Source organism: Rhizobium sp. NPDC090279 (assembly GCF_044769665.1).
Classification (GTDB): domain Bacteria; phylum Pseudomonadota; class Alphaproteobacteria; order Rhizobiales; family Rhizobiaceae; genus Rhizobium.
On sequence record NZ_JBIVYI010000008.1, the window covers coordinates 173014 to 400455 of the forward strand.

The 227442-nt window shown below is 60.1% G+C and carries 209 protein-coding genes, 1 pseudogene and 1 riboswitch (1 of these 211 only partly in view); of the genes and pseudogenes, 115 read left to right on the forward strand and 95 right to left on the reverse strand.

Translation table 11 applies throughout. The annotated features are described in order from the left end of the window. Positions 1 to 711 precede the first annotated feature (711 nt). From ACIQWP_RS20790 to ACIQWP_RS20810, 5 genes are all read right to left on the reverse strand, one after another. The gene (locus ACIQWP_RS20790; protein ID WP_402791438.1) at positions 712 to 2445 is read right to left on the reverse strand and encodes a phospholipase D-like domain-containing protein; all 1734 of its coding nucleotides are present in this window, start codon (positions 2443 to 2445) and stop codon (positions 712 to 714) included. A gap of 103 nt (positions 2446 to 2548) precedes the next feature. Continuing rightward, the gene (locus ACIQWP_RS20795) at positions 2549 to 3223 is read right to left on the reverse strand and encodes a DUF2278 family protein (protein ID WP_402791441.1); all 675 of its coding nucleotides are present in this window, start codon (positions 3221 to 3223) and stop codon (positions 2549 to 2551) included. Between the two features lie 22 nt (positions 3224 to 3245). Further along, complete coding sequence (locus tag ACIQWP_RS20800) at positions 3246 to 3791, reverse strand: histidine phosphatase family protein (protein ID WP_402791443.1); 546 nt, start codon at positions 3789 to 3791, stop codon at positions 3246 to 3248. A 112-nt stretch (positions 3792 to 3903) separates the two neighbouring features. Then, on the reverse strand, positions 3904 to 6126 hold the full coding sequence (locus ACIQWP_RS20805) for a hypothetical protein (RefSeq protein ID WP_402791446.1): 2223 nt from the start codon (positions 6124 to 6126) through the stop codon (positions 3904 to 3906). Positions 6127 to 6144: 18 nt separating this feature from the next. After that, positions 6145 to 7029: a hypothetical protein gene (locus ACIQWP_RS20810; protein ID WP_402791449.1), complete on the reverse strand. Its 885-nt coding sequence runs from the start codon at positions 7027 to 7029 to the stop codon at positions 6145 to 6147. 449 nt (positions 7030 to 7478) lie between these two features. Between ACIQWP_RS20810 and ACIQWP_RS20815 the strand changes: the two genes are divergently transcribed. The 13 genes from ACIQWP_RS20815 to ACIQWP_RS20875 all read left to right on the forward strand — a co-directional run bounded on the left by ACIQWP_RS20815 (position 7479) and on the right by ACIQWP_RS20875 (position 20863). After that, the gene (locus tag ACIQWP_RS20815; RefSeq protein ID WP_402791452.1) at positions 7479 to 8525 is read left to right on the forward strand and encodes a LacI family DNA-binding transcriptional regulator; all 1047 of its coding nucleotides are present in this window, start codon (positions 7479 to 7481) and stop codon (positions 8523 to 8525) included. Between the two features lie 83 nt (positions 8526 to 8608). Further along, on the forward strand, positions 8609 to 10216 hold the full coding sequence (locus tag ACIQWP_RS20820) for an ABC transporter substrate-binding protein (protein ID WP_402791455.1): 1608 nt from the start codon (positions 8609 to 8611) through the stop codon (positions 10214 to 10216). 11 nt (positions 10217 to 10227) lie between these two features. Then, the gene (locus tag ACIQWP_RS20825; protein ID WP_402791458.1) at positions 10228 to 11196 is read left to right on the forward strand and encodes an ABC transporter ATP-binding protein; all 969 of its coding nucleotides are present in this window, start codon (positions 10228 to 10230) and stop codon (positions 11194 to 11196) included. Beyond that, positions 11189 to 12055, forward strand: coding sequence for an ATP-binding cassette domain-containing protein (locus tag ACIQWP_RS20830; RefSeq protein WP_402791461.1), 867 nt, complete (start codon positions 11189 to 11191; stop codon positions 12053 to 12055). The genes ACIQWP_RS20825 and ACIQWP_RS20830 overlap by 8 nt, the downstream gene beginning before the upstream one ends. A gap of 10 nt (positions 12056 to 12065) precedes the next feature. Continuing rightward, entirely contained in the window at positions 12066 to 12992 is a 927-nt protein-coding gene (locus ACIQWP_RS20835) for an ABC transporter permease (protein WP_402791463.1), read from the forward strand. Between the two features lie 24 nt (positions 12993 to 13016). Continuing rightward, positions 13017 to 13907 carry an ABC transporter permease gene (locus ACIQWP_RS20840; protein WP_402791466.1) on the forward strand — a complete coding sequence of 297 codons (891 nt, stop codon included), beginning with the start codon at positions 13017 to 13019 and terminating at the stop codon, positions 13905 to 13907. Between the two features lie 35 nt (positions 13908 to 13942). Next, entirely contained in the window at positions 13943 to 14746 is an 804-nt protein-coding gene (locus ACIQWP_RS20845) for a glycerophosphodiester phosphodiesterase (protein WP_402791469.1), read from the forward strand. Positions 14747 to 14825: 79 nt separating this feature from the next. Next, entirely contained in the window at positions 14826 to 15149 is a 324-nt protein-coding gene (locus ACIQWP_RS20850; protein ID WP_402791472.1) for an ArsR/SmtB family transcription factor, read from the forward strand. Beyond that, positions 15146 to 15577, forward strand: a complete 432-nt coding sequence (locus ACIQWP_RS20855; RefSeq protein ID WP_402791475.1) for an SRPBCC domain-containing protein — start codon at positions 15146 to 15148, stop codon at positions 15575 to 15577. Before ACIQWP_RS20850 ends, ACIQWP_RS20855 begins: the two co-directional genes overlap by 4 nt. Before the next feature lie 109 nt (positions 15578 to 15686). Continuing rightward, positions 15687 to 16307 carry a YdeI family protein gene (locus tag ACIQWP_RS20860; protein ID WP_402791478.1) on the forward strand — a complete coding sequence of 207 codons (621 nt, stop codon included), beginning with the start codon at positions 15687 to 15689 and terminating at the stop codon, positions 16305 to 16307. 109 nt (positions 16308 to 16416) lie between these two features. Continuing rightward, positions 16417 to 17337, forward strand: coding sequence for a helix-turn-helix domain-containing protein (locus ACIQWP_RS20865; protein ID WP_402791481.1), 921 nt, complete (start codon positions 16417 to 16419; stop codon positions 17335 to 17337). A 111-nt stretch (positions 17338 to 17448) separates the two neighbouring features. Next, positions 17449 to 18855: an aldehyde dehydrogenase family protein gene (locus tag ACIQWP_RS20870; protein ID WP_402791483.1), complete on the forward strand. Its 1407-nt coding sequence runs from the start codon at positions 17449 to 17451 to the stop codon at positions 18853 to 18855. 37 nt (positions 18856 to 18892) lie between these two features. Then, positions 18893 to 20863 carry a tyramine oxidase gene (locus ACIQWP_RS20875; RefSeq protein WP_402792078.1) on the forward strand — a complete coding sequence of 657 codons (1971 nt, stop codon included), beginning with the start codon at positions 18893 to 18895 and terminating at the stop codon, positions 20861 to 20863. An 830-nt stretch (positions 20864 to 21693) separates the two neighbouring features. Here ACIQWP_RS20875 and ACIQWP_RS20880 read toward each other — a convergent pair. From ACIQWP_RS20880 to ACIQWP_RS20895, 4 genes are all read right to left on the reverse strand, one after another. Next, positions 21694 to 23259 (reverse strand): glycosyltransferase family 39 protein, encoded by a 1566-nt coding sequence (locus ACIQWP_RS20880; protein WP_402791485.1) that lies wholly within the window; start codon positions 23257 to 23259, stop codon positions 21694 to 21696. Between the two features lie 645 nt (positions 23260 to 23904). Then, the gene (gene fhuB, locus ACIQWP_RS20885; protein WP_402791488.1) at positions 23905 to 25869 is read right to left on the reverse strand and encodes a Fe(3+)-hydroxamate ABC transporter permease FhuB; all 1965 of its coding nucleotides are present in this window, start codon (positions 25867 to 25869) and stop codon (positions 23905 to 23907) included. Further along, positions 25866 to 26765: an iron-siderophore ABC transporter substrate-binding protein gene (locus ACIQWP_RS20890; RefSeq protein ID WP_402791491.1), complete on the reverse strand. Its 900-nt coding sequence runs from the start codon at positions 26763 to 26765 to the stop codon at positions 25866 to 25868. Before ACIQWP_RS20890 ends, fhuB begins: the two co-directional genes overlap by 4 nt. Beyond that, positions 26759 to 28906 (reverse strand): TonB-dependent siderophore receptor, encoded by a 2148-nt coding sequence (locus tag ACIQWP_RS20895; protein ID WP_402791494.1) that lies wholly within the window; start codon positions 28904 to 28906, stop codon positions 26759 to 26761. The genes ACIQWP_RS20890 and ACIQWP_RS20895 overlap by 7 nt, the downstream gene beginning before the upstream one ends. 144 nt (positions 28907 to 29050) lie before the next feature. On the opposite strand from ACIQWP_RS20895, the gene ACIQWP_RS20900 reads away from it, so the two are divergent. Then, positions 29051 to 29980: a LysR substrate-binding domain-containing protein gene (locus ACIQWP_RS20900; protein ID WP_402791496.1), complete on the forward strand. Its 930-nt coding sequence runs from the start codon at positions 29051 to 29053 to the stop codon at positions 29978 to 29980. Between the two features lie 474 nt (positions 29981 to 30454). Beyond that, positions 30455 to 31681 carry an MFS transporter gene (locus ACIQWP_RS20905; RefSeq protein ID WP_402791498.1) on the forward strand — a complete coding sequence of 409 codons (1227 nt, stop codon included), beginning with the start codon at positions 30455 to 30457 and terminating at the stop codon, positions 31679 to 31681. On the opposite strand, the gene ACIQWP_RS20910 is transcribed toward ACIQWP_RS20905, so the two are convergent. Next, positions 31647 to 32231, reverse strand: coding sequence for an IMPACT family protein (locus tag ACIQWP_RS20910; protein ID WP_402791500.1), 585 nt, complete (start codon positions 32229 to 32231; stop codon positions 31647 to 31649). The genes ACIQWP_RS20905 and ACIQWP_RS20910 overlap by 35 nt on opposite strands. A gap of 464 nt (positions 32232 to 32695) precedes the next feature. Next, the gene (locus tag ACIQWP_RS20915) at positions 32696 to 34792 is read right to left on the reverse strand and encodes a carboxy terminal-processing peptidase (RefSeq protein WP_402791503.1); all 2097 of its coding nucleotides are present in this window, start codon (positions 34790 to 34792) and stop codon (positions 32696 to 32698) included. A 384-nt stretch (positions 34793 to 35176) separates the two neighbouring features. Here ACIQWP_RS20915 and ACIQWP_RS20920 point away from each other — a divergent pair, with 384 nt between their 5' ends. Continuing rightward, positions 35177 to 36205 carry a cupin domain-containing protein gene (locus tag ACIQWP_RS20920; RefSeq protein ID WP_402791506.1) on the forward strand — a complete coding sequence of 343 codons (1029 nt, stop codon included), beginning with the start codon at positions 35177 to 35179 and terminating at the stop codon, positions 36203 to 36205. 47 nt (positions 36206 to 36252) lie between these two features. Here ACIQWP_RS20920 and ACIQWP_RS20925 read toward each other — a convergent pair whose 3' ends face one another. The 9 genes from ACIQWP_RS20925 to ACIQWP_RS20965 form a co-directional block, all read right to left on the reverse strand. Beyond that, positions 36253 to 37404 carry a M20 aminoacylase family protein gene (locus ACIQWP_RS20925; RefSeq protein ID WP_402791509.1) on the reverse strand — a complete coding sequence of 384 codons (1152 nt, stop codon included), beginning with the start codon at positions 37402 to 37404 and terminating at the stop codon, positions 36253 to 36255. 8 nt (positions 37405 to 37412) lie between these two features. Beyond that, complete coding sequence (locus ACIQWP_RS20930) at positions 37413 to 38177, reverse strand: ABC transporter ATP-binding protein (RefSeq protein WP_402791511.1); 765 nt, start codon at positions 38175 to 38177, stop codon at positions 37413 to 37415. 26 nt (positions 38178 to 38203) lie between these two features. Continuing rightward, complete coding sequence (locus ACIQWP_RS20935; protein ID WP_402791513.1) at positions 38204 to 38905, reverse strand: ABC transporter permease; 702 nt, start codon at positions 38903 to 38905, stop codon at positions 38204 to 38206. Next, positions 38905 to 39618, reverse strand: coding sequence for an ABC transporter permease (locus ACIQWP_RS20940; protein ID WP_402791515.1), 714 nt, complete (start codon positions 39616 to 39618; stop codon positions 38905 to 38907). Before ACIQWP_RS20940 ends, ACIQWP_RS20935 begins: the two co-directional genes overlap by 1 nt. A gap of 194 nt (positions 39619 to 39812) precedes the next feature. Then, on the reverse strand, positions 39813 to 40613 hold the full coding sequence (locus ACIQWP_RS20945; RefSeq protein WP_402791517.1) for a transporter substrate-binding domain-containing protein: 801 nt from the start codon (positions 40611 to 40613) through the stop codon (positions 39813 to 39815). 30 nt (positions 40614 to 40643) lie between these two features. Next, the gene (locus ACIQWP_RS20950; RefSeq protein WP_402791520.1) at positions 40644 to 41447 is read right to left on the reverse strand and encodes a dimethylarginine dimethylaminohydrolase family protein; all 804 of its coding nucleotides are present in this window, start codon (positions 41445 to 41447) and stop codon (positions 40644 to 40646) included. 32 nt (positions 41448 to 41479) lie between these two features. Then, positions 41480 to 42451: a citrulline utilization hydrolase CtlX gene (gene ctlX / locus ACIQWP_RS20955; RefSeq protein WP_402791523.1), complete on the reverse strand. Its 972-nt coding sequence runs from the start codon at positions 42449 to 42451 to the stop codon at positions 41480 to 41482. Between the two features lie 794 nt (positions 42452 to 43245). Beyond that, positions 43246 to 44307: a porin gene (locus tag ACIQWP_RS20960; protein WP_402791526.1), complete on the reverse strand. Its 1062-nt coding sequence runs from the start codon at positions 44305 to 44307 to the stop codon at positions 43246 to 43248. A 601-nt stretch (positions 44308 to 44908) separates the two neighbouring features. After that, positions 44909 to 46396: a nucleobase:cation symporter-2 family protein gene (locus ACIQWP_RS20965; protein ID WP_402791529.1), complete on the reverse strand. Its 1488-nt coding sequence runs from the start codon at positions 46394 to 46396 to the stop codon at positions 44909 to 44911. A gap of 320 nt (positions 46397 to 46716) precedes the next feature. Here ACIQWP_RS20965 and ACIQWP_RS20970 point away from each other — a divergent pair, with 320 nt between their 5' ends. Continuing rightward, on the forward strand, positions 46717 to 47049 hold the full coding sequence (locus ACIQWP_RS20970) for a hypothetical protein (RefSeq protein ID WP_402791532.1): 333 nt from the start codon (positions 46717 to 46719) through the stop codon (positions 47047 to 47049). Positions 47050 to 47452: 403 nt separating this feature from the next. After that, on the forward strand, positions 47453 to 49081 hold the full coding sequence (locus ACIQWP_RS20975; protein WP_402791535.1) for a thiamine pyrophosphate-binding protein: 1629 nt from the start codon (positions 47453 to 47455) through the stop codon (positions 49079 to 49081). A 159-nt stretch (positions 49082 to 49240) separates the two neighbouring features. Here ACIQWP_RS20975 and ACIQWP_RS20980 read toward each other — a convergent pair whose 3' ends face one another. Next, positions 49241 to 49828 (reverse strand): TetR/AcrR family transcriptional regulator, encoded by a 588-nt coding sequence (locus tag ACIQWP_RS20980; RefSeq protein WP_402791538.1) that lies wholly within the window; start codon positions 49826 to 49828, stop codon positions 49241 to 49243. 116 nt (positions 49829 to 49944) lie between these two features. Here ACIQWP_RS20980 and ACIQWP_RS20985 point away from each other — a divergent pair, with 116 nt between their 5' ends. The 6 genes from ACIQWP_RS20985 (at position 49945) to ACIQWP_RS21010 (ending at position 55363) form a co-directional block, all read left to right on the forward strand. Further along, entirely contained in the window at positions 49945 to 50817 is an 873-nt protein-coding gene (locus ACIQWP_RS20985) for a metallophosphoesterase (protein ID WP_402791541.1), read from the forward strand. 16 nt (positions 50818 to 50833) lie between these two features. Then, positions 50834 to 52141 carry an ABC transporter substrate-binding protein gene (locus tag ACIQWP_RS20990; protein WP_402791544.1) on the forward strand — a complete coding sequence of 436 codons (1308 nt, stop codon included), beginning with the start codon at positions 50834 to 50836 and terminating at the stop codon, positions 52139 to 52141. A gap of 110 nt (positions 52142 to 52251) precedes the next feature. Next, positions 52252 to 53190 (forward strand): carbohydrate ABC transporter permease, encoded by a 939-nt coding sequence (locus tag ACIQWP_RS20995; RefSeq protein ID WP_402791547.1) that lies wholly within the window; start codon positions 52252 to 52254, stop codon positions 53188 to 53190. Continuing rightward, on the forward strand, positions 53180 to 54034 hold the full coding sequence (locus tag ACIQWP_RS21000) for a carbohydrate ABC transporter permease (RefSeq protein ID WP_402791550.1): 855 nt from the start codon (positions 53180 to 53182) through the stop codon (positions 54032 to 54034). The genes ACIQWP_RS20995 and ACIQWP_RS21000 overlap by 11 nt, the downstream gene beginning before the upstream one ends. Beyond that, positions 54034 to 54771 carry a tyrosine-protein phosphatase gene (locus tag ACIQWP_RS21005; protein ID WP_402791553.1) on the forward strand — a complete coding sequence of 246 codons (738 nt, stop codon included), beginning with the start codon at positions 54034 to 54036 and terminating at the stop codon, positions 54769 to 54771. Before ACIQWP_RS21000 ends, ACIQWP_RS21005 begins: the two co-directional genes overlap by 1 nt. Before the next feature lie 151 nt (positions 54772 to 54922). Continuing rightward, the gene (locus tag ACIQWP_RS21010) at positions 54923 to 55363 is read left to right on the forward strand and encodes a Fur family transcriptional regulator (RefSeq protein ID WP_402791556.1); all 441 of its coding nucleotides are present in this window, start codon (positions 54923 to 54925) and stop codon (positions 55361 to 55363) included. A 182-nt stretch (positions 55364 to 55545) separates the two neighbouring features. Here ACIQWP_RS21010 and ACIQWP_RS21015 read toward each other — a convergent pair whose 3' ends face one another. The 4 genes from ACIQWP_RS21015 to ACIQWP_RS21030 are packed head-to-tail and all read right to left on the reverse strand — an operon-like array spanning position 55546 to position 59064. Continuing rightward, a complete protein-coding gene (locus ACIQWP_RS21015; protein WP_402791559.1) occupies positions 55546 to 56391 on the reverse strand; it encodes a metal ABC transporter permease in 846 nt (281 codons plus the stop codon). Next, positions 56388 to 57245 carry an iron/manganese ABC transporter permease subunit SitC gene (gene sitC / locus ACIQWP_RS21020; RefSeq protein WP_402791562.1) on the reverse strand — a complete coding sequence of 286 codons (858 nt, stop codon included), beginning with the start codon at positions 57243 to 57245 and terminating at the stop codon, positions 56388 to 56390. The genes ACIQWP_RS21015 and sitC overlap by 4 nt, the downstream gene beginning before the upstream one ends. Further along, a complete protein-coding gene (locus ACIQWP_RS21025; RefSeq protein ID WP_402791565.1) occupies positions 57242 to 58150 on the reverse strand; it encodes a manganese/iron ABC transporter ATP-binding protein in 909 nt (302 codons plus the stop codon). The genes sitC and ACIQWP_RS21025 overlap by 4 nt, the downstream gene beginning before the upstream one ends. Next, positions 58147 to 59064, reverse strand: a complete 918-nt coding sequence (locus ACIQWP_RS21030; protein ID WP_402791568.1) for a metal ABC transporter substrate-binding protein — start codon at positions 59062 to 59064, stop codon at positions 58147 to 58149. Before ACIQWP_RS21030 ends, ACIQWP_RS21025 begins: the two co-directional genes overlap by 4 nt. A gap of 174 nt (positions 59065 to 59238) precedes the next feature. On the opposite strand from ACIQWP_RS21030, the gene ACIQWP_RS21035 reads away from it, so the two are divergent. Then, positions 59239 to 60543, forward strand: a complete 1305-nt coding sequence (locus ACIQWP_RS21035) for an Nramp family divalent metal transporter (protein ID WP_402791571.1) — start codon at positions 59239 to 59241, stop codon at positions 60541 to 60543. Between the two features lie 248 nt (positions 60544 to 60791). Here ACIQWP_RS21035 and ACIQWP_RS21040 read toward each other — a convergent pair whose 3' ends face one another. Continuing rightward, positions 60792 to 61076: an acyl carrier protein gene (locus tag ACIQWP_RS21040; protein ID WP_402791574.1), complete on the reverse strand. Its 285-nt coding sequence runs from the start codon at positions 61074 to 61076 to the stop codon at positions 60792 to 60794. Positions 61077 to 61174: 98 nt separating this feature from the next. Here ACIQWP_RS21040 and ACIQWP_RS21045 point away from each other — a divergent pair, with 98 nt between their 5' ends. Next, a complete protein-coding gene (locus ACIQWP_RS21045) occupies positions 61175 to 62389 on the forward strand; it encodes a beta-ketoacyl-[acyl-carrier-protein] synthase family protein (RefSeq protein WP_402791577.1) in 1215 nt (404 codons plus the stop codon). Between the two features lie 143 nt (positions 62390 to 62532). After that, entirely contained in the window at positions 62533 to 63174 is a 642-nt protein-coding gene (locus ACIQWP_RS21050; RefSeq protein ID WP_402791580.1) for a Pr6Pr family membrane protein, read from the forward strand. 103 nt (positions 63175 to 63277) lie between these two features. Here the strand turns inward: ACIQWP_RS21050 and ACIQWP_RS21055 are convergent. Beyond that, positions 63278 to 64062: pseudogene (locus ACIQWP_RS21055) on the reverse strand (SDR family oxidoreductase). A 15-nt stretch (positions 64063 to 64077) separates the two neighbouring features. Continuing rightward, positions 64078 to 65010 carry a dihydrodipicolinate synthase family protein gene (locus tag ACIQWP_RS21060; RefSeq protein ID WP_402791583.1) on the reverse strand — a complete coding sequence of 311 codons (933 nt, stop codon included), beginning with the start codon at positions 65008 to 65010 and terminating at the stop codon, positions 64078 to 64080. A 115-nt stretch (positions 65011 to 65125) separates the two neighbouring features. On the opposite strand from ACIQWP_RS21060, the gene ACIQWP_RS21065 reads away from it, so the two are divergent. Continuing rightward, on the forward strand, positions 65126 to 65995 hold the full coding sequence (locus ACIQWP_RS21065; protein ID WP_402791586.1) for a LysR substrate-binding domain-containing protein: 870 nt from the start codon (positions 65126 to 65128) through the stop codon (positions 65993 to 65995). Between the two features lie 92 nt (positions 65996 to 66087). On the opposite strand, the gene ACIQWP_RS21070 is transcribed toward ACIQWP_RS21065, so the two are convergent. Next, on the reverse strand, positions 66088 to 67182 hold the full coding sequence (locus ACIQWP_RS21070; RefSeq protein WP_402791589.1) for a lactonase family protein: 1095 nt from the start codon (positions 67180 to 67182) through the stop codon (positions 66088 to 66090). A 344-nt stretch (positions 67183 to 67526) separates the two neighbouring features. Between ACIQWP_RS21070 and ACIQWP_RS21075 the strand changes: the two genes are divergently transcribed. The 5 genes from ACIQWP_RS21075 to ACIQWP_RS21095 are packed head-to-tail and all read left to right on the forward strand — an operon-like array spanning position 67527 to position 72172. Beyond that, positions 67527 to 68714, forward strand: coding sequence for an ABC transporter substrate-binding protein (locus tag ACIQWP_RS21075; protein WP_402791592.1), 1188 nt, complete (start codon positions 67527 to 67529; stop codon positions 68712 to 68714). A gap of 60 nt (positions 68715 to 68774) precedes the next feature. After that, a complete protein-coding gene (locus ACIQWP_RS21080; RefSeq protein WP_402791594.1) occupies positions 68775 to 69512 on the forward strand; it encodes an ATP-binding cassette domain-containing protein in 738 nt (245 codons plus the stop codon). Further along, a complete protein-coding gene (locus ACIQWP_RS21085; RefSeq protein WP_402791596.1) occupies positions 69505 to 70248 on the forward strand; it encodes an ATP-binding cassette domain-containing protein in 744 nt (247 codons plus the stop codon). Before ACIQWP_RS21080 ends, ACIQWP_RS21085 begins: the two co-directional genes overlap by 8 nt. Before the next feature lie 2 nt (positions 70249 to 70250). After that, a complete protein-coding gene (locus tag ACIQWP_RS21090) occupies positions 70251 to 71204 on the forward strand; it encodes an ABC transporter permease (RefSeq protein ID WP_402792081.1) in 954 nt (317 codons plus the stop codon). Then, complete coding sequence (locus ACIQWP_RS21095; protein WP_402791599.1) at positions 71201 to 72172, forward strand: ABC transporter permease; 972 nt, start codon at positions 71201 to 71203, stop codon at positions 72170 to 72172. The genes ACIQWP_RS21090 and ACIQWP_RS21095 overlap by 4 nt, the downstream gene beginning before the upstream one ends. Positions 72173 to 72216: 44 nt before the next feature. Here ACIQWP_RS21095 and ACIQWP_RS21100 read toward each other — a convergent pair whose 3' ends face one another. Continuing rightward, complete coding sequence (locus ACIQWP_RS21100; RefSeq protein WP_402791602.1) at positions 72217 to 73335, reverse strand: LLM class flavin-dependent oxidoreductase; 1119 nt, start codon at positions 73333 to 73335, stop codon at positions 72217 to 72219. A gap of 112 nt (positions 73336 to 73447) precedes the next feature. Between ACIQWP_RS21100 and ACIQWP_RS21105 the strand changes: the two genes are divergently transcribed. Together ACIQWP_RS21105 and ACIQWP_RS21110 are read left to right on the forward strand one after the other, a co-directional pair. Continuing rightward, positions 73448 to 74005: a winged helix DNA-binding protein gene (locus tag ACIQWP_RS21105; RefSeq protein WP_402791605.1), complete on the forward strand. Its 558-nt coding sequence runs from the start codon at positions 73448 to 73450 to the stop codon at positions 74003 to 74005. Positions 74006 to 74070: 65 nt separating this feature from the next. Next, a complete protein-coding gene (locus ACIQWP_RS21110) occupies positions 74071 to 74856 on the forward strand; it encodes a class I SAM-dependent methyltransferase (protein WP_402791608.1) in 786 nt (261 codons plus the stop codon). Positions 74857 to 74932: 76 nt separating this feature from the next. On the opposite strand, the gene ACIQWP_RS21115 is transcribed toward ACIQWP_RS21110, so the two are convergent. Beyond that, positions 74933 to 76156, reverse strand: a complete 1224-nt coding sequence (locus ACIQWP_RS21115) for an MFS transporter (RefSeq protein ID WP_402791611.1) — start codon at positions 76154 to 76156, stop codon at positions 74933 to 74935. 135 nt (positions 76157 to 76291) lie between these two features. Here ACIQWP_RS21115 and ACIQWP_RS21120 point away from each other — a divergent pair, with 135 nt between their 5' ends. Further along, positions 76292 to 76885, forward strand: a complete 594-nt coding sequence (locus tag ACIQWP_RS21120) for a TetR/AcrR family transcriptional regulator (protein WP_402791613.1) — start codon at positions 76292 to 76294, stop codon at positions 76883 to 76885. Positions 76886 to 76901: 16 nt separating this feature from the next. Here ACIQWP_RS21120 and ACIQWP_RS21125 read toward each other — a convergent pair whose 3' ends face one another. Both ACIQWP_RS21125 and ACIQWP_RS21130 read right to left on the reverse strand, forming a co-directional pair. Beyond that, positions 76902 to 77552: a glutathione S-transferase family protein gene (locus tag ACIQWP_RS21125; protein ID WP_402791616.1), complete on the reverse strand. Its 651-nt coding sequence runs from the start codon at positions 77550 to 77552 to the stop codon at positions 76902 to 76904. A 142-nt stretch (positions 77553 to 77694) separates the two neighbouring features. Continuing rightward, entirely contained in the window at positions 77695 to 78666 is a 972-nt protein-coding gene (locus ACIQWP_RS21130) for a LysR family transcriptional regulator (RefSeq protein ID WP_402791619.1), read from the reverse strand. Positions 78667 to 78753: 87 nt separating this feature from the next. Here ACIQWP_RS21130 and ACIQWP_RS21135 point away from each other — a divergent pair, with 87 nt between their 5' ends. Both ACIQWP_RS21135 and ACIQWP_RS21140 read left to right on the forward strand, forming a co-directional pair. Continuing rightward, on the forward strand, positions 78754 to 79464 hold the full coding sequence (locus ACIQWP_RS21135) for an SDR family NAD(P)-dependent oxidoreductase (protein WP_402791622.1): 711 nt from the start codon (positions 78754 to 78756) through the stop codon (positions 79462 to 79464). A gap of 180 nt (positions 79465 to 79644) precedes the next feature. Further along, positions 79645 to 79911 (forward strand): WGR domain-containing protein, encoded by a 267-nt coding sequence (locus tag ACIQWP_RS21140; protein WP_402792084.1) that lies wholly within the window; start codon positions 79645 to 79647, stop codon positions 79909 to 79911. Positions 79912 to 80130: 219 nt separating this feature from the next. On the opposite strand, the gene ACIQWP_RS21145 is transcribed toward ACIQWP_RS21140, so the two are convergent. After that, the gene (locus ACIQWP_RS21145; RefSeq protein WP_402791625.1) at positions 80131 to 80334 is read right to left on the reverse strand and encodes a cold-shock protein; all 204 of its coding nucleotides are present in this window, start codon (positions 80332 to 80334) and stop codon (positions 80131 to 80133) included. Positions 80335 to 80791: 457 nt separating this feature from the next. Between ACIQWP_RS21145 and ACIQWP_RS21150 the strand changes: the two genes are divergently transcribed. Further along, on the forward strand, positions 80792 to 82438 hold the full coding sequence (locus tag ACIQWP_RS21150; RefSeq protein ID WP_402791628.1) for an acetolactate synthase large subunit: 1647 nt from the start codon (positions 80792 to 80794) through the stop codon (positions 82436 to 82438). Position 82439: 1 nt separating this feature from the next. Beyond that, positions 82440 to 83831, forward strand: coding sequence for an aldehyde dehydrogenase family protein (locus tag ACIQWP_RS21155; protein WP_402791631.1), 1392 nt, complete (start codon positions 82440 to 82442; stop codon positions 83829 to 83831). Here ACIQWP_RS21155 and ACIQWP_RS21160 read toward each other — a convergent pair. The 4 genes from ACIQWP_RS21160 to ACIQWP_RS21175 form a co-directional block, all read right to left on the reverse strand. Beyond that, positions 83828 to 84940: an ABC transporter ATP-binding protein gene (locus tag ACIQWP_RS21160; RefSeq protein WP_402791634.1), complete on the reverse strand. Its 1113-nt coding sequence runs from the start codon at positions 84938 to 84940 to the stop codon at positions 83828 to 83830. The genes ACIQWP_RS21155 and ACIQWP_RS21160 overlap by 4 nt on opposite strands. Positions 84941 to 84944: 4 nt before the next feature. After that, positions 84945 to 85883, reverse strand: coding sequence for a carbohydrate ABC transporter permease (locus ACIQWP_RS21165; RefSeq protein ID WP_402791637.1), 939 nt, complete (start codon positions 85881 to 85883; stop codon positions 84945 to 84947). Beyond that, positions 85880 to 86818: a carbohydrate ABC transporter permease gene (locus ACIQWP_RS21170; RefSeq protein WP_402791640.1), complete on the reverse strand. Its 939-nt coding sequence runs from the start codon at positions 86816 to 86818 to the stop codon at positions 85880 to 85882. Before ACIQWP_RS21170 ends, ACIQWP_RS21165 begins: the two co-directional genes overlap by 4 nt. 156 nt (positions 86819 to 86974) lie before the next feature. Next, positions 86975 to 88246, reverse strand: a complete 1272-nt coding sequence (locus ACIQWP_RS21175) for an ABC transporter substrate-binding protein (protein WP_402791643.1) — start codon at positions 88244 to 88246, stop codon at positions 86975 to 86977. Between the two features lie 197 nt (positions 88247 to 88443). On the opposite strand from ACIQWP_RS21175, the gene ACIQWP_RS21180 reads away from it, so the two are divergent. The 9 genes from ACIQWP_RS21180 (at position 88444) to ACIQWP_RS21220 (ending at position 99355) form a co-directional block, all read left to right on the forward strand. After that, positions 88444 to 89535, forward strand: a complete 1092-nt coding sequence (locus tag ACIQWP_RS21180; RefSeq protein ID WP_402791646.1) for a LacI family DNA-binding transcriptional regulator — start codon at positions 88444 to 88446, stop codon at positions 89533 to 89535. Between the two features lie 347 nt (positions 89536 to 89882). Then, positions 89883 to 90083 carry a hypothetical protein gene (locus ACIQWP_RS21185; protein WP_402791649.1) on the forward strand — a complete coding sequence of 67 codons (201 nt, stop codon included), beginning with the start codon at positions 89883 to 89885 and terminating at the stop codon, positions 90081 to 90083. Between the two features lie 314 nt (positions 90084 to 90397). Further along, positions 90398 to 91282: a helix-turn-helix domain-containing protein gene (locus ACIQWP_RS21190; protein ID WP_402791651.1), complete on the forward strand. Its 885-nt coding sequence runs from the start codon at positions 90398 to 90400 to the stop codon at positions 91280 to 91282. Positions 91283 to 91576: 294 nt separating this feature from the next. Then, positions 91577 to 92017, forward strand: a complete 441-nt coding sequence (locus ACIQWP_RS21195; RefSeq protein WP_402791654.1) for a hypothetical protein — start codon at positions 91577 to 91579, stop codon at positions 92015 to 92017. Continuing rightward, a complete protein-coding gene (locus ACIQWP_RS21200; protein ID WP_402791657.1) occupies positions 92014 to 96942 on the forward strand; it encodes a YadA-like family protein in 4929 nt (1642 codons plus the stop codon). Before ACIQWP_RS21195 ends, ACIQWP_RS21200 begins: the two co-directional genes overlap by 4 nt. Before the next feature lie 7 nt (positions 96943 to 96949). Beyond that, a complete protein-coding gene (locus tag ACIQWP_RS21205) occupies positions 96950 to 97525 on the forward strand; it encodes an invasion associated locus B family protein (RefSeq protein WP_402791659.1) in 576 nt (191 codons plus the stop codon). A gap of 14 nt (positions 97526 to 97539) precedes the next feature. Then, a complete protein-coding gene (locus tag ACIQWP_RS21210) occupies positions 97540 to 98235 on the forward strand; it encodes a hypothetical protein (RefSeq protein ID WP_402791661.1) in 696 nt (231 codons plus the stop codon). Further along, positions 98232 to 98705, forward strand: coding sequence for a DUF4189 domain-containing protein (locus tag ACIQWP_RS21215; protein ID WP_402791664.1), 474 nt, complete (start codon positions 98232 to 98234; stop codon positions 98703 to 98705). Before ACIQWP_RS21210 ends, ACIQWP_RS21215 begins: the two co-directional genes overlap by 4 nt. A gap of 137 nt (positions 98706 to 98842) precedes the next feature. Further along, positions 98843 to 99355, forward strand: a complete 513-nt coding sequence (locus tag ACIQWP_RS21220) for an invasion associated locus B family protein (protein ID WP_402791667.1) — start codon at positions 98843 to 98845, stop codon at positions 99353 to 99355. A 151-nt stretch (positions 99356 to 99506) separates the two neighbouring features. Here ACIQWP_RS21220 and ACIQWP_RS21225 read toward each other — a convergent pair whose 3' ends face one another. Further along, positions 99507 to 100583 (reverse strand): AraC family transcriptional regulator, encoded by a 1077-nt coding sequence (locus tag ACIQWP_RS21225; RefSeq protein ID WP_402791670.1) that lies wholly within the window; start codon positions 100581 to 100583, stop codon positions 99507 to 99509. A gap of 138 nt (positions 100584 to 100721) precedes the next feature. On the opposite strand from ACIQWP_RS21225, the gene ACIQWP_RS21230 reads away from it, so the two are divergent. The 7 genes from ACIQWP_RS21230 to lpdA all read left to right on the forward strand — a co-directional run bounded on the left by ACIQWP_RS21230 (position 100722) and on the right by lpdA (position 108886). Further along, positions 100722 to 101489 carry a 3-hydroxyacyl-CoA dehydrogenase gene (locus tag ACIQWP_RS21230; protein WP_402791673.1) on the forward strand — a complete coding sequence of 256 codons (768 nt, stop codon included), beginning with the start codon at positions 100722 to 100724 and terminating at the stop codon, positions 101487 to 101489. A gap of 27 nt (positions 101490 to 101516) precedes the next feature. Further along, complete coding sequence (locus tag ACIQWP_RS21235) at positions 101517 to 102704, forward strand: acetyl-CoA C-acyltransferase (RefSeq protein ID WP_402791676.1); 1188 nt, start codon at positions 101517 to 101519, stop codon at positions 102702 to 102704. Between the two features lie 24 nt (positions 102705 to 102728). Then, entirely contained in the window at positions 102729 to 103856 is a 1128-nt protein-coding gene (locus ACIQWP_RS21240; protein ID WP_402791679.1) for an acyl-CoA dehydrogenase family protein, read from the forward strand. 82 nt (positions 103857 to 103938) lie between these two features. Beyond that, entirely contained in the window at positions 103939 to 105171 is a 1233-nt protein-coding gene (locus ACIQWP_RS21245; RefSeq protein WP_402791682.1) for a 3-methyl-2-oxobutanoate dehydrogenase (2-methylpropanoyl-transferring) subunit alpha, read from the forward strand. 1 nt (position 105172) lies between these two features. Beyond that, positions 105173 to 106186, forward strand: coding sequence for an alpha-ketoacid dehydrogenase subunit beta (locus ACIQWP_RS21250; protein ID WP_402791684.1), 1014 nt, complete (start codon positions 105173 to 105175; stop codon positions 106184 to 106186). A gap of 2 nt (positions 106187 to 106188) precedes the next feature. Continuing rightward, positions 106189 to 107493 (forward strand): dihydrolipoamide acetyltransferase family protein, encoded by a 1305-nt coding sequence (locus ACIQWP_RS21255; protein WP_402791687.1) that lies wholly within the window; start codon positions 106189 to 106191, stop codon positions 107491 to 107493. Positions 107494 to 107497: 4 nt separating this feature from the next. Next, entirely contained in the window at positions 107498 to 108886 is a 1389-nt protein-coding gene (gene lpdA / locus ACIQWP_RS21260) for a dihydrolipoyl dehydrogenase (protein WP_402791690.1), read from the forward strand. Positions 108887 to 109002: 116 nt separating this feature from the next. Here lpdA and ACIQWP_RS21265 read toward each other — a convergent pair whose 3' ends face one another. Next, a complete protein-coding gene (locus ACIQWP_RS21265; protein WP_402791693.1) occupies positions 109003 to 109551 on the reverse strand; it encodes a VOC family protein in 549 nt (182 codons plus the stop codon). Positions 109552 to 109827: 276 nt separating this feature from the next. Here ACIQWP_RS21265 and ACIQWP_RS21270 point away from each other — a divergent pair, with 276 nt between their 5' ends. The 3 genes from ACIQWP_RS21270 (at position 109828) to ACIQWP_RS21280 (ending at position 114179) form a co-directional block, all read left to right on the forward strand. Continuing rightward, positions 109828 to 111027: a DUF3422 domain-containing protein gene (locus ACIQWP_RS21270; protein ID WP_402791696.1), complete on the forward strand. Its 1200-nt coding sequence runs from the start codon at positions 109828 to 109830 to the stop codon at positions 111025 to 111027. A gap of 415 nt (positions 111028 to 111442) precedes the next feature. Continuing rightward, positions 111443 to 113791, forward strand: a complete 2349-nt coding sequence (locus tag ACIQWP_RS21275) for a methyl-accepting chemotaxis protein (RefSeq protein ID WP_402791699.1) — start codon at positions 111443 to 111445, stop codon at positions 113789 to 113791. A gap of 232 nt (positions 113792 to 114023) precedes the next feature. Beyond that, positions 114024 to 114179, forward strand: a complete 156-nt coding sequence (locus ACIQWP_RS21280) for a hypothetical protein (protein WP_402791702.1) — start codon at positions 114024 to 114026, stop codon at positions 114177 to 114179. 13 nt (positions 114180 to 114192) lie between these two features. Here ACIQWP_RS21280 and ACIQWP_RS21285 read toward each other — a convergent pair whose 3' ends face one another. The 6 genes from ACIQWP_RS21285 to ACIQWP_RS21310 form a co-directional block, all read right to left on the reverse strand. Then, the gene (locus ACIQWP_RS21285) at positions 114193 to 115845 is read right to left on the reverse strand and encodes a GMC oxidoreductase (RefSeq protein ID WP_402791705.1); all 1653 of its coding nucleotides are present in this window, start codon (positions 115843 to 115845) and stop codon (positions 114193 to 114195) included. Positions 115846 to 115875: 30 nt separating this feature from the next. Then, entirely contained in the window at positions 115876 to 116958 is a 1083-nt protein-coding gene (locus tag ACIQWP_RS21290) for an ABC transporter ATP-binding protein (protein WP_402791708.1), read from the reverse strand. Between the two features lie 4 nt (positions 116959 to 116962). After that, a complete protein-coding gene (locus ACIQWP_RS21295; RefSeq protein ID WP_402791711.1) occupies positions 116963 to 117847 on the reverse strand; it encodes a carbohydrate ABC transporter permease in 885 nt (294 codons plus the stop codon). After that, complete coding sequence (locus ACIQWP_RS21300) at positions 117847 to 118734, reverse strand: carbohydrate ABC transporter permease (RefSeq protein ID WP_402791714.1); 888 nt, start codon at positions 118732 to 118734, stop codon at positions 117847 to 117849. The genes ACIQWP_RS21295 and ACIQWP_RS21300 overlap by 1 nt, the downstream gene beginning before the upstream one ends. A gap of 72 nt (positions 118735 to 118806) precedes the next feature. Further along, entirely contained in the window at positions 118807 to 120039 is a 1233-nt protein-coding gene (locus ACIQWP_RS21305) for an ABC transporter substrate-binding protein (protein ID WP_402791717.1), read from the reverse strand. Between the two features lie 58 nt (positions 120040 to 120097). Then, on the reverse strand, positions 120098 to 121051 hold the full coding sequence (locus ACIQWP_RS21310; protein ID WP_402791720.1) for a sugar phosphate isomerase/epimerase family protein: 954 nt from the start codon (positions 121049 to 121051) through the stop codon (positions 120098 to 120100). 220 nt (positions 121052 to 121271) lie between these two features. Here ACIQWP_RS21310 and ACIQWP_RS21315 point away from each other — a divergent pair, with 220 nt between their 5' ends. After that, complete coding sequence (locus ACIQWP_RS21315) at positions 121272 to 122342, forward strand: LacI family DNA-binding transcriptional regulator (protein ID WP_402791723.1); 1071 nt, start codon at positions 121272 to 121274, stop codon at positions 122340 to 122342. A 69-nt stretch (positions 122343 to 122411) separates the two neighbouring features. Beyond that, on the forward strand, positions 122412 to 122543 hold the full coding sequence (locus tag ACIQWP_RS21320) for a LysR family transcriptional regulator (protein WP_402791726.1): 132 nt from the start codon (positions 122412 to 122414) through the stop codon (positions 122541 to 122543). Between the two features lie 197 nt (positions 122544 to 122740). Here the strand turns inward: ACIQWP_RS21320 and ACIQWP_RS21325 are convergent, their stop codons facing one another. The 3 genes from ACIQWP_RS21325 to ACIQWP_RS21335 all read right to left on the reverse strand — a co-directional run bounded on the left by ACIQWP_RS21325 (position 122741) and on the right by ACIQWP_RS21335 (position 126147). Then, on the reverse strand, positions 122741 to 124153 hold the full coding sequence (locus ACIQWP_RS21325; protein ID WP_402791729.1) for an MFS transporter: 1413 nt from the start codon (positions 124151 to 124153) through the stop codon (positions 122741 to 122743). Positions 124154 to 124194: 41 nt separating this feature from the next. After that, positions 124195 to 125232, reverse strand: coding sequence for an L-idonate 5-dehydrogenase (locus ACIQWP_RS21330; protein ID WP_402791732.1), 1038 nt, complete (start codon positions 125230 to 125232; stop codon positions 124195 to 124197). Positions 125233 to 125415: 183 nt separating this feature from the next. Then, positions 125416 to 126147 (reverse strand): GntR family transcriptional regulator, encoded by a 732-nt coding sequence (locus ACIQWP_RS21335; protein WP_402791735.1) that lies wholly within the window; start codon positions 126145 to 126147, stop codon positions 125416 to 125418. Between the two features lie 106 nt (positions 126148 to 126253). Here ACIQWP_RS21335 and uxuA point away from each other — a divergent pair, with 106 nt between their 5' ends. Then, complete coding sequence (gene uxuA / locus ACIQWP_RS21340; protein WP_402791738.1) at positions 126254 to 127471, forward strand: mannonate dehydratase; 1218 nt, start codon at positions 126254 to 126256, stop codon at positions 127469 to 127471. Continuing rightward, positions 127468 to 128979: a mannitol dehydrogenase family protein gene (locus ACIQWP_RS21345; protein ID WP_402791741.1), complete on the forward strand. Its 1512-nt coding sequence runs from the start codon at positions 127468 to 127470 to the stop codon at positions 128977 to 128979. Before uxuA ends, ACIQWP_RS21345 begins: the two co-directional genes overlap by 4 nt. Before the next feature lie 64 nt (positions 128980 to 129043). Here ACIQWP_RS21345 and ACIQWP_RS21350 read toward each other — a convergent pair whose 3' ends face one another. The 8 genes from ACIQWP_RS21350 to ACIQWP_RS21385 form a co-directional block, all read right to left on the reverse strand. Beyond that, a complete protein-coding gene (locus ACIQWP_RS21350) occupies positions 129044 to 129697 on the reverse strand; it encodes an alpha/beta family hydrolase (RefSeq protein ID WP_402791744.1) in 654 nt (217 codons plus the stop codon). Positions 129698 to 129999: 302 nt separating this feature from the next. After that, positions 130000 to 131022, reverse strand: coding sequence for a LacI family DNA-binding transcriptional regulator (locus ACIQWP_RS21355; protein WP_402792087.1), 1023 nt, complete (start codon positions 131020 to 131022; stop codon positions 130000 to 130002). Positions 131023 to 131130: 108 nt separating this feature from the next. Then, positions 131131 to 132138, reverse strand: coding sequence for a zinc-dependent alcohol dehydrogenase family protein (locus tag ACIQWP_RS21360; protein WP_402791746.1), 1008 nt, complete (start codon positions 132136 to 132138; stop codon positions 131131 to 131133). A gap of 10 nt (positions 132139 to 132148) precedes the next feature. Further along, positions 132149 to 132919 (reverse strand): L-iditol 2-dehydrogenase, encoded by a 771-nt coding sequence (locus ACIQWP_RS21365; protein ID WP_402791749.1) that lies wholly within the window; start codon positions 132917 to 132919, stop codon positions 132149 to 132151. Positions 132920 to 132946: 27 nt separating this feature from the next. Beyond that, on the reverse strand, positions 132947 to 134059 hold the full coding sequence (locus ACIQWP_RS21370; RefSeq protein ID WP_402791752.1) for an ABC transporter ATP-binding protein: 1113 nt from the start codon (positions 134057 to 134059) through the stop codon (positions 132947 to 132949). A gap of 9 nt (positions 134060 to 134068) precedes the next feature. After that, positions 134069 to 134902 carry a carbohydrate ABC transporter permease gene (locus tag ACIQWP_RS21375; protein ID WP_402791755.1) on the reverse strand — a complete coding sequence of 278 codons (834 nt, stop codon included), beginning with the start codon at positions 134900 to 134902 and terminating at the stop codon, positions 134069 to 134071. 12 nt (positions 134903 to 134914) lie between these two features. Beyond that, entirely contained in the window at positions 134915 to 135823 is a 909-nt protein-coding gene (locus tag ACIQWP_RS21380) for a carbohydrate ABC transporter permease (protein ID WP_402791758.1), read from the reverse strand. 152 nt (positions 135824 to 135975) lie between these two features. After that, entirely contained in the window at positions 135976 to 137289 is a 1314-nt protein-coding gene (locus ACIQWP_RS21385; RefSeq protein WP_402791761.1) for an ABC transporter substrate-binding protein, read from the reverse strand. Between the two features lie 283 nt (positions 137290 to 137572). Between ACIQWP_RS21385 and ACIQWP_RS21390 the strand changes: the two genes are divergently transcribed. Both ACIQWP_RS21390 and ACIQWP_RS21395 read left to right on the forward strand, forming a co-directional pair. Continuing rightward, complete coding sequence (locus tag ACIQWP_RS21390) at positions 137573 to 138562, forward strand: sugar kinase (RefSeq protein WP_402791763.1); 990 nt, start codon at positions 137573 to 137575, stop codon at positions 138560 to 138562. After that, positions 138559 to 139827, forward strand: coding sequence for a D-tagatose-bisphosphate aldolase, class II, non-catalytic subunit (locus ACIQWP_RS21395; RefSeq protein WP_402791766.1), 1269 nt, complete (start codon positions 138559 to 138561; stop codon positions 139825 to 139827). Before ACIQWP_RS21390 ends, ACIQWP_RS21395 begins: the two co-directional genes overlap by 4 nt. 152 nt (positions 139828 to 139979) lie before the next feature. Here ACIQWP_RS21395 and ACIQWP_RS21400 read toward each other — a convergent pair whose 3' ends face one another. The 3 genes from ACIQWP_RS21400 to ACIQWP_RS21410 all read right to left on the reverse strand — a co-directional run bounded on the left by ACIQWP_RS21400 (position 139980) and on the right by ACIQWP_RS21410 (position 142360). Then, a complete protein-coding gene (locus tag ACIQWP_RS21400; RefSeq protein WP_402791769.1) occupies positions 139980 to 140756 on the reverse strand; it encodes a molybdopterin-dependent oxidoreductase in 777 nt (258 codons plus the stop codon). Continuing rightward, the gene (locus tag ACIQWP_RS21405; protein WP_402791772.1) at positions 140753 to 141619 is read right to left on the reverse strand and encodes a cytochrome b/b6 domain-containing protein; all 867 of its coding nucleotides are present in this window, start codon (positions 141617 to 141619) and stop codon (positions 140753 to 140755) included. The genes ACIQWP_RS21400 and ACIQWP_RS21405 overlap by 4 nt, the downstream gene beginning before the upstream one ends. Positions 141620 to 141748: 129 nt before the next feature. Next, on the reverse strand, positions 141749 to 142360 hold the full coding sequence (locus ACIQWP_RS21410; RefSeq protein ID WP_402791775.1) for a hypothetical protein: 612 nt from the start codon (positions 142358 to 142360) through the stop codon (positions 141749 to 141751). Positions 142361 to 142621: 261 nt separating this feature from the next. Here ACIQWP_RS21410 and ACIQWP_RS21415 point away from each other — a divergent pair, with 261 nt between their 5' ends. From ACIQWP_RS21415 to ACIQWP_RS21425, 3 genes are all read left to right on the forward strand, one after another. Continuing rightward, complete coding sequence (locus tag ACIQWP_RS21415; protein ID WP_402791777.1) at positions 142622 to 143179, forward strand: sigma-70 family RNA polymerase sigma factor; 558 nt, start codon at positions 142622 to 142624, stop codon at positions 143177 to 143179. Continuing rightward, complete coding sequence (locus tag ACIQWP_RS21420) at positions 143166 to 143807, forward strand: NrsF family protein (protein WP_402791780.1); 642 nt, start codon at positions 143166 to 143168, stop codon at positions 143805 to 143807. Before ACIQWP_RS21415 ends, ACIQWP_RS21420 begins: the two co-directional genes overlap by 14 nt. 169 nt (positions 143808 to 143976) lie before the next feature. Then, on the forward strand, positions 143977 to 144957 hold the full coding sequence (locus ACIQWP_RS21425; RefSeq protein WP_402791783.1) for an SDR family oxidoreductase: 981 nt from the start codon (positions 143977 to 143979) through the stop codon (positions 144955 to 144957). Positions 144958 to 145130: 173 nt separating this feature from the next. Here the strand turns inward: ACIQWP_RS21425 and ACIQWP_RS21430 are convergent, their stop codons facing one another. The 10 genes from ACIQWP_RS21430 to ACIQWP_RS21475 form a co-directional block, all read right to left on the reverse strand. Further along, positions 145131 to 146222 carry an LLM class flavin-dependent oxidoreductase gene (locus ACIQWP_RS21430; protein ID WP_402791786.1) on the reverse strand — a complete coding sequence of 364 codons (1092 nt, stop codon included), beginning with the start codon at positions 146220 to 146222 and terminating at the stop codon, positions 145131 to 145133. Then, positions 146219 to 147940 (reverse strand): dipeptide ABC transporter ATP-binding protein, encoded by a 1722-nt coding sequence (locus ACIQWP_RS21435; RefSeq protein ID WP_402791788.1) that lies wholly within the window; start codon positions 147938 to 147940, stop codon positions 146219 to 146221. The genes ACIQWP_RS21430 and ACIQWP_RS21435 overlap by 4 nt, the downstream gene beginning before the upstream one ends. Further along, on the reverse strand, positions 147919 to 148767 hold the full coding sequence (locus ACIQWP_RS21440; RefSeq protein ID WP_402791791.1) for an ABC transporter permease: 849 nt from the start codon (positions 148765 to 148767) through the stop codon (positions 147919 to 147921). Before ACIQWP_RS21440 ends, ACIQWP_RS21435 begins: the two co-directional genes overlap by 22 nt. Continuing rightward, a complete protein-coding gene (locus tag ACIQWP_RS21445; RefSeq protein ID WP_402791794.1) occupies positions 148764 to 149774 on the reverse strand; it encodes an ABC transporter permease in 1011 nt (336 codons plus the stop codon). The genes ACIQWP_RS21440 and ACIQWP_RS21445 overlap by 4 nt, the downstream gene beginning before the upstream one ends. 38 nt (positions 149775 to 149812) lie before the next feature. Beyond that, complete coding sequence (locus ACIQWP_RS21450) at positions 149813 to 151465, reverse strand: ABC transporter substrate-binding protein (protein ID WP_402791797.1); 1653 nt, start codon at positions 151463 to 151465, stop codon at positions 149813 to 149815. A 348-nt stretch (positions 151466 to 151813) separates the two neighbouring features. Further along, positions 151814 to 152416, reverse strand: a complete 603-nt coding sequence (locus tag ACIQWP_RS21455) for a 2-hydroxychromene-2-carboxylate isomerase (RefSeq protein WP_402791800.1) — start codon at positions 152414 to 152416, stop codon at positions 151814 to 151816. Positions 152417 to 152441: 25 nt separating this feature from the next. Further along, entirely contained in the window at positions 152442 to 153014 is a 573-nt protein-coding gene (locus ACIQWP_RS21460; RefSeq protein WP_402791803.1) for a TetR/AcrR family transcriptional regulator, read from the reverse strand. A gap of 38 nt (positions 153015 to 153052) precedes the next feature. After that, positions 153053 to 154096 (reverse strand): ketopantoate reductase family protein, encoded by a 1044-nt coding sequence (locus tag ACIQWP_RS21465; protein ID WP_402791806.1) that lies wholly within the window; start codon positions 154094 to 154096, stop codon positions 153053 to 153055. Further along, on the reverse strand, positions 154093 to 155337 hold the full coding sequence (locus ACIQWP_RS21470) for an acyl-CoA dehydrogenase family protein (protein ID WP_402791809.1): 1245 nt from the start codon (positions 155335 to 155337) through the stop codon (positions 154093 to 154095). The genes ACIQWP_RS21465 and ACIQWP_RS21470 overlap by 4 nt, the downstream gene beginning before the upstream one ends. Positions 155338 to 155453: 116 nt before the next feature. Beyond that, a complete protein-coding gene (locus ACIQWP_RS21475; RefSeq protein ID WP_402791812.1) occupies positions 155454 to 156554 on the reverse strand; it encodes an LLM class flavin-dependent oxidoreductase in 1101 nt (366 codons plus the stop codon). Between the two features lie 700 nt (positions 156555 to 157254). Here ACIQWP_RS21475 and ACIQWP_RS21480 point away from each other — a divergent pair. The 3 genes from ACIQWP_RS21480 (at position 157255) to ACIQWP_RS21490 (ending at position 158422) form a co-directional block, all read left to right on the forward strand. Beyond that, positions 157255 to 157464: a cold-shock protein gene (locus tag ACIQWP_RS21480; protein ID WP_402791814.1), complete on the forward strand. Its 210-nt coding sequence runs from the start codon at positions 157255 to 157257 to the stop codon at positions 157462 to 157464. A gap of 419 nt (positions 157465 to 157883) precedes the next feature. Beyond that, a complete protein-coding gene (gene rpsU, locus ACIQWP_RS21485; RefSeq protein WP_402791817.1) occupies positions 157884 to 158126 on the forward strand; it encodes a 30S ribosomal protein S21 in 243 nt (80 codons plus the stop codon). A gap of 71 nt (positions 158127 to 158197) precedes the next feature. Beyond that, positions 158198 to 158422, forward strand: coding sequence for a hypothetical protein (locus tag ACIQWP_RS21490; protein WP_402791819.1), 225 nt, complete (start codon positions 158198 to 158200; stop codon positions 158420 to 158422). 409 nt (positions 158423 to 158831) lie between these two features. Here the strand turns inward: ACIQWP_RS21490 and ACIQWP_RS21495 are convergent, their stop codons facing one another. Further along, the gene (locus ACIQWP_RS21495; RefSeq protein WP_402791822.1) at positions 158832 to 160052 is read right to left on the reverse strand and encodes an ROK family protein; all 1221 of its coding nucleotides are present in this window, start codon (positions 160050 to 160052) and stop codon (positions 158832 to 158834) included. Positions 160053 to 160327: 275 nt separating this feature from the next. Here ACIQWP_RS21495 and ACIQWP_RS21500 point away from each other — a divergent pair, with 275 nt between their 5' ends. The 5 genes from ACIQWP_RS21500 to ACIQWP_RS21520 all read left to right on the forward strand — a co-directional run bounded on the left by ACIQWP_RS21500 (position 160328) and on the right by ACIQWP_RS21520 (position 166779). Further along, positions 160328 to 161599, forward strand: a complete 1272-nt coding sequence (locus ACIQWP_RS21500) for an ABC transporter substrate-binding protein (protein WP_402791825.1) — start codon at positions 160328 to 160330, stop codon at positions 161597 to 161599. 63 nt (positions 161600 to 161662) lie between these two features. Continuing rightward, complete coding sequence (locus ACIQWP_RS21505) at positions 161663 to 162547, forward strand: carbohydrate ABC transporter permease (protein ID WP_402791828.1); 885 nt, start codon at positions 161663 to 161665, stop codon at positions 162545 to 162547. After that, the gene (locus tag ACIQWP_RS21510; RefSeq protein ID WP_402791831.1) at positions 162547 to 163398 is read left to right on the forward strand and encodes a carbohydrate ABC transporter permease; all 852 of its coding nucleotides are present in this window, start codon (positions 162547 to 162549) and stop codon (positions 163396 to 163398) included. The genes ACIQWP_RS21505 and ACIQWP_RS21510 overlap by 1 nt, the downstream gene beginning before the upstream one ends. A 64-nt stretch (positions 163399 to 163462) precedes the next feature. Continuing rightward, positions 163463 to 164608: an ABC transporter ATP-binding protein gene (locus tag ACIQWP_RS21515; RefSeq protein ID WP_402791834.1), complete on the forward strand. Its 1146-nt coding sequence runs from the start codon at positions 163463 to 163465 to the stop codon at positions 164606 to 164608. 20 nt (positions 164609 to 164628) lie between these two features. Beyond that, entirely contained in the window at positions 164629 to 166779 is a 2151-nt protein-coding gene (locus ACIQWP_RS21520; protein WP_402791837.1) for a beta-galactosidase, read from the forward strand. 147 nt (positions 166780 to 166926) lie between these two features. Here ACIQWP_RS21520 and ACIQWP_RS21525 read toward each other — a convergent pair whose 3' ends face one another. Further along, positions 166927 to 167232 (reverse strand): hypothetical protein, encoded by a 306-nt coding sequence (locus ACIQWP_RS21525; protein ID WP_402791840.1) that lies wholly within the window; start codon positions 167230 to 167232, stop codon positions 166927 to 166929. 358 nt (positions 167233 to 167590) lie between these two features. On the opposite strand from ACIQWP_RS21525, the gene ACIQWP_RS21530 reads away from it, so the two are divergent. The 8 genes from ACIQWP_RS21530 to ACIQWP_RS21565 all read left to right on the forward strand — a co-directional run bounded on the left by ACIQWP_RS21530 (position 167591) and on the right by ACIQWP_RS21565 (position 172972). Beyond that, positions 167591 to 167974, forward strand: a complete 384-nt coding sequence (locus tag ACIQWP_RS21530) for a helix-turn-helix domain-containing protein (RefSeq protein ID WP_402791843.1) — start codon at positions 167591 to 167593, stop codon at positions 167972 to 167974. 96 nt (positions 167975 to 168070) lie between these two features. Beyond that, a complete protein-coding gene (locus ACIQWP_RS21535) occupies positions 168071 to 169792 on the forward strand; it encodes a hypothetical protein (RefSeq protein ID WP_402791846.1) in 1722 nt (573 codons plus the stop codon). Between the two features lie 12 nt (positions 169793 to 169804). After that, a complete protein-coding gene (locus tag ACIQWP_RS21540; protein ID WP_402791849.1) occupies positions 169805 to 170023 on the forward strand; it encodes a hypothetical protein in 219 nt (72 codons plus the stop codon). A 14-nt stretch (positions 170024 to 170037) separates the two neighbouring features. Then, a complete protein-coding gene (locus tag ACIQWP_RS21545; RefSeq protein WP_402791852.1) occupies positions 170038 to 171210 on the forward strand; it encodes a YcaO-like family protein in 1173 nt (390 codons plus the stop codon). Continuing rightward, positions 171207 to 171911 (forward strand): TfuA-like protein, encoded by a 705-nt coding sequence (locus ACIQWP_RS21550; protein WP_402791856.1) that lies wholly within the window; start codon positions 171207 to 171209, stop codon positions 171909 to 171911. The genes ACIQWP_RS21545 and ACIQWP_RS21550 overlap by 4 nt, the downstream gene beginning before the upstream one ends. 107 nt (positions 171912 to 172018) lie before the next feature. Then, positions 172019 to 172240 (forward strand): hypothetical protein, encoded by a 222-nt coding sequence (locus ACIQWP_RS21555; protein ID WP_402791859.1) that lies wholly within the window; start codon positions 172019 to 172021, stop codon positions 172238 to 172240. A 67-nt stretch (positions 172241 to 172307) separates the two neighbouring features. Next, positions 172308 to 172499: a hypothetical protein gene (locus ACIQWP_RS21560; RefSeq protein WP_402791862.1), complete on the forward strand. Its 192-nt coding sequence runs from the start codon at positions 172308 to 172310 to the stop codon at positions 172497 to 172499. A 182-nt stretch (positions 172500 to 172681) separates the two neighbouring features. After that, positions 172682 to 172972, forward strand: a complete 291-nt coding sequence (locus tag ACIQWP_RS21565) for a hypothetical protein (RefSeq protein WP_402791865.1) — start codon at positions 172682 to 172684, stop codon at positions 172970 to 172972. Positions 172973 to 173042: 70 nt separating this feature from the next. On the opposite strand, the gene ACIQWP_RS21570 is transcribed toward ACIQWP_RS21565, so the two are convergent. Together ACIQWP_RS21570 and ACIQWP_RS21575 are read right to left on the reverse strand one after the other, a co-directional pair. After that, a complete protein-coding gene (locus tag ACIQWP_RS21570; RefSeq protein WP_402792090.1) occupies positions 173043 to 173408 on the reverse strand; it encodes a type II toxin-antitoxin system VapC family toxin in 366 nt (121 codons plus the stop codon). Continuing rightward, on the reverse strand, positions 173402 to 173707 hold the full coding sequence (locus ACIQWP_RS21575; RefSeq protein ID WP_402791868.1) for a ribbon-helix-helix protein, CopG family: 306 nt from the start codon (positions 173705 to 173707) through the stop codon (positions 173402 to 173404). Before ACIQWP_RS21575 ends, ACIQWP_RS21570 begins: the two co-directional genes overlap by 7 nt. Positions 173708 to 173890: 183 nt before the next feature. Here ACIQWP_RS21575 and ACIQWP_RS21580 point away from each other — a divergent pair, with 183 nt between their 5' ends. Continuing rightward, entirely contained in the window at positions 173891 to 174103 is a 213-nt protein-coding gene (locus tag ACIQWP_RS21580) for a YMGG-like glycine zipper-containing protein (protein ID WP_402792093.1), read from the forward strand. A gap of 12 nt (positions 174104 to 174115) precedes the next feature. On the opposite strand, the gene ACIQWP_RS21585 is transcribed toward ACIQWP_RS21580, so the two are convergent. After that, positions 174116 to 174412: a penicillin acylase family protein gene (locus tag ACIQWP_RS21585; RefSeq protein WP_402791871.1), complete on the reverse strand. Its 297-nt coding sequence runs from the start codon at positions 174410 to 174412 to the stop codon at positions 174116 to 174118. A gap of 440 nt (positions 174413 to 174852) precedes the next feature. Here ACIQWP_RS21585 and ACIQWP_RS21590 point away from each other — a divergent pair, with 440 nt between their 5' ends. From ACIQWP_RS21590 to ACIQWP_RS21605, 4 genes are all read left to right on the forward strand, one after another. Continuing rightward, a complete protein-coding gene (locus ACIQWP_RS21590) occupies positions 174853 to 174999 on the forward strand; it encodes a DUF1127 domain-containing protein (protein ID WP_080739486.1) in 147 nt (48 codons plus the stop codon). Positions 175000 to 175449: 450 nt separating this feature from the next. Further along, positions 175450 to 176535 carry an efflux RND transporter periplasmic adaptor subunit gene (locus ACIQWP_RS21595; RefSeq protein WP_402791877.1) on the forward strand — a complete coding sequence of 362 codons (1086 nt, stop codon included), beginning with the start codon at positions 175450 to 175452 and terminating at the stop codon, positions 176533 to 176535. 53 nt (positions 176536 to 176588) lie between these two features. Beyond that, positions 176589 to 179723: an efflux RND transporter permease subunit gene (locus tag ACIQWP_RS21600; protein ID WP_402791880.1), complete on the forward strand. Its 3135-nt coding sequence runs from the start codon at positions 176589 to 176591 to the stop codon at positions 179721 to 179723. Positions 179724 to 179998: 275 nt separating this feature from the next. Beyond that, a complete protein-coding gene (locus ACIQWP_RS21605; RefSeq protein WP_402791883.1) occupies positions 179999 to 180421 on the forward strand; it encodes a hypothetical protein in 423 nt (140 codons plus the stop codon). Between the two features lie 374 nt (positions 180422 to 180795). Here ACIQWP_RS21605 and ACIQWP_RS21610 read toward each other — a convergent pair whose 3' ends face one another. Together ACIQWP_RS21610 and rpsU (ACIQWP_RS21615) are read right to left on the reverse strand one after the other, a co-directional pair. Continuing rightward, positions 180796 to 180945 carry a hypothetical protein gene (locus ACIQWP_RS21610; RefSeq protein ID WP_402791886.1) on the reverse strand — a complete coding sequence of 50 codons (150 nt, stop codon included), beginning with the start codon at positions 180943 to 180945 and terminating at the stop codon, positions 180796 to 180798. A gap of 92 nt (positions 180946 to 181037) precedes the next feature. After that, positions 181038 to 181277, reverse strand: a complete 240-nt coding sequence (gene rpsU, locus ACIQWP_RS21615; RefSeq protein ID WP_077467344.1) for a 30S ribosomal protein S21 — start codon at positions 181275 to 181277, stop codon at positions 181038 to 181040. Positions 181278 to 181540: 263 nt separating this feature from the next. On the opposite strand from rpsU (ACIQWP_RS21615), the gene ACIQWP_RS21620 reads away from it, so the two are divergent. Both ACIQWP_RS21620 and ACIQWP_RS21625 read left to right on the forward strand, forming a co-directional pair. Continuing rightward, positions 181541 to 183157, forward strand: coding sequence for a GMC family oxidoreductase (locus tag ACIQWP_RS21620; protein ID WP_402791889.1), 1617 nt, complete (start codon positions 181541 to 181543; stop codon positions 183155 to 183157). A gap of 443 nt (positions 183158 to 183600) precedes the next feature. Further along, the gene (locus ACIQWP_RS21625; RefSeq protein ID WP_402791892.1) at positions 183601 to 184596 is read left to right on the forward strand and encodes a Kelch repeat-containing protein; all 996 of its coding nucleotides are present in this window, start codon (positions 183601 to 183603) and stop codon (positions 184594 to 184596) included. Positions 184597 to 184685: 89 nt separating this feature from the next. Here ACIQWP_RS21625 and ACIQWP_RS21630 read toward each other — a convergent pair whose 3' ends face one another. After that, positions 184686 to 186188, reverse strand: a complete 1503-nt coding sequence (locus ACIQWP_RS21630; RefSeq protein WP_402791895.1) for a PLP-dependent aminotransferase family protein — start codon at positions 186186 to 186188, stop codon at positions 184686 to 184688. A gap of 181 nt (positions 186189 to 186369) precedes the next feature. On the opposite strand from ACIQWP_RS21630, the gene ACIQWP_RS21635 reads away from it, so the two are divergent. The 6 genes from ACIQWP_RS21635 (at position 186370) to ACIQWP_RS21660 (ending at position 193207) form a co-directional block, all read left to right on the forward strand. Further along, a complete protein-coding gene (locus ACIQWP_RS21635; protein ID WP_402791898.1) occupies positions 186370 to 187476 on the forward strand; it encodes a mandelate racemase/muconate lactonizing enzyme family protein in 1107 nt (368 codons plus the stop codon). A 1-nt stretch (position 187477) separates the two neighbouring features. Beyond that, positions 187478 to 188968 (forward strand): aldehyde dehydrogenase family protein, encoded by a 1491-nt coding sequence (locus ACIQWP_RS21640; protein WP_402791901.1) that lies wholly within the window; start codon positions 187478 to 187480, stop codon positions 188966 to 188968. 170 nt (positions 188969 to 189138) lie between these two features. Then, positions 189139 to 190218 carry an extracellular solute-binding protein gene (locus tag ACIQWP_RS21645; RefSeq protein ID WP_402791904.1) on the forward strand — a complete coding sequence of 360 codons (1080 nt, stop codon included), beginning with the start codon at positions 189139 to 189141 and terminating at the stop codon, positions 190216 to 190218. A 171-nt stretch (positions 190219 to 190389) separates the two neighbouring features. Continuing rightward, positions 190390 to 191463, forward strand: coding sequence for an ABC transporter ATP-binding protein (locus ACIQWP_RS21650; protein ID WP_402791907.1), 1074 nt, complete (start codon positions 190390 to 190392; stop codon positions 191461 to 191463). A 5-nt stretch (positions 191464 to 191468) separates the two neighbouring features. Next, a complete protein-coding gene (locus ACIQWP_RS21655; RefSeq protein WP_402791910.1) occupies positions 191469 to 192338 on the forward strand; it encodes an ABC transporter permease in 870 nt (289 codons plus the stop codon). Positions 192339 to 192340: 2 nt separating this feature from the next. Then, positions 192341 to 193207: an ABC transporter permease gene (locus tag ACIQWP_RS21660; protein WP_402791913.1), complete on the forward strand. Its 867-nt coding sequence runs from the start codon at positions 192341 to 192343 to the stop codon at positions 193205 to 193207. Between the two features lie 169 nt (positions 193208 to 193376). Here ACIQWP_RS21660 and ACIQWP_RS21665 read toward each other — a convergent pair whose 3' ends face one another. Beyond that, on the reverse strand, positions 193377 to 194282 hold the full coding sequence (locus tag ACIQWP_RS21665; RefSeq protein WP_402791916.1) for a LysR family transcriptional regulator: 906 nt from the start codon (positions 194280 to 194282) through the stop codon (positions 193377 to 193379). Between the two features lie 166 nt (positions 194283 to 194448). Here ACIQWP_RS21665 and ACIQWP_RS21670 point away from each other — a divergent pair, with 166 nt between their 5' ends. The 3 genes from ACIQWP_RS21670 (at position 194449) to ACIQWP_RS21680 (ending at position 196662) form a co-directional block, all read left to right on the forward strand. Next, the gene (locus tag ACIQWP_RS21670; protein WP_402791919.1) at positions 194449 to 194853 is read left to right on the forward strand and encodes a DoxX family protein; all 405 of its coding nucleotides are present in this window, start codon (positions 194449 to 194451) and stop codon (positions 194851 to 194853) included. Further along, complete coding sequence (locus ACIQWP_RS21675; RefSeq protein ID WP_402791921.1) at positions 194850 to 196109, forward strand: MFS transporter; 1260 nt, start codon at positions 194850 to 194852, stop codon at positions 196107 to 196109. Before ACIQWP_RS21670 ends, ACIQWP_RS21675 begins: the two co-directional genes overlap by 4 nt. A gap of 148 nt (positions 196110 to 196257) precedes the next feature. Next, complete coding sequence (locus ACIQWP_RS21680; protein ID WP_402791924.1) at positions 196258 to 196662, forward strand: nuclear transport factor 2 family protein; 405 nt, start codon at positions 196258 to 196260, stop codon at positions 196660 to 196662. A gap of 585 nt (positions 196663 to 197247) precedes the next feature. On the opposite strand, the gene ACIQWP_RS21685 is transcribed toward ACIQWP_RS21680, so the two are convergent. The 5 genes from ACIQWP_RS21685 to ACIQWP_RS21705 form a co-directional block, all read right to left on the reverse strand. Beyond that, positions 197248 to 197892 carry a hypothetical protein gene (locus ACIQWP_RS21685; protein ID WP_402791926.1) on the reverse strand — a complete coding sequence of 215 codons (645 nt, stop codon included), beginning with the start codon at positions 197890 to 197892 and terminating at the stop codon, positions 197248 to 197250. A 95-nt stretch (positions 197893 to 197987) separates the two neighbouring features. Beyond that, positions 197988 to 198536 carry a hypothetical protein gene (locus tag ACIQWP_RS21690; protein ID WP_402791929.1) on the reverse strand — a complete coding sequence of 183 codons (549 nt, stop codon included), beginning with the start codon at positions 198534 to 198536 and terminating at the stop codon, positions 197988 to 197990. Positions 198537 to 198736: 200 nt separating this feature from the next. Beyond that, positions 198737 to 199576 (reverse strand): hypothetical protein, encoded by an 840-nt coding sequence (locus ACIQWP_RS21695; protein WP_402791932.1) that lies wholly within the window; start codon positions 199574 to 199576, stop codon positions 198737 to 198739. Between the two features lie 13 nt (positions 199577 to 199589). After that, the gene (locus ACIQWP_RS21700) at positions 199590 to 200258 is read right to left on the reverse strand and encodes a hypothetical protein (RefSeq protein ID WP_402791935.1); all 669 of its coding nucleotides are present in this window, start codon (positions 200256 to 200258) and stop codon (positions 199590 to 199592) included. A 187-nt stretch (positions 200259 to 200445) separates the two neighbouring features. After that, positions 200446 to 200796, reverse strand: a complete 351-nt coding sequence (locus ACIQWP_RS21705) for a helix-turn-helix domain-containing protein (protein ID WP_402791938.1) — start codon at positions 200794 to 200796, stop codon at positions 200446 to 200448. Positions 200797 to 201387: 591 nt separating this feature from the next. Between ACIQWP_RS21705 and ACIQWP_RS21710 the strand changes: the two genes are divergently transcribed. The 4 genes from ACIQWP_RS21710 (at position 201388) to ACIQWP_RS21725 (ending at position 206042) form a co-directional block, all read left to right on the forward strand. Beyond that, positions 201388 to 202401, forward strand: a complete 1014-nt coding sequence (locus tag ACIQWP_RS21710; RefSeq protein ID WP_402791941.1) for a sugar ABC transporter substrate-binding protein — start codon at positions 201388 to 201390, stop codon at positions 202399 to 202401. A gap of 77 nt (positions 202402 to 202478) precedes the next feature. Next, positions 202479 to 204029, forward strand: coding sequence for a sugar ABC transporter ATP-binding protein (locus ACIQWP_RS21715; RefSeq protein WP_402791944.1), 1551 nt, complete (start codon positions 202479 to 202481; stop codon positions 204027 to 204029). After that, positions 204019 to 205038 (forward strand): ABC transporter permease, encoded by a 1020-nt coding sequence (locus ACIQWP_RS21720; RefSeq protein WP_402791946.1) that lies wholly within the window; start codon positions 204019 to 204021, stop codon positions 205036 to 205038. Before ACIQWP_RS21715 ends, ACIQWP_RS21720 begins: the two co-directional genes overlap by 11 nt. A gap of 2 nt (positions 205039 to 205040) precedes the next feature. Continuing rightward, positions 205041 to 206042 (forward strand): ABC transporter permease, encoded by a 1002-nt coding sequence (locus tag ACIQWP_RS21725; protein ID WP_402791949.1) that lies wholly within the window; start codon positions 205041 to 205043, stop codon positions 206040 to 206042. Between the two features lie 294 nt (positions 206043 to 206336). On the opposite strand, the gene ACIQWP_RS21730 is transcribed toward ACIQWP_RS21725, so the two are convergent. The 4 genes from ACIQWP_RS21730 to ACIQWP_RS21745 all read right to left on the reverse strand — a co-directional run bounded on the left by ACIQWP_RS21730 (position 206337) and on the right by ACIQWP_RS21745 (position 210597). Next, positions 206337 to 207290 carry a sugar-binding transcriptional regulator gene (locus ACIQWP_RS21730; protein ID WP_402791952.1) on the reverse strand — a complete coding sequence of 318 codons (954 nt, stop codon included), beginning with the start codon at positions 207288 to 207290 and terminating at the stop codon, positions 206337 to 206339. 21 nt (positions 207291 to 207311) lie between these two features. Continuing rightward, complete coding sequence (locus tag ACIQWP_RS21735; protein WP_402791955.1) at positions 207312 to 208778, reverse strand: FGGY family carbohydrate kinase; 1467 nt, start codon at positions 208776 to 208778, stop codon at positions 207312 to 207314. Between the two features lie 65 nt (positions 208779 to 208843). After that, entirely contained in the window at positions 208844 to 209788 is a 945-nt protein-coding gene (locus tag ACIQWP_RS21740; RefSeq protein WP_402791958.1) for a transketolase family protein, read from the reverse strand. Continuing rightward, on the reverse strand, positions 209788 to 210597 hold the full coding sequence (locus ACIQWP_RS21745; RefSeq protein WP_402791961.1) for a transketolase: 810 nt from the start codon (positions 210595 to 210597) through the stop codon (positions 209788 to 209790). Before ACIQWP_RS21745 ends, ACIQWP_RS21740 begins: the two co-directional genes overlap by 1 nt. A 223-nt stretch (positions 210598 to 210820) precedes the next feature. On the opposite strand from ACIQWP_RS21745, the gene ACIQWP_RS21750 reads away from it, so the two are divergent. The 7 genes from ACIQWP_RS21750 to ribB all read left to right on the forward strand — a co-directional run bounded on the left by ACIQWP_RS21750 (position 210821) and on the right by ribB (position 217855). Then, on the forward strand, positions 210821 to 211801 hold the full coding sequence (locus ACIQWP_RS21750; protein ID WP_402792096.1) for an ABC transporter permease: 981 nt from the start codon (positions 210821 to 210823) through the stop codon (positions 211799 to 211801). 118 nt (positions 211802 to 211919) lie between these two features. Next, positions 211920 to 212849, forward strand: a complete 930-nt coding sequence (locus tag ACIQWP_RS21755; RefSeq protein WP_402791964.1) for a sugar ABC transporter substrate-binding protein — start codon at positions 211920 to 211922, stop codon at positions 212847 to 212849. A gap of 28 nt (positions 212850 to 212877) precedes the next feature. After that, positions 212878 to 214356: a sugar ABC transporter ATP-binding protein gene (locus ACIQWP_RS21760; RefSeq protein ID WP_402791967.1), complete on the forward strand. Its 1479-nt coding sequence runs from the start codon at positions 212878 to 212880 to the stop codon at positions 214354 to 214356. A 123-nt stretch (positions 214357 to 214479) separates the two neighbouring features. After that, positions 214480 to 215268 carry an SDR family oxidoreductase gene (locus ACIQWP_RS21765; RefSeq protein ID WP_402791971.1) on the forward strand — a complete coding sequence of 263 codons (789 nt, stop codon included), beginning with the start codon at positions 214480 to 214482 and terminating at the stop codon, positions 215266 to 215268. A 4-nt stretch (positions 215269 to 215272) separates the two neighbouring features. Next, positions 215273 to 216010: a triose-phosphate isomerase gene (gene tpiA / locus ACIQWP_RS21770; protein ID WP_402791974.1), complete on the forward strand. Its 738-nt coding sequence runs from the start codon at positions 215273 to 215275 to the stop codon at positions 216008 to 216010. A gap of 76 nt (positions 216011 to 216086) precedes the next feature. Further along, positions 216087 to 216869 (forward strand): SDR family oxidoreductase, encoded by a 783-nt coding sequence (locus tag ACIQWP_RS21775; protein WP_402791977.1) that lies wholly within the window; start codon positions 216087 to 216089, stop codon positions 216867 to 216869. Positions 216870 to 216969: 100 nt separating this feature from the next. Continuing rightward, positions 216970 to 217116: riboswitch (FMN riboswitch) on the forward strand. Positions 217117 to 217228: 112 nt separating this feature from the next. Beyond that, positions 217229 to 217855, forward strand: a complete 627-nt coding sequence (gene ribB / locus ACIQWP_RS21780) for a 3,4-dihydroxy-2-butanone-4-phosphate synthase (RefSeq protein WP_402791980.1) — start codon at positions 217229 to 217231, stop codon at positions 217853 to 217855. Positions 217856 to 217903: 48 nt separating this feature from the next. Here the strand turns inward: ribB and ACIQWP_RS21785 are convergent, their stop codons facing one another. From ACIQWP_RS21785 to ACIQWP_RS21805, 5 genes are all read right to left on the reverse strand, one after another. Next, on the reverse strand, positions 217904 to 218824 hold the full coding sequence (locus tag ACIQWP_RS21785) for a homocysteine S-methyltransferase family protein (protein ID WP_402791983.1): 921 nt from the start codon (positions 218822 to 218824) through the stop codon (positions 217904 to 217906). Between the two features lie 63 nt (positions 218825 to 218887). After that, a complete protein-coding gene (locus ACIQWP_RS21790; RefSeq protein ID WP_402791986.1) occupies positions 218888 to 219577 on the reverse strand; it encodes an ABC transporter permease in 690 nt (229 codons plus the stop codon). Positions 219578 to 219588: 11 nt separating this feature from the next. Beyond that, positions 219589 to 220314, reverse strand: coding sequence for an ABC transporter permease (locus ACIQWP_RS21795; RefSeq protein ID WP_402791989.1), 726 nt, complete (start codon positions 220312 to 220314; stop codon positions 219589 to 219591). A gap of 12 nt (positions 220315 to 220326) precedes the next feature. After that, complete coding sequence (locus tag ACIQWP_RS21800) at positions 220327 to 221100, reverse strand: transporter substrate-binding domain-containing protein (RefSeq protein ID WP_402791992.1); 774 nt, start codon at positions 221098 to 221100, stop codon at positions 220327 to 220329. 44 nt (positions 221101 to 221144) lie between these two features. Further along, positions 221145 to 221924, reverse strand: coding sequence for an ABC transporter ATP-binding protein (locus tag ACIQWP_RS21805; RefSeq protein ID WP_402791995.1), 780 nt, complete (start codon positions 221922 to 221924; stop codon positions 221145 to 221147). A 171-nt stretch (positions 221925 to 222095) separates the two neighbouring features. Between ACIQWP_RS21805 and ACIQWP_RS21810 the strand changes: the two genes are divergently transcribed. After that, complete coding sequence (locus ACIQWP_RS21810; protein ID WP_402791998.1) at positions 222096 to 222569, forward strand: Lrp/AsnC family transcriptional regulator; 474 nt, start codon at positions 222096 to 222098, stop codon at positions 222567 to 222569. A 253-nt stretch (positions 222570 to 222822) separates the two neighbouring features. Here the strand turns inward: ACIQWP_RS21810 and ACIQWP_RS21815 are convergent, their stop codons facing one another. After that, positions 222823 to 223440, reverse strand: a complete 618-nt coding sequence (locus ACIQWP_RS21815) for an outer membrane protein (protein ID WP_402792001.1) — start codon at positions 223438 to 223440, stop codon at positions 222823 to 222825. 73 nt (positions 223441 to 223513) lie between these two features. On the opposite strand from ACIQWP_RS21815, the gene ACIQWP_RS21820 reads away from it, so the two are divergent. Both ACIQWP_RS21820 and ACIQWP_RS21825 read left to right on the forward strand, forming a co-directional pair. Further along, positions 223514 to 224209, forward strand: a complete 696-nt coding sequence (locus ACIQWP_RS21820; RefSeq protein ID WP_402792098.1) for an IS6 family transposase — start codon at positions 223514 to 223516, stop codon at positions 224207 to 224209. Positions 224210 to 224534: 325 nt separating this feature from the next. After that, positions 224535 to 225593, forward strand: coding sequence for a GSU2403 family nucleotidyltransferase fold protein (locus ACIQWP_RS21825; RefSeq protein ID WP_402792101.1), 1059 nt, complete (start codon positions 224535 to 224537; stop codon positions 225591 to 225593). 324 nt (positions 225594 to 225917) lie between these two features. On the opposite strand, the gene ACIQWP_RS21830 is transcribed toward ACIQWP_RS21825, so the two are convergent. Continuing rightward, the gene (locus ACIQWP_RS21830) at positions 225918 to 226643 is read right to left on the reverse strand and encodes a GntR family transcriptional regulator (protein ID WP_402792004.1); all 726 of its coding nucleotides are present in this window, start codon (positions 226641 to 226643) and stop codon (positions 225918 to 225920) included. A gap of 123 nt (positions 226644 to 226766) precedes the next feature. Between ACIQWP_RS21830 and ACIQWP_RS21835 the strand changes: the two genes are divergently transcribed. After that, positions 226767 to 227442, forward strand: the 5' portion of a protein-coding gene (locus tag ACIQWP_RS21835) for an amidohydrolase family protein (protein ID WP_402792007.1). The gene runs 377 nt beyond the window's last position; 676 of the gene's 1053 nt are visible here — the first part of the coding sequence; it begins with the start codon at positions 226767 to 226769; its stop codon lies off the right edge, out of view.

Consider the following 227442-nt stretch of genomic DNA (forward strand, 5'->3'; position numbering starts at 1 on the left):
CATCTACCACAGGTTTATTTAACCTACCCGAATGGACGGCTGGAAGCCTTGCGCGATGTGCGGCGGTGCTGAGGCCTCTCTTTTCGTCACCATGGCGGTAAGGACAATCACCGGCGCCTCAACTAATAGATTGCGTATTATTCTTTGCCCCTCGATACGCGTTTTGCCTGCAAAGGCGACCGGATCACTCATGCCCCATGTTCTGCTTGCGGAGTTTCCTGATGAGCCGATTTTCGCCAGTGGCGCGAACGCAGAAGGTATAGAAGCATCCTTGCGCGTTCGAAATAGCCTGGCGTTGGCGGCGCGTCGCAATCGTCACGCGAGGGAGCCTGACGAACCTCGCTACGGGAGCCGGTTGGCACGGTGTTGTTGGCAACGCCGTGCCATGCAGAGGCCCGCCGGTCGGGCGTGAGGTCAAGCATGCCCGCAAGCGGCGCGTGATATTGCATGGCTATCTCGTCCGGCCGGCCGGCATGGTTTTTGAGGATAACAAAAGCCCACCCCGTGAACGCCAGGGCGCCGACAAAAAGAAGCATGGAAAGATAGTGGCGGAGCAACGTTTCGGAACCCGGTTTGTTGCAAGGCCACTAGAAGCCGAAGATTGCATCGGCATTACAAAAGCTCGACTGGTCGAACGAGGTCGCCAAGTGGGATCGCAGCGCGTTCGTCCGAAGGAACTGGCTACGATCCCGGATCGACACCTACTAGACGTCAGGCATTGTCATTCTTGCCGAACCAGAAGTCGAGTTCGCGTATGCGGCGCTTGTCATAGGGCTGGTCCGGCGATTTGATCTGCCAGTTGCCGTCATTGGCAAGACCGGTCCACTTGGGCGCGCCATTTTGCTTTTGAACGGACTGCCGCCAGCGATACTGGGCATAGATCTCCATGATCTTGCCGGCATATTGGCTGGCAAGATCGCCGTTGCCGGTGATGATCACCAGGTTCTCGTCGTTCACGCCGCTCGCCTTCGGACCCATATTGTGCGAGCCGGTCATGACGACGGGGGTGGGGCCAAACGGATCGACGATCACCACCTTGCTGTGGACCATGGCATGGGCTGTCGGCAGCTTCAGAACTTCCTTCTGCCAATAGGCAAAGCGGCCGGGGATCGCGGCGGGCAGGACGACGTCGGCATTGGCGTCGATACGCTCGCCTCTGTTGAACAGCACGACCGGGTTCTTCTCCGTGCCGGGGTTCTGGTTGACCACGCCCTGAATGTAGAGATTGGGTTTGAAGGACGGGCTCGACGGAGACGCAAGCTCGATGATGTCGTTGAGAAGCGTGCCGCGAGGTCCGGGATTGAACATGGCAAACAGGATGCCCTGTTGGGCGCTCCGTATCAGCTCACCCGCCTGTTCGAGGTCAAGTCCCTCGCGCATGGGCGTGAACCAGACCGTGGTATTGGGAGCCTTGGGTGTTGTCCTGGGCTGGGCATTGCTTGCGTAGAGCGCGGGTGGGGAATCATTGCCATCAGCGGCAAGCGTCTTCCATTGGTCGAGGTAGAATTCCGCCACGGCCGGGTTGTCGATCAGAAGCGCATTGTTGGCCTGGGTGCAAAGACCGGTCATCGTCCAGTTCGTGCTGCCGGTCCACACGGCCTGAGGCGACTTGTCAGCGTCGCAGATGACCAGGAACTTATTGTGCGCCAGTGCCCTCGGCGCGCTCATGCGGTCCTTGACATCGCAGGCGGAAAGGTCGGATCGGGCATCCTCGTTTTCGTCCTCGCCCTTCTTCTTCACGCTGCCGTTGCCAAGCACGACATGGGCGCGCTTCTTGAAGCCCTGTAGCAGAGGTATGAGTTCCGGATCGTCGAGCTCGAACAGGGCGGCATAGATGTGGCCGCCATTCGTCTGGGTATCGTTCAGGAGCGATACCAGCTTGTCGCGGATCGGCCCTGCCAGAAATCGGCGGATCGGATCATCCGGAGTTCCGATCGCCTTCTTGAGTTTGGTGGTGGGGGATTCCTCGGGTAGCGCGCGTGCAAGCCATTGGCTGGCGACGATACCTCGATTGAAATAGCAGCTGACATGGCCGCTGGTTTCAGCCCCGATCTGCATGGCATCGCTCCAGTCCGATACGTGATCGGCCGATTCCTGCAGTGCCGTCTCGGGCCCGACCATGGCGGAGACCCTGTAGGCGACGACATCGCCTGGATTGACGGCGAAATCGGACCAGAGATATTTCTGGATCGGCCACTCCGTCGTCGGCTTGCGCGTGCCTTCCTCCACGGCTGGCCCATCGGCGAAGCCGACCCAGCTGGCGACGATCTCCTCATGATAGCCCTCGGCATCGACATCGGAGACCGTATTCGGGCTTTGCGGGCTTCCGGCTGCGCGCTTGATTTTTCGACGCAGGGCAAAGCCACGGCATTGGTCGATGAAGTCGCTGCGCCAGGCAATAAGAGCACTATCGACACCGGGATGCACGATCAGACTTATGTTCATTGTACCTCTCCCTGGATGATGGCTTCGGTTTCTAAAATTGCTGCCGAGTATGAGATTTGCGCCGGCGCCCCCGATCACCGCGCGGCCTTGACCGAAACGTCCGTCAGGCGAGCGGAGCGCCGGTCTGATCGTCGGTCTTGATCGTCTGAACGCTGAAGCGGACGAACAAGGCCACGGTCTCGCCGCCGGTAAATCGGATGAACAGCCCGCCATCGCCATGGACACGGTTGTCGTCGGCGAAGCTGCCGGAATTGCCCTGCATGAAATGAATGTCGTGGATGCCGCGTTCCGGGCTGAAATGAAAGGTTTCGTCGCTTCCCTGATCCTGAAAATACTCTCCGAAGGCGACAATGACGGCGCTTGCATCCGCCTTTGCGCGCTCGATCTGTCCGTCCAGCATGTTGGATAGCGACAGCTGCGCGCCTTCGGCGGGAATCGCGGTCATGTCATTGATTGGGAAAAGCGTGTCGCGAATATAGTCCAGACCCTCGCCATCCGGTCCGGTCTGCAACGCCTTGAAGCCCGCCGGACCTTGTGCCAACCCGGCTATATCGTGGCCGCTATTGTCCTTAAAGTCCGGGTCGTAGTGTACAAGCACTTCGCTACCGTCGACGGATTGGACATTCACGGCAATCCTGAAATCCTCGTCACCCGCCTTCACCCAGATCTCATAATGCGGCGAGGACCCTGACGGCTTCATCGTGCCATCGGCAACCTTGCCGACCAGGACTCCATAGGTGCGCTGGGCATTCTTGGGCTTCCGGCGTTCACGTGTCATGAGAAAGGACCTCTATCGGGGGCTAGAAAATGCTTGCCTGGTCGCCTGCCAGCAGCTGTTGCGGCACTTGGACGAGACGCCAGGCGGGATCTGCGGTGAGTATGAAAATCATGTCGAACCGGTCGTCGGGCCAGATCGGCGCCTCTATCTCACTTTGCGTCATGGCTGTGACGATCTCATGAATTGCCTTGTGTTCCCAGGCGATGAGCGCGATGCCATCTTGATGTCGGATGGCCTCGGCTAGTGCGGCCTCTTCGCCGCGTGCGTGGTCTGTGTTGACCGCAAATCCCAAAAGATCGGCAAGCGGTTGCAGGGTCGAGTGGGTGCGATGGCTATGATGCTTGTCGTCGGGATGGGCGGCATAGAGCGAGGTTGGCCTTTCGATAGGGCTTTGCGCGCTGCTCTTGCCAAGCGGATAGAATAGTCGAACCAGAGCCCCGGCCCGCTGCCATCCCCTTACGGTCAGAAAGTTTTCGTTCGGCGTGCCATCAAGCTGGACGCCCTGATCCTTGCCGCCGTCGATCGGACGTTCGGCGTGGCGGATAATCATGATCTTGTGTGGCGCCAAGGAAGATCCCTCGATAATGCTTGGATTTCAACGATTTTTGTCAAGTTCGGAACATGGGCTGTGGGATGCCGGCACGCCATCGTCGCATGGACGGCGCACCGGCTTTTGCGTGCTATGCTTTCAACGCTTCGTCATCATCGACATGCTCCGATACGCCATTATCGATCATCGCCACTATTTTGGGGAGACCGTATTTGGTGGGATCGCCATTGCTGTCTGCAAAGACGAACTGCCGCCAGATCTGGAGCTGTGTTTTGGCCTTGGATGGTGAACTCGGCAGATGCCTGAGCTTCGGTTTCCACTGGCCATTGACCATGACCGTTGCACCCCATGCGCTGCGCAGCGACGGGCCATTGCCATCAAGGAAGGAGAAAGCGTAGGCGACCTGGATGGCCGTGTTCCATTGGCTGTCGGCCGGCGGTTTCGTGCTCCAGCCATTATCGGCAACTGTGGCTCCATTTACAGGCGCCGCGAGAGGAAGTTCGCCCAGGATCGAAGCAAGACCGTCACGCCATTTCTTCGTCGTTGCCAGGTCACCTGCGAAGCTAGGGCCGCTCGAAGAGAGCGTGGTCAGATCTTTGGTCAGCTTGTCGAAAAGCGTGTTGAAGTGATTGCACACGTCCTGAGTATATTCGGTCTCGTGGCTGTTCTGATTGCAGCAGCCGGAGGTCGAGCGATCGGTATCGTGGTAGTAGTTGTTTGAAGTGTCGATCGAGTCCGTGAACTGATAGCCGTCGGCGCCGGTCGAATGGCACCCGCCCGCGCCGCCAGGCGTGAAGTGGCAGTTGTTCTGCCTGTTGTCATAGTAGCTCACACGCGACAGGCCGAGGAGGCGCGCGACCTGCCGGTGCAGGACGAGGCGATCGATTGCCAGGGCCCAGCCATAGGTCGCCGCATAGTCGGAAACAGAGAAGGAGGCCGGATTGGAGCCGAACTCCGCGGAGATCTCAGGAATTCTCCCCAGCGTCGTCAGCGCGATCCAAATGGGCAGCGTCGTATAATTCTTCTTGATCTCCGCCGAGACGACATCGAACGTCAGGCCGCGCAACCTCTGCTCATTGTCGTCGATCGCCGCAGGCGGGTTGCCATTGATAAGCCTGGCAAGCTCCGCCGTCGCATTGTAGGTGCCGAGCAGGTGGGTCTGGAATTTGCCGTCCGCCACCAAGGTCTTGCACACGCCGTTAATCGTGTCCGGCGCGTTTGCCGCGGCAAGCTGGGCATGAAGCTGAACGCGGAGCTTGAGGGCGCAGATCTGTGCGGTCAGATCGGCCAGAAGGACCTGTAATGCGTCATCACTCGCGCGTGCGACCCAGGTATTGGCCTTGACGATCGTCTGGACCGAGACTTGCGCCAGGTCATTTGCAAGCGTCCCGCGCATAAACCCGTCGGCGTTCTCCAGCTTGGGAATGAGATCATTTTCAATGTGCTGGAGGACGGCATCCGACCAGCCATTGTTTGTATCCGATGAGCCGCCCGCGCTGCTCGGCAGGTTCTGACTGCACCACGTGAAGAAGGCCTGGACGTCGCCATCCACCTCTTCGATCTTGAGATCGCGCATGTAGGTCTTGAGTTCGTTCACCGCGCTTTCGATCATCTGACCGACGACTTTGAGATCGCTGCCAGATGAACCGAACAGACTGCCGAACACCGAAAACAATCCGGAGAGCCCAGCTGCTGCGACGGGTCCCCAAGGCGGCGGCAGCGCGAAAGACAGATTGGTGGCGACGCCCTGCACCAGGTTCAGCACGTCCACTCCATCCGAGCCGAGAAGAGCGGGATGCTGCTGGTCCGGCATCGCTGGAGGCGGACGCACGGGTTGTGGCAGGACGCGCGGCAGGCCGCTTGCACGGTCGAACTGGATGGATGGAAAGACGAAGTCGATATCGATGAGATTGGTGGTTCGCGTGTATATGACGCTTCCCGCGGAGCAATCGAAGAACGGCTCGTCGAGGATGTTGAGCTGGGCCTTGATGACCGTTTCGCCGCTCAAGAGCGGATAGCGGCCTGCAAGCGTATCGAGCAGCTGCTGCGCAAGAGCCGTCGCGCCGGCCCGGCGTTCGGCAGGGCTCGCAGCGATCGCCGCAGCGACGGGTGTTGCCACCAGAGAATTGCTTGAGCCAACACGGAGCATATCGGCAAAGGCCTGGACGTTCAGCTGGTGCTGTTCCGGCGAAAACTGCCGGCCGCACGCTTCATCGTATGCAGGAAGGAAGCTATCCGCATAGTCGGCAAGGGAGCGCCCGTCGCGCGGGGCGCACCGGAAGTGAAGTGCTGCATGATAGTGAAAGGGAAGTGCTCCGGCGATGACCGGCGCGGTTGAGAGCGAACTCGTCATGATCCTGTACCACTCCGATTAGCCGTTGTTGGTCCACCATTCAGTCAGGGCAAGCGACATCAGATCCGCGGCGACAACGCGGGAGAGGGGCTTGTCGTTGTAGCTGATTGCTGCGAGCCCCCTGTAGGTCGGGCCCAGGCCGTTGGTTTCGATGGATTGTGCAAGCGTGGCGATCTTGTCGAGCTTGTCCTTGGGGTTCGACCATACCCATTGCTGCTTCAGCAGCTTCACCGCGAGATCGGCGGTAAACTGCATGAACAGCAGCTGTTCCTCGAAGGGGCGAGGTTTGTTCGCGTCGACGAAATCAGCCATGTTGCTCCAGAAATCGGCCTCGGAATCCTTGAGCCAGACCTTGGCGATCTCGGCGATGTCGGGATTGTCCGGGATCGGGGCATCCTTGTCCTCGGTGGTGGCGCCGCCCATCACGCCCCGAACCGCCATGAGGGGCGCGGGCGCGAAATACGTCCTGAGCATGAAGTACATGGAGAGGCCGGCGCTGATGCCGCCAATGACACTCATCGCAATGGTTACATACTTGCAACGGATACCCGCGCAGGCAGGACCGTCTGCGGCGGCTTGAACCTGCTGTCGAAGCTCGCCGACGTGCTGACGAAGCTGCTGCATCTCTTGCATCTGCTGCCGATTGCCCGCTTCCACGGCGACGAGAATGTCCTGGTTTGTAACGCGCGCGCCATCGGCGGGCATTTGCGCCATCTGGACCTCGGCAGCAGGTATCGCATCGTCTTGCGCCAGGATTCTGTTGAGGCGCTCGATGTTCGCGTCTATCTCGGCCTGCCGCTGCTCGTCGGCGTTTCGCTCGAACTCCTTTTGGTCCTCGCTGATGCGTTCCGGATCGCTGCGGCTCGCGTCTGGTTCTCTTGATACACCACTGTTGTCGTCCATGGTTCCCTCGTGGAGGTTGAAATTGTGAAATTGACTGGCGGTATCAGGTGTCGAAACTGTCGTTTGGACACGCGGCATCCTGTCGGTGACGCGATCCGCGACCCATACGATTTGGGTGCCTTGAAAGGCATGCTATCCATTGGACTGCGATCGGCTCAGACCCCCGACAGGCGCCGGGTAAAACCAACTTTGCTGAGCCGTTTATGTCGGATCGACCTTATGCATTTTGCTTGTCGATGTCTGCGTCCATTTTTGACACTTCCGATTTGGCGGGGCAACGGACCGCTGTTCCGTTGCCGTGCCTCTCGTTTCGGTCTTGGCCCGTGTCCATAGTTGCCTATGAAAATTGTCTTTGAAGCCGGAATGTGATCTTGCGTCTCGAGGCAAGTGTGGCCAGAGTTCCAGAACCTCCCGACGCCGGCGCGGCGCGAAACGTTTCGGCACACCGTATGAAAGCACCAAAAAGAATCGGCATTCTGGACGTCGCTCGGTTGGCTGGCGTATCCGCTACGACGGTGTCGCGCGTCCTGAACGGCCAGGCCGACAGCCGCATCAGCCTGGAGACGCAGGAGCGCGTCAGGGCGACGGCGAGCAGCGTCGGCTATGTCGTCAACCGTCTAGCAACATCGCTTAGAACGCACAGAACCGGCGTCTTCGGGGCGATCGTCAACAGCCTGTCGGGTCATTATCAGCCGCATCTGACGAGCCGCCTCCAGGCTGCGGCGCAACGCCGTGGCGTGGAACTGCTGGTCGCCCAGGCCAAGGCGGAGGCCGGCGAGATCGCTGGTCAGTTGCGCCTGTTTCAGCAGGATTTCTTCGACGGCGTCATCATGGTCAGCGACCTTCCCGGCCAGCAGGCGCTCTGCGATCATCTTGACCTTATGGGCAAGGCGCATGTGACGCTCGGCGCGGGGCTGACCGGTCCGCTCCCCGCCGTTCTCACCGATGACCGGCTGGGCATGAAACTGCTGTTCGACCATCTGGCGGGGCTTGGTCATCGCAGCATCTCCTTCGTCTACCGCATCAGCCGCAGCGCGCTTCGCGATCGCCTGTCGATTTTCGAGGAGATGGTTGCCGCGAGCGCGGGCTCCATCGTCGGCGACGTCATTTTCTTCGAGAAGGGCGAACGCGACGGCAAGCTGCTGGCTGATCTATTGGCTTCGCCACAACGCCCGACGGCGCTCATCTGCGGCAGTGACGGGCTTGCAATCGAGGTCGTCGCCTTCCTGCGCGATCTCGGCTTGCACATCCCCGCCGATATCTCCGTCGTCGGCTATGACAACGTGCCCGACACCGCCTATTGGTCGCCGCCTTTGACGACTGTTGCGCAGCCGACGGACGCACTATGCGAAGCCTCGCTTGACCTTCTGGTTGAGCTTTCGAATCTTCCGTTGGACGTGCGCGTTGCAAAGCGTCCGATGCGCTTCGTGCCGCCCGAACTTGTCATACGTGCGTCATCGAGCTCGCCTAGCTTGCGGCCATTCTCCCTTGCGTGAATGAAACGACGGTTTTGAGCGCAAGTAGCCGTTCTTCGTTTGCGCAAACGTTTGTGCAAAAGCTCTAACAGGAAAGTTTGCCGATGTCCGAATATCTGCTCAGCGGCTTCAACAGCCCGGTTACCCGCCGCACAACCCTTCTGATGGGAGCGGCGGCCGGCCTCTCCGCCTTCGTCCCGGCGCTTCCCGCTTCAGCCGATGACGGCAGCGACAAGAGGCGTGAGCTGCGCATCGCTGTACAGCAGAATCCGGTGTCGCAGGAGCCGGTCGATGCCGCCAGCAACGTCGCCTTCCGCAACAATTATTCCATCCACGAAACGGTCCTTGCGCTCGACATGCGCGGCGACTTCTCGGTAAAGCCCAATCTCGCCACCTCCTGGACCTGGATTTCGCCGACCGTGCTCGAAATGAAGCTGCGTCCGGGTGTGATTTTCCACGATGGCCGCGAGATGACGGCCGAAGACGTCGCCTTCTCCTTCGGGCCTGAGCGCCTCTTGAACAAGGACGCGCCGGGCTATCCCACCTATCGCACCAATTTCACCAGCCTCGATCATGTCGAAGTGGTCGATCCGCTGACGGTCCGCTTCGTCACCAAGTTCCAGGACCCGATCTTCCTGCAGCGCCTCGCATCCTACGCGGCTGTCGTCATCAGCAAGGACGCCTGGCAGAAGAACGGCGGCAACTGGACGACCTGGCGGCAGAAGCCGGTCGGCGCCGGCCCGTACAAGGTCGAAAGCTATACGGCCAATGAGAGCGTCGTTCTGGCCGCGCACGATCAGGCCTATCGCGGCAAGCCGGCCGCCAAGCGCGTGACCCTGCGCATCGTGCCGGAGGTTTCCTCGCGCATTGCCGGCCTGCTGGCTGGCGACTACGACATTGCATCGGACCTGCCGCCGGACCAGCTTTCCGTCGTCAGCGCCAGCACGGATCATGAGATCGTCGGTGGGCCTGTGCCGAACAACCGCATTCTGTTCTTCGACAAGAACAATCCGGCGCTGAAGGACCCGCGCGTACGCCAGGCACTCATCCTCGCGATCGATCGCCAGGCGATCGTCGACACGATCTGGAATGGCCGTACGAAAGTGCCGAACGGCCTGCAGTTCGAGCTTTACGGCCCCGTCTACCTCAAGGACTATCCGGCCTACCAGTACGATCCCGATCGGGCGACGCAGCTTTTGAAGGATGCTGGCTATAACGGTGAAGAGATCGAAGTCCGCTCGCAGAACAATTACTATACGGCGGAAAACCCGGTCACACAGGCCGTTGTCGCCATGTGGCAGGCGATCGGCGTCAACGCCAAGATGAAGTTCGTCGAAGCCGGCAAGCTGTTTGACAACTCGCCGACCCGCGCGACCGGCAACTGGTCGAGCACCGGGCAGATCCCCGACCCCTATATCTCCTTCTTCACGCAGTTCAGCGCCGCCGGCTCGCTCACCTCGTTCAAGATCTGGCAGAATGCCGATTTCGATGCGCTTGGCGCCAAGATGGAACGGGCCGTCGATCCGGCCGACCGCGCCAAGATATTCCGCGACATGCTGCATCTGATCGAGTGGGAAGATCCGGGCGAAACCGTCCTGCATCAGAACGCCGTCTTCTTCGGCATTCGCAAGGGCATCAAGTGGCAGCCTCTGCCGGCCTTCCAGATGGATCTCGGTGCCGGCAGCCTGTCCTTCGAAGAGCAGAAGAGCTGAGCTGCTTCACGATGGGCGTTCCCGTTCTCTCCGTCGACAATCTGAGTGTCTCGTTCAGAACGGGCGCCGGGCGGTTTCATCCGGTCAACAATGTCTCCTTCGACCTTGCCGAGGGCGAAATCCTCGGCATCGTTGGCGAGAGCGGATCGGGAAAGAGCCTCACCTGCCTCGCGCTTGCGGGTCTTCTGGGATCGACCGCCAGCGCGACGGGCTATATTTCCTTTCAGGACGCCATGTATGATGCGGCCGAGCTCGGCTCGCGGTCGCGGGCGAAGCTGCCGCCGATCGGGCTGATCTTTCAGGAGCCGGTCTCCTGTCTCGATCCGGTGCGCACGATCGGCTCGCAGATCGCCGAGGCGGCGGTCAGCGCCGGCCTGTCGGCAAGGGAAGCCAGGGCTGAAGCGCTCCGGCTTCTGGCGGAAGTCGCCATCCCCGAGCCAGAGACACGCTACAATGCCTATCCCGCGCAATTTTCCGGCGGCATGTGCCAGCGCGTGATGATCGCCACGGCACTTGCCATGCAGCCGCGATTGATCATCGCCGATGAACCCACGACGGCGCTTGACGTGACGGTACAGGCGCAGGTCATCGCTCTCTTGGTCAAGGCCGTGCGCGAGCGCGGCATTCCCATGATCTTCATCAGCCACGATCTCGATCTCGTCTCGGAGGTCTGCGACCGGATCGCGGTGATGTATGCGGGGTCGCTGGTCGAGATCAATCGCACCGACGATCTCTACGACAATCCGCGCCATCCCTATACGCGGCTGCTGCTGGAGGCCATGCCCGGGCGCGGCAGGCCGCTGGAAAGGCTCGCTGATATCCCCGGCGAGCTGAAATTGCATGATGACCCGCCGCAGGCCTGCGCTTTTGCCCCCCGTTGTCCGCGCGCGGAGCCGAATTGCGCGACGATGGCTCCGCCTCTGATCGCCGGCGCGGCAGCGCTTGCCTGCTTCAATCCGTGGAGTTCCCATAATGCCTGAGGAGCACGTAGCCTCCGATGTCCAGATTGCCGGCTTGGCGCTGGCTGCCCGCAATCTGCAATTTTCCTATGCACCGGGTTTTTCCCTCTGGCCGGGACGGGCGACGGGATTCCACGCGATCAAGGATGTGAGCCTTGAATTGAAATCTGGCGAGACATTGGGTCTTGTCGGCGAGTCCGGCTGCGGCAAGTCCACGCTTGCGTCGCTGCTATGCGGCGACCGCCAGCCGACATCGGGCGAGATCACGCTCTTCGGCGAGCCTTTCAAAAGCCTGATGAAGCCGAACCGGCGTGGGTTGGCAAAACACCTGCAGGTCATCTCGCAGGATACGATGGGCGCGCTCGATCCGCGACGGAGCGTCGGTCATCAGATCGTGGAGACGCTGGCAATCCATGGCATCGGCTATCCGGCAAGCCGGCTCGATCGTGCGGCGGAGACCTTCATGTCCGTCAGCCTGCCAGCCTCCGCTTTGCAAAAATTTCCGCATCAGCTTTCCGGTGGCCAGCGCCAGCGCGTCGCCATTGCGCGAGCACTTGTGGTCGAACCAAAAATCCTGCTGTGCGACGAGCCTGTCTCGGCGCTCGACGTCTCCGTGCAGGCGCAGGTGCTCAATCTCCTTCTTGACCTGCAGCGCGCACGTGGCCTGTCGCTGCTCTTCATCAGCCATGACGTGCGGGTGGTCCGGCACGTCTCGCACCGCGTGGCGATCATGGAGGCAGGCCGCATCGTCGAAACCGGCGCCACGGAGGATGTCTTCGCAAACCCAACCCATCCCTATACCGCCAAGCTTCTCTCTGCCGTTCCCCGCGGGCGGCGCGGCAGGGCGAAGCAGGCAACGGCCATGCTCGAAACGCTCTGAAGGAATGGCAATGCTTCAATCCATCCTGCGGGCATTTCTCAGAGCGCTCGTGACGCTGTTCCTGGCGATGACCTTCACCTTCGTCATCCTTCGCATCAGCGGCGACCCGCTGCATTCCCTGCTGCCCATCGAGACGCCGCCGGAAGTGGTGGCGCTGATGCGCCAGCAATGGGGTCTCGACCAGCCGCTCTATATCCAGTATTTCGCCTATCTCGGACATCTTCTGCGCGGCGATTTCGGCACGTCGCTGCTGAATGGCCAGGACGCGCTGACACTGGTTCTGTCGAAGGTTCCGGCGACGCTGGAGCTGATGGGCGCCGCCCTGATATTGGCGTTCGGCGCCGGGGTGCCCTTCGGCATTCTGGCGGCGCGCAACCGCGGCGGCCTGATCGACCGCTTCGTGATGGCGCTGGCGGTGCTGATGCATTCGCTGCCGAATTTCCTGATCGCCATCCTGCTCATCCAGCTTTTTGCCGTCTCCCTGCGGATCTTGCCGAGCGGCGGGGGATCGACGATGGCACACCTTGTTATGCCGGTTCTGGTCATCGGTCTCTACAATGCCGGCATCATCGCCCGGTTCGTCCGCTCGAGCGTGCTGGAGGTGCTGGGCCAGCGCTTCATATTGGCAGCGCGCGCCAAGCGCATCGGTGAGAGCGCTCTTCTCTGGCGACATATCATGCCGAACGCAGCCCTGCCGCTTCTGACGATGCTCGGCTTCCTGGTCGGCGGCATGATCGGCGGCGCGGCCGTGGTCGAGAGCGTCTACGCCTGGCCGGGTGTCGGCCGCTTTCTCGTCTCCTCGGTGGCGCAGCGCGATCTGAACATCGTGCAGACCATCGTACTGCTCATCACCGCAACGATGGTGACGGCCAATCTCCTGATCGATTGTCTCTACATTCTCGCCGATCCGCGCCTGCGGCATCGCGCATCGGCCTGACGGCCGCCTCGAAAGGTAACAGCCATGGCGAATGCAGCGACCGGCGCCGACGTTTCCCAAAAGACCAGACCAGAGAAAGCCTCCCGGCCCAGCCTCCGATTTGATCCCCTGACGGCTATTTGCGCCGTCGTCCTTGTGATCTTCATCATGGTCGCGATCTTTGCCAATGTGCTTGCGCCACATGGTTTTGCACAGATCGACCTTCATGCCCGCAAGGCGCCGCCGATCCTGTTCGGTGGCTCGTTCAAGCATATTCTCGGTACCGACGAGCTCGGCCGCGATATTCTGAGCCGCATCTTCTACGGCTTGCGCACCAGCCTGCTGATCGCGCTCGGCGCATCGGCGATCAGCCTGGCGCTCGGCACGATGCTCGGGCTACTTGCCGCCTTTGGTCGCGGATTTGCCGACATGCTGATCCGCGTTGCCGTGGATTTTCAGGCATCGATGCCGTTCCTGATTATTGCGCTCGCCGTTCTCGCCTTCTTCGGCGATAATCTCTGGCTGTTCATGGCGCTGCTCGGCCTCTATGGCTGGGAGCGTTATGCGCGGCTTGTGCGCACCATGGCCGGGCTCGAGCTCGAGCGAGGCTACGTCGCCGCCCTGAGGCGAAACGGTGCCGGAACCGCGCGCATCGCCTTCCTCCACGTCCTGCCCAACATCCTTTCCGTCGTTCTCGTCAACCTGACGATCGTCCTGCCGGAAATCCTGCTGCAGGAATCGGCGCTTAGTTTCCTCGGCCTCGGCATCCAGCCGCCGCTCGTCAGCCTCGGCAGCATGGTCGGCGCCGGCCGCGACTATGTGATGACCGAATGGTGGATCGCGATCCTGCCGGGCGTGGTGATCTTCGTCCTGTCGCTGTCGATCAGCCTGATCGGCGACTATCTGCGCGACGTTCTCGACCCGACTTTGCACTAGCTTATCCATAAAACTGACATTCAAGGAGACTTGCATTGCCCTTGCCCCTTCACGCCGCCCGTCATGGTTCACTCCGCATCGCCGCCCATCGCGGCTTCAGCCGGCGCTTTCCGGAAAATACCGTTCTCGCCTTTCAGGAAGCCGTGAACGCGGGCGCCAATGAGTGCGAGATCGACCTCATGCTGACGCGCGACGACCAGATCGTCGTGATTCATGACAGAGCGCTGGATCGCACGACCAACGGTTTCGGCTTCGTTGCCGATCACGATCTCAAGCATATCCTCTCGCTTGATGCCGGCGCGAAATTCGACCCGCGATTTGCCGGAACTCGCGTGCCGACCCTTGCCGATACCCTTCTATGGGCCAAGCAAACGGATACCCGTCTCGCGATCGAAATGAAGGAGCCAGAACGCGCCGATCGCCTCATCGATCTCATGATCGCAACGCTGCGGGAACTCGACGCTTTCGACCACGTGGCGATATCCTCCTTCGATCATCTCGACCTCAGCCGCGTGAAGGAGATCGAGCCGCGTCTGCAGACGGAAGCCATCCTTCATCATCGCCCGGTGGATGTGGTGGCCTCGATGCGCGCCGGTGGTATCGACGGCGTCTCGCTGGAGCTGAACCGCTTTCACCGCGCCGACGTCGAAGCGTTGCAGGAGGCCGGCATTGCCGTGCGTCTGAGCCTGCCGCTGCCGGAAAAGCTTGCCATCCTTTGGCAGGGCGGACGGGACCCGCTTCCCATGATCCGAAGCTGCGTCAGGGACCGGCTGGTCGACGCCCTGATCGGCGACGACGTGGATTTCCTCCGGATGCTGGGCAAAAGCGCCTCGGAATAAGGACAGCCGGTCAGTGCTTGACTAATTCATAGCTCGTCAGCTATTGATCTAATCGATAGCCAGAGAGTTATGAGTTGCCATGGCCAATGCCCATGATTCCATTTTCAGAGCGCTCGCCGACCCGACGCGGCGGGCGATCTTCGAGCGATTGTGCCGGAACGGCGATCAGACCGTCGTTGCGCTTACCGCTTATGCCGGGGTGTCCCAACCGGGTGTTTCGAAGCATCTCGCCGTTCTGAAACAGGCAGGGCTGGTGCGTGACCGGCATGAAGGGCGCCAGACGCGTTATAGCGCGCAGCGAAACGCCCTTGCCCCACTGGTTGACTGGGCAAGCCAAATGGCCGGCTTCTGGGAGGGCAAGTTCGACGACCTCGAAGACTTGCTCGATAGGATGGATCAATGAAGGAGGCTCCGGGTGCCGTGCGCACCGTCACAGTCGAGCGCGACATTGCGCACCCGCCGGAAAAGGTCTGGCGCGCGCTCACCCAGCCGCATCTGATCGCAGAGTGGCTGATGAAGAACGACTTCATCCCCACCCTGGGCCACCGGTTCACCCTTCGCGGTGATTGGGGCGGTGTTCTGGATTGTGAAGTGCTCGCCGTCGAGCCGAACAGCAGGCTGTCTTACCGATGGAATTTCGCACATGATGATCCGGCTTTCGATCTGAAGAGCATCGTGACGTTCACGCTGATGCCGACGGATAAGGGAACGCATCTGCGCATGGAACAGGTCGGTTTCCGGCCGGATCAGAAGCAGGCCTATGGGGGTGCCAAGACGGGGTGGCGGCAGTTCCTTGAAAGGCTTGAACAGGTCCTGTCGCGGGTGAATTGAAATCCATCGCCGGTACGCGCGGGATGCCATCGCGCAAACAAACTCTGGCCGTTTCGGGCCGATGGATTCCGGCGCGTCAAGTAGTCAGAATTATGAAGTGGACGGGGACATGATCACCGATATCGAGGACTTCTTTACGAAGGGATGCGGCCGCTGCGAACGCTTCGCGACGCCGGACTGTTCGACGAGACTGTGGATTGACGGTCTGAACGAACTTCGCCGGATCTGTCTGGAGGCGGGGCTCGTCGAGACGGTGAAGTGGGCGCATCCATGCTACATGCATGAGGGGCGCAATATCGTGATTATCGGCGCCTTTCGCGGCGATTTTCGCGCCAGCTTCTTTAACGCGGCATTGATGAAGGACCCCGAGGGCGTGCTGGAACGGCAAGGGCAGAACACCAAGCACCCCGACATGATCCGCTTTGTGAGCAATGCCGCAGTGACGAAGTTGGAGCCTGTCATCCGATCCTATCTCAAGGAGGCAATGGGATATGCGCAGGCAGGCATCAAGCCGACGAAAGAAGTGGGCGACATCGAATTGCCGGACGAGCTGATCGAGGCACTGGATTCCGATCCCGAGCTGGCGGAGGCCTTCCATGATCTGACGCCTGGGCGAAAGAAAAGCTATGTGATCAATCTCGGCTCGGTGAAGAAGTCCGAAACGCGAAGCGCGCGGATTGCGAAGTTCCGCAATCATATTATCGCGGGAAAGGGTGCGCTTGAGCGGTGACCAGCGTTCTTGCGAGCGGCTACAGCTGAACATCACAAAAGCAAGGATGTTTCCGATAAAAATGTGATATAGGCTACCGGATGTTCTGCAACGGCCAGGGGAGGGGACCATGCAGTCGTTGGTTGCGCCAGTTCATATACCGGTGTCCGTGGAGGTCCTTGAAGCGGAAATCCGCCGGGTCTGCGGCGCGTTCAGCCTCGAGCCGACTTTGTCTTCGGGCATTGTTGCCGGCGATGTCGCCACTCGCCGCATGGGGCTCTTCGAAACGGCGATTGTCGGGCTTGACGCCAGCAAGCATGTCGAACGGGGCGTTAAGGCGATCCGACAGGACCCCGGAGAACACTTCTTCCTCCTCATCCAGGATGCCGGCCGTTGTCGCGTGGAGCAGAACGGTTCGGTGGCCGATCTCGAGCCCGGTGACATGTTCCTGGTAGATGCCATCAGGCCGTCACGGTTCTCCTATGGCGGTGCCCGCTCCAGTCAGGTTTCGATCCATCTTCCTCGCGACGAGATGGTCCATCGCTTCGGCGAGGCCTGTACCGGCGGCATCTCGATCAGCCGAAGCGACCCGCTGTGGCTGGCCATGCGGGCGGTCGTGACCAAGATGCTCGACAGTCCGGCCGCCCAGTCGCAGCTGGGTGAGGCGTTTCTCTGTCTGATGGGCGCCTATCTGCAGTCGGCCCGCGGCGCCGGTGCGCCGGAGACCCTGCTTTCGCGCGCGCTTGCACTGATAGACCGTTACGGCGCCGACCCCGCTTTCGGCCCGCGGGAGCTTGCCAACCGCCTCAATGTTTCCGAGCGCATGCTGCAGCGGCATTTTCAGGCGCTGGGCGAAACGCCCGGACATCGTCTTCTGAACCGACGTCTGGAGATTGCTTACGGCCGGCTTTGCGCTCGCACGGCTGAGATGGCCGGCGATGGCATTGCCGCGATCGCCTATGATGCAGGTTTCAACGACCTGTCCTATTTCTATCGCGAGTTCCGCAAGAAATATGGCAAGACGCCGGGTGCCGCCGCCCGCTGCCATTGACGCTTTTGTCCAACAGTCCGGACGCTCCTGTCCAAGTCGGACGCTCGTTCCTGGCTTACTCTTCTCCCAATTCCCCGGCTTTCGGCCGGGGTTCAGCGGAGGAAACTGGCAATGACGTTCTATTCTGCAACCATCGGCGGGACGCCGGTGACGGGCGAAGCAAATTTCGCGGTGCTCAATCCGGCAACCGGTAAAGAGGCCGGTCGTGCCCCGAACATGGGCGCCGCCGACCTGGACCGAGCGGTTGCCGCGGCCCGTGCCGCTTTTCCGGAATGGTCCGCGCTTGGCGATAAGGAGTTGCAGCGCATCTGCGCCGCCGTCACTTCCCGCATCGAAGAGCATGCAGAGGAACTCGCCACCATCATCACGCTGGAGCAGGGCAAGCCCTTGAATGGCCTCGGTTCACGCTGGGAAATGGGTGGCGCTGTCGCCTGGGCAGGTTATACCACAGGGCTTTCCCTGCCGGTCAAGCTGCTGCAGGACAATGCCGAAGGCCGCGTCGAGCTGCATCGCAAGCCGATTGGCGTTGTTGGCTCGATCACCCCATGGAATTTCCCGGTCATGATTGCGATCTGGCATGTGATGCCGGCCTTGCGCACCGGCAACACCGTCGTCATCAAGCCATCGCCGCTGACGCCGCTCTCGACCCTGCGCCTGGTCGAAATCATGAACGAGGAGCTGCCATCGGGTGTGCTGAACGTCGTGACATCAGACGACAAGGACATCAACCTCGGTGCCGCGATGGCGGCCCATCCCGGCATCAACAAGATCGTCTTCACCGGGTCGACGGCCACGGGCCAGAAGGTCATGCAATCGGCTGCCGTGAACATGAAGCGGCTGACCCTTGAACTTGGCGGCAACGATGCCGGTATTGTTTTGCCGGATGCCGATCCAAAGAAAATCGCCGAAGGCCTCTTCTGGGGCGCCTTCATCAACAACGGCCAGACCTGCGCCGCGCTGAAGCGCCTCTATGTGCATGAGGCGATCCACGATGCCGTTTGCGAGGCGCTGGTTGCCTATGCACGCAATATTCCGGTCGGCAACGGCATGGAAGAGGCAAGCGTTCTCGGCCCCGTGCAGAACCGCATGCAATTCGAGAAGCTGAGCCGGCTGGTTGCCGATGCGGCAGGCCGCGGCAAGGTGCTTCTCGGCGGTGCGCCGGGCGAAGGGCTTTTCTTCCCTCCCACCATCGTCGCTGGCCTTTCGAACGGCGATGCGCTTGTCGACGAGGAACAGTTCGGCCCGGCTTTGCCTGTTATCAGATACAGCGATGTCGAAGACGCCATCCGCATGGCGAACGACAGCTTGAGCGGCCTCGGCGGCTCCGTCTGGTCTTCGGATATCGTGGCGGCGAAGGCGGTGGCGGCGCGCATGGAATGCGGCTCGGTCTGGATCAACAAGCACGGCGCAATCCAGCCGAACGCCCCCTTCGGCGGCGTCAAGGCTTCCGGCTTCGGCGTCGAATTCGCCGAGGAGGGGCTGCAGGAATACACGGATATTCAGGTGATATTCGCCTGATCTTGGAAGGCATTAGACAGGGAGGACGGAAATGAAAATGAAGCATTATCTCGCCTCGACCGGGCTGCTGCTAACGCTTAGCGCGTCGGCAGCGATGGGGCACCCGCTCGACGGACTGACGGCGGATGAATACCAGAAGATCAACCAGATCCTGCGCGAGCAGAAGGTCGTCGACGACCACACGCTTTATCCGCTGATCGAACTGAAGGAGCCGGCGAAGGCGGACGTCCTCACATGGAAGGAGGGCGACAAGCCGCTCGATCGCGAGGCGAAGGTGCAGCTGACGAGCCCGCAGGGCTTCAAGGAAGCCGTCGTTAACATCACCAAGGGCACGGTCGAGAGCACGACGCCGATCAAGGGGCAGCCCATGGTGCTCTTCACCGAATTCATGGACGCGCTGCAGGGCGTGCTTGGCGATCCGCAAATGGTGGCAGGGCTCAAGAAGCGCGGCCTCACGCCGGAGCAGGCCTTCTGCCTGCCGCTGACCGCCGGCAACTTCTTTACCGAGGAGTATCAGAATTCTCGCCTGATGAAGGTGCCCTGCTACCATGTTCCCGAAGGCTCCAACTATTATGCCAAGCCGATCGAGGGCCTTTTTGCCGTCTACGATATCGGCAAGAAGAAGGTCTTGAAGGTTATCGACACCGGCGCCATCGAGGGCCCGAAAGACAATTGGGGCTACACCGAGAAGGAAGTCGCCGCGCGCGAGCCGCTGCGTCCGCAAACCAACCTCGCTACGCTCTCACAGCAGGGCGGCCCGAACTACAAGCTCACCGGCAGCCATCTGGAATGGGACATGTGGCGCTTCAATTTCCGCGTCGACAAGCGCCCTGGGCTGGTTCTTTCCAATCTTGACGTGAAGGACGGCGATACCTGGCGCTCGGTGATCTACCAGTCGCATCTCTCGGAAGTCTTCGTGCCCTATATGGACCCGACCGAGGGCTGGTACTGGCGGACTTACATGGATAGCGGAGAATATGGCTTCGGTCTGTTCCTGAGCCCGCTGCGGGCCGGCGTCGATTGCCCAAGCTACGCCACCTTCCTGCCGGCAACCATCGCCGATGACAAGGGCAATCCGCTGACTATTCCCGATGCCATTTGCATCTTCGAGCGCAGCATTGGCGATCCGGCCTGGCGTCATTTCGAGGTCTTTGCGCAGACACCGGAGAAGCCGGTTCCGGCGGAGGGCCGGCCGGCAAGTGAGCTCGTCGTGCGCACGGCCTCCGAAGTCGGCAATTACGACTATCTGATCGATTACCGGCTGCAGCCTGACGGCCAGATCCGTATCATGATCGGCGCGACCGGCCTCGATGCGGTCAAGGGCGTGCAGTCGACCTCGATGGACGATCCGACGGCTGCCGCCGACACCGCGCATGGCACGTTGATCGCGCCCAATCTGGTCGCCGCCAATCACGACCATTATTTCAACTTCCGCATCGATTTCGACATCGACCAGCCGGCCAACCACTTCGGTACGATGGATATCGTCCCGGCCAAGGTTGATCCGAAGAACCCGCGCCGCTCGATGTGGATGGTCCAGCATTCTATGCCGAAGACGGAGATGGAGGCGCGTTATCAGCTCTCGGCGATGAAGCCGCGCTACTTCATGATCTCGGACCCCTCGCGCAAGGGCTATCTCGGCCAGGAGCCGGGCTGGATGATCCATCACGGCGATGTGGCTTATGGTCCTTTCGATTTCGTCAAGGACCCGCCGATGAAGCGCAATGCCTATATCGAATATTCGGTATGGAATACGGTCTACGATCCGGACCAGCAATATGCCGGCGGCAAGTTCGCCATGCAGAGCGACGGCTCCGACACCCTGCCGGAATGGGTCAAGGCCAACAAGCCGCTGATGGGCAAGGACATCGTCACCTGGTTCACCGCCGGCTTCCACCATATCCCGCGCATGGAGGATTGGCCTGTTATGTCGACCGAGTGGAAGACCATCCACATCGAGCCGCACAACTTCTTTGCGCATAATCCGGCCCTGACGCTGAGAAACTGAGACTACTCCGCCGGCGCTGCATATGTAGTGCCGGCGGCCTTTCCGCCATCTCAGGCGGAGATTTACGATAAATGGTCATGGTGCCGCGAGGTGGCCATTCCCCCATGGTCGTGCGGCGCCGAGCTGTCCGTGGTCAACCTTATGAAATACTTATATCGTACTGCAATCAGTCCAATCGAAAACCTATGGCATAGCCGATACCCTTCAACGGTGCGGTCGATTTCCCGATCGCTGGCGTCGAATGGCGGCTCTGTTGGAGGGATTGGCGATGTATGGTCGTTGGTGGGCATCTTATACTGCGGCGCGCGCACGTCCGACATATTATTCTCCGGTCATCCCAGGTTCTGCCGACGCGTCTCGTTCCGATGACGTCGGTGATCTCTGGATGTTTGCCAGGCTTGCGATCGTACTGGTGATCGCATTTGCAGCGCTAACGTGCGCTCTGCTGGCTGTGCACTGAAAGTTCCACTGTTCCAGTTGACATGGTGAGTATGCGCGAATTGAAGCGGATTGAACTGGATCAGATATCGAGGGCGACGATCAGCAGATTCCTATGGAAGTGCAATATAGCCTTTGCGATTTCCCTGTTTTCAAGAACGAGTTATCTGCTGTCGGCCTCCAGATGTCTCGTCCTATATGCATTTCTCATGATTGCAATTGCTGCATTCACTCGCCAGCGCTTCCATGCGGACAGCTTCAATCATTGGAGTGAAGCGCTTTGGCTTGGGTTCGTCGCCGCAGGTTTGAATCTGCTCGCGTGAATTTGCAGCGGGACGTTGTCACTGCTTGATCTCCCCGCCGATGACGCCAAACACTTGCACGTTTGCAGGTCATTTCGGCTTCGGATCATACCATGCGTAACCGAAGTGATAGCGATCCGGGTCCTTGCCATAATAGTAGGGAAGGGCGATATCCTGCTGTGCCGGCAACTGTGCTGCCGCACCGAATTTCGACGTGAACCACTGTTTCAAGGCATTCGGCATGCCTGATTGGTGCCCGTCTCGCTCGTTCCAGACCAGCAGGACGGGCCCGTCTCCTATGACCTGTTCACTCAGATCCGATGCAGGATATTCGGTCGAGATCACCCGCGTATGCGGCATGTTCACTCGAATATTGCCCGCCTTGTGCCAGGTTGTCGTCACGACTGCCGACGGCTGTTTTCCTTGCGTCGCGATGACTTTGTCCACGAAGGTCGCATAGGGCGTGTTCAAATGCTCATACGAATGGAAAAACCGCGCGAAAAGGACGCCTCCCCCGACTATCAGGGGCAGTGCCACCATCATCGCGGCGGGCACATAAAGGAACCTCTTTATGTCGGTTTGACTTTGCTCCCCGGCAGCATCGAGTTTCAGACAGAAGTAGAGCGGCAGCAGGAACAGGAAGGGAAGCAGCCAGCGGTCGCGAAATTCCGTGAGTGTTATGACCAGTATCAATGCCAGCAGGATGACGGTTGTGCTTGAAAATATCCGTCCGACGAAATCGCTCCACTCGCTTCTGGCGCGCAGCGAGCGCAGGAATGACTGGCGAAAGATCAGCAGAAAGATCACGGTCGTAGGCGCGACGATTGCCACGCCCGTCTTGACGAGCTCGACAACTCCGAAACCGATATCGGAAACCTTGCTGCCGGCGCCTTGCTCCGACATGGTGTGGACGGTCGTTGTCAGGACGCGATCCATGTTGGACACCATCCATACCGCGTGCGGCAGGAACACGAGAACGGCGATGGCAAGCGTCAGCAGAAGGCGCCAATCCAGAAGTCTCTTTCGCCCGTCGGGATGAAAGAAAGTCGCAACGAGGACGCTGATGACCACGAGCGCGAAGTTGTATTTCGTGAGCATTCCGAGCCCGGCCCACAGGCCGATCATCGCATAGGAGATGACCGTCGGCCGGCGGATCGTCACTACAACGAAGTGGATGACCATGATCACTGCAAGCAAGGTGGCGACGGTGTGTGTCAGGTCTCTCTGCGCCTGCCAAAACATCTGCGGCATCGTCAGCAGCGACAGTGTCCCGATCGCGGCCAGCCTTTTATCGGCCAGAAGCGATCGCAGGAGGTTGTGATAGCTGAAGTAGACCAGGAAAAGCAGAAGGTTCTTGACTATGACGAGCGATGCGACGTTCGTGCCGAAAATTTCGAAGATGCTGTATTGAAGCCAGTTGTAGAGCGGCGGCTGCGCGTCATATCCCCAGGCAAGCCATTGACCCACCAAGAATTGCTGCGCTTCGTCGATCCGCAACGAATTGGAGATGGCGATGCGGATGGCGGCCTGCACTGCGAAATATAGGGCTAGGATCGCAGGCACCCACCAATAATAGTAGGAGGATGACCGACTGCTGTCGGCTGACGCCAGCTGATGGGGCGCATCCGCAAAACCGGCTTTTTCCACAGGGTTCATCCCGTTCTCCGTGCGATTGTCAATATCGCCGCCCGCGACATGTCACAGATGTCGCGGATGTACAATCGCTTCCAATGAAATTTCAGGGTCCAGCATCTTGAGGGCAGGTCCGGTTCGCCAGGCATCATAGCCTTCGGCAGCCGGGTCGTCGCAGCATTCTCGTCGGTCGTGGCGTTCAGCACCCTCGTATTGCACCAGGCAGATCTTCTTGGTGAAGTAACGGCGTAACGCTGCGGGAATATGAATGCCTCACGGGCTGCCCGCAACATTTTTTGCTGCCGCTGCCTTATTCAGTATCGAACTTGTTGTCAAACATACCGAATGTATGTATAGAAGAGCCTAGCTTCGCGAGAAGTTGGACGAGAGGTTTCTTCCCCTGCCTCCAATCCGGCCCCATCCGACACCTTGTGTCGGTAGCAGCAGCCCATCGTTTCCAATCCGATGGCGCTGCCCACCCCGATCGGTTGACCTCCGATCAAGACGAGAAGGATTCGGCGTTCCCTCCGAATCCTTCTCTTTTCGTTAGAGCCGCCTCTACTCCTCTTCGAATTGCCAAGACGTCTATCCCTTTGCATCGGGACGGAATGCCGCCACCCATGCTTTCAGCGCTATTGTGCACCCCGCATGCGGGCGGCCGAACCGGATCTATCGTCTGCCAAGTGTCCAGATGAGGTATGGCGCACCGGCGAATGCCGCAAACAATCCCAACGGCAGTTCGTAGGGGAATGTGACCGTGCGGGCTCCCAGATCTGCGACCACCATCAGGATCGCTCCGATCAGCCCGGAGGCGAGGAGCCTGCCTGCAGCCCGTTCGAAGCCGGCCCGTTCAGCAATATGCGGCGCCATCAGTCCAACGAAGCTCAAGGGACCTACGAGGAGCGAAGCCGCCGCCGTCGCGAGCCCGGCGGTTATCACCATGAGCGCGCGGACATTTGCAAGCGGCATGCCGAGCGCATGGGATGTCGCCGTTCCGAGTGGCAGGATCGTCAGCCATCGGGTCGAGGCCAGACCAGCGATCAGGGCCGCTACGATGAGCGCCGCCAGGAAGAGGGCGGTTCCGGGCGTGGTAGCGGCGGCCGAACCGCCGAGCCAGGCAAGGATCAGCCACGAACGCTGGTCGCCGACAGCAAGCAGTGCGCTGAGAATGGCGGAGCTGAAGGCGCTGATGGATATTCCAGCAAGCAGCAACCGCTCCGGCGGAAGATCTCTCCGATTGGCAAAGAGCGATACGACGAGCAGAACGAGGATCGCGCCGCTACCGGCACAGAGGAAGAGTTCCGGGCTGCCCGGATTCGCGAAGATACTGACCGCAACGGCAAAGCCGATCCCAGCGCCGCCGCTGACCCCCAAAACCTCGGGGCTCGCCATCGGGTTGACGGTGAGGCGCTGGAGGATTGCTCCCGCAATGGCAAGGAGGCCGCCCGCGGCCGCAGAAGCCACCAGACGCGGCCATCGCGCCGGGAGCAATTCCCAGAAGAGTTCGCCGCGCAACAGCATCCACCCGCCCGGCAGCCTCGTAATGACCAGCGCCGCTGCGGCGAGCAGCAACAGAAGCGCGAGGAGAAGAATGGCGCGCAGAGCGGATGCTCTGCGAACAAAACTGGTAGCAAGGGGTTGCGGCAGCTCGGCGCTTCTGACCTGCGGCAGCAGCCACAAGAGCAGCGGTCCGCCGATCAGCGCGGTGATCGATCCGGTTGGAAAGGTCTCGCCCGCAGAAGAGGCCAGCAGCTGGACCAGCCCATCGCACAGCCAGAGCAACAGGCCGCCCGCGAGAGGTGACAGAAGAAGAATTCCGCGAGCGGTCCGGATTCCGAGCAGCCGGACGAAGGCCGGGGCGGCAAGGCCGATGAAACTGACGAGGCCGACGGCGGCGGCGACGCCGGCACTCAATGCTACGGCCAGGCTCGCGATGGCGATGCGCATGCTCGTCAGGCTGATCCCCAGCGAGCGCGCACCGGTGTCGCCGAGGCCGAGCAATGTCAGGGGGCGGGCAAGCAAGATCGCTGCCGCCAGACCAAGGACCAGCTGGATGCCGAGCATCCCGGCGGTCGACCAGTCCTGCTGGCTGAGGGAGCCGCCGTTCCAGGTCACCAGCGACATCAGATATTCACCCTGTGACAATGTCATCGCCGCGGACAAGGCGCTGCAGGTGATGCCGACAAGCATGCCCGAGACCACCATCGTGACGGGTTCGAAGTCGCGGCGCCGGCCGAGCAGGAAGACGATTGCGGTGGCCGCCGCCGCGCCGAGGAGAGCGACGAGTGCCCGATAACCGTCGAGCACCGACGGGAAGAACAGGGTTGCCGTGACGATCGCAAGCTGTGCGCCGGAGGAGACGCCGAGCGTCGAGGGATCTGCGATCGGGTTTCTGAGCAAACGCTGCAGCAAGGCTCCCGCCAGCCCCAGCGCTGCACCCGCCAGAACCGCAACCGCAGCCCGAGGCAGGACCGCATAGGCCAGGATGACCTGCTGGATCGTCATCTGTCGGGGGTCGAAGGGGAGGGATGGCCAATCGGTCAATGGCAGGTAGCTGAGCGCCACCCAGAAAAACAGCCCCGTCGAGGCTGCAAAAGCCAGGAGCGGGACGGATAGGGCAATCGGCTTCGTCATGGCGTTTCTCCGGCAGAGCTCAACATCGCCGCTTTGAGAAGCCGCATGAACCGATCGGCGGCCAGGATGCCGCCATAGGGATTGATGTTGTCGAGCATGAGGACGCGGCCGGCGCGAACAGGCGCGAGAGACTGCCAGATGACGCTGTTCTTCAGGCCGCTGCGCGCCTCCACCGGAATTTCGGAGATGACGACGATCCGGGCATCCGGTTCGGCGGCCAGATTTTCGATCGGCACCGGTGCCGCGAACGTATAGCGCGACCGTTCCTTCCAGGCATTTCGCAGCCCCAGCCGCACGAGAATGTCGCCGAACATGCTATCGGCGCCGAAAATCCTCACATGCCTGCTGTCACCCACATTGATGAGATAGATCGGCCGAGCAGCGAAGGTCTGCAGGCTGTGGCCCGTCTCCTCGACGAGCGCGGCCTGTTCCCGAAGAACGTCTTGTCCCTTGCCCATCAGGCCAAGTTCTTTCGAGAGCGTCGACACGGCATCGAGAGCCTTCTGATAGGGCGGTTCCCCCTTGATATAGAAAGGAAGAGACAGGACGGGTGCGATCGAGCGATAGGTTGCCTCGTAGCGGGCATAAAACGGCGAGATGAGGATCAGTTCCGGCCGCAGCAGGCGCAGCAGTTCGAAATTCGGCGATCCCCGCAGACCAAGATCCGCGACGGCATCGTCCAATGCGGGCTCGACAGCATCCTTGCGGAACTGTACGAGCTCCGTCGCCGCGATGGGCATGACCCCGAGCGCGACCAGCGTCTCCAGCATCGCCCAGTCGATCGCCACGATGCGCTGCGGCTGCGATGCGCGCGATGTGCAGGGAACGGCAAAAGCCGCCAGCAGGGCGAGAGCCTGCCGGCGGCTGAAATGCGGAATGGGATAGTCCGTTACCATTGGAAGGTCAGCTTGCCCATGACGGTTCTGCCATCGCCATAGGTGCAGCCGAAGGAGCTGCAGCTCGCAACATAGTTCTTGTCGGCGATATTCTTGACGTTGAGAGATGCCGTCATGTTGTTCTTCTTGTAGTGGATGGCAGCGTCGAACAGGGTGACGCCATCGAGATCCAGCGTATTCCTGGTATCGCCAAAACGCTGCCCGACGTAGCGCACGCCGCCGCCGATGCCGAAGCCTTCAAGTGCGGTGTCTTCGCCGAAACTATAGTCGAGCCAAAGGCTGGTGGAGTTTTTGGGAACATTGTCCGGACGGTTGCCATCGTCGTTGCCGCTGACAATTTCGGCCTGCATGTAGGTGTAGGCAGCGCGCAGGTTCAGCCCGTCCGCGAGGCTCGTCACGCCTTCCAGTTCCACGCCCTTCACCCGAACCTCGCCAATTTGCTCCGTTGTCGTGCCGCCGCTCGGCAGGGCGACCGTCGTCGGGACGTTCCGCTGGCGCAGATCATAGGCTGCGATCGAGAAGAAGCCGTCCCAATCCGTCGGCTGGTATTTGATGCCGATTTCCACCTGCTTGCCGGTGGTCGGATCGAGAAGCTGGCCGGTCGATGGCACCGCAACCGGCTCGAAGGACGTCGCATAGCTGATATAGGGCGCGATGCCGTTGTCGAAGAGATAGCTGAGGCCGGCGCGCCCGGTGAGCTTCTGATCGTCCTTATCGAGCGACCTCGCCACGCCGTTCAGCCGGTTGGTCGATGTTCCCGTCGTGCTTGCCCAGTCCTGCCGCAATGCTGCGGTCGCACGCCAGTTCTCATAGGAAAGCTCGTCCTGGGCATAGATCCCGACCTGCGTCATGCGGGAATCGACGTAGGTGTCCAAGGTCCGTGAAATGAGCCGCACGGAGCCATAGCTCGGGTCGAAGGCATCGAGCGGCGTCGCGCGCCAGAACTGCGTGCCGACATTATTGTCGTAATATCTGTAGTCCAGGCCGAAGAGCGCCTTGTGCCCGACGGCTCCGGTATCGAACTCGGCAAGGAGGTTGTTGTCGACATTAAACGTGTTCAGCCGCTCGTCCTGGATCGTGGCATTGCGGTTGATCGTCCTGCCGTTTGCCGCCAGCCCCGCCGTCGACATGCCGAGCGCCTGGTATTTCCAGTCGAAGTTCTGGTAGCGAAGGTTCTGTTTGAACGTCCATGTGTCGTTGAGCCGATGTTCCAGCTCGTAGCCCAGATTGGTCAGCGTCCTGTTCGATCTGTCGTAACTGTCGTCGCCGACGAAGAAATCCCGCGACAGGCGGCGATCGCCCTTTCCATAGAGCGTGAGCGCGGCCGGCAGGCTTGAAGGCGTGCTCGGATTGTCGTGCTGGACGCTGGTCAAGATCGTCAGCTTCGTGTCTTCATCGGGCTGCCAGGTCACTGCCGGGGCGATGAAATAGCGATCGTCGTTGAGATTGTCCGTCTGGGCTCCGGCGGTTCTGACCAGTCCGGTCAACCGATAGGCGACGTCGGAATCCTTCCGGACGGGTCCGCCAAAGTCGAAGAAGGTTCCGTATGTGTCGTAGCTGCCGACCTGGACGCCGAACTCGCCGAAGCTTTCGAAGACCGGCCGTTTGCTCACCAGATTGATGATGCCGCCGGGGTTGCCCTGGCCATACATGACGGAGGCCGGGCCGCGCAGCACTTCGATCCGCTCGAGCATGTAAGGATCGATCGCCGGCGCGCCGGCGCTTCGCATCAGACGCAATCCGTTCAGATACTGCGCCTGCCGGCCGTCAAAGCCGCGGATGCGCGGAGAATCGAATCTCGGATCGGCGCCGAAGGGTTCGCCGCTGACACCGGGAATGTAATCGAGAGCCTGGCCGACGGTCTCGGCGTCCTGGGCTTTCAGCTGATCGGCGGTCACGACCGAGATGGACTGCTGCGTTTCGACCAATGGCGTACCGGTCTTGGTGGCCGTGGCGCTGGTCTTGGCGACGAAGCCTTTCACGGGAGCGGTCGGATCTTCATTCTTGGAGGATTGAATGAGGATCGGCGAAAGCGTCGTCGGATCGGTCTCTTGTGCGACTGCCGAGAAAAAGGGTGCGGTCAGAACGGTCGCCAGAGCCGTCGTCGACGCAAAATTGAGAAAGCGAAAAGAACCAGTCATCCAAACCCCACGCCGGTGCAAAACTGGACTTTTCTAATCATGTTATTTTCAGAATTCCAATAAATGGCGCTCGAATTTTTCATAACTTCTGCTTATGGAGTGGATGAATCGTCATCGCCTTGAATTCTTCAGCGGGAACGCGCCATGGCACGAATGGAAACAGGCTTCGAACTCCGGCACCTCAGATATTTTGTCGCTCTTGTCGAAGAACGGAATTTCGATCGGGCGGCGATCCGTCTCGGAATTGCCCAGCCGGGACTTAGCCAGCAGATCATGAGCTTGGAAAAGATCGTCGGCGCCTCGCTTCTCGACAGGAGCCGCAGGGCGGTGAAACTTACCCACTCGGGCGAGATCCTCTTTCAGGAGGCACGCAAGGTTCTCGCCCAGACGGACGCGACGGTCGCGGCGGTCCGCCGGGCGGGCCGTGGAGAGAGCGGCCGCATCTCGATCGGCTATGTGGCATCGGCCGCCTATTCCGGCGCGGTGGTTCGTACCGTTCGCAACTTCAAGCGGGATCACCCCGATGTCGAGATCGAATTGCAGGAAATGGAGCTTCGCCAACAGTTGCAGAGGATTGCAGACGGGCTTCTCGATTTTGGCTACATCCGGTCTCCGGCGCCGATCCCGAGCGGTGTGATCGTCCAGGTCATCCTCCGCGAGCCGCTGATGACAATCCTTCCCACCGATCACGCATTCGCCGGCCAGCCGATCGAAGATCTTTCTCGCCTGAATGCCGAGACGTTCATCACGCCGCGGCAGCCTCCGGAGGTCGGCTTTTATCGCAATACGCTGCAGGCTTGCCGGGAAGCGGGATTCGAGCCGGTCGTCAAAGCCATTGCCCATGACTTTACCGAAATAGCTTCCCTGGTCGGTATCGGTGTCGGCATCGCCCTCGTGCCTCAATCCATGCGCTGCGCGGATCTGCCGGACATCACCTACCAGCCGGTGGAGGGGATAGGGGCGACATCCGACGTCGCCATCGCCTATCGCAAGGGCGAAGGCGCGCCGGCAGTCAAAGCCTTCATTGCCGGGCATCGGGAACAGGTCCGGCGCTCCATGCCGTCTGAGACATGAACCTCGGAGGCAATGGCCGTCGGCAAGGCTTTGCGGCGCCGGCCTCGCTGAAGTAGCGAACCGGGGTTTGCCTGGGACGACGCCGGCCCGGTATTTTACCGAGGCTGCGATGGGAGAGGCGGAGCGGGAGGCGTTGAAGGCGCCTCACCTGAGGGACGAATCCGAGAAGCCGGACAATGCCGGACCATCGCGCGGGGCAGATATCGTCGATTTCGGGATGGTTGCTCGCCGGTGATGGACCTGACTTGACGGCACGGGCTCGTCTGCTGCGAATTTCGCTACCGCCTGCAAGAAGCGCAAACAGAGCGGAAGGAGGCTTGCCTGGTTCGGTCAGGACACGCGGGAACCTTTTGCCGCCCGGCGCTTTTCATTTGACGATCTCACGAACCATGTGGTTGTCACTTGTCGCGCTCATCTCCCATCGGCCAGCCACAAGCTCGAGCTCTCATCCCACTTGGATTTCTGAATTTCTTTATGGCCGATGTTCAAGCGGGTATCGGCCCGTTTCTCGGCGTCTTCCTTGTTGCCCATGGCTGGCAAAGCGGATCGATCGGCTCCGTCATGACCATCGGTGGGGTTGCGGGCATGGTAATGATGGCCCCGGCCGGAGCCTTCATCGATGAGACAAGGCACAAGCGCACATGCGTGATCGTGCTTGGCATCTGCACGATCCTCGCTTCGATGATCATATTGGTATCGCAGATCTTCTGGGTCGTGGCATTGTCGCAGGTTGCGACCGCCGTCGCAGGCGCCGCGATCGGACCGGCCCTCAACGGCATCACCTTAGGAATTGTCCGGCAAGCGGGCTTCAATCGGCAGAATGGCTACAATCAGGCCTTCAATCATGCCGGCAACCTTGTCGGCGCCGGGTTGTCGGGATGGCTCGGCTGGATGTTCGGGCTTACAGCGGTGTTCTGGCTGGCCGCCGTCTTTGGCGTGCTGACCGTCATTTCCGTGCTGATGATCCCGCCCGATGCGATCGACGATGACGAAGCGCGCGGCGCGACGCTTGCCGCCACCTGTCCGCAAGGAGAGCTGGAGCCCGTAGGGCACCGAAAGCCGAGCCGTTTCAAGGTTCTTGCCGAGTCGAAGCCGCTGCTCATCCTGGCTGCTGCGCTTGCATTGTTTCATCTGGGCAATGGCGCGATGCTGCCGCTGTTCGGGCTCGCCGTCGTCTCCACCAAGCAGGCCGATCCCGCGGGCTTCGTCGCCCTGACCGTGGTCGTGGCGCAGGGCACGATGATCATCACCTCGCTGATCGCGATGCATATGGCGGAAAGAAGGGGGCAATGGCTCGTGCTGCTGGTTTCGTTCGTCTCTCTGCCGATCCGCGGCTTCGTGGCGGCGCATCTGATTACGTCCTGGGGCGTCTATCCCGTTCAGGTTCTCGATGGTATCGGTGCGGGTCTGCAAAGCGTCGCCGTTCCGACGCTTGTCGCCCGTATCCTGAATGGGACCGGTCGCATCAATGTCGGCCAGGGCGTCGTGATGACCATGCAAGGGGTCGGTGCGTCCTTGAGTCCGGCGATCGGCGGCTGGCTGGCGCAGGAGATCGGTTACGGCACGATGTTCATGATCCTCGGCAGCTTTGCCTTCGGATCGATTGCGCTTTGGGTCGGCTTTCATGGCGTGCTGCGGGTGGCTGCGTCTGTGCCGGATGGTCCAATCAATTCAGCTTTACAGTCGCCCGGCCGCTCGTGAGGTCCTGGATGTTGTCGACGACCTGATCGATAATCGAGGCGTTTATAATCAAGCTGAGCACGGCTCCAGACCCGGTGAAGCGTTCTTCCAGAACCTGCACGCCTGCTTCGGCGAGAAGCTTCGCCTTCACCAGAGCGAGATGGGAGAACTGCACGTCGATCGTCGCTGCGACGGTTGGGAGAATTTCTCTTTTCTCCGCGCCTTGAAGACATATTGCGGCGGTGCCGCCATAGGCACGGATCAACCCGCCGGCGCCGAGGAGCGTGCCGCCGAACCAGCGCGTCACGACGACGGCCACCATGTCCAATTCCTGACCGTCGATTGCCTGGAGGATGGGTTTGCCCGCCGTCCCGCTCGGCTCGCCATCGTCGCTGAAGCGATAGTTCTGGCCAATGCGCCAGGCCCAGCAGTTGTGATTGGCATCGATGATCGAGTGCCGTGCGACAAACGCCTTCGCGGCCTCCATATCGGTGATGGGAGCGGCCGTCGCCGCGAAACGGCTTTTCTTGATTTCCTGATTGGCAGTGGCGATGGAAACAAGCTCAAACATATGGCTTCTTAGCCAATTTCCCACCCGATGCGAAGAGGCCGTCGCCGCCGTCCGGGAGGACATGCCGTTGCGTGCCACCGGGTGAAATGAGGTTGATCCTTGCCGCCTTTGCGATCCTGATATGCACCGTTCCGCTCCAGGAAGGCCAGTCTGCGCCGGTGAAGATCGGTGCCTGCGCCACGCCTGCCGGCATACTGGTCTGGGTCGGCCGCGGCGCAGATCACGGAAGGTGTCCAAGACCCTTGGCGGCGGAGCCAAAGCTCATCGATCGTGAGATTTCGGCGGGGAAGCTCTGCCTCATTGGCGTGAGGCAGAGCAGGGAGCCTCAGCGGCGCCTCGTGCGAAACTCGATTGGGGGCGTAAGTATTCGCACGCACACAATTTACAACGGGTGGCTGAAACGTAGCTGAGGACCTGGCTGCAAGTCTCATCGACCTGCAGCCAGGATTGCCTGTTGTCGCCGATTATTTCGCTGCGGCTCTCGCCATGCCGGCCTGCAGGTCAGCCTCGTCGGCAACGATGGATGCCGCCTCGTTCTGCAGGATATCCTTTGCGCTCTTGCGGGCCTTTTCGATGGCGATATCGGCGCTCAGGCTGCGCTCATTGGCCTGCAGGCCATCGTCTTCGCCGGTATCGACACCATCATTGGCCTGCCCGCGCGATTTCAGACGGTTTGCCTGGGCGGTCAGCTCGTTGCGACGTTCGGTTTCGTTGAGAGAGATGACTTTCTTGTCGCGCTGCTCCTTCAGCGTGGCGATGTCTTCGACGAAGCGCTGATAGTCGGGATCGTTCTGCACGCGAGCGTCATGGCGGCTTTGCAACTGCGGCAGCAGTGCACCGATGTCGCCCCAGGGCTTGTACTTTGCGGGCTTTACTTGTGTCCACGGCAGCGCGTTGTCGTAGCTCGACTCGCCGAAGGTCTTGAGGTCCGAAAGTCCCGGCAGGCTGATATCCGGCGTCACGCCGCGCAGCTGCGTCGTACCGCCGTTGACGCGGAAGAACTGCGCAACCGTCAATTTCAGCTCGCCGAATTTCGGCTTCGAATTATGCGCCACCTGATCGAGATTGACCACGGTTTGCACCGTGCCCTTGCCGAAGCTCGGTTCGCCGATGATCACGCCGCGACCGTAATCCTGGATCGCCGCGGCAAAGATTTCGGAGGCCGATGCCGAGCCGCGATTGATCAGCACGCCGACCGGGCCGGTCCAGGCCGGAGAGCTAAGATCATCGCTCTCGACCTCGACTTCACCGCCTGCGTCGCGCTGCTGGACGACCGGCCCTTTGCCGACGAACAGGCCTGTCAGGTCGATCGCTTCCGCCAATGAGCCGCCGCCATTGTTGCGCAGGTCGATCAGGACCCCGTCGACCTTGTCCTGCTTCAGTTCACCAAGGAGCTTGGCGACGTCGCGGCTGGCGCTGCGATAGTCCTTGTCGCCCTTTCGCCGCGCTTCGAAATCTTCATAGAAAGCCGGCAGGGTGATCACGCCGATCTTACGGGTGGCATCGCCATCCTTGACCGACAGGATCGTCTGCTTGGCGGCCTGCTTGTCGAGGCTGATCTTGTCGCGCACCAGGCTGATGACGTGATGCTTGCCATCCGGTCCGGCATCCGCCGGCAAAATGTCGAGGCGCACGACAGAACCCTTGGCGCCGCGGATCATCTGCACGATTTCATCGAGCCGCGTGCCGACAACTTCCTTTATGGGGCCGTCTTCGCCTTGACCGACGCCGGTGATGCGGTCACCGACCGCAAGCTTGCCGGACAGTTGCGCCGGGCCGCCGGCCACGAGCTCGCGGATCGTCGTATAGTCGTCTCGTTCCTGCAGTACCGCGCCGATGCCGACCAGCGAGAGTTTCATTGAAATATCGAATTCGGCCGAAGCAGTCGCACCGAAATAATCGGTATGCGGGTCGACTGATGTCGTATAGGCGTCCATGAATGTCTGGAAGACATCGTCGCTCTTGTATTTGTAGGCGCGGTCGAGGGAGTTTTCGTAGCGCTTGTCGAGCGTGTCGCGGATGGAGGCATCATCCTTGCCCGCGAGTTTCAGGCGCAGCCAGTCGTTCTTGACGCGTTTGCGCCAGAGATCATTGCTTTCCGCTTCGCTCTGCGGCCAGGGCTCCTTGTCGCGGACGAGCGAGTAGTCTTCCTTGGTGTTGAAATCAAGCTTCTGGTTGAGCAAGCTGCGCGCATAGGTCATGCGGTCGACGACCCGCTGCTCATAGACGTTGAAAATGGAAAACGGAATATTCAGGTCTTCCTGGTTGATCGCATCGTCGATCTTGGTGCTGCCTGCCATGAACTTGTCGATATCCGACTGCAGGAAGAGAACACGATCCGGATCGAGGGACTTGATGAAGCGATCCATGATCCTGGCCGACAGGACGTCGTCCAGCGGAATGGGCTTATAATGGAAGCGCTGCAGAAATTGCGCTGTCAAATGCGCGGCTTGCGCCTGCTGCGGCAGCGGTGTCAAAACTGGTGGCGAGCCGGCTTCCAGAGCATATGCCGACGGAGCAAGTGCCAGGAACAGGCAGAGGAAACCATATTTCATACGCATCAAGTCTTGGCCCGATTCTCAACGTTAAATGTTCAATCTATAATCTAGGTGGAACAATTATGGTTTTTTGGCAACCAGACAGATGCTTTCCTTCGGGAAAGATTTTCGAAACATTTGCGTGAAGCAAGTTTGACGACGGACAATTCTCTCCTCCGGTCGGCTTGAAATTGCCGATGGATCAGGATCGCGACGGCGCTCAATGCAGCGGCAAGGACGCGCGAATTCCACCAAACGGGCTGGAACTGTCTGGCAAGGGCAGGAGTCGGCGAGACCGCAGGCCGCCGATCGCGGTCACATTGACCGTGATGTCGCATGACCATCAATACGTTTACAATGGATGAGCAAGCGGCTTTGCTTTCCACATCATAGGAGCGCGGTATGACGATGACGATGCATAAAACGTCTCTTTTGAATGGTCGCGTCGTTCATCGATCCGATCTTGGCAGCGTCACGCAAGTCAATGCCGACGATTTGCCGATCATGAAAGGGCTTTCGATCAAGCGGCTGATCCTGGCGCCGAATGCGATCCGGGCGCCGCATTGGCATGCCAACTGCGTGGAGCTCGGCTATTGCTTCGCCGGTGAGGCGGTCGTGACGATTCTGGGCACGGGGGACTTTTATTCGGTCTTCAAGATTGGCCAGGGACAGATGTTCCACATCCCTTCGGGTGCGTTGCACTGCATCGAGAACATCGGCGCGACGCAGGCGGAGTTCGCCATTGCCTTCCGGCACGAGCGGCCGGAGGATTTTTCGCTGCAGGGAACCTTTGGCGCAATGAGCGACGCCTCGCTCGGCAATGCCTATGGCCTGCCTGCCTCCGCTTTCGGAGCAATTCCAAGAACGACTGATGGTGCCTATTTGATTCGGCGCGAAGGTTCGCCGGCCGTGCCCAGCGATGCGACGCGCAAAGCGCAGCACAAATTCGACATCGAGGCGCAGCCCGCGATGATCCATGCCAGCTACGGCACCGCACGTCTGGCGCGAGCGCAGTTCTGGCCGGCGCTGACGGATATCGCCATGTATTCGCTGCGTCTCACCGATGCTGGCATGCGCGAGCCGCATTGGCACCCCGAAACGGCGGAAATGGGCTATGTCCATTCCGGTCACGCACGCATGACGATCCTCAACCCGGATGCAACCACGGACACATGGGATCTTGCCCCGGGCGATGTCTATTTCATTCCGCGCGCCTATCCGCATCATATCGAGGTGCTGGGCGGAGAAGAAGTGCATTTTCTCATCTTCTTCGATCAGCCCATGCCGGAGGATATCGGTATCCGCACGATACCTGCGGCATTCGCCCCTGAGGTGATGGCGGCCACGCTTGGCGTGCCGTTGGACAAGCTGCCGAACTTTCCGCGGATCGTCGATGACCCGTTGGTCGTCGAGCGCGTCAATCCGCAGAGCAAATGAAGCGGCACCTTGAGCGACTCAAACCTCTGGACCTCTCTCTTTTTGCTCTAGACTAGCCGATCCTTGGCCAGATGATAGAAATACATGGCGCCGCGCTCAAGGATATCGTCGTTGAAGTCGTAGGTCGTGGTGTGGAGCCCCGCGCTGTCTCCATTGCCGATCAGGACATAGGCGCCGGGAACCCTTTCGAGCAGAAACGAGAAATCCTCGCTTCCCATCAAGGGAAGGTCGAGATCGGCAAAGGCGTCCTCGCCGAAGCGCCGAACGATGGTGGATTTTGCCGCTTCCACCGCTTGCCCGTCGTTGATGGTCGCGGGATAGCCGACCTGCCAGTCGAACGCGATATCGGCGCCATAGCTTCTCGCCTGAAACGTCGCGATCTGCTCGACGCGGCTCCGTATCTCCTCGCGCAATTTCGGGTTCATCGCCCTCATGCTGATTTCCAGCACAGCGGTATCGGGGATGATGTTGGAGGCCGAGCCTGACAGGAAGGCTCCGACGGTGACCACAGCCGGCTGGTGCGGAGAGGCATTGCGCGACACCAGTGTCTGAAGCGCCATGACGATGCTCGAGCCGACGACCACGGGATCGACGGTCAATTCCGGTTGCGCGCCATGGCCGCCCTTGCCCTTGACAGTCACCGTCACCACGTCGATCGAGGCTGCGATCGGCCCGGCGCGGGTCGTGAAGGTTCCGGCCGGAATGCCCGGCCAGTTATGCAGCGCGAATACCTGATCGCAAGGGAAGCGCTCGAACAGGCCGTCCTCGATCATCAGCTTGCCGCCGCCAAAATTCTCTTCGGCCGGCTGGAAGATGAAACGCACGGTGCCGGAGAAGCCTTTATCCTGCGAGAGCGCCCAGGCAGCCCCCAGAAGCATGCTCGTGTGGCCGTCGTGGCCGCAGGCATGCATGGCGCCCGGATGCTGGCTGGCATAGGGAAGATTGGTTTCCTCCTGCATCGGCAGGGCGTCGAAATCGGCGCGAAAGCCGATGGCGTGATTGCTGTTGCCGGCACGAAGGGTCGCAACGATGCCGGTCTTGCCGAGGCCGCGCGTGATCTCGAAGCCCCATTTCTCGAGCTGCGCGGCAATGAAATCCGAGGTCTTGAATTCGGAAAGCCCGATCTCGGGCATCTGATGCAGCCGGTGCCGGATCTCGACAAGCTCTGGCAGGAAATTCTGGAAATCGATGTCGCTCATGGTAGTCCTCATGCCATCCGGAGAAATTGGCGAAGTCGCTCGGATTGCGGGTTCCGCATGATGCTGTCGGGAGCGCCCCGCTCTTCGACCAGGCCCTTGTGAAGGAAGATTACTTCGCTCGAAATGTCGCGCGCCAGCGCCATCTCGTGGGTCACCATCACCATGGTGCGACCCTCTTCGGCCAGCTTCTTGATGACTTGAAGCACTTCGTTGACGAGTTCGGGGTCGAGCGCCGACGTCGGCTCGTCGAACAGCATCACTTCCGGCTTCATGGCGAGCGCCCGGGCAATCGCCGCGCGTTGCTGCTGCCCGCCTGACAGTTGCGCCGGATACTGGTCGCGCTTCGGCGTGATACCAACCTTGTCCATCAAGAGCTCAGCTTCGGCGATCGCTTGCCTGCGCGAGGTGCCGAGGACATGGATCGGGCCTTCGATGATGTTTTCGAGGATCGTTCTGTGAGACCAGAGATTGAAGCTCTGGAAGACCATGCCGAGCCGCGTGCGAATATGTTCCAGCTGCCGGGGATCGGCAGCATGCATCCTGCCGCCCCGCGAGGGAGCCGTGCGGATGATCTCGCCGGCGACCGAGATTTCGCCCTTGTCCGGCGTTTCGAGGTAGTTGATGCAACGAAGCAGGGTGCTCTTGCCCGAGCCGCTGCTGCCGATCAGCGAGATCACATCGCCCTTGCGGGCTTCGAAGGAGATGCCCTTCAGGACTTCGACGCTGCCGAAGCTCTTGTGTATGTCTTTTACCGAGAGTGCAGTCTCGACCATTTCAATTCCTCCCGAGGCTTTCAAGCTCACACCCGAGCCGCGCGATAGCGCGTCATGCGGAACTCGACGACGTTCATGATCCGGGTCAGGATGAAGACCACGGCGAAATAGATGATGCCGGCAGCGATCAGCGGCTCGAAGATCAGCAGCGACTGGCGTTGCAGCATGCGGGCCGTTCCCATCACTTCCAGAACGGTGATCGTCGAGGCGAGCGACGTCGTCTTTAGCAGAATGATGAGATCGCTCGTCAGAACCGGCATGCAATGGCGGAATGCCTGCGGCAGGGTCACGCGACGAAGGATGGTCCAGGGTCTCATGCCGACCGAAAGCGCCGCCTCGATCTGGCCGCGCGGGATCGCCTGGATCGCGCCGCGGATGACCTCGGCATTGTAAGAGGCCTGGTTCAGGCTGAGTGCGGCGATCGCATACCAGAGGCCATCACGCAGATAGGGCCAGAGGAAACTGTGGCGGACCCAGGTGCCGGGGAGCACCTGACCGAGGCCGTAGTAGATCAGATAGATCTGCACCAGCAAAGGCGTGCCTCGGAAGGCGAAGGTGAAGGCGAAAGCCGGCCAGGCGAGCAGCCTGTGCTTCGACAGGCGGGCGAGCGCCGCCAGCGTGCCGATCACGAGGCCGAAGATGCCGGCCGTTGCGGTCAACAGCAGCGTCAGCGGCATCGCCTTGATGAGGGCGGGCAGAAAGGAAATGACGTTGGTGATCGTTTCCATCAGCGGTGCCCCCGGTTCAGGTGGTTTTCGATGCGGCTGATGATGAAAACGGAAACCAGGGTGATGAGCAGGAAGAGCAGAGCGGTCAGGCCGTAGAAGAGAATGTACTGCTTGGTGCTCGCAGCGGCGCGGTAGCCCGTGTAGAGCAGCTCGCTAAACGAGCCGAGCACCGAGATGATGGCGCTCTCCTTGGTGATGGACAGCCAGAGATTGCCCATTCCGGGCACGGCATGACGCATCATCTGCGGCAGCACGATGCGGGTCAGGATCTTGCGCGGCCGCATGCCGATCGACACCGCCGCCTCGATCTGGCCGGGCGGCACCGCAAGATAGGCCGACCGGAGAACCTCGGTCATGAAGGCGCCGGAGACGAAGGCGAGTGCGATGATCGCCGCCCAGAACGGGCTGAACTGGAAGCCCGCATCGACGAGGCCGGCATATTTCAGGAAGCGCTCGGCGCCACTGGCGACGGAGAAGTAGAGTAGGAGGATGACCAGCAATTCCGGCAACGAGCGCACGACGGTCGTGTAAAGGCCGGCGATAAAGCGAAGCGACCGACGCTGCGAAAGCTTGCCGGCAGCTCCGAGGAAGCCGAAAATCACCGCGACCATGTAGGAGATGATCGATACCTGGAGGGTCATCAGCAGACCCCAGGCAAAATTTGCGCCCCAGCCTTGCGGCCCCCAGCCGAGCAATTGCCAATATGTGTCCATGCGTTCTACCTGCTCGATCCGGCTTTGCTTGTGGCGGTCAGCCGGATGGCCCTTGGTGTTGCCGGAATGCGGGATCAGGCGCCGTCTGGCCTGCGAAGCTGCAATGAAGCCGTAGAAGTGATATTCGACGGAAGCAGCCGGGCAAGCCGGCGCGACGTCCGGGCGCGGCCGAGGCCACGCCCGGTATCACGCGATTACTTCTTGTCGAAGATCCACTTGTCGACGAGCTTTTTCGTCGTGCCGTCCTTGTCGAGTTCGGCAAGAGCCGTGTTGACCTTGGCAAGCGTATCGGCATCACCCTTGCGGATGGCATAGGCGACACCTTCGCCAAGGGTGGTGTTCTTCGGCACTGTGAGCTTGACTTCGTAGTCGGCGCCGGCAGCTGTCTTCAGGAACGTCTGGATGTAGAGATCCGGGATCAGGACATAGTCGACGCGGCCGGCAACGAGGTCGGCAACGGAGTTGTCGGCGGTGTCGTAGCTCTTGGCTTCGGCGCCCTTCAGGTATTTCGCGACATAGGCGGCCTGGACGCTGGAGGTCTGCACGCCGATGATCTTGCCCGACACGATCGACGGATCGATGATCTTGCCCGAACCGTCGGGCGCATCGACCGTGGCGATCTTGGCGCTGTCGGACTTGGCGCCGACGAAGGAGGTGCCTTCCGTATAGTAAGGCGTGCTGAAATCCACGACCTTGCGGCGGTCATCGGTGATCGAAAAGGCGCCGATGATGAAATCGACCTTCTTCTCGTTCAGGGACGGGATGAGGCCATCCCAGGCCATTTGCTTGATTTCGCACTTTACCGGCAGTTTTGCGCAGACGGCGCGGGAGAGATCTGCTTCGAGACCTTCCCATTCGCCAGATGCATTGACCTCGGTAAACGGCATGTAGGGTTCGGGCGTCATGCCGAGACGGATGGTGTCCTCGGCATGAGCGAGGCCGGTCGACAATAGAAGCGCGACACCGGCAATGATTTTCGATTTGAAGCTGTGCATGCTGTCCTCCCAGTTTATTTTTGAAATTGTTTAGCGGCCGTTGCGGTACCAGCGCAGCGACATGCAGGATAGGCCCGCATCGATCTTGCCGATCTCGGTGGTCTTCATCGGCACGACCTTATAGCCAAGCTTGTCGAGCATCTCGATCGTGCGCGGGAAGTCCGAGCCGACCATGACGACGTCGTTGACGCGCAGCGCATTGGCCGCCGGCTCTTCGCCTTCCGGAATGATGATCTGCTTGAAATCCTTGAAGACGCCGGAGCGGGCGAGACGGGCGGTCGAGAGCACGCTTTCGTCGTCGAGAAGCGAGCAATCGGTCTTGAAATGCAGCACGCCTTCGGGGGTTGCCACGATTTCTGCCTTGCGTCCGAGCTTGGCGATGCAGGCGGAAAGAGCTTCCGCTCCAACCTTGTCGGTGCGTGCGGAAAGGCCGATCATGACGCTCTTCGGCGTCGTCAGAACGTCGCCGCCATCGGCAAAGCCCGGGGTCGGCAGGTCGAGCACGGTTTCGAACATGTCGCGCAGCGTCGGGGTGATTTCGGCCGTCTCGCCGACGCGGCTGATCGCACCGGGGCGAAGCAGGATTGCGCCTTCGGTAAAGACGAGTGCGGGGTCTTCGACGAAGATCGAGTCCGGGAAGACTTCCAGTGCCGGAAGGATCGTCACTTCGACACCGGCGTCGCGCATTGCGGCGATATAGGCATCGTGCTCGGCCTTGACGCCGTCATAGGTCGGGTTGCCGCGATCGTCGGCGCGCAGGCCGTTGACGACCGAGCGCGAGGGCTCGCGCACGATGACGGAATTGAAGTGGTAGACTGATCTTGCTTGCGACATTTCCAAGTACCTTTATTTTCTTGACGGCTTCTCTATCCGGCTCGACCGGCGGCGTAAAGCAATTGTGTGACAGCCGGCTCGCGGCGAGAAAGATGAATGCCGGCGAGCATGCAGCGGACCGATCCGCCGGCAAGCTCGATGGTCGAGACATCGAAGGGAAGCAATCTCGCCGACTGTTCGATCGCCTCGATCTGCGCGGAATCCAGTGCCGCGTTGGCTCTGGCCGACAGCACGACCAGCCTGCCGTCTCGGCCATCGAGCTCTATGGCATTGCCGGCGAAATTCTCGATCTGCTCGATCGAAAGATCGATCACCTTGCGCCCCGTTTCCTCCAGCCGTGCGATGATTTCCCGCCTGCGGCCGATATCCGGGATCATCTGCGATCCAAGCAAGGCAAAGTCGGTCCCGATGCACATCAAGACGTTGGTGTGATAGATCGGCTTGCCGCTGCGATCGACGGCGTCGAACACCATCGGCTCGAAGTTGAAATGCGTGCAGAAACGTTCCAATGCGACCTCATTGGTGCGATTGGAGCGGACGGCATAGGCGACGCGGCCGATATGATCGAGCACCATGGCGCCGGTGCCCTCGAGATAGACATGATCCTTTTCGAGACCGGAATAGTCGATGACGTCCTGAACGCGATAATCGTTCTTCAGCATCTCGATCACATCGCTGCGCCGCTCGGACTGACGGCTTGCTGAGTACATCGGATAGATGGCGACGTGGCCACCCGAATGCGTGGAGAACCAGTTGTTGGGAAAGACCGAGTCGGGCGTCGCGACGGTCTTGTCTTCAAAGACGTGCACGGTCACGCCGGCGGAAGCCAGGCCTTCGGCCATCTGCGTCACCTCGTCGAAGGCGGTGTTGGCAATTGCCGCCGCTGCCCGCTTCTCGTCGTTTGACTGGAACGAATTGTCTTTTGCGGTCATCGGATTCGGCGTGAAGTGATGCGGGCGGATCATCACGACGGATTTTGGCGCCTGTACGGAAAGCTTGCTCATCGCTTCGACGGTGCTCCGCAGCGCAAGGCCGTCTGGCCGACCGGCAGTGCCTCGATGCCGATGTTGCGGACCAATTCAACGACATTGCCGCCGCCTACATATTCAACCACGTTTTCAGCTCCCCCAGGAAGTTCGATGGGGCAGCGTAGGAAGGCATAGCGTCAGTTGAAATTTCAGAACTGTAGAAATTCTTACAGGAAATGCAGCATATTGCTCATTCACTTTGTGCAAATTGTCAGACTCTAAGCCAAGCGCACTAAAGTCGACTTTCAAATGTCGGAGCGCGCACCGCACAAGTCGTTCGGAGATTATTCCAACGGGTGCGCTGCGGGATCACGCTCGGTCGGCTCATCGATGGTCGCGGACCGCCCTTCGATCGAGGGATGGATGGAAATCTCGCGAGCGATCGCGGTCACGAAAGAGGCTGGGGGCATGGCATCACAATGCGGTACCCGCGCCGGTCGCGCGACAGTTGCGTGGCCCTGCATGTTGCGCGATATTCAGCGAAGTGAGCAGGGATCAGTCTCAAGAGGCGTCGCAGGTGGTCCGCTACGCGAAGTCGCATATTACCCGTGACGGCGCGACTTTATTTCGAGGAGCACAGACTTCCATCGTCTCAAAGCTATGCGCCCGCAAAGCGCGTGCTTGCGGTTCTGGTGTAGCATGGCTGGAGTTCGCAGACGGTGCGACTTGAGTGGCTACCAAAACTCAGCCGTCGCCAAATTGTAAAAGAAGACCTGGAGGGAAACCAGGTCTTCTTCCATCTCTGATCGGAGGTCTAAGTTCAGATCAGATTAGAACGTACGTTCGAACCGGAGAATACCGGCCCACTGATCCTGGTTGATGGAGTCCCAGTTGGTGTAGGAAACTTCCGGCTCGATGAGCAGGCCCTTAACCGGGTTGAACTTCAGGTTCGTGGTAGCAGCGAAGATCTTCGAGTCCGTGTAAGCGAGCTGGAAGTTCCACTTCAGCTTTTCGTTGATCGGAACGCTAGCGCCGCCCCAGACAGCCCAGTCGCCCCAGCCGATGTTGGCGGCAGCGCCAGCGCCGTTTGCACCGGCAAACTTGTTGAGCTTGTCGCCGTCGGTGTTCCAGCCGCCCATCAAGAAGGCCGAGAAAACACCGAAGTCAGCGTCGATACGAGCCTTGATGGCGCCTTCTTCGACGATAGAGTCGTAGCCGCCGACGACCTTGAAGCCCCATGCGCCGGACTTGAAGCCAGCACCGGCTACAACGTCCGGAGCGTAGTGGTTCGAGCTGTCTTCGCCGTTAGAGCCGGTTGCGCCCTTGCCGGAATTCGTGTCTTCGACCGAGATCACAGCCGTGAAGCCGTTGCCGGCATCGTAGTTGTAGGTGATCTGGTTCAGTTCGTATGGGCCGTCATAGACCACGTCGTCGTTGATGACGTCGCCGGCATAGCCGGTGAATACGTTGAACTGAGAGTCTTCCTTACCAATCGTGAAGCCGCCGAGGCTGATGCTGCCGTGCAGGAAGTTGACGCCTGTGGTGCTGCCATCATTCCAGTCGAAGCGCAGCTCGGTGTTGGTCTTCAGCGCGCCGTATTCTGTGTCGGTTGCCGTCTGCAGCTGCAGCTCAGCGCGGGTGTGCCACTTGGTGCCTAAACGAGCGCTCGGGTTGTAGGGGTCGTACCACTGACCTTCGGTACGAACCTTGCCGCCGATCTTGAGGCAGGTTTCGCTGCCCGGGATGAAGAAGTAACCAGCACCGAATGCGTCGCAGATACGGACGTATTCCAGCGGCTCCGGCTCAGCGGCGACGACAGCGTCGGCGGCGTGAGCACCGGATACTACTGCAAGCGCAGCAGCGGAGCCGAGAAGAAGGCTCTTGATATTCATTTTTGCTCCAATCGATTTGCCGGATCGGAACGCAGTCGGAGGCTTTCCACCACGTTCATCAATTCGGCCGTTCCCTCTTGTCGAAAGCCCGAAAGACTTTCGTGCAGGCAAGCTATCGAGGCTACTTGCAGAGCGGAATAGAATAATTTGTAGTTGTTATGTATTTCTCTTCATAAATACGTCAAAGATGCAAAAATACACCAGAAACTAACGCGAGCTTAGTATGTATAGAAAGTATATTAGCGATATATACTTAATAAACATACGAGATGTATACTAATGCTGGCAAAATCCGCGAATATACTAAGTTTTAAATACAAATTATGTGCGGAAGACGCTCGACGGAATCGCATTGTGCCGACCGCTATCGGTCGGTGCCGTGTTACGCGAAGTCGTTCAGATGCCTTGTCCAAGGCAAAGACAAACCGTGCCTATGACCTTCCGGTCTATGTGCGATCGTGTAGAAGTGCTGCCTGACGGCGCGCCCAAAGCGCGACCCAGCGGGGACTTATCTGCGAATTTGGACAACGGCGGCCGATTTAAAAAAGCGGCCCCAAAACGTCGAGACGCTTTGAAGCCGCTGAAACAGATATGCTTGCGTTTAATGGGCTTCCGCCGGGATCAATGGCACCTCCGCGCCATTGGCGTCGTAGAGTTTGCCGCCCAGGAAATAGTCGCCGTCGTGCAGGCCGGCAACGTCCTGATATCGGATCAGGCGTTCCGTTCCAGCCACGAAGACCGATTGCTGGTCCGAGTTGCCCGCCGTCAGGTGGTTGAACAGGAGGTTCAGCGTGATCGCCATCAACGCTGCCGAGCTGATGCCGGAGTGGAAGATGGTGACGACCCATGCGGGAAAGTGCTCGTAGAAGCCCGGTGAGGCGATCGGGATCATCCCGAACCCGATCGAGGTCGCCACGATGATGAGATTCATGTTGTTCTCGTAGTCGACCTTGGCGAGCGTCCGGATGCCGCTGGCAGCGACCGTCCCGAACAGGACGAGACCGGCTCCGCCGAGGACGGAGCTTGGAACGGCAGCGACGATACGGCCAACGACCGGCAGCAATCCCAGGGCGACGAGAAAGAGGCCGCCAGTCGCCACGACAAATCGGCTCTTGATGCCGGTCACGGCCACGAGGCCCACATTCTGCGCGAAGGCGCTCTGCGTGAAGGAGCCAACGACGGGAGCGAGGATACTGGACAGCATATCGGCGCGCAGGCCATTGCCGAGACGGCGCGCATCGACTTTGGTGCCGACGATCTCGCTGACAGCAAGGATATCCGCGGAGGTTTCGACCAGCGTCACCATGATGACGATGCACATCGAGATGATCGCCGCCGTATCGAACACCGGGTAGCCGAAATGGAAGATCTGCGGCAGGGCGACGAAGGGTCCGTTCATCACCCGTGAGAAGTCAGCCAGGCCAACCGCGTAGGCGATACCTGTGCCAATGACGATGGCGAGCAGGATCGAGAGCCTCGATATAGCGGCGCTGCCGAGCTTGCTCAAAAGCAAGACGATCATGAGCGTTACGGCCGCGAGCAGAATATTGGCCTGGCTGCCGAAATCCGGCGCGCCCCTGTTGCCGCCCATGGCCCAGCCCGCCGCAACCGGCATGAGCGTGAGGCCGATGGTGGTAATGACGATGCCGGTGACGATCGGCGGAAAGAAGCGCGTGATGCGCGAAAAGATGGGCGTGATCAGAAGCCCGATGAACGAAGCCGCAATAACCGCGCCGAGAACGGACTGGATGCCCCCATGTCCGGTAATGGCGATCATCGTTGCGACGCCGGAAAAGGATACGCCCTGTACCAGGGGAAGGCGGCTGCCGAAGAACGGTATGCCGATCGTCTGCAGGATGGTCGCGAGACCACCGGCAAACAGCGATGCCGTCACGAGCAGGCCGACGTCGGCCGGCGTCAGGCCCGATGCCTGGCCGATGATCAGCGGAACGGCGACGATGCCGCCATACATGGTCAGAACATGTTGAAGGCCGTAGGCCAGGTTGGCGCCAAGGCTGAGTTTTTCATCTTCGGGGGATGGGCGTGCGGTATTTTCCTCTGTGGCTGCTGCCAAGGTAATCTCCTCCATACCTTTGCGTTTCTCGTTTCCTCCAAACGAGCGTCGCACGTTAGGGCGTGTGCCGTCACATGACTTTATAGAAAAATGCGAAACACCTTACCACGAGGCCATGCCCGCCGATCTTGCTCGGCTGAGCACAATCTCCCGCCGGTGGAAGCAGGAAAGACTCTGACGCAGCCGAAATTTGACGGGAAATTCATGTCGGCTGGTATCGGTACAATCGAGGCTGCTGTCAAAGTCGGTTCAGTCTCGGGAAAGAATATAGGTGCAAAAATGTTTAGTCCATTTTTCGATTCGAGTATCATTTAGAATGATTTGGGTGGGGTATAATGAGCGAATATCAAAACAAGGCGGTCAAGCTGCTGGCTTCGAGCGTCGGTGATGAGTCTCTACTGGATCTGAATGATCGCCGGGATGCGTTCTTATATCGGGCGCTGGAGCTTTATTTTGCAGCCGGCGGTATCGAAGATGCGATCCAGCCAATCATTGAGAAAGTATATTCGAAGAACAAGCCGCGCGTGGATATAGCCGTTGGCGACGTGCTTTACAAATTGGCGGGGATCGGCCACGCAGCCGACATTGATATTATTCAGGCGGCCTATAACAAGCTGGACGATGCAAGGCAGAAACTTGCTGGCGAGAGCCACTATCTTCCCGGATAGAGAACGGACTTTTTTTGTCAGAGAATGCTGAGTTTCGGCAAGGAACCCGTCCGATCCCATCGATATCTCGCGCTGTGAAGCAGCCCGTGTATCTCTCCGGCGGGGGCCGAGGGCGTGAGCGTCCTGCAATCTCCGTTCACCCATTTCGGGAAGCCTCCGTTCGACGGTGACCGAAGGGCCTTGCGGCATCGTGGTTTAAAATCACGCCGAAGAGCGAGGCGCACCAATATTTCCATGATCGAGTATGCACAATCAATGCGCATTGCTCCATGCTATGGCGATTATCATGCGAGATAGGTGGTCGATTGACTGGAACTTGCGCACCTCTTGCGCGCTCTTGCTGATATTCTGAGCATCTATGATTTGGCTCGGCTACTGTGCCGTGGGAGGGGAAATACTCGAGATGACCGAGAATGCGCTCTATGTTTACCAGTCGATTGCGCGCGCGGTATGCGATCACGATGTCGGCACGATGTTCGGTCTGATGGGGGATGCGAACCTGTTCATGATCGACCACTATGTGCGCGGATGCGGCGGCCGGTTCGTGCCGGCGGCGCATGAGGGAAGTTCGGTTCTGATGGCGCTCGCCTATGCCCATGTGTCCGGCAAGGTGGGCGTGGCGAGCGTGACCCACGGTCCGGCATTGACCAATTGCGTCACCGCGCTCACAGAAGGCGCCCGCGGCTCCATCCCTATCGTACTTCTGGCGGGCGATACGCCGGTCGCCAACCCGCATCACCTGCAAAGCATTGATCAGCGCGAGGTCGTCAAGGCAACCGGCGCCGGCTTCGAGCAGATGCGGTCGCCGGAGACCGCAACCCGGGACGTTGCCCGCGCCTTCTATCGCGCCCGGGTCGAGCGGCGCCCGATCGTGCTGAACATGCCGGCCGATTTCATGTGGTGCGAGCAGGCGCATGAGCGGGCTGTGTTCGAAGTCTTCGATGCCCCTGGATATGTGCCGGAGGGCGATGCGCTGGACAAGGCCATCGGCATGATCGCCTCGGCCAAGCGTCCGCTCATCCTTGCCGGAGGCGGGGCTTGCGGCGCGCGCAATCAGCTTATCCGCCTGGCGGACCGGCTGGAAGCGCCGCTTGCGACGACCTTGAAAGCAAAGGGGCTCTTCGGCGGTCATCCCTACAACATGGATATTTTCGGCACGCTCAGCACACCTGCCGCCTATGATCTGATTGCCAAGACGGATTGCTTGATCTGTTTCGGTGCCGGATTGCATGATTTCACCACCGACAAGGGGGCGCTGTTGAAGGGCAAGCGCGTCGTCCAGATCGACATGGATGCGCGTGCCATCGGCAAGAACATCCATCCCGATGCGGCTCTGGTGGCGGATTCTGGCCTGACGGCAGACAATTTTGTTCATTGGCTGGACGCGGCGGAAATTCCGCCGAGCGGCTTTACGCGCGAACTGGATATACCCTCGCTCACCACCCATCCACGCGACCAGCGCGACAAGACGAATGCGGGATATGTGAATTACATTTCGGCTCTTGAAGAGCTGGAAAAGGCCCTGCCGAAGAACCGGGTGCTTGTGACCGACGGCGGGCGCTTCATGACTGAAGTCTGGTGCCGGATTTCCGTCAGCGACCCACAGAGCTTCGTCGTGACGGCGAATTTCGGCTCGATCGGCCTCGGATTGCAGGAGGCGATTGGCGCCGGCGTTGCGGCGCCGGATCGGCCGGTGGTGCTTTTCACCGGGGATGGCGGCTTCATGATGAGCGGCGTCAATGAGTTCAACACCGCCGTCCGTCTCGGTCAGGACCTGATCGTCATCGTCTGCAACGATTCCGCCTACGGAGCGGAACATATCCAGTTTCGCGATCGAAAGATGGACCCCGGTCTCACGCAGTTCAACTGGCCATCCTTCGCAGAGGTTGCGACTGCGCTCGGCGGACACGGCGTCGCGGTCAGCTCGGCTGGTGAGCTTGAAAGCGCCCTGGACGCGATCAGGAACCGCAATCGTCCGGTGTTGATCGAGCTGCGCCTCGATCCCAACGATGTGCCGCGGATGCGTATCTGACGATCTTTTGCGCGGTCGCCAGTGGCAGTGGCGTTCGAGGATCGACATGGCGATAACCATCGAGTGACACTGCCAAGAACTGTTAAGTGCGGCAGCAGCTCTATCCTTCGCGCGTCGATCTCCGTAGCGGGACTGCCACCCGGTCGTGCCCTGCGGAGTTCATAATCCTCTTGCGGGCAAGGCCGCAATGGCGTTCCAGGACATGAGAGCGATTTCGTCGCGTTCGCCGTCCGACAGGGGAGCGGGATTGAAGCGGCGCCATTTGAGCGTGTTACGGATGCCGCCGCCGATATAGCCGGACATCGTCGCCGGCGGAAGATCGAGCAGCAGGCCTGCCACCTGCGCCTCGCGCATCAGAGCGATGGAATATTGCGTCACCTCGTCGAAGGTCGCGCTCAGTTCGGCGCCCGAAATCAGCGGCACATTGGAGAGATATTCGAACAGCAGCGCGCGCTGCCGGTCTCGCCAGATGAAATCGATATAATCGTAGATGTAGCGCATGATCCGTTCGCGAGGCCCGCCTGGATCGGCGGGGGTGGGAACGAGATTTGCCGTGATGATGGCAGCCAGTCGCGTATAGACGCCGCGAATGAGGTCGTCCTTCGATCTGAAGTAGTTGTAGATCGAACCGGTCGCCACGCCGGCGGCATCCGCGATCGCGGCCATGGAACATTGCAGGCCGTTTTCGACGATCAATTTGGCGGCGGCATCGAGGATGCGTTCGCGCCGGGCGGGGTCTAGTTCCATTCTGAATGAACCTTCATTCACCTGTCATGTCTCGTGTGTATCGATGTGCCGTCAAACACGCAAGCGCCTTTGCAAGGCATCCACCGGAAAGCGCGCGACACACAGGAACCGACGCCATGACGGCCCATACGACCTTCGTTCACCTCACTGATCTGCATATCTCCGACCCGACGGTCGAAGACGATCACCTCTACTCCGAGACATCGAAGACGCTGGTTGCGATCCTCGCCGACGTCAAGCGGGTGACGCCGGCGCCGCATTTCATCATTGCGAGCGGCGATCTCACCAATCGCGGCGATGTCGGCTCCTATGAGGAGTTGAAGCGCATCATGGGCGAGGCCGATCTCGGCATTCCCGTACTCTATGCGCTTGGCAACCACGACAAGCGCGACGGCTTCTACAAGGCCATGACCGACCGCACCGAAGACTTCAGCGCCCCGTACGATCATGCGGCCGTCATCGACGGCGTCCACATCGTCGTCATGGATTCCAGCCATCCCTTCAAGATCGGTGGCAGCTTCGAAGCCTCGCAATTTGCCTGGCTCGAGGCTGAGCTTGCCAACCATCCAGACTTGCCGAAGCTGCTGGTCATGCACCACGCGCCGGCGCTTGACGCCAATCCGGATCTCGAATGGGAATCACTTGCCATCGCCGACACGGAAAAGCTGCGCGCTCTTCTTGAGGGCCATAACATCATCGGCATTCTTTCCGGCCATATCCATTTCGATCGCGTCAGCAACTGGTACGGCATTCCTGTCATCGTCGGCCTCGGCCAGCATGCGGCGACCGATGTCCTTTATCTGCATGAGGGCCTGCGCATGCTGTCGGGCGCATCCTTCGCGATCGGCACGGTACGTCCGTCCGGCCTTACGGTTTCCTTCGTGCCGCAGCCTTCAGAGCGCCGGGAACTGCACAGCTTCTCTTTCGCCGACATGGCCGAAATCCTCAAGAAATACGAAGAGCAGGCGGCGCTCGCCGCTGCCGAATGATCGGGAGATCTCCAAGATGAAACGCAGATTGTTTCTCTGCGCCGGCATCGCCTTGGCGACGCTTGCGTCGACGGCGCTCGCCGGCCAGATCCCGGCCAAGGTTGATGCGCCCGTCACCATCAACTACTATAACTACAATCTCGCCTCGACGGGCAACGGCGCTGCCGCTACCAAGCGCCTGATCGCCGAATTCGAGGCCGCAAATCCCAACGTCAAGGTCAATGGCGTCGGGGTCCCATCCTCCGATATCAGCACCCGCATCCAGGCCGACGTTGCCGCCGGCCACGGGCCGGATATCGCGCAGATGGTGTTTTCGGATCTCGACTTTTTCGTCAACAATCTCGGTGCCGTCGCGCTCGAAGATGTAGTTCCGGCCGAAGAGCTCAGCACCCATTTCGAAGGCATGTCCCCGAAAGGCCTGAAGCTCGGCGTCTATAACGGCAAGACCTATGGGCTTGCCTATACCTTCTCGACGCCGGTCCTGTTCTACAATGCCGACCTCTTCCGCAAGGCAGGTCTTGATCCCGACCAGCCGCCGCAGACCTGGGCCGAGGTAAAGGTCGCCGCCAAGGCGATCGTCGACAAGACCGGCCAGGATGGCCTTGCCACCGGCATTTTCGGACCGTCGGCGGGCGACTGGCTGTTTCAGGGCCTGATCCGCTCCAACAATGGCGACGTGCTTTCGTCCGACCGCAAGAAGCTGACCTTCGCCGATCCGGCGGCCGTCGAAGCGGTCTCGATGCTGCACGACCTTTATAAGGCCGGCGTCTATTCCAATCTCGACCTCAATGCCGCGATGGACGGCATGGCCGCCGGCACGGTCGGCATGTACCTGCAGACCTCGGCCATCCAGGCCTATTTGGTCAAGGGTGCCACCGGCAACTTCGATCTGCGCGCCACCACGATGCCGCGGTTCGGCGACAAGCCCGTGCGGCCCAACAATTCCGGCAGCGCTCTTGTCATCATGAGCGCCGATCCGCTCAAGCAGCGCGCGGCGTGGGAACTGATGAAATTCATGACGTCCAAGCACGCCTATACGGTCATCACATCAGAGATCGGCTACCTGCCTCTGCGCACCGATATCGTCAACGATCCGCAATATCTCGGCAACTGGGTCAAGGAACACCCGCTCGTCCAGCCGAACCTGAAGCAGCTGGACGCGCTGGAACCCTGGGAATCCTTCCCTGGCGCCAATTATCGTCAGATCGCCAAGGCGATGATGGACGGCGCCGAGCAGGCCGTCTTCGGCGGCGGCGATCCCGCCGAAGCGTTGAAGGCTGCGCAGGATACCGCCCAGGCGCTGATGCCGGCGAGCACCAACTGAATTGATGACGATCTCCTCCCGTCTGACGGCGGGAGGAGATCCCGCAGAGCCGCACATCATCCTGGAAATCGCAGCGAAGCGTCACGAGAGACCGGGCAGGCAAGCGCACCATGACCACCATAACCGCCTCCACCGCATCGTCGGTCGCAACGAGCCGGCCGCGCCAGACCCGCAGGCGCACCTATCTGCCGTGGCTCTACCTGTCGCCGGTCATCGCCACCTTCCTCCTCTGGATCTACTGGCCGCTGATCGACGCCTTCCGGCTGAGCTTCTACGAATGGAACATGCTGGCGACCTCGCCGATGACCTTTGTCGGCTGGACCAACTACATCAACATATTCTCGCTGCCGAAGTTCTGGCAGGCGCTGCGCAACACCGGGATTTATGTCGTCGGCCTGCTGCCGCTCGCCGTCCTCCTGCCGCTGGCGATCGCCATCTTCACAGCCGACCTGCCGGCGCGCTCGCGCAATATCTACCGAGCGATGATCTTCGTGCCGATGATCGTCGCTCCCGTCGTCGCCGCCGTGCTGTGGCGCTGGCTGCTCGACCCCGGTCACGGCATGGTTGCGATTACCTTGAAAACGATGGGAATTCTGGCGCCGCGCTTCTTGCAGGACCCGAAGATCGCCATCTGGACGATCATCGTGCTGACCGGCTGGAAGCTGATCGGCTTTTCGACGCTGATCCTCTCAGCGGCGAATGCTAATATCAATCCCTCTCTGATCGAGGCCGCCCGCATGGACGGCGCCAGCCGCTGGGCGATTATCCGCGATATCCGCTTGCCGCTTCTCAGCTCGACCGTCCTGTTTCTCATTATGATGACCATCCTGCTCGGCGCGCAGTGGAGCTTTTCCTATATCAACGTGCTGACCGGCGGTGGGCCGCTCGGCGCGACGACGAATATCTACTACCTTCTCTGGGATTTCGGCTTCTCAAGCCTTTCGGTCGGCTGGAGTTCGGCAGCCGCCGTCGTCCTTTTCATCGGCTTCGGCGCGCTGGCCTATGTCCTTTTCCGGTTGATCGACAGGTTTTCCTTCTATGACAACTGATGTTCTCACACGACCGCGCCGGCGTCGCACGGTCATCCTTGGAATCGAAAGGACCGCCGGTCATGCGATCATGGTCGTCCTGTCGTTTTTCTGCCTGTTCCCCGTCTATTGGATGATCGTAACGTCGCTGCGGCCGGCCAATCGCGTCTTCGAGAAGAGCCTCTGGCCGACAACGGCCTCGCTCGACAACTACATCTACGCACTCAACGCGATCCCGATTGTACGGATGCTGGCGAACACCCTGATAGTGTCGGCGGTCGTCACCGTCATACAGCTCCTCACCGGGCTCTTGGCAGCCTATGCCTTCGCGCGCTGGCGCTTTCCCGGCGACCGGATCGTCCATATCCTGATCGCGCTCACCTGGCTGGTGCCGCTGCAGGTGGTGATGATCCCCAACTATCTGATCGTCGTCAATCTCGGCCTGCTTGATAGCGTCACAGCTTTGATCCTGCCGCATTTCGCCTCGGCGCTCGCCGTGCTGCTGCTGCTACAGACCATGCGCAGCTTTCCAAACGAAGTTTTGGAAGCCGCTCGTATGGACGGAGCCGGTAGCTGGCGCATTCTCTGGGAGGTGATTACACCGAATTTACGCGGCACGATCGCTTCGCTCGCCATTCTGATCTTCATTTCGACATGGAACGAATATTTCTGGCCTCTTCTTCTCTCCCGCACACCGGAAAACAGCGTGATCCAGATCGGCATCCAGATGTTCATGACCTCGGAAGGCACCCTTTGGGGCCCGCTGATGGCGGCCGCAACCATGGCTAGCCTGCCGGTCTTTTTACTCTATATCGTCCTGCAGCGGCAGGTCGTCTCCTCATTCATGAAATCGGGAATACGCTGATGAACATCAACACCATGCGCCACCTCCCCATCAAGGGTACCTATAACCTGCGCGACCTCGGCGGCTATCCGGCGGGCACGGCAACGACGCTCTGGCGCCGGGTCCTTCGCGCCGACGGGCTGCATCGGTTGAATGCGGAGGGCATGGCAGAGCTGGTTGCGGCAGGCGTGACCACTGTAATCGACCTGCGCAACGCGACCGAGCTGGCGCATCAGCCCAACCCATTCAGCCGCAACGAAGCCGTGCGCTATCACAACATCTCGCTGTTCGACACGCTGGCACCGACTTACAGGCCGGATGCGGACACGTTGCTCGATCTCTATATCCGGGCGCTGCAGGAACGTCGGGAAGCGATCTGCACCGTGATGTCGCTGATCGCCGATGCCGGAGAAGGCACTGTGCTCTTTCACTGCACGGCTGGCAAGGATCGCACCGGCATCATCGCGGCCCTGCTGCTTGCCATCGTGGGCGTCGACACGGCAACCATTCTCGACGACTATTCGCTTACCGGCCGCCTGATTGCGCCGATGATCGAGGACATAATCGCAGGCGCCGTCGCACAAGGCGCTGATATCGAGAAGTTCCGGCCGCTGCTTGCCTGCGAACCCGCGACCATGGCTGCGACGATTGCTTTCATCGAAGAGGAATACCGTTCTGCGACGGATTATCTCACCTCGGCCGGCCTTCCGCCTGAAACCGTCATGCGTCTTCGCGAGCGGCTTCTCGGTAAGCTGTAGCAGTATGCCTCAAGGCGATTGTTGAGGCCTCTGTGGCGGGTCGTTGCGAGCATGTGTCGATATCTGTAAAGCAGATGGCAATGCGCCTGAGTGGGCGTACGGCATTGTCGCATAATTACGTCGGCTGCGGCATCTGGGGGTATTGGGGTCGATGGACGCAAAGAAAGACATCGCTGGGCTCTGCAAGGAAAAGGGGTTGCGCCTGACGGGGCCAAGACAGGCGATAGCCAAGGTTCTGTCCGAGGCGTCGGATCACCCGGATGCGCTCGAAATTCATCGCCGCGTGACGGCGATCGATCCCGGCATCGCCATCGCCACCGTTTACCGGACGCTGAGCATTCTTGAGGAGAATGGCATTCTCGAGCGCCATTCCTTTGGAAATGGCCCCGCACGCTTCGAAAGTGCCGATCAGGAGCATCACGATCATCTGATCAACCTGGAGACGGGCACGATCACCGAATTCCGATCCGATGAGATCGAGCGTCTCCAGGAGGAGATCGCGCGAAGGCACGGCTTCGAGATTGTTGGTCACAAGCTCGAAATCTATGTCAGGCCCTTGAAAAGCAAGCGCGGGCGGAAAAATCTTGGGTGATCAGATCCCTCGCGAATCTGCGGGTTCAGAACCCGAGATGCGCTGGGGCGGTATCCCAGCTGCCCTTCCTTATGGGCGGTTCAGAGCAATTCCGCCACAAGTGCGAAGCGGTCCCGCGTCCGGAATTGCGTGAAAACTGAGAGATGGAGCATTTCCGTGACTCCGTTTGAAATGGAAATGCTCTAGCTCGCGTCACCTACCTCAATCGATGCTGCTTTACGGGTGGCACGCACAAAGGCAAGGATGAAGGCCACGGCTAGCAGAAGCACGATGGTCGGCGCAGGCGCGCTGTCGATGAAGAAAGACAGATAGACACCGGCAAAGGAGCCGATTACCGCGATCACCATTGCCAGAATGAGCATCGTGCTGAACCTGCGGGCAAGCAGAAAGGCGATGGCTCCCGGCGCGATCAACATGGCAACCGCGAGGATGAGGCCGACCGCCTGCAGGGCTCCGACAATGGTCAGCGAGATCAGCGCCAGCAATCCATAATGCAGCAGCTTAACCCGCAGGCCGACAGCGCGCGCCTGGGCTGGATCGAACGCATGCAGGAGGAAGTCCTTCCACTTGATACCGATGACTGCTGCCGTGATCGCGGCGATGATGGCCGCCATTCCGATATCGTGCCAGGAAACGCCGAGCATGTCGCCGAACAGGATGTGATCGAGATGCACTTCGGACCGGACCTTGACATAGAGGACGAGGCCGAGGCCGAACATGCCGGAGAAGACGACGCCCATCACCGTATCCTGCTTGATACGGCTGTTGTCCTTTAGAAAGCCGGTAGCGATGGCGCAAAACATACCGGCAGCGAATGCGCCAATGGCAAACGGAATGCCGACAATGTAGGCCACGACCACGCCGGGGAAGACCGCGTGACTGATCGCGTCGCCCATCAGCGACCAGCCCTTCAGCACCAGGAAGCAGGAGAGAAGCGCCATCGGCACGGCAACGAGCATCGAGATCGCCAGCGCATTGACCATGAAGTCGAACTGTATCGGGGAGAGGATGGTGTCGATCAAGCTCATCGCCCTTCCTCCAGCGCCTGCATCGCCCGCCGGCGGGCGGCCAGCATTCCATGCTTGGGTGCGAAGAAAAATGCGATCAGGAAGATCGCCGTTTGCAGCACCACGATGATGCCGCCGGTTGCTCCGTCGAGGAAGTAGCTCGCATAGGCGCCGACGAAGCTTGTAAGCGAGCCGATGACGACGGCGATCACCAATAACCTCGGGAAGCGGTCGGTCAGCAGATAGGCCGTTGCACCGGGCGTCACCACCATGCAGATGACGAGAAAGGCGCCGACCGTTTGAAGGGCTGCGACCGTCGAGGCGGAGAGCAACGTGAAGAACATCAACTTCAGCGCGGTCGGATTGAGCCCGATGGAGCGCGCATGGCTCTCGTCGAAGAAAGTCACCATCAGGTCCTTCCATTTGACCAGCAGGATGGCGAGCGAGACGAAGCCGATGATCGCGAGCTGCAGGGTGTCGCCGGGCGTAATGGCGAGAACGTTGCCGAGAACGATCGTCTGTATGTTGACGGCCATCGGCTTCAACGACACCATGAACAGGCCGAGGGCGAAGAAGGAGGAAAAGGTCAGGCCGATGATGGCATCTTCCTTCAGCTTGGTTCGCTGGTTGAGAAAGAGCATCGCTGCGGCCGCCAGACCGCCGGAGAAGAAGGCGCCGAGAGAGAAGGGGAGCCCGAGCATGTAAGCACCTGCGACACCCGGCACGATCGCATGCGAAAGCGCGTCGCCGATGAGCGACCAGCCCTTCAGCATGAGGTAGCAGGACAGGAAGGCGCAAACGCCGCCGACAAGAGCGGAGACCCACATTGCGTTCAGCATATACTCATAGGCAAAGGGTTCGAGGATGCCGGTCATTGTTCCCGATCTCCTGCGGTGGCTTCAGCTCGTCGGCCGGCAGCCCTTCCATCTTCGAGAACTAGCGGGCGTTCGTCGTCACTCACTACATGCACCGCCGCTTTCCCGCCGTCTTTTGCTCCATTCAGCACGAAATGGCGCAGCACGCCGCCGAAGGTTTTCTCCAGGTTCTCCTGCGTGAACGTGTCGGCCGTCGGTCCATAGGCGAGGATCGTACCTTTGATGAGAATGGTACGGTCACAGAACTCCGGCACGGAGCCGAGATTGTGGGTCGAGACCAGCATCACGCGGCCTTCATCCCGTAGCTCGCGGAGGAGCTTGATGATCTGCTCTTCGGTCTTGACGTCGACGCCAGTGAAAGGCTCGTCCAGGAGGATCACGCGGCCGTCCTGCGCCAGCGCGCGGGCGAGGAAAACCCGCTTCTTCTGGCCGCCGGAAAGCTCTCCGATCTGCCGCTTGCGGAACTGGCTCATGTTGACGCGTGCAAGCGCGATTGCGACGGCTTCGTGATCCGCCGCCTTGGCAATGCGCATCATGCCCATGTGGCCGTAGCGCCCCATCATCACGACATCCTCGACCAGAACCGGAAAATTCCAGTCGACCTCCTCGGCCTGCGGCACATAGGCGACAAGGTTTCTACGCAGGGCATCCTGGATCGGCATGCCGAGCACGCGGATTTCACCCCTCGCGAGCCGGACAAAACCCATGATCGCCTTGAACAGGGTGGACTTGCCCGAACCGTTTATCCCAACCAGCGCGGCGATCGTCCCTTTCGGAATGCGAAAGCTGGTATCCCGAAGGGCCGTATGCCCGTTGCGATAGGTGACAGCGGCATCCCTGACCGTGATGCCGGAGCCCGCATCGTCGGATGCGGACGGGTCAAAGCCATTGTTGGAGGGGCTCATTGCGGCAGACCTTCGGCCAGACCCTTGGCGAGTGTCCCGGAGGTCACGCGCAGAAGGTCGAGATAGGTCGGCACCGGGCCATCGGCTTCGCTCAGCGAATCAACATAAAGCACACCGCCATAATGGGCACCCGTTTCGCGGGCCACCTGCCGGGCCGGCTTGTCCGACACCGTGCTTTCGCTGAATACGGTGGGAATCCGGCTTTTCCTGACGGTATCGACAACCTTGCGCACCTGCTGCGGCGTGCCTTGCTGGTCGGCATTGATCGGCCAGAGATAGAGTTCCTTCAGGCCGAAATCACGGGCCAGGTAAGAGAATGCCCCTTCGCTCGATACCAGCCAGCGCTTGTCTTGCGGAATCCCGTCAAGCGTTTGGCGGATAGGGGCGATCGTCGCCTTGATCTTTTCCTTATAGGCTTCGGCATTGGCCTTGTAGGTGCTCGCGTTTCCCGGGTCGTACTTGACGAAGGCGTCGCGGATATTGTCGACGTAGACGATCGCGTTCGCGGGCGACATCCACGCATGCGGATTGGGCTTGCCTTCGTAAGGGCCTTCGACGATGCCCATCGGCACTATGCCGGTCGAGACGACGACATCCGGAACGTCCTTGAGATGCCGATAGAATTTCTGGAACCAGAGTTCCAGATTGAGGCCGTTCGAGAAAATGAGCTTTGCCCCTTGCGCCCGCTGAATATCACCCGGTGTCGGCTGGTATTCGTGGATCTCCGCGCCAGGCTTGGTGATGGATTCGACGATCGCGGCATCGCCGGCAACGTTCTTCGCCATGTCAGCGATAATGGTGAACGTTGTAATCGCCTTGAATTTTTCCTGAGCCGCGACTGGGGCCGCTGCCAGTGCGACGGCAAATGCGCCTGCCATTCCGGCCAGGACAGACCGTCTCACCACATCGAACATACCTACCTCCTAATTGATAATAAGACCTATTTGCATCTGGCGATCGATCTTGGCCTTCATGCAATTGATAATGATTTGCAAAAAGGGTTGACGTCCGCGTGATTTCCCATATCGTGCAATTAAGAATGAGTTGCAAGTAAAAATCGGCAGCAGACCCCAGGCTGGAGAAATGCGATGACGGAATTGGTAAGGCAGCCGACATTGTCGGAACGGACGGATGAGCAGATTCGCGAGGTGCTTGCCGGACAGCGGCGAGGCATCCGCTCGATGCTGCTTTTTGCCGGCCCCGCGATGATCGCTTCCATCGCCTATATGGACCCCGGCAACTTTGCGACGAATATTCAGGCCGGCTCCAGCTACGGCTATTCGCTGCTATGGGTGGTGCTTATGGCCAACCTCATCGCGATGCTGTTCCAGGCGCTGTCGGCCAAGCTTGGCATCGTCACCGGCCGTAATCTCGCTGAAATATGCCACGATGAATTTTCGACGCCGGTTCGCATCGCGATGTGGATCGTCAGTGAAGTCGCCGCCATGGCAACGGACCTTGCCGAATTCCTCGGCGGCGCCATCGGTCTGTCGCTGCTCTTCCAGATGCCGCTTCTGGCGGGGATGGCGGTGACCGCCGTCGTCACCTACGGCGTCCTGCTTTTCGAAGGTCGCGGCTTCAGGCCGATGGAGCTCATCATCGGCGCACTGGTGGCGATCATCAGCCTTTGCTACGTTATCGAGATGTTCATCGCGCCGGTTGCCTGGGGACAGGTCGGCATGGGGCTGATCACCCCCTCCATGCCCGATATGACGGCGCTGACGATCTCCGTCGGCATCATCGGCGCGACCGTCATGCCGCATGCCGTCTATCTGCATTCCGGCCTGACCCAGCATCGCGCCCCGGCGCGCGATGATTCCGAGCGGCGCAAGCTGGTGCGTTTCTCGAACTGGGAATGCATCATCGCGCTGGCGGTGGCCGGTGCGGTCAACATTGCCATGGTGGTCATGGCGTCCGCCGCCTTTCACGCCGGCCATCCGGAGGTCGCCGAGATCGAGACCGCCTATCATATGCTGACGCCACTCCTCGGCGGCGCTGCGGCAGCCGTCTTCCTCGTGTCGCTCATGGCCTCGGGCATTTCGTCGTCGGCCGTCGGCACGATGGCGGGCCAGATGATCATGCAGGGCTTCGTCGGATTCCATATCCCGATCTGGGTGCGGCGTCTCGTGACGATGCTGCCGGCCTTCGTGGTCGTGCTGCTCGGCGCAAACACGACCGACGCATTGCTTTACAGCCAGGTCGTCCTATCCTTCGCGCTGCCGGTTCCGATGATCGCGCTCGTCATGTTCACGCGCAACCGCGCCATCATGGGGAATTTCGCAAACGGCCGATTGACCGATATCGCTGCGGTCGTCGGAACGATCATCATCCTGTGCTTGAACGTGGTCCTGCTTCTCCAAACGTTCGGCATTCCGATCCCCGGGCTCGGCTAAAGCCGAAGCCGGCATTGTCGGGTTACGCCTAGTAACGGCATTGTGAAATCAATTGCGTCCCTCTGGTCGTCGGAGGGGCGCAATTCATCGGCTCCTCGGTGCTTTCAAGGCACAAGCCGCTTTCCGGCCCCATCATGAAGGCCAGCTCAAGACATCACGTCACTGGGCAGGATGGACGGCAGGGCAGCGGCTCGCCGCGCTATGGCGGCGGTGCGCCGATGTGCCTGCTTCGTAACCGAAGGATTTCTTCAACCGTTGGACGCTTGCTTTCGATTTGCCGCAATCGAGTATTCTTCTGCGAGACGGTAGATATCTCCGATACAGTCGATCTTGCCGCGGAGTTCGGTGGGACTGGAGGGGATTTCAAGGCCCGTCTTATCTTCAATGAGATACAGAATTTCGATGAAATCGAACGAGTCGATGTTGAATTCTTCCAGTCTCCGTTCCGGTGTCAATTCAGCAGGCGGAACGCCGAGAAAATCCGCGATCAGGTCGCGCAGCTTGTTGGCGATAGGTGTTTGCGGTTCAGTCATTTGTCTCTCCACAAAACTGGGTTGCGGGACGCCGGTTATTCCATCGCAAGATTAAGCTGGGCTGAAATGTTGGTTGTAGAGACTCCAAGGAGTGGAAGATGCGCAGAGTAGCAATTACCGGATTGGGCGTCGTCGCCGGAACAGGCAATGGGATCGACCCGTTCTGGCGGGCGGTGAGAGATGGGCGCCATTGCTTCGGCCCGCTGGAAGGGTTCGACGAAACCCGTCTCAATATCCGGCATGGCGCTGTCGCGCGCGACTTTCAGCCGGACGAGCAGATCAATCGCAAGAAACTAGGCTATCTCGATCGCTTCGCGCAATTGGCGTTGTCGGCCGCCCACGAGGCGATAGGGGACGCCGGAATAGAGTGGACCGACACGCTCAAGCAAAACACGGGCGTCGTGACCGGTTCGACGATCGGCGGGCAGGCAACGCAGGATAATTCCTTCCTGAGGCTCTATGGTAGCGCGGCGCGGCTCGTCAACCCGGTGACCATTCCGAAAGTCATGCCTTGTGCCGCGACCGTTGCGATTTCGATGGAGTTCGGTCTGACTGGACCGTCCTATACGCTGTCGACCGCGTGCGCCTCTTCGGCACATGCGATCGGCCAGGCGTTCTGGATGGTGCGTCAGGGCACGCTCGATCTTGCCATCGCCGGGGGTAGCGAAGCGCCTTTCAGCTTCGGCTATCTGAAGGCATGGGACGCGCTGCAGGTGGTCGACCCGGAGCCTTGCCGGCCCTTTTCCGAGGACAGGCAAGGCCTGAACCTCGGCGAGGCCGGCGCGATGCTGGTGCTGGAGCCTCTTGATGCCGCTCTAGCGCGCGGCGCGAAAATCTATGCGGAAATCGTTGGTTTCGGCATGACCGCCGATGCCCATCATCTCACCCAACCGCATCTGGACGGACCCGTCAGGGCGATGCGGTCGGCCCTCAAGGATGCCGTGCTCGCGCCCGCCTCCGTCGATTATATAAATGCGCATGGTACGGGCACGCCGACGAACGATGCCATGGAATGCCGCGCCATACGCACGGTTTTTGACAGCCGGGCGGATCGGATTGCGGTCAGTTCGACAAAGGCGGTGCATGGCCACACGCTCGGCGCGGCCGGGGCGCTGGAGGCTATCGCCACGGCTCTTGCTATCAGGAACGAAACAATACCTCCGACCGCCAATTTCACCGTACGCGATCCGCAATGCGATCTCGACGTCGTGCCCAACACGGCTCGCTCAAAGCCGATCCGCGTGGCATTGAGCAATTCCTTTGCTTTCGGCGGATTGAATGCGGTACTGGCTTTCACGCGCCACGACATCTAACTCCATTGGAGACTGGTTCAGGTGAAAATGCCAGATCTGCAGGAGGCATGGAGATGTGACGCCGCGCCACATGCGCGGCGCATCAATCAAGCAACGAGCCCGACAGCAAGTACAATCCATTCAAAATCGATAGCAGGAATTTCATGGCCGGCGTGACCCGCATCTACCGCTATCTGCTTGCCCTGCTGGCTCTATCGGGCATCGCCGTCTCATATGTCGCCATCATACCCGGCGCGCATGTCTCGCGGCTGACGATGACGGCGAATTTCTTCAGCTATTTCACCATCCAGTCCAATCTCCTGCTGGCTCTTGCACTGCTCTGGGCGGAAACCGCGCCGTTCTCCGCCGTCGGCCGCTGGGCGAACAAGCCGTCAACACGAAGCGCCCTTCTCATTTACGTCGGAGTTGCAGGCATCGTCTATGTCCTGGTGCTGAGAGACGCATGGCATCCGCGCGGTTGGCAACTGCACGGTGACCAGATACTCCACTACTGTGTGCCGGTGCTTTATGCCCTGGACTGGATTTTTCTGAGCGAACGCGGAAAGCTTTCCTGGCGCGATGCGCTCTGGTGGCTGGCTTTTCCCGCAGCTTACTCCGCCTACACCCTTGTGCATGGGTATGTCTCTCGCTTCTACCCTTACCCATTTCTGAATGTCGGCGATATTGGTCTTGAAGCCGTCCTGCTGAATATGGCGCTGCTCGCCTCCGCCTTCCTGGTTCTCGGGGGAGTGCTGGCTTTCCTCGATCGCGTGGGCGCCAGGCAATGGGCCCTTCGACGCGGATAGGCTGCAGGACGCCCAATGCTGTTGCCAGGGGGAATGCGATCTCTCGCGGATCGAAGCGAACCGCGACCCCCTTGGAGGTCGCGGCCATCTCATGTTCGAACCACTACAGGCTTGGCAACAGCCCGCCATCGACCCTGACCGTGGTGCCGGTGATGTAGGAGGCGCGGTCGCTGGCGAGAAAGGCGATCGTGTCGGCATACTCCTCCGGACGTCCATATCGGCCGACGGGAATGGAGGCGACACTCTCCGCCGCTACCGCTTCCACGGTGCGGCCCTCACGCTTGGCCTTCTGTTCATCGAGGAAGCGAATACGGTCCGTGGCGATGCGGCCGGGGACGATGATGTTGCTCGTAATGCCGTCGGCGGCAACTTCGCGCGCCAGTGTCTTCGACCAGCCGACGAGCGACAGCCTGAGGGCATTCGACAGGCCGAGATTGGGAATGGGAGCCACGACACCCGAAGATGTGCTCGTGACCAGCCGCCCCAATTTGCGGCCCGCATGCCCGGCAGGAGCCGATCGGCCGTCGCGATGATCGAAACGATCATCATGTCGAAGAAGCTGCGCCAGGCCTCGGGGCTTTGGCCCGAAACCGGAGTGGGCGGCGGGCCCCCGGTGAAGCTGACGAGGATGAGCGGCGGCCCAAAACGCTTCTCCGCCTCGGCGACATGCGCGTCGATGGAGGCGATGTCGGAAAGGTCCCAGACGATCCCATGTGCCGTTCCGCCGGCATCGCCTATCACCCGTTCGGACGCCTTGACCGCGACGGGATCGATGTCGGCGATGACAACAGGCGCACCTTCCCGCGCCAGCGCGAGCGCGGCAGCCTTGCCCAATCCGCCACCGCCGCCGAGTATCAGCGCAGGCCGTCCCTTCAACCCCAGATCCATAATATGCCTCCCCGTTCAAGCGATGGCCGCGCGGCGGTCGACACGCGCGAGCCGCGACAGCAGATATTCGATTTCGGCCTTCGCCGTCGCAGTCAGGCCGCCTGCCGGAGAGCGTTGTGCGTCCGAGGCGATCAGGCCGCGCCGCGCCATCACATATTTGCGCACGGCAAGCCCGACGCCCTGCTGCTGCTCGTAGCGCAGGAGCGGCAGATGTGCGTCGAAGAGATCGTGCGCCTTGTCGCGCTCGCCTGCCTGGGCGAGGCGCACCGTATCGACGAGCATGTCCGGAAACGCATAGCCGGTCATGGCGCCATCGGCCCCGCGCTCCGTTTCGAAATCGAGGAACAGCCCGCCATTGCCGCAGAGGATGGAAACGCGGCGCAGCGAACCCTCGGCCTCCCACCGGCGAAGCGTCGATATCTTCTCCAGGCCGGGCCAGTCCTCATGCTTGACTATGACGCAGGAAGGGTTGTCCGTGATGATCCGCTTCAAGACGCCAGGCGTCATGACGACGGTAAAGTTAAGGGGATAGTCCTGGATGACGAAAGGAATGTCGCTGCCGATCGCTTCGACCGCCTGGCGATAATAGGTGACGATCTGGTCGTCGGTCCGAAGCGTGTTCGGCGGCGCGATCATGACGCCGGCTGCCCCGCGCTCCATCACCGCCTGCGCCAGGCTGCGCATGGCGGCAAAACCAGGCGCCGAAACGCCGACGATCACGGGAAGGGACGGTGTGCGCTTGATGAAGCGCGTCGCGATCTCAAGTGCTTCCGCCCCGTCGAGCTTCGGCGCCTCGCCCATCACGCCGAGCACGGTCAGGCCGGTGCTGCCGCATTCCACATAGAAATCGGTCAATCGGTCGATGGAGGCAAAATCGATCTCGCCATTCTGTTCAAAGGGGGTCGGCGCGATCGGGTAAACCCCTTTTGCGGTAGGCTGCAGCAACATGGAGGACCTCCGTTCAGACGATAGACCTTGAATAGCCCATGGCAATATCAGGATAAACCATGATAATACCGTCATCAGAAAACGGAATTTCCGTTGACTTGAGCGATGAGTGATCATGAACATCCGCTTTATGCGTACCTTCTGCAGCGTGGCCGAGAAGGGCTCCATGGCTGCCGCCGCGCGCGCCCTCGGTCTGGCGAACGCCTCCGTGGCGGAGCAGATCCGCGCCCTGGAACAGGAGCTCGGTACCGCGCTCACGCTGCGGCGTGGCCAGACGGTTGCGCTCACCGATGCGGGCCAGGCGGTTCTTCCCACCATGCGCAGCATCGTGGCCCAGGCGGAGGATCTGTCGCTGATCGCGCAAGCCGGCGCGCTTCGCGGGCGATTGCGGGTCGGCTCGATCTCGACGGTTTTGACGTCGCTGATCCCCGACACGCTGCGCCGGCTTGCGCTGCTGCATCCGGAGATCGACCTGAAGGTCGTGCCTGGTACGTCCATGGGTCTGCTTGCCCTGCTCGAGGCCGAAGAGATCGACTGTGCCTTGAGCGTCAAGCCGCCTTTCTCGCTACCGAAGAGCCTAAGCTGGCAGCCGGTTCGTGCCGAGCCGCTCGTGCTCGTCGCTCCCGACGATTTGTCGAAACAGACGATCGCCGCCAGCATCCGTTCCGCGCCATTCATCCGCATGGACCGCAACGCATGGACCGGGATGATCGTCAATCGCTATCTCTTGAGCCGCCGCATTCCGGTGCGCGAACTCTTCGAGCTCGATGCACCCGAGACCATCGTGGCGCTCGTTGCCGAAGGCCTTGGCGTTTCTCTTTTGCCGGATTGGGGCATCGTTTCGCCTCCCGGCGGCAAACTCGCGATCCGGCCGGTCAAGGATCAGCGCTTCGACCGGGAGATCGGCCTGATCGGCCGGCGAAGCGCGGCCTCGACCCTGATCGGCGCATTTGCGAGCGTGTTGATGGGCAGGTCGGAGGCTTGAGCTGAGGTCCCAGGGAGTGCTCAAGGGTTAGTCTGGAGCTTCCGGGCGGCGTCCTCAAACGGAGGTTTCCGTCCAGAACGCCGCCGCCCATGTCATCGGGCAAAGCGCACGCACATCGGCGTGCCGATCTCGATTGCCTTGCCGGTGTCCGTGAGCGCACCGCTATGGGGATCGCGCTCAAAGATCGCGATACGGTCGGCGTCCTGGTTGGCGCTGAACAGATGCCGGCCGGAGGGGGTGATCGCCAGGTTGCGCGGCGTGGCGCCGCCGCACGGAAAGAAGCCGGTCAGCGAGAGCGTGCCGCGTGCGGGATCTGTTTCGAAGACCACAATGCTGTCATCCCCTCGATTGCCGCCGTAAAGGAAGCGCCCGTCCGGCGAAATCTGGAGGTCGGAGCAATGGTTCTCCACGGTGAGATCGCCCGGTACAGCGGGTTTGGCATCGATTGATGTCAGCCGACCGTTCTGGCCATCAATCGCATAGCTCGCGACGGTCGAGTTCAGCTCGTTGATGGCGTAGAGAAACCGGCCGTTCGGGTTGAGGGCGATATGACGCGGCCCGGCGCCGGGCGCCGTCTTCGCCACCGAAAGCAGCTGCAGCTCGCCGGCATCGCCGAGGCGGTAAGAAACGAGGCTGTCGCTGCCGAGATCGGCGACGATCAGGATGTTGCCGGGAAGCTCGGTGACGCTATGGGCGTGGCTGCGTTCCTGGCGGGCTTTATCCGGTCCCGTTCCGGCTAGTGCGATGCTCGATTGCGGCGGCGCCAGACCGCCGTCGTCGCGCAGATCATAGGCAACGACCGATTGGTCCGGGCCGCCGTTTCCCATGCCGTAATTGGCAACGAAGAGCCTGCGATTGTCGCGGCTGACGGCGTTGTGGGCGGTGATGCTGCCGAGCGTGGGTTGAATGTTGATATAGTTTAGCGAACGCTCCTGGCGATCGAAGCGGAAGGCCGTGACCAGACCTTCCTTCCAGCCGAAGATTTCAGAATTGGCATAGACATGGCTGCCATCGGTACTGACGGAGAGGAATGTCGGGTTCTCGATCTCGGTTGCTGCGGCGAGTTTTTCGATCTCCAATGTATCTTCGTCGAAGCTGTAGACGAGCAACCCGCTGCCGTTTGCGTTGCGGAAATAGGGTGCAGACCTGTTCAGCGTGCCGACGAAAGTCAGATATTTCGAACCCATTGCAATTCCTCCCTCATGTTTCTGTAGCGACGATGGATCATTCTCGCGCAGCCGCCTCTTGCAAGAGGTTGTGGCCAGAAAATCCATTGCTCCTCCTGAGCGTCACCTATCAACGCTTCCTAACAGATCACGGCGCCGCTTGCAAAATTGATCCATATGTGAAAAGTTTATTTACATAAGAAGATTTTTAGGAGGCGTCATACGCGCCTGGTCGCCGGTCCGGATCGCCAGCCGGTGCACATCCAGGACGGCAGATGCAAAGCGTTCGGCCGGGAAATTTGGCAAGGCGTCGATTTGGATTGAGAATGCCGGCGGGGAGAGCCGGCCAATGGGAGGAGAGATTGATGAAGACGTGGATGGGCGGCCTTCTGGTCGCAACGGCGGCACTGTCGATGACGGTACAGGCTCACGCCGAAGATGTTTCAAGCGTCATCAAGGGTCTGCCGGATACTTTGAAGGCGCAGTATGATGGCGCACCGCAAAAAATCCTGCCGTCCGCCTGGGACAACTGGACCCCGCCGCCGAAGCCCTGGAAGTGGTGCCATTCGGAATCATACCAGGGCAACCCCTGGCGCGTAACGGTCACCAAGGAGCTGAAGCGTCTCGTCGACGGACTGATCGCGGATGGCACCGTTTCGAGCTTCGAAGTCTCCGACAGCAACAACGACGTCAGCCAGCAGATTAACCAGATCCGCGCCTTCATCGACGAGAAATGCACCGTCATCACTTCGATTCCGGGCTCGGCCACGGCGCTCAACGATGCGATCGATGCGGCTGCCAAGGCCGGTATCCCGTTCATCACGGCCGCTGGTTCCGTCACCAGCCCGAACGCCATCAACGTCGATTCCAACTATGCCCGCTGGGGCTACGACATGATGTCGGCGATCAACAAGGCACTGCCGAGTGGCGGCAACGTGCTGATGGTCGAGGGTATTGCCGGCCATCCGATCGTTGCGCAGGAGCGGCAGGGCGCCGACAAGGCGCTGGCGGAGGACAAGAAGCTGAAGGTCGCCCGCAGCGTCAACGGTAACTGGACGGCCAATGTCACCAAGACGGTCGTGCTGCAGGCGATCGCCACCAACCCGGCGAAGATCGACGCCGTATGGTCGACGGGCAGTGAAAGCCGCGTCATCGCCGAGGATTTTGCCCAGGCGCATCGACCGGCACCGCTGATCACCGGTTCGCTGACCGGCGACGCACTCGGCTACTGGAAGGCCAATCCGGACAAGTACCGCTTCGAGGGCCATGCGCTGCTGCCGCACTGGACCGCACAGACGCTCTATCGTGTCGCGGCCCGGATGCTGGACGGCCAGAAGCCGAAGCTCAACACGCTGATGATCCCGATCCCGGCCGTGCACGAGGCCGATCTCGGCAAATGGTACAAGAGCTGCATGACGCCGGACGCTGTCTCGATCTTCCCGGTTCCGCCGACCGATCCGATGCCTGAGGACTTGATGAACGCCTATTTCACCGGCGCAAAGCCGACGATCGGCTGGGACTATTCCAAGACGCCGGACCCTTGCTCCAAGTGATATGATGCCTGTCGGATCGCGGCCTTGAGGCCGCGATCCCCACCAGTTCAAGAGTACGACATGCTGGATATCGAAAACGTCTCCAAGCGCTACGGCGAGACCATCGCGCTGTCTGGAGCCTCCATCGCCTTCAAGGCGCGCACGGTTCACACCATCCTCGGCGAAAACGGCTCGGGCAAGAGCACGATGGTGAAGCTGTTGTCCGGCATCGTCCAGCCGGATGGCGGGGCGATCCATCTCGACGGCCGCCCTTTTTCCGGCCACACGCCGGCGGCTTTCCAGGCGGCTGGCTTTGCAACGGTTTTTCAGGAAGTGCTGATCGCGCCGGATCGCACCGTCACCGACAACATCCTGCTGGGGCTCGATGGCCTATGGACACGCCGCATTCCCCGTGCCGAGCGCCGCGCGACGGCGGAAGCGGCGCTGAGACGTTTCGCCATTACCGAAGTGCCGCTCGATGCACCGGCTGGCTCGCTGCCGCTTGCCGTGCAGCAGCTGATCGTGCTTGCCCGTGCCGTCGTCCGTCGTCCACGCGTCCTGATCCTCGACGAAGTTACCGCGGCGCTCGATTATGCCGACCGGGAATCCGTCTTCCGGATGATGCGGGAACTCGCCAAGGAAGGCTCGCTATTGCTGTTCATCACCCACCGCATGGACGAGGTCATGTCGCTCTCGGACCGCATTTCCATCCTGCGTGGCGGCAAGGTCGTGAAGACGGAAGATTGCGGCGCCTCGACGCCCGCCGAACTCCTGAAAGCGATGGCGCCGCAGACAGCAGCGGAGCTTGCCCATGCCTGAGGCTTTGACGCTCGAAACCAAGGCGCTCGTCATCAAAAGGGATGCCAGGCCGATTTCACAGCTCATCCGCCCCGGCGAGATCGTCGGGCTTGCCGGCCTCGACGGTCACGGCCAGGAGCGCTTCCTCGAAACCCTGGCGGGCCTGAAGGCGCCCGTTGACGGCGACGTCTATCTCGAGCGCGGCGGCGGCCGGACCCGTGTTTCCGGTTTCCGCAAGGCGGTTGCCCATGGGATTGCCTACTTGCCGCGCGACCGGCGGGCAACCGGCATCTTCCCGACGCAATCCGTGCTCGACAATTTTGCGATCTCGACGGTCGGCCGGGACGCACTCTTTGGGTTGCTCAGCTTCAAGAGGCGCCGTCGTCGCTACGAAGCCTATCGCGAACGGCTGTCGATCCTGGCACCGAAGCCGGAGGCGGCGATCACCACGCTTTCGGGCGGCAACCAGCAGAAGGTGCTGCTTGCACGGGCATTAGCGCTGGAGCCCGGCGTGCTTTTGCTCAACGATCCCACCCGCGGTGTCGATGTGGCGACGCGTCATGTGCTTTACGACGTCTTTCGCGAACTGGCGCGCGAAGGCATGACGCTCGTCATTCTCTCCAGCGAGATCGAGGAGATCCTGCTCTTGTGCAATCGCGTCCTGGTATTCCGTGAAAATGAGGTGGCGGCCGAGATGACGGGGGAGGCGATGACGACCGGCAATGTCATCGCGGCGATGTTCGGGCGGGCGGCATGACCATGGCCTTCTCTTCGAAACTTGCGAGCGTCTTGCGCAGCGGCGGTTTTGCCTTGGTGCTGCTCGTCGTGCTGCTCGTATTCAACATTTTCCTCAATCCGGCCCGTTTTGCACCTGCGGCCTGGGGCACCTTGATCGGACTTGCCGCGCCGCTGATCGGGGCCGCACTCGCCTCGGCGCCCGTCATTCTCGCCGGGCGCGGCGGCATCGACATTTCCGTCGGGCCGCTGATGGGCTTCGTCAACGCGATCGTCATTCAGGCCCTGTTCCTGTCGAGCGGCATAAGCTCGCCATTCATTCTGATCCCGGCCGCCCTTGCCATCGGCGCGGCTGTCGGCGCGATCAACGGCTTCATGGCGACCGTCATCCGCATCCAGCCGATCGTCGCCACCCTCGGCACATATCTCGTCCTGACCGGCATCACCCTCGTCATCCTGCCGGCTCCGGTCGGGCCTGCGCCGGACTGGTTGAAAACGCTGTCAGGCACCTATTCCATCGTGCCGCTGCTCGCCATCGCAATCGCCTGGTGGTCGATCCGCCGGCTGCCCTATTACGATCTCTTGATGGCGATCGGCAGCGATGACCGCGCCGCCTATACTGCCGGTGTCGACGTCACGCGCGTCCGCTTCGTCGCCTATGTCATAACAGGTGTTTTCGCCGGCATCGCCGGGTTGATGCTGACGGCGCTGATCGGCTCGGCCGATCCGAACATCGGCCAGACCTATACTTTGATCGCGGTCGCCGCGGTGGCGCTCGGCGGCGTCAGCCTGGCGGGCGGACGCGGTGGGCTGACGGGTGCGGCAATCGGCGCGATCGATATCTTCCTGCTGCAGAGCGTACTGACCTCGTTCAACGTCTCCACCTATGTGCTGCAGATCGCTTATGGCGCGATCCTGGTCGTGGCCGTCATCCTGACGGCCGTGCAGGAGCGCGCGGTCAAGAGGAGGGCCGCATGATCCGCCTGAAAGGCTTCCTGGCGAGCACCAGCGGCCGCGTCATCGTTGCATTCCTCATCGCACTGGGCCTGCACCTCTTAGGCACTGTACTGATCGACGGCTATTCCTCCTCCTTCTCGATCCGGGCCATGCTGGTAATCGCCTCGCTGCTGGCGGTCGCCTGCGTCGGCCAGACGCTCGTCGTCGTCCTCGGCGGCATCGATCTGTCGATCCCCTTCGTCATCGGCTTTGCCAATGTCGTGGCGGCGCAGCTCTATGGCGAGCAATGGAATTTCGGCCTCGTCTGCCTGCTCGTTGCGGTCATCGCCATCCTGATCGGCGCCTTCAATGGCTATGTCTCGCGCAAGCTCGACATCCATCCGCTGATTGTCACCCTCGGGACGGGCATGGTCGTGCAGGGCGCCGTGCTGCTCTGGACTGCGGGCTTTCCGTCCGGTTCGGCGCCGCAGGTCGTCTCCGATTTCGTCTCGATCGGCGGATCGGTCGGCCCGCTGCCGTTCCCATGGATCGTGCCTTGCCTCGCCGTGTTGGCGCTCGCCGTCATGGCGCTGATGGCGCGCTCGCCCTACGGCCGTCGGCTCTATGCGCTTGGCAGCAATCCGGGCGCCGCACCGATGGCGCTGATCGATCCGGTGCGCATGTGGGCCGTGACCTTCGCGATCTCGGCCTTCTTTGCCGCCGTTGCCGGCGTCTTGCTGCTCGGTTTTACCGGCTCGGCCTATGGCGATGTCGGCCAGCCTTATCTCTTCCAGACGATCGCCGCCGTCGTTGTCGGCGGCGCGGCACTGGTCGGCGGGCGCGGCAGCTATCTCGGCACCATCGCCGGCGTCTTGGTTCTGACCGAGGTCAACACGCTGCTGATCGGCCTTGGTTTTCAGCCCTCGGCGGTACAGGCCGCCCTCGGCTTCATCATCGTCGTGCTGGTCTCCATCTACGGACGCGAGCGGCATGTGAGCGCCACGATCTGAGGCGGCGGCTCGACGCTCGAGCCGCCTTTCGGTCTGCAGCAGACTCAGATGATCGCCGGCGCTGTCGCAGCTGGTCTGCGAATACCCGCCTGTTCGAGCAGCGGCAGGACCTGGTCGTGGAAATAAGGGAACTCGGCATTGTAATCGACAAAGGACAGGGTCGTGCCGCCGAACCCAGCCCGATGCAGGGCAAGCAAACCCTCGGCAACTTGCTCGGGCGTACCGACGAGCGGAAAGCCGCCATGTCCCGCCGCCATCCGGTCGCGGATCAGGGCCAGCAGATCATGCGGGAAGGATTGGGCATGCGCGAATTGCAGGCGCACCAGATTGTCGACGGCCTCCCAATCGGCATTGTCTTTGCCAAAGTGTTGCAGATAGTCCCGCGCCTCCTTCTCGGTCGGCCGGCAGACGACATGGGCGAAGGTGAGGACACCCAGATTGCGGCCGGCGGCCTTGCCTTGCTCTTTCAGTTCGGCGATCTCAGCCGTCGAGCGGTTCAGGTCAATGGCCGGCGTAAACAGAAAGTCCGCATTGCGCACGGCAAAGGCGCGGCCCTGGCCGGAGCCTGCCGCATTGAGGATGGGCGCGTGGCGCTGGGGACGGGGATCGCCGAGCACATTCTTCAGATGAAAGAACCGTCCGTCATAGTCGAAAGCCTGATCCCGCTCCCACAGGCTCTTGACAACATCGAACCATTCCTCGGCATAGGCATAGCGGCTTTCATGATCGGCCGGAAGATCGAGCCCCAGTGCTTCATATTCCGGCTGGTTCCAGCCTGCCACGATGTTGAGGCCGATGCGGCCCCGGCTGATCTGATCGATCGTCGCCATCTGCTTGGCGACGACGACCGGATGATTAGCGGCCGTGTGGATGGTGGCAAAGACGTTGATGTTGGTCGTGCTGGCAAGTAGGCCCGCTGCCCAGGTCATCGTTTCCAGCACGTTGCCGTGAAAATTGGTCTCGCCGCCATACCCTATCCATCGGGCAATCGGCAGCATGAAATCGATGCCTGCCTCATCCAGTAGCCTTGCCAGCTTCAGATTGTTGTCCCAGGAATTGTTCCAGCGCTCCCCGACTTTGGTGACGCTCATGCCGCTGGAGCAATTGCTGGCGAAAGTGCCAAGCAAAAATTGCCCTGCGGCGAACATGGAGTTCTCCGACATTTCGTTCCCTTTATTTTTTGATATAATTTACGATAGAAATTCTATTTGAAACTTGAAATTTGTCAACGCTCGCCGCCTCGGCGTCATTTCAAGCATCTTGAAAAGGAAACATATGAGCACCGAAGCCGACGACCAGAAAGCCCAGCTGCAGGGCCTCGATCGAAGCTGGCACCTGGCGAAAACGCCTTTGCAGGTGGAGCTGACCGAGCTGGAATTCGCCCTCATGCGGGCGTTCGAAGCCTTCGGGCGCTGGCAGACCGAATGCCTGGCGTCGGTCACGGGGCTTGCGGCGAGCGGTCCGGAAAATGCCATGCTGCACATCATCCGCATGCACGATCGGCCAAAATCCATCAAGGATCTCGCCCGTCTCGCCAATCGGGAAGACATCCCCAACATGCAGTACAGCCTGAGAAAGCTGGTCGGCGCAGGATTGGTGGAAAGGAAAGGCAGCGGTCGTTCCGGCGTCACCTATTCGGTGACGGACAAGGGCAGAGACGTTACGGATCAATATGCCGCCGTGCGTGCGGCTCTTCTCGTCAAAGCCGTGCAGACCGTACCGAACATGGGACGGCGCCTGGAAGAGGCGGCCAGCACGCTCGACCTCATGACCGGCATCTATGAGCATGTCGCGAGGAGTGCGGCGACCCATCGCCGGTTTCCGGAGGAGTAGTCTTCCGCTCCCATTGCTTCTCCTTTATAGCTCCCGGTCCCGCAATGTCAGGCAGGAGAATGATCATGAACGCGAATGACGTCGCCGCTCATTGGGAAAGCAATGCCGAAACCTGGACTATCTACAGCCGCGCGGGCTACGACAGGTATCGTGACGCCCTGAACACGCCCGCTTTTCTCGACATGCTGCCGCCGGTCGCCGGCCTGAAGGGGCTTGACCTCGGTTGCGGCGAGGGCAGCAACACCCGGGCTGTTGCGCGCCTGGGTGCGCACATGACCGGACTTGATATCGCCCCGACCTTCGTCAGACATGCCCATGAGATGGAGATGCAAGATCCGCTCGGCATTGACTATATCCTGGGGGACGGGCAGTTCATCGACTTTCCCGACGCGAGTTTCGATTTTGTCACCGCCTTCATGTCGATGATGGACATGGCTGACCAGCAAGGGGTGCTTAAGGGAGTTCAACGCGTCCTCAAGCCCGGAGGCTTTCTGCAGTTTTCTATTCTGCATCCCTGCTTCGTGCCGCCGACTCGCAAGAACGTCCGTAATGAGGCGGGCGAGCCGATAGCCGTGCAAATTGCTGATTATTTTGACGAAGCCACCGGTCGGATCGAGCGCTGGCTCTTTTCCACGATTCCGGCCGAGGAACGCGCGCGGCTGACGCCCTTCTCGATCCCTCGCTTCCATAGGACGCTCACAAGCTGGGTCTCGATGATCGTTGGCGCAGGCCTTGCCATCGAGGCATTCGGAGAGCCGATGGCAAGCAGCGAAGTGGCATTGGCCGAACCGGTCGTCGCTGATACCCGCATTGCCCCGATCTTCCTGCACATCCGGGCGCGCAAGCCCTGATGTGCAGGAGGTTTTCCTTGCGGGTGCTCGCTTTATCTTCTGACGAAGCCTTTGCCTCCGAGCCTCGCCGATCCGCTCATTCCGCCGGCTGCGTGACGGATGCCGTGTTGAGCTCTCGCCGGCCGGAGAGGCTTGCCTGACCGAGTGCTACGACGAAGACGGTTGCCACGCTCGCCGCAACGGAAACCCAGAAGCCATTTTCGGCCCCGTAATTGTCGACTACCCAGCCGGAGAGGAAGGCACCAAGCGCCATGCCGATACCGATGCCGGTCATGACCCAGGTCACGCCTTCCGTCAGCATGGCTTCCGGCACGCGGCGCTCGATCAACCCGAAGGCGGTGATGAAGGTGGGGGAAATGGCGACACCGCTGAGGAAGACGGCAAAGGCGAGCAGGGCGACCGACGTGCTGGCGGCAAGAAGCGGTAGGGAGGTGACGGCAAGGACGCTGACGGCGACCAGCAGCTGACGCTGCAGCGGCATCTTGAGGTTCAGCGCTCCGATGATGAGGCCGACCACGAAGGAGCCGAGCGCATAGACGCCGATGACGATGCTTGCGGCACCAGGCTGGCCAAGCTGCTTGGTGATGGCAACGGCGCTGACTTCCGCCGTGGCGAAGGTGGCACCGACGAAGATCAGGGCGAGCGTGATGATCTGGACCGGCCGAAGCCAGATCGCCGAGCGTTGCGGGCTCTCTGAATCGACCGCGCGCACCTTGGGTTCGGTCGATCGTTGCATCAAAAAGGCTGCGGTTCCGAGTGCGAGGAAGATCGTGTTGACGACCATCCCTGCTTCCGGGAACAGCGAGACTGAAAGACCGACGGAAAGGGACGCGCCGGTGATGTAGACGAGCTCATCGGCCGCGGATTCGAATGCGAAGGCCGTGTTCAATTCAGGCCGGTTTCGGAAGATCTCCGTCCAGCGGGCGCGCACCATGGCCGGTATGCTCGGCATGGCGGCCGCGAACAAGGCCGAGGCAAACAACGTCCAGACCGGCCAGTTCTGGTTTGCCGCGCTGATGAGAATGATGAAGGCGACCACGGAGACGATCGTGGCGGGGGCGACGATGGCACGCTGGCCGAGCCGGTCGACGAAGCGCGATATCTGCGGGGAGACGAAGGCATTGGTCAACGCGAAGGTCGCCGAAACGGCGCCGGCCAGCCAATATTCGCCGCGCGTCTGCGACAGCATGGCGACGATGCCGATAGGGGCCATCGCAAGGGGAAGACGGGCGAGGAAGGCTGCGGCGGAAAAGCCTTTGGCGCCCGGTGCTCGGAAAATCTCTCTGTACGGATTGGACATCGGAACATTCCCTGGATTGGATGAAGTTGCCGCACGCATACGCGGCGTATGTGAATGAAATAATTGCATACGCCGCGTATGTCAACTAATATACGTAACGTATCCGAATTAATGAGAAAGGTTGACGGAGACGCAATGCGCAAACCTCGCAGTGAAATGATCGCCGAGACACGAGCCAAGCTGCTCGCCGCTGGCCGTAAGGCATTCGGTAGCGTCGGCTATGCCGAGGCATCGATGGATGACTTTACGGCTGCCGCCGGACTGACGCGGGGGGCACTCTATCACCATTTCGGCGACAAGAAGGGGCTGCTGCAGGCCGTCGTCAGCGAGATCGATGCCGAAATGGCTTCGAGACTGTGCGCGCTTTCGTCCAGAGCTCCCTCGCGCTGGCAGGGCTTGGTCGACGAGAATGTCGGTTACGTCGAGATGGCGCTGGAGCCGGAAATCCAGCGCATCATGTTTCGCGACGGCCCGGCCGTGCTTGGCGATCCCTCACGGTGGCCGGGTGCCAATGGCTGTATCGCCACGATCACAGAAAGCCTTCGCTGCCTTCGCGACGAGGGTGTCATCGTCGACATCGACCCGGAGGCCGGCGCTCGTCTCATCAATGCGGCAAGCATCAGCGCCGCGCAGTGGATCGCCAATTCGGACGATCCCGAAGCGACATCGAAACTGGCGGTCGGCGCTTTCCGGACCTTCCTCGACGGCTTGCGGATCGAGCGGGATTGATCGGCCTTGCGCCCGGTCAGCCGATCGATGTTGCGGTGAAGACCGCGAGCTGAGCCTCGAAAGCCCGTTTGTATGCCGGCCGGGCTTCGCCGCGGGCGACATAGGCGGAGAGGTTCCGATAGTCCTGCAACAGGCCCGAGTCCTTCAGCCTGAGCAGGACCGATATCATCATCAGATCGCCGGCGCTGAACGTGTCCCCGAGCCAGTCGGCACTGCCGAGGCGATCGGAAAGTTCGCTCAGCCGCTGGCGGATGCGTTCGTCGACCATGGACAGGCGCTGCTCGTACCAGGTCTGATCGCGCTCCTGGAATTTAACGATCGCGCGGTCGATGATCGGCGGCTCCACTGTGGAGAGAGCGGCAAACATCCATGTGATCGCCCGCGCCCGCGCATTGGTATCCTCAGGCAACAGACCGGCATGGCGCTCCGCGATGTGGAACACGATCGACCCCGATTCGAACAGGGCAAGATCGTCCTCTTCATAGGTTGGGATCTGCCCGAAGGGGTGAAGGGCGAGATGTGCGGGCTCCTTCATCGCCTTGAAGGACAGGAGGCGCACTGCGTAAGGCTCGCCGACTTCTTCCAGCGCCCAGCGAACGCGCATGTCGCGCGCGAGACCCCTGCCACGATCCGGTGACCTTTCAAAGGCAGTAATCGTAATGGTCATTGCTGCTCTCCATAGCTTGTCTGCCTAGAAGACGGTTGGCTGCACGCGGTTCCGACACCCAATCTTCGAGATAGTTTCCACGGCCGAGAGCGATCCGGGCCAGGCTGCTCATTTTGCAGCTCGACCATCTGCGGGGATCAATTCATGGATAGGCCTCGCGGCACACCCGCGCCACGATGTCGCGCAGCCATTGGTGGGCGGGATCGGCGTCGACGCGCGGATGCCATATGGCGGCAACGAGTATTTCCGGCGTTTCGAACGGCAGTTCAAAGCTGCGAATGCCGAGCGCCGCCGCCGGCTCGTTCACCTTACTGTTGCCGAGGCAGGAGACGGGGACGGCCGCGACGAAATCCGTCGAGGCCGCAATTCGCATTGCATCCGGAAATCCGGGCACCACAACCCGGATCTCCCGCTTCAGGTTCTTCCTTTCCAATGCGTCGTCGACCGCCTCGGCAAATTCTCCGCTTCTGGAAGCGGCGACGTGGCTGCAGGCTGCATAGTGTTCGGCGGTCACGTCGCCGCCTTTCAGGAGAGGATGACCTTCCCGGGCCACTCCCACCAGTCGATCACGAAGCAGGAGCCGCGTGCGCAGCTCGGGCGCGGGCACGCCGAGCACGCCGATTTCCAGATCGATCAGTCCTTCCCTGAGCATATGCGGCTCTTTGTCCGGCTTGAGCGCAAAGCGCACGCGAACACGAGGAGCGGCTTGCGTGATGGCGGCTGCGAGCGGCGCCGACACCAGCTCGAGAAAGGCTTCGCTCACGCGGATCGAAAACGTGGTTTCCAGTGTGGCGACATCGAGCTCGCCGGCAGCGGGCCGAAGAATGGCTCGCGCATCCTGGGTGACGGCGTGGACACGATCGCGAAGGGTCTCGGCAAATCGCGTCGGAACGAGGGATCTGCCCGCCCTGACGAGCAACGGATCGCCTGTTACGGCGCGCAGCCGCGACAGCGTGCGGCTCATGGCGGAAGGGCTCAAGCCAAGACGCTTTGCCGCTTCCGTCACGCTCCCCTCGGCAAGCAGGACGTCAAGGGCGATAAGAAGATTGAGGTCTATGTCTTCCATGGCAATTGGGTAGACCAGATTGGTCAGTATGCCTAGCGTCTGATGCAACTATTCTTTGCATCCTGTGCGTCTGGCGAAATCCAGGCCGAGCTTTCATATTGAATCCACAGCAAACAGACAGAGGAGGCATGCTTCATGCCGTCATCATCTTCCACCGCCGGCAGCATCCTGATCATCGGAGCATCACGCGGGCTCGGCCATGCCATGGCCGAAGAATTCTTCAAGAAGGGCTGGTCCGTCGTCGGCACGGTGCGGGCATCGGCATCGAGGACGAAACTGCATGATCTTGCAGATCGTTCCGAGGGTCGCGTCACCATCGAAACGCTCGACATCAACGAACCGGCTGAGCTTGCCTCGCTGCGCAAGCGCCTCGACGGCCACGTCCTCGATATGCTGTTCGTCAATGCCGGAACGACGAATGTCCCGACCGAAACCATCGCGGAGGTAACGACCGAAGAGTTCACCCGCGTCATGGTGACGAACGCGTTGAGCCCGATGCGGACCGTGGAGGGGTTGCAGGACCTCGTTTCGTCCACGGGGCTGATCGGTGTCATGTCGTCAGGGCAAGGGAGCGTCAGCAACAACACGACCGGCATGCGGGAGGTTTACCGCGGCAGCAAGGCGGCCTTGAATACGTTGATGCGCAGCTACGCCGCCCGGCATTCTGACGATGCGCGCGCCTTGGTGCTCATGGCGCCCGGTTGGGTCAAGACCGATCTGGGTGGCCCCGACGGACGGCTGACGATCGAGGAGAGCGTTCCGAACCTGGTGAACGTGCTCCTCGGTCAGCGAGGCAAGCGGGGCCTGGAATATCTGGATTATTTGGGCCGAACGGTTCCCTGGTGATCCTCCGGCGAGAAGGGGCAGAAGCCTCCCGAGCATTCATGGGCTGAAGACGGCAGCTTGTCGGCTTAGCTGAAGATGATTCGGCGAACCAACTGATACATAACGGAAATGAATCGGAGCCGGCCGACCGATTCAAAACACTCGTTGGACCGCAGCGGCGCGATCGACGATTCTTCCGGCATGCTTACTCAGCCCTATCAACTCTACATCGAGCGCACCAATGCTGCGAAGAACATGGCCCGCTACTATGCGCTGGAGATATCAACGACACTGTTCGGCGACACGTGTCTCACCCGGAGATGGGGCCGCATAGGCTTCGGGGGCCAAACGATGGCGCATCATTTCGATGACGAGAGGGATGCCGTCAGAATGTTTCTTGTGCTGACCCGGCAGAAACGGGCAAAAGGCTACCGCCCGTGCCCTTTGCGCGGCAAGGCGCTCACGTGAGCTTTGTCACGCTACAATCGATACTCAAAATGAGAGGGCCAGCAGCATCACGGGTGTCGCTTGGCAGCTGGATTGAGAATGGAGATGCCGAGGTTCTCAATCTTCGCACGCGAAGAACCACTCGACATTGCCTGAGGGCCTGTCCGGCCATCAAATGGAAAGCGACATACCGCCCGAGTGCACTACCCGAGATCTCGGGTAGTGACTTGTCTATAGTGATTAGAGCGGTCTAACGTTTTCCGCCTTTGACTTGCCGGTCTTCCGATCCTGACCCAGATCGTAGGAAACGGACTGCCCCTCTCGGAGCGCGTTGCCGTATTGCAGGGCGGAGACGTGAACGAAAACGTCAGGTCCTCCAGTTTCCGGCGTAATGAAGCCAAAGCCCTTATCGGTATTGAAAAACTTAACCGTGCCAGTTGGCATGATATCCCCATGTCTTTGCAGTTGATCGCGGCGGCAACCTAGCGGGCAACTGCTGTCAGATCAAGCACATCTGATAAGAGCGCTCGGCAGACTCTGTGATTAAGATGTATTTTTCCGCGCTCAGGCCACCTTTGAGGCCTTCAATGCCTTCATAGGCGAGAGCGCTGCCTGGTCATGGCTAAAGCGCAACCAGCCGGCTATCCAATTTCAGCGCATGAGCGATCGCCATCTCGTCTATTGCTCACCGGATGTCTCCACGGCCGCCTCCCGGGTCCCCATGGTTTCGATGAAGGAGACATTCGTTGCAGCGGGAATGCACGACTCAGGTCATTTGCGGTAGCTGGAATCTGATACAAACTATGATGGACTAGCCTGCAAAAGGATCTATTCTTGGGGCGTGCCCTTCCAGTTTCGGAAGTTCAATCAATCGATCTGCCAACAAGCACGAGCTCCATCCATGACCAAAGGCTCCGATCTCCTGGTCGCCGCACTCGAAAACGAGGGCGTCGACCGTATCTTCGGTATTCCAGGCGAAGAAAATCTCGACGTTGTCGAGTCCATCCGCAAATCGTCGATCCAGCTCGTGCTGACCAGACATGAACAGGCGGCTGCCTTCATGGCTGCGACCTATGGACGCCTGACGGGCAAACCGGGCGTCTGCCTGACGACGCTCGGGCCGGGCGCCTTGAACCTTTCGACGGGCGCGGCATATGCGCTGCTCGGAGCCATGCCAATGGTAATGATCACCGGGCAGAAAGGGATATTGTCGTCTCGGCAGGCCCGGTTCCAGGTGGTCGACGTCGTGGCGTCGATGAAGCCGCTTACCAAGCTTACCAGGCAGATCGTCTCGCCGCAGATGATCCCGACGATGGTCAGGGAAGCGTTCCGGATCGCGCAGGAGGAAAGACCGGGGCCGGTCCATCTCGAACTGCCGGAGGATATCGCCGCCGAGGAATGCGAACCCATCGCGCTGGTCGCTCCGCATCAGCTGGAGCTGCCGATCGCAAGCGATGCGGCCCTCGATCGCGCGGCGGCGCTCATCACGGGGGCGAAACGCCCGCTGCTCATGCTCGGGGCGGCAGCGTCGCGCCCTCGCTCGACGTCAGATATCGCGCAGTTCGTCATTCGCACCGGCATCCCGTTCTTCACGACGCAGATGGGGAAGGGAACGGTTCCAGGCGGAACGGAACTCTACATGGGCACCGCCGCGCTATCCGAACGGGACTATGTCCACGAAGCGATCGAACAGGCCGATCTCATCATCACCATCGGCCATGATACGATCGAGAAGCCGCCATTCATCATGGGCAAGGGCGGTCCGAGCGTCGTGCATGTCGGCTATCAGCCGGCGACCGTCGAGCAGGTCTATTTCCCGCAATCGGAAGTCATCGGCGACATCGGCCCGTCGCTGAAGGCGCTGGCGGATCGCCTCGATGGCAAGCTGCCGAACGCGCAAGCCCTGCTTCATCTGCGAGAGCGCATCCTCGAGCGCATCGCGGTTCGGGCGACAGAGGATCGCTTCACGCCGCAGCGCCTGGTCCATGATATCCGCGAGGTCATGCCGCATGACGGCATCCTGGCGCTCGACAACGGAATGTACAAGATCTGGTTTGCGCGGAACTATCGGACGCGCATGGCGAATACGCTGCTGCTCGACAACGCTCTCGCAACGATGGGGGCCGGGCTCCCGTCGGCCATGGTCGCCTCCATGCTCTATCCTGAGCGGCGTGTGATGGCGATCTGTGGGGATGGTGGCTTCATGATGAACTCCCAGGAGATCGAGACCGCCGTCCGGTTGAAACTGAATCTTGTCATCCTCGTCATCGAGGACAGTGCCTATGGCATGATCCGCTGGAAACAGGCGGTGGACGAATTCCCGGACTTCGGGATGACCTTCGGCAATCCGGACTTCGTGAAATATGCAGAGTCCTACGGCGCCAAGGGCACAAGGGTCGATGACATCGGCCAGTTCAAGCAGGCTCTCGAAGGTGCCTTTTCCGGAGGTGGCGTTCACCTGGTGAACGTTCCTGTCGATTATTCGGAAAATGAGCGTGTGCTGGTGAAGGAGCTGCGTGAGCGGCTTCCTGCCATCCTGGAGGACTGAGATGACGCTTGGCTTGAAGGTTTATCAGGCATTCGATCGCGAACTCATGGCAGAAATCGCGGCCGACGATGCCGGTGCTCTCGAACGCAAGCTCGGTGTCGCCGCCAAGGCTTATGCCGATCGCGATGGCTGGCTTCCGGCGCATCGCAGGATGGCGATCCTGAGAAGGGTGTCCGAGCTTCTGGCGGAGAACCGCGACCGATTTGCTGTCACGATCGCCCGGGAGGGCGGCAAGCCGCTGACGGATGCGATCATCGAGGTTACGCGCGGGATCGATGGTCTCGTCAATGCGGCGGACGAGCTTCGCAATTTTGGCGGCAAGGAAATCCCGATGGGCCTGACGGCCGCCAGCGCGAACCGGTGGGCCTTCACCACCAAGGAGCCGATCGGCGTCGTGGCGGCGATATCGGCGTTCAATCATCCCCTCAATCTCATCATCCACCAGATCGCGCCGGCCGTGGCCGTCGGCTGCCCGGTCATCGTCAAGCCGGCGGCAACCACGCCGATGTCCTGCATCGAGATCGTCAAGCTGTTCTGGGAGGCCGGGCTGGACGAACGCTGGTGCCAAACGTTCATCACCGAGGACAACGCGCTTGCCGAGAGCTTTGCCACGGATCAGCGCGTCGCGTTCCTGAGTTTCATCGGTTCGGCGAAGGTCGGCTGGTATCTGAAGAGCAAGCTGCCGCCGGGCACGCGATGCGCGCTGGAGCATGGCGGAGCAGCCCCCGTCATCGTCGACCGCAGCGCCAGCATCGATGCGATCGTCGGAACGATCGTCAAGGGCGGGTACTATCACGCGGGGCAGGTCTGCGTGTCGGTACAGCGCCTCTTCGTACACAACGAGATTCTGGCTGGATTCACCGACGCGCTTGCCGCCAAGGTTGCAAACCTCCATGTCGGCGATCCCACGCTGCGGGAGACAGAGGTCGGGCCGCTGATCCTGCCGCGCGAGACCGAACGTGTCGCAAGCTGGATCAAGGAAGCGACCGATGCCGGAGCAAGGCAATTCGGGGGAGGGCGGCTGTCCGAGACAACGCTTCTGCCTTCCGTTCTGCTTGAGCCGCCGGCGGATGCCAAGGTGTCGCGGCTCGAAGTCTTCGGGCCGCTCACTTGCGTCTACGGCTATAGTGACGTTGACGAGGCGATCCGCATCGCCAACTCGCTGCCATACGCATTCCAGGCGAGTGTTTTTTCCACCGACATCGCGGTCGCTCTCAAGGCGGCAAGGCATCTGGATGCATCGGCTGTGCTCGTGAACGACCACACCGCCTTCCGAACCGACTGGATGCCTTTTGCCGGGCGCAGGCAATCGGGATACGGTATCGGCGGCATTCCATGGACGATGGAAGAGATGGCCGACGACAAGATGGTGGTGTTCAACGGCGTCAGCTAGAGCCTCTTGCCCGAGGCCGGATCGAAGACGACGGCCTTGTCGAGGTTGAAGGCGAAGGGCAGTTGCTGGCCCGGCGCCACCGAGGCATCGGAGCGCATGCGTGCGGTAACCTCCTTGCCGCCGAGATGGGTGACGACGAAGGTGTCGGCGCCGGCCGGTTCCACCACATCGACGACGGCATTCACCGTTTCGATCGTCTTGGAATTGCGGTCCGCACTGTCATGGTCGGTGATCGCCTCGGGCCGGATGCCGAAAATCACCTCGCGGCCATTCTCCAGCGGCACGCCGGCGATATCCTCCGGCACGGGCAGGCTGACGTCCTCGCCATTCTTGCTGAGGATCGTGAAGACCGTCTTGCCATTTTCCTGCGCTACCTTGGCCTGGATGAGGTTCATCGCCGGTGAGCCCATGAAATCGGCGACAAAGAGGTTGCTCGGCTTGTTGTAGATTTCGGCCGGCGTGCCGACCTGCTGCAGCTCCCCATCCTTGAGCACCGCGATCTTGGTGGCGAGCGTCATCGCCTCGATCTGGTCATGCGTGACATAGACGATGGTCTTGCCGGTCGTGGCATGAAGGCGTTTGATCTCGAGGCGCATGTCGACGCGCAGCTTGGCGTCGAGGTTGGACAGCGGTTCGTCGAACAGGAAGAGCTTGGGATCGCGCACCAGGGCACGCCCCATGGCGACACGCTGGCGCTGGCCACCGGAGAGTTGGGACGGCTTGCGGTCGAGGAGATGGCCGATCTGCAACGTCTTGGCGACCTGCGTGACGGCCTTGTCGCGCTCGGGCTTGGCGACCCCCCGCATTTCCATGCCGAACGCGATGTTCTGCCCGACCGTCATGTTGGGATAAAGAGCATAACTCTGGAACACCATGGCGATGTCGCGCTTGGAGGGATGAAGCTCGTTGATCCTGTTGCTGTCGACACGGATCTCGCCCTCGCTGATGTTTTCGAGGCCGGCGATGGTGTTGAGCAAGGTCGACTTGCCGCAGCCCGAAGGGCCGACCAGAACGAGGAAGCCGCCCTTGTCCAGATCGAGGTTGATACCTTTGAGAATTTCGACGGCGCCGTAACGCTTCTTGAGATTGTTGATTTCCAGGAACGTCATAGGGTCAGCCTTTCACAGCGCCAGCCATCAGGCCGCGCACGAAATAGCGGCCGGCGAGAATATAAACGAGAAGGGTGGGGAGACCCGCGATCATCGCGGCGGCCATGTTGACATTGTACTCGACGGTGCCACCGGATGTATTGACGATGTTGTTGACCGCCATGGTGATGGGGCTGCTGTCGCCTGGCGCATAGGTGGAGGCGAACAGGAAGTCGTTCCAGATGTTGGTGAACTGGAAGATGACCGTAACAACGATGATCGGCACCGAGTTGGGCAGCAATATACGCCGGAAGATCTGGAAGAAGCCGGCGCCATCCACCATCGCAGCCTTGATGAGTTCGTTCGGAAACGCCTCATAATAGTTGCGGAAGAACAGGGTGGTGAAACCCAGCCCGTAGATCACATGCACAACGACGAGTTTGAGCGTGGACGAGCCGAGGCCGAGCGAGGTGCCGATGGTCGATTGCAGATAGTTCGCCGCCACGTTGAACTTGCCAAGCAGGGCGGCCATGGGCAAAAGCACGGACTGGAAGGGAATGAAGCAGGCAAAGAGCATCAGCGCGAAGACCAGCGTGTGCCCGCGGAAGCGCCACTTCGTCAGCACGTAGCCGTTGAGGGCGCCGAGGATGGTCGAGATCGCCACGGCCGGCACGACCATGTAGACGGAAGCCCAGAAATGCCCGGCCACACCCGAAAGGCAGTTGTTGAGGGCATCGCATCCGCCGCTCCAGGCCCGTATCCAGGGCGTGACCGTCGGCGCACTCGGCAAGGAGAGCATATTGCCGTCCTGGATCTCGCTCATCGTCTTGAACGAGGTTACCACCATCACCCATAGCGGCAGGAGATAGAGGATGGCGAAGATGGCGAGAAGGCCATAAATGATGAAGCGTCCGCCGCGATTGCCGCCGGCGGCTCCGGCCATATCCCGTGTTGCAGCGCTCATCGGGCCTTCTCCCTCAGTTCGGAATAGAGATAGGGGACGATGATGGCGGTGATGGCCATCAGCATGATCACCGCGCTGGCGGAGCCGACAGCCATCTGGCTGCGCTTGAAGGAGTAGTCGTTCATGAAGAGCGAGGGGAGCCAAGCAGAACCGCCGGGGCCGCCTGACGTCAGCGCCACCACAAGGTCGTAGGACTTGATCGCCATATGCGTGAGCACGATGAATGCGGACAGGAAGACGGGCCGCAGGATCGGAATGACGATGCGCCAGTAGATCCGGAAGCCGGATGCTCCGTCGATCTGAGCAGCCTTCAGCATCTCGGAGTCGATACCGCGCAGCCCCGCCAGGAACATGGCCATCACGAAGCCGGAGGTCTGCCAGACGCCGGCGATGACCACCGTGTAGATGACGAAGGTGGGGTCCTTCAGCCAGCCGAAATGAAAGCTCGTCCAACCGATGCGATGCAGCGTCTGCTCGAGGCCGAGGCTGGGATCGAGGAACCACTTCCAGGCAACGCCCGTGACGATCATCGAGAGCGCCATGGGATAAAGATAGACGGTGCGCAGAAAACCTTCGGCCCGGATCTTCTGGTCAAGCAGAATGGCAAGAAGCAGCCCCAGCCCCATGCAGATGCCGACGTAGAGTACACCGTAGATCGCCATGTTGGTGATCGACGTGTACCAGTTTGACGGTGGATTGCTTTCGAAGGTCCAATTCCAAAGTTTTTGATAGCTCGCCCACCCCGCCAGCTGTGTGCTGGGGAAGTCCTTCGAATTGGTGAAGGACAGGAAGACGGTCCATAGGATGAAGCCGTAGACGAAAACCACGATCAGCGCGAAGCTGGGCGCGAGCACGATCTTGGGCAGTGCGTCCTGCAGTTTCTCTCGAAATCCGGCACGGGGCTGCACCACCGGTGTGGTCGTGGTTAAGGCCATGGATTTATCCTGTTCTTTTTTCCGCGTGGTTTCTCCTCAAGGCCGGCTGGACCTGTCGGTAGGCGGCGCTTGAAGGAAAAGGCCTAAACCTCCGCTGGGAGCATGGCAACATCGCAAGTTGAGGTCGGGCGCGGCGACCGCGCCCGACCACTATCGTTACTTTGCGTCGTTGATTGCCTTGACGAGCTGGGTCACGGCTTCGTCGGAGGTCTTGATCTGGCCGTTGAAGAACTTGTCGACCACATCGAGATAGGCGTTGGTCACGGCCGGCGGTGCGCCATAGCCCTGGGCGAGCGAACCGAAGAGCGTGCCGCCATCATTGGCCTTCTTCAGGTCGGCGATGCCCTTCTTGCCGCAAATGTCAAAGTCGGTATCCGGAACGTCCGTCCGCGAAGGCACCGAACCCTTGATCACGTTGAAGGCGGACTGCACTTCCTTCGACATGGTGGTCTTGGCAAGAGCCACCTGCGCATCCTTGCGGTCGGCGCCGACATCGAACATGGCGAACATGTCGGAGTTGTAGGCAACGCTGCCGTCCGTACCCGGGAAGCGATAGCACAGGAAGTCCTCACCCGGCTTCTTCTGGGCATTGTGGAACTCGCCCTTGGCCCAATCGCCCATGACCTGAACGAGAGCGTCGCCCTTGATGACCATGGCGGTCGTCAGGTTCCAGTCGCGGCCCGAGAAGTTGGGGTCGACATAGGCCTTGAGCTTGGCGAGGTTGTCGAAGGACTTCTTCATCGTATCGGACTTCAAGGATGCCTCGTCGAGGTCATTGAAGGCTTTCTTGTAGAATTCCGGACCGCCGGTCGACAGCACGACGTCGTCGAACAGGATGGCTTCCTGCCAATCCTGGCCGCCCAAAGCGAGCGGGGTCACGCCGGCGGCCTTGGCCTTGTCGAGCAGAGCGAGGAAGTCGTCGAAGGTCTTCGGCTCGGTGCCGCCGATCTTGTCCATGACCGCCTTGTTGATCCACACCCAGTTGACGGAATGGACGTTGACGGGCACGGCAACCCATTTGCCGTCATAGGTCGAGAACTTCTGGAAGGCGGCCGGAACGGCCTTGTCCCAGCCTTCCGACTTGGCAAGATCGGTAAGGTCGCCGAGCTTTCCGGCTTCTGCATAGACGAGAACGTTGTAGCCGAGCATCTGCGAGGACGTCGGGTAGTTGCCCGCGGCCACCATCGCCTTGAGCGTGGTCATGGCGGCGTTCCCGCCGCCGCCGGCGACCGGCACGTCCTTCCAGGTATAGCCCTGCTTGGCGAGCGCATCCTTGATGACCTTCAGCGCGGCCGCTTCGCCGCCAGAGGTCCACCAGTGCAACATCTGGATTTCTTTGGTTTGTGCCTGCGCCGTGCCGGCGAAGCCAAGGCTAGTTGCGGCCAGTGCTGTACCCAGTACTAGCCCCATGAGCGATTTATGCAGCATTTAGTCCTCCCATAAACACACGCTGATCGAATTCTCTAACTAAAAACGCCGACAGGGGTCGGTGACCTGCAAACAGGACCAAAAGCCGGTTTGCTTGACAAGCTAAAGTTTTACGCTCGTCGCCTCAGGTAAGGTGTTTGTAACGTTCGCTAACATCGCTTGTCAATTAAGGACCTTGAAATTACTATAAAATAGTGATGTTACGTAACACGTTGCTTTGGTACGTAACGAAGGGGGTGCGTGTATTGGCAATTACTTTGCGTGATGTTGCTCAAAAGGCTGGCGTATCGGCAATGACCGTCTCGCGTGTCCTCAATGGGCGCGACGGCGTCGACAACGAAACGCGCCGTCGGGTCGAGGATGCCGTCAAGGCGCTAGGTTACTTTCCAAGCAGGGTCGCCTATAGCCGGGCATCCCGCAAGACCAGCACGATCGGGCTGGTGTTGCGTGATATAGCCAATCCGTTCTATTCCATCCTTGCGCACGCTGCGGAGGCGGCGGCACGCCGGGCGGGCTATCGGGTTCTTCTGTGCAATACGGAGGGCGATCTGCGGATCGAGCGCGAATATCTGGAGGATTTTGTGCTCTACGGTGTCGAAGGGCTTCTTCTGGCACCCGCCAGCGATGAATCGCGCCACAGCGTATTGCCGTTGCTAAGGCGCGGTTTCCCGGTCGTCCTGGTCGACAATACCCTGCCCGGCGTCGACTGCGACGTGCTGGTAGCGGATAATGTCGCTGGCGCAAAACGCCTGGTGGAGCATCTCGGCACGCTCGGCCATCGTCACATCGCTCATATTGGCGATGCGGAGGATACATTCACGGGTCGTGAACGGTTCCAGGGATATCGCGACGGGTTGACGGCGCTCGGCATCGAATACCATGAGGGTCTCGTCTTTCGTACCGTTGTCGATCAGTTGGGTGGCTATCGTGCCGCACAGCAGATATTGACGCTCAATCCACGCCCGACCGCGATCTTCGCCGTCAACAACATGACCGCGGTCGGTGCAATGCAGGCGCTCAGAGAAAGACAGCTCTCCGTGCCGCAGGATATTGCGCTGGTGTGCTTCGACGATCTCGAGAGCCTGGCGGTGCTGTCCCCATTCCTGACGGTCATCGACCAGCCCGCCGCAATGCTGGGCAAGCTCGGCACGCAATTGCTCCTGGAGCGGATTAGCGGCAAAGCAGGGTCCCGCCATCAACGTATCACGCTTCAAACCGAGCTTATCGTTCGTCTGTCTTGCGGTGCCGGGTTAGGGGCTCCCAAAAAGCAGGAGTTCAATATCGGCTGAGTTTGCATATCAAGCGCGACATGCAAGCAAGCCCATCGCAACACATCTGATTTTAGCGTGCCAAAGCCGGTGCTCTCGGCCAGCGATCGAGCTGCCAACCTGCTTCATCCACGCCGCAGCCAAGCAAACTGCTTCCGTCATCGTCCATCTCTTCTGGTATCATCAGCAGCAGACTCAGCAAGTTGCTGAGTGATATGGACTCGGTGGTTGTGTTCAATGTCGGGTCGATTACAGCATAGCGGTAGTGTGATTGGGTATTGCCCTGTGAAAAGCTCTACATATCCTTTCGGATTTATTTTATATGAGGAATGTGATAGCTGGCATATAGTAATCCTGCGAGAGTGATAATGGTAGAAATCAAATTTAGTGAGCCATCTTTGGGAAACTGCGCCGACGACATTGCAATCGAGTGCCAGCGTCAATTGCAGCCTATTGTAGATGAAATTATTCGAGCCGCCGTTGCAGCTGGATGGAATCAAAAGGATGTTCTTCTAGCGATGGTGGACGTTGCTTGGGATCTATATGAAAAGCGCCGAGACGACCTTTAGCGGTCGCAATACGTCACATCGACCTTTCTCTCCACCATGAATTGAGATTTATCTGCTGCGCGACCATTTGTCGGAGCTTGCGGGACCTGTTCGACCGGGTCGGAACCTGATGTGCCCTGCCGGATTACACTTTCTTTACCACGTGTATATCCCCCCTTCCAAACTCAATGATTTATACTATTTAATCTTACGCTATTGGCTGGCTTGCGGCGGCATCGGGCCAGCAGTGTTGGGAAACCGAGATCTCAAACGAAGGTGAGATCCGGTCTGCGTGTTTGTGCTTGCAGAATTTCGTTCGGGCGGGGCGATGAAGAATGAGCTATGCGAATGAGGCCTGTGAACGGGCCGATCGATACGTGTTCGACATAATTCCTGAAAATGCGGGGCCTAGAAGGGCCACCACGCGCGGAAGCGTCATTCGCTCCGTCCGCAATCCCGGATCACAGACCTTCCTGGCCAAGGAACATGCTGTCGGGATCGTGTTAAGGCCCACACGTCGCTTGAGAGCCTCTCTCGGTAGCGACAGGGTCACGGAATATGATGCGCCCGTCGGCTGTATCGCGGTTAACCCCGCCGGGGTGGATAGCACCCTTGCCTGGTCGGAAACCAGGACGAATCTCGTTATTGCGATCCCCTCGGACGTTTTGTCCGAGTTGGCCATACAGGAGTTTGATTTTGCCAATGTAGAGCTTCGGCCACCTGCTTTCGGCACTGTCGATCCTACCGCCCTCGGCATCGCGCGGAGGATTTCTGTCGAGCTAACCGGGAAAGCAACTCCGAATGAACTCTATCTGGATTCATTGGTTGCGCTGTTCGGCGCACATCTCCTTCGCACCTATGCAGATCAGATGAAGCAGCTTCCGTCGCCCCGTGGAGGGCTCTCCGCCAGAAGCGCCCGACGTATAGAGGAATATCTGCGTGAACATTTTGCTGAAAAGGTTCACGTCGCCGAACTCGCGGCCGTCGCTGGCATTTCGCCGAATCACTTCATAGTGAGGTTTGCCAGGACATTCGGTATGCCGCCTCACCGCTACCTCATAAATCTGCGATTGGACTTTGCGGAGAAGCTGCTCGTCGAAGGCGAAATCCCGATTGCCGAAATTGCTTACCTGGCCGGGTTTTCGGATCAAAGCCATCTGGCGACGACGATGAAGAGATATCGGGGACGGACGCCGACGGAGTTCCGGTTCGAGCGATAGTTCGACGAGCCTTGCGGGACATCCATCAGATCCGGCCGCACCGCCAACAATATCTTCAACTATCCGTAGATCTCCAGCCGGAGAAAGGCACGCGCTTGCGCATCCATTTTTCGCGTGTGTGAGGCAGAGGGGCTTCCTGAAACTGGAAAATCCTTAGGGGGTGTGCGAAGCAGCCTGAGGTACGTGTGGCGAAGTAGCTACACCTGTATCCCGTTTCGCAAAAAACCGTAATTTCCTAAAAATAGTCCGTAATTTCCTAAAATACTGCAACCCCGAAATGAGGCCATGCTCGCCATGGTAACCATTCGGTGCGGTATGGACATTCAGTTCCCGGAATTCGAAATCTTTGCTCCGAAAGTCGAGGTAGCCTGGACTGCCTTGCAGCGTGAATATGCCGGCCGCATAAGCGGCGCGGAGCTCGATCATCTATTTGCCTGTCTCGTCCTTGGGCTGACATCTCCGGCATATGTCGAGCGGGAACCAGCTCTTCATTTCGATATCTGCCACACATTGGTGGCAATGAAACTCCCTGCCGATCGGGCCGACGCCGCATTGCATGCCGTTCCCGAGCCGACGCAGCCATGGGTCGTCAGTGCGCGGGAGATGATCGAGGGGCAAGGCGCCAGGATGGGGCGCATGCTTCAGGAAATGCATGGTTTCAACGACGACCCGGCCGCCGATGCGGATCGAAACGCGCCTGGTCGTTCAGACAACAACGAGGATAAAGCAGCATGAGCGAGTGCGTTGGGGAACATCTGCAGACTAAATCTCGTACCGGATTTGCTGAAAACTTTGTTTCAGCCGATCGCACCGATCGGTCGTTCCGGCGCCGCCTGATGGCTGTATTGCGGATGGCGTCTCGCGTGCTCGGCATGCGCCGCAAGGACATGGGCCTTGGGTCGTTGGGTGCCGGCGGGAGCTTGCGTTCGGCCGGCGCGATCGGCGGCCTCGCCGCGCTCGCCGCGCTCGGCCTTTCCGCTCCGGCGCACGCGCAATATCAGGCCGGCGGCGGAACCGCGTCAGGCGGCAACGCCGTCGCCATCGGTAACGCTACCCAAGCGAATGGTGCGAACAGCGTGGCGTTGGGCACCTCTAATAGCGCAACGGGCGATGCTTCGATCGCCATCGGCTATACGATGAGTGTCAATGGTCTCAACGCCATCGGCATGGGTGTCTTCGCGAACGCGACCGGCACCAATGCTCTTGCCGTGGGCGGGAACGCTCGGGCACTGGCGGACGGAGCGTCAGCCTTTGGTGTCAACACAACCGCAAGCGGGGCGAACGGCCTCGCTCTCGGCTCAACGGCCACCTCTTCAGGTGGCGCGTCGGTGGCGATTGGATTATCCTCCAACGCCTCATCTTCAAACGGTTCTGCCATCGCCATGGGGGCCAGCGCCAAGGCGAACGCTGGAACGGGCGGTGGTTCTCCCATTGCCATTGGCACGAATGCCAACGCAAGCGGCACCGCTCCTTCCGGTTTCACGTTCGAAGCGGTAGCGCTCGGTACGGCTTCAACCGCCACAGGGGCGTGGTCGACCAGCGTCGGTTCGAGTTCGTCCGCAACGGCGACGGGGGCCAGCGCCTTCGGTACGTCAGCCGCTGCAACGGCAAACCAGACCACCGCGATCGGTAATGGGGCCGGTGCTTCCGCTCTAAGGGCGTCGGCCATGGGCTATCTTGCCAAAGCCTCGAACACCGATTCCATTGCTGTCGGCACGTCAGCCGCTGCATCGGGCATAAACTCGGTCGCCGTCGGCTCCACTACTGTTGCGTCGGGAGCCTTCGGGGTTGCCTTGGGTAACCAGGCACAGACGCTCGCCGCCGGCGGTGGTGTTGCGATAGGCTCGGGCGCAATTGTCGCAAGCGCCGCGACCTCGGGTGTTGCTCTCGGCAACAATGCAAATTCCGGTGGTGTTCTATCGGTTGCTGTAGGCGCCGGCACCAATGCCAGCGGTGACAATTCCACCGCCACGGGACGCCAGGCTGTCGCCAGTGGCACAAACGCCTCCTCGTATGGATCTGGAACGAGCGCGACGGGAGATAATTCTCTCGCTGCCGGCGTCAGCGCCAATGCCGGTGGAGCCGGCAGCACCGCACTCGGCATCGGCACCGTAGCCAGCGCGGATCAATCGCTCGCCGCAGGCTATCAGGCCGCCGCCAGCGGCGCTGGCGCTACGGCCATTGGCCAGAGCGCCATCGCATCCGCAGCATCGACGGTCGCTGTGGGCTCGAACGCCAAGGCGGATTCAGCCGAAGCGGTTGCCGTGGGTAATAATGCAGTTGCGACAGGCGGCAAGGCAGTGTCGATCGGCTCCGGCAACACGGCATATGGCGACGGCGCGGTCGCCATCGGCGATCCGAGCTATGCCAGCGGCACGGGCGCCTTTACCGGCGGCGCCAACAACATCGCCAACAGCGACGGCACGGCGAGCGCCACCGCCGCCAACCAGGCGAGCGGCGCGGTCGCGATCGGCAACAACAACAAGGCGATCGGGCAGGGCTCGGTGGCGCTGGGCAACGGTTCCACTGCAGGCGCGTCCGGTTTCGTCGGCAATATCGCGTTGGGCAATGGCGCAACGGCGACGGCAAGCTCGGGCGACGTGGCACTCGGCTCCGGTTCGACGACGGCGGCAGCCGTCGGCACGCCCAGCGCGGTGATCGGCGGCACGACCTACACGTTCCAGGGCACCACGCCGACCTCGACGGTCAGCGTCGGCGCTGTTGGCGCCGAGCGCACCATCACCAATGTCGCGGCGGGCCGACTCAACAACGCTTCGACCGACGCCGTCAACGGTTCGCAGCTCTTCGCGACGAACCAGGCGGTCGATAGTGTCACCACCACGGTCAACAATATCAACGGCGGCGCTGGCATCAAGTATTTCCATGCCAACTCTACCTTGCCGGATTCGCAGGCGATTGGGACAGACTCGGTTGCCGTCGGCCCGAATGCGGTCGCCAACAATGCCGGTGACGTGGCCATCGGTCTGAATGCCGCGTCGGGTGCGACAACTGCCGTTGGCGGCGCGACGGTTGGCGGTACCGCCTATACCTTCGCCGGTGCCACCCCGGCCGGCGCTTTCTCCGTGGGGGCTCTGGGAGCGGAGCGTCAGATCCAGAACGTCGCAGCCGGTCAGCTCTCATCCAGCTCGACCGATGCGGTCAACGGTTCGCAGCTCTTTGCGACCAACCAGGCGGTCGATAGTGTCGCCACCACCGTCAACAACATCAACACCGGTGGCGGTATCAAGTACTTCCATGCCAACTCTACCTTGCCGGATTCGCAGGCGCTCGGGACAGACTCTGTTGCCGTCGGCCCGAATGCGGTCGCCAACAATGCCGGCGACGTGGCCATCGGCCTGAATTCGACCTCCGGTGCGACAACTGCCGTTGGCGGCGCGACGGTTGGCGGTACCGCCTATACCTTCGCCGGTGCCACCCCGGCCGGCGCTTTCTCCGTGGGAGCTCTGGGGGCGGAGCGTCAGATCCAGAATGTTGCAGCCGGTCAGCTCTCGTCCAGCTCGACGGATGCGGTCAACGGCTCGCAGCTCTTCGCCACCAACCAGGCGGTCGACAGTCTTGGCAGCCAGGTCACCACGATCGGCGGCCAGGTCACCAATCTCGGCAATACCATCAACAACATCGCCGGCGACACATCGACGGCCTATACCGATGCAAACGGTAAGGGCATCCGATATGTGCGGACCAACGACAGCACCCTCGCCGTCAGCGATTCCTCCGCTCAAGGCGTAGGCTCCACCGCGGTCGGATATAATGCGACCGCTGTCGCCGACAGTTCGCTCGCGCTTGGAAGGGAAAGCCAGGCCACTATCGATGGCGGCGTTGCGCTCGGTTCCGGATCGATTTCCGATCGTGCGCTGGCGCCCGCCACCGGTCAGATCGCGGCGGGGCCAACGAACTTCATCCAATACAATACGACGGACAAAACCCTGTTGGGCGCAGTCTCGGTCGGTTCGAGCACATCCTATCGACAGATCATCAACGTCGCTGATGGTACCAGCGCGCAGGATGCCGTCACGGTTCGCCAGCTCCAGGGTGCGATCGCGTCGGTCGCGACGACGCCAAGCAAATACTTCCATGCGAACTCTGCCGCCGGTGACTCCCTTGCTGTCGGCGCCGAATCGGTGGCGGTCGGTCCGACGACTGTCGTCAACGGCGACAATGGCATCGGTATCGGTAATGGCGCGGTCGTCGACCAGATTGCTCCGGGCGGCACGGCCATCGGCCAGAATGCCCACGTCATGCTGGCTGACGGCGTTGCACTCGGCACGAACTCGGTGGCTGCGGGTGTCCAGTCGGTCGCGCTCGGCGCCGGCGCGCAAGCCAACAACATCAACAGCGTTGCGCTGGGTGCGCAATCGGTAACCACCGTGGGCGCGCAGACGAACTATACCGGCTTCGCGCTTACGAGCCCGCAAACCTCTGTCGGCGAAGTATCGATCGGCTCTGCCGGATCGGAACGCAAGCTGACCAATCTGGCGGCAGGTTCGGCCAACACCGATGCGGTGAATGTCAGCCAGCTCAAGGGTCTCGGCACCAACATTACCAGCTTGATCGGCGGCAATACGACTGTGAACCCTGACGGCTCGATCACCGGCCCCACCTACAATATACAGGGCAACAACTACAGCACGGTCTACGATGCCTTCGGTGCGGTCGATAACACGTTGACCAACATCACCAATGGCGGCGGCATCAAGTATTTCCATGCCAATTCGACACTGGCGGATTCTATCGCCGGCGGCACGGACAGCGTTGCGATTGGTCCGCAGAGTGTCGCCAGCGGCACGAACAGCCTGGCGGCAGGCAACGGATCTACAGCGGTGGGGCAAGGCGCGGTCGCCCTTGGCCAGGGCGCGCAGGCCAACAATGCCAATGATGTGGCCCTGGGCTCGGGTTCCTCAACACAGGCTGCGGTCGGCACGTCCGGAACCACCATTCAGGGTCAGCACTACGACTTTGCCGGCACCGCGCCTGTCGGAACGGTGAGCGTGGGTTCTGCTGGGGCCGAAAGAACCATCACGAACGTTGCTGCCGGCCGCATTTCCTCCGACAGCACCGACGCCATCAACGGATCGCAGCTTTATGCGACCAATCAGGCGATCGATAGCCTGCAGACCGGTGTCGGAACGATCACCAAGAATGCCGTCACCTACGATCTCAATCCCGACGGCAGCAAGAAGAACAGCATTACCCTGCGGGGCGGCGACGTGAACGCGCCGGTGATCATCTCAAACGTTGGCAAGGGCGTCGCCCCGACAGATGCGGTGAACGTTGCCCAATTGGGCGACAGCGTCACCGAGGTCAAATCCTATACGGACACCGCTGCCGCGAATACGCTGACTGCGGCCAACAACTATACCGACCAGAAATTCGGCCAGCTGAACCAGGAACTTGGGGACGTCCGTTCCGAGGCAAGGCAGGCGGCCGCGATTGGCCTTGCAGCGGCATCGCTTCGTTATGACGACCGTCCGGGCAAGGCGAGCGTGGCTCTCGGTGGCGGCCTCTGGCGAGGTGAGGGCGCTGTTGCCTTCGGTGCCGGTTACACCAGCGAGAACGGCCGCGTCCGGGCGAATTTATCAGGTACGGCCGCCGGTGGACACGTGGGCGTTGGCGCTGGCCTCAGCTTCACCTTGAATTGAGCCGGCCATGTCCAAAGGAGCGCTTCTCGGCGTCCCAATTTTCATGGCCTGCATGTTCCTGTTCGGCCCGATCGCGGCCGGACAGGGTACTGCTCTTCCCAACTATCGCATAAAGCCTTCCGATGTCGTCGTTCCTCCGGAGCTGAAGCCTGGCGACTATCAGAGGACCATTCGCCCGTTCGAGAATTGGACACTGATCTGCGACGAAAATCTGAAGAAACGCCAGCGGGTTTGCAATGTTACCCAGATCATCGAGAACGAGGCCGGACAAGTCGCGTTCAGCTGGTCGCTAGCCGCCACCAACAAAGGCGAGCCCTATATGATCTTGCGGGCCGCACCAGTTGCCAAGAGCGACGGCCGTATCTCACTGCAATTCGAAGGGCGCAAGGAGCCGATACAGGTCCAGCTCAACGGATGCAACCAAACGGTTTGCGTCGGCATGTTGCCGGTCGGACCCTTAATGCGCGAGCAGATTTCCAAAAGCACGGCGCCAACGATCTCCTATCCAACCATGGATGGGCAGACAATCAGCGTGACCGCAAACCTCACGGGCCTTTCCACCGCCGTTAAGGCGATAAAGTGACGGACGGATTTTCAATGAGCCAGCAATCGATTCATGAGCGCATCATGTCGCGGAATACCAGCCCCCCCGTAGTTCAGAGCCCGGTCGGCGAGCAAGCCAAGCCGAGGCGACGCCGGTGGAAGGCGACCGCCCTATCGCTGCTTGCAATTGCGATCGTGGGGGCTGCCGGCTATGCCGCGGTCCGTTACGATGTGGTTGGGAACCCTCTGTCTCAGCCGGCGGTCGCCGCGTCAAACGATGCCAATCAAGCGCTGCCGGACACGCCCTTTTTACAACACACCAAACAGGCTGGCCTGCAATCCTGCTCGACCGTTTTCCCGGTTCTCGGAGGATTGTTGACGAACGGCACTCAATACAATGTCCAATCGATCTGGAACAATGAGGCTGCCGACAAGCATACGGTGCAGGCGCTTGTCGGCATGAACTATGCCACGCAAGGCTACAACGGCCCCGCCGCCGGCATCGTATTTGCGGCACCTGTCGCCTCCGGCTGCGAAGGTTCGATGGTTCGCGTGGCGCCGTTCACCGCCTCCTGCCCGGAAGTTTCGACCAAGTTTCCGAACGGAAGCAAGCTCGTCAACAATCTTGGACAGATCGGTGTCTACGAACTCGGCAACCAGGGAGGGGAGGCAATGCTTTTGCCGACCGGAAACGGCTGCGTCGTCATTTCCGTGGCCTCGGCAGCGGGAAAACAAGGGGGCTCAAAATGAGGTTGAGATCTGCCATTGCAGCGATCGGTATGCTGTTTGTCTCCATCGGCCATCCGGGGGCCGCCGATCTATTTACGGCGGAGCCTCCGCCAGCGCCTCCGCCCGAGGAGCACGGCATATGGGCGGCGATAGCCTATTCCGCGCCCGATGGGAAATACGGCTTCTTCTGGGGTGCCGACAAGCGCCAGGAAGCCAGCGATATCGCGCTCAAGCATTGCGAGCGGGACAAGGGCAGCAAGTGCGTCGTGGTCAGCGTATTCCGCAATCAGCGGCACTGGGACGATGACGACAAGACCGGTTTTCCATACAATCATTGCGGCGCCCTCGCCATCGGCAAAGAGGAACGCAATCCGGTCACTCCATGGAGCGCAAATTCAGCGCCGACGCGCCGCGAGGCCGAGGACCTCGCGTTGAAGGCATGTGAGCGCGCGGGCTCTCGCTGCGGCATCCGAGAGTGGGTCTGTACGTGACCTACCCAGGCCATGGCCGCCATGGGCACGCAAGTTCGCGCCGGCCGCGCAAGGTCGCATTTCAAGTCGAGAGATCTCATCCCTTGTCACATTCGACATTCGTTTCATCCCGGGCAGTCGGCCGCATATCTTATGCAATGCTCGCCTTTATCTATATCAGCTTCGCTTTGATGTTCGCTCCTGCAGCCTTTGCCCAATCGGCTTTGCCGAACGGTGCATCGAGCCTGCAGGAAACCTACCAGGACTGGCGCGTTGCATGCTCTCAACGCGACAAGGCATCGGCATGTACGATTTCGCAAGATCAAACCCAGCAGAATGGCCAGAGGCTGCTTGCCGTCGAGATGCAGATGCGTCCTGACGGCAGCGCACTCGCAACGCTGCTGCTGCCGTTCGGCATTGTTCTCGACTCTGGCGTCACGCCGAATATCGATGATCAGCCGTCGTTGAAGCCGATCCGTTTTCGCACCTGTCTGCCAAACGGCTGCGTCGCCTTGCTTCCGATCGACGCTGTAACGCTTGGCAAATTGCGAACCGGCTCGCGTTTGAACCTCAAGGTTATCGCTGACGGCGGCAATGCACTCGGCTTTCAGGTGTCACTGCAGGGCTTTTCCGCCGCTGCCGATCGCGTTGCCGCGTTGGGTGCCCGATAGAGGAAGCATCCCTGATGCTGCGCGGAGGCGCTGACCTGCCGGGTCATGCTGGTGTTCATGGTGAGCCACCGACGTGATGGGATGGGGCTCCAAATCAGATCTCCGCCTTTCGCGTTGCTGGCCGTCATAAGGCGAACACCGCCGGCCGTAGTCACCGGTTTCGCGCAGTCATTTGCCTCCGAAATGCAGCCGGACTTCTTGCGGTCCACTTCCGAAATGCGCGATGGAAGGCGCTGGGTTCGGAAAAGCCAAGGCGTGTGGCGATCTCTCCGACGCCGAACCCGGTCGTTTGCAGCATCTCGATCGCGAGATCGCGGCGGATTTCATCTCTGATGGCGGCATAATTCTGACCCTCGGCGTGGAGCCGATGCCGCAGCGTGGAGGAGGACATGCGCATTTGCGCAGCCAAATCATCGAACGACCTCCACGACGCGGGCGGCAATTGGCGCAGCCGCTTGCGTATGCTTGCCGCAAGGCCGGCGTCGTAGCGGTAGCGCACGAGGATATTGGCCGGCGCATTGCGCAGAAACTGCTTCAGAGCCTGCTCGCTGCGCGTCACCGGCAGTTTGAGGAGCGCGGCATCGAAGGCAAGTCTGCTCGCCGGTTGTAAGAAGCGCACGGGCGCTCCGAAGAATTGCCGATATTCCGCTCCATGATCCGGCTCGGCGCAGCGAAAATCGACCATCCGCAGCGGAATGCGCCGCCCGATGAGCCAGCATGCGATGCCGTGCAGCAAGATCCAGTATGTCCGGTAGGCGAAGGCGGAGCGCGCACCCATCAAATCGGTCAGCACAACATGCGCCAGCCCGTCGGCCACTTCGATATGGCCTTTCGGGTCTTCCAGCACGATGTTCAAAAAACGCAGCGCCCGCCGCAATGCCCGGTCGAGGGTTTTCGCGTGGAGGATACAATGGCAGAGCAGCGTGAAGCTGCCGCGACGCATGGGTCTGCCGCCCATGCCGAAGAATTCGTCGTCTATCTCCTCCGCGATCGCAAGCCATAACGCGCCGTAGCTTTCCACGGAGATCGGCGTGTCGATCCGGGTGGATAGGCCGAGCGCCGATAGCAGTCGTTCCGGCGACTTTCCTTGCCGCCGAACGCAGTCGATCGCCTCTTTCACGAAGAAAGGTGATATCATACGCCGTCCGGCTTCCGTCATCGTCACGCCCATCGTCACACCTTGTGGAATATGGTAAAACTGGCCGCCGATTTGAGACGTTTTTGTCATCGAATGTAATATCGTGTGGAGATAAGCTTGGGCGAGGCGCAAGGCAAATCGCGCTCTGCCGGGGGATGCGATACTGCGGGCGACTGCACGAAGCGTGGAGGCCCCAGTTGAAATCGACTGCGCTGGAGGAGAGCGATCATGTTGATCCACGGGAAGACCTTCGTCGTTACCGGTGGCGGTTCGGGCCTTGGGGCTGCGGTCGCACGGATGCTGGCAGGCGAGGGCGCGAACGTCGTAATTGCCGACATCAACACGGATGCCGGAGCCGGCATTGTCGGTGAACTGGGAGCCTGTACGGCCTTTATCAAGACGGATGTCACGGATGAAAAGGACGCTCAGGCGGCGATCGATAAGGCGCTGGAGCGCTTTGGCCAATTGCATGGGCTGGTGAACTGCGCCGGCGTCGCGCCCGGCGAAAAGATCATCGGCCGCAATGGGCCGCATCGGCTCGACAGCTTTGCCCGCACCGTCGGCATCAATCTCATCGGCACCTTCAACATGATCCGGCTCGCTGCCGTGGCAATCGTCAAGAACGAGCCGGATACGGAGAGCGAGCGCGGCGTCATCATCAACACGGCCTCGATCGCCGCTTTCGATGGCCAGGTTGGCCAGGCGGCCTATGCGGCTTCCAAGGGTGGCGTCGTGGCGATGACGCTGCCGATTGCCCGGGAATTGGCCCGCCGCGGCGTTCGGGTCGTCACTATCGCGCCAGGCATCTTCGAGACGCCGATGATGGCCGGCATGCCGCAGGAGGTGCAGGATTCATTGAGCAAGAGCGTGCCTTTTCCGCAGCGCTTCGGCAGGCCGGTGGAATTTGCCGCATTGGTACGCCACATCTGTGAAAACACCATGTTGAATGGCGAGGTCATCCGCCTCGATGGTGCGTTGCGCATGGCGCCGCACTGAGGCAGGCTGGTTACGGGAGGTTTCGATATGACACGAGAAGATCCGATCGTCATCGTTGGTTCGGCCCGTACTCCAATGGGCGGTTTCCAGGGAGATCTGAAAGACTGCATCGCGCCGGAACTTGGTGCTGCCGCCATCCGTGCGGCACTTGAGCGCGGCGGTATCAGTCCGGATGTCGTGGAGGAAACAGTCTTCGGTTGTGTTCTGTCAGCCGGGCAGGGTCAGGCGCCGGCGAGACAGGCCGCAATCGGGGCTGGGCTGCCGTTTGCCACAGGAGCGACCACCGTCAATAAGATGTGCGGTTCCGGAATGAAGGCTGTCATGCTGGCGCATGACCTGATCGCGGCCGGCAGTGCTTCGGTCGTGGTTGCGGGAGGTATGGAGAGCATGACGAATGCGCCCTATCTGCTCGACCGGGCGCGCGGCGGCTACCGCCTCGGGCATGGTCGTGTCATCGACCATATGTTCCTGGATGGGTTGGAAGATGCCTATGACAAGGGACGCCTTATGGGCACCTTCGCCGAGGATTGCGCCGAAGCCTACCAGTTCACCCGCGCAGCACAGGACGACTATGCCGTCACGTCGCTGACCCGGGCTCGCAAGGCGATCGAAGATGGCGCATTCGATGCCGAGATCATCCCCGTCACTGCCAAATCCGGGCGATCCGAACTCGTCGTCAGCCGCGACGAGCAGCCGGGCAAGGCAAAGCCGGAGAAGATTCCGACACTGAAGCCGGCCTTTCGCGAAAACGGCACAGTGACGGCGGCGAACGCCTCTTCCATATCGGATGGTGCGGCCGCATTGGTGCTGATGCGGCGCTCCCAGGCCGAGCGCGAGGGCATCTCACCGCTTGCCACCATCGTCGGCCATGCCACGCATTCGCAGGCGCCCAATCTGTTTGCGACCGCGCCGATCGGCGCGCTGCGCAAGCTTGGCGAACGCACCGGCTGGAACCTTCGGGATGTCGACCTGTTCGAGGTTAACGAGGCCTTTGCCGTCGTTGCCATGGCGGCGATGCGCGATCTGGATTTGCCGCACGACAAGGTCAATATTCACGGCGGCGCCTGTGCGCTCGGCCATCCGATCGGTGCATCCGGCGCTCGCGTGCTTGTGACGTTGCTTGCAGCACTCAAGCGCCATGGGATGAAGCGTGGCATGGCGACGCTTTGCATTGGCGGCGGCGAGGCGACCGCGATGGCCGTCGAGCTGAACTGAACGGTTTCAAGGAGGAGACCGGATATGATCCTGAGCGAAGACCAGATCCAGATCCGCGACATGGCGCGCGATTTCGCCCGCGAGCGGCTGGCGCCGGGTGCTGCCGAGCGCGATGTGAACAGCCGCTTTCCTCGCGAGGAGCTGAAGGAAATGGGCGAACTCGGTTTTCTCGGCATGCTCGTGCCCGAAGCCTATGGTGGCTCGGAAACCGGCGTGATCGCCTATGCCGTGGCGCTTGAGGAGATTGCCGCCGGCGACGGCCCTTGCTCGACCATCATGAGCGTTCACAGCTCCGTCGGCTGTGTACCGATCCTGAAATACGGCACCGAGGAGCAGAAGCAGCGCTTCCTGCCGAAACTGGCAAGTGGTGAATGGATCGGCGGCTTTGCCCTGACCGAGCCGCAGGCCGGCTCAGACGCCTCGAACCTGAAGACGCGCGCCCGCCGCGATGGCGACCACTATGTCATCGATGGCGCCAAGCAGTTCATTACTTCAGGCAAGAACGGCAATATCATCATCGCCTTTGCCGTCACCGACCCCGATGCCGGCAAGAAGGGTATTTCCGCCTTCATCGTGCCGACCGACACGCCCGGCTACGAGGTTGTGCGTGTCGAGCACAAGCTCGGACTGCACTCGTCCGACACATGCCAGCTCGCCTTTACCGGCATGCGCATTCCTGTCGATCAGCGGCTCGGCGAGGAAGGCGACGGCTACAGGATTGCCCTGTCGAACCTTGAGGGCGGGCGCATCGGTATCGCATCGCAGTCCGTCGGCATGGCGCGGGCGGCTTTCGAGGCGGCGCGCGATTACGCCCGCGAGCGCAAGGCCTTCGGCTCGCCGATCATCGACCATCAGGCAGTTGCTTTCCGGCTTGCCGACATGGCGACGCAGATCGAAGTGGCGCGCCAGATGGTGTTGCATGCGGCTCAGCTGAAGGAGCAAGGGCAACCCTGCCTCACCGAAGCGTCGATGGCCAAGCTGTTCGCCTCGGAGATGGCCGAAAAGGTCTGCTCCGATGCGATCCAGATCCATGGCGGCTACGGATATATGGCGGATTATCCGGTCGAGCGCATCTACCGCGACGTCCGCATCTGCCAGATCTATGAGGGAACGAGCGACGTCCAGCGCATCGTTATCGCGCGCAACTTATAGTATGTTTTCGTAGGATGTTTGCGGCTGCGCCTGCCGTGGGGAGCAACGGGCAGGGCAGTCGACAAGGGAGGTATCACAGGACATGAACGAGGTTCCAAATCTGAGCCTGCACGTGCCCGAGCCGGCGGTCCGGCCCGGTGGCCAGCCGGATTTCTCCAACGTCAAGATCGCCAAGGCCGGCGCCGTGCCGAGGCCGGCGGTCGACGTGGCGCCGGAGGAGATCCGCGATCTCGCCTATTCCATCATCCGCGTGCTCAACCGGGATGGCGAGGCGATCGGCCCCTGGGCCGGCCTGCTCTCCGATGAGGAACTGCTGACAGGCCTGCGCAACATGATGAAGCTCAGGGCCTTCGATGCCCGCATGTTGATGGCGCAGCGGCAGGGAAAGACCTCTTTTTACATGCAGCACCTCGGCGAAGAGGCAGTCAGTTCCGCCTTCCGCAAGGCGCTGAACAAGGGGGATATGAACTTCCCGACCTACCGTCAGGCTGGGCTTCTGATTGCCGACGATTACCCCATGGTCGAGATGATGAACCAGATCTACTCGAACGAAGCCGATCCCTTGCGTGGCCGGCAGCTGCCGATCATGTATTCGTCGAAGGAGCACGGCTTCTTCACCATCTCAGGCAATCTCGCCACCCAATATGTGCAGGCCGTCGGCTGGGCCATGGCGTCGGCGATCAAGAACGACAGCAAGATCGCGGCCGCCTGGATCGGCGACGGCTCGACCGCCGAATCCGACTTCCATTCTGCACTTGTCTTTGCCTCCACCTACAAGGCGCCCGTCATCCTCAACATCGTCAACAATCAATGGGCCATCTCGACCTTTCAGGGCATTGCTCGCGGTGGCTCCGGCACCTTTGCCGCGCGTGGCCTCGGCTTCGGCATTCCTGCGCTGCGTGTTGATGGCAACGACTACCTGGCTGTTTATGCCGTCGCCAAATGGGCGGCCGAGCGTGCCCGTCGTAATCTCGGCCCGACGCTGATCGAATATGTCACCTACCGCGTCGGCGCCCACTCCACCTCGGATGATCCGAGCGCCTACCGTCCGAAAACCGAATCGGAGGCCTGGCCACTCGGCGATCCGGTGCTGCGGCTGAAGAAGCATCTGATCGTGCGCGGCGCCTGGTCGGAGGAGCGCCACGCCCAGGCGGAGGCGGAGATTCTCGACGAGGTCATCGAGGCGCAGAAGCAAGCCGAAAGCCACGGCACGCTGCATGCCGGCGGCAAGCCGTCCGTGCGCGACATTTTCGAGGGCGTCTATGCGGAAATGCCCCCGCATATCCGCCGCCAGCGGCAGAAGGCAGGATACTGACATGGCAAGAATGACGATGATCGAGGCCGTGCGCAGTGCCATGGATGTCTCGATGGGGCGCGATGACGATGTCGTCGTCTTCGGTGAAGACGTCGGCTATTTCGGCGGTGTTTTCCGCGCCACGCAGGGGCTCCAGGCCAAATATGGCAAGACCCGTTGCTTCGACGCGCCGATCAACGAATCCGGCATTCTCGGCACGGCGATCGGCATGGCCGCCTACGGCTTGAAGCCCTGCGTCGAGATCCAGTTCGCCGACTACATGTACCCGGCCTATGACCAGATCACCCAGGAAGCGGCGCGCATCCGCTACCGTTCCAACGGCGACTTCACCTGCCCGATCGTCGTGCGCATGCCCACAGGCGGCGGCATCTTTGGCGGACAGACGCATAGCCAGAGTCCAGAGGCTTTGTTCACCCATGTCTGCGGATTGAAGGTGATTGTGCCGTCCAACCCTTACGATGCTAAGGGCCTCTTGATCGCGGCGATCGAGGACCCGGACCCGGTCATGTTCCTCGAACCCAAGCGGCTTTATAACGGCCCCTTCGACGGGCATCACGAACAGCCTGTTACTCCCTGGTCCAAGCATGAACTTGGCGAGGTTCCGGAGGGGCACTACACGATCCCGATCGGCAAGGCGGAAATCCGCCGGTCCGGCAGCGCGGTCACGGTCGTCGCCTACGGCACGATGGTGCATGTGGCGCTTGCCGCGGCGGAGGAGACGGGGATCGATGCCGAGGTGATCGATCTGCGCAGCCTGCTGCCGCTCGACCTCGACACCATCGTCCAGTCAGTAAAGAAAACCGGCCGCTGCGTCGTCGTGCACGAGGCGACGCTCACCTCGGGCTTCGGCGGCGAAATCGCTTCGCTGGTTCAGGAGCACTGCTTTTACAGTCTTGAGGCGCCGATCGTGCGCGTAACGGGCTGGGATACGCCTTATCCGCATGCGCAGGAATGGGACTATTTCCCCGGTCCCGCCCGCGTCGGCCGGGCACTCAAGGAAGTGATGGAGGGCTGAGGATGGGTGAATTCGTCATCAAGATGCCCGATGTGGGTGAAGGCGTGGCCGAGGCCGAACTTGTGGAATGGCACGTCAAGCCGGGCGATCCGGTGCGCGAGGACATGGTGCTTGCCGCCGTCATGACCGACAAGGCGACGGTGGAGATTCCCTCTCCGGTCGAGGGTGTCGTGCTCTGGCTCGGCGCCGAGGTCGGTGACACGGTCGCGGTCAAGGCGCCGCTCCTGCGTATCCAGGTCGCCGGGGAGGGTGGGAGTGAAGCCGACGTGGCTTCCTCCGCCACGACTGAGCCGCCTGCGAAGGTCGAGCCCGCCGAAGACAGGCCTGTAGAGACTGAGCCGGCCGTGCCGCCTCCGGCCAGACCCACCGCCGACACCAAGATCATTCAGCCGGAAAAAATCGCGGAGCGTCCCGCCACTCGCGAGCCGGCAGAGCGGCCGCTGGCTTCTCCTGCGGTGCGCTTGCGCGCTCAGGAGGCTGGCGTCGACCTGCGTCAGGTGATCGGCACTAGTCCGGCCGGGCGCATCAGCCATGAAGACCTCGATCAGTTTATTGCGCGCGGCGCACAGCCGGTCGCCGCTGCTCCGACGGGCCCCGCGCGGAAGACCGATGTCGAGGAGATCAAGATAACCGGCTTGCGCCGCCGCATCGCCGAGAAGATGCGTCTTGCAAGCTCGCGCATTCCCCACATCACCTATGTCGAGGAGGTTGATGTCACCGACCTCGAGGACCTGCGCGCGACGATGAATGCCGGTCGCAAGCCCGATCAGCCGAAGCTGACTATCCTGCCTTTCCTCATGCGGGCGCTGGTCAAGACGATTTCCGAGCAACCGGGCGTCAACGCCACGTTCGACGACGATGCCGGTGTCGTCACCCGCTACGGCGCCGTCCATATTGGCATCGCCACGCAGACGCCGTCCGGCCTGACGGTGCCTGTCGTCCGGCACGCCGAGGCCCGGTCGATCTGGGATACAGCCGCCGAGCTCACGCGTCTTGCCGAGGCCGCCCGCAACGGCACAGCCGCGCGCGAGGAGTTGTCCGGCTCCACGATCACCATCACCTCGCTCGGCGCGCTTGGCGGCATCGTCACGACGCCGATCATCAACCATCCGGAAGTGGCGATCATCGGCGTCAACAAGATCATGACCCGGCCGGTCTGGGACGGCACCCAGTTCGTCCCGCGCAAGATCATGAACCTGTCGTCGAGCTTCGATCATCGGATCGTCGACGGCTGGGACGCGGCCATCTTCGTGCAGCGGATCAAGGCGTTGCTCGAAACCCCCGCACTGATCTTCATCGAAGGCTGATGACATGAAAGAAATCGTCTGCAAGCTCCTCGTCATCGGCGCCGGCCCCGGTGGCTATATTTGTGCCATCCGCGCCGGCCAGCTCGGCGTCGACACGGTCATCGTCGAATCGACGAAGGCTGGCGGCACCTGCCTGAACGTCGGCTGTATCCCGTCCAAGGCGCTCATCCATGCGGCCGAGGAATTCGACAAGGTCCGTCATATGGTGAGCCCTAACGCACTCGGCATCACCGTCGAGGCGCCGAAGCTCGATCTTGCCCAGACCATCCGCTGGAAGGACGGCATCGTCGGCCGGTTGAACAGCGGCGTGCTCGGCCTTCTGCGCAAGGCCAAGGTCAAGATCGTGCATGGGCAGGCGAAGTTCCGCGACGGCAAGACTGTCGAGGTCGACACCGAGACCGGAACCCAGATCATCCGCGCCGATACGGTTGTCATCGCGACGGGCTCAGAACCGGTCGAATTGCCGTCTCTGCCCTTTGGCGGAGCGATCCTCTCGTCCACCGAAGTGCTGTCGTTGACGAGCGTTCCGGGCAGGCTTGCCGTTGTTGGCGGCGGTTATATCGGCCTGGAACTCGGAACCGCCTTTGCCAAATTGGGCGCGCAGGTCACGGTCGTCGAGGCGACGGCGCAGATCCTGCCGCAATATGATGCCGAACTGGTCAAGCCGGTCGCCAAACGCCTGAATGAGCTTGGCGTACGCGTGCTGACCGGCGTAAAGGCGAAGGGTTATTCCGGAGAAGCGCTTGTGATCGAGACGGCCGCCGGCGAGGAGGACCGGATTGCCGCAGACAAGGTACTTGTCACCGTCGGGCGCAAGCCGCGCACCGACGGATCGGGTCTCGAAGAGCTCGATCTTGATCGCGCCGGCCGTTTCATCCGGATCGACGAGCGCTGCCGCACCTCGATGCGCGGCGTCTATGCGATCGGCGACGTCACCGGCGAGCCGATGCTCGCCCATCGCGCCATGGCGCAGGGCGAGATGGTCGCTGAGATCGTTGCCGGCCGCAAGCGTGCCTGGGACAAGCGTGCCATCCCAGCCGTCTGCTTCACCGATCCCGAGATCGTCACCGCCGGGCTTTCGCCAGACGAGGCTCGCGCCCAAGGCTATGAAATCCGCGTCGGCCTCTTCCCGTTCAGCGCCAACGGCCGTGCGATGACGACCGAGTCGGAAGACGGTTTCGTCCGTGCCGTGGCGCGCGCGGACACCAACCTGGTGCTTGGTCTGCAGGCTGTCGGTGCCGGCGTCTCGGAGCTTTCAAGCGCATTCTCATTGGCGCTTGAAATGGGCGCGCGGCTGGAAGACATCGCCGGCACCATCCATGCCCATCCGACCCGCAGCGAAGCCCTGCAGGAAGCCGCGTTGAAAGCACTTGGCCACGCCCTGCACATCTGAGGCCGTGTCCGGTGCTGTTCTCACTTTTGGTTTCGGTCACCTTGGTTGCCGTCGCCCATAGCGGCCGTCAAGGTGAGTGCCTGTCGGATTGGCCGCGCAGACCCTGTTGCCGATCGTCACTTTTCTGGAAATCGTGGCGACCAGAGAATGGTTTCGGCCGTCTTTTCATAGGCCATGCCTCCGGGATAGCTGATGACCTCCAGCTGCAAGCCCCAGGGCGATTGGAAATAGAGAATGCTCTGCCCGGCATTCGGCCCCTCGGTAATCGGGAGCGGGCCGAGGCGGGTCGCAATACCTTGGGCATCAAGGTAGGCCTTGGCTGCCTGAATGTCTTCGACATAGAGCCCGACATGGAAGGCGCCGATATCGCTGTTCTTCTGTTCAAGGCGGCGCTGGTCCGGCGCCTCATATTCGAAAAGTTCCAGATTGGAGCCGTGGCCGATGCGGATGAGTGCGGCACGCCTGATGCGGGCGCGGGGATGCGTGCCCAGCGCTTGCTGCATGAAATCGCCCTCGTCATCGCCGATCGGGCCGAAGGTATGGGCGTGCCTGCAGCCGACTATTCGAACGAAGAAGTCCAGGGCTTCGTCGAGATCGGGAACGGTAATGCCCGTATGCTCCTGTCCCAGCAGGCCCGGCAAGCCCAAATTTGTGGTATTTGTCATGCAAGTCTCCCATTCGATAATTCACGGTGAAGCCAGTGCTTGCGTGGCTCTTCGAGGGCGGTTGTGCCTTCACTGCTATCTTCTACCGAAAGCTTGCCTTCGCAAGCCGCGCGATCGATGTTGGTTCCGTCCGACTTACCCGCACATCCGGATCTGGCCGAACAGCGCCGCACTTCAAAGCCTCGGGACACTCTGTCGCAGGGAGCTAAGCATTGCTGATTGCCGCAATGGTCGGCATACGGTTAGAGCGGGTATTTGCTTGAGGGAACGATAATGATGGCGGCAGATTTCAATTCAGAACTTCACGCCCGACCATCGATCTATTTTGCGGGTCCCGCTCTCGTCGAGCATATAGCGCTTTCGGGCACGTCGCCCTCGATCTCCGATCTCAGCCATCGCGTCGTCGTTGCCGAAGACGCAATCGAAGGGCCTCGAACACAGGTCGAGTTTCATACCGAATTCGTCACAGTAACCCGGGTTACTCCTCTTGATACCGATCCCTCGACCTGGCCCGCGGGTTCTTTCTTGACCGATGAGGCGGCAGGGCTCGCGGGCCTGTCGGACTGGTCGTTCATTTGCCGATTGGAAATTCTCGTTTGTGGATCGGCGCCGAGCGAACTTGGGCCACTTCTTTCTGCGCTCCGGTTCGGTGATACGGCGGCATCCACGATTGGCGGCGGGGCAGCGCTGGTTTGCTCGGATTTTCGTGTCGGTGACAACGGTACCAGTCGCACGATCCTCTTCAATCACGACCTCAACGCCTATCGGCTCGGCCGCATGGTCCGCAGGATCTATGAAATCGAGACCTATCGTGTCATGGCGCTTTTGGGCTTTCCCGAAGCGCGGCGGCTGGGTCCTGTTCTGGGCGGCTACGACCGAAAACTTGTCGAATTGACCAATCGCCACGTTTCGACCTCGGCAGAAGACCACAAGCGACTGCTCGATGAGATTTCTCAGCTTTCCGCAGAAGTGATCTCAGCAGCTGCCCAAACGCGAAACCGCTTTGGCGCAACTGCCGCATATGCCAAAATCGTCGAGGAGCGCATCGCCGAGCTGCGCGAGACCCATGTCCCCGGTTTTCAGCGTTTTGGCGTGTTCGTCGCGCGCCGTTTCAAACCCGCCGTCAGAAGTTGCGAGGCGACGGCATTGCGCCTTGAACAACTCTCGCATGCGACCATGCATTTGATCGATTTGCTGCAGACCCGTATCCAGGTCGAGATCGAGGTCCAGAACGCTGTTCAGATCCAGGCCATGGCCGATCGCGCCGAAACCCAGGTCAAGATCCAGCGGGCAGTCGAGGGTCTGTCCATCATCGCCATCAGCTATTATCTTTTGAGTTTGATCAAAGTCGCGATCGAGACGGCAGATCACGCCGGCATTCATATCAATCCGATCTATATGCTGATCTCCATTCCCGTGGTGATCGGAGCGGTTGCCCTCGCCATCCTTAGGGTCAGGCACGCGCTGAAGTCCTGAAGCCTTCTCTGTCGCGATTGCCGGCCGAGACACACTTGGTCTGGGGCTCGCGGCGGTCTTTCGGAAGTCACGCTTGTTCGCTTGGCCGTATCTCGCCATTGCGATCGTATCAGCGCGAATGAAATCTAATAGATGTCTCTAATTTTGCGCTGCGATATCTATTCTGGGGCGTTCATTCCGATAAAATCATTAATTTCTCAGAAATAAATCCGGGATCTTCTTCATGATTAAAAGTCATACTGAGCTGGACGGCAAGATCGATGCCAGGAGATACTGATTGTTAATCAAGAATATCTAGCCTCCTCTTGATACAAGCGGCCTGGATCGTTGTTTGCCGCTTGCGGAATGTTATTTCTGTCAGAGGCACGCGGGGGGCGCGCAGCGCGGTCGCAACGCCACCCAATAAGGTGGTGATATGATTTTGAAATCCGCAACTAGCCGCAATATTTTTTCCGTCGCCGCATGCGGCGTCATCGCGACGGTGGCCGCTTCCGCCATCCTGTTTGATTCCGCCTACACGACCGTTCGCCAATCGAGCCTCGATCAGATGCGGCAGATAGCCAGCACCACCGCGGCCGGATCGGAAAAGACCCTTGGGGCGGCGATTGCCGTGGTCAATTCGCTGGAAACTGTCCTTGCGACCATGAAGGATGCGGGCGCGGCCGACCGTGCGACCGCCGACGCAATCCTGAAGAACATGCTCGCCGGCAATCCGACGGCGCTTGGCGTCTGGACGGGCTGGGAGCCGAATGCCTTCGATGGAAAAGACAAGGATTTCGTCGGCAAGGAAGGTCATGATGCGACCGGCCGTTATATTCCCTACTGGGTTCGCAGCGGCGGCCAGATCACCCATGTTCCTCTCGCGGACTATACCGTGTCGGGTGCCGGCGATTATTATCAGCTGCCCTTCACCCAGCAGAAGACGGTCGTCATCGAGCCCTATTCCTATGCCATCGATGGCAAACAGGTGCTGATGACCTCCATTGCCAAGCCGATCATGGTCGGTGGAAAGCCTGTTGGCGTGGCGGGCCTCGATATGGCCCTCGACGATGCGCAGAAAGCCATTTCGGCGATCCATCCCATGGGAACCGGCTTCATGAGCCTCGTCACTGCCGGTGGCGGCATGATCAGCCATCCTGACGCTGCATTGATCGGAAAGAACATAAGGGATGGCGGCGCCGAGACGGCCGGTTGGGATCAGCTGATCGCCAACCCCGGCACGGAACGCGAAATCACCAATCCCGACGGCGCGACCTATTTTGCCGTCGCCGAGCCGGTGAAGCTGACCGATGCCATATCATGGTACGCGATCGTGGCCGTGCCGAAAGCTACTGTCTTCGCACAGGTCAACAGCGTTGTGAGAAACGCCATAGCGGTGACCTCGATCGCGACCGTTCTCCTCGGCCTCGCTGGCTGGCTGATCGCCCGGCGCTTCGTTCGCCGCATCGAGAACGTCATTGGCGAAACCGACCGGATCGCCAACGGCGATTTGAATGTCGCGCTTAAGGATCGCGAGGCTCGCGACGAGATCGGAGATCTTTCGCGCTCTCTGCATATCTTGCTGGAAAACAACCGCGAAAAGGTCCGGCTTGAAACAGAGGCTGACGCCAGCCGCGCTACCCAGGAAGCCGAGCGCGCCGAGCGTGCCCGCATCAACGATGCCCAGGAAGCGGAAGTGAAGTTTGCGGTCGGCGAACTTGCCGCCGGACTCGTACAGCTTTCAGACGGAAACATGACCGTGCGGCTCGACCAGCCGTTCACCTCGGCGCTCGATGAAATTCGCGGCAACTTCAATGCCTCTGTCGAGAAGCTGCAGACGGCGATGATCTCCTTTTCCGAAAACGCCTCGGTGATCCAGTGCGGATCGGAGGAGATCCGCACGGGCGCAGACGATCTGGCGAAGCGAACGGAGCAGCAGGCGGCCTCCGTCGAGGAGACGGCGGCCGCCCTCGAGCAGATTACGACCTCCATCAAGGATTCAACGACGCGCGCCGAAGAGGCCGCAGCCCTGGTCGGCCGCACCAAGGACAACGCCGAGCGGTCCGGCCAGATCGTTCATAGTGCTGTCGAAGCCATGACCGGCATCGAGCAGTCCTCGCAATCCATCTCCAATATTATCGGCGTCATCGACGACATTGCCTTCCAGACCAACCTGCTGGCCTTGAATGCCGGCGTCGAGGCCGCGCGTGCGGGTGAGGCCGGCAAGGGTTTTGCGGTCGTTGCTCAAGAGGTCAGAGAGCTCGCACAGCGTTCCGCCACGGCGGCAAAGGAAATCAAGGCATTGATCCATTCGTCCGGCGATCAGGTCAAGAGAGGGGTCAGCCTTGTCGGCCAGACCGGTGAAGCGCTGCGTGCGATCGTTCAGGAGGTCCAGTCGATCGACAGCAACGTGCAGGCGATCGTGCAATCCGCGAGGGAGCAATCGACCGGGCTGCAGGAGATCAATACGGCCGTTAACCAGATGGATCAGGCCACGCAGAAAAATGCTGCAATGGTCGAGGAATCCAACGCGGCGACCCATACGCTGGCCAGCGAAGTCTCGTCGCTGTCGACACGTCTTGCCCAGTTCAAATTGGACCACGCGGCGGGAAAGGTGGTGTCGCTGACAGCCTCTCCACGAGGAAGAGCAGCAATGCCCGTCAAAGCCGCCGCCGCTTCCGGCAGGGGCTCAGAGCTTTCCGGCCAGAGGGCATTGGGCGAGAAGCTCCGCTCCGCTTTCGGCAAGATGGCGCCGGCAACAAGCCCGGCATGGGAGGATTTCTGATTGGCTCACCTTCTCCGCAAGGGAGTTGTGACGTTGATCGCCTGACGCCGCTTGAGGCCGGGTTGCGGACACTTCGCTTCGGCATCGGCTATTTTGCTGCCCCTTTCATATCGGCCGCCGTCGTGCGCCGTCTGGGCCCCCGCGCCCCGACACTGGGCTTCGTGATACAAGTGCTCGGCTTCGGATCGGCGCGTCACTCGGCGTTGCGATCATCGGCGGCATCTTCTTCAGCGTGCTGGGAGGCGGACAGGAGCCAGAATCCTATTCCAATGCTTTCGCCGCCGCCCTTGGCGGCAACGTCTTCCTGCTGGCGCTCGGGGCGGGCCTGTCGCTCTGGCTGCCCGAGCCCAGGCAGGGCGCTGGCAGAGGCGCGGCTTCAACCGACTGAACTTGACGCCTGATCATAGCTGCCCGGCACGGTATTGATCGACGAGATTTCGGCAGGCGCGGATGGTCAGTGCCATGACCGTCAGCGTGGTGCCGGCAACGCCGCTGCCCGGGAAGGCGGAAGCATCCGTCACGATCAGGTTGGGGACGTCCCAGCTCTGATTATGGGCATTGAGCACGGAGTCCCTGCTTGAAGTCCCCATGCGCGCGCCACCGGTCTCATGGATGGCGGCGCCCATGCACATGGTCTTGCGGAACCACCGCCGGAACATGAAACGGCTGAACGGATCGGCATCGGGAAAGGCGCCACGACCCATCTCCCTGAGCCCTGTCGGCGAACCGATGAATTCCAGTTCGCCGCCGACACCGCGCACCATGTCGATCAGCACCTCTTCCTGCCGGCGCAGCAGCGCCTGTTCTTCCTCGCCCATGACGCAGCGGATATGGGGCACGGGAATGCCCCAGGCATCCCTGCGCCTCGCGTCGAGCGTGATGCGATTGTCGGCATAGGGCAGCATGCGGCCGAAGCCGAAGAAGGCCAGTCGCGCGGGCTCATCATCAGGCGTCGGCGCCCGGCCGATGCTGCCCTGATAGTCGAAATCATCGCGACCGGCATCACCTTCCCCGAAGCGCGGAACGAAGATGCCTCCGGAGGGATTGTAGAAGGGATCTGCCGGGGCCGAGTCGTCGGCTGCCCAGCCCTTGGCCTTTGAAAAGGAGCCGAAGGCGAGGCAAGGCAACTGATCCATGAAAAAGCGACCGAGTGTGCCCGAGCTGTTACCCAATCCCCGCGGATGGCGGTCGCTCGCCGAATTGAGAAGCAGGCGCACACTTTCGATCGGCGAGGCCGAAAGCACGATAAGGGCTGCGCGCACGGTCTCGACCTTGCGGGTGACGCGATCGACGAATTCCGCGCCCGTCGCTTGGGCGCCGGATTGATCGGTCGTGATGCGGCGCACGATGGCGTCATGACGGACGGTCAGCCGTCCGGTCGCCAATGCCTCGCGCAGCGGCTTCGGCGTGCGCTCGGCATCGGGCGCGATATAGCGCCAGGAAACCACATGCCGCTTCGGCCAGCGTCCTTCGACTTCCGTTTTGAAGGTCTGTTCGGCGGGGGTCAGCTTTGCCGGATGAGCGTAGACGCCGTCGGGCAGGGTCTCGACGCCGTCGGGATTGCCATAAAGCCCGAGGCTGGATTCGACCTCGGCGTAGTAGGGCGCCAGTTCGTCGTAGGAAACCGGCCAGTCCACGCCCTTGCCGGTCTTCGAGCGGATCTTGAAATCATCGTCGGTCCAGCGCAGCAGCACGCGGCCAAAACTGTGCAGGCGGCCGCCGCCCTGCCGTCCCCGTATCCACAGAAACGGTGCGCCCTTCGGCGTCGTATAGGGGTTCTTGCGATCGTTGACAAAGAAATGGCTGAAGCGCTCGGTAAAGAAGGCCGCGCGCGCCTGGATCGGTTGACCTTTCAGCGTCGCGCGCGCGCGCTCCCAGATGTTAATGCTGCTGGCGGGCGCCTTCTTGCGGTTCGGATCGAAATCCTTCGGCGTCACCGCGGGGCCGGCTTCCAGCAGCAGGACCGAAAGCCCTTGGGCGGTCAATTCCTTGGCGGCAAAGGAGCCGGCGGCGCCGGAGCCAATCACCAGCGCGTCATAGACAGTCTGAGACATGCGTAATTTCCGTATGATGTGAAGGCGGTCTTAAAGGCGGGCGCCATCGGCGCCGAAGATGGAGGCCTTGGCGATGTCGAGGCCGGGTGTGATCGCGGTGCCTGGCTGCAGGGCGGCATCACCCATGATGCGATAGGAGAGGCTTTGACCGGCCCAGTCGAACCACAGCACGGTGTCTGCGCCCATCGGCTCGACAACCGAGACGGTGCCGGGAATGGTAGGCCAGCCCGCAGCGGCGCCATCCGGCGCGATATGTTCCGGCCGGATGCCGAGCGTAGCCGGGCCTGCCCAGACGGAGGCCAGAAAAGGATAGTTGGTCAGATCGATGGTCAACCCGTTGCTTTCGAAGACCGGCGTGCCTGCCTCCACAACAATATCGCCCTTGATGAAGTTCATCGCCGGCGCGCCGATGAAGCCGGCGACAAAAAGATTGGTCGGGCGGTGATAGATCTCAGATGGGCTGGCAAGCTGCTGGATCACGCCATCCTTCATGATGGCAATACGGTCGGCCAACGTGAGCGCTTCCACCTGATCGTGCGTCACATAGATCATCGTGTTGCCGAGGCTCTGGTGCAGCTTCTTGATCTCGACTCGCAATTCGTTGCGCAACTTGGCGTCGAGATTGGAGAGCGGTTCATCGAACAGGAAGACATTCACTTCGCGCACCAGGGCGCGGCCGATCGCGACGCGCTGGCGCTGTCCGCCTGAGAGTTCCGAGGGGCGGCGGTCGAGCAGTTTGTCGAGATGGAGAAGCGAAGCGGTGCGGGCGATGCGCGCTTCGATCTCGGCCTTGGGAAGGCCCGCCACACGCAGGCCGAAGGACAGGTTCTTGCGCACCGACATGCGAGGGTAGAGCGCATAGGATTGGAACACCATGCCGATGCCGCGATCCTTCGGCTCGGCCCAGGTGACGTTCTTGTCCGATATCCAGATCTCGCCGTCCGTGATGTCCTGCAGACCGGCAATGGAGTTGAGCAGGGTCGATTTTCCGCAGCCGGAGGGTCCGAGCAGCACCAGAAATTCGCGTGGAGCGATGTCGATCGACATCTTCTCGATGACGGTATGGTCGCCATAGGCGATCTTGAGATCCTTGACTGACACGGCAGGCTGCATGGCGTTACCCCTTCACGGCCCCGGCGGCGACACCACGCAGGAACCAGCGGCCGGAGAAGAAATAGATGGCGAGTGGAACGACGGCGGTGAGGATGGTCGCAGCCATGTTCACATTGTAGGCGCGCTCGCCCATGGTGGTGTTGACGATATTGTTGAGCTGCACCGTCATCGGCAGATTGTCCCGCCCGGCAAAGACCAGGCCGATCAGGAAATCGTTCCAGATGCCGGTGAACTGGAAGATGGAAGCGACCACGACCATCGGCACGGACATCGGCAGCATGATCTCGAAGAAGATCCGCCAGAAGCCGGCGCCATCGACGCGGGCGGCCTTGCAGAGCTCTTCGGGAATGGCGACGAAGTAATTACGAAACAGCAGCGTCACCAGCGGCAGGCCGAAAATGACGTGGACCAGGACGACGCCGGCGACCGAATTATAGAGGCTCAGATTGGCGAGCAGCCGCACCAGCGGATAGAGGAAGATCTGGTAGGGGATGAGCCCACCGGCCATCAGCAGGCCGAACAGGAGGTTTGACCCCCTCGGCCGCCAGAAGGACAGGGCATAGCCGTTGATCGCGCCGATGAAGACGGAGATCGCCACGGCCGGCACGGTGATCTTCACCGAGTTCCAGAAGCCGATGCGCACGCCCAGGCATTGCGTGCCCATGCAAGCGCCCGACCACGCCGTTTTCCAGGCGTCGAAATCGACGGTATCGGGCAGGGCGAAGATGCGGCCCTGGCGGATCTCTTCCATCGACTTCAACGAGGTGACGAGCATCGTGTAGAGCGGCAGCAAGAAAAAGAGCGCCGCAAGGATCAGGAAGGCGTAGAGCCCGATCTGACCGGCCGACAGCCGCGAAGGCTTCGGGCCGCGGGGATGAATAGCTGCCATCAGTGTGCTCCCCTTCTTCTGGTGCGCATGTAAAGCGCATAGCGAAACGGTGCGACGGCCATGACGACGGAGAGGACGAGCACGGTGGCGCCGGCACTGGCAAGGCCCAGGTTCTGGCGCTCGAAAAGATTGTCCATGATGAACTTTGCCGGCACTTCGGTCGAATAACCTGGCCCGCCGCCCGTCTGCGCGACGATGAGATCATAGGTCTTGATCACGCCCATGGAGAGCAACATGCCCGAAGCGGCAAGTGCCGGCCCGAGTTGCGGCAGGATGATCGAGAGATAGATGCGCCAGACCGGAATGCCGTCGATCTGAGCTGCCTTCCATTGTTCTTCGCCGATCCCGCGCATGCCGGAAAGCGCGATGACCATGACAAGGCCGGCTCCCTGCCAGACCCCGGCAAAAACGACCGTATAGATCGCCATGTCGCGATTGACGATCCAGTCGAAGACGAAGCTCTGCCAGCCGAGCGCGCGGACTGTCGCCTGAATGCCGAAGGTCGGGTTCAGCATCCATTGCCAGATGAGGCCGGTAACCACGAAGGACATGGCATAGGGATAGAGGAAGATGGTGCGGAACACGGCTTCGAAGCGAACCTTGCGATCAAGCGCTGCGGCCAGCACGAAGCCGAGCACCAGGCAACCGCCGACATAGAGCACGCCGAATATCAGTACGTTTTCAAGCGATGCGAGCCATCTCGACGTCCGGAACAGCTTTATATATTGGGCAAAGCCGACATAGTTGGACGATGGAAAGATCGTCGAATCCGTAAACGACAGGCGCACCGACCAGACCATCGTGCCGATATAGATGAAGATCGCGGCAATCCACGTCGGCAGAAGGGCATAGGTCGCAGCAACGGGACGTCTGCGCTTGGCTTGCATCAGCAAACCCTTTCAAAAGAAGTGAGCAGAGCCGATCGGCGAGGCGTCTCGACGATCGGCTCGTTATGAAGCCTATTCGAAGATCGCGAAGAACTTTTCCGCACCGGCGGCGCTGTTCTCGGACGAATTGGTCCAGAACTCGTCAACGAAGTCGTTGAGGGCGCCTGCCTGCTGCGGCGAGAGGATCAGGGCCTGGTCCGGCACGATCTTGCCGGCGCTCATCAGCTCCAGCCCCTTTTGCGCGCATATGTCGAGTTTCGATCTGTCGACGTCGGTGCGCATCGGCACCGAGCCTTTCTTCAGCGAAAATTCGACCTGCACGGCCGGGTTCATGGCGACCTCGGCGAGCAGCGCCTGGCCCTTTTGCGAGGCTGCGTCGGCGATCTTCGGGAAGGAGAAGGAATCGGCGACATAGACCATGCCCGGCGATTGCGGGGCGAGCATGCAGCCGTAGTCCTTGCCCAGGGTCTTGCCGGCGGCAACGAATTCGCCCTTGGCCCAATCGCCCATGAACTGCACGCCGGCCTTGCCGGTGATGACCATGGCGGTCGCGTCGTTCCAGTTGCGCCCGGCCGCACCCTCATCGACATAAGCGCGCAGCTTGCCGAGAATATCGAGCGTCTTCTTCACGCCTTCGACGGACGCGTCGCTCTTGTCCTTGTCGGCATAGATCTTCAGGAAGCCGTCGATGCCGACCTGGGTCAGCAGGATCATGTTGAAGACCTTGGATTCCTGCCAGGATTGGCCGCCCCAGGCGACCGGCTGAATACCGGCGGCCTTCAGTTTGTCGAGCGCTGAGAAGAACTCGTCCCAACTCTTTGGTTCCTCGGCCACGCCGGCTTTAGTGAAGGCATCCTTGGAATAGAATACCCAGCTCTCGCCGTGGGCGCCGGTCGGAGAGAGATAGACCTTGCCGTTATAGGAGATGAGATCAAAGATCGATTTTGGCAGGACCTCCGCCCATTTGCCGGCTGTCGCCACATCATCGATCGGCGTCAAAAGCCCCTGATTGACGAAATCGGTATTGGCAAGGCCGAGTACAGCCTGCTTGGCCGTCGGCGGGTCGCCCGCGACCAGACGGTTCTGGAAGGCGGCATCGGCTGCGCCGAAACCGGCAATGGAAGAGTCCTTCCAGACGCCGCCGCGTTTTTCGAACTCCTGTTTGATGACGCCGAGGGCGGCGGCCTCGCTGCCGGAGGTCCACGACGTCATCACCTCGGCCTGCGGCTTGTCTTCGGCATGGGCGGGAATGGAGGCCGCAACGAGGGCGGCTCCCATCAATAGCAGTTTCATTCTGTTCTTCATCGTTCCACCTTCTCAAAAAGGCCCTCTTGGCGGGGCCATTCGTTTTCAGATTGTTGTATCAGCGATAGATCGGCAGAAGCGCCTGCCGCACAAGCGTCAGCCCGTTTGCGATGTCACCAATCGGATCGGGAGCGGCATCGAGTTCAAGGATAGCCCAGCCTTGATAGCCGCGGTCGCGCAGCAGCCTCGCCCAACCCGGCCAATCGACGCGGCCAAGGCCGAAGCCGCAGAAATAGGGGCGATGGCGGTCGTGGATATGCTCGTCGATCACAGTGTCGGCCGGCATTGGGCCGAGCGCATCCTTCCAATGCGCGATGATGACGCGCTCGTGGTGACGGTCGACGAGCTGCAGCGGATCGGAGCCGGCAACGATGATATGCGCCGTGTCCGGGCACATATGCACATAGGCGGGATCGGTCAGCAGCATCAGCAGATCGACATCGTGCGCGGCCGCGAAGATCGAATGCGCCTCGGTGTGGAGGGCGAGCCGCACGCCCCTGGCGTAAAGGGTGGCGCCGAGGCGATTGAGGAAATCGGCAATCTTGCGCGCCTGTTCGAAATCGAAGAACCGCGTCGGCTGGGCGCCGAGCGTCTGGCGAAGCGGTGCGCCGATGACCATGATGTCGCTGCCGCACGCCTTGAGGAAATCGGCGTATTTCTCGGCCTTGTCGATGATGGCGGCTTGTGCGGATGCCTCGGTGAAATCGCCGGCAGCTTCGAGTTCCGCGAAAAAGCCGCTCGCCAGCGTCAGACCACGCCTTGAAAGCTCTGCGGCGAAGTTCTCGACCGAACCATAGGTCTTCGTCGCATCCTGCCAATTGAAGGGGGAGAAGGTCAGCTCTACGCCGGTGACGCCGGAAGCTTGCACGGCATCGAGCATCTTGTCCCAGAAGGCGCGCGGTTCGCTGCGGGACAGGGCGACGATGCCGTCATAATCCGCCACACCCCAAAATCCGGGGTGGAAAAAGGTGACGAGATCGACACCAAAGCGCAGCCGTTCCGTTGAGGTCATAGGTCTATCCGTTCCTGAGGCATGGAGGGTTGCTCGCGGAACGATGTTCCACGCCAAATAATCCACAATGATTTCAATGCACTGCAATTGGCAAACGTTTGCCGTGCCCAGATAGTAGACAAGTCGTTTTTATATGCAAGCGATTTTTGGCAATCGTTTGCTAAGCGCCTGGGATTGCCGTAGCATCCCGCGCAGCAGGCATTGGGAAGGACGCTAAAAAGTGAAGATTAACAAGGATGTGCCGGCAGAGGAGCATTCCGGCCCTCTGATGGCCGACGTTGCCCGACTTGCAGGAGTTGCGATCTCGACAGTGAGCCGGGCGCTCGCCAATCCGGGCCGCGTCAACGAGAAGACGCGCGCCAAGATAGACGCCGCCGCCAAGCAGCTCGGCTATACGCCCAATGCCATGGCAAGGGGGCTTCGCGTCGGCAAGTCCAATGTCGTCATGATTATCCTGCCGGGCTCGCTCTATTACGGTGTCTCACAGGTCATCCCGCTGGTCCTGCAGGGAATAAACCGGTCGCTAAGGCAGAACGGCTATCATCTGACGATTGCCAACCTCGATCGCGACGAGGCCTCCGAGCGCCACATTCTCGATCTGGCCTTCGGCGGCACGGTGCGCGGAGCCATCATTCTCTCCTCGGATCTACCAGTCGATGGCGGCCGCTCGCTCAAGGATTCGGCCCTGCCGATCGTGTCGCTGCTATTCGACATGAGCCATGCGGCCCTGCCAAGCGTCGTGACCAATGACCGGCAAGCCGTTCGCGATGCCACGGCCGAGCTGGTTGCTCTCGGCCATCGGCGTTTCCTTTATCTCGCTGGCCCGCAGGGCAATTATCACGACAACGAACGCTATCTGGGCGCCGTTGAAGCGCTCGCCGCAGCGGGAATTCCCGAGGCGGCGATCGTCAGGTCCGGCGGCGGTCTGGACTATCAGCACGGTTTCCAGATCGGCGCCGCTGCCGCCACGGAATTTGCCAATCTCGCCCCAAAGCCGACGGCCGTCATTGCCACCAGTGATGATATGGCGATTTCCTTCATGAGCCATGTTCAACGGATGGGCTGGAAAATTCCGGCAGATCTGTCGATCGTATCCTTCGATGGCGCTCCCGTGTGCGAATATTCGACGCCACCGCTGTCGACCATCGAGCAGCCGGTCGAGGAAATGGGGCAGATGGCCGTGAGCTTGCTGATGGAACGGATCGATGCGCCGGAAAGGACGGCGGCCGTGCGCCATGTCATCGCAAGCAGGCTCATTCGGCGCGAAAGCTTCGGTCCGGCGCCGGTTTGACGGCGATGGCGCTCTCGAAACATAGGTAGGGTCGTATTTATCGGAGCCTTTATCGGCAAGGAGGGCCAATTGGATGCGATTTCCGAGTTCGTACTGTTTCGGACCATTGTCGAGGAGGGAGGAATTTCCGCGGCCGCACGGCGGCTGGAATCATCGCCGGCGGCGCTGGAAACAAAACTCGGCGTTCGCCTGGCCGGTTGAGCGATGATTCACCGGTGAAAGCCGACCAGATTGCCCAAGTGCAGTATGCCGATTTGAGGGCAGGGGATCACGTGCCCGTTGCAAACCGGTATTTGATATGCCGCAGTATCATCGGAGGTCGGTGCAGGCGGCTTATCTGTTGGTGCCAGCGCCATCGGATGGTCGACATCCGATGGCACATCCATGTGCAGATATCTCTATTTCGTATCCGATGATTCTTCGGTTTCCACATAGCCGTAGACTTCCGGCAATATGAACTTGGCGGCAAGGAAGCCGATCAAAGACAGGATCGCGACAAAGAACGTGGCACCGGCCTTGCCGAACTGTTCGCTCAGAATTGGGAACACAAACGCACCAAAGAAAGATGCCGCCTTGACAAACATGTAACCAAATCCGGAAGCCGTTGCCTTGAAGCGGCTTGGCGCGACCATGGACGATATGGTCATGCCATTGGATGCATCCCAATAGTGGCCCCACATCAGAATGCAGGCGCCGACGACAATAAGGATCTTCCAATCATATTGTATGGCGAAGCCGCCGAGAATGAGGCCTGTGAAAGCCAGGCCGAACCCCCACATGGCAACACCCCGATGGCCGATTTTGGGGAGCATGAGCGGTGCCACATAGCCGGAAACCGTCGCCAGGCAGAAGATCAGCGCTGTGACGATATTCGTGCCGGTGATATTGCCGTCGCTCGCAACGCCGACGCCGCTAAGTACCAGGATAACCGGAAGATAGAAGCCCCAGGCGGTGAATTCGGCGCCCTGGCAAGCATTGGAAATCCAGGAAAAGATCGTCGCACGCTTCTTGATCGGATCGGCCCAGATGACCTTGAGGAAATCACCGAGCTTGGGTTTGGGCAGTTTCACATCCTCATTCGGAAGCATGTCGAGCGGATCGTCGAACAGTCGCTTGGAGACCTGCTTGGCCTTCACGAACTGACCGCGCTGCAACAGCGAGAGGGGCGTTTCCGGCAGGTCAAGGCGCCAGATCAGCAGGATCACGGCCGGAACCGCGCCGAGCGCCAAAGCGATGCGCCACAGCAGCGAATGGTCCATGCCGGCGACGTACATCAGCGTGATCACGATAATCGATATGACCTCTCCGGCACCGAACATGAACTGCCAGCGGCTGCCCATCTGCTCGCGCTTGCCCTTGGACATCGATTCCATGATGTAGGCATAACCGTTGGAAATGTCGCTGCCGAGCGGGATGCCGATCAGGAAGCGGATGAGGATCAGCTCCCAGATATCGCGTACGAAAGCCTGAGCGATCGCCAGGACGATGAACAGGACCATCGTGCCGATAAAGACTTTCTTGCGTCCGAAATAGTCGGCAAGAATTCCGCCGAGCAGCGCTCCTATCAGAGCACCGCCTTGAACCGCAGCGGCGGCAAGGCCAAGCTGTGCCGCCGTCGGATTGAAATCCGCCTTGATGAAGATCAGCACGAATGCGATGGCATAGAGATCCCAGGCCTCGATGAGGATCGTTGCAATCATCATCCAGCCGCCTTGCGTGCTGGAGATCGTATTGGGCTTGTTCAACAGGACGCGTGTCGCGTCATCCGACAATTTCCGTATCGTTGCCGGATCATGGGTATCAGTTGCCATTCATTCCTCCTCCACATTACCAATCATTGCGCCGTAATTACCTATCGCGCGAAGCTGAGCTGCACCTTCATTTGAGTGGTCCGGTCGCGGACGATGTCGAATGCGTCCCGGATGTGCTCCATGGGGATCGTCGACGTGATGATCGGCCGCACGTCTATGCGTCGCTCCGCTATCATCCGGGCCGCGAGGCCGTATTCGCTGTGAAAGCGATGGGTGCCGACGAGCCTGATTTCCTTGCCGACCAAGGCATTGAACGGAATATGCGCGCCATTGCTGACGCCGACGGCAACGATGGTGCCGCGGGGCTTGGTGATCGGGAACAGGCTGCCTAGCGCGATGCCCGAACCAGTGCATTCAAAGCCGATATCGAAATATCCCTTGTCTTCGGAATAGCTGGCGAGACGGTCCGCGTCGCTACCGTTGATGGTCAGATCGGCTCCCATCTTCCGGGCAGCCTTCAGCGGCGCCTCCGCCAGGTCGACGGCCACGACCTCGTGCGCACCGGCCATGCGTGCCGCACCGATCAGGAGCGCCCCGATCGGACCGGCGCCCATGACCACGACGCTCTTGCCAAGGAGGCTGCCGGCGTTGTTGATCGCATGAAGACCGACGGCGAGCGGCTCGCTGCAGGCAGCTTCGTCTAGGCCCGCTTCGCCGACCGGCTCGCATTGAAAATCCTCGACGATGATCAGATCGCGAAAACCGCCATCGCAGTGCGGCTTGCGCATTGCGCTTCCAAAGAATTGCATTTCCAGGCAATGCTGTTGCTGCCCGGCCTGGCAGAAGCGGCAATGACCGCAGGGACGGCTCGGGCACAGCGCCACCCGATCCCCCGGCTTCATCCTCCCGACGCTTGCGCCGACCGCTTCAACGGTGCCGGCGACCTCGTGGCCGAGAATGATCGGCTCGGTCACACGGATCGTACCGATGCCACCATCCCAGAAGTAATGGATATCCGAACCGCATATTCCTCCGGTGCCGACGCGCACCAGGACTTGCGCGTCGCCGACTGTACCAATCTCGCGCTCTTCGATGCGTATGTCGCCTTGAGCGTGAAGCACGCAGGCCCTCGTCTTCATGGGCTTTCTCCTGTGTTTCCTGAGGGACTGCATCCGCTGCTACATGGCGGTTGATCCCATCCATTCCACTGCCGGCTTAGGGGCACGACGGCAGTGACAAAATGTGACCGAGATCATCAAGCCAACGGCAGAGGCTTCTGCACCATGAGCGCCTTCCCTTCGGCGCGCTGGATTGCAGGCCGTCTATGTCGATGGCGTGAAGAAATCGGGGTGCTGCTTCTCGACCGACGGCAGATCTTCCAGGATGAGCTGCAGATGCTGTCTCATCTCTCGCTCAGCCTCGTCTGGCGCGGCGTGCTCGATGCCATCGACGATGGCAGCGTGTTGCCGCACGAGCCTTTGCTGCGGGAAGGTTTTCAAAGTCAGGTGGCGCACACGGTCCATCTGCAGCTTGACGTCCTCGATGACCTTCCAGCCATAGGATCGGCCGGCCGCATCAGCCAGGGTCCAATGAAACTGCTCATCCAGCTTCATGAAATCATCCGGTCTGTCGATCGAAACTGCCGCCTGCTCCTTCAACTGCTGCCGCAGGCGTTTTATCAGGGCGGTGTCGCCCTTGGCCGCAAGCTCGCGCACGATGCTGGTCTCGATTGCCTCGCGGACGAAACGCGCATCGATGACTTGGGCTATGCTGATCTTGCGGACAAACGTGCCGCGCTGTGGCCTGACTTCGAGCAGGCCATCCTCGGCGAGTTTGATGAAGGCCTCGCGCACCGGTTGACGGCTGGTGGCAAATCGCCCGGCAATATCCACTTCCGACATCGCGGTGCCGGGACTGAATTCACCCCTGACAATGAAGCGGCGGAGCACCTTGTATATTTGCGGCCCGACGGGTGCCGTCGGCTCCAGCGCCCATGCGGTGGGCTGGGTTTCTTCGATGCTTTGCGCCGATGTTCGGCTTGGGGGTAGAGCCATCGTCATGACTCACCTATATAGTGGACTACCATACTAGTCAATCAAGCCTTTGCATGCTATGGCAGTGACGACATGAGATTATGCGGCCTCGGAAAGGAGTCATATCGTGAAACAGACTTGGCGATGGTTTGGACCTCGGGATCAGGTTTCAATCGACGATATGTTGCAGGCGGGCGTGCAGGGTGTTGTCAGCGCCTTGCATCATGTTCCAACCGGTGCCGTCTGGTCGGCAGCCGAGATCGATAGACGTAAGGGTGAGATAGCCCGCATGACGGACGGCAGCCCTTCGGGTCTGGGCTGGGATGTCGTCGAAAGCCTGCCTGTTTCCGAGGATATCAAGAAGCAGAGAGGCCAATGGCGCGAGCATATCGCGAACTACAAGCTCAGCCTCGGCAATCTTCGCGATGCCGGCATCGAAACGATTTGCTACAATTTCATGCCGGTGCTGGATTGGACGAGAACGCATCTGAGATGGCGCCTGCCCAACGGCGCGACCTGCATGCGCTTCGATCTGGTCGATTTCGCCGCCTTCGATCTTTTCATCCTCGCCCGAGCGGCAGCTGCAAACGAATTGCCGGGCTGGCTTGTGGAGCAAGCGCGCGAACGTCATGTCGGTATGACGCAAGAGGAAAGGCAGGCGCTGGCAAGCAATGTCGTCTGCGGCCTGCCCGGTGCGGCCGAGAGCTTCACGCTTTCGGATGTGCAGGCCCATCTGGAAGACTACCGCGATGTCTCGCCGGATCGTTTGCGGGCCAATCAGATAGATTTTCTGACCGAGGTGGTTCCCGTGGCGGAGCGGCTTGGCATGCGCCTGTGCTGTCACCCCGATGATCCGCCGTTCGCGCTTCTCGGGTTGCCGCGCATCATGTCGACGGAGGCGGACTATGCGGCGCTCATGAAGGCGGTCGACAGTCCGGCAAACGGCATCACGCTGTGTACCGGTTCGCTGGGGGCTCGGCCCGACAACGACCTGCCCGGCATGATGGAGCGGCTCGGCGATCGGGTGCATTTCCTGCATCTGCGCAACGTCAAGCGTGAATCCAACGAGGTCTACGGCTCCTTCTACGAGGCCGAACATCTCGCAGGCGGTACGGATATGGTGGCGATGATTGCCGCCATAGTGCGCGAGGAGCGCCGACGGGCAGCAAGCGGACGAGCCGATTGGCAAATCCCGATGCGACCCGATCACGGGCAGGATATCCTGGATGACCTCAAGCGCAGCGGTCAGCCGGGCTATCCCGCAATCGGGCGGCTGAAGGGCCTTGCCGAGCTGCGCGGTATCGAGACGGCATTGTCGCATCCTTTGGCAGGGCTGCCGGCATGACCCATCGACCGCGCCTGTCGCTGCTCACGGACGTCGTCGGCCCTGCATCGCGGCCGGCCTATGATCCCGGACGCCACGGTTGCGGCATCGTCCATTTGGGAGCAGGCGCGTTCCATCGTGCTCATCAGGCCGACTATACCGATGCGGCCCTTGCCGCTGGAGGCGGCGATTGGCGTATCGTCGGCGTGAGCCTTCGCGGCCACGAGGTTGCCGACGCGCTCAATCCGCAGCACGGTCTTTATACGCTCATCGAACGGGACGCCGCCGGAGCACGCGCAAAAGTCATCGGCAGTATCGAGCGCATTGTCGCCGCGAGCCGCGAGCCTGCCGCCCTGATGCGGCAGCTTGCGGCTCCGGCGACGCGCATCGTGACCATGACCGTCACGGAGAAAGCTTATGGCATCGACCGCGCCACGATGACGGCCGATCCCGACCATCCGGCGGTGGCGGCCGATCTGGCAAAACCCGCGCAGCCGACCGGCGTGCTCGGCGTGCTGACGGAAGCTTTGCGACTTCGGCGCGCGGCGGGAGCCGAGCCTTTCACCGTGCTGTGCTGTGACAATCTGCCTGACAATGGCGGGTTCGTCCGGGCAGGGGTTATCGACTTTGCGCGGCGATCCGACCCGGCACTTGCCGAGTGGATTGCGGCCAATGTTGCCTTCCCGTCAAGCATGGTCGATCGCATTACGCCTGCGTCTACCCAACGGACGCTTGACGACGCCTTGCAATTGACCGGCTGCGTGGACCGGGCAGCCGTTGAAACCGAACCTTTCCGCCAATGGGTCATTGAGGACCAGTTTCCGAGCGGCCGCCCGGCCTGGGAGGCGGGCGGCGCATTGTTTGTCGATGACGTCCACCCTTACGAGACCATGAAGCTGCGGATGCTCAACGGCTCGCATTCGATGCTGGCATATGCCGGCTTTCTGACCGGTCGCCGCTATGTTCGGGATACTGTCGGCCAGAACGGCTTTCGTGCTTTGATTGCGCGGCATCTTGGGGCTGCGGCTTCCACGCTTCAGCCTTTGCCCGGCATCGGGCTCGATGCCTATGCGGCAGATGTTCTCGCTCGTTTTGCCAATCCCGCTATCGCCCACGAGACTCGCCAGATCGCCATGGATGGCACCGAGAAGCTGCCGCAGCGCTTGCTGGCGCCGGCAGTCGAGTTGCTGGCGAAAGGAGCGGATATCCGGCCCTTTGCTTTCGCGGTTGCAGCCTGGATGCGCTATTGTCTCGGCCGCTTCGACGATGGGGCCGCCTACGCGCTCAACGACCCACGCGAGGCCGAGATCGCGAAGGCCGTTTCAAGCGTCCGGACGCCGTCCGATATCGGCAGGGCATTGCACGATCTTCCGCGCTTGTTTCCGGAGCGTCTTCGCAGCGACCCGCAGTGGCTGGATGCCGTATCATCCCAACTTGAACTCATGCTCGCAAACGGCATGAACGCGGCCATCGCTTCCGAACTCGCCGGCAGCTCTGACCACGGCGATGCCACATCGTTTCGCCGCTGATCGAAGCGGGTGTGGATCTGCAAAATCAGGGATAGGCACCCCCAACGGATTCATCCTTGCATTTTCACGGCGACGCGGACTTTCGCAATGTCGTTGTCCAGCTGGCAACGCGATCGGCGACAGTCGCGAGATGCTCGGCAGCCGTGAGACCGGAGACCGCCTTTCGCGGACGGAAGTCATGGTCTCCATCTTTCAGCCATTGAATCTCGATCATTTTGGAGAGCTTGTAATTCGAGACCTCCTCCTGTGAGCCGAACAGGTCGCGGGTTCCCTGGCAGATGAGGGTAGGTGTCTTCATCTCTGCGAGATGAGCGGTCCGCAGACTATCCGGCTTCCCCATCGGATGGAACGGATATCCGAGACAGAGCAGTCCCGAGACCCTTCCCGCATCGCCAAGGGCGTCCGCGATCATGCTGGCCACGCGTCCGCCCATGGATTTCCCCGCGATTACGAGTATCCCTTGCGAATCGACTTCACTGATCACGGCTTCGAATTCCTGCTTCAGGAGCTCTGCGCGAGGCGGCGGTGGCCGTTTGCTAGAGGACCGTCGGGCCGACATGTAGTCGAATTCGAACCGGATGATCCGCAAGCCTCTCTCGGAAAACGCTGCGGACGTGGTTTCCATCCAGGTCGTGTCCATCGCGCCACCCGCTCCGTGGGCGAGGACGATGGTGATCTTGGCATCTTTGGGGCCGGTGACGAGGAAGTCGTGAGGCATTCGAGGTTCTCCCGGTTCATGGCACCACTATCAGCGAAACCGCAACGCATCTAGCCATCCGGTCTATGAGCACTTCGACCGCGATCGCGCGCACCATCGGATGTACCGATTTGGCGATCTTTCGGCCACAGGTGAAAGTGACATTCCCCACGATCAGCCTTGCCCGGGATCGGCTCTGCCGCACGCGGAAATGGACTGCTGGGCAATATTACGATGCCGTTTGACAACATGTCTTGTGACGGCGCCTTCCATTTCGCTTGGAACTTCAGACGATCGCTGCCCGATGCGCGGCCGTTTGGCGACTAAGCCGATTCCCGCAACATAAGGTCGGCCGACAATAAAAATCGGGCAGCCGAGGTTGCTTCTCCTCGGCCCGCGCTCTCATCATTGTCGCCAAGCATGCCGAGAAGCATATCAACTGCACGCCTGCCGATTTCGCTGACATTCTGGGCAACCGTTGTGATTGGTGGGCATGCGTATCTGGACAAGGGATGATCGTCATGCCCGGCAATCCGGATGTCGGACGTCGTGCCATGTCCCACTTTAAGACCTATCTTGTATGCTGCGGCGATGGCACCAAAGGCAATTCGGTCGTTCGCGCAAAGAATGGTCTTTGTCGGCAATCGCTTCGAGTTGACGAGACGCGTCATCTCTTCGAATCCGAATCTTTCGAAATCCCACATGCGGGTTTCCGTCACGGGCAGGATATGCGGCGTCAGGTCAAACCGTGTCATCGCGTTGATGTAAGCGGCCTGACGCGTGCGGGCGTTCGTGTTCACGTCGGGCATCCCGAGATAGCTCGGCGGTTCGCCTGACCGACACAGATAATCGACGATCAATCCAAAGCTTTGTTGGTTGTCGGTTCCGACGAATGCCGATGCGTCGTCGAGCGGCGAATCAATGTAGACAAGCGGTACGCTGCGGCCATATTCGGATAAGGTCTGCTGGTGTGGCTCCACCCCAAGCGGCGCGATGATGGCACCCGCCACATTGAGCGATTTGAGGGTGCGGATCGCTCTCTCTTCAAGATCGGATCGACCGTCCGTTGAAAGGACCAGCGCGAAATAGCCGGCTTCCGTCGCCAGCGCTTCAATCCTTCGAGTGAGCGCCATATAGAACTGGTCGATCGAACTTGGAATGACGATACCGACGATATTGGTCCGGCGTCTATTCAGGTTGACGGCAAAGAGGTTTGGCCGAAAACCGGATTTTTTAAGTGCAGCCTCGATGGTTTCACGTGTTTTCTTTCGAACCGAGCTCGGATCGTTGAAGTATTTGGACACCGTTGGGCGGGAAAGACCGACAAACTCCGAGAAGTCCTCCATTGTTTTGATCGGCTTCGGCACGACATGGTCTCCAGACTCAATCGCAAGATGTCTATCCGACTCTTCTCCGAGGGAAAAGAGAGTTCCTCCCAGAGGGAGGAACCGAGATCATTCCGCGACAAATTGCACCTTCATTGTGGGCGCGCCGCCGCTCTTGCTGAAGAAGGGCAGCACTTCATTGAGCGGAAGCCGATGCGAGATCAGGCGTGCCATTGCGCCATTGTCCTTGCGAAGCAGCTCGAGGGCGGCAGGCAGGTTCTGGTTCAAGGAATGCGAGCCAGCAATCGTCAACTGACGCCGGAAGATGTCGAACGGGGATATCGGGACACGGACGCCGGGAGCACATACGCCGAATACCAAGATTGCGCCGCCGTCCAATGCGAATTCGGGCATGCTCTCCACGACGGCCGGAACACCCGTCGCATCCGCAACAAGATCGAAGGACCGTTTGCGGCCCTCGATCTCCGGGGACTTCGGGTGTAGGGCCTCCAATCCCAGCTCCTCGGCAAATCTCAGGCGGCTTTCGTCTATATCGGCCACGACAACGTCGCCAACGCCTCGCGCCTTCATCGATAAGGCAAGCAGAAGCCCGATCGGGCCGCCACCGAACACGAGCGCGCTCTCCGCGCGTCGTACTCCGGTCGTCAGGCCGATATTGCCAAGTCCGTTGAGGACGCAGGCGAGTGGTTCGGCCAAAGCTGCCACATCGAATGGAAGATCGCCGATATCGTGCAGATGCGAAACCCTAACGGTGCTGTATTCGGCAAAGCCACCGTCTTGCGTGACGCCATAGGCTTTCAGTTCCTTGCAGAGATTTGTCATTCCCTTGCGGCACAAATTGCAGGTGCCACAGGGCAGGTTGGGGTCGACGGCGACCCTTGCACCTGGCCGCAAACCGGTGACGTCTTCGGCGACCGCCTCGACCAGGCCGGCATATTCATGACCGGGGACCAGGGGAAAGCGCCCCTCGCCATAGCGGCCGTGGAGGACGTCGATATCCGTGTGGCAGAGCCCCGCAGCCTTCACGCGGATGAGGGCATGTCCTGGCGCCAATGTGGGCCGCGGCATGTCCGCCAACCCCGCGACGCCCCTTTCAGTGAAACTTATTGCTTGCATGTCGGATACCTCAGCTCATCCAGTTGCCGCCGTCGACATTATAGGTCTGCGCGAGAATGTAATCGCTGTCGGACGATGCCAGGAAGACAGCGAGGCCCTTGATATCGTCGGGCGTTGCGAACCGTCCGATTGGAACGGACTTGGCAACGGCAGCCTTCTTCTCGCCCGATTTCAACCCTTCCCATTTTGCGAAGTGGGCATCGACGACATCCCAATGCTCGCCATCGACCACGCCGGGGGCGATGGCGTTGACGTTGATGCCGTATTTCACCAAACCCAAGGCCGCCGATTGCGTCGCCGAAATGATGGCTGCCTTGGAGGCACAATAGAGGAGCACGAGCGCCTCGCCGCGGCGGCCGGCCTGACTTGCCATGTTGATGATTTTGCCGCCCCTGCCGCGCGCAATCATGACATTCGAAACAGCCTTCATCATGAAGAGAGGTCCCTTCAGGTTGATCGAGAAGACCTTTTCGTAGCTTGCTTCGGTGATCTCGTTGATCGGAGCCATGTCGAAGATGGCGGCATTGTTCACCAAAATGTCGATGCCGCCATATGTCTGGTCGATCTCGGTGACGACGGTGTCGATGGCATGGAGATCGGTGACATCGAGTTTCATGGCAGCTGCGTTCGGCCCGAGTTCTCTGGCCGCCTCGGATGCTCTCTCGATATTGATATCGACGATGACGACTTTTGCGCCTTCCTTGATATAGGCCTCCGCAAAGCCAAGTCCGATACCGCGTGCGCCGCCGGTAATGAGGGCGACCTTGTCTTTCAGTTTCATGATATTCCTCCCTGACAGAGGTTGCGCCTAATGCGCAACGTTGGTGGTGATAGAGTTGGCTTCGAACCTGCGCAGCGCGCTGCCATTTTCACTGAATAGATGGCTGTCCGCGGCATCGAAGGATAGAGAAACCGTTTCATGCAGGCGATGGCTGTCGGCACCGTCGGTCTCGACGATGACCAATCTTCCCGGGGACACCTGCACATAGACATAGGTATGGCCGCCAAGCCGTTCGACGACCATGATTTCACCCGAGATAGGCCCGTCACGCGCGATGCGAAGATGCTCTGGTCTGATGCCGAGCGTCATGCTCGCGCCGGGACTGACGGTGTCGGACACTGGGACCTCCAATTCCGCGCCACCCGGTAGCGACACCGACACGCCGGACGTGCCGGCACCCGACGCCGTCACCGGAAGGAAGTTCATGGCCGGCGAACCTATGAAGCCGGCAACAAACTGGTTCACGGGATTATGGTAGAGCTCCATCGGCGCGCCGATCTGCTCGATCCCGCCGTCACGCAGGACAACGATCTTGTCGGCAAGGGTCATGGCCTCGACCTGATCGTGGGTGACGTAGATCATCGTCGCGCCGAGCTGGTCGTGGAGACGTGCAAGCTCTATGCGCATCTGCACGCGCAGCGCGGCATCTAGATTGGAAAGCGGTTCATCGAATAGAAAAATGCGCGGCGAACGAACCATCGCGCGTCCGATGGCCACGCGTTGACGTTGTCCACCGGAGAGCTGTTTCGGCTTGCGATCCAGCAGGTGTCCAAGCTGCAAGAGGCCTGCGACCTCGTTGATCTTGGCGTCACGTTCGCCTTGAGGGATACCCGCGAGCTTCAGCGCGAACCCCATGTTATCCTTGACCGTCATGTGGGGGTAAAGGGCATAGGTCTGGAATACCATTGCCAGCCCACGCTGGTCGGGCGGAATGTCGTTGGCGTGGTCGCCGTCAATGATCAGGTCGCCGCTATTGATGTCCTCGAGCCCTGCGATCATGCGCAGCAGCGTCGACTTCCCGCAGCCGGAGGGGCCGACAAACACCACGAATTCCCGATCCTTGATATCGAGGTCGACGCCCTTGATGACGTTCACCGCGCCAAAGGTCTTCTTCACTTGCCTGAGACTGAGAGTGGCCATATGCGTTTCCTATTTGACAGCGCCGAAGGTCAGACCGCGCACAAGCTGGCGCTGGGTCATCCAGCCGAAGACGAGGATTGGTGTGATGGCGAGCGTCGAAGCTGCCGAGAGCTTCGCCCAGAAAAGTCCCTCAGGCGAAGAAAAGGATGCGATAAACGCCGTGAGTGGACCTGCCTTGGAAGCGGTGAGGTTCAAGCTCCAGAAGGCTTCGTTCCAGCACAGAATGGTGGATAGAAGAGCAGTGGATGCGATCCCCGGAAGCGTCAAGGGAAGGAGCAGGTACCAAATCTGCTCGAAGGTGCTGGCGCCGTCCATGCGACTGGCTTCAAGGATTTCGTGCGGCACGTCCTTGAAGAAGGAGTAGAGCATCCAGACCACGATCGGGAGGTTCGACAGCGTGAAGACGATGATGATTGCCGTTCGTGTATCCAAAAGACCGCTGTCCCGACACAATAGATAAATCGGAACCAACACTCCGACTGCGGGAAGCATCTTTGTCGAGAGCATCCACATCAGAAGATCCTTGGTTCTCTTTCCCGGAAAGAAAGCGGCCGCATAGGCAGCCGGGATACCGATTATCAGGCACAGGATGGTCGAGCCGATGCTCTCGACGACGCTGTTCAATGCGTATTGGACGTAATTGGCGCGGGCGTTGACATCAACGAAGTTCTCCAGCGTCGGCGTAAAGAAAAGCTTCGGAGGAGTCGCGACCGCATCGATCTCCGTTTTGAAGGATGCCATGAGCATCCAGAGGATTGGAAAGAACATCAGCAGAGCTGCAGTCCAGCCACCGATCCCGCACCAGAGCTTCTGAGAGCGAATGAGGTTGTTTCGCTTTGTCATTCTGGTCTCTCCTCAATTGTCCAGATTGCGGGCGACGGTGCGGATCAGAAATGCCGCGACGACATTCGCAAGGATAATCGCAAAGACGCCCCCAGCCGACGCAGCCCCGACATCCCACTGGAGAAGGGCCTTGTTGTAGATGAAATAGGTGAGCGTCGTGGTCGCCGTACCCGGTCCACCCGTCGTCGTGACCTGGATCTCCGCAAATACCGCAAGCAGAAAGATGGTCTCGATCATGATCACAACGGAGATCGGCCGAAGCAGATGCGGCAGGATGATATGCCTGAAGGTCGACCATCCCTTGGAGCCATCGAGGCGCGCTGCTTCCATCTGCTCGCGATCGAGCGACTGCATGGCCGTCATCAGGATAAGCGTCGCGAACGGTATCCACTGCCAGGCGACGATGGTGATGATGGAGGTCATCGGGATTTGCACGAACCAGTCGATCGGCGTCAGGCCGGCGAGCTTGGCAAGATAGGCAAAGAGCCCGTTGACGGGATGCATCAGGAGGTTCTTCCAGATCAGCGCGGTGACCGTCGGCATCACGAAGAACGGAGCGATGATCAGAAGCCGCGCAATCCCGCGCCCGGCGAACTCAACGTCGAAAAGCAGCGCGAACACCACTCCGAAACCAATGGACAGAGCAAGGACGGCGAAAAGAATGACGAGGGTCCTGAAGATCGCCGCCAAAAGACCGTCATCGGTCAGCAGATAGGAATAGTTGTCGAGACCGGCGAAACCGGCGCTCAATGGATCAAGCAGATTGTAATACTGCACGGAGAACCAGAGCGTCAGGGCGAGCGGAACGATCATCCAGGCCAGGAGAAGGCTGACAGCAGGCGCAAGAAGCGGTGCAGTCCGGATCGAACGGCCGGAACGCTTCTGCGTCCGCCGGATGAATTCACGCGAAATCGTTGTCATCGAAAGCCTCTTCGCTGCGCCTCGACCGCCTGATGGCGACGATCGGAGGGAGCGATTGGGAAGGAAAGCAAGCCGGAGCTCCGGCAGCCGACGCTGCCGGAACCCTCCGGGAGGAAGCCCGCGGTCGCGACACCGCGGGCGAGACCGTTACTTCACTTGAAATAGCCGGCCTTTTTCATCTCGCGCTCGACCTGCTTCTGGGCATTGTCGAGGGCGGCATCGACGGTTTGCTGTCCTGCAAGCGCCGAGGCGATCTGCTGACCGACGATCGTACCGATCCCCTGGAATTCCGGGATCGCCACGAACTGGACGCCGGTGTAGGGAACCGGGTCCTTGGTCGGTTTCGACGGGTCGGCGGAAAGGATGGCTTTCTCGACAGTGGCGGCGAACGGGGCGGCCTTCTGATATTCAGGCAGGTCATAGGTCGACTTGCGAGTGCCTGGCGGAACGGCAACCCAGCCTTCCTTCTCGCCGACCATCTTCACATATTGCTTGGAGGTGGCCCATTTGATGAAGGACTTGGCAGCCTCTTCCTTGGTGGAAGAGGTCGGAATTGCGAGGTTCCACGACCAGGACCAGCTCGATCCGTTCGGGGTCACGTTGACCGGAGCGCGCGTGAAGGCGATCTTGTCGGCGACCTGGCTCTGCTTGGGATCATAGACACGGCCGGCTGCGGACGTGGCGTCGATCCACATGGCGCAATGGCCGGTCGAGAACAGAGCCTGGTTCTCGTTGAATCCGTTTGACGTCACGCCAGGAGGGCCGTCCTTCTTCATGAGATTGACGTAGTCAGTGATGGCCTTCTTCCATGGTTCGGAATTGATCTGCGGCTTCCAGTCCATGTCGAACCAGCGGCCGCCATAGGTGTTGATCATGGTTCCGAGGAAGGCCATGTTCTCGCCCCAGCCCGGTTTGCCGCGCAGGCAAAGGCCGTATTGTTCCTTGGACTTATCGGTGAGCTTCGCCGCAAATTCCTTGATCTGATCGTAGGTCGGCTGGTCGGGCATCTTGAGACCCGCGGCGTCGAACAGGTCCTTGCGATAAAGGGTAAACGAACTTTCGGTATAGAACGGCACGGCGTAGAGCTTGCCGTCGACGGTCAGGCCGGATTTGATCGGCGCAAGCAGGTCGCCATAGTCATAGTCGTCGCCGAGATCGTCGATCGACTGAAGCCAGCCCTTCTTGCCCCAGATCGGCGCCTCGTAGCCGCCAATGGTCATGATGTCGTATTGGCCGCCCTTCGTCGCGATATCCGTGGTCAGCTTCTGGCGGAGCACGTTCTCCTCGAGAACGACCCAATTGAGCTTGTTGCCCGTCTCCTTTTCCCACTCGGGCGAAAGCTTTTGCATGATGATCATATCGCCATTGTTGACGGTGGCGATGGTCAATTCCTCAGCCTGGGCCAAGCCTGCAGCCAGTGAGCAGCCGGCGGCCGAAGACAGCATTACAGCAAGAATCCTCTTCATCGTCTCGCTCCTCCTTACGAGCGTTGTCGCACAAAGTTACGTGCGTAAATATTTATTTGTTTAGTATGCGCCCCGTGTCAATCAAAATTTATTGGCCAGAAGGGTCATGGTTATCGTGTTTTTTCTAAATAGCTATAAAATAACAGTTTTAACCATTAAAATCACCTTGTGTGTCACCACGCAGCTGAAATCTGGATCTAAATAAAAATTTTCATACGTAAAGTTATGATTGACGAGAGCTTTAGAAAGACGTAGCGACCAATGCAGCAGGGAGGACGAGCAGATGATTGTTCGGAATGGACGCATAGCCCCGGAAAACCTCGGCCCAACGATCACGGTCGGCGAGATACTCGTTGAGATCATGGCGAGCACCACCGGATTCGGATTCAAGGAGCCCCAGACGCTCATCGGCCCGTTTCCAAGCGGCGCGCCCGCGATTTTCATCGATCAGGTCGCCCGCCTCGGAGGCGCAGCCGGCATCATCGCAACTGTGGGGGCCGATGACTTTGGCGCCGTGAACATAGAGCGTCTGAGAAGGGATGGCGTGGATACCTCAGCCATATCCATTTCGCCCGATCGGCCGACCGGAAGCGCTTTTGTTCGCTATCGTGATGATGGGTCCCGAGACTTTATATTCAATATCATGCATTCGGCGGCCGGCTCGGTGATCCTCACATCGTCGGCAGAGACCTTGATTGCGAAGGCCGGACATGTGCATGTGATGGGGTCTGCCTTTGCAATACCGGGAGCCGACAAGGTGATTGATGCCGCCATCCGTTCGGTGCGTTCACGCGAAGGGTCGGTTTCGTTCGATCCGAATGTCCGCAAGGAACTCCTCGGTTCGGGAAATTTCCGCAGTCAGTTCGAAACCATGATCCAGAACGCGGATCTTCTGCTTCCGTCCGGCGAAGAGCTCTTTGTCGCTGCGGGGGTGGACGGGGAGATCGCCGCAATCAAGGCGCTGCATGCCCGCGGCGTCGGCGAAATTGCGTTGAAGCGCGGCAGGCAAGGAGCGACCTTCTTCGGGGAGTCCGGCGCACGATTCGATTTCCATGGATTCGAAGTTGACGAGATCGACCCAACCGGTGCGGGCGACGCCTTTGGCGCGACCTACCTGACGTCCCGTCGGCAGGGTCTTGGGCCGGAGGTGTCCCTGGAAAGGGCCGCGGCAGCGGGAGCCCATAACGTCACCAAGCGAGGCCCCATGACGGGTTTGCCCGACACCGCGCAGCTCGATCTTTTCCTTTCCACAAACCCGCGGAGAACAGCATGAGCGATTTCCTTAGAGGCCTTGCGGAGGCTCGCCGAGCGGGCAGGCCAGTCGGAATTACGTCGGTGTGCTCCGCGCATCCGCTCGTGCTTGAAGCCACGCTGTCGCTGGCTCAGCGGGAAGGCGGTCCTGTCCTGATCGAGGCGACCTGCAACCAGGTAAACCAGTTCGGCGGCTACACGGGGAAAACGCCGGCGGAGTTTGCCGGCGACGTTCTTGCGCTCGCCGATGCGAGCGGGGTCGCGGCTTCCAGCGTAATCCTCGGTGGCGACCATCTCGGGCCAAATCCGTGGCGACGAGAGCCGGCTTCCGAGGCAATGGCCAAAGCCGATGTCATGGTTGCCGCTTACGTGAAAGCCGGCTTCACCAAAATCCACCTCGACGCATCGATGGCATGCGCCGATGATCCGTCCACCCTCGACGATATGATCGTAGCTCAACGAGCGGCAAGGCTTGCCAAGGTTGCCGAGCAGGCCGCGCGTGACGTGGGCACCAAGCCAGTCTACGTCCTCGGAACTGAAGTCCCAGTCCCGGGGGGCGCAGACCATGCGCTCGATGTTGTCGAGCCAACCGGAGCCGAAGCCGCCAAAGCCACGATTGCAACCCATCGCGAGATTTTCATAAAGGCGGGGCTATCGGAGGCATTCGACAGATGCATTGCCTTCGTCGTCCAGCCGGGCGTGGAGTTCGGCAATGAAAACGTGGTCGGCTACAGACCTCAGCTCGCGAGTGAACTGACCGGCGTGCTGGATCATGAAGCAGGCCTGGTTTTCGAAGCGCATTCGACCGACTACCAGTCGGAAAGAGCGCTCACCGAACTGGTGCGCGATGGATTTCCAATTCTCAAGGTTGGGCCTGGGTTGACGTTTGCGCTGCGTGAGGGCCTCTTTGCGCTCGACTTGATCGCAACGGAACTTGACCCGGACTATGCTCGCAACCTTGCCGTCACCATGGAACGCCTCATGCTGCAGCACCCAGGCGACTGGGCAGGACACTATCACGGCAGCGACGAGGATATCCGGCTTCAACTTCGCTATAGCTATAGCGACAGAATCCGCTACTACTGGGGCTATCCCGAAGCGGTTCGAGCTGTTCAAAGGCTGACGGATACTCTTCATGGGCGACAAATCCCGCAGACGCTGGCAAGCCAGTTCCTCGGACGGATCGCAGACCGGGTCGGCTCGGCGGACAGCGTGAGCAAGATCGCCAGGATGTTTGTCGGCGATGTCCTTGAGACATACGGCCGTGCCTGTAGGCAGGCGGGCTGAGCGAACCGGAGAAGGCTCTCCCGCCACATCTCCGGTTTGCTGTCCTTGCCCAAAGCATACAGGGCCCCGCCATAGCGAGGCCCGATTTCCCGGTTTAGCAGATAGCCGTAGCGCAAAGTCCTTGCCTGAATATCCATGTCTGCCACGCCATCTCAAATTCCGGCATACCACTCATAGCCACGATCCTCCCAGAAGCCGCCATTACCACCCCAGAGATCATCGAACCGGTCGCGGATTTCGATGCGCATGACGTATTTGGCATGCTTGTAGCCGAGATGACGCTCGACGCGCAGGCGCAGGGGCGCGCCGTGTTCGACTTCCAGATCCTTGCCGTTCAATGAATAGGCGAGGATCGACTGCGGATGAAAGGCATCGATCAGGTCAATGCTCTCATAGTAGCGGCCGCTGCCGTCGAGCGTCTGCTCCAACTCGTCGGCGCAATAGAAGACGGCGTAACGGGCGCCCGGCTTCAAACCGGCAGTCTGCAGGATCAGCCCCAGAGGAACACCCTGCCACTTGCCGATGGCGCTCCAGCCTTCGACACAGTCGTGGCGGGTGATCTGGGTGCGGGAAGGCAGCTTCTTCAGATCAGCCAGCGAAAATTCCATCGGCTTGTTGACCATTCCGTCGATCTTGAGACGCCAGTCAGCAAACTTCGTTTCGACCATCTGGACGTATTCGGCGCTGTTGGGCTGGATTGATCCGTTCGGGTGGAAGCTCGGCGAAATGTCGGCCTCCGTATATTCGCGGGCAAGCGCTTGCGGCGAAACGACGAGCCGCTGCGTGCCCATGGTCAATCGCTCAGCCAGAGCGAGCACCTTCTGCACGTGCTGGTTCTGGGAGATATCATCGCATCCGGTAAGGCCCACGGCGCCCAGGCTGGCCGCCGAGCCGATGAGAAAGCGACGGCGAGTGAAAATGGAGCTCATCGATCGGCCTCCTCGTTGATGATCGCATAGCGGCCGGTGACCATCGAACGCATGTTGTTCCAAAGACCGGAGAGAACGACCATCGCGATATGGACGACGACGAAGGCCACCAGGCTCCAGGCGGTGATGAAATGAATGGAGCGGGCCGATTGGCGCCCACCGAAAATATCGAGCAGGAAGGGGTAGCCGGCATCTATCGCGGGCGACATGGTCAGCCCCGAACCGATCATGAGCGGCAGCAGGACGAAGATGACGATGAGGTAGGTCAGCTTCTGCAGCGCATTGTAGCGCCGCGCCTTTTCGCCTTGCGGGAAGCGCAGCCGGGCGTGGTCCTTGATTTCGTGCCAGATATTGCCCGGAGCGATATCCTGGGCCGTCGGCGCCAGATCGCGGCGGAAATGACCGCCGATCAGGCCGTAGGCGATGTAGACGAACCCGTTGATGACGAATAGCCAAGCAAAGAAGAAATGCCAGCGCCGGCCGGTCGCAAGATCCTGGAAACCGGGGATCGTCGCCCAGGCCGGGAAGGCGCGCGGCGTCATTTCTCCGTCGACCGTGGACGCACCGAGAAGACCGGTGGTGGTGATCGACAGCCGGCCAATGCGCAACGTGCCGGTGATGTTGTCGCCATCCTGATTGCCGGCGATCTCGAACCAGGATGGATCTTCGACGGCACCGTAGTTCCCCCAATGCAGTTGCGGGTCGGCATTGAAGATCTGCAGTCCGCTCATCAGCAGCAATGTCAGACACAGCACGTTGATCCAGTGGGTCATGCGTGTGAGAGCCGAATGACGGCGAATGAAGATCTTGGCTGGGGGAGATGACGGGGGAGGCGCAGTGTCGATGTGCTCGATGCTTGTCATGGAACATTCTCCTGACGTACCGCCGGGGAGCGGTTATCTGGGATTACATGCTGAGACGTTGTTGCTGTCCATTGAGATTGCCCGGATGCCGTCGGCAACCGGGCAATCCACGATGTCGGCATGCGTGCGTCACATTGGCGGAATGACGCCGTTTATGCCGACTATAACACGGTCGGATTCAACCGTGTTGTCTCCAGCGGTCGTGCCGTTGATGATGACCCCGGCGCCGGGCTTGATGTCGTCCTTCGTCGCCTTGCCGAAGGTGACGATCGGCGTGCCCGGCGGGATCGAGATCTTCTTCTCGCCGCCCTTGTAGGTGAGCGACAGGGTGGGGCCGTTGACCGAACTGACGGCGCTTGCAACCGTCGCATTGGTCATCGAGCTCTTCGGCTTCAGATCCCAGCCGTAGTCGCCCTCGCCGGTGCCCTTCATGACTGCCGGGAAGATCAGCACTTCAAGCGCGCCGTTGACGCCGCTGTCGGTCGGAACGGACGCAATACCGACGAAATCCCCAGGCTTGATGTCTGTCACGGAGGCGTTGACGATGCCGTTGACGGCCCATCCGGATTTCAACTTGATCGTTACGTCCTTGCCTTCGCGCGATTTGACCATCAGCGTGTCGCCGCTGAGGCTTTCGACGACGCCGCGCACGCGCGCCTTGTCGGCAGCATGTGCGGATAGCGTGGTCACGGCGCCAAGCGCCAGCACCATGCCCATGATCTTCAACTTCGTGAGCGACATTCTGCTCTCCATTTCTTCCATCTTCTCGACATGATCCCCCATCCGCCTATCTGGAGCGGGTAGGGCGATCGCTTTGGAAACGGGGCAATATGCAAATGGCATCTTGTCGACGGCAGCAGATTGACCCTCGGTTCCGCACCATCATTCGGCACTTGCGCGAATGCGTTACAGAGATCACGCCGTTGTGATCGCAAGAGAGGGATTAAAAAATCTGGTGGAGGATGTAACAACTAGCGCCGATCAACGAATGACTGCTCGTGGATGACTAAATCGGTATCGGAACAGGTCCTGAAAGGCTTGATGCTTCTGTCGCTTGACGGCGATGAAGCTGCGTACAGGCGTTTGCTCGTTGTTTTGCGGGACCTGCTATTGGCGTTCTATCGGCGGAGGCTCGGGTCCAATGCCGACCGTGACGGTGAGGATCTGGTCCAGGAGGTGCTTTTGGCGGTGCACAGCCGACGCATTACCTACGATCGGGACCGACCGTTTACTGCGTGGTTCTTCCAGATCGCGAAATACAAGTTGATCGATCACTTCAGGGCAAATGACAGCAAGCGAGGCGTCGAAATTACATTGGGAGATGAGATCGCGGCCGAATTTCGGGAGGAAGCGCTGTTTGCGCACCTCGACGTCGAGCGCCTTCTGGATCAACTGCCCGCCAAACAAAGAGAGCTTCTGCGGCAGGTAAAGATCGCCGGAAAGACCACTGCCGAAGCTGCGATCGAGACGGGGCAATCTGAAGCAATGGTTCGCGTCAGCATCCACCGAGGGATGCGCGCGATTGGACGCAAGCTGGGTTTTGCCAATGACGAAAAATGATGAATTCATCGAGGCACTGGTGAGCGATCTCACCCCGGTTCGCCGTCATGCGCTGCGAACGCGGCTCGCACTTGCGATCGTTGTCGGCGTGATCGGCGCGGCTGTCGCACTGCTCATATCGCTCACCTTTCGCCCGCATCTGCACCATGTGACGGTGGCGGCGTTCTGGGTGAAGTTTTTATATACTGCCGTATTGATGGGCGGGACGATCGTTGCCCTTGATCGGGTTGCGCGACCGGACGGTGCGATTGGCAGTATGGTTCGGGTTCTGGTCGTGGCGTTCGGCGTCGTCGTGCTGTTGGCAATCGTGCAGCTCGGGCTGTCGCCAGCTTCATCCTACCCTGGTTTGATCGTCGGGTTTTCGGCGTCGTTTTGCCCGTTCCTGATCGTGGCTTTCGGCATTCCCTCTTTCTGTGCCAACATGTGGTTTCTCAGGCGTGCTGCCCCCACGCGTCCGGTGCTTGCCGGTTTCGTCGCGGGTGCCTGCGCCGGCGGCGTCGGCGGCTGGGTGTATTCCTGGGCCTGCGTCGAAAATGGCATTCCATTCATCGCGATATGGTACACGCTCGGCATTCTGCTGAGTGGGCTGCTCGGAAGCCTGGTCGGCAAATTCAGCCTACGCTGGTAACTTCATTTTGACCGGACGGCCTGCGCCGAGCGGGCCGCCGATCTGAAGCCTTTCCCAATTTTCTGACGGTGATGGTCATCGCAGGAGCGATCGACGGGAGACGCTCGGGCTTTTTCACGTTATGAATAGCAATCATTGATCCCACCAATCAGACACCGAGGTCTCTTCCATGGCTTTGAACGTGCTTTTCATTGGCGGCACCGGCCAAATCTCATACCCTTGCGTCGAGCGCGCCGTTGGCCAGGGGCATCGCGTCAGTGTCTACAACCGTGGTCTGAGGGGGAACCCCTTACCTTTAGGCGTGACCTCGATCATCGGCGAACTCGGATCGGCTGCCTACGCGGATCTCGCCAAGGCCAATTATGATGTCGTGTGCCAGTTCATCGCTTTCACACCGGATCAGATTGCGCGCGACATCGAGGTGTTTTCAGGCAATTGTGGCCAGTATATTTTCATCTCCTCGGCTTCGGTCTACGAGAAGCCGGCACGCCACTATGTGATCACCGAAAAGACGCCGGCGATCAATCCTTACTGGCCCTACAGCCAGGCCAAGATTGCCTGCGAGGAGTTGCTCACGGCGTCGCGGAATCTGGCCTGGACGATCGTTCGCCCCAGCCATACCGTCCGCACCGGCCTGCCGATCATGATGGGCGACAGCGATGTCATGGCGCGGCGTATGCTGGATGGCGAGTCAACGATCGTCGCGGGGGATGGTCACACGCCGTGGACATTGACGCGCTCGGTCGATTTCGCAGTGCCCTTCGTCGGGCTTTTCGGCAAGCAGGCAGCCCTCGGTGAAATCTTCCACATCACCTCCGACCGTGCCCACATATGGGACGACATTCAAAAGTCGATCGCCAGATTGCTTGATGTCGAGGCGAAGATCGTCCACGTGCCGACGGATACGTTGATCAAGTATAATCCGGATTGGGTCGGCCCATTGGTCGGCGACAAGGCCTGGACCGCGATCTTCGACAATTCGAAGGTCAAGCGCGTGGCGGGCGACTTCACTTGCGCCGAGAGCCTGGATGAAATCCTGGCCGAGCCGATCATGCACCTGAAGCAGCGCCTCGCCAAAAATCGTCCGCCAAAGGGTGCGCTCGATGTGCTGATCGACAGAATTTGCGCGGCGCAAAACGCCCTCGGGTAGGGAGGTCTCGCGTGTGCAGCTTATCGTGTCGTCCGGCTGAGAGTGTCGCGTCTCCGATCAGCTTTTACGACGATAGTGTCGATGCTGACGCTTCGGAATGTCGGCGCTGAAGGAGTTGCAGGCGCATATCGAAGATAAGGCAGCGACCTTTTCAAGGCATCGGTCGTGTCCGGCTAGGCGGCAGGCGACCACCCGAGGTTCGGTGCCACCGTCTCAGCGAGGTCGGCGAGCAGCCGCACATTGTCCGCAAGACCGAAAGCGGGCGGCAGGAACAGGACGATTTCGTCGGCAGCCGCCAGGCCCGGGTCCCTGAGCACCGCCTCGATCACTTCGTCAGGGGTGCCGTGGAAGACGGGAGAAATCTGGATACCCGCAGGCTGATTGGCCGGTGCGGTCGGTTCAAGGGCGCCATTGGGCCGGGACGCCCCGATGCCCTTGGTTCGGCGCTCAAGGTCATAGGCGGCGTATTTTTGCCGCAGCTCGGCGGTGGTTCCGACCAGGATCGATGCTGCAACGGTGACAGGTGGCGGCGCGCTATCCCGCCTCTGGCGCCATGTGGCGCGGAAAGCCTCGATGGAGCGCGCCTGGTATTCCCCGAAGGTCTCGCCTTCGGCGTGGTCGTGCTGCACGGTTCCCGAAATGAGCCCGATCCCGATTTCGGCAGCCTGCACCGCCGAGCCAAGGCTCGCCGAACCCTGCCGGATACGAGATCGTAGCGTCGGACTGTGTGGCGTCACCCGCAGCTCGGTGCCCTCCGGAGCGCCCTGGCCGGGACCATCGACGGTGTGGAGCACCTCACCCGCGATCGCCGCCAGGAAGCGTGCCTGGCGGCGTTTGGCCTCTGTCCGGGCATCGGTGTCGACCGCGCCGAACACGGCGTCGAACGCAGCATTGGCCCCAGTCGAAATGGCCAGTTCCAGCCTTCCGCCGATCAGAAGATCGGCTGTGCCGGCCGCCTCGGCAAGCAGGATGGGGTCCTGGTAGCGCATCGGGATAACCGCCGATCCCAACGTGATATGGCTCGTATGTTGGCCGGCCGCCGCGAAGAACGGGATCGGAGAGGACAGGTAATGATCGAAGTGGCGCTGGTAGGCCCAGCCCGACTGATAGCCCAGCCGTTCGGCCGCCTTGAACAGTTCGATCCCGTCGCGCAGTCCCTGCGCCGGCCCGGCGTCATCGTTGAACGACACCCGGGTGTTGAAGCCGAGCCGCTGCTTGGGGCGGAACGTGGCGGGTAGGATGCCGGCGGGGACAGCGATATTCATGCGATCTTTTCCTGGCTCATGATCCGGCGCAGTTGCGGGGATGGCGCGCGGGCAGTCCCGGCGCCGGTCGGGATCGATTCCAGCAGCGACACGGTGTAGGGCTCACGCGGGTTGTCGAAGATGTCTCTGACGCTACCGTGTTCGACGATGCGGCCACGCTGCATCACGGAGACGGTGTGGGCGAGTTGGCGCACAAGGGCCAGATCGTGGGAGACGAATATATAGGTCAGGCCGAGGCTTGCCTGCAGCGAGAGCAATACTTCGACGATATCGGCCTGGACGCTGACATCAAGTGCTGAGGTCGGCTCGTCAAGCACGATCACGTCAGGCTTCAGAACCAGCGACCGGGCAATGGCAACGCGCTGCCGCTGGCCGCCGGACAGCGCCTGCGGCTTGCGCGAAAGCAGATGCTCGCCAAGTCCGACATTGGTCAGCGCTTCGCGAACCCTTTCCGTCCGCTCCGCGCGGGTTCCAATGCCGAACCTGTCGAGCGGCTCGCGCACCAGCTGCTCGACCGTCCAGGTCGGATCGAGCGAGGTGAATGGATTTTGATAGACGAGCTGAAGATGGCGCCACACCGTGCGCAGCGACTGGTGCGAGCGCCCTGTGAGCTTTTCCGCGCCGACTGAGATATTGCCGGTATCCGGTTGCTCGAGCCCAAGCAGCAGCCGGATCGTCGTCGTCTTGCCTGAACCGGACTCGCCGACGAGCGCGTGCGTCGTGCCGGCCGGGACCGAAAATGAAACGTCATCTACGGCCGTCAGAACCTTGCCGTCGACCGTGAAGCTCTTGGTGATGCCGTTGACTTCGATCTTCGGGGCCTTACCGACGTCGAGAAAGCGGAAGCCGGGATCTCGAAGCTTGTGGTAGCGATCGGGGTTGAGGGCCGGAACGTCGGCATGCAGCTCCCTTGCATAGGCGGATGCCGGCGAGGAGAAGACGGCCGCGGTGCTGCCGACCTCCTGAACGACACCATCCTTGAGCACGACCAGGGAATTTGCCCGTTCGGCTGCGATCGCCAGGTCGTGGGTGATGAGCAGCAGACTGATGGCGAGGTCCTGCTGCAACCGCGACAAGAGGTCGAGGATTCGTTTCTGGATCGTGACATCAAGCGCGGAGGTCGGCTCATCCGCGACCAGCAACAGCGGCCGTGGCAGCACCGCAAGACCGATCAGGACGCGTTGCAGCATGCCGCCGGACAGCTGGTGCGGGTAGGAATCATAGACGCGCTGGGGATTGTCGAGCCCGACCTGAGCGAACGTCTCCAGGACAAGCGCTTTGCGGATTGCCTTGCTCGGCTCATCGACGAGGGCCGCCGCCTCCATCGATTGCGCACCGATTGTCCGCACCGGGTTGAGCGCGTTTCCAGGGTCCTGCGGAATGAAACCGATAGCCCGCCCCCGCAGTTGCCGGAAACGGCGCTCGGGGAGCCCCAGTATTTCCTGACCCTCGAATGCAATGCGGCCGGCCGCATGCCCCGTGCGGGGGAGCAGCCGCAGCACGGCCCGCGCAATGGTCGACTTGCCCGAGCCCGATTCCCCGATGAGTGCAAGGCTCTTGCCGCGACTCAGCTCGAATCCGACGTTGGTGACGACCTCGTGCGGCCCGTAGGAGACGGATAGGCTGTCTACCTGAAGCAGCGATGTTGACCGCTGCGGCACCGGCGCGTTCTCGCCGACGCGGGTGAGAGCTGCGTTTAGTCTATCTTGCGAAGCCATCGGCTGATCCTGTTCACTGAGAGGACGGTCGCGATCGTGACGAAGGCGGGCGCGTAGACCAGCCACGGCCATTTGAGGTAGTCCTTGCCGATCGAGATCAGCAGGCCCCAATCGGAGGCTGGTGGCGGGTCGCCGTAGCCGAGGAAGGCGAGGCTGGCGATCACCAGGATCGAGTCGCCGAACTGCAGCACGGCGAGGGGCAGCACGGAACGCGACGCATTCGGCAATATGTGCCGCCAGAGGATATGCCAGCGCGAGCCGCCCGAAAGAAAGGAAGCCTCGATGTAGGTCGCCTGTCTGGTCTTGATGACTTCCGAACGCATGACCCGGGCGAAGACCGCCACTGACGAGATGCCGGTGGCGATGGCTGCGTTCGTGGTGTCGAAGCCGATCGCGGTGACGACGATGACGGCAAGCAGGAATTTCGGAATTGCGAGCAGGACATCGACCAGGCGGGCGAGCACGATGTCCACACGGCCACCGAAGAAGCCAGCAACCAGGCCGATGAACCCGCCGGCGACCGCGCCGATGACGACGGCGATCAGCGCGCTCCTGACCGAGGATGCCGAGCCGTAGACGACGCGGGTGTAGAGATCGCGACCCAGGTGGTCAGTTCCGAACCAGTGTCCGGCACTGGGGCCGAGCAGCTTTTGAGCGGGGACGCCGATGGCTGGGCTGTAGCTCGTGAACAGGCTGGGTGCGAGCGACCAGGCGATCACGATCGCGACGACCGCAAACGAGAGTGCAACGGTCGCCGGCAACCGGAAACCGGCAAGCCGGCCGCCAACAGCAATGCGCGAGGAGGTGCTGGCGGAGACTAGCGTCATGACAGCACCGACTTGGAAATCCCAGCCGAGCTCTCGTCGGAGGTGGCGGGGCGGGGCTGGACACCATCAAGCAGTTTCACGCGTGGGTCGAGCAGCGGATAGACAAGATCGGCGATCAGATTGACCAGCACGAAGATCACCGCTGCAAGCGACACGATCGCCTGGAGGACAGGCAGATCCTGGGTACTGACCGAACGCTGGACCAGGCTGCCGATGCCGGTGCGACCGAAGACCGCCTCGGTGATGAGCGAACCGCCGAGCAACTCGCCGATCGTCAGCGCGACCACGGTGATGACTGGAAGCGAAGACGGTTTTAGCAGGTGTCTGGCAAAAAGGCGCATCTGCCCGAGGCCGCGACTGCGCGCGACGGCGGCATATTCCTGTCCCGATTCGTGATCGAGGTTGGCGATGAGCACCTCGGCGATCTGCGCCGAGATGGGAATACCGAGCGCGATCGCCGCGAAAAGGGTTGCCCAGAAGCTGTCGGGATTGATCACGCGGAAGAGACCGAGCTGGAAGCCGAAGATGTGGATCAGCACCAGGCCAATCACGAAATTCGGCACGGACAGGAACAAGGACGGAAAGCCCCGCAGCAAGCCCTGGCCGAACCTTTTCGGCAGGAACTGGGTGCCGTAGGAAATCACGATCGCCAAAAGCAGCGCGACGACGAGGCCCGCAAACGCGAGAACGAGTGTCGAGGGCAGCACCTCGGCGATCATGGTCGTCACGGGCCGGTTGGTCCGCATCGACAGGCCGAAGTCGCCGATGAGGAAATGGGAAAGTGATGTCGACAATTGCACGAGGACCGGCTTGTCCAGGCCCTGGGCGGCGATGATGTCCTGGATCTCCGCCTCGCTGAAGCCATTCTGGGGGTTGCGCAGGACATTCGTAATGGGGTCGCCCGGCAGAATGCTGACGACGATGAAGGTGAAGACATAGGTCAGCAGGATAACGACGACGGCCTGGACGAGGCGTTTTGCGGCGTAGCTAAGATAGGCATGGTTCATGCCGGTCACCTCCTTGCGCTCCTTGGCTGCGTTGTGGGTTAGTCGCTGATCGTGGCCGTGTAGTAGCTGGCATAGGCGACGCCGTTGTATATCTCGCCCTTAAGCTTCGATGACTGGACATAGATGCGCTGGACCATCTGCGTGCGTGGAATGAAGTAGCCCTGCTCGAGGACATATTTCTGAAGTTCGTCCAGCAGCGGGTTTCTGATTTCGAGAGAACCGGCGCTGGCGATCTCGTCGCGCAGTTCGTTGATCTTCGCGTCACTCTCGCCGAGTGCGAACCAGTTCTCGCCGTTATTGGCGTCGGTCAGGATGCTTGCGACGGTCCCAGCGTCGATAAAGCTGCGCGTCACCTCGTAGGCCGGCACGCCGGGACCGCCATACTGAACTTTCTGGCCAAACGTTACGACGTCGTAGGCTCGGATGTCGACCTTCCAGCCGATCTTGCCGAGCTGCTGGGCGATGAGCTCGTCGATCGACTTCGAGGTCACGAGATAGGGGTTGGAATTGAGCGTCAATGACAGCTGCTTGCCGTCCTTGGCGCGTATGCCGTCGGCCCCCTTGATCCAGCCCGCCTCGTCGAGGAGCTTCTCGGCCCTGTCGGGATTGTAGGTCAAAAGGTCGCTGTGATCGGTCGCGCCGGGGACGTTGCTCTGGATAAATGACGTCGCTAGCTTCCAGTCGGGTGTATAGACGGTATCGATGATTTCCTGGCGATTGATGCCGGCTTGCAAGGCCTGGCGCACCTTGGCGTCGTCGTAAGGTGCAAGCTTGGTATTGATCGCCCAGCCGTTGACGAAGCCGAGATAACGCGGTGTCGCGACGGTAAAGCCTTCCTGCTTGAGGGACGTCAGTTCCTGCGGCGAGGCGTTATAGGCAATGTCTGCCTGGCCGGACTGGACAGCTGCGACCCGCAGCGACGGCTCGGAAACCAGCTTGTAAGTGATTGTATCGAGATAGGCAGGACCAGTATGGCCGACAGCCGCAGGACCCCAGTTGTAATCCTTGCGTTTGACCAGCTTGACGAGGTCGCCTTCCTTCCAGGAATCGACCACATAGGGTCCGCTGCCGGAGGTCTTGCTGAGATCAGCCTGCTGCGGGGCTGGTTGTGCGATGGTCTTCGGGGAAATCAGGATCGAGCCGTGGTAGCCGAGGGTCGGGATGAAGCCGAGCGTGGGCTTTTTGAAGAAGACCTTGACCGTGGTCGCGTCAATCGCCTCGGCGTGGTCGTAGGTCTTCGGGAAGAGCCCGATCGGATTGATGCCTTCCTTCTTGCGTCCGGCATACCAGATGTCGAGATTGGCGACGGTGGCAGAGGCATCTAGCGGCGTGCCGTCCGAGAACGTTACGCCGTTCTTGAGGTGGAGGGTGAACTCGGTGGCCTTGTCGTTCTGCTCCCAGCGCTCGGCGATCCACGGGCTGACCTTGCCGTCGGCGTCCACGTAGACGAGCTTGTCGGTGACGTGACCCCATATATGACCCTGAAAACTGGAAATCGCACTGTTGTTTGGTATCCAGGTATCGCCCAATGAATCGATGAGGAAGGTGATATCGCCGCCATTGTTCGGCTCGCCGGCACTATGTGCCGGAGTGATGCCTGCCATCGCCACCAAAGCACCGGTCGCCATGGCGGATGAGGTGATCAACAGGCGGCGCCGGGAAAGGGACAGCGAAAAAAGGCGTTCAGTCATGAAGAGATCCTGATGGTTCGGGTTCTGCCAATTCTTGAAACAGAGCCTATGCAGCCGGAGCCAAAAGGAGAAAGACTGGTTGTTCTTTTTCTACTAATTTTATGGATTATTTTGTCCGGTTTTGGCCTGTGCATGGATCAGCATTTTTCAGGCTTGCCGACGAGGGAGTTGAGTGTCCAAAGCTCTTGTCGCCGAGCAGTATCTCCGCGCCGATTTTGGCGGGATCGATTTCAAACTCTAGGTCCCTCGAATGAACACACGTTGCGCAGTCGGCAATCGCGCATCCCGCTCCAACTTTCTGTTTTGCAGATTTCAGGCCTGTTCGGCCTGAAATCCCTCAGCGCTATGTCAGGCTACCAGTTTTTCACCCGACAGATGACGTTCCAGGAAGGGGAGGCTGTCCTGTCCCCAATAGAGCTCGCCATCATAACGGAAGGTCGGAAGGCCGAAGACGCCAGCCTCCTTTGCAATGTCGCGATTGCTGCTCCAGAGTTCGGAGATATCGGGGCGTGCCGCGCGCGCTTCGAGTGCTGCACCGTCAAAGCCTGCAGCATCGGCAATCGCCTTTCGTACATCGGAATTGCCGATATCCGCGGCAGTGCCCCAGAAAGCGTGTTGCAACGCGCGGGCGAGGGCGACCCAATCCTGCCCCTCGAGTTGAGCCGCCAAAACGAGAAAGCCGGCAGGGGTCGGATCGGACAGCGCCGATCTGTTCGTGAAGTCGAGCCTCTTGCCGCGAAGAGCGGCCCAGCGCTGGAGATCCTTCAGCCAGTAGGCTCGGCGCACGTCGGGGCGATCACGCGAATAGATCGCACCATTTTCGACGATCAGCGGAATGAGATAGGGGCGGATTTCGGCGCTGGATCTTGCCGCGAGTTCGACAAACGCGTCGAGGCCTATATAGGCCCACGGCGATCCGATCCCGAAGAAGTAATCAATGGTTTTGGTCATAAGGCTTTTCTCCTGACGGGATGAATTATGCGGTGGCTCTAAAGGTCGCTGTCGTTGCCGTATCGAAGACGGACAGCGCGCAATCGCGCGCCACCAGAACGGCATGGGGATCACGGCCGACGGCAACCGTCGCCAGCGCCCCTTCGTAAAGCAGAGACATGTGTGCGGCAGCCTGCTCGGTCGGACACCTGGCCGCCGACATGATGGATCGGAAGATGTTGCGCACGGCATTCTTGTGCTCGCGAGCGATAGAGACGACCCGCTCGGAATCGCCATGTTCGGCGACCGCCAACGCAAAGGCGCAGCCGCGAAACTCGGGGCTGTCGGCCTTTTCGAACAGGCGCTCGAAAATCAATGTGATTTGCTCACGCGGCTGCAGCGTCGCGGCGGATGTGACCTCTCTCAGCTGAACAAGGACGCGCTCGTGACGCTCGGTCAAATAGGCGGCGACAAGATGATCCTTGGACGGAAAGTGTCGGTAGAGCGTGGCTTTGGCGACATTGGCTTCGTCGACGATGCGGTCGATGCCGACGGCGCGGATGCCTTCCTTGTAGAAGAGGGTGCCGGCGGTGGTCAGGATATGCTCGGATATTTTCATTGCGTCGGTCCGGATGCCGTCATTGCATTATCTCGGGACTAGCCCGTCTGATGTGCTTTCGGCCTCGAATGGGTAGGGTTGGAGAAAGACAGGTGGTTCTCGGCAAGCCGGCGCAGACTAGCGAAAGGAAGGAGCGCCGTGAAGCCACCTTGTCGAGCCGCCGATCCTGCGATTTCCTGGGCGGCGCAGTTGTGAGGCGTCGCTATTCCATGCAGGCGCCCGAGAAGTGCTATTTCTCCGTTCAGGTAGTCGACTTCGCTCGACACGCCGCGCGTGAAACTCTGCCACGTCGATTGCTGGCGGGGCTGAATGCCGGAGCTTTCGGCTATCTTCCAGTGCGCCATGCTGACCGTACGTTCCAAGGGTGATGCGAAGGTATGGCCCGCGGCCGTCAAAACCGTTTCGGCTTCCTGGACGAGGGCTATGCTGAATGCCGTTCGTTCGTCTTCCGCGCCGTCGAAGAGCTCCAGCACATTGCGCACATTGTGAAGAAGCTTCGCCGCCTTCCATCGCTTGATATCGCTTGTTGTCTCGGCAATGTAATCGGACCGGCTAAGATCCGCGACGACCTCGGCCGTCGTCTCGTCCGTGCCGTGCGGATAGCGGCCGATGGTCACGACCGCTACCTGCGGGTCGCCACCGACCACGACGTGGCCGGTCTCGGTGAACCGGGCGGGGGTCAGGATGCTGGCGCCGTAGACGTTCGCAAAAAGCCTGAGAGCGGCCGCTTCCGTTGCCAGGCCGTTTTGAAACGTGACGATCGGCAGGCCGGATGCGGTCAGATGCTCTGACTCTTCGATCGCCCGCCAGGCCCAAGAGGCGAGGGCTTCCGCGGCATCCTGCGATTTCACCGACAGCAGCAGAATGTCGCCCCGCCGCAGCGGCGGCGGCTGCGCAGTGTCGAAGGCTTTCAGCCGGATCTGCCGTGTCCCTGCGGGCCGCCGGTAGACGAGACCGTGATCGATGATGTGCCTGATCTGGGCGCCGCGTCCGACAAGGGCGTAGTCGATGGCCGAAAGCTCAAACTGCGCGGCAAGGCTGGCACCGACCGCGCCTGCTCCGATGATGATGTAGCGCGTCATGCTGGCCTTCCGGAAACGGCATTAAGAAGCTCTCTTGTGTCGCTTGCTTGTCTGGACCCAGAGAGTAAATCGTGAGCCTTTTCCTCAGCAACGATGGGCCGCCTCTCCGCTGTATTTCGGCTCCATCTGTCACATGCCGAGCGTCCGAGAATGGAAACCGAGGTGTCTTCCTGAGGCGCATGAACGAGAACCGACTGGATATCGCGGAAATGCCGCTCGATCCCGAGATCACCGTTGATACCGGGATTGCCGAGCGTGCGAACGGCAAGCTGAACCGCATCGCGTATGTTGCGCGCCGCAAGGAGGCGCGCCCTGATGAGCGTTTCCGGTTCACCCAGCGAATGGTCGAGCGCATTGAACAGGATCTGTCTTGCGCCGCCCACGAGCAGGTCTATCTCGCCGGCCGCGGAAATGAATCTCTCCGTTCTTGCGATCGGAACGCCGAGATTGGCGGGTATGCGTTCGTGGCCGAAGCGGATGAATGCCTCCTGGGCGGCTTCCGCTGCTCCGAGATATATGGCGGTCAGCGCGACGGAAGCGGCGGCGTGCGCACGGTTGTCCTGCGTGCCGATGGACACATCGACCAGATCGAGGACGTCTTCGAGCGGCACCTCGACATCTTGGAACTCGACATCATGTGAGCCGCTGGCCCGCATTCCCAGGCTCTTCCAGTTCTCGATTACCTTGATGCCGGGACGTTCGGATGCAACGACGAAAGTGCCGACCCGCTGCGGTGTTTCGTCGGTGCGAGCCCAGACGAGGAAATGGGTGAGGCCGAGCGCACCTGTGACGAAGCGCTTTCGACCGGAAATTGCCCAGCCGCCTGTGGTGCGGCGCGCCAATGTGTCGGGAAGCCCTCCTCTGGCGGGAGAGCCAAGGTCGGGTTCGACCCGTGCGGCGTTCAGCAGGACTGGACGATCCCGAGCGTCTTCGAGCAAGCGCCGGTAAAGCTGTTCCGGCCATTTGCTGCCGACCGCCTGTCCGAGATGCGCGAATATGGTCATCGAGCTGATCAGGGCGACGGAAGGATCGCCGCGACCAAGCGCTGCGAGGATGCGCCCGACATCGGCAATGCTAGCGCCTTTGCCACCAAACCGTGTCGCCACCGTGCTTTCGAGAAGACCGGCAGCATGAACGGCCTCAATGCCAGCCCAGGGAAAGGCACTCGATGCATCCGCCGCCGGGGCCGCAGCTGCAAGCTTGCGGGTTACATCCGCCAGATCGATAGAGCTATAGGACACTTTGCATCAGCCTCTTTGAAGCAGTGGTGAACGCCGTGGCGCGGGGCACACCGCGCGACGGCTGATTTTTGTAGGCGCAATCGGAATGGCGTTCGTCCCTGCGCGGCGGTGCTGGATCAGGCGACCGCCTGCCGCGGCGCCTCTCGTTCCGCCAGATCCGCTCTGACCAGCGGCAGAATATAGCGGCCGTAGTCGATGGCGTCGTTGAGGTTGTCATAGCCACGGATCGAGATGAGGTCCGCGCCAAGATCGACGTAGTCGAGAATGGAGTCCGCGATCGTTCTTGGCGAACCGACCAGGGCAGTGGACGCACCGCGCGCATTGGTCGCCGTTACCGTCGGGTACCAGAGGGCGCGATCATGCACATCGCCGCGCGAGGCGATCTCGAGCAGGCGCTGCGAACCGATATTCTGCGGGGACGGGGCGGCCGGTGGAACCTTGCCGAGGCCCTTTGCTCGATTTTCCTTCAAGAGATCGAGGGTGCGATGCGCCTTGGCCCAGGCAAGCTCGTCGGTTTCCGCAACAATCGGACGGAAAGTCACCCAGATCCGCGGGCGATCCTTGCGTCCGGCGCGCGCCGCCTCGGCGTAAACCCGGTCGATCTGCTGCTTGGTTTCCGCCAGCGGCTCGCCCCACAGGCCGAAGATGTCGGCGAGTTCGCCGCCGATGCGATAGGCGTCGTCTGACGACCCGCCAACCGACACCGGGATGGTGCCGTTGATCGGACGCACCCGGCTGTGGAACTGCTTGAATTGATAATGCCGGCCATCGAAATCAAAGGGCTCGCTCGACTGCCAGACGCGGCGTAGGATACGAATATACTCCTCCTGCCGTTCATAGCGCTGATGCTTGTCGAGGAAGTCGCCTTCCTTGGCCTGCTCTTCATCGCTTCCGCCGGCAATGAAATGGACAACCACGCGTCCGCCGCTTAGCTGATCGAGCGTCGCTAGCGATTTTGCGGCAACCGTCGGATAGATCGTGTTCGGGCGAAGAGCGATGATGATCTTGATGTTCTTCGTATGCGCGGCCACCGTCGCGCCGATGGTAAAGGGATCGAAAGATGCACTGTCATAGGGAATGAGAGTGTAGTTGAAGCCATAATCGTCGAGCGAGCGGGCGTAGCGCTCGATGAACTGTCGGTCGAGCGCAGGATTTTCAAGAGGATTGAGCTCGGTCGAGGCATTCGGAAAGGTGATGCTGATGAATTCGGTCGGCATGTGATGTCCTCATGGTTTGCTTCACCGGATTGTGGACAGGATGCTAGCGTCACGGGAATGCCGCAGAAAGACAGGTCGTTCTTTTTCTATAAAATTTGTAGAATATTTATGCTTTGAGTATTGCTGGTTCAGCCGTTTCAGCCTGTCGGAAAATCAGGGTTGCAAGGTCCGGACAAGAAATCGGCTCCTAAGGTGATCGCTTGTGCTCTCTATATTTCCAAGCCGGGTACCTCGTGACATCCAAGCTAGCTCGCGAATGCAATGTCAAAGTTCGACGTTGGAAATGGCAGTTGGAGCACGACAAAACTGCTAGCCGGCCGAATGTGCCGAGGCCAGCAGGAGAAAGCCCCTCCAGCGGGTGTCGCTGCCGCGGCGATGGTGAGGACGGCCGCCGCCGTTCTCAGCTTGCGCGCATTTTGGTCGTGGAATTCCATATGGGTCATCCTGCTGCTCTGAAGTGGCCAAAAAAGGCCGCATACGCAGGAAAAAACACCATCGCAATGCTCGTCCGTAAGTACCTGCTCGAACGAATATTTTGCGTTTTGCCTTGCTTTGTGTCCGCAACTCACTAATTAGAGTTGTTATCGAACCTTGTTAGCGACTATCGTTGGCTGCCACTGTGGCTCCCCTAGATTTACTTTCATCGTCGATTACTATCGGCATTCGTGCCGATTCCTCCAACGATTGAAAGGAAATCGTTATGAATACTGGCACCGTGAAGTGGTTCAACAGCACCAAGGGTTTTGGCTTTATCCAGCCCGATAACGGCAGCGATGACGTCTTCGTCCACATTTCGGCGGTTGAACGCGCCGGCATGCGCAGCCTCGCAGAAGGTCAAAAGATCAGCTACGAGATCGTCAAGGACAAGCGTTCTGGCAAAAGCTCGGCAGACAACCTGCAGGCTGCGTAAATTTCGTCATCGCCTCGCGCGACCACGGATGAACTGGCGCGCCAGATTGATGATGGTGGAAGGTCGGGCGCCAAACCCGGCCTTTTTGTCTTTGATCGCATGGAGGTCGCAATGTCCAAGCATTGCTATCACCGCGGCGACACGCTCGTCTTGAATGGCAGGCCTGTCGCGATGGCGAGAGGAGCCAAACCGCCTGGTGATAGCGGCTCTGCCGCGATCGGATGGAATTCCTCAATATCGCGTTCGCTTCGACGATGAGAATTGCGAACGTCGTATTTCGGAAGCGGACATAGACCAAGATGCTTCCGAGGGCCTTGGCCATAGACAGCCCATGACCACCGCAAATGATCGCCGTTCGTGGGTCAACATTGGTGCTATGAGGATTAGGAAATAGCGGCATAGCCGCGTCAGGAGATATTTTGCAGGTATTTGTACGGGATAACAATGTCGATCAAGCGCTTCGCGCCTTGAAGAAAAAGCTGCAGCGCGAGGGCGTCTTCCGCGAGATGAAAGCCCGCAGTGCCTATGAAAAGCCCTCGGAAAAACGTGCGCGTGAAAAGGCCGAGGCTATTCGTCGTGCGCGCAAACTTGCCCGCAAGCAAGCGCAGCGGGAGGGACTTCTCCCGGCTCCCAAAAAGAAGGCAATCGCAAGGGCGCGCTAAGCGCCTTCCTTTCGGCAAAGTTCCGTTCACGCGCCAGACTGCACACTGCATCTATCGCTAGAGAGGTAAGCATGACAGCGACAAAAGACCGCTTTTTCAAGCCGGCCAAGTCTACAGCCGAAACCAAATTGGCGCAGACCGATGCCAACGCTCGGGATATTATCGACGCCGAAGCCGCCATCAGGGAGACAAAAACGGAGAGACTTCGCGCTCTTCGTTTAGCCCAGCCTGTAGCGGAAACTCCGAAAAAAACCGGCCGTGTCAAGTCAGGCCCTGTGAAAGCCTCCAAGACCTAGCCGCCCTGGAAACATGACTTCCCGGCATTTGGACGATGGCCATCGGATAATTGCGGGAGCCTTCCTAGAAGATAGACGAGCGTCAACCCTGGGAATGAACGCAAGTTCATGTCGAATTTTCCCAGACGATACCGTCTGACCGCCTCATCCAGAGTTTGGCTCTCGTCGCTGAGATCGACGAGGTCCCACATGCTTTCGTCGTTTAGCACCGAAACGCATGATCACGGACAAGCTGCTTTCTTATGGAGCCACGAAGCAAAAGGTCATGCGCGGCGTCGAGCATCGCTGGCACAAAAGATTGAGCAATCCTCGACGGGCAGTTCGCTCGTCATTGCGAAGACGAGAACGAACGCGCAAAAGCTTCCGGGCGATCGAACTCGCTTAAATGCAGGTAATGGATACCGTGCGTCTACACCCTAAACAATGTGACGGCACCGGTCTGCGCGATTGGCTCGTTTACTCCTGTTGTTCCGTCTGCGGTTTCGAAGTCGAAAAACTTCTGCGTGACGAGGGCGGCCGCGCCGCGTGCCCAGGAATTGTCTTCCCAATCGGGCAGAAGAGGCGGTGAGGCAAAAAAAGTCCGGGCATCCATAGCGGATTTCAGGGGGCCGAAAAGAGTATCCCCGAATGAGACCGCTTCGCCGCCGACCACGATCACCTCGGGGTCGGTGATATTGACGAGATTGGCAAGTGCCCGGCCAATCCCCGAACCTGCTTCGTGAAGGATCGCGTTGACCTCTGCCTCTCCTGCCTTCGCAGCCTCTAGCATATTGGAAAGGTCGTAGCTTTCGTCACGCTTGGTCGCCTCGCGCCATGTGCGGAGCATGGCAGGCTCGGAATAGTAGGCCATCAGGCAGCCGCGCTTGCCGCATTCGCAAAGTCGGCCATTTTCCTCATGCAGGGTGTGGCCGAATTTGCCAGCTGCACCATGAGCGCCGCGGTAGAGCTTTCCATCGACGATGATAGCGCAGCTGATGCCGACCCCGATGGCAAGGACCGCCATATTGCGGTGTTGTCGCCCCGGGCCGAAGAGCTGTTGGGCGATGGCATAGGCGTTCGTATCGTCCTCGAGCCAGACGGGCACCTTGACCTTCTGCGCCACCATCGATGCAAAAGGCACGTTATTCCATTTGAAGCGAAAGCTGCGCACGCAGACAGCCTGACCGTTGTCGATGACACCAGGTACGGAAATGCCGACGCCTGCCAGCCGCGCATGCGGACGTCCCGCAGCCTCCACGAGCTGGGGGACGGCTTCGGCCAGCGCCTTCGCGACATTCTCCGGCTCATTGTCGATGAGGGCCAGCCGACAGGAGGCAAGTGGGTTGGTCGCCAGATCGGTGACGACGCATTCCACGGAGCCGACCATCAGCTTGAAGCCGATCGCGAGCCCATTGGCATAATTGATCTCGACGGGGATGGGGCGCCGGCCCGAAAGCCCGGCCACGGCCTTGCCTTCGCTGACATGTCCTTCCTCGATCAGATCAGCAATGACGAAGGTGACAGCGGCCGGACTGAGGCCGGTGATCGTTGCAATTTCGGCACGGCTTCTCGGCCCCTCCTGCCGCAGAAGGTTGAGGATGAGCCGCCGGTTCAGGGCGCGCGACGTGCTCTGGTCGCCTTTCAGCTTCACGATTTCTCTTTCTTAATTTTGTAAATTAATTATTGCGTCCGTTTCAGACTTATGCATAACTTCACGCGTCGATCAACATCCGGCTCGTGCATAGCCACGAAGAAGTCAGCAGTAGGACAAGGTTTCACGAACCCAATGGTCCGGGCAGTGCATATGCGCTGCCGCGGTCGGGTCGTTGCGACCATGCGTGGAAGGGCAAGAGGGGCGCCCACCGTGCATTCGTCTGTCGCGCTGACCAAGGGTGAGGGCAGACGTCACAACGGGAGGAGTTTCAAATGACTTTCAATTTGCTTGGAAGGCCGGCGAGCCGGCGTGTCTTCTTGAAGGGTGCAGGGGCGGCTTCCGTCGCGGCACTCGCAGGTTTTCCGATGCCTGCCATCGCGCAGGCCCAGGACATCAATATCATTTCCGATGAAAGCAACGCTGAGGCGCTGGGAATCCTGCGCAAGATCGCCGACGATTTCGGCAAGCAGGCCGGCGTCAAGGTCGTGGTCAACAACATGGACCATGAAGCGCACAAGACGGCGATCCGCAACTACCTGGTCGCCGGCGCGCCCGACATCTGCTTCTGGTTTTCGGGAAATCGCATGCGCGCCTTCGTCAAGCGCGGCCTCTTCGATGACATCTCCGATCTTTTCGAGAAGGAGAAATACAAGGATGTGCTCGGTGCCGCCGCCGGCTCTGTCACGGTCGACGGCAAGCAATACGGGCTGCCGACCGGCGGCACGCTCTGGGGTATGTTCTATCGCAAGGATGTCTTCAGCCAGCTCGGTACAGCGGTTCCCGCAAGCTGGGACGATTTCCTGGCTTTCGGCGCCAAGTGCAAGGCTGCGAACCTGACGCCGATCGCCATGGGCACCAAGGAGTTGTGGCCGGCAGCCGGCTGGTTCGACCAGATGAACCTGCGCATAAATGGCCTCGACAAGCATATGGCTCTGATGAATGGCGAGATGAGCTATCTCGATCCGGCGCTGAAGCCGGTGTTCGACAATTGGGAAACACTGATCAAGCAGGATTTCTTCACGCCGAACAACACGTCCTTCGGCTGGCAGGAGGCGGGGGCTCTGCTGTCGCAGAAGAAGGCCGGCATGATGAATCTCGGCGCTTTCGTCCGCTCCACCTTCCCGAAGGAGGATCTCGATCAGCTCGCTTTTGCACCCTTCCCGGCGATCGATGCGAAGGTCGGCCGTTTCGAGGAATTCTCACTGAATTCGGTGCATATCCCCGCCAATGCCAAGAACAAGCAGAGTGCGCGCGAGTTCCTCGCTTATTTCTATCGGCCGGAAAATCTCGGCCCCTATCTGGTGCCTGGCGGCAACGTGCCACCGCGCAACGACCTGCCGCCGAGCAAGGACCCGCTCGTCAACGCCGCCGTCGATGCGCTGAAGACGGTACAGGGCACCTCGCAATATTACGACCGCGACAGCGACCCGGACATGGCCCAGGCCGGCCTCGTCGGCTTCCAGGAATTCATGGCAAAGCCCGAGCGGCGTGACGCGATCCTGAAGCGGCTCGAGGGTACGCGCAAACGTATCTACAAGCTCTAGTTCTCCTCCCAGCGACCGGGAGGCGGGGTGCTGCTCCGCCTCTCCATACCGAAAGAGGATCATATGATGATATTCTGGCGCCATCATCGCTGGTGGCTCACTCCGACCTTGTTGATCTTGCCGGCGGCCGTTCTCTTTTCCGTCGTCATCCTGTGGTCGGCGGTGGAAAGCCTCTGGATCAGCCTGCACGATTGGGACGGTTTCAGCCCGATGGTCTGGATCGGCTTCGGCAATTACGTCGAGCTGTTCAACGACCCGCAATTCTACGTCTCGCTGAAGAACAACGTGATCTGGCTGGTCATGTTCATGGCAGCGCCGCCCATCGGGCTGGCGATCGCCTTACTCGTCAATCAGAAGATCCGCGGCATGCGGCTGATGAAGTCGCTCTTCTTCATCCCGCTGGTGCTGGCGTCGGTCGCAGTCGGCGTCGTCTTCACCTGGGTCTATACGCCACAGCTTGGATTGCTCGCCCTGATCTTCGGTTTCTTCGGCGCGACGGCACCGGCCGTGCTTTCAGACGAACATTTCGTCACCTTCGCGATCGTCATCGCAGCGCTCTGGCCGCAGATCGCCTTCTGCATGGTGCTCTACCTCGCCGGCCTCAACAGCCTCAGCGAGGAACTGATCGGCGCCGGCCGCGTCGATGGGGCGAGGGGCTGGAACATGCTGCGCCACATCGTCCTGCCGCAGCTGACGCAGGTTACCTTCATCGCCATTGCGGTCACTGTCGTCGGTGCGCTCCGGTCCTTCGACATGGTCTCGGTCATGACACAGGGCGGCCCGTTCGGCTCGTCCGAAGTGCTCGCCTACCAGATGTTCGAACAATCGATCTTCTCCTATCGCTTCGGCTATGGCGCGGCGATCGCCTCGGTCCTGTTCGTGATCATGGCCGTATTCATCGTCTGGTATCTCACGCGCATCATCCGCATCGAAGAAAGAGGGGCCTGATGTATCCGCGCCCGATCCCCGAAGATGCCATCTGGTGTCGCCGCTTCTATTTCATCGCCGTGCTCGCCATCTTAATCCTCTGGCTATGCCCGCTCTTCGCCATCATCCTGACCTCGTTCCGTTCGACGCAGGATGTGATGGGCGGCAATCTCTGGGGCTGGCCGACGCAATTCGGCCTGGTGGATAGCTACACCTCCGTCTTCACCCAGACGCCGATGGCGCGCTATTTCCTCAATAGCCTGACAATCACGATACCCGCCGTCATCGGCGTGCTGATCTTGAGCACGCTCGCCGGCTTCGTATTGGCGCGCTATCGCTTCCGCGGCAACATGCTCGTCTTCGCCCTGTTCGTCGGCGGCAATTTCCTGCCCTATCAGATCATGATGATCCCCGTGCGCGACCTGATGGTGCGCATCGGCCTTTACGACACGACGGCGGCGCTGGTCATTTTCCATATCGCCTTCCAGACCGGTTTTGCGACGCTGTTCATGCGCAATTTCATCGCCGCGCTGCCGGACGAGCTGTTCCAGGCGGCAAGGGCGGAGGGCGCGACGCCGTTCCAGACCCTCATTCACGTGGTGGTGCCTCTCGTGCGGCCGGCGCTGGCGGCGCTTGCGATCCTGATCTTCACCTTCGTCTGGAACGATTACTTCTGGGCCGTGGTGCTGACGGTGAGCGATACGGTGAAACCGGTCACGGCAGGGCTCGCCAATCTGCGTGGCGAATGGGTTTCTGCGTGGAACCTGATTTCGGCCGGCACGATTGTCGTCGCGGTACCTCCGGTCGTGATGTTCTTCCTCATGCAGCGGCATTTCATCGCCGGTCTCACCATGGGCGCGGTGAAGGGATGAGCGATCCGTCTGCCATCCCTGCCGTCGCCCTATGTGCCAATCCTTTCCTTGAGAGCCTTGAAGCATGACCAGTCTCGAACTTCGTCACGTCAACAAGAACTACGGCGCCTATCATGCGTTGCGCGGCATCGATCTCTCGGTCGAGCAGGGCGAATTCATCGTCATGGTGGGACCGTCCGGTTGCGGCAAGTCCACGCTGTTGAAATCGATCGCCGGACTGGAGACAATCTCTTCCGGCCAGATCATGATCAGCGGCCGCGATGTCAGCACCGCCGAACCCGGCGATCGCGGCATTGCCATGGTGTTCCAGTCCTACGCGCTCTACCCGCACATGACGGTCGCCGAGAATATGGGCTTCGGTCTGCGCATGGCGAAAAGGCCGAAGGCGGAGATCGATGCGGCGGTGGCACGCGCCGCCAAAATCCTCAGGATTACCGACCAGCTCGACAAGCGGCCGAAGCAGCTTTCCGGCGGCCAGCGCCAGCGCGTGGCCATCGGCCGCGCCATCACCCGCTCCCCGGATGTCTTCCTGTTCGACGAGCCGCTGTCCAATCTGGATGCGGCACTTCGCACGCAGATGCGTGTTGAGCTGAGCGGCCTGCATGCCGAGCTCGGTGCTACCATGGTCTATGTCACCCACGACCAGGTCGAGGCCATGACGATGGCAAGCCGCATCGTCGTTCTCAATCGCGGGCTCATCGAGCAGGTGGGATCGCCGTTGGAGCTTTACCGCAATCCGATCAATCTCTTCGTTGCCGGTTTCCTGGGCGCGCCAAGAATGAATTTCTTCCCCGTCGCGGTCGATCAGGTCTCGGGAAACTCGGTCACAGTTTCCGCTCCGGGTCTGGCGCCCATCCCAGTTGAACTTGCGGCCGGTTCGTCGGTCGAGAAGGGGGCGAAGCTGACCCTCGGCATCCGGCCGGAAAGCATCGCGGTTGCGGATACCCCATCTGCCGGCGCGGAGATTGCCGGCTGTGTCCGTCTCGTCGAGCATCTCGGCCGCGAGACCATTCTTTATGTCGATGCAGGCGAGCTGCAATGCGTCAGCTCTGAAAGCGGCACCGGCAACATCACCGTCCAGATCGGCCATGTCGCCGGCATCAATGCCGATGCGCCGGTCAGCCTCAGCATCGACCCGCGCGAGATCTACCTGTTTTCCACCCAGAACGAGCGAACCATCACCGTTCGCAAGCCAATACTCGACAAATAACAGTTCAGGAGCCTGATACCGTGTCAGCAAGCAGCAGCAAGAACGACCTTTCCGTATGGCGGACCATCAAGACCGACAGGTTTCTCGTCGGCGCACCGCATTATCCGGAACATGTCGCCGAGAGCTATTGGGAGCGCGATGCCAAGCGCATGGCCGAGGCCGGCTTCAATGTCGCCCGCCTCGGGGAGTTCGCCTGGCATCTGTTCGAACCGAAGCTGGGTATGTTCGATTTCGATCTGTTCGACCGCGCCATCGAGGTGCTGGCACGCCACGGCATCGATATTATCATGTGCACGCCGACGGCGACGCCGCCGCGCTGGCTGACGGTTGCCCATCCCGAAATCCTTCGTGTCGATGGCAATGGCCGCAAGATGAGCCACGGTTCGCGCCAGCATGCCGACACTGCAAGCCCGGTGTTTCGCGAGCATAGCAAGCGCATCACCAAGGCGATGGCCGAGCATTATCGGGACAATCCGCATGTCGTGGGCTGGCAGACTGACAATGAGCTCAACACCAGCATGCCGGAATCCTTCTCGGCCGCGACGCTTTCGGAATTCCAAGCCTTTCTCGTCGCTAAATACGGCACGATAGACAAGCTCAATTTCGCCTGGGGCGGTGATTTCTGGGCGACGGCCTATGATGATTTCAGCCAGGTCGTGCTTCCGATCGAGTTCGGGCCGACCTTCCCAAGCCCGGGACATCTGCAGGACTATCACCGCTTCCTGGCCTTCGCGACGGCGCGCTTCCAGTACGATCAGGTGGAGATCCTGCGTGCCACCAAGCCTGAATGGTTCATCTTCCACAATCTCGGCGGTCTGCGCGATATAGACTTCCGTGGTCAGTTCTCCACCGATCTCGATTTCGTCGGCTATGATATCTATCCGATGCTCTATGACGAGTTCCAGCGCATCGGCAATCACGCCAAGGTGCAGGCGCTTCATCTCGACATCTGCCGCGGATTCTCCGGCAATTACATCGTACCCGAGCAGCAATCCGGATTCGGCAGCCAGCCCGGCTTCTGCACGCTGACGCCGGAGCCTGGCGAAATGCGGCGGATGGCCATGTCCTCGGTCGCGCGCGGCGCCGATGGCCTGATGTTCTTCCGTTGGCGGCCGGCGCATTTCGGTGCCGAGATATACTGGATGGGTGTCATCGATCACGATGACGTGCCGCGTCACCGTTACGACGAGGCGAAGCAGTTCGCCACCGAGATGACGGCGTTGAAGGACAAGATCCTCGGCACCCATGTGCGCATGGATGTCGGTATCGCCGGCTCGGATTTCGACAATCAGGAAGCGCACAAGACCTATTCGATTGGGCTGCCAAGCCCGCAGGACGATGCGGTTCAGCTGCATCAATATTGCTATGATCGCGGCATTGCCTGCGGCTTCATCCATCCTGAGGACGATCTTTCCCGGTTGAAGCTGCTTTATGTACCGCACTGGGTGATGTGGAAGGACGGTTGGACCGAACGGCTCGAAGCCTTTGCCCGAGACGGAGGCACGGTCGTCATCGGCGCGCGTACTGGCACGCGTGACGAAAACAATCACGTCATCCGCGAAACGGCGCCCGGATCGACGCTGACACGGCTGACAGGCGTCAAGGTCGAGGATTTCGGCCGGCTGGCGGCACCGGGTGCCAAGGGGCTTTTCGACGTCATGTCCCGATCGGGCGGCCTTGTCATCCCGCCCAATCGCCCGGCAGAATCTCATCGCCGCGTTCGCCGTTTCACCTTCGGCAATCGCGAGATCGAGGCGGCTCACTTCTATGAGAACTTGGTCGTTGCCGATGATGTCGAGGTCATTGCCACATGGTCGAACCGCTATGCCGAAGGTCAGCCGATGGCGACGTTGCGTCGGGTTGGCAAGGGCAGGGTACTTTATCTCGGCACCTACCTGACGCCGGAATTGACCGACGCCCTGGCTGATCGGACGTTTGCGGAAGCGGGAATTGAGCCGCTCGTCGGTGGCCTGCCAGATGGTGTCGAGGTGACGATGCGCCAGAATGATGAGCGGCGCCTGCTTTTCCTGCAGAACTATCTCGATCAGCCTGTCGAACTGGGTGAGGTCCCGGCCGGAATCAATCTTCTCGATCGTGGAACGGCCGTATCCGGAGGCTTATCGCTGGATGCTTATGGCTGCGCCATCATCGAACTTCGTGATCGCGCGTGACATATCCATTGTCCCCCCAAGCTTGGCGGATCACTCGCTTAGGTCCATACGTTTACATTTCCATCGCGAAGGATGGTTGCGGATAGCGCAACTGGATTTTTCCGCCCGCCGCCTTTCAAAGCTCTGCAAGACGGTGGGCGCGAATTCCTAAATGCCTGACCCGTCGAGCTGCTGGGTGTCGTCGCCTTCCCAGGGTGAGGGCATCGAGGTGCGCTTGAGATTGGCCACGGGCATCGGCATCCAACACTTCAATTCCGGCTCGGCATATTCGATGACGTGCCCGGGTGAGGAGTCAGAGGCCCGCCAGCCTTCCGTGCCCAACCGATCGCCATTCGACCAATAGGCGAGGTCAACCTCTGCCGGCCCCTGTTCGGACGGGCGGATCGTGACAAGGATACGGCTGCCGTCTTTCGGTGCGCTTGCCATGTGGCGCCAGCGGTCTGGCTCGTCCATCGCTTTTCCTCCTGCCTCGCTCCAGGTCGCAAGTTTCGCCTCGCTGTCGAAAACGGTCAACTCAAACTTTGCACAGCCCATCCTTTATCGATTGATCGTCCATCGACGCCTGGAGAATCCACCCGAGCGCATCCCGCGTGCATCTAGGGGGTGGAGCCGCCTCCCGGCTGCAAATGTGCAATGAGGACCTCGGCTGGCATTTTGTCGCCGTGAAGAAGGATTTTGCCAGCTTCTCAATATTGCGGATCGGAAACTTCTTAACGCAGTGCAAATTTGGGTTTGACGACCCCGCTAGAACATTGTGAATTCGAGAGAAACCTGCGAACATGAAAGCAGTTTCTCTTCTGGCGGTTTCCTCATGGACAATAAATCCGACGCGATCGATGTGGAGATTGGATCACGCATCCGGCTGCGCCGGGAGGAATTATCAATTGCGCAGGGTATATTAGCCGAGAAGCTTTGCGTAAGCCCCCAACAGCTTGCGAAATGGGAACGCGGCGTCGAGAAAATCGGTGTTGGTCGCCTCCTAAGCATTTCAGAAATCCTCGACGTGCCTGTCATGTTTTTCTTCAGAAGCACATCTGACGACGCCCTTCCTTCTGTGGAGGACGCGGCTAAATTTCAACTTGCTAAAAATCATAGGGCCGTTCTGCAGACAGCCTTGTTGGGGATTGAAGATAAGCGATTGCGGGCGAGGATACTCGCCTTCGTGCACTCAAGCGAACCTGATAGCGAGCGCTGACCTAGCAAGATGACATTTCATTTAACGACACTTGGCAGTTGCGCGCTTTACGATGAGAAAGGCGATCGTGTGAACGTGCCAGGACAGGCGCTGCTCATGCTGGCCTATCTCTACGATTGTCGACAGTCGATACCGCGGAAGGATCTGGCGGCTTTTCTCTGGTCGGGCAACCTTCAGGCGGCTGGCGCCAATATGAGATCGACCCTCCTACGCTTGGCGACTGCGACGTCCGAGTCCTCCAGGCCGCTGATCAGCAGTGTTGCGGCGAACCTCGCTTTGAATTTCGATGCATTGCAATGCGATCTGGATAGCATCGAAACTGCCGCTGGCGTTGCCAAGCTTGGCGCGCTCGCCGATGCCGTCGCCAAGAATTTTCTACCCACTTATGGCAACGGCTCCGGAGCTGCGGCTGTGTGGGTACGCGATGTTCGAGCACGGTTCACACGGGAGCTGCGAGCAGAATTCTTCGAGACAATGAAGCAGCCCTCCTGGTCCCAACATCGCGGCGAATTGAAGCGTGTGGCCATGATTCTGCTGGACCGGGACCAGACCGATGATGAGGTCAGGATAGCGCTCGGCGAGAAAATCACCTCCTACATCCAGGTGATTGGCGAAATGAGAGATCCCAATTCAAGCTATCCCGCTGAAGATTGGATTCCAATCACCGCCGACAACCAAATGCCGCGTATCGCCCTGCTTCCTCCCGAGACGCTGGAGGATTCAGAGCGAGCCGGATCGGTCGCAAATGCTGTTATCGAAGACTTGACGATCAGTCTTTGCATCGACCGAAGCGTATCTGTCGTTGCTCCCTACACCGCCGAGCAGATTCGCTCCTCAAACGACAAGGCCGGCCTTCTTAGGCAACACAATGTGGTCTATGCCCTCGATACGAAGAGGACGGACGACAGTCTTTTCGCGCAGCTGATTTTCATGCCACGCGACGAGATTGTCTGGGCAACGCGTGTTCAATTGGACAGCGCAGCCATAACTGAGCATCGCAACGCGATCGCCACGGCGATCCAGCACTCCATCATCGAGCGTGTTGGCGCCTTTCACAACATCGTTTCCGATTTCAGTTGCAAGCCTCAGGCCTATTTCGCCTATCTTGAGGGCGTACAATGCCTGTCCCGCCTGAACCTTCAGAATGTCCGCCGCGCGCGCAAGCATTTCAGGCAGGCTCTTGAGCATGAACGGGGTTTTGCGGCGGCACTTGCGGGCATCGCGAGAACATTGACGATGGAATGGGTTCTGACGGCCCGCGGCGATGCCGATCTGTTGCAGCAGGCGGAAAAAATGGCGGCGGAGGCGATCCGCGATGACGATCAGTTCGCCGGAGGCTTCAAGGAAATTGGCGTTGCCCGGCTCTACCGCGGAAATATCGACGGCAGCCTCGAGGCCTTGTCGAATGCCGAGGACCTCAGCCCGCATTATGCGGATGTGATTTGTAGCCACGCCGACAGTCTCACCCACGGCGCCAATCCTAAAGTGGCATTGGAGAAGGTTGCAACCGCTCTCGATCTCAATCCGCTTGCCCCGGACTACTATTACTGGACCGCAGCAGGAGCGAGCTATTTTCTTGGACAGTACGCCGAAACTTTGGCTTATTTGGACAGGATGAGGGACCCGGGACCGGCAAGCAGGCTTGCGGCAGCAAGTTGGGCAATGCTGGGGGATCTCGCGAAAGCTAAGGCGTATCGACAGCGCGCCTTGCGAGATAACCCGGATTTCGATCTTGAGGCATGGCTTGCCATGATTCCAATCAAGGAAAAGTGGCAGACAGAGCATTATAGGGAAGGCCTGCTGAAGGCCGGTTTTTGAGAGGAAGAGATCATGACAAGGGCAGTTCTGATTGGCATCAAGGGTGAAAAGGGACTTTGGCTGGCTGACCTCGAAAAGGGGACGATCGTTCAGTACAAGCACCGGCTGACGGGCGATCTGGGGAAGGCTGAATCGTGGCGGGCCAAGGGGATCAGAGTGGAGAAAGATGTCGATTTCGCTGTGACGTTGACATCAGCAACCGTCGTGGCGTCGGGCCTCTTTGAAGGCTAGGCGATCGTTGATCGGTGTCAAATAACTTTAGAGCCTGCTCTCCCGGCGAAACCCTATCGAGGGTTTTGCCCTACCTAGGGCGGCTTGGCATAACCCGTGTCGGCCGTCAGACCGAGCTCGACCGAATAGGTATTCCCGTTTGGTGTGCCTACGCCCCGAATTCCAGGGCGATCGTCGTCGCCCAGGGCAAAGGCCTTGACGATATCACCGCGAAGACATCCGCGGTGATGGAAGCGATCGAGCGATCGGTCGCGACCCAACCCTACTGTTCGGCGTTGATGGCAAGTCCGGATGATCTTGCCGCAACCGGTCATGCGATGGATTGCCTGGACGATCTGCTGGCGATTGGCGCGCAACCGGCAGAGGCCACAGAACAGATCAGATGGTCTCAAGCCCGCGATCTGGTGAAGAACGCGTCGATATTCGTACCTTTCGAGGCCATTCATCTCGACCGGACGCATGCCAGCCCGCGATTTTGGGTGTCATCGGACGGATTGGCGTCAGGGAACACTTGGCACGAGGCAGTCCTGCACGGATTGCTGGAGCGGGTAGAGCGCGATGCCTGTGTCCTCTGGAATGTCAGCGAGCCGGAGTATCGCTATGAACGCCGCATAGATCCGCATAGCATCGAAGATGAGGATATTCGCGAGATGCTCGAGAAGATTTTCTCGGCGGACTTCGATCTCGCTCTTTTCGATGTGACGAGTGATCTCTCTATTGCTTCCGTCGTCGCGTTGCTGCGGCCGAAAGGGGATGACAACTCGCTGAGATATGTCGATTTGACCATGGGGGCAGGCACGTCCTTGTCCCCCAATGTGGCCGTAGCTCGGGCAATTTCCGAGGCCGTGCAATCTCGAATGACATTCATCGCCGGCGCCAGAGATGATCTTGTGCCGGAGCTGTTTTCACGTCGGGCCGACCCCGCCCATCTGCTGTCGTTTCGGGCTCGATGCGCAACGAACCTTAATGAACTGCCGACGATACCGGCCGGGTCTGCGCAAGATGCGCTCGAGCAGCTTGTCGAGACTCTTTCGGAATGCGGTATCGACCAGCTTTATGCAATCGAGCTGGCCCCCGAATGGTTGCCGGCATCGGTGGCAAAGGTCTTGGCGCCGCAACTCGAACATCCGGACGGGGATCGCCGAATTCGTTTCGGTAGCCGCGCGTTGTCAAAGGGTTTCCCATGAACGTGATCTTCGTGGGGCCGAGCCTGCCCGATGTCAAAGCGTTTGCGGACGACACGATGGTCATACGACCGCCGGCCTGCCAGGGCGATGTCGCTGGAGCCCTTGAGGATGGTGCGACTGCCATCGGCCTGATCGACGGTCAGTTCGAGTTCGTCGCGCCGGTCTGGCACAAGGAGTTACTCTTTGCCCTGTCCCGCGGTGTTCCCGTGTTTGGGGCAGCCAGCATGGGCGCGCTCCGCGCGGTGGAGTGCCAGGCCTACGGCATGGTCGGCGTGGGCCGGATCTTCGGTGATTATGCATCCGGGCGCCGGGAGGAGGATGCGGACGTCGCGCTCCTTCATGGCCCGCCGGAACTGGGCTATCCTGCCTTGTCGGTGCCGCTGGTCAATGTCGATGCGACTATCGAGGCAGGGATTGGCCAAGCTATCATCGATGAGGAAGAGGCTCTGCGGCTCTCCCAGGCAGCGCGGCGTTTGTTCTTCAAGGATCGTACCTGGAGACGCGTTGCCGAAGCCGCCGAAATGGACGTAGTTCAGGTGAGGACACTCGTGGAAAAAGCCTGGACCGACCAGAAGCGTCTGGATGCCATCGAGCTGATGCGCGCGATCGCGAAAGCGCCCTTGCGGGCGCCCTCGATGGACTGGTCTTTCAACGCGACACCGCTGTGGCGCAAACTCTTTCCGCAACTTTTCCGGATATAATTGAGCGATATTTACAATCAATAGGTGCGCAACGCTTTTGCAACGCACACTATCGATCGAAATATGGCAATCTCCCCCTATCAAATCATTGGTTGGGGCTTTTTAGCGTGAGCGATTTTGAAGCACAGGAACGTCAGGGCGAGATCTTGGCTCTTATAAGAATGATGCGGTATGCCGGCCAAACCGCCAATGGACTTGATGTGCCGCAGGCCACGTCTCTTATCGAGGCGGCCCAAGCTGCTCTTTTTTTGGTTTTAGCGGCCGAGTTTCCGATGCTTTCGGCTGCGCATTTAAACGCGCTTATCAGTGACACGCATGGTCACTGCTAGCAAAACAGTAACGAGTTAAACATCGACTTGATACCGAGCTGACAAGAGAAACTTCAAGAGATCCAGCTTGTTGAAAAGAGCGTTATTCAAGGTGGGCTTGCCCGTGAGAAAAGTAGGTTCCACCGATACCGTGGGCATCGTCGCAGACTTCAAAGAACCTCGAGGAAACAAGAGGATCGTGCTCGCGGCGTTTGCAGCATTTATTGTCGCGTGGCTTGCTCTCGTCTGGGATATCTGCCGTTCGCTGAACTGGCTTTGATCTCCGACCTTGAAAAGGCGTGTTGAAATGAGCCCGATCGGGCCTGATAGGACATCATTTGTCGTGCCTATAGGCGTGGTCAACGGCCGAGAAAAACCTAAGAGAACTCAGCCGGCATATGGCAGTCTCTGCCGATGCCAAGCTCACATGGAGTTGCCGGCGGTCTCGCGGTGGAGACGACGATGGAAGGGTTAAAGCGTTTCACAAAAGGCGATTTGTCGCAAAGCGAGCTCGAAGTCATAAAACGGGTATTTGACTTGGCTACGAAGCAGAGCTGGTTCGATGATACTCAATACAGCCGCGATGGTTTTGCTGCCGCGCTTGTCGGCTTGTTTCGGTGCGGAATGGTGAATCCGACCCAGCTGGAAAGGATTGCGATGTTTTGGGCGTTGAGCGACTTTTCCCAGAGCATGTCGAATACACAGCGGGCTAAACTGAGATCACGCTATAGCCGATGCGAGGTAGAGCGATAAGCTCTTTGCTCTTAATGGCATTGGAGCCCGCACCCCTGGATAACGCCTTGTGATAGAATGAACACGGCGCTCAGATCTCGTAGGGCACCCGAATGTCGGGCATTTCCTTCGGAAAATCCCTCGTATTTCGAGTGACCAGCAACATCGAGTGAACGTTGGCCGTTGCCCATATGATGGCATAGGGCAGTTTGATACGGTGTAACTGTCGCAGAGATACCGCACATTCGGCTATGTGATCATCGACAGCGATGACTGTAAATCCTGCCAAGAAAGCACGTGTCCCGATCGCGACCGGCGGCTTGGCGCCGATGAGAACCTCCATCCAGGTGATGCTGCTGATCGCCTTTTCCGGATACCGCGCCAGCTCGTGCCGCGCCTGCGATATGGCATTGAGATGGTCGATCAAGATATTCGTGTCGAAAAGCGCTTTTACGATTCGCTGCGGATGTCTTTCTGGTATGCTAGGCCATCGACCTTTCGATCACCCCAGAGCCCAAACGCCTCTTCCTCGCTACTAGAGCAACTCCAGGAAAAGTGCACAGCGGTTTTCCGTCCGGAATTGCGTGAAAACAAAAAGATAGAGCGCTTCAGGGATTCCATGAAAAGCTGAATCGCTCTAACGCTGTTTCGAGCCAGAAAATCATCAACTGCCTTGCGGATCAGGGCTGCTCTCGATGTCTTTTCCCGCTGCGCCAGCCGATCCAGCGCCTTGACCTCTGGATCGCCAATATCCATAGCGGCTCCCGATCTTTGTGGCCTCAGCCGTCAGGGCTGCGTAATGCTCCCGTAATCTCCACTCTTCATTCAAGGACCCGGTGAATTCATCTGATCGAATTCCATCGGGGGTTTCGATCGTGTCCCACTCTGTTGAAAGGAATGCTTGTGAGGAAAATCATACTCGCCATCGCCGCAGTGACGATGTTGGCGGCTTGCAGTCGGACCGAGAAATCTGCCGCCATCGGCGCGGTTTCCGGCGCTGTCTTGGGCGGTATTGTTACGAATGACTGGCGTGGAGCAGCGGTTGGTGCGGCCGCCGGAGGCGCCACCGGCGCACTGATCGGGCGCGCAAATGAGCCCAACAAATGCTATTATCGTGATCGCTTTGGCCGTCAGTATATCGATCGGTGCTGAGCCTATCCTTGATCAGTCATTCAGTGGTTCAAATAGTCTCGCGCTCGTATGTAACGAGCGCGGGCCGTTCACCAGTATGGTGTTTCCGTCCGTCGTTTTCTTCGGTCCGAGAATCCAGATATTGCTGGCACGAGGACGATCATCTTCGCTGCCCCTTGGTTCGTCGGCGAGGCCGGCAAAACGAGTGGGATCGATCGCTGGAGGCGTCAGCTGAGCCCTGTGATATGGACCGCCCGCCGGAACCGTTGTCGGCGCAAGCGGATCTTCGAGCCACAGCATCTGATCGAAAGCTTTTGCTGTTTTTCGCACCCGGCTTCCCCACAAGCGCGTCCAGAAGCTTGGCGTTGTTCAGTTCGTTCGAATAGCCGGAGAAGCGGCCGGCCATCGTGTCGATGTAGATCATCGCCACATCGAATTCCGTCCATCCGGTCGGTCAATAATGGAAATGGGCTCTGGGCGGAGCGTCCCACTTTCGACCGGACAGCTGGCGCAAGCAGGAGGGCTCAATCGGTTTCGCTCGCGATATGTTCGGCTACCGAAGAGCATGAGCCAGATGGTTTGATCATTTCGTCAGATTAAAAAACAATCATTTGTCGTTAAATCTGAAAGATCTATGCACTGAGTGCATGGGTGCGATGAGGAGACGTCGCTTTTTTAAATCGATTGAAACCCCTATATTCCAAACATCGAAACGACGCCGGGGCCAAGCAGGGTTGCTGACGTCATAGCCCTCAGGAAAGGGGATTATCATGAACGTTGCACGCTCCTTCAACAACTGGCGCAAGTTCCGTCAGACCGTTAACGAACTGGGACGCATGTCCAGCCGCGAACTGCAGGACCTCGGCATCGACCGCGCCGACATCCGCAGCGTTGCTCGCGCATCCATCGCGCGCTAACCGTACGGCTTTCGCCTGTCAGATTGTTCGACGCCCGCCTAAGACGCGGGCGTTTTTGCGTTGATCGTCCATCTCCGGGGATTGGCTTTGGTCCTCGCTTCATCTCTGCCGATCCGGCACAGCGCATCAACCGAACAAGCGCGTCTCGGTCGGTGACCTCGTCGATTGCACAAGGCCATTGCGCTCGTCACGCTCCCCTCACTCGGCGATCACGCAATAGTGCAAGGCGGCGGCCAAACATTCGCCATCACCGAGCGTATTTGCTGCCTGACGACGTCCAATCCCGGTCGCCGCGTTCAGGGAATGACGAGCATGGCCGAATTGCCGCGTTCTTCTCGGCTTAAGAGCCCAAAAACGTTGATAACCTGCATTCTTGTCGTCGGAATAACGGGTACGCTGTGGATAGAGAGAGCCCATATTGAACCTGAGCTAGCGGGGCTTGACCACTCCGTGGCGAACGGTGGCGGAAAGGCGGCACAAAACCCTGGCGTCCCGGTCACCCTTGCTTCCGCTCAATCGCAGGACTTCCTCGTCAATCTGGACGAGCTTGGAACGGTTCAAGCGCTCAACACCGTCACCGTCCATTCGCAGATTACCGGTCGCATAGCCAAGGTCGATTTCACGCAAGGGAACATGGTGAACAAGGGCGATGCGCTCGTGGAGATCGATACGCAGACCTATGAGGCCTCGCTTGCACAGGCAAAAGGGCAGCTGGCGCACGACCGGGCCCTGCTCAAAGGCGCCCAGGTGGATCTCGATCGGGACAGCAAGCTCGTCGCCCAGCATGCAACTCCGCAGGTGACGTTGGATGACCAGGTAGCACTTGTCGCTCAGGATCAGGGAACCGTGCAGGCAGACGAAGCCGCCGTCCAGTCCGCCAGCGTCAATCTGGCCTATTGCCGGATCTCTGCGCCATTCACCGGGCGGGCGGGGTTCAGCCTGATCGATGTCGGAAACCTCGTACAGCCTACCGATACGACCGGCATCGTTACCGTAGTACAGGTCCAGCCGATCAGCGTGGTCTTCCCGGCTCCGCAGGATCAGCTGCAGGCGGTCAGCAAGGCGCTCGCGTCTGGCGACGTGGCGGTGCAGGTGGTAAGCGAGGATGGGAAGACCGTGCTGTCGCAAGGTACGCTTTCATACATCGACAATGAGATCAACGTCGCGACCGGCACGATCAATCTCAAGGCGACGTTTGCGAATGCGGACAATCGCCTTTGGCCGGGACAGTCGGTGACGGTCAGGCTCGGCGTTTCGACGCTGAAGAATGTAGTGCAGATTCCGCTCGACGCAGTGCAGCACGGCCCGGATGGCTTGTTCGCCTATATTGTCGGATCGGATCGCAAGGCACAGGTTCGCCCGATAAAGGTCTCCGAGACCGGCAACGGCAATGTCGTGGTCACCGATGGCGTGAAGCCGGGGGAGATGGTGGTGACCGATGGCTCCTATCGTGTGCAACCCGGCATCCTTGTTGCCGACACCAAGCAGCAGATCGCCACGGACGCATCGCCCGCGACAACAATGGCTGCACAGTAGACCTGACAATCGCTGCTTCCGGTGCAACTGAATTACAAGAGTGAGAACCTCGCATGGCTCAGTTTGGTGGCCCATCCTCGCCGTTCATCAAACATCCGATTGCCACATCGCTCATCATGGCGGGTATCCTGCTCGTCGGCATAGTGGCGTACCCGCTGCTGCCCGTTGCACCGCTGCCGCAGGTGGATTTTCCGACCATCCAGGTCTCCGTGCAATTGCCCGGGGCAAGCCCCACCATCATGGCCTCGTCGGTCGCGCAACCACTCGAAACCGCCTTTGCCTCGATTGCGGGCGTGAGCGAGATGACGTCGCTGAACTCGCTTGGTTCGACGCAAATTACGCTGCAGTTCGATCTGGATCGAGATATCGACGGTGCCGCCAACGATGTGCAGGCCGCGATCAATTCCGCCAGCGGTCAACTCCCGACGAACCTGCCTAATCCGCCGACCTATCGCAAAGTCAATCCCGCCGATTCGCCAATCCTTCTCCTTTCGGCGACATCGGACACCCTGCCGTTGACCACAGTCGACAACGAGGTCGAGACGAAGCTCGGCCAGCAGATCAGCCAGCTTCCCGGCGTAGCGCAAGTGCTTTATGGCGGACAGCAAAAGCCGGCCATCCGCGTGCAGCTGGACCCGGGCAAGATGGCGGTGAGGGGCCTGACGCTGGAGGACGTGCGGACGCAGCTGAACGGCGTTACCGAAAACGACCCGACCGGCAATATCGACGGTCCATCGCGAAGCTACACAATCTACACCAACGGCCAGCTCACCGAGGCATCGAAATGGAACGATGTCATTGTCACCTATCAGAACGGCTCGCCACTCTACATCCGCGACATAGGCCAGGCTGTCAGCGCGGCGCAGGACAGCAAGCAGGCCGCCTGGGCCAATGGCAAGCGTGGCATCTTCCTGATCATCTTCAAGCAACCAGGCGCGAACGTGATCCAGACAGTCGACAGTATCACTGCCGAATTGCCGCGCCTGACCGCGTCGATGCAGCCAGGCATCAAGATCGGCGTCCTCAGCGATCGGACCCAGACAATCCGGGCCGCGGTCAGCGACGTGCGCACGACGCTTCTGATCACAGTGCTGCTCGTTATCGCCGTGATCTTCGTGTTCCTACGCAATGTCCGGGCCACGCTCATCCCAAGCCTGACCGTGCCGCTTGCTCTCTTCGGCGCCTGCGCGGTGATGTGGATTGCTGGCTTCACGCTCGACAATCTCTCGCTGATGGCACTGACCATTGCCGTCGGCTTTGTGGTCGACGACGCGATCGTCGTCTTGGAAAACATCCAGCGCCATATCGATGAGGGAATGGACGGCTTCGAAGCGGCGATGACAGGTGCCGGCGAGATCGGCTTCACGATCCTGTCGATCAGCCTCTCGCTCGTCGCCGTTCTTTTGCCGCTGCTATTGATGAGCGGCATCATCGGGCGACTGTTCCGGGAGTTCTCGCTCACGCTTGCAATGACCATCGCCGTATCGGCCTTCGTGTCGCTGACGCTGATACCAATGCTGGCATCACGCTTCCTGCGCGACAATGAACATGCGCGTCATGGCAGGCTTTACGCGCTCAGCGAACGCGGGTTTGATGCGATGACGAATGGCTATGAATGGGCACTCGATCTCGCGCTGAAGTTCCGTCTGATCACGCTTGCCGTCTTCTTCGCGTCGCTTGTCCTTGCCGTGCTGCTCTTCATCTGGATACCCAAGGGCTTCTTTCCACAGCAGGACACCGGGCTGATCACCGGACAATCTGAAGCGGCGCAGGACATTTCCTTCGCCGGGATGCTCGACCGTCAGCGGCAGCTCGGCGCCATCGTTCAAGCCGATCCGGATGTGGCAAGCGTGGCCATGGCCGTCGGCGGCGTCGGCAATCCCTTGAACACTGGCCGGGTTTTCATCACCCTGAAACCGCGCGACCAGCGTCAGGCGAGTGCTGACGAGATCATCCGGCGCTTGCAGCCAAAGTTGCAGAAGGTCGAGGGCGCGCGCCTCTTCCTCCAGGCGTCGCAGGACGTGCGCGTCGGTGCTCGTGCATCGCGCACGCAGTACCAGATGAGCATGACCAGCGCCGACATCGACGCCCTCAACAGCTGGTCGCCGAAGGTGCTCGCCAAGATGCAGACATTGCCCGGTCTGGAAGGCGTCGCGTCAGACCAGCAGACGAACGGCTCGACACTCACGCTGACCATCGATCGCGCCCAGGCGCAGCGCTACGGCATTCAGCCGGAAGCGATCGACAACACGCTGGACGACGCCTTCGGCCAGCGTCAGATTGCGCAATATTTCACCCAGCTGTCGAGTTATGACGTCATCATGGAGGTGCTGCCCAGCCTGCAGAGCGACGTGAGCACGCTGGACAAGCTCTATGTGAAATCTGCAAGTGGCTCCGACGTTCCGCTCTCCGTGCTGGCGCACTGGACCACCGTGCCGGTGCAGCCGCTCCAGATCAGCCATGAGAGCCAGTTCCCCTCCGTCACGATCAGCTTCAACCTCGCGGCGGGAATGTCCATCGGCGCCGCCACGGACAGGATCAATGCGGCCCTGCATCAGATGAACCTGCCGGCATCGATCAATACCAGCTTCGAGGGCACCGCCCAGGCGTTCCAGCAGTCGCTGACCTCCATCCCGCTTCTACTGCTTGGCGCACTCGTCGTGGTCTATCTGATCCTCGGCGTCTTGTACGAGAGCTACATTCATCCCCTGACCATCCTCTCTACCTTGCCATCGGCCGGTGTCGGGGCACTGGCAACGCTGATGCTGCTCGGCTACGACTTCAGTCTGATCGCATTGATCGCCGTCATCCTTCTCATCGGCATCGTCAAGAAGAACGGCATCATGATGGTCGATTTCGCCATTGAGGGAGAACGTAGCGAAGGATTGACGAGCGAGCAGGCGATACGCAAAGCGGCATTGATCCGGTTCCGGCCGATCATGATGACTACCATGGCGACCATGTTGGGGGCGGTGCCGCTGATGCTTGGCCATGGGACAGGATCGGAGCTTCGCCAGCCTCTGGGCTTTGCGATGTTCGGTGGTCTGGCCGTCAGTCAGGCATTGACCTTGCTCACCACGCCAGTTGTCTACCTCTATCTCGATGGATTTTCCAGGTGGCTTACCAAGAGCCGCCAGAGCTCGCCAAGGGAGGACGCTGGACAAGAGCAGCTCAAAATCTTGCACTAGGCTATGGTGACGAATTAACGGTTTGGTTTTCCAAGTCGCGGCCATTCAGATTGATGTCTGTGCCAAGGATACGTCACGCGTAAGGGGTGCCTTCCATGGTGACTTTGAGCCCTTTACTCCTTGGTCAAGGATAGCAAGAAAAACAGATTTTGCCTGCTCAGCGTCCCGGTGGCCGCGGAAAGCCTCCATGGCCGCGACGACCCATGTCGTCACGAAAATCGATGCGGCGAGGTTGGCGGCGGGATCGCCTTGCGCCTGGCTTGCGGCATGCGAGAATGCATTTGCTAACACTCCCGTCAGTTCGTCGTGCATTCCTCCAGAACTACTTTGCGATCTCGATCGTCGACAGGCTGTTGATCGAGGAGGATACAACGCAGATCTACAATGTCCCTGGCAAGGCCGTGATGCTGAATGCCTACAACAACAAGACGGATATCGCGTTTTGCTTCTTCTCGGTGGACGAGATTGCCTACGACCACCGTGATCAGGGTCAGCAGCGGCGCATTATCCACGAACATTTCGCTGACGAGGGTTGGCGGACACGCGAGGTTCTGGAGCAGACGATCCGCTGCGATGACTTCTATTTCGACAAGTTCTGCCAGATCAAAATGCCTTCCTGGTCAAAAGGCCGCGTCGCACTGGTCGGGGATGCCGCCTATTGCGCAACGCCCGCGGCTGGAATGGGGGATCGCTCGTGATCGTCGGCGCGACCGCTCTGGCTGACGCCTTCCCAAGCATGACGGCAATGTCGAATTGGCGTTTCAGGAATACGATCGAAGCCTTCGGCCGTTTGTGGAGAAGGTCCAGGCCGATGCCGTTGATTTTGGATTGGAAATGTTTGCTCCCAGGACGGAAGAAGCTATTCGCGAGAGAAACGCGCGTTTTGCCGGTTCCTAATTCTCGCATGGGTCTGGGATAGCAGCTGATGTTCCGCTGATCCTAATGCAGATGAAGACGCCTCGCTCACTTCTTCAGCGGTTGCGTGTGGCAGATAATTGCAAGGTCGATGGCTCCAATGCCATTAGGACCGACGAGAGCAAGCTGTCGTCCGTGGGCTGCCCGCCGTCCCGAGTCAATGGATGTAAAATTCCAAAGCATCCACTTGGCCGGATAAATTGGGGGCAATCTTTCCCGACGCAATAGGAGAACCTAAGCTGAACGAAAGCATTCGCTCGCCCGGCACCTTTATCAAGGTGTCGGTGAGCAACGCTTCATCGGACATCGGAAGCTCGTGGCACGGCGTGCGGGAGAGGATGTCTCTGGCGCGAGAAAGTTACGTCCTCGACACACGAAACATCCGTCACTCGATCCCTATTAGCGACCCGAAGTTCTCGCCTTCTTGGGGGCTGAAATACCGCTCTCCCGCTCAAGCTTTTTGCGGGCGAGTTTGCGGACGCGTCTGATACCCTCGGCCTTTTCACGGGCACGCTTTTCGGAGGGCTTTTCAAAACGCTCCCGGAGGCGAGCCTCACGGAAAACGCCCTCGCGCTGTAACTTCTTTTTCAAAAAACGGAGCGCTTGCTCAACGTTGTTGTCACGTACCAGAACTTGCATTCCAAACTCCCAGAATCACGGATGTGCCTCATTAGATCCATGCGCGTTGATGATCAAGGCTTGGACGACAGTTTGCCCGGATTCTCTGTCGCCACTATTTTCATGAGCACGATCGCGAACAGGGCCAGAGGTAAGTTCCGGAAGCTTTTGTGGATTTGCGTAGCGGGCAAACTGGTACGCTCTTCGGTTGAAAATGGATGCTGATGATCATGCCGCTCGCTGTTAGCTTCCCGATATCTACTTATGGGGAGAGGCGTTCGGTAATGGACGAGTTTGACTATCTGATTGTCGGCGCCGGATCGGCAGGGTGCGTCCTTGCGAGCCGGCTGTCGGAAGACGGCAAATATAGCGTCGCTCTGCTCGAGGCGGGTGGCAGCGAGCTGAATTTTTGGGTGCGCATGCCAATCGGATACGGCAAGACCTTCTATCATGACCGTCTCAACTGGAAATACATGACCGAGCCCGATCCGGGCATCGGCAACCGTCAAAGCTATTGGCCCCGCGGCAAAGTCATTGGTGGGTCGAGCTCGATCAATGCTATGGTATTCATACGCGGCCAGGCCGAGGATTTCGATGGCTGGAGGGCACTCGGCAACACTGGCTGGGGCTATGATGACGTCCTGCCGGTCTACAAGAGAATGGAAAATAACCTCGCAGGCGCCGATACTTGGCGCGGCCGCGGCGGACCTCTGACCGTCGCCAACATCGAGGATGTCGTCCATCCGCTTTGCAAGAATTACATCGCGGCTGGCGTCGAGATGGGGTTGACGCACAATCCCGACTTCAACGGCCGTACCCAGGAAGGTATCGGTATCTACCAGATCACCACGCGCAACGGCTTCCGCTGCTCTACGGCGACCGCCTACCTGAATCCGGCGCGCGGCCGGCCGAACCTGAAGGTGATGAAGGAAGCGCGCGTCACAAGATTGCTGTTTGAGGGGAAGCGGGCGGTTGGCGCCGAATATCGGCAGGGCGGTGAGATCAAACGGTTGAGGGCGCGCCGCGAGGTCATCCTGTCGGCGGGAGCCGTAAACTCGCCGCAGATCCTGCAGCATTCGGGCGTCGGTAATCCGGATCATCTGAGGCGCCTGGGCATCGACGTAGTGCATGCTGCGCCTCAGGTCGGGCGCAATTTGCAGGATCATCTTGGTTTCGACCACCTCTACAAATCCACGAAGCCCACGCTCAACAATGTCCTGCGGCCCTGGTGGGGGCGGTTTGCGGTGGGCCTGCAGTATGTGCTGACCCGCAGCGGACCGCTGTCGCTGAGCGTCAATCAGGGCGGCGGCTTCATCCGCTCGAACCCGGAGCGGGCACGGCCGAACATCCAGCTTTATTTCTCGCCGGTGAGCTACACGCGCGCCCAGCCCGGAAGGCGTGCGCTCTTGAGTCCCGACGTCTTTCCAGGCTTTCTCGTCGGCGTTTCCAATTGCCACCCAACGAGCCGTGGCTGGCTCGGCATTCGGTCTAACGATCCGTTTGCCACACCCGAGATCCACCCGAACTATCTGTCCACCGACGAGGATGTCGCCGAGTTGGTCGAAGCCGCTCGCTTCCTCAGGCGTCTCTCGAAGACTGCCCCCTTGCGCGAGGTCATCAAGGAAGAAATGAAGCCTGGTCTGGATTTGGTCAGTGATGAGCAACTTGCAGGCGATATCAGGGCGCGCAGCGGCTCTGTCTTCCATCCTTGCGGCACCTGCGCCATGGGCCCGGACCCGGCAGATTCCGTCGTCGACGCGCGGTTGCGAGTCCATGGGCTCGAGGGCTTGCGGGTGATCGATGCCTCGATTTTCCCGCGGATCACCTCCGGCAACATCAATGCGCCGACCATCATGGTTGCGGAAAAGGGCGCGGATCTGGTGCTGGCCGACGCCGCCTGAACGGCTGCGATTCCAGGCCGTCGCGCTCGACCAGCCGCCGAAGGACGACCAGGATGAGGCGATTGTGACCTCAAGGGGCAGGACCCACGACGGACCGGATCGACGCGATGTTCGCGGCACGACAGGGATCACACATATGTGTATCTCGCACCTTGTTTCCTGGCGCTGCGGGACGTTGAACATCTATGACAGATGGTAAATACTCCGCGCATCGGGAGCGCCGTCGTCCAGGCAGATGCCGGTTAGCAAAGCGCCCGTGATACTCGTTGAAGGCAAAGCGCCTTGGAGGATAATCTGTCATGGATCGGCGACAGCTTCTAATCGGCGGGCTCGTAGCCCTCGCGGGTACGACGGCGAGAGCCCAGAATTCAGATCCTTCAGGGCTCAAACCCGCTCCGTCCTCACCAGCCCCCTTCGCTCAGCTCTCAAAAGGCGGTGCAACCATGGACGGGCTGCCAATGGAAGGCATGGCTGAGCGCGTCTTCGACAGTCCTGCCCCGAAGGGACCCGCGGGCCATTGGGTTACGCGCGCATCCATGCCGTTGCCACGTTCCGAAATGGCTTGGGGCACTGCGTTGGCAGATCGGCTGCATGTCATTGGCGGCTACGGCGAAGGGAAGGTCGATCGGACATATCACCATGTCTATGATCCGAAACTTGACCAATGGTTTTTGGCAGCACCTTTGCCGCGGGGTGCAAATCACGTCGCCGTTGTCGCGGATGCAGGTCGCATCTACGCCTTGGGAGGTTTTATCGAACAAAATACCAACCCGGTTGATGACGCAAACGTCTACGAGGCGGAAACCAACAGTTGGACCAGGTTGCCGTCGCTGCCGCGGCCGCGAGGAGCTGCCTCCGCCGTCGCCGTTGCGGGCAAGATTCATCTGATAGGGGGAGCCTCCGCGCCAAAGGACGAACGCGCGAGTGTCGGGTGGCATGAAGTCTACGACCCGAAGGAGAACAGTTGGACCCGACGCAAAGCGTTGCCTGGAGCGCGTGATCACGCCGGATGCGTGGTCTATAACGGGTTGATCCACGTCATCGGCGGTCGATTCAATACGTTCGAGTTCAACACCAATCTGCATCATGTGTATGATCCCGAGCGAGATCAGTGGGAGCCGCGCGCACCGATGCCGACCGTGCGTTCGGGAATAGGACTCGTGGTCTATCGCGATCGGCTCTTCGCTATCGGCGGCGAGGAAGCGCATCTGGGTGTCGGCGTGAAGCCACCGATCATCAGTGCCAAGGTCTTTGGCCAAGTGGAAAGTTATGACCCAAAGTCCGATACCTGGGAACAACATGCGCCGATGATTACGCCGCGACATGCGATGGGCTCGGCGACGATCGGCGATTGGATCTATACTGCTGGCGGTGGTCCGATGGCTGGCGGTTCGGTACAGTCGGCAATCAATGAGGCCTTCACGCTCGAAGGGAGCTGATGACCGCTTTCCAGCACGGCTCGACATAGGTTGCGGAATTCCGCCAGACCTTGAAACGGCGATGTTCACGTTAATGGATTGGCGGCGGTTCAGTTGCCGTGCTCGGTCCGCATCTGCTTCATCAGCGCCGCGAGCGCCTGCACGCCGGTGGCGATAGTACGTGGCGGTATGGCGCTGAAGCCGAGCACCACGCCCTTCTGCCTCACTGGAGTAATGGCGAAGCGGGAGACCGGGGAAATGAGGATACCGCGGTCCGCTGCCCGTTGCGCCACCTCGCCTTCGTTGAAGCCGTCGGCGAGCTGACCGATGGTGTGGAAGCCCGTCTCGCTGGGAGCGACCTCCATCAGGCCGCCCAAATGCTTCGACGCTTCGTCGACGAGCGCCTTGGCACGCTCGGCGTAGATCTGGCGCATCCGACGAATATGGCTTGCGAAATGACCGTGCTCGATAAAGCTGGCGACGATGGATTGCAGGCTCGCCGGCGCTCCCTGTAGCGTGGCGCCGGCGACGCGATGGAACACGTCAACGAGCTCCGGCGGTGCCAAGACGTAACCCAGGCGCAGGGCAGCGAACAACGACTTGGAAAAGCTGCCGACATAGATGACGCGGCCGGAGGTATCGACGCTCTTGAGCGTCGGTGGCGGATGACCGGAATAGTGGAACTCACCGACATAGTCATCCTCGATGATCCATGCACCGGCGCGCTCTGCGGCGCGAAGAAGCTCGAAACGGCGGGTAAGGCTCATCGTCACGCCGAGCGGGTGCTGGTGCGCAGGGGTGACGAAGGCGAGACGGAACTCCGGCGCAATCCGCAGTCCCTCGGCAACGTCGATACCTTCCTCGTCGATCGGCAGCGGCACGAGCCTGGCGCCCGATGAAATCAGGCTGTTGCGTGCCCCGATGGCGCCCGGATTTTCGATCCAGACCGTGTCACCCGGATCGAGCAGCATATTGCCGATGCGATTGAAGGCATCCTGCGCACCATTGAAGATAAAGACCTGTTCGGGATGGCATACGATGCCGCGATTGGCACGCAGATGGGTTGCGACTGCGCGCCGGAGTTCCATCGCACCTTCGGCCGGCGGATAGCCGAGCACGAGGCCTCTCGGCTGGCGCCAATAACGCGCCGCAAGGCTTGACCACAACGCCATCGGGAATTCGTCGAAGGCGGCCATGCCGGTGATGAAGGGACGCGGTGTCTCCGGATGCGAAATGCGCGGAAAATAATGCTCGGATGCTTCCGAGCTTAGATGCGCGAGACGAGGTGGTCGACGGTTGTCGCCATCACCGTCCGAGATGGACGACACGGGTTGGCCGTCGTGCAGGGCGTCCGCTACAAAAGCGCCGGCACCGATGCTGGAGCGGATCAGCCCCTCAGCGGTCAACTGCTCGTAGACGCTGATGGCTGTTGTCCGCGATATGCTCTGGTCGTTTGCAAGTGTCCGGCTCGAAGGCAGGCGCTGGCCGGGTTTCAGTTCTCCAGACAGGATCATTTCCCGCAATGCGCAACCAAGTTGCACGCTGATCGGCGTCTTCGAACTGCGATCAAAATGGAGTGTCGGCAGTAGCGCGCCTCCCGGATACTTCACCATGTGTTTTTGAGCCTCACTCCACCCGACGAAATTGGCCCGCTATTTTATCCAAAGTGGACCTTATGCCGCGCCGAATTTCTGATGAGTATCGTACCAATTCGCGATGCCCGGCGCCAGCGTCAATGCGACATCCGGTGTGTCGAGAACAATCCCGCATGTTATGCAACCTGAGTGAATGGCCATGAAGATCAAACGCATTGAGACCTTCTGCAACGAGTTCGTCGGCTTCGTCCGCTTGACCGACGAAACCGGAGCGCAGGGCTGGGGGCAGGTTTCGACCTATCACTCCGACATCACGGCGCAGGTGCTGCATCGGCAGGTGGCACCCTGGACGCTTGGGGTGGAGATTTCTGACCTTGATGACCATCTCGACCGCATCGCCGAACGCGAGCACAAGTTTCCCGGTTCCTATCTCTGCCGTGCCATGTGCGGGCTCGATACGGCGATCTGGGATATGCGGGGCAAGATTGCAGGCAAGCCGGTCGCGGCCCTTCTCGGAGGCTCCGCCGGGCCGCTGCGGGCCTATGCCTCGTCTATGAAGCGTGACATTACACCCATTCAGGAAGCCGAACGCTTCATGCGGCTGCGCGACGAATACGGCTTCAATGCCTTCAAGTTCAGGGTTGGCGCCGAATGCGGGCGCAACCAGGACGAATGGCCTGGTCGCACCGAGGAGATCATTCCGACGATCGCCAAGACGCTCGGCGGTCCCGGCGTCGATCTGCTGGCCGACGGCAATTCCTGCTATTCGCCGGCGCGCGCCATCGAAGTTGGCCGCATCATGGAGGATAACGGCCTCGCCCATTTCGAGGAGCCGTGCCCATACTGGCTGCTGGAGCAGACGAAGGAAGTGACCGACGCGCTCTCCATCGACGTGACCGGCGGAGAGCAGGACTGCGACCTGCAAGTCTGGAAACGCATGATCGACATGCGGGCGGTGGACATCGTACAGCCCGATATCTGCTATCTCGGCGGCATCAACCGCACCATGCGCGTCGTGCGCATGGCGGCGGATGCCGGATTGCCGGTCACGCCACATGCCGCCAATTGGTCGATGGTGACCCTCTTTACCATGCATCTGCTCCGCGCGATTCCGAATGGCGGCAAATATCTGGAATTCTCGATCGAAGGCGCTGACTATTATCCCTGGCAGTACGGGCTCTTCCGCAGGTCGCCCTATGACATCGTCGACGGCAAGGCCTACGTCACAGAGGAACCCGGTTGGGGCGTCGAAATTGACCCTGAATGGCTCGCCAAATCCACTTACCACGTTAGCGAGATGAACTAGGATGACAACGGAAACGCTGATTGCAGAGTATTTTGCATCCGGGGCCCTGCAGGGCTTGCCGCGGGACCATTTCATCGATGGTGCGTTCACGCGGGCTAGGGCCGGCCGCGCGATGGATACGTTCGACCCGGGCGCCGCGCGTGCGTTTCATAGCGTGGCTGCCGGGGATGCCAACGATGTCGATCATGCGGTGATTGCCGCAAAGCGTGCTCAGCGCGCCTGGGGCCGGATGAAGCCATCGGCACGTGGCGCGATCCTGCAGCGCGCGGCGCAGCTGATCCGTGCCGAGGCGGATCGCCTCGCCGTCGTCGAGAGCCTCGATAGTGGCAAGACGTTGACGGAAGCGGAAGGCGATGTGGCAGGTGCGGCTCGGTGCTTCGACTACTATGCTGGCGCGGCCGACAAGCTGCAGGGCGACAGCTTTCCGATCGGCCCCGATTACGTCGCCTTCTCCACGCGGGAGCCGGTTGGCGTCACGGCTCACATCATTCCCTGGAACTATCCCTTGTCGACGGCGGCTCGCGGTATCGCGCCGGCGTTGGCTGCAGGCTGCACCGTGGTTGCCAAACCCGCCGAGCAGACGCCGCTGACGGCATTGATGCTGGCGGATATCCTCTATCGCGCCGGCCTTCCCGCCGGCGCGTGCAATGTCGTGACCGGGACGGGGATTGAGGCCGGCTCGCCGCTCGTTACCCATCCCGACGTTCGTCATGTAACCTTCACCGGCTCCGTGCGCACGGGCGTCGGCGTCATGCAGGCAGCCGCACCGAACGTCACGAGCGTCGTGCTCGAACTCGGCGGCAAATCGCCGGTGGTCGTCATGGCGGACGCAAAGCTCGACGCGGCAATCGACGGCATCCTGGGTGCGATCTACGAAAATGCCGGGCAGATTTGCTCTGCCGGTTCGCGCCTCGTCGTAGAGCGCGCCGTGCATCATGAGCTCGTCGAGCGGCTGGCTGCCCGCGCCGCAACCCTGAAACTCGGGCACGGCCTGCGCCGCCCGGACGTCGGCGCGTTGAATTCCGCTGCACATCTGGAAAAAGTTGCCGGTTATGTGGAGGCGGCAAGGGCACGCGGCGTCGCGGTTGCCGCCGGCGGAACGCGGACAGTCGATCCGGAAACCGGCAAAGGCTGGTTCTTTCAGCCCACAATTCTCGACAAGGTCGCCTCCGAAGATCCGGTCATCCAGGAGGAAATCTTCGGGCCGGTGCTATCGGTTCAGGTGGTCGATGGCGAGGAGGAAGCGGTCGCCGTCGCCAACGGAACGCCATTCGGCCTGGTCGCCGGCATCTACACGCGCGATTTCGCCGCCGCCCATCGCATGGCCCGCGATATCGACGCGGGGCAAGTCTACATCAACGAGTATTTTGCCGGGGGCATCGAAGTGCCGTTCGGCGGCAACAAGCTTTCAGGCTTCGGCCGGGAGAAGGGGCTGGAGGCGCTTCGCAGCTACACGCGCGTTAAGAGCGTCGCTGCGAAGATTTCTGAATAGCAGATCAGAGTGGAACCCTGATCTGCGGAAAGTGGACCTTTTCGAAGGGCCAGTTTCGAACATGATGCAAACTACGCCTATGGGAAGGCGATCACGAGAGCGAATGCTCCGGAGTGAACAATCGGGAATACCCGAGGGCCGGTTGGGGCGGTCGCTAAAGGAGGACGATCATGAAGAAGCTTTCTATTGTTGCCGCCGCGACAACGGCGCTTGCATTGCTCATCGACACCGATATCGCGCAGGCGGAAACCTTGCGCCTTCTAACCTGGGGCGGTTACGCTCCGGACAATGTCGTGCAGCTGTTCGAGAAGGAAAATCCCGACATCGAGGTCGAGGTAACTCTCTCGAATAACGAGGAAATTATCGCGAAGCTTCGCGCCACCGGCGGCGCCGGATATGATTTGGCACAGCCGAGCCATGACCGTATTTTCGCGGCGCAGACGGAGTACAAGATCTACAAGCCAATGGATCTGTCGAAGATCAATACGTCGGAAATGGCGCCGAACCTCCTCGATGGAGTCAAGGCGAACGCCACGATTGACGGCAAGGTCTATGCTGTGCCGCATCAGTGGGGCACGTCCGGCCTGGTCGTCGACATTTCCAAGGCGCCGAGCGTCAAGGGATGGGATGACCTTTGCGATCCGCAGTACAAGGGTCGCACCTCGATGCGCCTGAGACGCACCATCCTGCTTGGCACCGCCTTCTCGCTCGGCATCGATCCCTTCGCGCTCTACGCCAAGCCGGACGAATACCAGAAGATGCTCGACAAGGTCACCGACAAGCTGATCTCGTGCAAGACCAACGTAAAGACCTACTGGAATGGCGGCGACGACCTGTCGACGCTGTTGCTTTCCGGCGAAGTGGTTGCCTCGGAAGCCTGGGACTCCACGGCCTTCAAGCTCTATGGCCAGAACCACAATATCGTCTACGTCCCGCCGAAGACCGGTGCGCTGGCCTGGATCGATACTTTTGCCATCCCGCGCAAGGGTCAGGCCGATGACGCCGCCTACAAGTGGATCAACTTCGTCATGCGTCCCGACATCGTCAAGCTCATGTCGAATTCCACGGGCGCGATCTCGGCTGTCAAGAACGGCATCGATCTGCTGCCGGACGACAAGAAGGCCGCAGTAAAGGCTGCCTTCAAGGACGAAGATCTCGCAAATCTCAAGTTCTTCGCCAACATTCCTCCGGGTATCGAGGACATGGAAGGCAAGTCGCTGGAACGCATCAAGGCGGCGACCTCGAATTGACGGGCAAAGCGGGGGCGGCTGCCGGCTGCCCTCGCTTTCGCCAAGATGCCAGCCTTCACGGTATCCAGCTGGGGCTGGCATGTTCCCATATGCATCCAGTGAACTGCGACGTGCTTCGATGCCGGCCCCATCGGGGGGATCGATGCAACGGACAACGACCGGAAAGCCTTAATGTACGATCTTCAATGCGAGGGCCTGACCAAGCAGTTCGGTGCCTATACCGCCGTCAGCGGCATCGACTTCGCCGTGCCGTCAGGTTCCTTTTTCTCCATCCTTGGGCCTTCCGGCTGCGGCAAGACCACGCTGATGCGCATGATTGCCGGCTTCGAAACACCGACAAGCGGCAACATCCGCATCAAGGGAAATTCGGTGCTGGCAACACCGCCGAACAAGCGCAACGTCAAGATGGTGTTCCAGCATCTGGCACTGTTTCCGATGATGAATGTCGGCGAGAATATCGCCTACGGACTGCGTTGCCGCGGCGAGAGCAAGGCGGATATCACCAGGAAGGTTCGCGCGGTGCTGGAGCGTATCGGCCTGCCGGGTGTCGAGGAGAAGCAGGTGTCGCAGCTATCCGGCGGGCAGAAGCAGCGTATTGCGATTGCGCGCTGCATGGTGCTGGAGCCCGACGTCCTGTTGCTTGACGAGCCGCTCGGCGCGCTCGATCTGAAGCTGCGCGAACGCATGAAGATCGAGCTCAAGCTGCTGCAGCACCAGTTCGACACCACCTTTCTCTACATCACCCACGATCAATCCGAGGCGCTGCTGATGTCGGACAATGTGGCCGTGATGAATGCCGGCCGCTTCGAGCAGATCGGCTCGCCGCAGGAGCTCTACAACAATCCGAAGACCGGTTTCGTGGCAGGCTTCGTCGGTGACAGCAACCGCTGGGCTGGCCGGGTGTCGCGTGTCGTCGACGGCATGGCCGAGGTCGAGATTGACGGCGGCAAGGCGGTCGTGCTTGCGGGCGATGACAAGGTTGTAGCCGGCGCCAAGATCGAGCTGTTCGTTCGTCCGGAGGTGATCGGGCTCGGCGCGGCGAGCGAAGGCAATCACCTCGCTGGTGTCGTCGATAGTCTGCTCTTCAATGGGGCGGCAAGCCGCGTGCTGGTGCGCGTGGGTGGCGGCGCTCTGATCGAGGTCGGCCACGCCGTCAGGGGTGAAACGACGGCGATCGCGCCGGGTGACGCGGTGACCGTCGGCTGGCGCCATGAGCACGGCCGCTGTTTCAGTGTCGCGGGATGACGCCCATGCCTCGCACCGACATCGGCAAACTCTCCCTCATCATGCTGTTTGCGCCCTTTGCGCTCTGGATCGGACTGCTTATCGTCCTGCCGCAGATCGGCATCGGCTATCTGTCGTTGCGAGAAAAGCTGGGCCCGGGGGAATATACGTTCGGCTTTTCCAATTACGTCGATTTTTTCCGCGAGCCGGTCTATTGGAATACGCTGTTGCGCACGGCCTGGATGTCGATCCTTGTGACTGTCATGGCGCTTCTGGTAGGTTTCCCTGTCGCTTATTACATCGCCAAGATCGCTCGCCGCCGTTCGCGGGCGGGTCTTTTTCTGATGTGTCTCATCCCGCTCTGGGTGAGCGACCTCGTACGCGCCTTTGGCTGGATCGTGCTTTTGCGCGAAACGGGACTTGTCTCGAAGTTGCTCCAGACGCTGGGGCTCGTGCATGGTCCGATCGAGCTGCTCTACAATGACGTCACCGTCATCATCGGCCTCGTCTATACCGTCGTCCTGTTCATGATCGTACCGCTCGTCTCGACGCTCGACGGCATGGACGATTCCCTGATCGAGGCGGGCTACAATCTTGGTGGCAGCCGGTTCACGGTCTTCCGCCGGATCGTCGTCCCCTATGCGGTGCCGGGCATCGTCGCCGGCTGCATTATCGTCTTCATGCTGACAGCCGGAAGCTACCTGACGCCGATCCTGCTCGGCGGCAAGAACAGCATGTGGTTCACCGAACAGATCTACGATCAGTTTGTGACACGCTACAATTGGGAATCCGGTGCTACCTTCGGTGTGCTGCTGCTTTTCTTCACCTCACTCGTCGTCTGGCTCGGCCTGCGCCTCACCGGCCAGAGCCTCGCCTCCACCGTTGCGAAGGAATAGCGATGAACGTTGCAGCACCCCAATCACGTCTCCTGCGCTGGGTCTACCGCGGGTACATGTTTGCCTTCTTCGTCTATCTGGCCGCGCCGCTGGTGGCGGCCGGCATGTTTGCCTTCAACGATTCGCTCTTTCCGGCGCTGCCCTGGAACGGCTTCACTCTCGACTGGTTTTTCGGAACGACCGAGCCGAAGCTCGGTATGTTTCACGACAGGCGGCTGTTACAAGGGCTGGGTAACTCCTTCATCATCGGGCTGATCGTCTCGGCAATGGCGGTTGCGGCCGGCACATCGAATGCCTTTCTGTTCGAGCGCAAGCAATTCCCGGGCAAAAGCTTTTTCTATGTGCTGATGATTGTGCCGTTGGTCATTCCAGGCGTGATCCTTGGTATCTCCATCCTTGTCTTTGCAAGCATGATCGCTAATGGGCTCGAGGACAATTTGGACGTCTCCCTGGACTTCCTGCGTCCGGGCACCTTGCTCGTCATCCTGGGACAGTTTTCGTTCCTCACCACGATAACGACACTGGTGATTGGTGCCCGACTGCGCAAGTTCGACATTGCGCTTGAGGAAGCCGCCTCAAATCTGGGTGCTACTCGCGCGCGCGTACTCAAAACAGTGACGTTGCCCTATCTGGCTCCGGCCCTATTTTCCGCCTTCGTCGTTGCTTTCCTCGTGTCGTTCGAAAACTTCAACACGACCTTGATGCTGGTCGGCTCCGACTCTCCGTTGACGATCACCATGTACGATCGCATGGTCAAAGTCGGCTCGACGCCGGTCTTGAACGCTGTGTCCTTCGTGCTCATGGTCGGTTCCGGCCTTTTGGCGTTGCTAAGTGTTGTCGTCCAGCGCGACAAGAGACACAAGGCTTAAGCCATCGCCGGCGATGCCAATATCGTCTGGTTGACCCGGAACGAGCTCGTGCTTGAACAAGCCAAGGCGACCTTTGCAGCCGGCTTGTTAGAGGCAAGGGCGGAATTCCTTCGGCTAAGCCAAGATGCTGAGGGCGAATAAGTCTGAGATGTCTTCGTGAAGGGACCGGCTACCAGTCCCGGCCCGCCTGTAGGGCGAAGCGATCGATAAGCCAGGCCGCGGCCGGCCCCGGCGGCGTTTCCGTTCGATAGATGGCCTGCATCGCATAGAAGCCGCGACCCCATTCGGGCAGGCGGATTTGCCTGAGGCGTCCAGCTTTGATATCCGCGCGGATCATGGGTTCCGGCATGCTGCCCCAACCAATGCCGGCAAGCAGCAAAGCATGCTTAGAACCTAGATCCGAGAGCCGCCAAGTTCGATTTCCAACGACGCCAAGGTCCTTGCCTTCCGTCAAGGTGGATCTGTCGGCCAGCACGAGCTGAACATGATCCCTGGCAGCACCCGGCGGAATTGAGTTGCTCTTGGCCAGCGGGTGGGTCGGTGCGGCAACCGGGATCAGTTCAACGCCGCCGATATGAACCTGCTCGAGGCCGGACAGCGACTTATGTTCGGGGCCGCTGATACCCACCGTGGCAACGCCCGAAAGAACGAGCTGGGTAACCGCGCCGAGCGCCTCGGCATGCAGCCTTAGGGTGACGGTGGGGAATTCCTGTTCGAACGCCTGCGCCGCATCAACCACGCGGCTCGTCGGAAGCATGACGTCGACGACGAGAGAGACTTCGGACTCCAGACCTCCGAGCATGCCTCTGATTTTAGCGCGCAAGCTATCGACGCCGATCGAGACGGTGCGTACTTCGGAGAGAACGGACGCCCCGATCGTCGTCAAGACAGGTTTGCGTGTTCGATTGCGATCGAACAGCTGGACGCCAAGCTGCTGTTCGAGAGTGGCGATCGTGTAGCTCACCGCCGATGTAGCCCTTCCAAGCTTTCGGCCTGCGGCGGCAAAGCTGCCTGCCTCGACGATAGTCAGAAAGACCTGCAACTGGTCGAGGCTTGGTTGACCGGGGCCATACATTTCAAATTCCTTGAACGTTATAACCAGTATTTTACGGGTATTTTTTATCAATGGGAATGCCTAGTTTTCCGACCGGACAGTGAAGGTCTTCGGTTGACCGATCCCTTCAGCCAATCACAGGTCCTGAAGCGGGCCCGTGTCTCCTCAAGAACACTAGGGATTTATCATGAATGCGCAGTCCTCTTATGTGCCCGCCTTTGGCCGCCTGCTGATCGCGGCGATCTTCATTTTCAGCGGCCTTGGCAAGATCGCCGCTCCGGCGATGACCCAGGGCTATATCGGCTCAGTCGGCCTGCCTGCGCCGCTCCTGGCCTATCTGGCCGCGATCCTTGTCGAAATCGGCGGCGGCATCCTGCTGGTGATCGGCTTCCGGACACGCATCGTAGCATTGGTGATGGCAGGTTTCACGGTCGTGACCGCGTTGTTCTTTCATCATGATTTCACGGACCAGAACCAAATGATCCACTTTCTGAAGAATGTCGCCATGGCCGGCGGTCTTCTTCAGGTCGTTGCCTTCGGGGCCGGTGCATTCAGCCTCGATGGCCGTCAGTCCGGAAGGGTCGCCGCATGAGGCGCACGCCTGAACTGCTGGACGCGCACCCAGGCGAGATGTTTTCCGAGCCTACGCCCCTGACGTTTCCTGACCGGAATATTGAAGCTGAAGAACCGGTTCGCCCGCCGGCAGCGGAAGCGTCATGGGCGGCATTGGTGGCGATCGGCGTTGGAGCCTTCGCCCTCGTGACGACCGAATTCCTGCCCATAGGCCTGCTTCCGCGGATCGCACGCGATATGACCGTGACGGAAGGGCAAGCCGGATTGGCCATGACGAAGTCGGGGCTGCTTGCCGCCGCTGCCGCGCCGAGCAGTATCTGGCTCGCGGGCAAGTTGGATCGACGCAAGGTGCTGCTCTTTCTCCTGGGGATACTCCTGGTCGCGAATCTCATCGTCGCGGTGGCGCCGACATTCCTGGTCATCCTGCTCGGCCGCGTTCTTCTCGGCGCGACGGTCGGTGCATTCTGGACGATTGCAGGGCCGCTCGGCCCCCGGTTGAAGCCGGGTCCGCGGGCGGGTCTTGCGACAGCGATCATCCTGTCCGGGGTTTCGCTCGGAACGGTAGCGGGCGTTCCGGCAGGCGCCCTCATCGGTGAGCTCGTCGGTTGGCGGTTCACATTCGCCCTATCGGCGATTGTGGCCGTTTTGGTACTTGTGGCCGTTGCGCTGCTGGTGCCGTCCCTCCCGGCAAAGAGCGCCGGCGGACCCGGTGACCTCTATCGGGTTTTGGGAAACCGGATGGTTCAGTTCGGTCTCGCCGGAATTATCCTGTCGTTCATCGGTCAGTTCGCCGGCTACACGTACATCACACCGTTTCTGCTAAAAGTTGCGCGCGTCGATCCTTCGACGATCAGCGCCGTCCTGTTTGGATTCGGGCTGGTTGGGGTCGCCGGCAATCTTCTTGGTGGCTGGGCGGTGGGAAAGAGCCTTCGTTGGGCGTTAGTCGGTACTCTGACGCTGCTCGGCGCTTCCGTGCTGCTGTTGATCTTGACCGGGTCCCATCCAGCCGTGGCAATCCCACTGGTGTTGGTATGGGGTCTTGGCTTCGGCATGCAGCCAATCGTCATGCAGAACTGGATGTTCAATGCTGCGCCCGACCAATTGGAGGGTGTTCAGGCGGTTCTGGTCTCGGCTGCCCAGGCCTCGATTGGAAGCGGTGCCCTGGTCGGGGGACTCGTGTTCGACCAATTTGGTCCGAATGCCGCTTTCGGCGTCGCTGCCGCCACCGCGTTTCTGACGGCGGCAATGTTCGGTGTTCGAAACGCCGGGCGATGACTGTATTTGTTCGCGCGCAAGCGTGAGGGGAGGGGCCGCCCGGAGGCGTTCCTGTCTTGGCCTTGCATACTAAACTGTCCGAGCATCAGTTCTCACCCGATCTGTGCGGCTGCGCAGGTTCTTGTCCCACTCGAATGAATAGGCTGTCATGAAAATGCTGGTTCCGCTTGATGTTGTAAAGGAGTTCTCGCGCCGTGCCGCCACCGCTGAAAACGTGGCCGATGTCGAGGAGTTGGTTAGCGACAATGCAGATTGGCTCATTGTCGGAGATCGGAAGATCGTGCCCTGGGCCGGTCGTTGGACCGGCAAGGCCGGGGTCTCGCAATTCTATGCCACACTTCGTCGGGAGACAGTCAATGAGCGCTTTGACGTGAAGGACGTCGTTGCCCAAGACAAGAGGGTGCTCATCATTGGAGAGCTGGCGACCCGCGTGAAGCGGACCAGCAAGCTCATCGAATGTGAGTTCGTATTCGACTTCATCGTAGACAATGGGCTGATCACCCGATTTCGCCCGTTTGAAGACAGCAATGCCGTGGTGGTCGCCTGTAGTTGAACTACCGAGACTCTCCTGCCTGTGTTCCCCTGCATAACCGCATGGGGAACGCAGGCAATTGCCATTTGGAAGACGATATTGTCGTTAATCAACACGGCTTCCGTACAATTCCGCTGATCCGCAGATCAATCCACTGCATAAACTGGAAGCAAACGGCGGTGGGTCTGCGCACTTTCTTGATCAAGGTCTGTATGCCAACGGCTATAATTTAGACGGCAATGGTTCATATCCCTTCAAGAGCAAGCAGACGAACGTGTCTATGATTTGATGTCGACCGTATATGAATAAGCCGATATCAGTATCAGACTCGCCTCAAGCACGGTCGTGAGTTTTGGCGCGGTGCCGGCAAGATTTCGCCAAAGATGCATAAGTTGCAAAAGGCTGGGACGATACGCAGGCGATCGGGATATCTCCGAGAGGAGAAGTCTGAATGCGTATGAAAGCCTAGAGGGACGTCTGCGCTGTCAGGATGACCGAAAATGCCCACGCCATGGGCCGGGCCCGGAGCGTGCGACGTCCGTACAGACACGAATGAGCGTTGGCTCGATACTCCCTATAAAGCCGGCATGCCACCCATGCACATTTTCAATGTGTCGTGGAAAGTACAAGCCAATCATCATCGTTTACGGACGCCATCATGGCGCATGCGTCGTCTAAGGCGTTACTTTCTTTCAGTCGTTTCCATGCATATTGCGCCGCGTCGGCTCGTGAAGGCGGACCAAGGACTGAGCGGTCGATCTTGTTCTTTAGCTTTCTTGCCACACTGGGAGGCGTCCAGCCGCCTGTGTGGCGGAATGCTCCCGGCGGTAGGTGGCGGGCAGTGCTGGCATATCGGTGGAGCATGGTCTCAATGGGTTGACCATGGATGAGGAAGTTGATCTCGTCAGCCGACCAATCAAGTTCCGGCAATTGCGTTGCAAGCAGATGGTGGTTCGTATCGCTGCTTGAGCTCAGTGTTGTGATTGAGATGAAATGGGGAGCAAGTAGGAGCAGGGCCGCGAGCCCTGGACTAATATGCGGCGGCTGCAGCCAGGACGAAACGGCACCGTCCGGATGAAGATGAAATGCGGCATGAAGATCCCCACGGTCGGCGATCATTGCATAATGGGCAAATGCCATGGTCGACAGGCCACTCCTGTCTCCGGCTTCCCATTGTGCTACGAGGTCTCGAACATTGGCTTCAAGGGCCGATGTGATGCCGCAGCGGAAAGCATGGTGAATGACTGCCATATCAAATCCTTTCCTAAAAGGACCGCCGGTTCGCGACGGCCGGCGGATAGAGCGACGGATGGTGTTCATGAACTTAGAGTGTTCTCAGGCGGAGTCTATTGGGCGGCGCAATTGGGCAAGAGCCCGTTGACTACAGTCACGCCCGAGCCGCCGGTCGTGGCAAGACTTTGAAATCCCGCTGCTGCGACTCTGCTTGCCGCATTGTTGCTTGAAGGCGGATTCTGAATTTCCGTCTTGGCGATGCTCCAATGGCCGGGTGGGTTGTCGTCGAAGGTGATATTCCACGGGAAGGGTCTTGGGTTGTCGCCGGGAGCTCCGTTGACCGGGATGCCCGGATTGCCGACGGGAACCTGGGTCCCGACCAGCGGATTGACCAGATTGCCGAGATCGACCTTGACGAGGCACTGGGCGTCCGGTAGCCCGGCTCTGGCGGCGTTGTCGTCCACGAAGTGGAAGAATGACAATGTCGGGACCGGCTGACCGCTGACCCCGAAATTGGCAGCATTCCAGACGACGACGCCTCCGGCATTGGCTGTGACGCTACGATAGACGGGATAGGCGTACACCGCCGTTCCAGCGCCCAGTGCGACGATCGTGCTCAGTGTTGCCGCAAGGATGCGGATGCGTAATTTGGCAATTTGCATTTCCATCTCCTTAAGTTGCAGTGAAACTCACGCTCCCGGCAGCATGCAGGCAGCGCTGACCGTCAGCGGCTGCTGATGGACCTCTTGTGGCGGCGAGCGATGGCCCGTCTTCGCCAAGTCTCAGGATGTTGGCGGAAGCGCTCCGGCGCTTCGGTTACTCAAATTGGATATTGTTGCGCGATGCCGGTCGCGGCCTTGGATCACGGCCCGCCTTGCGTCGAAAATATTCCATTGGAGTTGTAGGTGGCGATGATCGTCCCGAAGCCCGTGGTGAAATCACAGCGCGCCGAATTGCTTTCGTCATAGTCCACGATATCGCCAGTGGCCTTGTAGCCCGTCTTTACGAAGAAGATCTGTTCCGGGGTGCAGTTCAACGTGGCGTTCGGAACGGGCGCGATGAAGCTCGACAGGATGACTGTTTGATCGGCCTTCATTGCGGCCACGCCACAGACGAGTTCCGGTAGCGGTGTCGGCGTGTAGGCCGGTACCTTGATGGCAAATGCCCCGGCGGGAATCCCCGCTTGGTAAAGGGGCGTCGACAATGCCAGCGGATCGGCCGTCAGCTCCGTGAAATTCGCAGGCGAACCGCCGCCTGATCCGTCGCTGAGCGCGATCGGCCGCGCGGTCGATGTGGTGCTGACCGCGAACCGAGAAACTCCGGGCGAGATCGATGCCTTAAATTGTGTAGGCGGTATCGGTGCGGCAGTGCTGATTGCGCCTGCGTAGATTTGCTTATCCAGTCCGAATACGATCTGGGCACCGGAGCCCTGGTAGTTGCCGACGCTTTGGCAGCCTAGACTGCTGCTGAAAATTGAGCCGGCACTCACCGGCGGCTGGAACGTTGCGCGCTTCTGGAAGACGTAGAAGTACAGCGCATTCTGCGAGAGATTCCGAACGATGATCTTATAGGATGAACTGGACATGGTGCTCTCACAATCGCGTTTGAGGTCGGGCCTGTCCGCCGCCCGTCTGGGCGGCGGACGCCACGGCGGTGGCGCATGCGGGTGAAGGAGGGGAGGGCGGCGGCTTTTCACCCGCATGGCCGGCCGGCGCCTACTGAAGCTGCGTGCTCCAGTTCCCGTTGGCGAGCAGGCTGACGTTGCACACCGTGAAGCCGCCGGTGAAATCGGAAAGAGCCGCGTTCACGCTCGACTGAGTGAAGTTCATGACGTTGCCCGGCGTGTAGGAGCCGGTCTGGACGAAATATTTCAAGATCGGCTGGCAATCGATGTTGTTCATCGGGCTTGCCTGCACGAAGTTTGACAGCACGATGCCGCCGTTGACCGCAACCGCAGAGCCGACATTGTAGTAGGGCGGAGAGGTGAAGCTTGGCGTCGTGATGCGGAAGGCCCCCGGCTGCACACCCTGGCCGTTGATCGGTGCGGAGAGGCCGAGCGGTGTCACCGTCGCGGTTGTCCAATCATTCGGCGCGCCGCCTCCGGTACTGGGAGCGAGCTCGATTGCACGGCTGGCCGAGGCGTAACCCGATGAGGAGCCGACCTGCGGCGGTGTATTCGCCTGCTGAATGCCGGCGTAATACTGCAGATTGACCTGGAAGGTCAGTATCCCGCCCGTGGCGTCGTAATTGCCAAGGGATTGCGAATGGAGGCTGTTCGAATAAACCTGCCCGCCGCCGGTATAGATCGCCGGTTGCTGGAAGAAATAGAAATTCTGCGTCTGGGGCTGGAAGTTCTTCACGTTGATGGTCAGCAATGTAGACATAGTCGCCAATCCTTTTGGGTTGAGAGTAAGGCACAGGGTCTCGCCCACGACAGAGGTCAACTTGCCTCTCGCTGTCCGATCATTCGGTAGTGATGTTTGAAACCCTGATTAGAAATATCTTATATACTGGTCATCTAATCAACCTGAAGCTGTTGAGCGGAAGGTGAAAATGCGAGCTAAATTGCGCTCAGCGCAACGGTTGTTCCGGAGGGATCGCCTGAAGCAGATTGATAAGGCCGGCCCGTATCATCGCGGACCGGCTGCGCAGCGCGAGCACCCATTGAAGTTCGGTCTGGGAGATTGTGCTGTTCTTGTGCCACTCCATAGTGCCGCGCCCGAGCAGCAACCAGTCGAGTGAGACATCCAGCAGCTGGGCAAGCGCACAGGCGCTTTCCAGCGAAGTGTGGCCACCATTCTGCCAACGCGAGACGGCGGCGACGGACACATTCAGTTCAGCGGCGAGCGCATGCACCTTGCGGATCTCGCGCCGAGATATTGCCTCTCGGACACGTCTGCCACGGGCGGGATCGTGAGCCACTATGAAGTCTCCCTATGTTTGCGTTGTTGAAACAAAGCAGCCATAGGGAATTTTAGGCACATCAAATATTAGATGTTGCTTATGGTTATTGGGCGGCAAAGCTCAAGGAACGATGCCCGTCTTCCTGCACGGTATGCGGGAAATCCAAACATTCCCTGTTGATCGTAATTGCAGGCGTAGAATCCGAAGCGAGGCTGCCAAATCGATGCGGATTGAGGGAAGAAGAAAGGACAATTTCTCGAATCTTTCCGAAATTCCGGCAAGGCCTTTCATTGTATGCGATAGGAGTAGATCCCTTCTCCTTGAGATCGACCACGCAGGATGTGCCAAAAAAAGACCTGCGAACTGAACGATGTTGGTGTAGTCCGCGACCGATCGCACAGTTATTTCGGGGCGATTTGGCCCAACCGGAATCGACCCGCTAACTACCGTCGCATCAGTCGTTTGAACGCCATTGAAAACGGCAGCCAGGCATGAGTGTCCGATATGTTCACTCTTTTCCCTTGAGGTCGTCTTTTTGGAAATTTCTTTCTCCTCATTCTCATTAGTCCACTTAATTTATAGACTAAAGTCAATTTGGAGAGAGTGGCAATGATCATCGAAAAGTCCGAAAGTGGTCTGGGAAGACGGGATCTGCTGAAACTGTCCGCGGTGGCCGGGGTCGCCGTCGCTGGCGCTTCGCTGATCGGGCAGAAACCCGTTTTCGCAGCCGATGGAGAACTGTCACTGAAAGGCAAGCGCATTGCCATCAGCGCGACCGGAACCGACCACTTCTTCGACCTGCAGGCCTATAATGCGCAGATCGATGAGGTGAGGCGCCTCGGCGGCGAGCCGATCGCGGTGGATGCAGGGCGCAATGACGGCAAACTGGTCTCGCAGTTGCAGACGCTGATTGCCCAGAAGCCGGATGCGATCGTTCAGATCCTCGGCACGTTGAGCGTCATCGACCCCTGGCTGAAGAAGGCGCGCGATGCCGGCATTCCGGTTCTGACCGTCGACGTTGGTTCGACCAATTCGATCAACAACACCACCTCCGACAACTGGGGCATCGGCAAGGACCTGGCGCTGCAGCTCGTCTCCGATATCGGCGGTGAAGGCAATATTGTCGTCTTCAACGGCTTCTATGGCGTGACCCCTTGCGCAATCCGCTACGACCAGCTGGTCAATGTGGTCAAATATTTCCCGAAGGTGAAAATCCTCCAGCCGGAATTGCGGGATGTCATCCCGAACACCGTGCAGGATGCTTTCACCCAGATCACCGCAATCCTGAACAAATATCCGGAAAAGGGGTCGATCAAGGCGATTTGGTCGGCGTGGGATATTCCGCAGCTCGGTGCGACGCAGGCTCTTGCCGCTGCTGGTCGTACCGAAATTCGCACCTACGGCGTCGATGGCAGCCCCGAAGTGCTACAGCTCATCGCCGATCCGAAATCGCCGGCCGGCGCCGATGTCGCTCAACAGCCGGCGGAAATCGGCCGCACCGCCGTCCGCAACGTCGCCAAATTGCTTGCGGGCCAGACGCTGCCGCGGGAGACCTACGTTCCGGCACTTCTGGCCAACAAGGCCAATGTCGCAGAGGTCACCAAGAAACTCGGCATCGGCTGACAATCCGCGGCTGACAATCCGCTCCGGGCAATCCTGTCATGACTGGATTGCCCGGACCATTTCCGCCGGAGACCGACATGACGGCCATTTCCTTCAAACAGCCGGTGACGGCAACAGACGACATCATTCGCTTCGAAGGCATCGTCAAGCACTTCGGCGGGGCGCAGGCGCTCGGCGGCGCTTCGCTGATCGTCAAACGCGGCACCATCCATGGCCTCGTTGGCCAGAACGGCGCCGGCAAATCGACGTTGATCAAGCTGCTTGCCGGTCTTCACCAGCCTGATGACGGACGGATCGAGATCGAGGGGCAGACATTCGGCAGGCTAACGCCGCATCTCGCGGAAGAGCTTGGCATTCACTTCATTCATCAGGATCGGCTGCTGGTGCCGACCTTCACCGTGGGCGAAACGCTGTTCCTTGGCCGCGAACCGCGCATTCCAGGCACACCATTCCTCGATCGCCGGCTGATGCAGCGCCGTGCATCCGAAATCCTCAACGATTACTTTGGTGTCCGGTTGCCGAACACCGCCCTGATCGGCGAATTGTCGACGGCCGAAAAACAGATCGTCCAGATTACGCGCGCGCTTCTCAACCAGCCGAAGGTCCTTGTCTTCGACGAGCCGACGGCCGCGTTGGTGCGTCGGGAGGCCGATATCCTCTTCCGGTTGATCCGCCGCCTGCGCGACGAAGGCGTGACGATCATTTACATCTCGCATTACCTGAACGAAATCGAGGCGCTCTGCGACCACGTCACGGTGCTGCGCAACGGACGGGACGTTGCTTCAGTACCGATCGAGGATACTTCGGCCGCGGCAATTGCGCGGCTGATGGTCGAGCGCGACATCAAGGAGATGTTTCCAAAGCCGGAGGTTGCGCCCGGTGATGAAATCCTCAAGGTCGAGCGGCTTTCGGCGCCAGGAAAATACACTGATGTCAGCTTCACACTTCGCCGCGGCGAGGTACTGGGCCTCACTGGCCTGCTTGGTTCCGGCGCGAAGGAGCTGGTTCGTACCCTGTTCGGCCTGGATGCGCCAGCTTCCGGTCGTATCGAAATCAGCGGCGAGGCTGTCCGTTTCGCCAATCCCACGCAGGCGACAGGCCACAAGATCGCCCTTGTGCCCGAAGACAGGCGCCGCCACGGCGTCGCGCTCGACCTCAGCGTTGCGGAAAATACGAGCCTTTCCAGCCTCGGTCGCTTCACCCGCTTTGGCTTCCTCGACCGCAAAGGCGAACGGTGCGAAGTCGACGCCCTGATTGCGAGGCTGCAGGTGAAGACCAGCGGGCGCGATGCCTTGCTGCGCACGCTGTCGGGTGGCAATCAGCAAAAGGTGGCGATTGCCAAATGGCTCAGTCGCCATTCCGAGGTCTACCTCCTCGATGAGCCGACTGTCGGCGTCGATATCGGCTCGAAAGTCGAGATCTACACGCTGATCGGCGAACTCACGGCGCGGGGCGCCGGCGTCATCGTGCTGTCTTCCGACCTGCCCGAACTCATCGGCATCACCGATCGCATTCTTGTGCTCTTCCGCGGCCGCGTGGTGCGGGAATTCATATCGTCGGAGGTGACGGCGGATACCGTGCTTGCCGAATCGACCGGATCATCGGAAGGACACCGCCATGTCGGTTGAAGCAGAATTCGCGCCGTCGGGATTTTCGGCCGCAGAGCCGTCCCGTCGGCCCACTGGCAATTTTGCGGCTGCGGTGCTGCGCTTCGGATCGTTGATCGCCTTTGCCGCCATTCTGATTGGCTTTTCGCTGACCGCACCTTACTTCCTGAGCGTCGGCAACATCGGCAATGTGCTCGGCCAATCCGCCATCTCCGGCGTGCTCGCGATCGGGCTGACGGTCGTCCTGATCGCCGGCGGCTCCAACGTCGTTAGCGGCGGCATCGACCTGTCGCTCGCCGCCAATATGGGTCTTAGCGCCGCCGTCTATGCCAGCCTGACACAACTCGGCTATGGCGACGTCACGGCGATCGTCGCATCGATCTTGACCGGGACCCTGATCGGCGCGGTCAATGCTATCGCCGTCGTCTACGCCGGCATCGTGCCGCTGCTGGCGACGCTTGCTGTCATGAACATCGTCGCCGGTCTGGAACTGGTGCTGACAGGGAATACCGTCCTCCCGGCTTCCACGCCGTTTCTATCGGCGCTTTCGGCCTCGGATTCCGTCGGCATGCCGGTCCTTGCCTATGTGCTTATCGGCTTCACGGCCATCGCAACGGCGATCGTGCAATATACGCCGCTTGGCCTACGCCTCTATGCCGTTGGCGAGTTTCCGGATGCAGCGCGTGCTGCCGGCCTGCCGCTTCGCCGCCTGCTCGCCGGTGCGTTCGTCGCCAGCGGTCTATCCGGCGGCATCGCCGGCATCCTCTCGGTTTCGTACCTGAGCGGCAGCACGACCGGCTCAGGCGAGATGCTGCTGCCCGTTGTGGTCACGGCTTTGCTCGGTTCTGTCTTTTCGCGCCGACTGGTTCCGACCGTCACCGGAACATTGCTTTCGGCCCTACTGGTCGGCTTCCTCACCAATGGTTTCCAACTGCTCAACATTTCGAGCACGCTGGTCAGTGGCGTTCAGGGCCTGCTCATTCTCATCGTGGTCTCCGCAACCACCTTACTGCGCCGGCAGGAGACCTGAATATGTCGCTCCATACCTCTACGCCTACCACGACTGGTTTGCCGGGCCTAATTGCCGGTGGTTTGGTGCGCTACGGGCTGATCCTCGCGCTGGTCGCGGTATTTGCCGCCTTTTCGCTGATCACGCCGACATTCCTGACGCTTGCCAACCTGCAGAGCATCCTGGTCAATAATTTCACGCTGCTTGCCATTGTCTCCATCGCCATGACTTTCGCCGTCGCCTCGGGCGGCATCGATCTTTCGGTGGGAACGGCGATGGATTTCGCAAGCTTTGCCTTTGTCTCGCTTGTGCTTGCCGGGCAGCCGGTTGTGATTGCAGCATTGGCCGGGTTGGCGGCCGGTGCGCTCGTCGGCGCATTCAATGCGCTGTTGATATCAGGGATCGGCGTCTCCCCATTTCTTGCGACGCTCGGCACGTTGTTCATCGGCCGCAGCATCCAGCAACTTCTGACTAATGGTGGCAATCCGGTCTACCTGCCGCCGAACGGCGTACCGGAAGCCTTTCGATTCCTTGGCCACGGCACAATCGAAGGGTTCCCAGTGCCGCTTGCGGTCGCCATCGTCATCATCGTGGCGGCAGCGATCATTTTTCGCCGTACGCGGTTCGGACGCGTCATCCTGTCGATCGGCATTCAGCCGGGCGTTGTTCGCTATTCCGGCATCGCAACGAGCGCCTATATCGCTGCTACCTTTGTGTTGGTCGGATTGATCGCGGCGGCCGCCGGGCTGATCCTGACGGCAACCGTCACCGTTTACATCCCGTCTTCCGGCAATGCATTCCTTCTCAATGCCATCGGCGCAACGTTCATCGGGACGACGCTCAGCCCACTCGGACGGCCCAATATCGGTGGTACCGTCCTCGGCGTGCTGCTGCTCAGCATCGTAGCCAATGGGTTGCTGTTGACGGATCTGAATTTCTATTGGCAGCAGGTCGGTACGGGAACGCTGATCTTTGCTGTTCTCGCCCTGAGCTTCATCAACCGGAAAGTTGCCGGCAGGTCGTGAGGCGAGCTGCCGCGAGGTGCAGCATCGCTCTATCCTACCGCGGTATTGCAAAGTTCAGTTTTGAAGAGGTAGTGCCCGGCGGTTGCCAGAAAGTGCATGTTGAAGCAACACACCGTGCGATGGCCGACCGCTTTATTCGCTGTGTTATGTTGTCGACACAGAGCTGAATTGGATTGAGACGCGAGTTTGTGGCCTGCTTCGCATCAAGGCCGACAAGCTCAATTGAAGAGCCATCCGGTAGGAACGCAGGCGCTGATTGTAGTGCTCGCGGTCGGTTGTTGCACCCGACAGGCGTCAATAATCGATCAGGCGTTCGGCGCTGAATTTGTCCGTGACGAGCATATCGATAACACCGATTCTCAACGCGCCGGCGATCGCCGCGGTTTTCTTTGCGCCACCGGCGAGTGCGATAACCCGATCGACCCGCTCCAGATCTTCGATCGGCAAGCCGATGACACGATCGTCGAGCGGGGTCTTCACCAACCTGCCGTCCTTGTCAAAGAACCGGAGCGAGATGTCTCCGACCGCGCCGGCCTCCGCCAGGTCGGCAAGCTCGCGCGATGAGAAGATATTGCCCGATCGTGCCAGCAATTCGGAAGGCTCGACGCCGCCAATCCCGACAATGGCAAGCGAAATGCTGCCAAAGAGGTCCATGGTCTCACGAACGAAGGGATCTGCCTGCATCAGGAGCTTTGCTTCTCTCGATGACGTGACGCCCTGGACAGGCAGGAGTTTTGGTTCGGCGCCGGTGAGCCGCGCAAGCCGGGTCGTCAATTGCGTGGCGTGCGTCTGGACCGAGGGGTCGCCCATGCCGCCGAGGGTCTGGACGACATATTTTACCTGTGCGCTCTTTTGCGGGTGGATGTTTTCAACCATCTTGAAGATAGTCTGGCTCCAGCTTGATACGCCGATGATTTCTCCGGGCGACAGAGTAACTTCCAGGAGATGCGCCGCCGCTTCACCAATGCGGGCCATGATCGCGCCGTCGCGATCCTCCGTGCATTCTACGACGACCGCTTCGGGAAGATCGAACTTTTGCCGGAGTGCGCCTTCGAGTTCGCTGTAAGTGCCAACGGGCGGGATGACGCTCGTGCGAACTATATCTTCCGCTTCAGCCCGTTTCAGCATACGCGAGACTGTCGCTTGTGACAGTCGCAGGTGTTGTGCGATCTCCGCCTGGCGCCGCCCCTCAATGTGATACATCTGGGCCACTCTCGAAATCAGGCGGAGTTCGTTGAGGCGAGACATGAGCAATTCCGGCTTGAATTTTTATTCACACTTAACCGGTGTTGGCCGCGACGTCGAGCGGGCGAGTGCATCATTCCATGCATTCAGCAATCCGCTCCGGTCGGTAGGCTCGGCAGAGATCACTTTTGCGCTGCGCGGTAGCGCCGCGATCCTATCAAGATCTTCCCACAGGCCGAGCGAAAGCCCGGCAAGATAAGCGGCACCCAGCGCCGAGGCCTCGGGCGCCTGGCACTGGATAACGGCATGCTGGATGAGGTTTGATACGCATTGCATCAGAAAGAGGTTCTGGCTCGGGCCGCCATCGACATAGAGAGCACCGAGCTCGCCGCCGCTTTGGGCGCGCATCGCGGCAATCACGTCATGGACCTGGCAGGCAATCGAATCCGTTACCGAGCGGGCCATCTGGGCCCGCGTCGTGGAGAAGTTGATCTGGGCAAAAAGGGCGCGCGCGTCGGAATTCCAGTATGGCGCGCCAAGGCCGACAAAGGCCGGTACGAAGCCCGGCCCACCCGGTTCGGCGGTTGCCGCGAGATCGACGAGTGCCGCAACATCGGCAAGGCCGAGTATTTCTGCCATCCAGGGAAGGCTTGCGGCCGAAACAAGAATATTGCCTTCGAAGGCAAAGGTCGGAACGCCGGCAATGCGCCAGGCGACGGTCGTGGTGATGCCGTTGCGTGGCGCGATGAAGCGCGGCAGCGTCGTCATGACGGAAGATCCTGTTCCGAAGGTTACCTTGCCGTCGCCGGGTTTGAAGGCGCCATGGCCGAAGAGGGCTGCGTGGCTGTCGCCGATGGCGGCGCGGATCGGCGTGCCGTCGGGAATGCCGGGAATGCCGCGCGTCGCGCCGAAATCGGCCGAGCTGTCGAGTACCTGCGGCAACAGATCGATATCGACATCGAAAATTTGTCCGAGCTCCTCGCTCCAGACCTGCGCCTGCAGGTTGAACAGCTGGCTGCGAGCGGCATTGGAAGCATCGCAGACATGGCGGTTGCCGCCCGTCAGGCAGTGAATGAGCCAGCTGTCGATTGTACCGAGACGAACACGGCGCCCCACGGGTACCCGATCGAGCAGCCAGCGGAACTTGGGACCTGGGAACATCGGGTCCAGAGGCAGGCCGGTCAGTGCTTCGACGCGCGGCAGATGGCCCTTGGCGATCAAGCGCTCGCAATCGGGTGCTGTGCGACGGCATTGCCAGCTCAACACCGGGCCAAGCGCTTCGCCGGTCTCGGCATCCCAGACGGTGACGGATTCTCGCTGATTCGAGACTGCAACCGCCTCGATGGTGACGTCGGCTACCTTATGAAGGCAAACCTCGATTGCTTCGCAGACGGAGGCAAAGATCCGGCGTGGATCTTGCTCGACCCAAGCCGGCTGCGGATAGGAGATGCCGACAGCGGCAGAGCCTCTTGCGAGGACGTCTCCTGTTTCAGAAACAAGGACCGCCTTTGAATTGGTGGTGCCCTGATCTATCGCCAGAATTGCCCGCATCTTCGTCTCCTCAAACAAATTGCCGGGGCGGATGCGCGCCCCGGCTCAAAAGAGCTGCTATCAGATTATTTGCGCTTGATCAGCGCCACGGCGGCATCGGCGATTGCCGTTGGTGCCATGCCGAACTCATCGAGTAGGAATTCGGCAGAACCCGTCGGCGCGTAGACACCGGGAACGCCAAGACGCTTCATGGGCACAGGAGCACTGTCGACGACCACTTCGGCGACGGCGGAGCCAAGGCCGCCGAAGATCGAATGCTCTTCAGCCGTGACGATGGCGCCGGTTTCGGTGGCAGCGGCGATGATGGCGTCTTCGTCGATCGGGCGAACCGTCGCCATGTTGAGGACCCTGGCCCGTATTCCACGTCCCGACAGAATATCGGCCGCCTTCATCATGCGGTGGGTCAGCGTGCCGTTTGCGATCAGCGTGACGTCGGAGCCTTCTCGAAGCAGGTTTGCCCTGCCAAGTTCAAACCTGTGATTTTCCGGGAGGAGATCGGGGACGCCCACGCGCGACAGGCGCAGGAAGCAGGGGCCGTCATAGGCGGCGGCCCACTCGACGGCGGCGGCAGTTTCGATCCGATCGCAGGGAGCGATCACCGGCAGGTTGGGAAGAACCCGTGTCCAGGCGAAGTCCTCGATCGAATGATGCGTCGGGCCGAGTTCGCCATAGGCCATTCCGGAGGAAATGCCGACGAGCTTGACGTTGGCATTCGAGTAGGAAATGTCAGCCTTGATCTGCTCGAGCGATCTGCCCGTCAGGAACGGCGAGGCGCCGCAGACATAGGGGAGGCGCCCGCCATTGGCGAGGCCCGCACCGACGCCGACCATGTTCTGCTCGGCGATGCCGACATTGACCAGGCGATCGGGAAACTTGGACTTGAAGCCGCCGAGCTTCGAAGATCCGACCGAATCGTTGCAGACAGCTACGATCTTTTGATTTGCTGCGGCAAGGCGTTCGAGCGTCAATGCGAAGGCGTCTCGGCAGTCATGGAGCTTGGGTGCGTTCATTAGAGTGTCTCCGACAGTTCCGCCAATGCGACTTCGTATTGTTCCTTGCTCGGAACCTTGTGGTGCCAGTCGACACGGTCTTGCATGAAAGAGATTCCGTGTCCCTTGTTGGTGTGGGCCACGATGCAATGCGGGCGGTCGGTTCGATGCTCGAGCGCCGGGACGACCTCATGCATATTGTTGCCGTCGATTTCGCTGACGTCCCAACCAAAAGCTTCGAGCTTCGGGCGAAGCGGGGCGATGTCGTTCGTATCCGAAAGTGCTGCGCCTTGCTGGAAACGGTTGTGGTCGACGATGAGGGTCAGATTGTCCAACTGGAACTGCGCTGCTGCCATGATCGCCTCCCAGTTGGAGCCCTCCTGCATCTCGCCGTCGCCGGTGACGACATAGGTATGGTAGCCAGCGCCTGATAGTTTCGCCGCCTTGGCCATGCCGACCGCAACCGGCAGGCCGTGGCCGAGAGGACCAGTGTTGGTTTCGACGCCTGGCACCTTGTTGCAATTGGGGTGGCCATTGAGCCGCGAATGCGGCTTCAGGAACGTCGAGACTTCCTCTTCCGGAATGAAGCCGCGCTTGGCGAGCGTGACATAGAGCGCGCATGCCGTATGACCCTTCGAAAGCACGAACCTGTCTCGGTCGGGATGCTTCGGCTGGTTCGGCCAGATGCGCAGCACGCGGAAGTACAGCGCGGTCAGGAGATCGATCACGGACATCTCGCCGCCAATATGTCCCGCACCTGCTTCGTAGACCGCCTGGAGGTCTCGCAGGCGTATCTGGCGGGCAACGCGTTCAAGTTCGGAAGGCTCCATCTTTTCCTCATGTGAATAAATATTCAGTTGTTTATATTTTTGCACAAGAAGGCAGTTAGTCAAGCCCCGGCGGGCAGGTTGTCGTTCAATCAGGTCGAAATGACACAGTTGACAGCGCCAAACCGAGTTGGTAATGAATTTTCCAGCATATGTGAATAAATATTCTAGTTTGAAGATTTAGCAGCCGGGCATGGCCGCTGGCCTCAGAGCCCTGGGAGGAATGATGGTGGCGATCGACGTCAATGAACAGAGCCGTCCGTCCGTGACATGGCTAAGAAAGCTTACCGGCGCTACCGGACCGCTCGTTGGATTGCTCGCTCTTTGCGTTTTCCTGAGCCTCAGCACCGATGCGTTTCTCTCGCTCCGCAACGGCCTTAACATCCTCGACCAGATCACCGTACTTGGTATCATGGCCGTGGGCATGACTTTCGTCATCCTGATCGGCGGCATTGATCTTTCGGTCGGTTCAGTGCTTGCGCTCGCCATGATGGTCATGGGCTGGACGGCAAATATTGCCGGCCTGCCGCTTGTTGCGGGGATCGCCGTGGCGCTCGTCGCGTCCGCGGTCAGCGGGCTGATCGTCGGCCTTCTGGTTACCCTTTTCAGGGTTCCGGCCTTTATCGCGACGCTGGCGATGATGTCGGCCGCACGCGGCGTCGCGAACATGATTACTGACGGCCAGCAGATCGTCGGGTTTCCCGACTGGTTCATGATGCTTGCGATTGACCGTCATTTCGGCGTGCTGACGGCAACGGTCTTTCTGATGCTCGCGGTCGTCGCAGTGGCCTGGGTGTTCCTTCACTTCCGCTCCGAGGGGCGCATGCTCTATGCCGTCGGCGGCAATCCGGAAGTTGCGCGTCTCGCCGGCATCAATGTCCAGCTCGTGACGATTGCCGTCTATGTCGCAAGTGCCGTGCTTGCCGGTCTGGCCGGCATCGTGCTGGCGGCGCGTCTTGACTCCGTCCAGCCATCCAGCGGCTTTGGATATGAACTCGACACGATCGCGGCCGTCGTCATCGGCGGGACTTCGCTTTCCGGTGGCTCCGGCGGTATCGGCGGCACACTCATCGGTGTTCTGATCATCGGTGTCCTGCGCAACGGCCTCAATCTGCTCAATGTCTCGCCATTTCTGCAGCAGGTCATCATCGGCATCGTCATCGTGCTTGCGGTCGGTGCGGAAACGATCCGCCGGCGCCGCGCCTGACATTCGGGTCCGCGCCCTGCGGACCCCAGCGATTTCCTCTCCGAGAAGTTTGGAGCGGATCATTTGCCCGAGGGGGAGGACTTACCCAAGGGTTCATTGCAAAAAAGGAGGAAATGAAATGAAATTTGCGCGCATTCTTTTGGCTTCAGCCGCCGTGTTGGCAATGTCATTGGGTTCCGTTCAGGCAAAAGACACCAAGAAGATCGGCCTGGCCGTCGCAAACCTGCAGGCAAACTTCTTCAACCAGATCAAGCAGTCCGTCGAGGATGAGGCCAAGAAGCGTGGCATCCAGGTGGTGACCGTGGATGCCAAGGGCGATGGCCCGACGCAGGTCAACCAGATCCAGGATCTGCTGACCCAGAATATCGATGCCTTGATCTACATCCCCGCCGGTGCGGCTGCCGCGAGCGTTCCCGTCAAGCTCGCCAAGAATGCTGGCGTTCCGGTCGTCAACGTTGACCGCAACGCTGAAGGCGCCCCCGGCGACACCTTCCTCGCGACCGATTCCGTTGCATCCGCCAAGGCCGTTTGCGACTACATCCTCAAGGAAGCCGGCGGCAAGGGTAAGATGGTCATCATCCATGGTCAGAAGGGCACGACGCCTGAAGTCGACCGCAGCAAGGGTTGCGCGGAATCGCTGAAGGCAAATCCCGGCGTGAAGGTGGTTGCCGAGCAATATTCCAACATGTGGGCCCAGGACGAGGGCTTCCAGATCATGCAGAACATGCTGCAGGCCAATCCGGACGTGTCGATCGTGTTTGCCCAGGCCGATGCGCTCGCGCTTGGCGCCGCCCAGGCAATCAAGGTCGCAAATCCCTCACAGAAGATCATCGTCGGCGGCTTCGATGGGGACACCGCCGCTCTGGAGGCACTGAGCAAGGGTGTGTTCGACGTCACCGCGACACAGCAGACGCAGAAGATGGGCCGCGATGCGGTCGCCAATGCCGTCAAGCTCGTTGCCGGTGAGAAGGTGCCTGCCGTGCAGCTCATGGACGCCACGCTGACGACCAAGGAAAACGTGGCCGGCTTCATCGCCAACCATCCGTAATCGTACCGAAATCTTGAGGAGGTGTGCCGTGACTGAGCCCGTTCTTTCCTTAAGGGGCATATCCAAACGCTACGGACCGCTTCAGGTGCTGAAGAATGTCGGCCTTGATGTCTATCCGGGTGAAGTCGTCGCGCTTCTCGGTGAAAACGGGGCTGGCAAGTCGACATTGTCGGGCATTATCGCCGGATCACGCACGCCCTCCGAGGGAACAATGACATGGCTGGGGCAGCCCTATGCCCCAGCCACTCCACGCGAGGCGATCGATAAGGGTGTCGTCCTGATCCATCAGGAATTGCAGCTCCTGCCGCATCTTTCGATCGCCGAAAATGTCTTTATCGGGCGGTGGCCAATGAAGAACGGGGCTGTCGATCGTCCCCAGATGATCCGGCGCGCGCAGGAGCAGCTTGCGCGCCTCAACCTGCATATACCGGCGACGCGAAAGGTCGCCGGCCTGTCGACGGCCAACCAGCAGCTCATCGAAATCGCCAAGGCATTGGCGCTCAATGCCAAGCTGCTGATCCTCGACGAGCCGACCGCCGCTCTTGGCGGCGCGGAAACGGAGGCGCTGTTCGAACAGGTAAGAAAACTCCGCTCCGAAGGCGTCGGCATTGTCTACATTTCCCATCGCATGGAAGAGATCAAGCAGATCACCGATCGCATCGTCGTCTTGCGCGACGGAGAACGCGTCCAGGAATTTGCCGACAGCGCGACACCCGTTCGCACGATCGTCGAGAGCATGGTCGGCCGCTCGCTGGACCGAATGTTCCCGGCCCTTCCAGAGCCGACGGATCGCCCTGTCCTGCAGATCGATGGACTGACCTCGCCTGATGGTTCCTTCCGAGATGTGACGTTCGACGTTCGGGCTGGTGAGATTCTCGGCATCGCCGGGCTGGTCGGTGCCGGCCGCACGGAACTCGTGCGTGCCATTTCCGGGGCAGATCCGATTAGCGCCGGCTCGATAAGGCTCGAGGGCGAAGAGCTTAAGCTTCGCGATCCCGCGGATGCGATTGCCAAGGGCATCGTGATGGTGCCGGAGGATCGCAAGGAACAGGGCCTCGTCGTCGGTCATCGCATCAGCGAGAACATCATCTACGCCAATCTCGACAAGCTCGGCGGGCGATGGATCACATCGCGCATGAAGCGTGCCTTTGCGGAGAAGGCGGTGGCGAAGTTCGGCGTCAAGGGCCGTGCCGAGCAATATGCGTCCGACCTGTCGGGCGGCAACCAGCAGAAGGTCGTCATCGCAAAATGGCTGATGCGTGATCCCAAGGTCGTCGTCCTCGATGAGCCGACCCGAGGTATCGATGTCGGCGCCAGAGCAGGCATCTATGACATCATCGTCAATCTCGCCAAGCAGGGGGTGGCGGTCATTGTCGTCAGCTCCGACCTCGAGGAGGTTCTTGGCGTCTCCAACCGTATTCTCGTGCTTGCCCAGGGCAAGCAGGCGGGCATTCTCAATCGTGACGAGGCGAACGACGTCTCGGTCATGGAACTTGCGACAATCTAGAGCATTTCCGGGAAAAGCGCGCATCGGTTTTCCGCCCGGAATGCGTAAAGAAACAACAACATAGGGCATTTTCGCGATTCGAAGAAAAGCGGAAACGCTCCAGGCAAACAGAAAGGAAGAGCGTTGTCCGACATCACTCTGAACGCCCCGAAACTTTTCGATCTCAAAGGACAGGTCGCGCTCGTGACTGGAGCCGGAAGCGGGATCGGGCAGCGTATCGCAATCGGCCTTGCCCAATGCGGCGCCGATGTCGCACTTCTTGACCGTCGCTCCGACGACGGTTTGGCGAACACGGCTTCGCACATCAAGGCGGCCGGTCGCCGCTCCATCCAGATTGCGGCCGATGTCACCAGCAAGTCCTCTCTCGGGGAGGCAGTTGCCCGTACCGAAGCGGAACTCGGCGCACTGACGCTTGCCGTCAATGCCGCCGGTATCGCCAACGCCAATCCTGCCGAGGAGATGGAGGAAGACCAGTACCAGACATTGATGGACATCAATCTGAAGGGTGTTTTCCTGTCGTGCCAGGCGGAAGCGCGCGCCATGCTGAAAAACGGTCGTGGATCGATCGTCAACATCGCCTCCATGTCCGGCGTCATCGTCAATCGCGGCCTGAACCAGGCCCATTACAACGCTTCCAAGGCCGGCGTGATCCACATGTCGAAGTCGCTCGCGATGGAATGGGTCGGCCGCGGTATCCGCGTCAACACCATATCGCCGGGATATACCGCGACGCCGATGAATACGCGTCCGGAAATGGTTCATCAGACTAGGCTGTTCGAGGAGCAGACACCGATGCAGCGCATGGCAAGTGTCGATGAGATGGTCGGTCCCGCCGTCTTCCTGCTGTCGAATGCCGCGAGCTTCGTGACGGGCGTCGACCTGCTCGTCGACGGCGGCTTCTGCTGCTGGTGATGCGATGAAGAAACTGATTGCAGGTAACTGGAAAATGAACGGTCTCGCGTCCTCCTTGGCAGAGATCGAGGCGCTGAAGGGAATAGCGGGTGAGGCGGCGTGCGACATCGTCGTCTGCCCCCCCTTTACGCTGGTGGAAAAGGCGGCCGAATGTGCAGCGAGTTCGGCGATTGCCGTCGGCGCGCAGGATTGCCATGCGCAGAACGCGGGTGCCTACACCGGAGACGTTTCCGCCGAGATGCTCGCTGAAATCGGCGCTCGCTTTGTGATCTTGGGACATTCCGAACGCCGCACCGCCTACAGGGAAATGGATGCCGCAGTCGCGGGGAAGGCTATCGCAGTCCACAAGGCGGGATTGACGAGCATTATTTGCGTTGGCGAGACGCGCGAAGAACGGGACGAGGGACGCGCGATCGAAGTCGTTCGTGCCCAGCTTGAGGGATCAATTCCCGACACAGCGACCAATGCGAACATGGCGATCGCCTATGAACCGGTATGGGCGATCGGAACCGGATTGGTTCCGACCCTTGAGCAGATCGAAGAGGTGCATTCGTCCATCCGGCGGATGCTAGAGACGCGGCTGGGAGAAGAGGGGCATGATGTCAGGATTCTCTACGGCGGTTCGGTCAAGGCGTCGAATGCAAAGGCAATCTTCGGCGTTTCCAACGTCGACGGCGCCTTGGTCGGAGGCGCATCCCTGAATGCATCGGAGTTTGCCGGGATTATTTCGGCTGCCGTTTGAAGTCGCCAGCAACAGACATCGCGATCGGCCCTGGAGTCGACGTCTGGCGTGGCTGTCACCGCGAAAGGAATAGAAAATGCAACGCTTCGAAAACAAGACCGTCGTCATCACCGGCGCGAGCCGCGGCATTGGCGCGGCGATCGCCAGGCGGTTCGCGCGCGAGGGCGGCAATCTCGTGGTCTCGGCCAATGAGGATTCCGTCCATGCGATCGCTGACGCGATTAGGGGTGACGGCGGAAAGGCTATTTCCTTCGTCGGCGACGTGACCGACAAGGCCAGTGTGAAGGGTCTTTACGAGGCGGCCGAGACGGCTTTCGGCGCCGTCGGTGTTTCCATCCAGAATGCCGGCATCATCACCATTGCCCGCGTCGAGGACATGACCGAGGGTGAATGGGACAAGGTCATGGCCGTCAATACCAAAGGCGTTTTCCTCTGCGCCCAGGAGGCGATCGCCCGCATGCGCAAGCATGGCCGTGGCGGCCGCGTCATCAATACAGCCTCCGGCCAGGCGCGCGACGGCTTCATCTACACGCCGCACTACGCGGCATCGAAGATGGGTGTCGTCGGCATAACCCAGAGCTTGGCAAAGGAAGTCGCGACCGAGGGCATTACCGTAAACGCCTTTTGTCCCGGCATCATCGAAACCGACATGTGGGCCTACAACGACCAAGCATGGGGCAAGCTGCTCGGCAATTACGGTCCCGGCGAGCTCATGAAGGAATGGGTCGAAGGCATTCCGATGAAGCGGGCCGGGTCGGGCGAAGACGTTGCAGGTCTCGTCACTTTTCTTGCCAGCGACGATGCGGCCTATATCACTGGGCAGACGATCAATGTCGATGGCGGCCTGATCATGTCGTAGTTCGACAATGGGAAACGGTGCGTTCATCGGGCGGATCGGATTCCCGACAATTCGGTGATCAATGCCTCTTGCGGAACGAGGCATTGATCTCTTATCTTTTACATGTTCTCAGGGCGGGGTGTAATTCCCCACCGGCGGTATGGGGAGCTTCCTCGAGCCCGCGAGCGCCTTCCGGTTTTCGGAAGGGTCAGCAGATCCGGTGAGATGCCGGAGCCGACGGTCATAGTCCGGATGGAAGAGAGCAACGCAGGAGACGCTGCTTCATCGTGGCGTTCGCATGCTTGTTCGCCCAAGGGAAAATGGTGGCTTTGACCGGCCACGCACGCCGTTTTAAGCGGCAACCCTTGAAAGGCAGGAAAATGACAATTTCGAGAATTGAAGATGCGATCGCCGCGATTGCGCGGGGAGAGATCATCATTGTCGTAGATGATCGCGACCGCGAAAACGAAGGCGATCTGGTGATTGCTGCGGAAGCGGTCACGCCGCAGGCAATCGCTTTCATGATGAACCATGCCCGCGGTCTCATCTGCGTTCCGATGGAGGGCGAGAGGCTCGACGAACTCGATATTCCGCTGATGGTGCCGCGCAACACCGAAGTCCTGAAGACCGCGTTTACCGTTTCGGTCGACTATATTCCGGAAACCACGACCGGAATATCTGCCGCCGACAGAGCGGCGACCGTTCGTGCCCTCGTCAGAGACGGATCGCGTCCGGAGGAATTTGCCCGGCCCGGTCATATCTTCCCGCTTCGCGCGCATCCAAACGGCGTTCTGTCGCGCCCGGGCCATACGGAAGCAGCCGTGGATCTTGCAAGGCTTGCCGGCCTTTCGCCGGCCGGCGTCATCTGCGAAGTGGCAAATGACGACGGCACGATGGCTCGTCTTCCGGAGCTCGAAGTTTTCGCCGAGCGGCATGGCCTCCATCTTGTTACGATCGAGGATCTCATCGCCTACAGGGCTGCGAGCGCTCCCTTCAAGGCTGCCTGATCGCTTTCGGATACCGGCTCGCGGGTGAATGCTTATGGCAAGGCTCTCCTACGCCCCTTGAGAACTCAGGAGAGCCTTCTTCAACCGGTGAATATGTCCGGCGCCAATTCCGCAGCAGCCGCCGACCATCGTCGCGCCAGCGTCGACCCATGAACAGGCGAAACGTGAATAGGCATCGTCGTTCAGATCCTCTCGGGTCGCGTGAAGGCCCTCGTTGGCAGCGGACTCGCCTTGTTCTCCCTCGAAGGCATTGGCATAGACGCCGATCTGCAGATTGTTGCCGGCTTGCTTGAAAATCTCCGCAGCAGCATCGATGGCCTTTCGCATGACTTCCGGTTTGCTGCAGTTGAAAAGAAGCGCGTCAGCGTCGGACGCCGCCGCCCACCGAGCCGCATCCTCGACGGCTTCGCCGGATCGAAGCTTGGGAGAGGCGCCATCCCTTTGCGCGGCGTCATCCGCGAGCGTGAAGGAGATCCAGAACGGCTTGCCGGTTTCAGCGACTGCAGTCCGAACTGCCTCTCCTTCTGCGATCAGGCTGAGGGTTTCGCCGAGCCAGACATCGACATAGGGATCAAGGTTTTCGACCAGGACCTTGAGATAATCCTGTACCTTTGACGGATCGAAATTCTGCGGCTCGTAGGACCCGAAGATCGGGGGCAGTGAACCGGCGACTAGGATTTTTCGATCCTTGCAGGCGTCCGCGGCGTTGCGCGCCAGCCGTCCGGAAAGGGCGATGAGGTCGGCTCCTTCCTTCCAGAACCGCTCCTCGCCAATGTGGAAAGGGACGAGCGCATAGCTGTTCGTTGTAACGACGTCCGAGCCGGCGGCGATGAATTCGTCATGGACCTGCCGGACGATCTCGGGCGAATTGACGAGCGCCAGCGCCGACCATTCCGGCTGCTTCAATTCTGCGCCGAGACGCAACAGTTCGCGGCTCATGCCGCCATCAAGGACCAACAGTTTGTTCATGGATGGAATCTCCAGAATGGCTCGGATCTGCGGAGAGGTTTCATCTCTCCCTCGCGCCGTGGGTTAACGCCGCACCGGCACCTGAGCTTCCAGAAAGCGGAAACTTCGCGCGATGATGGCTGTAAGAATGAGATAGAAAACGGTAACGACGATCAGCGGTTCGTAGACGAGCAGCGTGTCCTGGCGAACCTTGGTGGCAACGGCATAGAGATCCATTACCGTCACCGTGAAGGCGAGCGGTGTCGCCTTCAGCTGCATGACGATTTCGCCGCCGATCGTCGGCAATGCAATGCGAATGGCGCGCGGCAGCCAGATGCGCCGCGTCAGCGTGAAGGGACGCATGCCGAATGCGCGGCCGGCTTCCAGCTCGCCTTTCGGGACGGCGAGCAATGCGCCGCGCAAAACCTCCGCCTCGTAGGCCGCGTAGTTCAGCGTGAAGCTGACAGCCGCGAAGAAGAAGCCTTCGCGCAGGATCGGCCAGAACAGGCTCTGGCGGATTCCCGGGATCATTGGCAGAAGAGAGCCGACGCCATAATAGAGCAGCCAGAGCTGTATCAGCAGCGGCGTGCCCCGGAAGAAGGTGCAGTAGCCACGGGCGAGGATTCGCACGAGAGGGCCGCCGCTGACCTGAGCGAAGGCAAGGCCGATCGCGATGATGAAGCCGAAGACGACCGAGATCGCAAGCAGCGATAGCGTTTGCACGGCTCCCGTCAACAGAAGCGGCCAATAGGATGATATCCATGAGAAGGTCATGCCAGCACTCCTCACGCAAGCTTCGGTTGGCCGCGCCGCACCCGCCGCTCGACGAGATTGAATATGACATTCGAGACGAGTGTGAGAGCGAGATAGATGAGGGCGGATGCCAGGAAGAAGATGAAATAGTGCTTGGTGCTCGCACCGGCGAGACGCGTGGCGAGGGCCAGTTCCTGGTAGCCGACCACCGCGACGAGAGCGCTGTCCTTCGTCACCGACATCCACAGATTGGCAAGGCCCGGCAAGGCATTCGGCAATAGCGCAGGCAGGATGATGCGGCGGAAGCGCAGGCGTGGTCCCATGCCGAAAGCTTTTGCCGCCTCGATCTGTCCGACAGGGATTGCAAGGATCGCACCGCGCAGCACCTCAGTCATATAGGCGCCCTGCACGAAACCGAGCACGGCAACCGCGACCGCAAAGCCGTTCAATTCGAAGGCGGGCAGATTGAGCACGGCGAGGAGGCGATTGAGGCCATCCACTCCCGCATAATAGAGCCCGACAATCAGAATCAGCTCCGGGACTGCGCGGACGGCGGTCGTATAGAGCTCGAGCAGAAGGCGGAGCGGCCTGATGCCGGAAAGCTTGCCCAGCGCACCGCCGGTACCAAGCAGAAGGCCTATCAGAAAAGCGCCCGCAGAGATGGCGACCGTGGAGACGGCACCAGTCAGGAGCACGCCACCCCATCCGGGCGGATAGGGGGAGAGCAGATCCAGAATGCCTTGTTGGGAGGTCGCCATCGCCGCGATCGTTTACTTGGCGCCGTAGATATCGAAATCGAAATACTTCTTGCTGATTTCGTCGTACTTGCCGCTGGCACGTACCGCGGCGATCGCGGCGTTGAGCTTTGCCTTGAGTTCGGTGTCTTCCTTGCGAAGGCCACCCGAAACGCCAGCTCCGAGGACTTCCTTGTCGTCGGCGACATCGCCCATCTTGGCGCAGCAATCCTTGCCGCCATCGCTTTTCAGGAAAGCATCGAGAGCAAGGGAATCGCCAAAGACATAGTCGATGCGGCCGGCGGCAAGATCCTGAAACGCCTCGTCGAGCGTCTGATAGGTCTTCTCGTCGGCGACCTTGGCAAAATACTTCTTGTAATATTCCGACTGGATGGTCGAGACCTGGATGCCGATGGTCTTGCCCTTGACATCGTCGGCGGTTGCGCCCGGCTTCTGGTCCTTCGGGCCGATCAGCGTGCTGGGCGTATTGTAATATTTGTCGGTGAAATCGATAACTTTCGAGCGCTCGGCGGTATTCGACATCGATGACCAGATCACATCGAACTTCTTGCTCTGAAGTGCCGGGATGAGGCCGTCCCAGGAAAGCTCGACGATCGAGCATTTCTCCTTCATCTCATCGCAAACCGCGTTCATCATGTCTATTTCCCAGCCCTGCCATTTGCCGGAAGCATCCTTGGCGAAGAAGGGCGGATAGGATTCGTTCATGATGCCGAAGCGAACTTCCGCATGAGCGGTCATGGAAGAGAGCGTAAGGGCAAGCCCGACAACTAAGGTTGAAATCAGTTTCATGTAAGGGATTCTCCTAATGGTTTTGTCTGCGAATGGGATGGGGATCAGGACGTCAGCATGCCGGTAAACTCCCGACAGCGAGAGCTGATCGGAGCGTCGAAGATCTGCCGGGGCGGGCCTTCCTCCTCGATCCGTCCCTGATGCAGGAAGAGGACGTGGTTCGAGACATCGCGGGCAAAGCGCATCTCGTGCGTGACCAACAGCATGGTCCGGCCCTCCTCGGCGAGGTCGCGGATGACTTTGAGGACTTCGCCGACCAGTTCGGGATCGAGTGCCGATGTCGGCTCGTCGAAGAGCATCACCGCCGGATCGATGCAAAGCGCTCGCGCGATCGCTGCCCTCTGCTGCTGGCCACCGGAGAGGAAGGCCGGATGGGCACCGCGCTTGTCGTAAAGCCCGACTTTGTTGAGAAGAGCCTCAGCCTTTTCGATCGCCTCGCGACGGGGCACACCCAGGACATGCACCGGGGCCTCGATGATGTTTTCGAGAACGGTCATGTGAGCCCAGAGATTGAAGCTCTGGAAAACCATGCCGAGCCCGCTGCGCATCCGCTCGATCTGCCGCCAGCTTTTCGGCTGCATCTGTCTGTGGCGCCCCTGCTTCAGCGCGACTTCCTCGCCGTTGACGATGATGCGGCCGCGATCGGGCATCTCAAGCAGGTTTATGCATCGCAGAAACGTGCTTTTTCCGGAACCGGAGGAGCCGATGATGGAAATCACGTCCCCCTGATTGGCGGAGGTTGAAACGCCCTTGAGGACCTGATGTGACCCAAAGCTCTTGTGAAGATCTTCCACGCAAAGCGCCTGGGAGGACAGCGCTGTCATATAGAATTCCGATGAAAAACAATTTGCGGAGAATATCGCGAAGAAGGGCGGAATTTGCGCGCAATTTTAGATCATTTTGCACAAAAAATGCAAAAATGTATTTCTTGTGCATCTTTTATGATAGAATAGAGATGTCGTCATTTGATTTCATAGGCGGCCAGAGGAGTGGGAATGGAAAATCTGGATCGGTTTGATCGCGATATTCTCGACATCGTCCAACGCAATTGCCAACTCACTGCCGAAGCCATCGCCGAGGAGGTCGGCCTTTCGACCTCCGCCGTGCAGCGGCGCCTGAAAAGGTTGCGCGAGGACGGCATCATCAAGGCGGAAATTGCGGTCGTCGACCGCAAGGCGACCGGGACGCCGATGGTGTTCATCGTCGGCATGGAGATCGAGCGCGACAACTACGATGCACTTGCCAAGTTTCGCCTTTGGGCGGAAAAGCAGGATCATATCCAGCAGGTCTATTATGTCACGGGCGCCGTCGACCTCATCGCCATCGTCACTGCGCGGGATGTCGAGCACTATGACGATCTCGCCGCCGTCATTATGGCAGAGAATCCACAGATCCGGCGCATGCATACGAATGTGGTCTTGCGCGACGTCAAGCTTGGTCTATTTGTCCCGCTGGCCAATGGTAGTTAGGCCGACTAACGAGCGCCGTCTCGTTCATCGAGGTGATGCTTGCATTGACTTGCCTTGTATCTCTGCACGCAGAGCCGCCTATTTTTAGATCAAAATTACGCTTTCGGTGCGGCAGGACAGTCGGCCTGCCGCACACGTGCTCAAGAGTTCGAACCGCGTCCTTGCTCTTTTGCTGAAACGGGCCTTGCCTATGATTCACGCCTCATCCAGGTTCGATTTGAAGGTCGCTGGACTTATGAGATCGCTTCGGCAATCAGAACTTGTAGCTTGCACCCAGTAGCACTTTGTTCTGTGTGGCGCTGAAGTCGCCGATGTTCGACCCGAAATCCTTTTTGCCGAAATCCGAGTAGCGGTATTCACCACGAACCGTGATATTGTCGGTAATGGCGTGTTCAAGACCACCGCCGGCGGTCCAGCCGATCAGGATATCGTCCTTCTTTCCGACGCCTGCGACATTTACCTTGCCGCCGGCGGCCGCTACACCGGCTGTTGCGAAAACGAGCGTGCGGTCGAGCGCATAGCCGATGCGGGCCCGCCCGGAAGCGTCCCATTCGAGGTTCGCCTCTTTCTTGTTGTCGAAGTTGTAATTGAAGTCATTCTCGATGCCGTAGACGATGTTTCCGGACTGGAAATTATAGCCTGCGTGGATGCCGGCCGCCCCGCTGTCGATGTTCTCGTTCGATCCGAGATAGCTGCCCTGGTTCCAGGAGTAGCCGCCCTGAGCGCCGAGATAAAATCCGGACCAGCTAAAGGAGGAGGGCACTTGGTCAACGGCAGGCGGTGCCGGCTCCTGATAGGTCAGGTCGGCCGCGAAGGCCGGCGCCGTGGATGAAAGGGCAAGGGCCGCCAGCGCTAACAGTCTGATCCGCATAGTCATTCCTCATGGTGGTGTTGTCACGTAAACCCCGCATCAGCATTTGCAGCGTAGGGACGGCAGCATGACAATGTCTGCCATCAGCTACAAGCGCCATCGTTTCCCACCGCAGATCATCGCGCATGCGGTCTGGCTCTATTACCGGTTCCCGTTGAGCCTGCGCCTAGTCGAGGAAATGCTGATGGAGCGCGGCATCGTGGTCTCCTACGAAACGATCCGCCGCTGGGGCAAGAAGTTTGGGGCCGATTATGCTCGCCGGTTGCGCCGCAAACAGCCTAGCCGCGATGACATCTGGCACCTGGACGAAGTCGTTATCACCATTGCTGGCCGAAAATACTGGCTATGGCGCGCTGTCGATCAGGACGGATATGTGCTCGATGAGATCGTTCACAACCGCCGCAACGCCAAGGCGGCCAGGCGATTGCTAACACGCTTACTGAAGAAACAGGGCGCCGCACCGAAGCGAATAATCACCGACAAGCTGCGCTCGTATGGAGCGGCCAAGCGTCAGGTGATGCCGGACGTCGAACATCGGTCACACAAAGGATTGAACAACCGCGCTGAGAATTCCCATGTGCCGCTGCGAAAACGAGAGCGGGTGATGCAAGGATTCCGATCGCCAGGAAGCCTGCAGCGTTTCGTCTCGATCTTCTCGGCTCTGCGAAATCTCTTCGTTCCACCTCACTCGAAACGCTCCGCTCTCGCAACGCATATTCACCGCCTGCGGGCCATGGCGGAGTGGAAAGCCGTGACCGCAATAAGCTGACAACAGCGTCGAAGGCCCCCAGCGCGTTCATAGTCAGACAACGTGACATCGCCTTGTCGAGGGCAAAAGCCGCTCCTCAATCTCCTGATTTCGTGGGCCCAGCGACTTTTTTATTGAGGGTCGTCGATTCTGATCCCTTTCAAGGCGAGCATCTCGACAGCGGCGCTATACTATGCTCGAGAAATTAGTATAAGGAGGATCACGGTGGGTGGTGCCTTGTATTGGAGTAGCGGAGGCGGGCAGAGTCCGCTGGGGAAAAGTCGCCGAGCTTGCTTGCTGGTCGTAATTATACTAGATTTGTGAAAAAGATATAGAGGCCGCCGTGATTAAGCAGATTGACTTCATGTTTCGCACCATGGTCGCGGAACTCCAGCAACGGGCATTTGATGATGATTGGGCGGAAGACTTCCCCCCATCGGGTAGATTCGTGCCGGTGGCAGTTGATGGTCGGCGTTACTGGTATTTCGACCAACCCGACGGTGAGGGTGGGCAGAAGCGCCGGTATGTCGGGCCTGCCGACGACCCCTTGATTTCGGAACGGGTCGAAACCTTCAAGGGTGAGAAGTCAGACTATAAGGCTCGCCGCAAGTACGTTTCCACGCTAACGCGCGAAGCCGGTCTGATTGCCGCTGATCGCTTTACCGGCGATATCGTACAGGCGCTTGCCAAGGCCGGTCTCTTCCGGCTACGCGGTGTTCTCATCGGCACTGTCGCGTTTCAATGCTACTCGGCATATCTCGGCATCCGTCTGCCTTCGGCGGCGATCCTAACAGGTGATGCAGACCTAGCCCAGGATTTCGCGATCTCCGCGGAGGTGGCGGATTCGCTGCCGCCGATCCTCGATCTCCTAAAAGGGCTTGATCCAACATTCCGCCCAGTGCCGCATATCAGCGGCAGCTCTCGATCTCATGCTTTCCGGAATCAAACCGGTTACAGGGTCGAGTTCATGACGACAAACAGGGGGGCCGAAGAATATTCGGACAAACCCGCCAACATGCCCGCTCTCGGCGGCGCGTCAGCCGAACCGCTGAGATTCATGGATTTCTTGATCCGCGATCCCGTTCGTTCGATCTTGCTACATGGTGCCGGTATCTCAGTTGTTATCCCTGATCCTTGCAGGTACGCGGTGCACAAGCTTATCATTGCCGGTCGCCGCCAGAATGACGCCGGCGGCCAGGCCAAACGGGATAAAGACCTTAGACAAGCAGGAATACTATTCGACGCGCTGCCGGTCACGGGCCATGGACCATCACTGGCTGACGCTCTGGAAGAGGCATGGGATCGCGGGCCTGCTTGGAAGCTGGCAATCTCGGAAGCAGCCGAAACCATGCACAAGGAATATTGGGGCGCTATCGATCGAATGGTTGGTATTCTCAAGAGATAAAGGTTAGGCCTGCTCGAAAAGGCGGGCCCTATGGCAACGCTCATTCGTATCAGGTTGCGCTCGGCCTAACCTTTCTCTGACTCAGCTCTTCATTCCGCTTTCCAGTCTTGGTTCGAAATCTTGGCGGCCAACGCTGGCTGTCCTTCAGAAGAAAGCGACCAGTGCTGCTGCAGGACATCAGGCCTAGGCGAAAAGTAAATGAAATCAACAGGGCGTTGTGACCTTATAAGAAGTAATGGTTCATATCCGTTCAAGAGCATTAAACAGCTGAACGGCGTCGTGGTTCTCGGGGAGGGCATTAATATCAAACACTTCCATTCCGCCTCAGGCTTCTGATTGTGTAGCGGTAGTGCCGTTATTTGTCGCGTCGAGATCAGCTCGGATGATGTCGGCCGTTTTCTCATAATGAAGTTGCAGCAGACGTTCGGCTTCTGCGGTATCTCGATCGAGCACGGCTTTCAGGATGGCTGCATGTTCGTCATTGACCTTGCGCACGCGAAAGGCTTTGCGGATCGAAAGCGCTCGATAGCGGTAGAGCCGATCGGCAAGCTGCTCGCAAAAGCCTATCAACGGTTTTGATCCACAGCCTCCAATCAGCAACGCATGGAAAGCGCGATGAAGCCTTTCCCATTCCGGATTGTCCTCGAACTGTTCCGCATTAAGCGAACGCGGCGTGCGCTCCAGCCGGTGATGGGCGACCAAAAGCGCCTCTTCCCAGTCGGGAGTTGCGTTCGTCATGGATTCCCGCAGGGCCAGCGTCTCCACCCAGCAACGTGTTTTCGTCAGCTCGTACAATTCGTCCAGACTGATGGGTTTGACGAAGAAGCCGCGCTGTTCCTTTCCGATGACGAGATCTTCTGTCGTCAATCGGTTCAGCGCCTCGCGCAACGGAGTCTGGCCGGCATCGTAATACTCGATCAGGAAGCGCAGCTGAAGCTTTCGGCCAGGCTCCAGGCGCGTCGAGAGAATGTCGGCCTTCAGCCGCTCATAGATGCTGGTTGCCAATGTCGCGGGGCTTTCAGCCCCTTTCTTCAGCAGGTTGACGTTCATGGTGCTCTCTGGCTTGCAAATCGCTTTTATATACATGAGGAAGCGGCAACGCAAAATTTATAAATTTTATCTTTACGTGGAAAAGTTTGTACATTATCACAGCTCTTAACGAGGGAGGGCTCAATGAGCGGAACGGAAAAGCCAGCGTCAGGCGCCTTTGCGAACGGCTGCGCTTGTTGCGGCATTGATATCCACTGTCACGTGGTGCCCGCACGCTTTCCGCTTGCGACAGGGAATGCTCCCATCCGCGGCTGGCCCTCGATGGTTGCCGCGGGTGCTTGTCACGCAACGGTCGTTATCGACGACAAGTCTTATCGCACGGTCAGCGATGCCTGCTGGGTGGCCGAAAGGCGGCTGGAGGAGATGGACAGGACCGGTATCCGCATCCAGGCTCTGTCTCCCATGCCTGAGCTCTTCGGCTATTGGATCGAAAAGACTGCGGCCCACGACCTTGTCCGATACGTCAACGATGCGATCGCCGTGATGATCGGGCAGGGCGGGTGTCGTTTCGTTGGGCTCGGTGGCCTTCCTCTTCAGGATATTGATCTTGCGATTTCCGAGTTGCATCGCCTCGTCGGCGAACTCGGTTTTCGTGGCGTCGAGATTGGCAGCAATATCAATGGCGTGCCGATCGGTGATCCTCGTTTCCATCCCTTTTTTGCGGAGGCGGAGAAGCTGAATGCAGCTGTCTTCGTGCACGCCGTGCGGCCGATTGGCATGGACCGTCTCGTTGGGCCAGCGCCGCTTCAGCAGGTGCTCGGCTATCCGACCGATGTCGGATTGGCGGCAGCATCCGTGA

Bases quoted from the DNA above. Each gene is read 5' to 3' on its own strand.
- ACIQWP_RS21335 (WP_402791735.1), bottom strand. From the start codon at position 126,147: ATGGCTCTACCCCCAAGCCGAACATCGGCGCAAAGCATCGAAGAAACC.
- ACIQWP_RS21165 (WP_402791637.1), bottom strand. From the start codon at position 85,883: ATGAGCGCTGCAACACGGGATATGGCCGGAGCCGCCGGCGGCAATCGC.
- ACIQWP_RS21450 (WP_402791797.1), bottom strand. From the start codon at position 151,465: ATGACTGAACGCCTTTTTTCGCTGTCCCTTTCCCGGCGCCGCCTGTTG.
- ACIQWP_RS21380 (WP_402791758.1), bottom strand. From the start codon at position 135,823: ATGACAACGATTTCGCGTGAATTCATCCGGCGGACGCAGAAGCGTTCC.
- ACIQWP_RS21045 (WP_402791577.1), top strand. From the start codon at position 61,175: ATGCGCAGAGTAGCAATTACCGGATTGGGCGTCGTCGCCGGAACAGGC.
- ACIQWP_RS20965 (WP_402791529.1), bottom strand. From the start codon at position 46,396: ATGGAGGAGATTACCTTGGCAGCAGCCACAGAGGAAAATACCGCACGC.
- ACIQWP_RS21360 (WP_402791746.1), bottom strand. From the start codon at position 132,138: ATGCAAGCAATAAGTTTCACTGAAAGGGGCGTCGCGGGGTTGGCGGAC.
- ACIQWP_RS21035 (WP_402791571.1), top strand. From the start codon at position 59,239: ATGACGGAATTGGTAAGGCAGCCGACATTGTCGGAACGGACGGATGAG.
- ACIQWP_RS21650 (WP_402791907.1), top strand. From the start codon at position 190,390: ATGTACGATCTTCAATGCGAGGGCCTGACCAAGCAGTTCGGTGCCTAT.
- ACIQWP_RS21015 (WP_402791559.1), bottom strand. From the start codon at position 56,391: ATGAGCTTGATCGACACCATCCTCTCCCCGATACAGTTCGACTTCATG.
- ACIQWP_RS21005 (WP_402791553.1), top strand. From the start codon at position 54,034: ATGAACATCAACACCATGCGCCACCTCCCCATCAAGGGTACCTATAAC.
- ACIQWP_RS21720 (WP_402791946.1), top strand. From the start codon at position 204,019: ATGTCGGTTGAAGCAGAATTCGCGCCGTCGGGATTTTCGGCCGCAGAG.
- ACIQWP_RS20810 (WP_402791449.1), bottom strand. From the start codon at position 7,029: ATGGACGACAACAGTGGTGTATCAAGAGAACCAGACGCGAGCCGCAGC.
- ACIQWP_RS21125 (WP_402791616.1), bottom strand. From the start codon at position 77,552: ATGACCATTACGATTACTGCCTTTGAAAGGTCACCGGATCGTGGCAGG.
- ACIQWP_RS21120 (WP_402791613.1), top strand. From the start codon at position 76,292: ATGCGCAAACCTCGCAGTGAAATGATCGCCGAGACACGAGCCAAGCTG.
- ACIQWP_RS21240 (WP_402791679.1), top strand. From the start codon at position 102,729: ATGATCCTGAGCGAAGACCAGATCCAGATCCGCGACATGGCGCGCGAT.
- ACIQWP_RS20840 (WP_402791466.1), top strand. From the start codon at position 13,017: ATGGCGAATGCAGCGACCGGCGCCGACGTTTCCCAAAAGACCAGACCA.
- ribB (WP_402791980.1), top strand. From the start codon at position 217,229: ATGACAATTTCGAGAATTGAAGATGCGATCGCCGCGATTGCGCGGGGA.
- ACIQWP_RS21715 (WP_402791944.1), top strand. From the start codon at position 202,479: ATGACGGCCATTTCCTTCAAACAGCCGGTGACGGCAACAGACGACATC.
- ACIQWP_RS21275 (WP_402791699.1), top strand. From the start codon at position 111,443: ATGATTTTGAAATCCGCAACTAGCCGCAATATTTTTTCCGTCGCCGCA.
- ACIQWP_RS21325 (WP_402791729.1), bottom strand. From the start codon at position 124,153: ATGGCAACTGATACCCATGATCCGGCAACGATACGGAAATTGTCGGAT.
- ACIQWP_RS20815 (WP_402791452.1), top strand. From the start codon at position 7,479: ATGAAAGCACCAAAAAGAATCGGCATTCTGGACGTCGCTCGGTTGGCT.
- ACIQWP_RS21620 (WP_402791889.1), top strand. From the start codon at position 181,541: ATGGACGAGTTTGACTATCTGATTGTCGGCGCCGGATCGGCAGGGTGC.
- ACIQWP_RS21030 (WP_402791568.1), bottom strand. From the start codon at position 59,064: ATGTTCGATGTGGTGAGACGGTCTGTCCTGGCCGGAATGGCAGGCGCA.
- ACIQWP_RS21385 (WP_402791761.1), bottom strand. From the start codon at position 137,289: ATGAAGAGGATTCTTGCTGTAATGCTGTCTTCGGCCGCCGGCTGCTCA.
- ACIQWP_RS21430 (WP_402791786.1), bottom strand. From the start codon at position 146,222: ATGAATATCGCTGTCCCCGCCGGCATCCTACCCGCCACGTTCCGCCCC.
- ACIQWP_RS21735 (WP_402791955.1), bottom strand. From the start codon at position 208,778: ATGCGGGCAATTCTGGCGATAGATCAGGGCACCACCAATTCAAAGGCG.
- ACIQWP_RS21000 (WP_402791550.1), top strand. From the start codon at position 53,180: ATGACAACTGATGTTCTCACACGACCGCGCCGGCGTCGCACGGTCATC.
- ACIQWP_RS21685 (WP_402791926.1), bottom strand. From the start codon at position 197,892: ATGGCAGTCATTCACCATGCTTTCCGCTGCGGCATCACATCGGCCCTT.
- ACIQWP_RS21725 (WP_402791949.1), top strand. From the start codon at position 205,041: ATGTCGCTCCATACCTCTACGCCTACCACGACTGGTTTGCCGGGCCTA.
- ACIQWP_RS21675 (WP_402791921.1), top strand. From the start codon at position 194,850: ATGAGGCGCACGCCTGAACTGCTGGACGCGCACCCAGGCGAGATGTTT.
- rpsU (WP_077467344.1), bottom strand. From the start codon at position 181,277: ATGCAAGTTCTGGTACGTGACAACAACGTTGAGCAAGCGCTCCGTTTT.
- ACIQWP_RS21640 (WP_402791901.1), top strand. From the start codon at position 187,478: ATGACAACGGAAACGCTGATTGCAGAGTATTTTGCATCCGGGGCCCTG.
- ACIQWP_RS21290 (WP_402791708.1), bottom strand. From the start codon at position 116,958: ATGCAGCCTGCCGTGTCAGTCAAGGATCTCAAGATCGCCTATGGCGAC.
- ACIQWP_RS21310 (WP_402791720.1), bottom strand. From the start codon at position 121,051: ATGACCTCAACGGAACGGCTGCGCTTTGGTGTCGATCTCGTCACCTTT.
- ACIQWP_RS21025 (WP_402791565.1), bottom strand. From the start codon at position 58,150: ATGAGCCCCTCCAACAATGGCTTTGACCCGTCCGCATCCGACGATGCG.
- ACIQWP_RS20905 (WP_402791498.1), top strand. From the start codon at position 30,455: ATGGCCGATGTTCAAGCGGGTATCGGCCCGTTTCTCGGCGTCTTCCTT.
- ACIQWP_RS21730 (WP_402791952.1), bottom strand. From the start codon at position 207,290: ATGTCTCGCCTCAACGAACTCCGCCTGATTTCGAGAGTGGCCCAGATG.
- ACIQWP_RS20865 (WP_402791481.1), top strand. From the start codon at position 16,417: ATGCAGTCGTTGGTTGCGCCAGTTCATATACCGGTGTCCGTGGAGGTC.
- ACIQWP_RS21150 (WP_402791628.1), top strand. From the start codon at position 80,792: ATGACCAAAGGCTCCGATCTCCTGGTCGCCGCACTCGAAAACGAGGGC.
- ACIQWP_RS21420 (WP_402791780.1), top strand. From the start codon at position 143,166: ATGACGAAAAATGATGAATTCATCGAGGCACTGGTGAGCGATCTCACC.
- ACIQWP_RS20830 (WP_402791461.1), top strand. From the start codon at position 11,189: ATGCCTGAGGAGCACGTAGCCTCCGATGTCCAGATTGCCGGCTTGGCG.
- ACIQWP_RS21435 (WP_402791788.1), bottom strand. From the start codon at position 147,940: ATGGCTTCGCAAGATAGACTAAACGCAGCTCTCACCCGCGTCGGCGAG.
- ACIQWP_RS20930 (WP_402791511.1), bottom strand. From the start codon at position 38,177: ATGGTCGAGACTGCACTCTCGGTAAAAGACATACACAAGAGCTTCGGC.
- ACIQWP_RS20925 (WP_402791509.1), bottom strand. From the start codon at position 37,404: ATGAGCGACATCGATTTCCAGAATTTCCTGCCAGAGCTTGTCGAGATC.
- ACIQWP_RS21755 (WP_402791964.1), top strand. From the start codon at position 211,920: ATGAAATTTGCGCGCATTCTTTTGGCTTCAGCCGCCGTGTTGGCAATG.
- ACIQWP_RS21750 (WP_402792096.1), top strand. From the start codon at position 210,821: ATGGTGGCGATCGACGTCAATGAACAGAGCCGTCCGTCCGTGACATGG.
- ACIQWP_RS20805 (WP_402791446.1), bottom strand. From the start codon at position 6,126: ATGACGAGTTCGCTCTCAACCGCGCCGGTCATCGCCGGAGCACTTCCC.
- ctlX (WP_402791523.1), bottom strand. From the start codon at position 42,451: ATGAGCAAGCTTTCCGTACAGGCGCCAAAATCCGTCGTGATGATCCGC.
- ACIQWP_RS21190 (WP_402791651.1), top strand. From the start codon at position 90,398: ATGAGCTATGCGAATGAGGCCTGTGAACGGGCCGATCGATACGTGTTC.
- ACIQWP_RS20835 (WP_402791463.1), top strand. From the start codon at position 12,066: ATGCTTCAATCCATCCTGCGGGCATTTCTCAGAGCGCTCGTGACGCTG.
- ACIQWP_RS21110 (WP_402791608.1), top strand. From the start codon at position 74,071: ATGAACGCGAATGACGTCGCCGCTCATTGGGAAAGCAATGCCGAAACC.
- ACIQWP_RS21355 (WP_402792087.1), bottom strand. From the start codon at position 131,022: ATGGAGGACTTCTCGGAGTTTGTCGGTCTTTCCCGCCCAACGGTGTCC.
- ACIQWP_RS21405 (WP_402791772.1), bottom strand. From the start codon at position 141,619: ATGACAAGCATCGAGCACATCGACACTGCGCCTCCCCCGTCATCTCCC.
- ACIQWP_RS20980 (WP_402791538.1), bottom strand. From the start codon at position 49,828: ATGGAACTAGACCCCGCCCGGCGCGAACGCATCCTCGATGCCGCCGCC.
- ACIQWP_RS21105 (WP_402791605.1), top strand. From the start codon at position 73,448: ATGAGCACCGAAGCCGACGACCAGAAAGCCCAGCTGCAGGGCCTCGAT.
- ACIQWP_RS21415 (WP_402791777.1), top strand. From the start codon at position 142,622: ATGACTAAATCGGTATCGGAACAGGTCCTGAAAGGCTTGATGCTTCTG.
- ACIQWP_RS21660 (WP_402791913.1), top strand. From the start codon at position 192,341: ATGAACGTTGCAGCACCCCAATCACGTCTCCTGCGCTGGGTCTACCGC.
- ACIQWP_RS21510 (WP_402791831.1), top strand. From the start codon at position 162,547: ATGTATCCGCGCCCGATCCCCGAAGATGCCATCTGGTGTCGCCGCTTC.
- ACIQWP_RS20880 (WP_402791485.1), bottom strand. From the start codon at position 23,259: ATGAACCCTGTGGAAAAAGCCGGTTTTGCGGATGCGCCCCATCAGCTG.
- ACIQWP_RS21330 (WP_402791732.1), bottom strand. From the start codon at position 125,232: ATGAAGACGAGGGCCTGCGTGCTTCACGCTCAAGGCGACATACGCATC.
- ACIQWP_RS20970 (WP_402791532.1), top strand. From the start codon at position 46,717: ATGAGCGAATATCAAAACAAGGCGGTCAAGCTGCTGGCTTCGAGCGTC.
- ACIQWP_RS21440 (WP_402791791.1), bottom strand. From the start codon at position 148,767: ATGACGCTAGTCTCCGCCAGCACCTCCTCGCGCATTGCTGTTGGCGGC.
- ACIQWP_RS21255 (WP_402791687.1), top strand. From the start codon at position 106,189: ATGGGTGAATTCGTCATCAAGATGCCCGATGTGGGTGAAGGCGTGGCC.
- ACIQWP_RS21155 (WP_402791631.1), top strand. From the start codon at position 82,440: ATGACGCTTGGCTTGAAGGTTTATCAGGCATTCGATCGCGAACTCATG.
- ACIQWP_RS21345 (WP_402791741.1), top strand. From the start codon at position 127,468: ATGACCCATCGACCGCGCCTGTCGCTGCTCACGGACGTCGTCGGCCCT.
- ACIQWP_RS21010 (WP_402791556.1), top strand. From the start codon at position 54,923: ATGGACGCAAAGAAAGACATCGCTGGGCTCTGCAAGGAAAAGGGGTTG.
- ACIQWP_RS20790 (WP_402791438.1), bottom strand. From the start codon at position 2,445: ATGAACATAAGTCTGATCGTGCATCCCGGTGTCGATAGTGCTCTTATT.
- ACIQWP_RS21550 (WP_402791856.1), top strand. From the start codon at position 171,207: ATGAACGTGATCTTCGTGGGGCCGAGCCTGCCCGATGTCAAAGCGTTT.
- ACIQWP_RS21445 (WP_402791794.1), bottom strand. From the start codon at position 149,774: ATGAACCATGCCTATCTTAGCTACGCCGCAAAACGCCTCGTCCAGGCC.
- ACIQWP_RS21295 (WP_402791711.1), bottom strand. From the start codon at position 117,847: ATGGCAGCTATTCATCCCCGCGGCCCGAAGCCTTCGCGGCTGTCGGCC.
- ACIQWP_RS21185 (WP_402791649.1), top strand. From the start codon at position 89,883: ATGGTAGAAATCAAATTTAGTGAGCCATCTTTGGGAAACTGCGCCGAC.
- ACIQWP_RS21575 (WP_402791868.1), bottom strand. From the start codon at position 173,707: ATGGATATTGGCGATCCAGAGGTCAAGGCGCTGGATCGGCTGGCGCAG.
- ACIQWP_RS21665 (WP_402791916.1), bottom strand. From the start codon at position 194,282: ATGTATGGCCCCGGTCAACCAAGCCTCGACCAGTTGCAGGTCTTTCTG.
- ACIQWP_RS20895 (WP_402791494.1), bottom strand. From the start codon at position 28,906: ATGACTGGTTCTTTTCGCTTTCTCAATTTTGCGTCGACGACGGCTCTG.
- ACIQWP_RS20995 (WP_402791547.1), top strand. From the start codon at position 52,252: ATGACCACCATAACCGCCTCCACCGCATCGTCGGTCGCAACGAGCCGG.
- ACIQWP_RS21525 (WP_402791840.1), bottom strand. From the start codon at position 167,232: ATGGACGAGCCAGACCGCTGGCGCCACATGGCAAGCGCACCGAAAGAC.
- ACIQWP_RS21390 (WP_402791763.1), top strand. From the start codon at position 137,573: ATGATTGTTCGGAATGGACGCATAGCCCCGGAAAACCTCGGCCCAACG.
- ACIQWP_RS21645 (WP_402791904.1), top strand. From the start codon at position 189,139: ATGAAGAAGCTTTCTATTGTTGCCGCCGCGACAACGGCGCTTGCATTG.
- ACIQWP_RS21690 (WP_402791929.1), bottom strand. From the start codon at position 198,536: ATGCAAATTGCCAAATTACGCATCCGCATCCTTGCGGCAACACTGAGC.
- ACIQWP_RS21180 (WP_402791646.1), top strand. From the start codon at position 88,444: ATGTTACGTAACACGTTGCTTTGGTACGTAACGAAGGGGGTGCGTGTA.
- ACIQWP_RS21350 (WP_402791744.1), bottom strand. From the start codon at position 129,697: ATGCCTCACGACTTCCTCGTCACCGGCCCCAAAGATGCCAAGATCACC.
- ACIQWP_RS20945 (WP_402791517.1), bottom strand. From the start codon at position 40,613: ATGCACAGCTTCAAATCGAAAATCATTGCCGGTGTCGCGCTTCTATTG.
- ACIQWP_RS21170 (WP_402791640.1), bottom strand. From the start codon at position 86,818: ATGGCCTTAACCACGACCACACCGGTGGTGCAGCCCCGTGCCGGATTT.
- ACIQWP_RS21245 (WP_402791682.1), top strand. From the start codon at position 103,939: ATGAACGAGGTTCCAAATCTGAGCCTGCACGTGCCCGAGCCGGCGGTC.
- ACIQWP_RS21785 (WP_402791983.1), bottom strand. From the start codon at position 218,824: ATGAACAAACTGTTGGTCCTTGATGGCGGCATGAGCCGCGAACTGTTG.
- ACIQWP_RS21100 (WP_402791602.1), bottom strand. From the start codon at position 73,335: ATGTCGGAGAACTCCATGTTCGCCGCAGGGCAATTTTTGCTTGGCACT.
- ACIQWP_RS21625 (WP_402791892.1), top strand. From the start codon at position 183,601: ATGGACGGGCTGCCAATGGAAGGCATGGCTGAGCGCGTCTTCGACAGT.
- ACIQWP_RS20825 (WP_402791458.1), top strand. From the start codon at position 10,228: ATGGGCGTTCCCGTTCTCTCCGTCGACAATCTGAGTGTCTCGTTCAGA.
- ACIQWP_RS20855 (WP_402791475.1), top strand. From the start codon at position 15,146: ATGAAGGAGGCTCCGGGTGCCGTGCGCACCGTCACAGTCGAGCGCGAC.
- ACIQWP_RS21250 (WP_402791684.1), top strand. From the start codon at position 105,173: ATGGCAAGAATGACGATGATCGAGGCCGTGCGCAGTGCCATGGATGTC.
- ACIQWP_RS20985 (WP_402791541.1), top strand. From the start codon at position 49,945: ATGACGGCCCATACGACCTTCGTTCACCTCACTGATCTGCATATCTCC.
- ACIQWP_RS21230 (WP_402791673.1), top strand. From the start codon at position 100,722: ATGTTGATCCACGGGAAGACCTTCGTCGTTACCGGTGGCGGTTCGGGC.
- ACIQWP_RS20940 (WP_402791515.1), bottom strand. From the start codon at position 39,618: ATGGACACATATTGGCAATTGCTCGGCTGGGGGCCGCAAGGCTGGGGC.
- ACIQWP_RS21790 (WP_402791986.1), bottom strand. From the start codon at position 219,577: ATGACCTTCTCATGGATATCATCCTATTGGCCGCTTCTGTTGACGGGA.
- ACIQWP_RS21775 (WP_402791977.1), top strand. From the start codon at position 216,087: ATGCAACGCTTCGAAAACAAGACCGTCGTCATCACCGGCGCGAGCCGC.
- ACIQWP_RS21235 (WP_402791676.1), top strand. From the start codon at position 101,517: ATGACACGAGAAGATCCGATCGTCATCGTTGGTTCGGCCCGTACTCCA.
- ACIQWP_RS21565 (WP_402791865.1), top strand. From the start codon at position 172,682: ATGGAAGGGTTAAAGCGTTTCACAAAAGGCGATTTGTCGCAAAGCGAG.
- ACIQWP_RS21300 (WP_402791714.1), bottom strand. From the start codon at position 118,734: ATGCAAGCCAAGCGCAGACGTCCCGTTGCTGCGACCTATGCCCTTCTG.
- lpdA (WP_402791690.1), top strand. From the start codon at position 107,498: ATGAAAGAAATCGTCTGCAAGCTCCTCGTCATCGGCGCCGGCCCCGGT.
- ACIQWP_RS21395 (WP_402791766.1), top strand. From the start codon at position 138,559: ATGAGCGATTTCCTTAGAGGCCTTGCGGAGGCTCGCCGAGCGGGCAGG.
- ACIQWP_RS21065 (WP_402791586.1), top strand. From the start codon at position 65,126: ATGAACATCCGCTTTATGCGTACCTTCTGCAGCGTGGCCGAGAAGGGC.
- ACIQWP_RS21270 (WP_402791696.1), top strand. From the start codon at position 109,828: ATGGCGGCAGATTTCAATTCAGAACTTCACGCCCGACCATCGATCTAT.
- ACIQWP_RS21205 (WP_402791659.1), top strand. From the start codon at position 96,950: ATGTCCAAAGGAGCGCTTCTCGGCGTCCCAATTTTCATGGCCTGCATG.
- ACIQWP_RS21810 (WP_402791998.1), top strand. From the start codon at position 222,096: ATGGAAAATCTGGATCGGTTTGATCGCGATATTCTCGACATCGTCCAA.
- ACIQWP_RS21540 (WP_402791849.1), top strand. From the start codon at position 169,805: ATGACAAGGGCAGTTCTGATTGGCATCAAGGGTGAAAAGGGACTTTGG.
- ACIQWP_RS21210 (WP_402791661.1), top strand. From the start codon at position 97,540: ATGAGCCAGCAATCGATTCATGAGCGCATCATGTCGCGGAATACCAGC.
- ACIQWP_RS20920 (WP_402791506.1), top strand. From the start codon at position 35,177: ATGACGATGCATAAAACGTCTCTTTTGAATGGTCGCGTCGTTCATCGA.
- ACIQWP_RS21655 (WP_402791910.1), top strand. From the start codon at position 191,469: ATGCCTCGCACCGACATCGGCAAACTCTCCCTCATCATGCTGTTTGCG.
- ACIQWP_RS20860 (WP_402791478.1), top strand. From the start codon at position 15,687: ATGATCACCGATATCGAGGACTTCTTTACGAAGGGATGCGGCCGCTGC.
- ACIQWP_RS21460 (WP_402791803.1), bottom strand. From the start codon at position 153,014: ATGAAAATATCCGAGCATATCCTGACCACCGCCGGCACCCTCTTCTAC.
- ACIQWP_RS20935 (WP_402791513.1), bottom strand. From the start codon at position 38,905: ATGGAAACGATCACCAACGTCATTTCCTTTCTGCCCGCCCTCATCAAG.
- ACIQWP_RS20950 (WP_402791520.1), bottom strand. From the start codon at position 41,447: ATGTCGCAAGCAAGATCAGTCTACCACTTCAATTCCGTCATCGTGCGC.
- ACIQWP_RS20820 (WP_402791455.1), top strand. From the start codon at position 8,609: ATGTCCGAATATCTGCTCAGCGGCTTCAACAGCCCGGTTACCCGCCGC.
- ACIQWP_RS20875 (WP_402792078.1), top strand. From the start codon at position 18,893: ATGAAGCATTATCTCGCCTCGACCGGGCTGCTGCTAACGCTTAGCGCG.
- ACIQWP_RS21700 (WP_402791935.1), bottom strand. From the start codon at position 200,258: ATGTCTACATTGCTGACCATCAACGTGAAGAACTTCCAGCCCCAGACG.
- ACIQWP_RS21500 (WP_402791825.1), top strand. From the start codon at position 160,328: ATGACTTTCAATTTGCTTGGAAGGCCGGCGAGCCGGCGTGTCTTCTTG.
- ACIQWP_RS20870 (WP_402791483.1), top strand. From the start codon at position 17,449: ATGACGTTCTATTCTGCAACCATCGGCGGGACGCCGGTGACGGGCGAA.
- ACIQWP_RS21795 (WP_402791989.1), bottom strand. From the start codon at position 220,314: ATGGCGACCTCCCAACAAGGCATTCTGGATCTGCTCTCCCCCTATCCG.
- ACIQWP_RS20890 (WP_402791491.1), bottom strand. From the start codon at position 26,765: ATGGTAACGGACTATCCCATTCCGCATTTCAGCCGCCGGCAGGCTCTC.
- ACIQWP_RS21140 (WP_402792084.1), top strand. From the start codon at position 79,645: ATGCTTACTCAGCCCTATCAACTCTACATCGAGCGCACCAATGCTGCG.
- ACIQWP_RS21115 (WP_402791611.1), bottom strand. From the start codon at position 76,156: ATGTCCAATCCGTACAGAGAGATTTTCCGAGCACCGGGCGCCAAAGGC.
- ACIQWP_RS21200 (WP_402791657.1), top strand. From the start codon at position 92,014: ATGAGCGAGTGCGTTGGGGAACATCTGCAGACTAAATCTCGTACCGGA.
- ACIQWP_RS21580 (WP_402792093.1), top strand. From the start codon at position 173,891: ATGTTGGCGGCTTGCAGTCGGACCGAGAAATCTGCCGCCATCGGCGCG.
- ACIQWP_RS21060 (WP_402791583.1), bottom strand. From the start codon at position 65,010: ATGTTGCTGCAGCCTACCGCAAAAGGGGTTTACCCGATCGCGCCGACC.
- ACIQWP_RS20910 (WP_402791500.1), bottom strand. From the start codon at position 32,231: ATGTTTGAGCTTGTTTCCATCGCCACTGCCAATCAGGAAATCAAGAAA.
- ACIQWP_RS21695 (WP_402791932.1), bottom strand. From the start codon at position 199,576: ATGCGGGTGAAAAGCCGCCGCCCTCCCCTCCTTCACCCGCATGCGCCA.
- ACIQWP_RS21820 (WP_402792098.1), top strand. From the start codon at position 223,514: ATGTCTGCCATCAGCTACAAGCGCCATCGTTTCCCACCGCAGATCATC.
- ACIQWP_RS20795 (WP_402791441.1), bottom strand. From the start codon at position 3,223: ATGACACGTGAACGCCGGAAGCCCAAGAATGCCCAGCGCACCTATGGA.
- ACIQWP_RS21175 (WP_402791643.1), bottom strand. From the start codon at position 88,246: ATGCTGCATAAATCGCTCATGGGGCTAGTACTGGGTACAGCACTGGCC.
- ACIQWP_RS21535 (WP_402791846.1), top strand. From the start codon at position 168,071: ATGCTGGCCTATCTCTACGATTGTCGACAGTCGATACCGCGGAAGGAT.
- ACIQWP_RS21745 (WP_402791961.1), bottom strand. From the start codon at position 210,597: ATGGAGCCTTCCGAACTTGAACGCGTTGCCCGCCAGATACGCCTGCGA.
- ACIQWP_RS21265 (WP_402791693.1), bottom strand. From the start codon at position 109,551: ATGACAAATACCACAAATTTGGGCTTGCCGGGCCTGCTGGGACAGGAG.
- ACIQWP_RS21505 (WP_402791828.1), top strand. From the start codon at position 161,663: ATGATGATATTCTGGCGCCATCATCGCTGGTGGCTCACTCCGACCTTG.
- ACIQWP_RS21085 (WP_402791596.1), top strand. From the start codon at position 69,505: ATGCCTGAGGCTTTGACGCTCGAAACCAAGGCGCTCGTCATCAAAAGG.
- ACIQWP_RS21375 (WP_402791755.1), bottom strand. From the start codon at position 134,902: ATGACAAAGCGAAACAACCTCATTCGCTCTCAGAAGCTCTGGTGCGGG.
- ACIQWP_RS21040 (WP_402791574.1), bottom strand. From the start codon at position 61,076: ATGACTGAACCGCAAACACCTATCGCCAACAAGCTGCGCGACCTGATC.
- ACIQWP_RS21465 (WP_402791806.1), bottom strand. From the start codon at position 154,096: ATGACGCGCTACATCATCATCGGAGCAGGCGCGGTCGGTGCCAGCCTT.
- ACIQWP_RS21145 (WP_402791625.1), bottom strand. From the start codon at position 80,334: ATGCCAACTGGCACGGTTAAGTTTTTCAATACCGATAAGGGCTTTGGC.
- ACIQWP_RS21220 (WP_402791667.1), top strand. From the start codon at position 98,843: ATGCTCGCCTTTATCTATATCAGCTTCGCTTTGATGTTCGCTCCTGCA.
- ACIQWP_RS21800 (WP_402791992.1), bottom strand. From the start codon at position 221,100: ATGAAACTGATTTCAACCTTAGTTGTCGGGCTTGCCCTTACGCTCTCT.
- ACIQWP_RS21050 (WP_402791580.1), top strand. From the start codon at position 62,533: ATGGCCGGCGTGACCCGCATCTACCGCTATCTGCTTGCCCTGCTGGCT.
- tpiA (WP_402791974.1), top strand. From the start codon at position 215,273: ATGAAGAAACTGATTGCAGGTAACTGGAAAATGAACGGTCTCGCGTCC.
- ACIQWP_RS20900 (WP_402791496.1), top strand. From the start codon at position 29,051: ATGGCACGAATGGAAACAGGCTTCGAACTCCGGCACCTCAGATATTTT.
- ACIQWP_RS21515 (WP_402791834.1), top strand. From the start codon at position 163,463: ATGACCAGTCTCGAACTTCGTCACGTCAACAAGAACTACGGCGCCTAT.
- ACIQWP_RS21635 (WP_402791898.1), top strand. From the start codon at position 186,370: ATGAAGATCAAACGCATTGAGACCTTCTGCAACGAGTTCGTCGGCTTC.
- ACIQWP_RS21710 (WP_402791941.1), top strand. From the start codon at position 201,388: ATGATCATCGAAAAGTCCGAAAGTGGTCTGGGAAGACGGGATCTGCTG.
- fhuB (WP_402791488.1), bottom strand. From the start codon at position 25,869: ATGACGAAGCCGATTGCCCTATCCGTCCCGCTCCTGGCTTTTGCAGCC.
- ACIQWP_RS21215 (WP_402791664.1), top strand. From the start codon at position 98,232: ATGAGGTTGAGATCTGCCATTGCAGCGATCGGTATGCTGTTTGTCTCC.
- ACIQWP_RS21475 (WP_402791812.1), bottom strand. From the start codon at position 156,554: ATGCCGACCGAATTCATCAGCATCACCTTTCCGAATGCCTCGACCGAG.
- ACIQWP_RS21590 (WP_080739486.1), top strand. From the start codon at position 174,853: ATGAACGTTGCACGCTCCTTCAACAACTGGCGCAAGTTCCGTCAGACC.
- ACIQWP_RS21455 (WP_402791800.1), bottom strand. From the start codon at position 152,416: ATGACCAAAACCATTGATTACTTCTTCGGGATCGGATCGCCGTGGGCC.
- ACIQWP_RS20915 (WP_402791503.1), bottom strand. From the start codon at position 34,792: ATGCGTATGAAATATGGTTTCCTCTGCCTGTTCCTGGCACTTGCTCCG.
- ACIQWP_RS20960 (WP_402791526.1), bottom strand. From the start codon at position 44,307: ATGAATATCAAGAGCCTTCTTCTCGGCTCCGCTGCTGCGCTTGCAGTA.
- ACIQWP_RS21090 (WP_402792081.1), top strand. From the start codon at position 70,251: ATGGCCTTCTCTTCGAAACTTGCGAGCGTCTTGCGCAGCGGCGGTTTT.
- ACIQWP_RS21070 (WP_402791589.1), bottom strand. From the start codon at position 67,182: ATGGGTTCGAAATATCTGACTTTCGTCGGCACGCTGAACAGGTCTGCA.
- ACIQWP_RS21600 (WP_402791880.1), top strand. From the start codon at position 176,589: ATGGCTCAGTTTGGTGGCCCATCCTCGCCGTTCATCAAACATCCGATT.
- ACIQWP_RS21080 (WP_402791594.1), top strand. From the start codon at position 68,775: ATGCTGGATATCGAAAACGTCTCCAAGCGCTACGGCGAGACCATCGCG.
- ACIQWP_RS21195 (WP_402791654.1), top strand. From the start codon at position 91,577: ATGGTAACCATTCGGTGCGGTATGGACATTCAGTTCCCGGAATTCGAA.
- ACIQWP_RS21305 (WP_402791717.1), bottom strand. From the start codon at position 120,039: ATGAAGAACAGAATGAAACTGCTATTGATGGGAGCCGCCCTCGTTGCG.
- ACIQWP_RS21680 (WP_402791924.1), top strand. From the start codon at position 196,258: ATGAAAATGCTGGTTCCGCTTGATGTTGTAAAGGAGTTCTCGCGCCGT.
- sitC (WP_402791562.1), bottom strand. From the start codon at position 57,245: ATGACCGGCATCCTCGAACCCTTTGCCTATGAGTATATGCTGAACGCA.
- ACIQWP_RS21610 (WP_402791886.1), bottom strand. From the start codon at position 180,945: ATGTCCGATGAAGCGTTGCTCACCGACACCTTGATAAAGGTGCCGGGC.
- ACIQWP_RS21135 (WP_402791622.1), top strand. From the start codon at position 78,754: ATGCCGTCATCATCTTCCACCGCCGGCAGCATCCTGATCATCGGAGCA.
- ACIQWP_RS21160 (WP_402791634.1), bottom strand. From the start codon at position 84,940: ATGACGTTCCTGGAAATCAACAATCTCAAGAAGCGTTACGGCGCCGTC.
- ACIQWP_RS21805 (WP_402791995.1), bottom strand. From the start codon at position 221,924: ATGACAGCGCTGTCCTCCCAGGCGCTTTGCGTGGAAGATCTTCACAAG.
- ACIQWP_RS21095 (WP_402791599.1), top strand. From the start codon at position 71,201: ATGATCCGCCTGAAAGGCTTCCTGGCGAGCACCAGCGGCCGCGTCATC.
- ACIQWP_RS21605 (WP_402791883.1), top strand. From the start codon at position 179,999: ATGCATTTGCTAACACTCCCGTCAGTTCGTCGTGCATTCCTCCAGAAC.
- ACIQWP_RS21480 (WP_402791814.1), top strand. From the start codon at position 157,255: ATGAATACTGGCACCGTGAAGTGGTTCAACAGCACCAAGGGTTTTGGC.
- ACIQWP_RS21490 (WP_402791819.1), top strand. From the start codon at position 158,198: ATGACAGCGACAAAAGACCGCTTTTTCAAGCCGGCCAAGTCTACAGCC.
- ACIQWP_RS21370 (WP_402791752.1), bottom strand. From the start codon at position 134,059: ATGGCCACTCTCAGTCTCAGGCAAGTGAAGAAGACCTTTGGCGCGGTG.
- ACIQWP_RS21425 (WP_402791783.1), top strand. From the start codon at position 143,977: ATGGCTTTGAACGTGCTTTTCATTGGCGGCACCGGCCAAATCTCATAC.
- ACIQWP_RS21075 (WP_402791592.1), top strand. From the start codon at position 67,527: ATGAAGACGTGGATGGGCGGCCTTCTGGTCGCAACGGCGGCACTGTCG.
- ACIQWP_RS21400 (WP_402791769.1), bottom strand. From the start codon at position 140,756: ATGAGCTCCATTTTCACTCGCCGTCGCTTTCTCATCGGCTCGGCGGCC.
- ACIQWP_RS21630 (WP_402791895.1), bottom strand. From the start codon at position 186,188: ATGGTGAAGTATCCGGGAGGCGCGCTACTGCCGACACTCCATTTTGAT.
- ACIQWP_RS21815 (WP_402792001.1), bottom strand. From the start codon at position 223,440: ATGCGGATCAGACTGTTAGCGCTGGCGGCCCTTGCCCTTTCATCCACG.
- ACIQWP_RS21740 (WP_402791958.1), bottom strand. From the start codon at position 209,788: ATGAACGCACCCAAGCTCCATGACTGCCGAGACGCCTTCGCATTGACG.
- ACIQWP_RS20990 (WP_402791544.1), top strand. From the start codon at position 50,834: ATGAAACGCAGATTGTTTCTCTGCGCCGGCATCGCCTTGGCGACGCTT.
- ACIQWP_RS21670 (WP_402791919.1), top strand. From the start codon at position 194,449: ATGAATGCGCAGTCCTCTTATGTGCCCGCCTTTGGCCGCCTGCTGATC.
- ACIQWP_RS20975 (WP_402791535.1), top strand. From the start codon at position 47,453: ATGACCGAGAATGCGCTCTATGTTTACCAGTCGATTGCGCGCGCGGTA.
- ACIQWP_RS21410 (WP_402791775.1), bottom strand. From the start codon at position 142,360: ATGTCGCTCACGAAGTTGAAGATCATGGGCATGGTGCTGGCGCTTGGC.
- ACIQWP_RS21830 (WP_402792004.1), bottom strand. From the start codon at position 226,643: ATGAACGTCAACCTGCTGAAGAAAGGGGCTGAAAGCCCCGCGACATTG.
- ACIQWP_RS20850 (WP_402791472.1), top strand. From the start codon at position 14,826: ATGGCCAATGCCCATGATTCCATTTTCAGAGCGCTCGCCGACCCGACG.
- ACIQWP_RS21365 (WP_402791749.1), bottom strand. From the start codon at position 132,919: ATGAAACTGAAAGACAAGGTCGCCCTCATTACCGGCGGCGCACGCGGT.
- ACIQWP_RS21285 (WP_402791705.1), bottom strand. From the start codon at position 115,845: ATGTCTCAGACTGTCTATGACGCGCTGGTGATTGGCTCCGGCGCCGCC.
- ACIQWP_RS21225 (WP_402791670.1), bottom strand. From the start codon at position 100,583: ATGACAAAAACGTCTCAAATCGGCGGCCAGTTTTACCATATTCCACAA.
- ACIQWP_RS21530 (WP_402791843.1), top strand. From the start codon at position 167,591: ATGGACAATAAATCCGACGCGATCGATGTGGAGATTGGATCACGCATC.